This is a genomic window from Cellulomonas hominis (assembly GCF_901521055.1).
Classification (GTDB): domain Bacteria; phylum Actinomycetota; class Actinomycetes; order Actinomycetales; family Cellulomonadaceae; genus Cellulomonas; species Cellulomonas endometrii.
Genome location: NZ_CABEGA010000001.1, coordinates 1 through 212,491, shown reverse-complemented (window position 1 = coordinate 212,491; position 212,491 = coordinate 1). Strand labels below are relative to the sequence as shown.

191 protein-coding genes, 2 tRNA genes and 2 pseudogenes are annotated in these 212,491 nt (G+C 74.7%); 102 read left to right on the top strand and 93 right to left on the bottom strand.

Annotation, left to right across the window (positions count from 1 at the left end; genetic code table 11):
• Positions 1 to 210: 210 nt before the first annotated feature.
• Positions 211 to 498: an adhesin gene (locus tag KJP73_RS00965; protein WP_213280844.1), complete on the top strand. Its 288-nt coding sequence runs from the start codon at positions 211 to 213 to the stop codon at positions 496 to 498.
• A gap of 166 nt (positions 499 to 664) precedes the next feature.
• On the opposite strand, the gene KJP73_RS00960 is transcribed toward KJP73_RS00965, so the two are convergent.
• From KJP73_RS00960 to KJP73_RS00950, 3 genes are all read right to left on the bottom strand, one after another.
• A complete protein-coding gene (locus tag KJP73_RS00960; protein ID WP_213280843.1) occupies positions 665 to 934 on the bottom strand; it encodes a GlsB/YeaQ/YmgE family stress response membrane protein in 270 nt (89 codons plus the stop codon).
• Between the two features lie 106 nt (positions 935 to 1,040).
• A complete protein-coding gene (locus KJP73_RS00955; RefSeq protein ID WP_213280842.1) occupies positions 1,041 to 1,307 on the bottom strand; it encodes a hypothetical protein in 267 nt (88 codons plus the stop codon).
• A gap of 109 nt (positions 1,308 to 1,416) precedes the next feature.
• Entirely contained in the window at positions 1,417 to 1,770 is a 354-nt protein-coding gene (locus KJP73_RS00950) for a VOC family protein (protein WP_213280841.1), read from the bottom strand.
• A 188-nt stretch (positions 1,771 to 1,958) separates the two neighbouring features.
• On the opposite strand from KJP73_RS00950, the gene KJP73_RS00945 reads away from it, so the two are divergent.
• Positions 1,959 to 2,555 (top strand): TetR/AcrR family transcriptional regulator, encoded by a 597-nt coding sequence (locus tag KJP73_RS00945; protein ID WP_249668973.1) that lies wholly within the window; start codon positions 1,959 to 1,961, stop codon positions 2,553 to 2,555.
• Between the two features lie 74 nt (positions 2,556 to 2,629).
• Here the strand turns inward: KJP73_RS00945 and KJP73_RS00940 are convergent, their stop codons facing one another.
• From KJP73_RS00940 to KJP73_RS00925, 4 genes are read right to left on the bottom strand one after another with little or no spacing between them, the layout of a single operon-like run.
• On the bottom strand, positions 2,630 to 3,088 hold the full coding sequence (locus KJP73_RS00940) for an SRPBCC family protein (protein WP_213280840.1): 459 nt from the start codon (positions 3,086 to 3,088) through the stop codon (positions 2,630 to 2,632).
• The gene (locus tag KJP73_RS00935) at positions 3,085 to 3,468 is read right to left on the bottom strand and encodes an ArsR/SmtB family transcription factor (protein WP_213280839.1); all 384 of its coding nucleotides are present in this window, start codon (positions 3,466 to 3,468) and stop codon (positions 3,085 to 3,087) included. The genes KJP73_RS00940 and KJP73_RS00935 overlap by 4 nt, the downstream gene beginning before the upstream one ends.
• Before the next feature lie 46 nt (positions 3,469 to 3,514).
• Positions 3,515 to 4,228: a hypothetical protein gene (locus KJP73_RS00930; RefSeq protein WP_213280838.1), complete on the bottom strand. Its 714-nt coding sequence runs from the start codon at positions 4,226 to 4,228 to the stop codon at positions 3,515 to 3,517.
• Positions 4,229 to 4,251: 23 nt separating this feature from the next.
• On the bottom strand, positions 4,252 to 4,698 hold the full coding sequence (locus KJP73_RS00925; RefSeq protein WP_213280837.1) for a DUF4383 domain-containing protein: 447 nt from the start codon (positions 4,696 to 4,698) through the stop codon (positions 4,252 to 4,254).
• Between the two features lie 172 nt (positions 4,699 to 4,870).
• Here KJP73_RS00925 and KJP73_RS00920 point away from each other — a divergent pair, with 172 nt between their 5' ends.
• The 4 genes from KJP73_RS00920 to KJP73_RS00905 are packed head-to-tail and all read left to right on the top strand — an operon-like array spanning position 4,871 to position 8,087.
• Positions 4,871 to 5,524, top strand: coding sequence for a DUF2231 domain-containing protein (locus KJP73_RS00920; protein ID WP_213280836.1), 654 nt, complete (start codon positions 4,871 to 4,873; stop codon positions 5,522 to 5,524).
• 29 nt (positions 5,525 to 5,553) lie between these two features.
• Complete coding sequence (locus KJP73_RS00915) at positions 5,554 to 6,258, top strand: YqjF family protein (RefSeq protein ID WP_213280835.1); 705 nt, start codon at positions 5,554 to 5,556, stop codon at positions 6,256 to 6,258.
• A gap of 48 nt (positions 6,259 to 6,306) precedes the next feature.
• Positions 6,307 to 7,485, top strand: coding sequence for an RtcB family protein (locus KJP73_RS00910; RefSeq protein ID WP_213280834.1), 1,179 nt, complete (start codon positions 6,307 to 6,309; stop codon positions 7,483 to 7,485).
• A 2-nt stretch (positions 7,486 to 7,487) separates the two neighbouring features.
• Complete coding sequence (locus tag KJP73_RS00905; RefSeq protein ID WP_249668972.1) at positions 7,488 to 8,087, top strand: hypothetical protein; 600 nt, start codon at positions 7,488 to 7,490, stop codon at positions 8,085 to 8,087.
• A 13-nt stretch (positions 8,088 to 8,100) separates the two neighbouring features.
• Here KJP73_RS00905 and KJP73_RS00900 read toward each other — a convergent pair whose 3' ends face one another.
• A complete protein-coding gene (locus KJP73_RS00900) occupies positions 8,101 to 9,123 on the bottom strand; it encodes a LacI family DNA-binding transcriptional regulator (RefSeq protein ID WP_213280833.1) in 1,023 nt (340 codons plus the stop codon).
• 133 nt (positions 9,124 to 9,256) lie between these two features.
• Here KJP73_RS00900 and KJP73_RS00895 point away from each other — a divergent pair, with 133 nt between their 5' ends.
• The 6 genes from KJP73_RS00895 (at position 9,257) to KJP73_RS00870 (ending at position 16,693) form a co-directional block, all read left to right on the top strand.
• Positions 9,257 to 11,302 (top strand): beta-galactosidase, encoded by a 2,046-nt coding sequence (locus KJP73_RS00895; RefSeq protein ID WP_213280832.1) that lies wholly within the window; start codon positions 9,257 to 9,259, stop codon positions 11,300 to 11,302.
• A complete protein-coding gene (locus tag KJP73_RS00890; RefSeq protein ID WP_213280831.1) occupies positions 11,299 to 12,225 on the top strand; it encodes a carbohydrate ABC transporter permease in 927 nt (308 codons plus the stop codon). The genes KJP73_RS00895 and KJP73_RS00890 overlap by 4 nt, the downstream gene beginning before the upstream one ends.
• On the top strand, positions 12,222 to 13,127 hold the full coding sequence (locus tag KJP73_RS00885) for a carbohydrate ABC transporter permease (protein WP_213280830.1): 906 nt from the start codon (positions 12,222 to 12,224) through the stop codon (positions 13,125 to 13,127). The genes KJP73_RS00890 and KJP73_RS00885 overlap by 4 nt, the downstream gene beginning before the upstream one ends.
• Before the next feature lie 139 nt (positions 13,128 to 13,266).
• Positions 13,267 to 14,613, top strand: coding sequence for an ABC transporter substrate-binding protein (locus tag KJP73_RS00880; protein ID WP_213280829.1), 1,347 nt, complete (start codon positions 13,267 to 13,269; stop codon positions 14,611 to 14,613).
• Between the two features lie 164 nt (positions 14,614 to 14,777).
• Positions 14,778 to 15,251: an iron chaperone gene (locus KJP73_RS00875; protein WP_213280828.1), complete on the top strand. Its 474-nt coding sequence runs from the start codon at positions 14,778 to 14,780 to the stop codon at positions 15,249 to 15,251.
• Between the two features lie 56 nt (positions 15,252 to 15,307).
• Entirely contained in the window at positions 15,308 to 16,693 is a 1,386-nt protein-coding gene (locus KJP73_RS00870) for a PQQ-binding-like beta-propeller repeat protein (protein ID WP_213280827.1), read from the top strand.
• A 6-nt stretch (positions 16,694 to 16,699) separates the two neighbouring features.
• On the opposite strand, the gene KJP73_RS00865 is transcribed toward KJP73_RS00870, so the two are convergent.
• Positions 16,700 to 17,461 (bottom strand): SDR family oxidoreductase, encoded by a 762-nt coding sequence (locus tag KJP73_RS00865; protein WP_213280826.1) that lies wholly within the window; start codon positions 17,459 to 17,461, stop codon positions 16,700 to 16,702.
• Between the two features lie 102 nt (positions 17,462 to 17,563).
• Here KJP73_RS00865 and KJP73_RS00860 point away from each other — a divergent pair, with 102 nt between their 5' ends.
• The 4 genes from KJP73_RS00860 (at position 17,564) to KJP73_RS00845 (ending at position 25,815) form a co-directional block, all read left to right on the top strand.
• Positions 17,564 to 18,415, top strand: coding sequence for a helix-turn-helix transcriptional regulator (locus tag KJP73_RS00860; protein ID WP_213280825.1), 852 nt, complete (start codon positions 17,564 to 17,566; stop codon positions 18,413 to 18,415).
• A gap of 88 nt (positions 18,416 to 18,503) precedes the next feature.
• On the top strand, positions 18,504 to 19,598 hold the full coding sequence (locus tag KJP73_RS00855; protein WP_249668971.1) for an epoxide hydrolase family protein: 1,095 nt from the start codon (positions 18,504 to 18,506) through the stop codon (positions 19,596 to 19,598).
• Positions 19,599 to 19,838: 240 nt separating this feature from the next.
• A complete protein-coding gene (locus KJP73_RS00850) occupies positions 19,839 to 23,936 on the top strand; it encodes an IPT/TIG domain-containing protein (RefSeq protein ID WP_213280823.1) in 4,098 nt (1,365 codons plus the stop codon).
• Between the two features lie 229 nt (positions 23,937 to 24,165).
• Positions 24,166 to 25,815, top strand: a complete 1,650-nt coding sequence (locus KJP73_RS00845; RefSeq protein ID WP_213280822.1) for a methyl-accepting chemotaxis protein — start codon at positions 24,166 to 24,168, stop codon at positions 25,813 to 25,815.
• A gap of 22 nt (positions 25,816 to 25,837) precedes the next feature.
• Here the strand turns inward: KJP73_RS00845 and KJP73_RS00840 are convergent, their stop codons facing one another.
• From KJP73_RS00840 to KJP73_RS00830, 3 genes are all read right to left on the bottom strand, one after another.
• Positions 25,838 to 26,014, bottom strand: a complete 177-nt coding sequence (locus KJP73_RS00840) for a hypothetical protein (RefSeq protein ID WP_213280821.1) — start codon at positions 26,012 to 26,014, stop codon at positions 25,838 to 25,840.
• 103 nt (positions 26,015 to 26,117) lie between these two features.
• Positions 26,118 to 26,190, bottom strand: a tRNA-Lys gene (locus tag KJP73_RS00835).
• 126 nt (positions 26,191 to 26,316) lie between these two features.
• Positions 26,317 to 27,849, bottom strand: coding sequence for a vWA domain-containing protein (locus tag KJP73_RS00830; RefSeq protein WP_249668970.1), 1,533 nt, complete (start codon positions 27,847 to 27,849; stop codon positions 26,317 to 26,319).
• Between the two features lie 242 nt (positions 27,850 to 28,091).
• On the opposite strand from KJP73_RS00830, the gene KJP73_RS00825 reads away from it, so the two are divergent.
• A complete protein-coding gene (locus KJP73_RS00825; RefSeq protein ID WP_213280819.1) occupies positions 28,092 to 28,556 on the top strand; it encodes a hypothetical protein in 465 nt (154 codons plus the stop codon).
• A 16-nt stretch (positions 28,557 to 28,572) separates the two neighbouring features.
• On the opposite strand, the gene KJP73_RS00820 is transcribed toward KJP73_RS00825, so the two are convergent.
• A complete protein-coding gene (locus tag KJP73_RS00820; protein ID WP_213280818.1) occupies positions 28,573 to 28,944 on the bottom strand; it encodes an ArsR/SmtB family transcription factor in 372 nt (123 codons plus the stop codon).
• Positions 28,945 to 29,047: 103 nt separating this feature from the next.
• Here KJP73_RS00820 and arsM point away from each other — a divergent pair, with 103 nt between their 5' ends.
• Positions 29,048 to 29,812 carry an arsenite methyltransferase gene (gene arsM, locus KJP73_RS00815; protein WP_213280817.1) on the top strand — a complete coding sequence of 255 codons (765 nt, stop codon included), beginning with the start codon at positions 29,048 to 29,050 and terminating at the stop codon, positions 29,810 to 29,812.
• On the top strand, positions 29,812 to 30,009 hold the full coding sequence (locus KJP73_RS00810; RefSeq protein ID WP_213280816.1) for a hypothetical protein: 198 nt from the start codon (positions 29,812 to 29,814) through the stop codon (positions 30,007 to 30,009). Before arsM ends, KJP73_RS00810 begins: the two co-directional genes overlap by 1 nt.
• 58 nt (positions 30,010 to 30,067) lie before the next feature.
• Here the strand turns inward: KJP73_RS00810 and KJP73_RS00805 are convergent, their stop codons facing one another.
• Genes KJP73_RS00805 through KJP73_RS00790 form a run of 4 tightly spaced genes read right to left on the bottom strand, consistent with a single transcriptional unit; the run spans position 30,068 to position 35,165 of the window.
• Positions 30,068 to 30,490 (bottom strand): arsenate reductase ArsC, encoded by a 423-nt coding sequence (locus KJP73_RS00805; RefSeq protein ID WP_213280815.1) that lies wholly within the window; start codon positions 30,488 to 30,490, stop codon positions 30,068 to 30,070.
• Positions 30,491 to 30,507: 17 nt separating this feature from the next.
• Positions 30,508 to 31,536: a metalloregulator ArsR/SmtB family transcription factor gene (locus tag KJP73_RS00800; RefSeq protein WP_213280814.1), complete on the bottom strand. Its 1,029-nt coding sequence runs from the start codon at positions 31,534 to 31,536 to the stop codon at positions 30,508 to 30,510.
• 51 nt (positions 31,537 to 31,587) lie between these two features.
• Positions 31,588 to 32,376 carry a CPBP family intramembrane glutamic endopeptidase gene (locus tag KJP73_RS00795; RefSeq protein WP_213280813.1) on the bottom strand — a complete coding sequence of 263 codons (789 nt, stop codon included), beginning with the start codon at positions 32,374 to 32,376 and terminating at the stop codon, positions 31,588 to 31,590.
• 59 nt (positions 32,377 to 32,435) lie between these two features.
• Positions 32,436 to 35,165 carry an Ig-like domain-containing protein gene (locus tag KJP73_RS00790; RefSeq protein ID WP_213280812.1) on the bottom strand — a complete coding sequence of 910 codons (2,730 nt, stop codon included), beginning with the start codon at positions 35,163 to 35,165 and terminating at the stop codon, positions 32,436 to 32,438.
• Between the two features lie 198 nt (positions 35,166 to 35,363).
• Between KJP73_RS00790 and KJP73_RS19585 the strand changes: the two are divergent.
• Both KJP73_RS19585 and KJP73_RS19120 read left to right on the top strand, forming a co-directional pair.
• Positions 35,364 to 35,573: pseudogene (locus KJP73_RS19585) on the top strand (hypothetical protein); the annotation flags it as partial.
• Between the two features lie 208 nt (positions 35,574 to 35,781).
• A complete protein-coding gene (locus KJP73_RS19120) occupies positions 35,782 to 36,090 on the top strand; it encodes a hypothetical protein (protein WP_249668969.1) in 309 nt (102 codons plus the stop codon).
• A 41-nt stretch (positions 36,091 to 36,131) separates the two neighbouring features.
• Here the strand turns inward: KJP73_RS19120 and KJP73_RS00780 are convergent, their stop codons facing one another.
• Entirely contained in the window at positions 36,132 to 37,583 is a 1,452-nt protein-coding gene (locus KJP73_RS00780; RefSeq protein ID WP_213280811.1) for a basic amino acid/polyamine antiporter, read from the bottom strand.
• A 194-nt stretch (positions 37,584 to 37,777) separates the two neighbouring features.
• Between KJP73_RS00780 and lysX the strand changes: the two genes are divergently transcribed.
• From lysX to KJP73_RS00765, 3 genes are read left to right on the top strand one after another with little or no spacing between them, the layout of a single operon-like run.
• The gene (lysX, locus tag KJP73_RS00775) at positions 37,778 to 41,128 is read left to right on the top strand and encodes a bifunctional lysylphosphatidylglycerol synthetase/lysine--tRNA ligase LysX (protein ID WP_249668968.1); all 3,351 of its coding nucleotides are present in this window, start codon (positions 37,778 to 37,780) and stop codon (positions 41,126 to 41,128) included.
• On the top strand, positions 41,125 to 41,952 hold the full coding sequence (locus KJP73_RS00770; RefSeq protein WP_213280810.1) for a hypothetical protein: 828 nt from the start codon (positions 41,125 to 41,127) through the stop codon (positions 41,950 to 41,952). Before lysX ends, KJP73_RS00770 begins: the two co-directional genes overlap by 4 nt.
• The gene (locus tag KJP73_RS00765) at positions 41,949 to 43,049 is read left to right on the top strand and encodes an alpha/beta hydrolase (protein WP_213280809.1); all 1,101 of its coding nucleotides are present in this window, start codon (positions 41,949 to 41,951) and stop codon (positions 43,047 to 43,049) included. The genes KJP73_RS00770 and KJP73_RS00765 overlap by 4 nt, the downstream gene beginning before the upstream one ends.
• 6 nt (positions 43,050 to 43,055) lie before the next feature.
• Here KJP73_RS00765 and KJP73_RS00760 read toward each other — a convergent pair whose 3' ends face one another.
• Positions 43,056 to 43,856, bottom strand: coding sequence for a hypothetical protein (locus KJP73_RS00760; RefSeq protein ID WP_213280808.1), 801 nt, complete (start codon positions 43,854 to 43,856; stop codon positions 43,056 to 43,058).
• Positions 43,853 to 44,773: an ABC transporter ATP-binding protein gene (locus tag KJP73_RS00755; protein WP_213280807.1), complete on the bottom strand. Its 921-nt coding sequence runs from the start codon at positions 44,771 to 44,773 to the stop codon at positions 43,853 to 43,855. The genes KJP73_RS00760 and KJP73_RS00755 overlap by 4 nt, the downstream gene beginning before the upstream one ends.
• A 170-nt stretch (positions 44,774 to 44,943) precedes the next feature.
• Between KJP73_RS00755 and KJP73_RS00750 the strand changes: the two genes are divergently transcribed.
• Positions 44,944 to 46,143: a sensor histidine kinase gene (locus KJP73_RS00750; RefSeq protein WP_213280806.1), complete on the top strand. Its 1,200-nt coding sequence runs from the start codon at positions 44,944 to 44,946 to the stop codon at positions 46,141 to 46,143.
• Positions 46,136 to 46,795 carry a response regulator gene (locus tag KJP73_RS00745; protein ID WP_213280805.1) on the top strand — a complete coding sequence of 220 codons (660 nt, stop codon included), beginning with the start codon at positions 46,136 to 46,138 and terminating at the stop codon, positions 46,793 to 46,795. The genes KJP73_RS00750 and KJP73_RS00745 overlap by 8 nt, the downstream gene beginning before the upstream one ends.
• Positions 46,796 to 46,797: 2 nt before the next feature.
• On the opposite strand, the gene KJP73_RS00740 is transcribed toward KJP73_RS00745, so the two are convergent.
• From KJP73_RS00740 to KJP73_RS00710, 7 genes are all read right to left on the bottom strand, one after another.
• Entirely contained in the window at positions 46,798 to 47,646 is an 849-nt protein-coding gene (locus KJP73_RS00740) for a CPBP family intramembrane glutamic endopeptidase (RefSeq protein WP_213280804.1), read from the bottom strand.
• Positions 47,647 to 47,740: 94 nt separating this feature from the next.
• Entirely contained in the window at positions 47,741 to 49,222 is a 1,482-nt protein-coding gene (locus tag KJP73_RS00735) for a polysaccharide deacetylase family protein (RefSeq protein ID WP_213280803.1), read from the bottom strand.
• 65 nt (positions 49,223 to 49,287) lie between these two features.
• Positions 49,288 to 49,539, bottom strand: coding sequence for a hypothetical protein (locus tag KJP73_RS00730; protein WP_213280802.1), 252 nt, complete (start codon positions 49,537 to 49,539; stop codon positions 49,288 to 49,290).
• 250 nt (positions 49,540 to 49,789) lie between these two features.
• Positions 49,790 to 50,644: a hypothetical protein gene (locus KJP73_RS00725; RefSeq protein ID WP_213280801.1), complete on the bottom strand. Its 855-nt coding sequence runs from the start codon at positions 50,642 to 50,644 to the stop codon at positions 49,790 to 49,792.
• The gene (locus KJP73_RS00720; protein ID WP_213280800.1) at positions 50,641 to 51,123 is read right to left on the bottom strand and encodes a YfbK domain-containing protein; all 483 of its coding nucleotides are present in this window, start codon (positions 51,121 to 51,123) and stop codon (positions 50,641 to 50,643) included. Before KJP73_RS00720 ends, KJP73_RS00725 begins: the two co-directional genes overlap by 4 nt.
• Before the next feature lie 4 nt (positions 51,124 to 51,127).
• Complete coding sequence (locus tag KJP73_RS00715; RefSeq protein WP_213280799.1) at positions 51,128 to 51,427, bottom strand: hypothetical protein; 300 nt, start codon at positions 51,425 to 51,427, stop codon at positions 51,128 to 51,130.
• Positions 51,424 to 51,594, bottom strand: coding sequence for a hypothetical protein (locus tag KJP73_RS00710; protein ID WP_213280798.1), 171 nt, complete (start codon positions 51,592 to 51,594; stop codon positions 51,424 to 51,426). Before KJP73_RS00710 ends, KJP73_RS00715 begins: the two co-directional genes overlap by 4 nt.
• A 181-nt stretch (positions 51,595 to 51,775) precedes the next feature.
• Here KJP73_RS00710 and KJP73_RS00705 point away from each other — a divergent pair, with 181 nt between their 5' ends.
• Both KJP73_RS00705 and KJP73_RS00700 read left to right on the top strand, forming a co-directional pair.
• Entirely contained in the window at positions 51,776 to 52,036 is a 261-nt protein-coding gene (locus tag KJP73_RS00705; protein ID WP_213280797.1) for a hypothetical protein, read from the top strand.
• Between the two features lie 8 nt (positions 52,037 to 52,044).
• Positions 52,045 to 53,751: a metallophosphoesterase family protein gene (locus tag KJP73_RS00700; RefSeq protein WP_249668967.1), complete on the top strand. Its 1,707-nt coding sequence runs from the start codon at positions 52,045 to 52,047 to the stop codon at positions 53,749 to 53,751.
• A gap of 43 nt (positions 53,752 to 53,794) precedes the next feature.
• Here KJP73_RS00700 and KJP73_RS00695 read toward each other — a convergent pair whose 3' ends face one another.
• The gene (locus KJP73_RS00695) at positions 53,795 to 54,238 is read right to left on the bottom strand and encodes a response regulator (protein ID WP_249668966.1); all 444 of its coding nucleotides are present in this window, start codon (positions 54,236 to 54,238) and stop codon (positions 53,795 to 53,797) included.
• 142 nt (positions 54,239 to 54,380) lie between these two features.
• Here KJP73_RS00695 and bsh point away from each other — a divergent pair, with 142 nt between their 5' ends.
• On the top strand, positions 54,381 to 55,337 hold the full coding sequence (gene bsh / locus KJP73_RS00690) for a choloylglycine hydrolase (RefSeq protein ID WP_213280796.1): 957 nt from the start codon (positions 54,381 to 54,383) through the stop codon (positions 55,335 to 55,337).
• A gap of 19 nt (positions 55,338 to 55,356) precedes the next feature.
• Here the strand turns inward: bsh and KJP73_RS00685 are convergent, their stop codons facing one another.
• A complete protein-coding gene (locus KJP73_RS00685; protein WP_213280795.1) occupies positions 55,357 to 56,601 on the bottom strand; it encodes a TetR/AcrR family transcriptional regulator in 1,245 nt (414 codons plus the stop codon).
• Positions 56,602 to 56,702: 101 nt separating this feature from the next.
• On the opposite strand from KJP73_RS00685, the gene KJP73_RS00680 reads away from it, so the two are divergent.
• Both KJP73_RS00680 and KJP73_RS00675 read left to right on the top strand, forming a co-directional pair.
• Complete coding sequence (locus tag KJP73_RS00680; protein WP_213280794.1) at positions 56,703 to 57,986, top strand: MFS transporter; 1,284 nt, start codon at positions 56,703 to 56,705, stop codon at positions 57,984 to 57,986.
• On the top strand, positions 57,983 to 59,767 hold the full coding sequence (locus KJP73_RS00675) for a glycoside hydrolase family 3 protein (RefSeq protein WP_249668965.1): 1,785 nt from the start codon (positions 57,983 to 57,985) through the stop codon (positions 59,765 to 59,767). Before KJP73_RS00680 ends, KJP73_RS00675 begins: the two co-directional genes overlap by 4 nt.
• 78 nt (positions 59,768 to 59,845) lie before the next feature.
• On the opposite strand, the gene KJP73_RS00670 is transcribed toward KJP73_RS00675, so the two are convergent.
• The 4 genes from KJP73_RS00670 to KJP73_RS00655 all read right to left on the bottom strand — a co-directional run bounded on the left by KJP73_RS00670 (position 59,846) and on the right by KJP73_RS00655 (position 63,103).
• The gene (locus tag KJP73_RS00670; protein ID WP_213280793.1) at positions 59,846 to 60,250 is read right to left on the bottom strand and encodes a DUF6640 family protein; all 405 of its coding nucleotides are present in this window, start codon (positions 60,248 to 60,250) and stop codon (positions 59,846 to 59,848) included.
• Between the two features lie 116 nt (positions 60,251 to 60,366).
• Positions 60,367 to 61,044 (bottom strand): NADPH-dependent F420 reductase, encoded by a 678-nt coding sequence (locus KJP73_RS00665; protein WP_213280792.1) that lies wholly within the window; start codon positions 61,042 to 61,044, stop codon positions 60,367 to 60,369.
• On the bottom strand, positions 61,041 to 62,093 hold the full coding sequence (locus tag KJP73_RS00660) for an LLM class flavin-dependent oxidoreductase (RefSeq protein WP_213280791.1): 1,053 nt from the start codon (positions 62,091 to 62,093) through the stop codon (positions 61,041 to 61,043). The genes KJP73_RS00665 and KJP73_RS00660 overlap by 4 nt, the downstream gene beginning before the upstream one ends.
• A gap of 77 nt (positions 62,094 to 62,170) precedes the next feature.
• Entirely contained in the window at positions 62,171 to 63,103 is a 933-nt protein-coding gene (locus KJP73_RS00655; protein WP_213280790.1) for an NADP-dependent oxidoreductase, read from the bottom strand.
• 112 nt (positions 63,104 to 63,215) lie between these two features.
• Here KJP73_RS00655 and KJP73_RS00650 point away from each other — a divergent pair, with 112 nt between their 5' ends.
• A complete protein-coding gene (locus KJP73_RS00650) occupies positions 63,216 to 63,881 on the top strand; it encodes a TetR/AcrR family transcriptional regulator (protein ID WP_213280789.1) in 666 nt (221 codons plus the stop codon).
• 4 nt (positions 63,882 to 63,885) lie between these two features.
• Here KJP73_RS00650 and KJP73_RS00645 read toward each other — a convergent pair whose 3' ends face one another.
• Positions 63,886 to 64,572, bottom strand: a complete 687-nt coding sequence (locus tag KJP73_RS00645) for a TetR/AcrR family transcriptional regulator (protein WP_213280788.1) — start codon at positions 64,570 to 64,572, stop codon at positions 63,886 to 63,888.
• Positions 64,573 to 64,675: 103 nt separating this feature from the next.
• Here KJP73_RS00645 and KJP73_RS00640 point away from each other — a divergent pair, with 103 nt between their 5' ends.
• From KJP73_RS00640 to KJP73_RS00630, 3 genes are all read left to right on the top strand, one after another.
• Positions 64,676 to 65,041 (top strand): DoxX family protein, encoded by a 366-nt coding sequence (locus tag KJP73_RS00640; protein ID WP_213280787.1) that lies wholly within the window; start codon positions 64,676 to 64,678, stop codon positions 65,039 to 65,041.
• Positions 65,042 to 65,076: 35 nt separating this feature from the next.
• Positions 65,077 to 65,931, top strand: a complete 855-nt coding sequence (locus KJP73_RS00635) for an NAD(P)H-binding protein (RefSeq protein ID WP_213280786.1) — start codon at positions 65,077 to 65,079, stop codon at positions 65,929 to 65,931.
• Positions 65,932 to 66,019: 88 nt separating this feature from the next.
• Positions 66,020 to 66,658: an NAD(P)-dependent oxidoreductase gene (locus KJP73_RS00630; protein ID WP_213280785.1), complete on the top strand. Its 639-nt coding sequence runs from the start codon at positions 66,020 to 66,022 to the stop codon at positions 66,656 to 66,658.
• Positions 66,659 to 66,824: 166 nt separating this feature from the next.
• On the opposite strand, the gene KJP73_RS00625 is transcribed toward KJP73_RS00630, so the two are convergent.
• Positions 66,825 to 67,253 carry a pyridoxamine 5'-phosphate oxidase family protein gene (locus KJP73_RS00625; RefSeq protein WP_213280784.1) on the bottom strand — a complete coding sequence of 143 codons (429 nt, stop codon included), beginning with the start codon at positions 67,251 to 67,253 and terminating at the stop codon, positions 66,825 to 66,827.
• 136 nt (positions 67,254 to 67,389) lie between these two features.
• Here KJP73_RS00625 and KJP73_RS00620 point away from each other — a divergent pair, with 136 nt between their 5' ends.
• The 9 genes from KJP73_RS00620 (at position 67,390) to KJP73_RS00580 (ending at position 75,212) form a co-directional block, all read left to right on the top strand.
• The gene (locus KJP73_RS00620) at positions 67,390 to 67,587 is read left to right on the top strand and encodes a hypothetical protein (RefSeq protein WP_213280783.1); all 198 of its coding nucleotides are present in this window, start codon (positions 67,390 to 67,392) and stop codon (positions 67,585 to 67,587) included.
• The gene (locus tag KJP73_RS00615) at positions 67,584 to 67,673 is read left to right on the top strand and encodes a potassium-transporting ATPase subunit F (protein WP_213280782.1); all 90 of its coding nucleotides are present in this window, start codon (positions 67,584 to 67,586) and stop codon (positions 67,671 to 67,673) included. The genes KJP73_RS00620 and KJP73_RS00615 overlap by 4 nt, the downstream gene beginning before the upstream one ends.
• Positions 67,673 to 69,343 carry a potassium-transporting ATPase subunit KdpA gene (kdpA, locus tag KJP73_RS00610; RefSeq protein WP_213280781.1) on the top strand — a complete coding sequence of 557 codons (1,671 nt, stop codon included), beginning with the start codon at positions 67,673 to 67,675 and terminating at the stop codon, positions 69,341 to 69,343. Before KJP73_RS00615 ends, kdpA begins: the two co-directional genes overlap by 1 nt.
• 5 nt (positions 69,344 to 69,348) lie before the next feature.
• Positions 69,349 to 71,529, top strand: coding sequence for a potassium-transporting ATPase subunit KdpB (gene kdpB, locus KJP73_RS00605; protein ID WP_213280780.1), 2,181 nt, complete (start codon positions 69,349 to 69,351; stop codon positions 71,527 to 71,529).
• A 25-nt stretch (positions 71,530 to 71,554) separates the two neighbouring features.
• Positions 71,555 to 72,160, top strand: a complete 606-nt coding sequence (kdpC, locus tag KJP73_RS00600) for a potassium-transporting ATPase subunit KdpC (RefSeq protein WP_213280779.1) — start codon at positions 71,555 to 71,557, stop codon at positions 72,158 to 72,160.
• Positions 72,161 to 72,265: 105 nt separating this feature from the next.
• On the top strand, positions 72,266 to 73,219 hold the full coding sequence (locus tag KJP73_RS00595) for an ATP-dependent DNA ligase (RefSeq protein ID WP_213280778.1): 954 nt from the start codon (positions 72,266 to 72,268) through the stop codon (positions 73,217 to 73,219).
• 57 nt (positions 73,220 to 73,276) lie between these two features.
• The gene (locus KJP73_RS00590) at positions 73,277 to 74,503 is read left to right on the top strand and encodes an MFS transporter (protein WP_213280777.1); all 1,227 of its coding nucleotides are present in this window, start codon (positions 73,277 to 73,279) and stop codon (positions 74,501 to 74,503) included.
• Positions 74,504 to 74,507: 4 nt separating this feature from the next.
• Positions 74,508 to 74,864 (top strand): ArsR/SmtB family transcription factor, encoded by a 357-nt coding sequence (locus KJP73_RS00585; RefSeq protein ID WP_213280776.1) that lies wholly within the window; start codon positions 74,508 to 74,510, stop codon positions 74,862 to 74,864.
• 132 nt (positions 74,865 to 74,996) lie between these two features.
• On the top strand, positions 74,997 to 75,212 hold the full coding sequence (locus KJP73_RS00580) for a hypothetical protein (RefSeq protein ID WP_213280775.1): 216 nt from the start codon (positions 74,997 to 74,999) through the stop codon (positions 75,210 to 75,212).
• Between the two features lie 3 nt (positions 75,213 to 75,215).
• On the opposite strand, the gene KJP73_RS00575 is transcribed toward KJP73_RS00580, so the two are convergent.
• Complete coding sequence (locus KJP73_RS00575) at positions 75,216 to 75,593, bottom strand: DUF2200 domain-containing protein (RefSeq protein WP_213280774.1); 378 nt, start codon at positions 75,591 to 75,593, stop codon at positions 75,216 to 75,218.
• 91 nt (positions 75,594 to 75,684) lie between these two features.
• Between KJP73_RS00575 and KJP73_RS00570 the strand changes: the two genes are divergently transcribed.
• The gene (locus KJP73_RS00570) at positions 75,685 to 77,619 is read left to right on the top strand and encodes a TPM domain-containing protein (protein ID WP_213280773.1); all 1,935 of its coding nucleotides are present in this window, start codon (positions 75,685 to 75,687) and stop codon (positions 77,617 to 77,619) included.
• A 27-nt stretch (positions 77,620 to 77,646) separates the two neighbouring features.
• Here KJP73_RS00570 and KJP73_RS00565 read toward each other — a convergent pair whose 3' ends face one another.
• The 3 genes from KJP73_RS00565 to KJP73_RS00555 form a co-directional block, all read right to left on the bottom strand.
• Complete coding sequence (locus tag KJP73_RS00565) at positions 77,647 to 78,540, bottom strand: aldo/keto reductase (RefSeq protein WP_213280772.1); 894 nt, start codon at positions 78,538 to 78,540, stop codon at positions 77,647 to 77,649.
• A gap of 133 nt (positions 78,541 to 78,673) precedes the next feature.
• Complete coding sequence (locus KJP73_RS00560; RefSeq protein ID WP_213280771.1) at positions 78,674 to 80,275, bottom strand: ABC transporter permease; 1,602 nt, start codon at positions 80,273 to 80,275, stop codon at positions 78,674 to 78,676.
• On the bottom strand, positions 80,272 to 81,216 hold the full coding sequence (locus KJP73_RS00555; RefSeq protein ID WP_213280770.1) for an ABC transporter ATP-binding protein: 945 nt from the start codon (positions 81,214 to 81,216) through the stop codon (positions 80,272 to 80,274). The genes KJP73_RS00560 and KJP73_RS00555 overlap by 4 nt, the downstream gene beginning before the upstream one ends.
• A gap of 95 nt (positions 81,217 to 81,311) precedes the next feature.
• Between KJP73_RS00555 and KJP73_RS19465 the strand changes: the two genes are divergently transcribed.
• A complete protein-coding gene (locus KJP73_RS19465) occupies positions 81,312 to 81,911 on the top strand; it encodes a TetR/AcrR family transcriptional regulator (RefSeq protein ID WP_213280769.1) in 600 nt (199 codons plus the stop codon).
• Between the two features lie 8 nt (positions 81,912 to 81,919).
• Here the strand turns inward: KJP73_RS19465 and KJP73_RS00545 are convergent, their stop codons facing one another.
• The 3 genes from KJP73_RS00545 to KJP73_RS00535 form a co-directional block, all read right to left on the bottom strand.
• On the bottom strand, positions 81,920 to 83,296 hold the full coding sequence (locus KJP73_RS00545) for a hypothetical protein (RefSeq protein WP_213280768.1): 1,377 nt from the start codon (positions 83,294 to 83,296) through the stop codon (positions 81,920 to 81,922).
• A 26-nt stretch (positions 83,297 to 83,322) separates the two neighbouring features.
• Positions 83,323 to 85,689, bottom strand: coding sequence for an arylsulfatase (locus KJP73_RS00540; RefSeq protein WP_213280767.1), 2,367 nt, complete (start codon positions 85,687 to 85,689; stop codon positions 83,323 to 83,325).
• A 111-nt stretch (positions 85,690 to 85,800) separates the two neighbouring features.
• Positions 85,801 to 86,655 carry a formylglycine-generating enzyme family protein gene (locus tag KJP73_RS00535; RefSeq protein WP_213280766.1) on the bottom strand — a complete coding sequence of 285 codons (855 nt, stop codon included), beginning with the start codon at positions 86,653 to 86,655 and terminating at the stop codon, positions 85,801 to 85,803.
• Between the two features lie 191 nt (positions 86,656 to 86,846).
• Between KJP73_RS00535 and KJP73_RS00530 the strand changes: the two genes are divergently transcribed.
• Complete coding sequence (locus KJP73_RS00530; RefSeq protein ID WP_213280765.1) at positions 86,847 to 89,135, top strand: transglutaminase domain-containing protein; 2,289 nt, start codon at positions 86,847 to 86,849, stop codon at positions 89,133 to 89,135.
• Positions 89,136 to 89,159: 24 nt separating this feature from the next.
• Here the strand turns inward: KJP73_RS00530 and KJP73_RS00525 are convergent, their stop codons facing one another.
• Together KJP73_RS00525 and KJP73_RS00520 are read right to left on the bottom strand one after the other, a co-directional pair.
• Positions 89,160 to 89,711, bottom strand: a complete 552-nt coding sequence (locus KJP73_RS00525) for a GNAT family N-acetyltransferase (protein WP_213280764.1) — start codon at positions 89,709 to 89,711, stop codon at positions 89,160 to 89,162.
• 104 nt (positions 89,712 to 89,815) lie between these two features.
• Positions 89,816 to 91,369: an SPFH domain-containing protein gene (locus KJP73_RS00520; protein WP_213280763.1), complete on the bottom strand. Its 1,554-nt coding sequence runs from the start codon at positions 91,367 to 91,369 to the stop codon at positions 89,816 to 89,818.
• A gap of 209 nt (positions 91,370 to 91,578) precedes the next feature.
• Here KJP73_RS00520 and KJP73_RS00515 point away from each other — a divergent pair, with 209 nt between their 5' ends.
• The 3 genes from KJP73_RS00515 (at position 91,579) to KJP73_RS00505 (ending at position 95,387) form a co-directional block, all read left to right on the top strand.
• Positions 91,579 to 93,441 carry a glycoside hydrolase family 15 protein gene (locus KJP73_RS00515; protein ID WP_213280762.1) on the top strand — a complete coding sequence of 621 codons (1,863 nt, stop codon included), beginning with the start codon at positions 91,579 to 91,581 and terminating at the stop codon, positions 93,439 to 93,441.
• Positions 93,442 to 93,732: 291 nt separating this feature from the next.
• Positions 93,733 to 94,911 carry a GNAT family N-acetyltransferase gene (locus KJP73_RS00510; protein WP_213280761.1) on the top strand — a complete coding sequence of 393 codons (1,179 nt, stop codon included), beginning with the start codon at positions 93,733 to 93,735 and terminating at the stop codon, positions 94,909 to 94,911.
• A 32-nt stretch (positions 94,912 to 94,943) separates the two neighbouring features.
• Entirely contained in the window at positions 94,944 to 95,387 is a 444-nt protein-coding gene (locus KJP73_RS00505; protein ID WP_249668964.1) for a hypothetical protein, read from the top strand.
• 2 nt (positions 95,388 to 95,389) lie between these two features.
• Here the strand turns inward: KJP73_RS00505 and KJP73_RS00500 are convergent, their stop codons facing one another.
• On the bottom strand, positions 95,390 to 96,514 hold the full coding sequence (locus KJP73_RS00500; RefSeq protein ID WP_213280760.1) for a LuxR C-terminal-related transcriptional regulator: 1,125 nt from the start codon (positions 96,512 to 96,514) through the stop codon (positions 95,390 to 95,392).
• 137 nt (positions 96,515 to 96,651) lie between these two features.
• On the opposite strand from KJP73_RS00500, the gene KJP73_RS00495 reads away from it, so the two are divergent.
• Positions 96,652 to 98,055 (top strand): FAD-binding oxidoreductase, encoded by a 1,404-nt coding sequence (locus tag KJP73_RS00495; RefSeq protein ID WP_213280759.1) that lies wholly within the window; start codon positions 96,652 to 96,654, stop codon positions 98,053 to 98,055.
• Positions 98,056 to 98,106: 51 nt separating this feature from the next.
• Here the strand turns inward: KJP73_RS00495 and KJP73_RS00490 are convergent, their stop codons facing one another.
• Entirely contained in the window at positions 98,107 to 98,931 is an 825-nt protein-coding gene (locus tag KJP73_RS00490) for a hypothetical protein (protein WP_213280758.1), read from the bottom strand.
• Complete coding sequence (locus tag KJP73_RS00485; protein ID WP_249668962.1) at positions 98,931 to 99,362, bottom strand: DoxX family protein; 432 nt, start codon at positions 99,360 to 99,362, stop codon at positions 98,931 to 98,933. Before KJP73_RS00485 ends, KJP73_RS00490 begins: the two co-directional genes overlap by 1 nt.
• A 46-nt stretch (positions 99,363 to 99,408) precedes the next feature.
• Here KJP73_RS00485 and KJP73_RS00480 point away from each other — a divergent pair, with 46 nt between their 5' ends.
• On the top strand, positions 99,409 to 99,678 hold the full coding sequence (locus KJP73_RS00480; protein WP_213280756.1) for an acylphosphatase: 270 nt from the start codon (positions 99,409 to 99,411) through the stop codon (positions 99,676 to 99,678).
• A 25-nt stretch (positions 99,679 to 99,703) separates the two neighbouring features.
• Here the strand turns inward: KJP73_RS00480 and KJP73_RS00475 are convergent, their stop codons facing one another.
• Entirely contained in the window at positions 99,704 to 100,525 is an 822-nt protein-coding gene (locus KJP73_RS00475; protein ID WP_213280755.1) for an isocitrate lyase/PEP mutase family protein, read from the bottom strand.
• 119 nt (positions 100,526 to 100,644) lie between these two features.
• Between KJP73_RS00475 and KJP73_RS00470 the strand changes: the two genes are divergently transcribed.
• The 3 genes from KJP73_RS00470 to KJP73_RS00460 all read left to right on the top strand — a co-directional run bounded on the left by KJP73_RS00470 (position 100,645) and on the right by KJP73_RS00460 (position 103,636).
• Positions 100,645 to 101,379, top strand: coding sequence for an alpha/beta fold hydrolase (locus tag KJP73_RS00470; RefSeq protein ID WP_213280754.1), 735 nt, complete (start codon positions 100,645 to 100,647; stop codon positions 101,377 to 101,379).
• Positions 101,380 to 101,597: 218 nt separating this feature from the next.
• Positions 101,598 to 102,311, top strand: a complete 714-nt coding sequence (locus KJP73_RS00465; RefSeq protein ID WP_213280753.1) for a LytR/AlgR family response regulator transcription factor — start codon at positions 101,598 to 101,600, stop codon at positions 102,309 to 102,311.
• Positions 102,308 to 103,636: an ATP-binding protein gene (locus KJP73_RS00460; RefSeq protein ID WP_213280752.1), complete on the top strand. Its 1,329-nt coding sequence runs from the start codon at positions 102,308 to 102,310 to the stop codon at positions 103,634 to 103,636. The genes KJP73_RS00465 and KJP73_RS00460 overlap by 4 nt, the downstream gene beginning before the upstream one ends.
• A gap of 3 nt (positions 103,637 to 103,639) precedes the next feature.
• On the opposite strand, the gene glf is transcribed toward KJP73_RS00460, so the two are convergent.
• Entirely contained in the window at positions 103,640 to 104,806 is a 1,167-nt protein-coding gene (gene glf, locus KJP73_RS00455; protein WP_213280751.1) for a UDP-galactopyranose mutase, read from the bottom strand.
• A 407-nt stretch (positions 104,807 to 105,213) separates the two neighbouring features.
• Between glf and KJP73_RS00450 the strand changes: the two genes are divergently transcribed.
• The 6 genes from KJP73_RS00450 (at position 105,214) to KJP73_RS00425 (ending at position 115,560) form a co-directional block, all read left to right on the top strand.
• Positions 105,214 to 107,613 carry a glycoside hydrolase family 3 N-terminal domain-containing protein gene (locus KJP73_RS00450; protein ID WP_249668960.1) on the top strand — a complete coding sequence of 800 codons (2,400 nt, stop codon included), beginning with the start codon at positions 105,214 to 105,216 and terminating at the stop codon, positions 107,611 to 107,613.
• A gap of 117 nt (positions 107,614 to 107,730) precedes the next feature.
• On the top strand, positions 107,731 to 108,150 hold the full coding sequence (locus tag KJP73_RS00445; RefSeq protein ID WP_213280749.1) for a hypothetical protein: 420 nt from the start codon (positions 107,731 to 107,733) through the stop codon (positions 108,148 to 108,150).
• Positions 108,151 to 108,317: 167 nt separating this feature from the next.
• On the top strand, positions 108,318 to 111,329 hold the full coding sequence (locus KJP73_RS00440; protein WP_249668959.1) for a glycoside hydrolase family 3 protein: 3,012 nt from the start codon (positions 108,318 to 108,320) through the stop codon (positions 111,327 to 111,329).
• A 138-nt stretch (positions 111,330 to 111,467) separates the two neighbouring features.
• Positions 111,468 to 113,867, top strand: a complete 2,400-nt coding sequence (locus KJP73_RS00435; RefSeq protein ID WP_213280748.1) for a glycoside hydrolase family 3 C-terminal domain-containing protein — start codon at positions 111,468 to 111,470, stop codon at positions 113,865 to 113,867.
• 20 nt (positions 113,868 to 113,887) lie between these two features.
• On the top strand, positions 113,888 to 114,544 hold the full coding sequence (locus KJP73_RS00430) for a GtrA family protein (protein ID WP_249668958.1): 657 nt from the start codon (positions 113,888 to 113,890) through the stop codon (positions 114,542 to 114,544).
• Positions 114,541 to 115,560 (top strand): glycosyltransferase family 2 protein, encoded by a 1,020-nt coding sequence (locus tag KJP73_RS00425; RefSeq protein WP_213280747.1) that lies wholly within the window; start codon positions 114,541 to 114,543, stop codon positions 115,558 to 115,560. Before KJP73_RS00430 ends, KJP73_RS00425 begins: the two co-directional genes overlap by 4 nt.
• On the opposite strand, the gene KJP73_RS00420 is transcribed toward KJP73_RS00425, so the two are convergent.
• The 5 genes from KJP73_RS00420 to KJP73_RS00400 form a co-directional block, all read right to left on the bottom strand.
• The gene (locus tag KJP73_RS00420; RefSeq protein ID WP_249668957.1) at positions 115,553 to 116,215 is read right to left on the bottom strand and encodes a phosphoribosyltransferase; all 663 of its coding nucleotides are present in this window, start codon (positions 116,213 to 116,215) and stop codon (positions 115,553 to 115,555) included. The genes KJP73_RS00425 and KJP73_RS00420 overlap by 8 nt on opposite strands.
• A gap of 342 nt (positions 116,216 to 116,557) precedes the next feature.
• Positions 116,558 to 116,809, bottom strand: coding sequence for a hypothetical protein (locus KJP73_RS00415; protein WP_213280745.1), 252 nt, complete (start codon positions 116,807 to 116,809; stop codon positions 116,558 to 116,560).
• The gene (locus tag KJP73_RS00410; protein WP_213280744.1) at positions 116,790 to 117,524 is read right to left on the bottom strand and encodes a signal peptidase I; all 735 of its coding nucleotides are present in this window, start codon (positions 117,522 to 117,524) and stop codon (positions 116,790 to 116,792) included. Before KJP73_RS00410 ends, KJP73_RS00415 begins: the two co-directional genes overlap by 20 nt.
• A gap of 24 nt (positions 117,525 to 117,548) precedes the next feature.
• Complete coding sequence (locus KJP73_RS00405; RefSeq protein WP_213280743.1) at positions 117,549 to 118,175, bottom strand: hypothetical protein; 627 nt, start codon at positions 118,173 to 118,175, stop codon at positions 117,549 to 117,551.
• Between the two features lie 140 nt (positions 118,176 to 118,315).
• Positions 118,316 to 120,217 (bottom strand): putative bifunctional diguanylate cyclase/phosphodiesterase, encoded by a 1,902-nt coding sequence (locus tag KJP73_RS00400; protein ID WP_213280742.1) that lies wholly within the window; start codon positions 120,215 to 120,217, stop codon positions 118,316 to 118,318.
• 322 nt (positions 120,218 to 120,539) lie between these two features.
• Between KJP73_RS00400 and KJP73_RS00395 the strand changes: the two genes are divergently transcribed.
• The 4 genes from KJP73_RS00395 to KJP73_RS00380 all read left to right on the top strand — a co-directional run bounded on the left by KJP73_RS00395 (position 120,540) and on the right by KJP73_RS00380 (position 124,510).
• Positions 120,540 to 121,205 carry a PilZ domain-containing protein gene (locus tag KJP73_RS00395; protein WP_213280741.1) on the top strand — a complete coding sequence of 222 codons (666 nt, stop codon included), beginning with the start codon at positions 120,540 to 120,542 and terminating at the stop codon, positions 121,203 to 121,205.
• An 82-nt stretch (positions 121,206 to 121,287) separates the two neighbouring features.
• Positions 121,288 to 122,913 (top strand): DEAD/DEAH box helicase, encoded by a 1,626-nt coding sequence (locus KJP73_RS00390; RefSeq protein ID WP_213280740.1) that lies wholly within the window; start codon positions 121,288 to 121,290, stop codon positions 122,911 to 122,913.
• Positions 122,914 to 123,119: 206 nt separating this feature from the next.
• Positions 123,120 to 123,536: a peptide-methionine (R)-S-oxide reductase MsrB gene (gene msrB / locus KJP73_RS00385; protein WP_213280739.1), complete on the top strand. Its 417-nt coding sequence runs from the start codon at positions 123,120 to 123,122 to the stop codon at positions 123,534 to 123,536.
• Between the two features lie 65 nt (positions 123,537 to 123,601).
• Entirely contained in the window at positions 123,602 to 124,510 is a 909-nt protein-coding gene (locus KJP73_RS00380) for an NERD domain-containing protein (RefSeq protein WP_249668955.1), read from the top strand.
• A gap of 25 nt (positions 124,511 to 124,535) precedes the next feature.
• On the opposite strand, the gene KJP73_RS00375 is transcribed toward KJP73_RS00380, so the two are convergent.
• The 6 genes from KJP73_RS00375 to KJP73_RS00350 all read right to left on the bottom strand — a co-directional run bounded on the left by KJP73_RS00375 (position 124,536) and on the right by KJP73_RS00350 (position 131,625).
• Positions 124,536 to 125,003: a MarR family winged helix-turn-helix transcriptional regulator gene (locus KJP73_RS00375; RefSeq protein ID WP_213280737.1), complete on the bottom strand. Its 468-nt coding sequence runs from the start codon at positions 125,001 to 125,003 to the stop codon at positions 124,536 to 124,538.
• 147 nt (positions 125,004 to 125,150) lie between these two features.
• Complete coding sequence (locus tag KJP73_RS00370; RefSeq protein WP_213280736.1) at positions 125,151 to 126,860, bottom strand: MFS transporter; 1,710 nt, start codon at positions 126,858 to 126,860, stop codon at positions 125,151 to 125,153.
• A gap of 117 nt (positions 126,861 to 126,977) precedes the next feature.
• Positions 126,978 to 127,463: a MarR family winged helix-turn-helix transcriptional regulator gene (locus KJP73_RS00365; RefSeq protein ID WP_213280735.1), complete on the bottom strand. Its 486-nt coding sequence runs from the start codon at positions 127,461 to 127,463 to the stop codon at positions 126,978 to 126,980.
• A gap of 248 nt (positions 127,464 to 127,711) precedes the next feature.
• Positions 127,712 to 129,553: a gamma-glutamyltransferase family protein gene (locus KJP73_RS00360; protein WP_213280857.1), complete on the bottom strand. Its 1,842-nt coding sequence runs from the start codon at positions 129,551 to 129,553 to the stop codon at positions 127,712 to 127,714.
• A gap of 147 nt (positions 129,554 to 129,700) precedes the next feature.
• The gene (locus tag KJP73_RS00355; protein ID WP_213280734.1) at positions 129,701 to 130,603 is read right to left on the bottom strand and encodes an ABC transporter permease; all 903 of its coding nucleotides are present in this window, start codon (positions 130,601 to 130,603) and stop codon (positions 129,701 to 129,703) included.
• Positions 130,600 to 131,625 (bottom strand): ATP-binding cassette domain-containing protein, encoded by a 1,026-nt coding sequence (locus KJP73_RS00350; protein WP_213280733.1) that lies wholly within the window; start codon positions 131,623 to 131,625, stop codon positions 130,600 to 130,602. The genes KJP73_RS00355 and KJP73_RS00350 overlap by 4 nt, the downstream gene beginning before the upstream one ends.
• 73 nt (positions 131,626 to 131,698) lie before the next feature.
• Between KJP73_RS00350 and KJP73_RS00345 the strand changes: the two genes are divergently transcribed.
• Positions 131,699 to 132,343, top strand: a complete 645-nt coding sequence (locus KJP73_RS00345) for a PadR family transcriptional regulator (protein ID WP_213280732.1) — start codon at positions 131,699 to 131,701, stop codon at positions 132,341 to 132,343.
• Between the two features lie 31 nt (positions 132,344 to 132,374).
• On the opposite strand, the gene KJP73_RS00340 is transcribed toward KJP73_RS00345, so the two are convergent.
• From KJP73_RS00340 to KJP73_RS00330, 3 genes are all read right to left on the bottom strand, one after another.
• Positions 132,375 to 132,959, bottom strand: a complete 585-nt coding sequence (locus KJP73_RS00340) for a YdeI/OmpD-associated family protein (RefSeq protein WP_213280731.1) — start codon at positions 132,957 to 132,959, stop codon at positions 132,375 to 132,377.
• A gap of 9 nt (positions 132,960 to 132,968) precedes the next feature.
• A complete protein-coding gene (locus KJP73_RS00335) occupies positions 132,969 to 134,492 on the bottom strand; it encodes an APC family permease (RefSeq protein ID WP_249668954.1) in 1,524 nt (507 codons plus the stop codon).
• A 107-nt stretch (positions 134,493 to 134,599) separates the two neighbouring features.
• A complete protein-coding gene (locus tag KJP73_RS00330; protein WP_213280729.1) occupies positions 134,600 to 135,064 on the bottom strand; it encodes a tRNA (cytidine(34)-2'-O)-methyltransferase in 465 nt (154 codons plus the stop codon).
• A gap of 117 nt (positions 135,065 to 135,181) precedes the next feature.
• Between KJP73_RS00330 and mgrA the strand changes: the two genes are divergently transcribed.
• Positions 135,182 to 136,222 (top strand): L-glyceraldehyde 3-phosphate reductase, encoded by a 1,041-nt coding sequence (gene mgrA, locus KJP73_RS00325; RefSeq protein WP_213280728.1) that lies wholly within the window; start codon positions 135,182 to 135,184, stop codon positions 136,220 to 136,222.
• The gene (locus KJP73_RS00320; RefSeq protein WP_213280727.1) at positions 136,219 to 137,157 is read left to right on the top strand and encodes an alpha/beta fold hydrolase; all 939 of its coding nucleotides are present in this window, start codon (positions 136,219 to 136,221) and stop codon (positions 137,155 to 137,157) included. Before mgrA ends, KJP73_RS00320 begins: the two co-directional genes overlap by 4 nt.
• A gap of 17 nt (positions 137,158 to 137,174) precedes the next feature.
• Here the strand turns inward: KJP73_RS00320 and KJP73_RS00315 are convergent, their stop codons facing one another.
• Both KJP73_RS00315 and recQ read right to left on the bottom strand, forming a co-directional pair.
• Entirely contained in the window at positions 137,175 to 138,143 is a 969-nt protein-coding gene (locus KJP73_RS00315) for an AEC family transporter (RefSeq protein ID WP_213280726.1), read from the bottom strand.
• The gene (recQ, locus tag KJP73_RS00310) at positions 138,143 to 140,191 is read right to left on the bottom strand and encodes a DNA helicase RecQ (protein WP_433995133.1); all 2,049 of its coding nucleotides are present in this window, start codon (positions 140,189 to 140,191) and stop codon (positions 138,143 to 138,145) included. The genes KJP73_RS00315 and recQ overlap by 1 nt, the downstream gene beginning before the upstream one ends.
• Positions 140,192 to 140,388: 197 nt before the next feature.
• Between recQ and KJP73_RS00305 the strand changes: the two genes are divergently transcribed.
• The 8 genes from KJP73_RS00305 (at position 140,389) to KJP73_RS00270 (ending at position 148,936) form a co-directional block, all read left to right on the top strand.
• Positions 140,389 to 141,435 (top strand): iron-siderophore ABC transporter substrate-binding protein, encoded by a 1,047-nt coding sequence (locus KJP73_RS00305; protein WP_213280725.1) that lies wholly within the window; start codon positions 140,389 to 140,391, stop codon positions 141,433 to 141,435.
• A complete protein-coding gene (locus KJP73_RS00300) occupies positions 141,428 to 142,420 on the top strand; it encodes a FecCD family ABC transporter permease (RefSeq protein ID WP_213280724.1) in 993 nt (330 codons plus the stop codon). Before KJP73_RS00305 ends, KJP73_RS00300 begins: the two co-directional genes overlap by 8 nt.
• Entirely contained in the window at positions 142,417 to 143,496 is a 1,080-nt protein-coding gene (locus KJP73_RS00295) for a FecCD family ABC transporter permease (RefSeq protein WP_249668953.1), read from the top strand. Before KJP73_RS00300 ends, KJP73_RS00295 begins: the two co-directional genes overlap by 4 nt.
• A complete protein-coding gene (locus KJP73_RS00290) occupies positions 143,493 to 144,317 on the top strand; it encodes an ABC transporter ATP-binding protein (protein ID WP_249668952.1) in 825 nt (274 codons plus the stop codon). Before KJP73_RS00295 ends, KJP73_RS00290 begins: the two co-directional genes overlap by 4 nt.
• Before the next feature lie 434 nt (positions 144,318 to 144,751).
• Positions 144,752 to 146,149, top strand: a complete 1,398-nt coding sequence (gene mgtE, locus KJP73_RS00285; RefSeq protein ID WP_213280722.1) for a magnesium transporter — start codon at positions 144,752 to 144,754, stop codon at positions 146,147 to 146,149.
• Positions 146,150 to 146,180: 31 nt separating this feature from the next.
• Complete coding sequence (locus KJP73_RS00280; protein ID WP_249668951.1) at positions 146,181 to 146,969, top strand: IclR family transcriptional regulator; 789 nt, start codon at positions 146,181 to 146,183, stop codon at positions 146,967 to 146,969.
• 170 nt (positions 146,970 to 147,139) lie between these two features.
• Complete coding sequence (eda, locus tag KJP73_RS00275; RefSeq protein WP_213280721.1) at positions 147,140 to 147,793, top strand: bifunctional 4-hydroxy-2-oxoglutarate aldolase/2-dehydro-3-deoxy-phosphogluconate aldolase; 654 nt, start codon at positions 147,140 to 147,142, stop codon at positions 147,791 to 147,793.
• 42 nt (positions 147,794 to 147,835) lie between these two features.
• Positions 147,836 to 148,936, top strand: a complete 1,101-nt coding sequence (locus KJP73_RS00270; RefSeq protein WP_213280720.1) for a sugar kinase — start codon at positions 147,836 to 147,838, stop codon at positions 148,934 to 148,936.
• 99 nt (positions 148,937 to 149,035) lie between these two features.
• Here the strand turns inward: KJP73_RS00270 and glpK are convergent, their stop codons facing one another.
• The 3 genes from glpK to KJP73_RS00255 form a co-directional block, all read right to left on the bottom strand.
• The gene (glpK, locus tag KJP73_RS00265) at positions 149,036 to 150,556 is read right to left on the bottom strand and encodes a glycerol kinase GlpK (RefSeq protein WP_213280719.1); all 1,521 of its coding nucleotides are present in this window, start codon (positions 150,554 to 150,556) and stop codon (positions 149,036 to 149,038) included.
• 168 nt (positions 150,557 to 150,724) lie between these two features.
• Positions 150,725 to 151,471, bottom strand: coding sequence for an MIP/aquaporin family protein (locus KJP73_RS00260; protein ID WP_433995132.1), 747 nt, complete (start codon positions 151,469 to 151,471; stop codon positions 150,725 to 150,727).
• Between the two features lie 118 nt (positions 151,472 to 151,589).
• Entirely contained in the window at positions 151,590 to 153,407 is a 1,818-nt protein-coding gene (locus tag KJP73_RS00255) for a glycerol-3-phosphate dehydrogenase/oxidase (RefSeq protein ID WP_213280718.1), read from the bottom strand.
• Positions 153,408 to 153,594: 187 nt separating this feature from the next.
• Here KJP73_RS00255 and KJP73_RS00250 point away from each other — a divergent pair, with 187 nt between their 5' ends.
• The gene (locus tag KJP73_RS00250; protein WP_213280717.1) at positions 153,595 to 154,557 is read left to right on the top strand and encodes a sugar-binding transcriptional regulator; all 963 of its coding nucleotides are present in this window, start codon (positions 153,595 to 153,597) and stop codon (positions 154,555 to 154,557) included.
• A 27-nt stretch (positions 154,558 to 154,584) separates the two neighbouring features.
• Here KJP73_RS00250 and KJP73_RS00245 read toward each other — a convergent pair whose 3' ends face one another.
• Positions 154,585 to 155,487 carry an NADP-dependent oxidoreductase gene (locus tag KJP73_RS00245; protein ID WP_213280716.1) on the bottom strand — a complete coding sequence of 301 codons (903 nt, stop codon included), beginning with the start codon at positions 155,485 to 155,487 and terminating at the stop codon, positions 154,585 to 154,587.
• 62 nt (positions 155,488 to 155,549) lie between these two features.
• On the opposite strand from KJP73_RS00245, the gene KJP73_RS00240 reads away from it, so the two are divergent.
• The gene (locus KJP73_RS00240; RefSeq protein WP_213280715.1) at positions 155,550 to 156,158 is read left to right on the top strand and encodes a TetR/AcrR family transcriptional regulator; all 609 of its coding nucleotides are present in this window, start codon (positions 155,550 to 155,552) and stop codon (positions 156,156 to 156,158) included.
• A gap of 16 nt (positions 156,159 to 156,174) precedes the next feature.
• Here KJP73_RS00240 and KJP73_RS00235 read toward each other — a convergent pair whose 3' ends face one another.
• Positions 156,175 to 157,446 (bottom strand): MFS transporter, encoded by a 1,272-nt coding sequence (locus KJP73_RS00235; RefSeq protein WP_213280714.1) that lies wholly within the window; start codon positions 157,444 to 157,446, stop codon positions 156,175 to 156,177.
• 270 nt (positions 157,447 to 157,716) lie between these two features.
• On the opposite strand from KJP73_RS00235, the gene KJP73_RS00230 reads away from it, so the two are divergent.
• Together KJP73_RS00230 and KJP73_RS00225 are read left to right on the top strand one after the other, a co-directional pair.
• On the top strand, positions 157,717 to 158,397 hold the full coding sequence (locus tag KJP73_RS00230; RefSeq protein ID WP_213280713.1) for a TetR/AcrR family transcriptional regulator: 681 nt from the start codon (positions 157,717 to 157,719) through the stop codon (positions 158,395 to 158,397).
• Between the two features lie 10 nt (positions 158,398 to 158,407).
• Entirely contained in the window at positions 158,408 to 158,935 is a 528-nt protein-coding gene (locus tag KJP73_RS00225; protein ID WP_213280712.1) for an amino-acid N-acetyltransferase, read from the top strand.
• Here KJP73_RS00225 and KJP73_RS00220 read toward each other — a convergent pair.
• Complete coding sequence (locus tag KJP73_RS00220; RefSeq protein WP_213280711.1) at positions 158,932 to 159,855, bottom strand: A/G-specific adenine glycosylase; 924 nt, start codon at positions 159,853 to 159,855, stop codon at positions 158,932 to 158,934. The two genes, KJP73_RS00225 and KJP73_RS00220, sit on opposite strands and share 4 nt — an antisense overlap.
• Positions 159,856 to 159,994: 139 nt before the next feature.
• Between KJP73_RS00220 and KJP73_RS00215 the strand changes: the two genes are divergently transcribed.
• Positions 159,995 to 160,594 (top strand): hypothetical protein, encoded by a 600-nt coding sequence (locus KJP73_RS00215; RefSeq protein ID WP_213280710.1) that lies wholly within the window; start codon positions 159,995 to 159,997, stop codon positions 160,592 to 160,594.
• 43 nt (positions 160,595 to 160,637) lie between these two features.
• On the opposite strand, the gene disA is transcribed toward KJP73_RS00215, so the two are convergent.
• Positions 160,638 to 161,714 (bottom strand): DNA integrity scanning diadenylate cyclase DisA, encoded by a 1,077-nt coding sequence (gene disA / locus KJP73_RS00210; protein WP_213280709.1) that lies wholly within the window; start codon positions 161,712 to 161,714, stop codon positions 160,638 to 160,640.
• A 186-nt stretch (positions 161,715 to 161,900) separates the two neighbouring features.
• Between disA and radA the strand changes: the two genes are divergently transcribed.
• The 3 genes from radA to KJP73_RS00195 all read left to right on the top strand — a co-directional run bounded on the left by radA (position 161,901) and on the right by KJP73_RS00195 (position 165,591).
• Complete coding sequence (radA, locus tag KJP73_RS00205; protein WP_213280708.1) at positions 161,901 to 163,316, top strand: DNA repair protein RadA; 1,416 nt, start codon at positions 161,901 to 161,903, stop codon at positions 163,314 to 163,316.
• A gap of 773 nt (positions 163,317 to 164,089) precedes the next feature.
• Positions 164,090 to 164,626: a hypothetical protein gene (locus KJP73_RS00200; RefSeq protein WP_213280707.1), complete on the top strand. Its 537-nt coding sequence runs from the start codon at positions 164,090 to 164,092 to the stop codon at positions 164,624 to 164,626.
• Positions 164,627 to 164,655: 29 nt separating this feature from the next.
• A complete protein-coding gene (locus tag KJP73_RS00195; protein WP_213280706.1) occupies positions 164,656 to 165,591 on the top strand; it encodes an aldo/keto reductase in 936 nt (311 codons plus the stop codon).
• On the opposite strand, the gene KJP73_RS00190 is transcribed toward KJP73_RS00195, so the two are convergent.
• The 8 genes from KJP73_RS00190 to KJP73_RS19460 all read right to left on the bottom strand — a co-directional run bounded on the left by KJP73_RS00190 (position 165,583) and on the right by KJP73_RS19460 (position 171,787).
• On the bottom strand, positions 165,583 to 167,121 hold the full coding sequence (locus KJP73_RS00190; RefSeq protein WP_249668950.1) for a sensor histidine kinase: 1,539 nt from the start codon (positions 167,119 to 167,121) through the stop codon (positions 165,583 to 165,585). The two genes, KJP73_RS00195 and KJP73_RS00190, sit on opposite strands and share 9 nt — an antisense overlap.
• On the bottom strand, positions 167,118 to 167,852 hold the full coding sequence (locus tag KJP73_RS00185) for a response regulator transcription factor (RefSeq protein WP_213280705.1): 735 nt from the start codon (positions 167,850 to 167,852) through the stop codon (positions 167,118 to 167,120). The genes KJP73_RS00190 and KJP73_RS00185 overlap by 4 nt, the downstream gene beginning before the upstream one ends.
• An 84-nt stretch (positions 167,853 to 167,936) precedes the next feature.
• Positions 167,937 to 168,323 (bottom strand): VOC family protein, encoded by a 387-nt coding sequence (locus KJP73_RS00180; protein ID WP_213280704.1) that lies wholly within the window; start codon positions 168,321 to 168,323, stop codon positions 167,937 to 167,939.
• A gap of 73 nt (positions 168,324 to 168,396) precedes the next feature.
• Positions 168,397 to 169,158, bottom strand: a complete 762-nt coding sequence (locus KJP73_RS00175; protein WP_213280703.1) for a hypothetical protein — start codon at positions 169,156 to 169,158, stop codon at positions 168,397 to 168,399.
• Positions 169,143 to 169,844: an ABC transporter ATP-binding protein gene (locus KJP73_RS00170; RefSeq protein WP_213280702.1), complete on the bottom strand. Its 702-nt coding sequence runs from the start codon at positions 169,842 to 169,844 to the stop codon at positions 169,143 to 169,145. The genes KJP73_RS00175 and KJP73_RS00170 overlap by 16 nt, the downstream gene beginning before the upstream one ends.
• 28 nt (positions 169,845 to 169,872) lie before the next feature.
• Positions 169,873 to 170,604 (bottom strand): hypothetical protein, encoded by a 732-nt coding sequence (locus tag KJP73_RS00165; RefSeq protein WP_213280701.1) that lies wholly within the window; start codon positions 170,602 to 170,604, stop codon positions 169,873 to 169,875.
• Between the two features lie 23 nt (positions 170,605 to 170,627).
• Positions 170,628 to 171,605 (bottom strand): radical SAM protein, encoded by a 978-nt coding sequence (locus KJP73_RS00160; protein ID WP_213280700.1) that lies wholly within the window; start codon positions 171,603 to 171,605, stop codon positions 170,628 to 170,630.
• Positions 171,606 to 171,664: 59 nt separating this feature from the next.
• A complete protein-coding gene (locus KJP73_RS19460) occupies positions 171,665 to 171,787 on the bottom strand; it encodes a hypothetical protein (RefSeq protein WP_283770200.1) in 123 nt (40 codons plus the stop codon).
• 284 nt (positions 171,788 to 172,071) lie between these two features.
• Here KJP73_RS19460 and KJP73_RS00155 point away from each other — a divergent pair, with 284 nt between their 5' ends.
• From KJP73_RS00155 to topA, 3 genes are all read left to right on the top strand, one after another.
• The gene (locus KJP73_RS00155) at positions 172,072 to 172,422 is read left to right on the top strand and encodes a hypothetical protein (RefSeq protein WP_213280699.1); all 351 of its coding nucleotides are present in this window, start codon (positions 172,072 to 172,074) and stop codon (positions 172,420 to 172,422) included.
• Between the two features lie 109 nt (positions 172,423 to 172,531).
• Positions 172,532 to 173,557 (top strand): phosphatase PAP2 family protein, encoded by a 1,026-nt coding sequence (locus KJP73_RS00150; RefSeq protein WP_213280698.1) that lies wholly within the window; start codon positions 172,532 to 172,534, stop codon positions 173,555 to 173,557.
• 72 nt (positions 173,558 to 173,629) lie between these two features.
• Positions 173,630 to 176,419, top strand: coding sequence for a type I DNA topoisomerase (gene topA / locus KJP73_RS00145; protein WP_213280697.1), 2,790 nt, complete (start codon positions 173,630 to 173,632; stop codon positions 176,417 to 176,419).
• Position 176,420: 1 nt separating this feature from the next.
• Here the strand turns inward: topA and KJP73_RS00140 are convergent, their stop codons facing one another.
• The gene (locus tag KJP73_RS00140) at positions 176,421 to 177,779 is read right to left on the bottom strand and encodes an alpha-amylase family protein (RefSeq protein WP_213280696.1); all 1,359 of its coding nucleotides are present in this window, start codon (positions 177,777 to 177,779) and stop codon (positions 176,421 to 176,423) included.
• A gap of 144 nt (positions 177,780 to 177,923) precedes the next feature.
• On the opposite strand from KJP73_RS00140, the gene KJP73_RS00135 reads away from it, so the two are divergent.
• Complete coding sequence (locus KJP73_RS00135) at positions 177,924 to 178,928, top strand: Gfo/Idh/MocA family protein (protein WP_213280695.1); 1,005 nt, start codon at positions 177,924 to 177,926, stop codon at positions 178,926 to 178,928.
• Between the two features lie 42 nt (positions 178,929 to 178,970).
• On the opposite strand, the gene KJP73_RS00130 is transcribed toward KJP73_RS00135, so the two are convergent.
• Positions 178,971 to 180,755 (bottom strand): SpoIIE family protein phosphatase, encoded by a 1,785-nt coding sequence (locus KJP73_RS00130; RefSeq protein WP_213280694.1) that lies wholly within the window; start codon positions 180,753 to 180,755, stop codon positions 178,971 to 178,973.
• A 67-nt stretch (positions 180,756 to 180,822) separates the two neighbouring features.
• Between KJP73_RS00130 and tmk the strand changes: the two genes are divergently transcribed.
• The 10 genes from tmk to KJP73_RS00080 all read left to right on the top strand — a co-directional run bounded on the left by tmk (position 180,823) and on the right by KJP73_RS00080 (position 191,240).
• Positions 180,823 to 181,515 (top strand): dTMP kinase, encoded by a 693-nt coding sequence (gene tmk / locus KJP73_RS00125; RefSeq protein WP_249668949.1) that lies wholly within the window; start codon positions 180,823 to 180,825, stop codon positions 181,513 to 181,515.
• Positions 181,515 to 182,651, top strand: coding sequence for a DNA polymerase III subunit delta' (locus KJP73_RS00120; protein ID WP_213280693.1), 1,137 nt, complete (start codon positions 181,515 to 181,517; stop codon positions 182,649 to 182,651). Before tmk ends, KJP73_RS00120 begins: the two co-directional genes overlap by 1 nt.
• A gap of 133 nt (positions 182,652 to 182,784) precedes the next feature.
• Positions 182,785 to 184,311: an alpha/beta hydrolase gene (locus tag KJP73_RS00115; protein WP_213280692.1), complete on the top strand. Its 1,527-nt coding sequence runs from the start codon at positions 182,785 to 182,787 to the stop codon at positions 184,309 to 184,311.
• Positions 184,312 to 184,424: 113 nt separating this feature from the next.
• Complete coding sequence (locus tag KJP73_RS00110) at positions 184,425 to 187,979, top strand: VWA domain-containing protein (protein ID WP_213280691.1); 3,555 nt, start codon at positions 184,425 to 184,427, stop codon at positions 187,977 to 187,979.
• Complete coding sequence (locus KJP73_RS00105; RefSeq protein ID WP_213280690.1) at positions 187,976 to 188,656, top strand: hypothetical protein; 681 nt, start codon at positions 187,976 to 187,978, stop codon at positions 188,654 to 188,656. Before KJP73_RS00110 ends, KJP73_RS00105 begins: the two co-directional genes overlap by 4 nt.
• Positions 188,657 to 188,815: 159 nt before the next feature.
• Complete coding sequence (locus KJP73_RS00100) at positions 188,816 to 189,484, top strand: hypothetical protein (RefSeq protein WP_213280689.1); 669 nt, start codon at positions 188,816 to 188,818, stop codon at positions 189,482 to 189,484.
• 111 nt (positions 189,485 to 189,595) lie between these two features.
• Positions 189,596 to 189,668: transfer RNA gene (locus KJP73_RS00095), tRNA-Thr, on the top strand.
• Positions 189,669 to 189,747: 79 nt separating this feature from the next.
• On the top strand, positions 189,748 to 190,305 hold the full coding sequence (locus tag KJP73_RS00090; protein ID WP_213280688.1) for a GNAT family N-acetyltransferase: 558 nt from the start codon (positions 189,748 to 189,750) through the stop codon (positions 190,303 to 190,305).
• A gap of 174 nt (positions 190,306 to 190,479) precedes the next feature.
• Positions 190,480 to 190,860: a VOC family protein gene (locus KJP73_RS00085; RefSeq protein ID WP_213280687.1), complete on the top strand. Its 381-nt coding sequence runs from the start codon at positions 190,480 to 190,482 to the stop codon at positions 190,858 to 190,860.
• 59 nt (positions 190,861 to 190,919) lie between these two features.
• Positions 190,920 to 191,240, top strand: coding sequence for a hypothetical protein (locus KJP73_RS00080; protein WP_213280686.1), 321 nt, complete (start codon positions 190,920 to 190,922; stop codon positions 191,238 to 191,240).
• Here the strand turns inward: KJP73_RS00080 and KJP73_RS00075 are convergent.
• From KJP73_RS00075 to KJP73_RS00065, 3 genes are read right to left on the bottom strand one after another with little or no spacing between them, the layout of a single operon-like run.
• On the bottom strand, positions 191,222 to 192,205 hold the full coding sequence (locus KJP73_RS00075; protein WP_213280685.1) for an NAD-dependent epimerase/dehydratase family protein: 984 nt from the start codon (positions 192,203 to 192,205) through the stop codon (positions 191,222 to 191,224). The genes KJP73_RS00080 and KJP73_RS00075 overlap by 19 nt on opposite strands.
• On the bottom strand, positions 192,202 to 194,898 hold the full coding sequence (locus KJP73_RS00070) for an alpha/beta fold hydrolase (protein ID WP_213280684.1): 2,697 nt from the start codon (positions 194,896 to 194,898) through the stop codon (positions 192,202 to 192,204). Before KJP73_RS00070 ends, KJP73_RS00075 begins: the two co-directional genes overlap by 4 nt.
• Positions 194,895 to 195,917 carry a 3-oxoacyl-ACP synthase III gene (locus tag KJP73_RS00065; protein ID WP_249668945.1) on the bottom strand — a complete coding sequence of 341 codons (1,023 nt, stop codon included), beginning with the start codon at positions 195,915 to 195,917 and terminating at the stop codon, positions 194,895 to 194,897. The genes KJP73_RS00070 and KJP73_RS00065 overlap by 4 nt, the downstream gene beginning before the upstream one ends.
• 273 nt (positions 195,918 to 196,190) lie before the next feature.
• Between KJP73_RS00065 and KJP73_RS00060 the strand changes: the two genes are divergently transcribed.
• Positions 196,191 to 197,021, top strand: coding sequence for a sulfurtransferase (locus KJP73_RS00060; protein ID WP_213280683.1), 831 nt, complete (start codon positions 196,191 to 196,193; stop codon positions 197,019 to 197,021).
• A gap of 46 nt (positions 197,022 to 197,067) precedes the next feature.
• Here KJP73_RS00060 and ligD read toward each other — a convergent pair whose 3' ends face one another.
• The 3 genes and pseudogenes from ligD to tkt all read right to left on the bottom strand — a co-directional run bounded on the left by ligD (position 197,068) and on the right by tkt (position 200,731).
• Positions 197,068 to 198,180: a non-homologous end-joining DNA ligase gene (gene ligD, locus KJP73_RS00055; protein WP_213280682.1), complete on the bottom strand. Its 1,113-nt coding sequence runs from the start codon at positions 198,178 to 198,180 to the stop codon at positions 197,068 to 197,070.
• 49 nt (positions 198,181 to 198,229) lie between these two features.
• Positions 198,230 to 198,544, bottom strand: a pseudogene (locus KJP73_RS00050) (ribonucleotide reductase stimulatory protein); the annotation flags it as partial.
• A 21-nt stretch (positions 198,545 to 198,565) separates the two neighbouring features.
• The gene (tkt, locus tag KJP73_RS00045) at positions 198,566 to 200,731 is read right to left on the bottom strand and encodes a transketolase (protein ID WP_213280680.1); all 2,166 of its coding nucleotides are present in this window, start codon (positions 200,729 to 200,731) and stop codon (positions 198,566 to 198,568) included.
• A gap of 221 nt (positions 200,732 to 200,952) precedes the next feature.
• On the opposite strand from tkt, the gene KJP73_RS00040 reads away from it, so the two are divergent.
• The gene (locus tag KJP73_RS00040) at positions 200,953 to 203,628 is read left to right on the top strand and encodes a phosphoenolpyruvate carboxylase (RefSeq protein WP_283770199.1); all 2,676 of its coding nucleotides are present in this window, start codon (positions 200,953 to 200,955) and stop codon (positions 203,626 to 203,628) included.
• A 90-nt stretch (positions 203,629 to 203,718) separates the two neighbouring features.
• Here KJP73_RS00040 and KJP73_RS00035 read toward each other — a convergent pair whose 3' ends face one another.
• From KJP73_RS00035 to KJP73_RS00025, 3 genes are all read right to left on the bottom strand, one after another.
• A complete protein-coding gene (locus KJP73_RS00035; protein ID WP_213280679.1) occupies positions 203,719 to 204,927 on the bottom strand; it encodes a cobalamin-independent methionine synthase II family protein in 1,209 nt (402 codons plus the stop codon).
• Between the two features lie 148 nt (positions 204,928 to 205,075).
• Positions 205,076 to 205,765, bottom strand: coding sequence for an alpha/beta fold hydrolase (locus KJP73_RS00030; RefSeq protein ID WP_213280678.1), 690 nt, complete (start codon positions 205,763 to 205,765; stop codon positions 205,076 to 205,078).
• Positions 205,766 to 205,903: 138 nt separating this feature from the next.
• The gene (locus KJP73_RS00025) at positions 205,904 to 208,879 is read right to left on the bottom strand and encodes a helix-turn-helix transcriptional regulator (RefSeq protein ID WP_249668943.1); all 2,976 of its coding nucleotides are present in this window, start codon (positions 208,877 to 208,879) and stop codon (positions 205,904 to 205,906) included.
• 452 nt (positions 208,880 to 209,331) lie between these two features.
• Here KJP73_RS00025 and KJP73_RS00020 point away from each other — a divergent pair, with 452 nt between their 5' ends.
• The gene (locus KJP73_RS00020; protein ID WP_213280677.1) at positions 209,332 to 210,072 is read left to right on the top strand and encodes an HAD-IA family hydrolase; all 741 of its coding nucleotides are present in this window, start codon (positions 209,332 to 209,334) and stop codon (positions 210,070 to 210,072) included.
• 121 nt (positions 210,073 to 210,193) lie between these two features.
• Positions 210,194 to 210,568 carry a PspC domain-containing protein gene (locus tag KJP73_RS00015; protein WP_213280676.1) on the top strand — a complete coding sequence of 125 codons (375 nt, stop codon included), beginning with the start codon at positions 210,194 to 210,196 and terminating at the stop codon, positions 210,566 to 210,568.
• Between the two features lie 62 nt (positions 210,569 to 210,630).
• On the opposite strand, the gene KJP73_RS00010 is transcribed toward KJP73_RS00015, so the two are convergent.
• Both KJP73_RS00010 and KJP73_RS00005 read right to left on the bottom strand, forming a co-directional pair.
• Positions 210,631 to 210,879 carry a hypothetical protein gene (locus tag KJP73_RS00010; RefSeq protein ID WP_213280675.1) on the bottom strand — a complete coding sequence of 83 codons (249 nt, stop codon included), beginning with the start codon at positions 210,877 to 210,879 and terminating at the stop codon, positions 210,631 to 210,633.
• Positions 210,880 to 210,916: 37 nt separating this feature from the next.
• Complete coding sequence (locus tag KJP73_RS00005; RefSeq protein WP_249668941.1) at positions 210,917 to 212,329, bottom strand: DHA2 family efflux MFS transporter permease subunit; 1,413 nt, start codon at positions 212,327 to 212,329, stop codon at positions 210,917 to 210,919.
• Positions 212,330 to 212,491 lie beyond the last annotated feature (162 nt).

The window sequence follows — 212,491 nt, the reverse complement described above, 5'->3', positions numbered from 1 at the left end:
GGGCGAGCGGGAGGGCGGAGGGCGGAGGGCGGAGCGTGCCCTGCCGGGCGCGGGGTGTCCAGCGGGCTCCGCGCAGCGGACGCGGCGGGTCTTGCCCAGCGGACCCGCGGTTGCATCTCGTCGCGGACCTGCCGACGGTGGAGGGGTCCGATGGTCGCCACGCACCCCTCACGGGTGCGGCGACCGCCACCGGCGACGAGAGGAGCACCTGTGCTCACCGTGACCGAGAACGCCAGCACCGCCGTCCGTGACCTGACCACCCGTGCCGGACTGCCCGAGTCCGGCGGCCTGCGCATCGCGGAGTCCGAGCAGCAGCTCGGGGCCTTCGACCTCGCGCTCGTCCCGGAGGCCGTGCCCGGCGACGAGGTGATCGCGACCGAGGGCGCCACGGTCTTCGTACCGCCGACGACCGCCGAGGCGCTCGCGGACCTGACGCTGGACGCCGACCCGGCGACCGGGACGGGCGGCCCCGCCTTCACGCTCGCGCCCCGGGACTGACAGCAGACGCAGCGAGGGCTCGCGCATCCACCGGAGTGGATGTGCGAGCCCTCGTCGTGCCGGGCGCACGTGACGGTGTCCCACCGTCAGGTGCGGGTGCCCGGCACCGGTCCGGCGGTGGTGTCCCACCACGCGCCGGACCAGGTCGATGCCCCCTGGTGGGGCGTCAGGCGCGGGCGCCCTTGCGGCCGGTCAGCGCGCCGTAGATGAGCAGCACGATGATCGAGCCGGCGATGGCGAGCAGCCACGACTGCAGCGACCAGAACTCCTCGAGCGGGCGGTTGAACAGCACGCTGCCCAGCCAGCCGCCGAGCAGCGCACCCACCACGCCGAGGAGCAGGGTCACGAACCAGCCGCCCGCCTGACGCCCGGGCAGGATCGCCTTCGCGATCGCACCGGCGATCAGTCCCAGCAGCAGAAAAGCGAAGAATCCCATCGGGCACCTCCATGTCGCGGTTCGAACGGTCATGACCGTCCCACGGGATGACGGTTCCCGCATCCGGAACGGCCGCGGGGCCGCTGGTGAGCGGCCTGCGCCGAGGTCAGGACATCTGGCTCATGACGAGCGCGCCGAGCGCGAAACCGACGATCGTGGCCACGACGGCGACGATCAGGGCGATCTTGCCGAGGCGCTCCTTGCGCACGACGGCGAAGATGCCGGTGACAATTCCAGCGAGTCCGAACACGATCGGCAGGAACAGCACGGCGATCGCCGAGAGCACGAACGTGATGATGGACAGGACCGGGGTCCCGGTGGTCGCCGTGGGGACGGCGGGGGTGTGCTGGTTCTGGCCGTAAGGGCTGGTCATGGCGTCTTCCCCTGTCGGTGTGCGGGTCTGCGGTGACTGCAGTCGCAAACTAGGACAAAGGGGTCAATGGCGCGCGGTGGGCCGGGTGATTCACCCGTCCGTGGCGGTGTCAGGCGGCCGGGATGAGGTCGAAGGCGTTGCCCTCGGGGTCGGTCAGGCTCACCCACCGCGCCGCGCCGCCCACCGCGCCGAGCCGCCGGGCCCCGAGGCGCACGAGCCGCTCGGACTCCCGCTCGAGGTCGGTGGTCACGAGGTCCAGGTGCAGGGCGTTGCGGACGACGCCGCCGGAGCGGACGCGGTCGAAGACGAGCCGGGGCGCGCCACTCGCGGGGTCGTCGAGCAGCTCGGCGTGCTCGGGGCTGGCGCCGGGCGCGACGTCCCGGCCGAGGGCAGCGCCCCAGAACCGGGCGACGGCGTGGGCGTCGTAGGCGTCGAACGTGAGTCCGTGGAACGTGCTGGCCATGGGTGCCTCCGCGAGGGGTCGGACGGTCGGGTGCGCTGGCGGCCGGGTCGGCGGTCGGGCCGGGCCGGGGGCCCGGGAGGACCGGCGTCGACGGGGCGGCGCGGGCGGCGTACCCTGGAACGGAGGAGCCTCCGTTTCGCTCCTGACTCTAACCGGAGGGACCTCCGGATCGCAAGGGGAAGTCGACCGTGACCGCTGCATCCTCGTCGCCCGCCGCCGCCCGGCCGCTGCGCGCCGACGCCGCGCGCAACCGTGCGCGGCTGCTCGCCGTCGCCGTGGAGGCGCTCGCCGAGGACGGCGACATGCCCCTGGAGGCCATCGCCCAGCGCGCGGGCGTCGGGATCGGGACGCTCTACCGGCACTTCCCGGAGCGCAGCGCGCTGGTCGAGGCGGCGTACCGGCAGGAGGTCACCGCGCTGTGCGACGCGGCGCCGGCGCTGCTCGACCAGGACGGCCCCGCGGTCGACGCCCTGCGGGAGTGGATGGGCCGGTTCGTCCGGTACGCCGCCGCGAAGCGGGGGATGGGCGCGGCGCTGCGCACGGCCGTCGGCTCGGACTCGTCCCTGTTCGCCGAGACGCGCAGCCGGATCATCGCCGCGATCGACCTCCTGCTGGACGCCGGGCGCGCCGACGGGTCGGTGCGGCCCGACGTCGACGGCGAGCAGGTGATGCTGGCGATGGGCGGCGTGTGGAACGTCCCGGACTCCGACCGCTGGGAGCAGCGCGTGCGCGGGTTGCTCGACCTCCTCGTCGACGGCCTGCGGTACGGCGCCCCGGCGCGCTGACCGACCAGCCCGGGCGCGCGCGACGACGGCCGGGGTGGTGGGCCCCGGCCGTCGTGCCGATCAGCCGCGCGGGATCACGCGCGCGACAGGTACGCCTCGATCCGGTCGAACGCGCCGACCCACGCCATCTCGGCGAAGAAGTCGCGCACCTCGGGCGTCGGGAAGCCGCTCTGCACCACGCTCATCAGCGTGCCGCCCTCCACGGCCTCGAACGTCACCACGACGTGCGTCGTCATGGTCTGGCCGTCCGGGCTGCTGCCCACCGACTCGGTGACCAGCCGGTGGGGCCGGTCGATCTCGAGGAACGTCTGCGTCTCGCGGAACAGCTGGTCGCGGCTGGGTCCCCAGACCGCGGTCTGCTGCCCGCCGACGCGCAGGTCGACCTCGATCTCGACGACGCCGGGCTCGGTGTCGAGGATGGCGAACCAGATCTTCTGCTTCTCGGCGTCGGTGTAGGCGTCGAAGACCTCGTCCGGCGTGGCGGGCAGCACCCGCGAGGCGCGGAGCTCGAGGTCGGTGGCGTCGGTGGTCATGGCGTAGGTCCTTCCGTCGGTGGCGGTCCGTCGTCGGGCGCGTCGTCGTCCGGCACGCCCTGCTGCAGGGTGAAGAAGGCCTCGAGGCCGTCGAGCCGGCGCTCCCACAGGCGCTGGTAGAACGCGATCCAGGACATGGCGTCGTCCAGCCGCTCGGTCCCCAGGCGGCACTGGCGTGCGCGCCCGACCTTCTCGGTGGCGACCAGACCGGCGTCCTCGAGCACCTGCACGTGCTTCTTCATGCCGGTGAGCGTGATGCCGTGCGGCTCGGCGAGCTGGCCGATGGTCGCCGGCCCCTCGCCGAGGCGCACGAGGACGTCGCGTCGGGTCGCGTCGGACAGGGCCGCGAAGACCTCGTCCAGGTGGTGTTGCTGAACCATGTGGTTCAGCGTAACAGTGAACCGATCGGTGCACAATAGGCGTGCGTCAGGCGGTGACCCCGGCGGGCGCGCGGCGGTCCGGCTCGTCGCCGCCGCGGGCCTCCCGGTACGACGGGACGCGCAGGCGGGCGGCCCAGCGGGGCACGCGCAGGGTGCCCGGAACGTGCAGGACGGGGTCGAACCGCAGGGCCGGGTCGTCCGTGTCATCCGGCCGCGCCGGGCACACGAGCCGCCCGCAGCGCCGCCACGCGCCGCCGGGGCGCGCGGACAGCAGGATCAGGTCCAGCCCGTCGCGGGCGGACGGGTCCGCGCCCGGGGTGGGCACCGCGGCGAGCAGCACCGGCCGGCCGCCGGAGTCGAGGAACGGCATGAGCGTCCCGAACCCGCCGCCGAGCGGTCGGCGGCGCGGGGCCAGCAGGAAGCGGGTCGCCCGGCCGAGTCCGGTGCTGGACAGCAGGAGGTCCTGCGGGCGGCCGTCCACGGTCCACCGCGCCGCCACGCCGATGACGTCCGGCAGCGGTGCCGGCAGCCCGACGGAGCGGGAGACCCGCGCCACGACGGGCGCCACCAGCGGCGCGCCGAGCTCGCGCGCGCCGGGAGCCACGCCGGCGTCGGGCCCGTCGGGTGCGTCGAGCACGAGCGTCCCGTGGCGCACCACCCCGCGCGGGTGCAGCGGGCGCGGGGCGGTGCGCAGGGTCCGGACGACGGCGACGAGCGCGCGCAGTCCCGCCCCCGCGGTCTGCGCGACGCTCGTCCTCATGCCGGTCCGGTGCTGGGCGCCGGTCAGGCGCGGGCCGTGCCCCGGTCGCGGCGCGGCCACAGCGCGATCGCGAGACCGGCCAGGGCCGAGACGATGTGCAGCACGTTGTCCGCACCGTTGATGTTGAGGAAGTTCCACTCGGGCCGGTTCGCGACGACCAGGCCGTAGACGAACGTGGCGCCGTAGCCGATGAACAGCAGCCAGCCGTAGGTCCGGGCCTTCGACGGGGTGCTCCACAGGGCGATGCCGAGCAGGCCGATCACGATGTGCACGATGTTGTGCAGCGGGTTGATGGCGAAGCCCAGCAGGGTCTGGGTGTGGTCGTGCTCGGTGAACCCGTCGAACCCGGTGACGAGGAAGCCGGCGAGGCCGACGACGAGGTAGACGATCCCGATGACCAGGGCGAGCCACTGGTGCGGCTGCCGGACCGCGGTGCGGTCGGCAGGGCGGGCCGGAACAGAAGACGACATGAGAACCCCCGGTGCGCTGCTGCGTCAGGCGCCTCTCCTCGACGCGGTCCTGCCGCTCCAGGATGCGTCGCCGCTGCTCCGGGCGCATCCGGGCGCCGCTCGCCGTGCGCGGCGGGGTGCGGGGCGGGATGCTCGACAGCGACGCCCACGCCACCGACCCCGGGGGGACCCGATGCACCTCGACGAGAGCGCACCGCTGCGCGCCACCCGCCGCCTGGAGCAGGCGGCCGGCCTGGACCCCGTGATCGACCGGGTGCGGCCCGTCGTCCTGGCCGCGCTGCGCGCGCGACCGGGCCTCGCGGGGCTGCTGCACGGCAAGCCGCTCGGGCACGCCGCCCACCCGCTGATGACGGACGCCCCGATCGGCTTCTGGGCGAGCGCCACCGTCCTCGACCTCGCGGCTCCCGCAGACCCGGGCAAGCAGCGGGCGGCCGACACGCTGCTGGGGCTCGGCATCCTCTCCGCCGTCCCGACGGCGATCACCGGGGTGGCCGACTGGGCGGTCTCGGACCGGCGGACGCAGCGCGTGGGCTCGGTGCACGGCGTGCTGAACGAGGTCGCGCTCGGGCTGTACGGGGCGTCGTGGCTGCTCCGGCGCGGCGGCCACCGGGGCCTCGGCGTCGCGGTCGCGCTGGGTGCGGGCGCCGTGCTCGGGGTCAGCGGGTACCTGGGCGGGCACATGGCCATCCGGCTGGGCTCGCCGCCGGACACCGCGTCCGGCCCGGCCGAGCCGCCGGCCGTGGCGCCGGCCGTGGCGCCGCAGGACGAACCCGGGGCCGGGCTCCGTGAGTCCGAGCGGCCCGCGACGGACGACCCCGTGATCTGACGCCGGCGGGCGCTGGGGCGGGAGCCGCCGTGAGCGGGCGGACGGCCGACCAGCCGGTGCGGGTCCCGGCGACCCTGCAGCGGTGGGACGCCGTCGCGTTCCTGCACTGGCCGTGCGAGCCCGCCGCGGTGCAGCGGCTGCTGCCGCCCGGGCTGCGGGCCGACGTGCTCGACGGTGCGGCGTGGCTGGGGATCACGCCGCTGGTGATGCGGGACGTGCGCGCGCCCGGGACGCCCGCCCCGCCGGCGCTGGCCGCGTTCGCGGAGGTGAACGCCCGCACGTACGTCCACCACCCGGCGAGCGGCACGGACGGCCTGTGGTTCCTCACGATGCTCTGCGCCCGGACGCTGGTGGTCACGGGCCTGCGCGCGCTCGGGCTGCCGTACGTCCGCGCCGACGGGACGGTGCTGCGGGCCGGGGGCCGCACCGACTACGCCGTCACGGACCGCCGGGGCGCGGAGCTCCGGGTGACCGTCCGGCACCCGGGACCGGAGCGGGTGCCCGACGCCTTCACCGACGCCGTGACCGGCCGGTGGAACGCGTACGTGCGGCGCGCGGGGCGGCTGTGGCGCGTCCCCGTCGAGCACCCGCCGTGGCCGCTGCACGCGGGCACGGTCGAGGGGCTGCGCACGAACCTGCCCGCGCGGTGCGGGCTCGACGTCGGGACCGCCGAGCCCCTCGTGCACTGGTCGCCCGGCGTCGACGCGCGGATCGGCCTGCCGCGGCCGGTGTGAGACCCGGTTGGACGGGCGGCGCGGGTGACCGGCTGCCACGATCGGGGAATGGCCCCCGAACGGATCACCGACCGGCTGCTCAGCTGGGCCTCGCTGCTGGAGCCGATGACGCGCGAGCAGGCGGTCCGCACCTCGGAGCTGCCGTTCATCCACCCGCACGTCGCGCTCATGCCGGACGCGCACCTGGGCAAGGGCGCCACGGTCGGCAGCGTCATCCCGACGGTCGAGGCGATCATCCCGGCGGCGGTCGGGGTCGACATCGGCTGCGGCATGATCGCCGTCCGCACGCAGTGGACCGAGGAGCGGCTGCGGGCCGCCGGGCGGCTCGCGGACCTGCGGGTCGACATCGAGCGCCGCGTGCCGCTGTCGGCCGGCGTGGCCAACCGCCGGCTGACCCGGTCGGCGGAGCAGCGCGTCGCCACGCTGGAGGAGGCCGCCCGCGCCGCCGGGTTCGACCCGGCCGCGTACGCGCCCCGGTGGCGGCTGCAGCTCGGCTCGCTGGGCTCCGGCAACCACTTCATCGAGGTCAGCGCCGACGAGTCCGGGCGGGTGTGGCTGTTCCTGCACTCCGGGTCCCGCGGGGTCGGCAACAAGATCGCCCAGCACCACATCACGGTCGCCGCGGAGCGCTGCCGGAAGGCCCGGGTCGACCTGCCCGACCGGGACCTCGCGTACCTGGAGGAGGGCACCGCGGAGTTCGACGCGTACATCCGCGAGCTGCGCTGGGCCCAGGACTTCGCCCTGCTGAACCGCGAGGAGATGATGGACCGGGTGGTCGCCGCGGCGGGCGCGTTCGTCGGCGAGGACGTCGTCGAGGCGGAGCGCGTGAACTGCCACCACAACTTCACCGAGCAGGAGGAGCACGCCGGCCGGCGGGTGTGGGTGTCCCGCAAGGGCGCGATCCGCGCGCGGGCCGGTGACGCCGGGCTGATCCCCGGGTCGATGGGCACGGCCTCGTACGTCGTCGTCGGGAAGGGCGAGCCGCAGTCGCTGTGCTCCAGCCCGCACGGCGCCGGGCGCGCGTACTCCCGGTCCGCCGCGCGCCGCCAGTTCACGCGGGCGCAGCTGCGGGAGGCGATGCGGGGCATCGAGTACCGCGACACCGACGCGTTCCTGGACGAGATCCCGGCGGCGTACAAGGACATCGACCAGGTGATGGCCGACGCCGCGGACCTGGTCGAGGTGCGGCACGTGCTGCACCAGCTGGTCAACGTCAAGGGCGACTAGGCGTGGACCGGGGTCGGGTGGGGCTGCTGCTGCGCGGGCCCGGCGGCGTGGTGCGCGTGGCCGGCGCCGTGTGCGTCGTCGTCGCGGTGGTCGCGCGGGGGCCGGTGGACGCGGCGCTGTTCGGGCTGGTGCTCTCGGGGCTCGTGGTGCCGGTGACGGCCGGGGTCGACGGGCGGCTGGACGCCGCGTACGGGGCGGGGCTGCTCGCCGCCGCGTGGGCCGGCGCGCTCGGGCTCTACGAGGCGGTGACGTGGCTGGACCTCGTCATGCACCTGGTGGTGACGGGGCTGGTCGCGGCGGTCGCGCACCTGGTGCTGGCCCGGCGGTCCGGGGCGGTGCTCGACCCCGGCCGGGCGACCGGGACCGGGGAGCGCGTCGGGTCGGTGGCGGTGACGACGGCCCTCGGGCTGGGGCTCAGCGTGCTGTGGGAGGTGGGGGAGTACCTCGGCCACACGTACGCGGACCCCACGATCCACGTGGCGTACCGCGACACGGTCGGCGACCTGGTGCTGGGCGGGCTCGGCTCGACCGTCGCGGGCACGGGGCTGGTCCTCGCGGGCCGCGCGCGGGCGAGGGCGTCGGCCGCCGCCCGCACCGGCTAGGGGCGACCGGTGGTCAGGCGCTGTCGCGCCAGACCACCGGGGTGTCGAGCAGGATCGCGGCGGGCTCCGGCTGGTCGCCGGCGATCTGCGCGAGCACGCTGCGCGCGGCCGCGCGGCCCAGCCCGGCGGCGGGCTGCCGGACGGTCGAGAGCTGGGGCGTGCACCGCAGCGCCCACGCCGAGTCGTCGAACCCGACGAGGCCCACGTCCTCCGGCACGCGCCGGCCGGCCCGGCGCAGGGCGTCGAGCGCCCCGGCCGCCACGGCGTCCGACGCGGCCACCACCCCGTCGATGTCGGGCACCCGCTCCAGCAGGGCCGACATGCCCGCGGCCCCGTCGGAGTAGGAGTACAGCTCCACGGGCTGCACCAGCGCGGGGTCGAAGCGGTCCCCGAGGGCGTCGGTGAACCCGGCGAGCCGGTCGGCACCGGAGTCGCGGTCGAGGGCGGCGGCGATCATCCCGACCTTGCGGCGCCCGGTCGCCAGGAGCCGGGCGGTGATGTCCCGCGCCGAGCTCACGTTGTCGATGCCGACCCACGACTGGTCCTGCAGGTCGGGCGGGTGGCCGACGAAGGCGACGGGGAGCTGGGCGGTCCGCATCACCCGCGTGATCGGGTCGTTGGCGCGGGCGGACACGACCACGGCCCCGTCGACGAAGCCCCCGCGCAGGTACCGGGCGACGCGCTCGCCGTCCCGGTCCGAGCCGATGACCAGGCACACGAGCTGGTAGTCGGCCTCGGACAGCGCCTCGTTCGCGCCCAGCAGGATCTCCCCGATGTTCGGGTCCTCGAGGAACAGCCGGTGCGGCTCGTGGACGACGAAGCCGACCGCGTTGGTGCGCTGGCGGACCAGGTTCCGGGCGGTCTGGCTCGGGACGTACCCGACCTTGCGGATCGCCGCGTCGATGGCCTCGCGGGCCTCGGCCGAGACGTAGCCCTCGCCGGTCAGGTGCCGGCTGATCGTGCCGCGCGAGACACCGGCCTCCCGGGCGACGTCGTGCACCGTCGCGCGCTTGCGGCGGGGCGGGGAGGCGGTCACGGGCCCACTGTAGCGACGCCGCGGGGCTTGACACCGGGACGCACGGCGCTAATGTGTGCACGTTCACACATCGCCCGGCCGGATCGCGGACGGGCGGACATGTGCACGTGCACACACAAGGGAGTTGCGCACGATGACGACGACTGCCGCCCCGTCGACGGCCAGGACCGGCCCAGCCCGGGCGACCTTCACGCACCCGGGCGTCGCGTTCGGCTGCGACTGGAACCCGGAGCAGTGGGACCGGTCCGTGTGGCGCGAGGACGTGCGGCTCATGCGGGACGCGGGCGTCGACCTGGTCGCCGTCAACGTCTTCGGCTGGTCGCAGGTGGAGCCGCGCCCGGGCGAGTACGACTTCCGCGACCTCGACGAGGTCATGGACCTGCTGGCCGAGCACGGCGTCCGCGCCAACCTCGGCACCGGCACCGCGTCCACCCCGCCCTGGCTGACCACCCGGCACCCCGAGGTGCTGCCGGTCGCCGAGGACGGCACCACCCGCTGGCCCGGCGGCCGGCAGGCGTGGTGCCCGTCGTCCCCGGTGTTCCGGGAGCGGTCGCTGGCCCTGGTCGAGCAGGTCGCCCGGCGGTACGGCGACCACCCCGCGCTCGCGCTGTGGCACGTGTCCAACGAGCTCGGCTGCCACAACGCCCTGTGCTACTGCGACACCAGCGCGGCCGCGTTCCGCCGGTGGCTGCGGGACCGGTACGGCGACGTCGGGGCCCTCAACGCCGCCTGGGGCACCACGTTCTGGAGCCAGCGCTACGGCACGTTCGACGAGGTGCTGCCGCCGCGCGCCACGCTCTCCACCCGGAACCCGGGGCAGGTGCTCGACTTCCAGCGGTTCAGCTCGGACGAGCTGCTGGGCCAGCTCCGGGCCGAGACCGCGGTCCTGCGCGCGCACAGCGCCGCCCCGGTCACGACGAACTTCATGGTCACCGACCACATCCGCGACCTCGACTACTTCGCCTGGGCACCGCACGTCGACGTCGTCGCGAACGACCACTACCTCGACCACCGCCTCGCGGACCCGACCACCGAGCTCGCGTTCAGCGCCGACCTCACGCGCGGCGTCGCGGGCGGGGCGCCGTGGCTGCTCATGGAGCACTCCACGGGCGCCGTGAACTGGCAGCCGGTGAACCTGGTCAAGGGCCCCGGGGAGATGCTGCGCAACTCGCTCACCCACGTGGCCCGCGGCGCGGACGGCGTCTGCTTCTTCCAGTGGCGGGCGTCGACGCAGGGGTCGGAGAAGTTCCACTCCGCGCTCGTCCCGCACGCGGGGACCGCGTCCCGGCAGTGGCGCGAGGTGCTGGAGCTCGGCGCGACGCTGGACCGGCTCGACGAGGTCGCCGGCTCCCGGGTCCAGGCCGACGTCGCGGTGCTGTTCGGCTGGGAGTCCTGGTGGGCGGTCGACGGCGAGAACGTCCCGTCCACCGCGGTGCGGTACCGCGAGCAGGTCCTCGCCGCCTACGCCGCGCTGCGCGCCCAGGGGGTGACCGTCGACGTGGTGAGCCCGTCCGCGCCGCTCGACGGCTACCGCGTGGTGGTCGTGCCGGCCCTGTACCTGGTCCGGGACGAGGAGGCCGCCGCGGTCGCCCGGTTCGTCGAGGCCGGCGGGACCGCGCTCGTCACCTTCTGGTCCGGCATCGCCGACGAGCGCGACGCGGTCCGCCTCGGCGGGTACCCCGGCGCGTTCCGGGACCTGCTGGGCGTCCGGGTCGAGGAGGTCGCGCCCGTGCTGCCGGGCGACGTCCTCACGCTCGACACCGGCCAGCGCGCCCGGCTCTGGAGCGAGCGGTCCGAGGCGGTCGGTGCCGACGTGCTCGCCCGGTTCGCCGACGGGCCCGCCGCGGGCGACCCGGCGATCACCCGCCGCGCGGCCGGCCTCGGCAGCGCCTGGTACGTCGCCACCGCCCTGGAGGCGCCCGACCTCGCCGACCTCGCCGGGCGGGTGCTCGCCGACGCCGGCGTGGCCACCGACCCGGCCCTCGCCGCCGCCGGGGTGGAGCGCGTGGTGCGCGCCGCCGCCGACGGCCGCCGCTGGACCTTCCTCGTCAACCACTCCACGACCGACGTGGCGCTGCCCGCCCGGGGGTACGAGCTCGTGACGGACACCGCCGTCGCCGGCGAGCTCGTCGTCCCCGGGGGTGCGGTCCGCGTCCTGCGAGAGGAGCCCGTCCGATGACCGCCGTCACCCACGCCCCGCCCGTCGTGGCGCCACCCGCCCCGGCCGCGCGGGGCGGCTCCCGCCGGTACCGGAAGGCCATCGCCTTCTTCGTCGCACCGTTCGGGCTGCTGTTCCTGGCCTTCTACGTCGTGCCGATCCTGTACGCCGTCTACCAGTCGCTGCTCACCGTCGAGCGCGACGGCACGTTCGGCGCCGCGCGCACGGTCTTCGGCGGGCTCACCCAGTACCAGCGGGTCCTCGAGGACGAGGCGTTCTGGTCGTCGGTCGGCCGGGTGCTCGTGTTCGGCGTCGTGCAGGTGCCGGTGATGCTGGGGCTCGCGCTGCTGTTCGCGCTGCTGCTCGACTCCCCGCTGGTCAAGGGCAAGAAGTTCTTCCGGCTCGCCTACTTCGTGCCGTACGCGGTCCCCGGCGTCATCGCGGCGATCATGTGGGGGTTCCTGTACTCCCCGCGGCTGTCGCCGTTCACCGCCCTGACGTCGAACGTCCCGATCCTCGGCGCCGACCTGGTGCTGTGGGCCATCGCCAACGTCGTGACCTGGGTCTACGTCGGCTACAACATGCTCATCATCTACTCGGCGCTGCTCGCCATCCCGAGCGAGGTGTACGAGGCCGCGGTGCTGGACGGGGCGAGCCAGGCGCGCATCGCCTGGTCGATCAAGATCCCGATGGTCCTGCCCGCGATCTCGCTGACCGCCATCTTCTCGATCATCGGCACGCTGCAGCTGCTCGCGGAGCCCCAGGTGTTCCGGTCGTTCAGCTCGGCGGTCACCAGCACGTTCACGCCGAACATGACCGTCTACACGACGTCCGCCGTGCCGAACCCGAGCCTCGCAGCGGCCTTCTCCGTCGTGCTGGCGCTCGCGACCTTCGTCCTGTCGTTCGGGTTCCTCAAGCTCTCGCAGCGCCGGGAGGCACGATGACCACGCTCCAGGCCCCGCCCGCCGGCCGCCGGTCCGCGACCGGGACGACCCCGGGCCGCTCCGTCCGGACGCCCGTGCTGCCGCGGCTGTCGGCGATGCTCGTCATGGCGGTGTTCACCGTCTACTTCCTGCTGCCGATCTGGTGGCTGCTCGTCGCCTCGACCAAGACCCGCGGCGACGTGCTCGGCACCAACCCCCTGTGGTTCGCGGACCTGAACATCGTCGAGAACGTCCGCGACGTGCTCACGTACCGCAACGGGCTGTTCGGGCAGTGGATGGCGAACTCGCTGCTGTACGCCGGCGTCGGTTCGCTCGTCGCGACGCTGCTCGCCGCGATGTGCGGCTACGCCCTCGCCAAGTACGCGTTCCGGGGCCGCGAGGCGATCTTCAACGTCGTGCTCGGCGGGGTGCTCGTCCCGGCGACCGCCCTGGCGCTGCCGCTGTTCCTGCTGTTCTCCCGCGTGAACCTCACCGACACCTACTGGGCCGTGCTGCTGCCCAGCATCGTCAGCCCGTTCGGCGTGTACCTGGCCCGCATCTACGCGGCCGCCAGCGTGCCGGACGAGCTCATCGAGGCCGCCCGGCTCGACGGCGCGGGGGAGGTCCGCACGTTCTTCGGCGTCAGCGTCCGGCTGATGACCCCGGCGCTGGTGACCATCTTCCTGTTCCAGTTCGTCGCGATCTGGAACAACTTCTTCCTCCCGCTGATCATGCTGCGCGACGAGCGGAAGTTCCCGGTCACGTTCGGCCTCTACCAGTGGAACTCGCAGCTCAACCAGATCCCCGAGCTCAACACGTTCGTGCTCGTGGGCTCGCTGCTGTCGATCGTCCCGCTCGTCGTCGCGTTCCTGGCGCTGCAGCGGTTCTGGCGCGGTGGCCTCGGCGCGGGGTCCGTGAAGTGACCCCGCACCCCTCCTGACCGCACCCCTCTCGTACCACCGGCACCATCCGCACCATCCCGCACCATCCCGCACCACCCGCGCCGTCCCCCGGCGGACGCGGTCAGCGAGACACATCCCTCGATGAAGAAGGAGCTCTGTCATGCACCAGCGCCAGCGGGCGGGCGTCGTCGCCCTCCTGACCTCCACCGTCCTGGTCGGCACGCTCGCGGCGTGCTCGTCCGACGGTTCCGGCTCCTCCGGCGAGGACACCGGGGCCGCCGCCGCCTGCGAGCCGGCCGACGGCCCGGTCGAGCTGACCTACACCTCCTGGATCCCCGGCATCGAGGTCGCCGTCGACGCCTGGAACGCGGCGAACCCCGACATCCAGGTCACCGTGCAGACCGGGCCGAACGGCAACGGCGGCACGTACCAGAACTTCTTCAACCAGCTCGAGGCCGGCAACCCGCCGGACCTCGGCCAGATCGAGTACGACGCCCTGCCGAACTTCCGCGTCCAGGACGGCCTCGAGGACCTGTCCGCCTGCGAGGACGTCGTCGCGGCGCAGGAGCAGTTCGTCGACTGGACGTGGGGCCAGGTCACGCTCGGGGACGACGAGTCCGTCTGGGCGGTCCCGCAGGACTCCGGCCCGATGGCGATGTTCTACCGCGCCGACCTGTTCGAGCAGGCCGGCATCCCGGTCCCCACCACGTGGGAGGAGTACCAGGCCGCGGCCGAGCAGGTCCGGGCCGCCGGCGGGTACATCACCAACTTCTCGACCGCCGACGTCAACCAGCTCGCCGGGTTCGTGTGGCAGGCCGGCGGGCAGTGGTTCTCCTCCGACGACGAGGGCTGGACGGTCTCCCTGACGTCCGAGGAGTCCACGAAGGTCGCCGACTACTGGCAGGGCCTGCTGGCCGACGACCTGGTCTCGACCGTCCCCGCGTGGACCACCGAGTGGGACAACGCCTACAACACCGGGCAGGCATGGACGTGGGTGTCCGCCGTGTGGGGCGCGAACTCCATCGCGAGCGGGGCGCCCGACACCGCCGGCAAGTGGGCGGTGGCGCCGATGCCGCAGTGGGAGGCGGGCGAGGAGGCCGCGGGCAACTGGGGCGGGTCCTCGACCGCGGTCTTCAAGGGCTCCGAGCACCTCTACGAGGCCACCAAGTTCGCACTCTGGCTCAACACCTCCGAGGAGGCGCTGACCATCCTCAACGAGGAGGCGAACCTCTACCCGGCCACGAAGGAGGGCGCGTCGCTGCCCGTCCTGAAGGAGGGCGTCGAGTTCTACGGGGGCCAGGCGATCTACGACGTGTTCGCCGACGCCTCCGCCCAGGTCGACCCCGACTTCGTGTGGGGCCCGACGATGACCCAGGTCTACAACGACGTCTCGGACGGTCTCAAGGCCGCCGCCTCCGGGCAGGGCACGGTCCCCGAGGCGCTGGAGTCCGCGGAGGAGAGCACCGTGCAGGAGCTCGAGGCGCAGGCGATCCCGGTCAAGGAGTGACCGCGCCGTAGGCGTGCGGGGCGTGCTGCGGCCGCCGGGCGAGGTGCCCGGCGGCCGCGGTGCGTCGCGGCGCTGCACGGGGCTCTGATCGGTCAGTTTTCGAGAAGCCCGGCCGCCATCCGCGTCCCTAGCGTGGTGCGCACCGACGACCCCGAGGAGCCACCATGACCGACACCACGACGCCGAGGCGCCGCAGCACCGCCGCGAAGGAGGCCGTCCCCTTCACCGAGGAGGAGCGCGCCGCGATGCAGGAGCGCGCCCGCGAGGTGAAGGCCGAGAGGCGCCGGGCGTCGGGCGGCTCGAAGGCCGACCCCGAGGCCGAGGTGCTCGCGAAGATCGCCGAGATGAGCCCCGCCGACCGCGCCCTCGCCGAGACGGTCCACCGCATCGTCCGGGAGAACGCCCCGCACCTGACCCCCCGCACCTGGTACGGCATGCCCGCCTACGCCAAGGACGGCAAGGTGCTGTGCTTCTTCAAGGCCGCCGGGAAGTTCGACGGGCGCTACGCGACCCTCGGGTTCGAGGACCCGGCGCAGCTCGACGACGGCGCGATGTGGCCGACCGTGTACGCCCTCACGACGCCGACCCCGGCGGACGAGGAGCGGATCGCGGAGCTGGTGCGGCGCGCCGCGGGCTGACGGTCCGAGCGCCCGAACCGGCCCCGGAGGCCGGGCTCGCGGCCTAGGTTGGCGGCATGGCCGACCGGATGGAGGACGTCGAGCTCGTCCTTGAGGACGACGTCCGGACCGCGACGAGTGCGACGGACGCCCGCCGGTCGCAGGCCCGGCGGCTGCTGCGACGGTGGTGGCCGCTGCCGCTCGCGGCGGTGGTCGGACTGATGGCCTGGCAGGTCGTCGGCGCCCGAGCCGAGGGCGAGCACGTCGCCGACCTCCGGCGGACCGACGCGGTGGTCAGGACCACGATCACCCCGCCGCTCGACGCCAGCGCGTGGGGCGCGGGCATGCTGCCGAGCCAGCTCGTGCCGGCCGCGGGGGGTCTGCTGGTGGGCGCGTCCCTGTCCGCGCCGGACGAGCCGGTTCTCGTCGTCGCGGTGGACGAGGGGACCGGCGCCGAGGTCTGGCGGGCCAGGATCGCGGACCCCCTGCTCGACGCCGGCACCCTGGGCGTGGGCTGCGACGCCGACGTCGACCCCGCGACGACGCTGTGGTGCACCGTGATGAGCGCGAGCGGCAGGACCGCGACGACCACGCTGGTGACCGTCGACGTCGCCGCACGCGCGGTCACGGACACCCGCGAGCTGCCCGGTGCCGGGTCTGCGGCGGTCATCGGGGGGCGTCTCGTGGTCGCGACGAGCACGCCGGACGCGATCACGGTCGAGGGCACCGAACTCGGGAGCGGGGACCCGTGGCGGACCGACGTGTCCGACCCGTTCGCGGGCGGTGCCGAGGCGGGTCCGCAGCTCACCGTCGCCGGCTCGCACCTGCTGCTCCACGGCGGCGCGAGCACGTGGTCGCTGGATCCGCGCCGGGGCACCGTCCAGGCCACCGGGACCGCGCTGCAGGTCACACGCGGTGACCGGCTGCTCGACACGGGGGACGGCAGCAGCACGCGGCTGCTCGGCGTCGACGGCTCCGGCACGGTCACCACCCAGGGCGCGCCGGCGGTGATCGAGCCGGACGACGGGAGCGCCCCCGGCGTGCTGGTGCTCGACGCCCAGGGTGACGACGGCCGCGTGCTGCGCGGGGTCGACGCCGACTCCGGCCGGCAGCTGTGGGAGCGTCCGTCCGACGCCGCGACGCGGTCCGTCCTGGTGCTGCTGGACGGCCGGCTCTACGGCACCACGGGGAGCACGGTGTGGGCTCTCGACCCGGCGTCCGGGGCAGAGCGGTGGTCGACCGACGGCGGCGACCCCCGCTCGTCGCCGCTGATGACGGACGGGCGGTCGCTGCTCCGGGTGGAGGGCGAGGCCGCCACCGGGGACGCCGTGCTCGCCGCCTACGACCTCGACGACGGCGAGCGCGTGTGGGCGACGCCGCTGCCCGAGGGGATCGAGCAGCTCGAGGCGCAGCACGGCCGGCTGTTCGGGTGGGGCGGCGAGCAGGTGTACGTCCTGGAGTGACGCGGCCTACTTCCCGTGCGGGTCGCTCGCGTTGATCGCCGCCACGACCTGGTCGTAGTCGCCGCGCGCCTCGCCGTACCGCAGGAACTTGACCCGCTCGACCTGGATCTCGGTGGCGTCGGGCTGCGACTCGATGAGCTGCAGCACCTCGGCGACGAACGCGTCGAGCGGCATCGCGATGGCGCTGTCCCGCTGCCCGGGCATGAGGTCCGTCGCGACCGACGGCGGCTCCAGCTCCAGCACCTGGACGCTCGTGCCGGCGAGCTGCAGGCGCAGCGACTCGCTCAGCATGTGGATCGCCGCCTTGCTGGCGTTGTAGCTCGGGGTGGCCCGCAGCGGGGTGAACGCCAGGCCCGAGGACACGGTGACGATCGTGGACGACGGCCGGGTGCGCAGGTGCTCGACGAACGCCGCGATGAGCCGGATCGGACCGAGGACGTTCGTGGTGATCGTCTGCTCGGCGGACTCGAGGAAGCCCGGGCCGGTCCAGTCCTCGACGCGCATGATCCCGGCCATCGGGATGAGGACGTTCAGCTCGGGGTGCTCGGCGACGACCCGCTTCGCGACCGCCGCGATGCTCTCGGGGTCGGTCGTGTCGACCGCGTAGGCGTGCAGCCCGGGGTGCTCGGCGGTGATCGCGTCGAGCAGCTCGGTGCGGCGGCCGCCGATGATGACCTCGTTGCCCCGCTCGTGCAGGGCGAGGGCCAGGGCCAGCCCGATGCCGCTCGTGGCGCCGGGGATGAAGACGGTGTTTCCGGTGATCTGCATGCCGTCGAGTCTTCGCGCGCCGCCGGGGGCCCGCCAGAGAGCGCTCATCGGGGGACCGGCAGTCCCTGGTCCGCGTGCCGCGGGCGCACCGATACTGCGGGGGTGGATCGCGATGCGCTGGCCGACTTCCTGCTCCGGCACCGGGAGGCGCTCCGGCCCGCCGACGTCGGGCTGGGCCCCGGGGTGCGCCGGCGCGCGACCGGCCTGCGCCGCGAGGAGGTCGCGCAGCTCGCGGTGATGTCGACCGACTACTACACGCGCCTCGAGCAGCGCCGCGGGCCGCAGCCCAGCACCCAGATCCTGGGGTCGCTCGCCCGGGCGCTGCGGCTGACACCGGACGAGCGCGACTACCTCTACCGCGTCGCGGGGCACAGCGCGCCGGACCGCGCGGCGGCCGAGGACTACGTCGCGCCCGGCCTGCTGCGCGTGCTCGACCGGCTCACCGACACCCCCGCGCTCATCCTCGACGCGCTCGGCGTGACGCTCGTGCAGAACGACCTCGCACGCGCCCTGCTCGGCGACGTCGACGGGCTCACCGGCTGGGACCGCAGCGCGATCTACCGCTGGTTCGCCCACCCGGAGACCGAGCGGCTGCGCTACCCCGAGGAAGACCGCGACCGCCAGGGCCGCGCGCAGGTCGCCTCGCTGCGCGCCACGTACGGGACGACCGGGCCGCGCTCGCGGGCGGGCGAGCTGGTCCGCGAGCTGCTCGACCGGAGCCCCGAGTTCGCGCGGCTGTGGGAGGCGCACGAGGTGGCCCGCCGCTTCGAGGACCACAAGGTGCTGGTCCACCCCGAGATCGGGCCGGTCGAGGTCGACTGCCAGGCGCTGTTCACCGAGGACGGGTCGCAGACCCTGCTCGTGCTGACCGCCGCGCCGCGCAGCGAGGCGGAGGGCAAGCTCCGGCTGCTCGGAGTGCTCGGGACGCAGGAGTTCAGCCGCGGGCAGGGGTGAGGCCTGAGTCCCCGGCAAGGCCGTGTCGGTCTGCGGTGGCACAGTGACGGCGTCGGGAGGGCGAGCCACCACCACCAGGAGGATGCACGTGCGCGAGAACGCCTTCGTCCGGGTCGACCCGGATGCCGTCCGTGACCTGTCCGACCGCCTCGCGCGGTTCCGGCCCGTCCGGACCGCGGCGCTGGACAGACAGCTCGGGGTCGACCCCGAGCTGCTGGCCGACCTGCTGGAGCACTGGCGCACCCGGTTCGACTGGCGGGCGCAGGAGGACCGCATCGCGGGGTACCCGTGGGTCGAGACGGAGCACGCGGCCGTCCCCGTGCGGGCGATCGTCCGGCACGCGCGGCCGGGCGCACCGGTCGTGCTCCTGCTGCACGGGTGGCCGGACTCCGTGCTGCGGTTCGAGCGCGTGCTCGACCAGCTGCACGACGTCACGGTCGTGGTGCCCGCGCTGCCCGGGTTCCCGTTCGCGGCGCCCGTCCCGGGCGGTGGGCTGTCCGCGCCGGACATGGCCGAGGCGGTGGCCGACGCCATGCGGGAGCTCGGGTTCCCGCGGTACGTCGTCTCCGCGGGCGACGTGGGCTGCGACGTCGCCGAGGCCCTGGCCGCCCGGCACCCGGACGCGGTCACCGCGCTGCACCTGACCGACGTCTCCCAGTACCACTTCCTGGTCGACCTCCCCGAGGACCTGGACGACGACGAGCGCGCCTACGTCGCGTACGGGCACCGGTGGCAGGCCGAGCAGGGCGGCTACATGCACGAGCAGGCCACGCGTCCCGGGACGCTCGCCGTCGGGCTCGGCGACTCGCCGGCCGGGCTGGCGGCGTGGATCGTCGAGAAGCTGGTGACCTGGACCGACTGCGACGGCGACCTGTCCCGCGTGTTCACCCGCGACGAGGCGCTGACCTGGGTGAGCGCGTACTGGTTCACCGGGAGCATCGGCACGTCGTTCACCCCGTACGCCGCCGGCGGTGCCAAGGACTGGCCACGCATCGAGACCCCCACCGTCGTCACGATGTTCGGCAAGGACCTGGTGAACGCCCCGCGACGCTTCGCCGAGCGCTTCTTCGCCGTCGCCGACTGGCGGGAGCACGAGCACGGCGGGCACTTCGCGGCCTGGGAGCGGCCGGCCGACTACCTGTGGGGCGTGCGCCGGGCGATCGGGCTCCGGCCGGATTCCTGACCGGGCTCGGACAGACAGTGCCGCGCGCAGGCCGGCTCGGTGCGCCACGTACGGGACGACGGGGCAGCCGCTGGCAGGAGCAGGTGCGAGGGGGCCGCACGTGTGACGCGTCAGCGGCAACCGGGTGAACCGACCGTCCGACGATGCCGAACCGGTCACGGACGCGCCGTGGCTCCGGCAGGGTGACGCCCGCGTCCCGGCACCTCCGGGTGCGTGCCCCCCGCCAGAGGAGTACCACTCGTGCCCAGATTCGGGTTCCGCACTGCCGTCGCGGCCGTGGTCGCGGCCGTCGTCGTCGCCCTGTCGTCCCCGGCGGCGACCGCTGGGCCCCCGCGCCCCACGCTCGCGGCGGGCGGCACGGCTCCGACCGCCGGAGCGCTGGAGCCCGTGCGGCCGTCCGACGGGTGGGCGCAGGCCCGGCCGGTCACGTTGGCCCCCGGTCAGGCGCAGGTCGTGCCGCTGTGGGCAGGCCGCGGTGCCGCCGAGGGCGTGCAGGGCCTCGTGGTGCAGGCGCAGGCAGAGGCGGCCGGCGCGGGCACCGCGACGTTCGGCACCCCCGGCGATGCCGCCCCCTCGGCCCCCTCGCTCGACGTCGGTGCCGGCAGCACGTCCGCGACCGTCCTCGTGCGGCCCGACGCGAGCGGGCGGGTCGCGGTCACCGCGTCGGTGGCTGCACGCGTCACCCTCACCGTCGTGGCGGCGGTGTCCTCAGTGCCGGCCACGGGTCCCGGGGCCGGTGGCACCGTCCTGGTCGAGCCGACCGTCGTCCTGGATCAGGCCACCGGCCTGGGCGGGACCGTCCCGGGACCGGGCGGGACGCTGACGGTGCCGCTGGCGGGGCTCGCCGGCGTGCCCGTCGAAGGAGCTCGCGCGGCCTGGCTGTCGGTGCGGTCGACCGCATCGGCGAGCGGGTCGCTGGCGTTCCCGGCGGGCGAGGACGGCACCCGGGCGGTCGTCGCCACAGGCACGCGCCCCCGCACGGACCTGGTGCTCGCTGCGTTGGACGACGCGGGCGACCTCACCGTCGCGGTCCACGGGGGAGCGACGACGGCGCTCGCCGTCACCGTCGTCGGCTGGGTGGCCGATGGAGCAGCGCCCGGCGGAGTGGTACCGGTGACGCCGACGGAGCTGCCCGCGACCTCCGGCCCCGTCTCGCTGGGTCGGCTGACGTTGACCGGGGGCGAGGTCCCCGACGCGGCGTCCGCCGTGGTCGTGCGCGCGACGGTCACGACCGGGACCCGCCCCGGCCGGTTCCAGACCGGCGTGTCCCTGCTCGGCTCCCTCCTGCTGCCGGACGTCAGCGTGCCGGTCGCCGCCAGATCGACCACCGACCTCACGCTGGCTCTGCCGGTCCACGCCTCGGGACGCACGTCCGTGCTGCTGCCCGCGGGCGCCCGCCTGGTACGGGTCGTCGCCGTCGGCTACGTCGGTGCACCCGCCGCCGCGAGCTCGGACCGGACCGCGCCCGACATCGAGATCACGACGCCCGCGGCCGGCACCGTCGTCGACCAGGCCGCGTCGCCCGAGGTGACGTTCACGGGGACCGCCCGGGACACGGGGTCGGGCGTCCGCTCCGTCGTGCTCACCGCCGGCGCCGTCGCGCTCGGAGAGGCGGCGGTGCGCCCTGCCGGCGACGGGTCGGTCACGTGGTCGCTCACCATCCCCGTCCCCGAGGGCGAGCACGCCGTCACCGCCACCGCCACGGACTGGGCCGGGCGTGAGCGGACCGCACGTCGCGTGGTCACCGTCCAGGCGCCCGTCGAGGACGAGGTGGTCGTCGCACCGGAGACCCGCGTCCTGGGGGCCGAAGCCGCTGACGCGGTGCTCGAGGTCCGGCCCGACGAGGTCGTCCTCGCCGGGACCACGACGCTGCGTGCCGGTGACGTCGTCGTCAGCGGTGTCTCGGCTGCCGCCCCCGAGGGGTTCCTGCGCCGGGTCGAGGCCGTCACCGTGCTCGGCGGCACCACCGTGCTGCGCACCTCGCAGGCCGCCCTCACCGACGCCGTGCTGCAGGCGGACGTCTCGGTCGCCGACGTGCCGCTCGACGAGGTGGACGGCACCCAGAGCGAGGACGACCTCCCCGGCGCCGGTGCCGCGTGGCTCGCCCCGTTCGCGTCGCGTGCCGCGATGTCGGCCCGTGCAGCGGACCTCACGTACGCGATCTCGCGCACCGTGGCGGAGCGCACGTACCTGGACGGCCGGGTCAAGGCGGCGGCGCAGGTGGACCTCTCGCTGACGCTCTCGTTCGACCTGAAGATCGACCTCGACGTCTCGTGGGACGGGATCAGCGCGGACATCGAGACGTTCTCGGTCGTCCAGGGCACGTCGCTGTCGGCGGGCGCGTCGATGAACCTGACCGAGAAGGTGGAGTTCAAGCAGGACGTCGACCTGTCGCAGATCCGCCTCGGAGCCGTGACGGTCCCGGTCGGCCCGGTGCCGGTCGTCCTGACGTCGACGCTCGACCCGACCGTCTACTACTCCCTGACGGCGACCGCGTCGGTCGGTGTGGAGGTGAAGGCGACCGGCTCCGCGGAACTCGGTTTCGCCTACCGCGACGGCGACTGGGAGTCGATCGACACGCACGCGTTCGAGTTCTCGGGGACGCCGACCGCCACGATCGCCTACGCGGCCGAGGGGGGTGTGCGGATGAGCCTCGACGTGAAGCTGTGGGATGTCGCAGGCCCGACCCTGCGGCTGTCGGCCGGCCCGGCGCTGAAGGCGGAGGTCGACGTGCCCGCCCAGAAGCTCACGACGAAGGCCAGCGTCGTCCTGCGCATCGAGCTGGGCATCAAGGCCGAGATCCTGGACCACCAGCTGGCCGCGAAGTACATCGACCTCGGCAAGGTGACCGTCCCGCTGCGCGAGTGGGTCGTGGACCTGTCCGGTCCGGGCGACCCGGGTGAGGACCCGGACGACCCGGGTGACCCCGGGGAGGACCCGGACGACCCGGGCGAGGACCCGGACGACCCGGGCGAGGACCCGGACGACCCGGGCGAGCAGACCGGTCTGCCCGTCATCGGCGAGCTGTACCCGGCCGTGGGCACGCCGGAGGGCACCACGGACGTCGAGATCTCCGGCGACGACCTCACCGACGTCGTCTCCGTGACGTTCGGCGGCGTCCCCGCGCTGGAGTTCGACGCGTACAGCGGCATGATCCGCGCCGTCTCCCCGGAGCACGAGCCCGGCGAGGTCGACGTGGTGGTCACGACGGCCTCGGGCACCTCGATGGTCTCGGCGGCGTCCCGGTTCGTCTACCAGGACCCGCCCGTGACCGCCCGCTACCGTGATTTCGACGTCGCCCCCAACCACGTCATCGCCGTCCTGGAGGACGGCACCGTGCACGCGTCCGGCACCAACTCCTCCGGCCGGCTCGGCGTCCCGGGGGTGGAGTACGGCGACGAGCTCGTGGTGCCCGGGCTCACGGACATCGCGCAGGCAGCGGCCGGCCACCAGCACTCCCTCGCGGTCACGCGATCGGGCGAGGTCTACGCCTGGGGGGACGGGACGAACGGCCAGCTCGGGCTCGGGACGACGACGTCGTCCGTCACACCGCAACGTGTTCCCGGGATCCCGCGCGTGCGCGACGTCGTCGCGTCCGGGGACACGTCCGTGGCTCTCGGCATCGACGGCTCGGTGTGGACGTGGGGCGTGCTGTCTGCTGCGGACCCGTTCAGCACCGGTGTCCCGCTCCTCTCCCCGGTCCGAGCGGAGGGCGTCCCGGCGATCACGTCGGTCGCGGCCGGAGGCTGGTTCGAGGACGGCACCCACGTCCTCGCGCTCGCCGCCGACGGCACGGTCTGGGGCTGGGGGGACAACAACTGGGGGCAGCTGGGCGACGGCACCACGACCGACCGCATCACTCCCGCGCCGGTACCGGGCCTCACGGGTGTGACCGCCGTCTCCGCCGGCGAGGACTTCTCCGTCGCGCTCACCGGTGACGGTCGGGTGCTGACCTGGGGCCGGAACGACGAGAACCAGCTCGGGCAGGGCGACGACGACTGGCGCCTCACCCCCGAGGCGGTCCCCGCGTTCGCCGACGTCCAGCAGGTGTCGGCCGGCCGCGTGCACGTGCTCGCGCTCGACACCGACGGCCGCGTGTGGGCGTGGGGGTCGGGCTACCACTACCAGGTGCGCCAGGACAACGGCTGGGGGTCCGCCGTGCCCCTGCTCGACCCGAAGGCGCCGCGGACCGCCAAGGTCATCGCCGGCAGCGGCTACATCTCCGTGGTCGTCTCCTCGCGAGGCGGTGCGTGGGCGTGGGGCGAGCAGTACCACTCGGGCGCCGAGGCGATCCAGCAGGGCGGGCGCCTGCCGGGGTGGTGGATCGACCCGGAGTAACCGCGGCGTGGACCTCGATGATCGCTGCGGGGCCGCCTGATCGGCATTTCACCCGCGGGCCCGGACGTACGACCCACACCTGGCGGGGCGGGCTCTGCTGCCACGGGCTCTGCGGCGGCCGAACGCGCCGGTCAGCGCCCGATTCCCCTCAGCCGGGGCGCGCGCCGGGCGATCTCGCGGGTGCCTTCCCGGGCGGCGACTGCTGCCCGGCACCCGACCCGGAGTCCCGATGAGCACCGCACTGCCGCCGAACCGCCCCCACCGAGCTGCGCCCTCGGCGCCGTCCGCCCGTCGCGCGCATCCGCGCGACTGGTCGATCCGGGTGAAGATCCTCGCCGTCGTCGGTCTGCTCGGAGCCGTGGCCGTCGGGACGGGCGCGCTCGCCGTGCAGGCGCTGCGCTCGGTGGCCGAGACGACCTCGCACCTGGCGGCGATCCAGGAGGGGCCGGTCTACCTGCGCAGTCAGATCCACATCAAGCAGCAGGGTGCCCGGATGACGCTGGCGAACCTCGCGGCGGTCCACAGCGACGCCGCCAAGGACGAGTGGCTGACCAAGCAGCAGGACAACGACGCGGGGATGACGGAGAAGATCGCCGCGTTCGACGCGACCGAGGCGGCGGACCTGGACGCGTGGCTGGCCTTCAAGGCCGACTACGCCGCGTGGCTCGACGTCCGCGACGCGCAGCTGACGCCCGCCGCGCTCGCGGCCCCGGACGGCGGCGAGTACGAGACGCTGCTGACCGAGGTGTCCGTGCCGATGGCGACGGCCTTCGCCGGTGACCTGGACCAGCTCGACGCCGACCTGACCGCCCTGTCGAACGACCTGGCCGCCGAGGCGCAGCACGAGTCGGACTCCTCGGTCCGGCTGCTCGTGATCAGCCTCGGTGCGGCGCTGGCGGTCGTCCTGACGCTCGCGTTCACGGTGGCCGGCTCGATGCGCCGCAGCGTCGAGCGGGTGCGGGTGGCGCTCGCGGCGATGGCGCGCGGGGACCTCACGGTCGAGGCCCCGGTCCGCAGCCGCGACGAGATCGGCGCGATGGCGACCGACCTCGCCACCGCGCAGGCCTCGCTGCGCGCGACGCTCGCGCACGTCGTGGAGAAGGCGCAGACGCTCGCCGCGGCCGCGGAGGAGATGGCCACCGCCAACGGGCAGGTCGAGGCCGGCTCGCGCGAGACGAGCCACCAGGCGGGCGTGGTCGCCGCCGCTGCCGAGCAGGTGTCCCGCAACGTCCAGACCGTCGCCGCGGGCGCGGAGGAGATGGGCGCGTCCATCCAGGAGATCGCGCAGAACGCCTCGCTCGCGGCGAAGGTCGCGGCCCAGGCCACGGGCGTCGCCGAGGAGACGAACCAGCACGTCGCCCGCCTGGGTGCGTCGAGCCAGGAGATCGGCAACGTCGTCAAGGTGATCACGTCCATCGCGGAGCAGACGAACCTGCTGGCGCTGAACGCGACGATCGAGGCGGCCCGTGCGGGCGAGGCGGGCAAGGGCTTCGCGGTCGTCGCCGGCGAGGTCAAGGAGCTCGCGCAGGAGACCGCCAAGGCCACGGAGGACATCGCCCGCCGGGTCGAGGCCATCCAGAACGACACGGGCGACGCGGTCTCTGCCATCGGGCAGATCGGCGCGATCATCGCCTCGATCAACGACTACCAGCTGACCATCGCGTCCGCCGTCGAGGAGCAGACCGCCACCACCACCGAGATGTCCCGCAGCGTCCAGGAGGCCGCGACCGGCTCCTCGGAGATCGCGCAGAACATCACCGGGGTGGCGTCGGCGGCGGAGACGAGCGCGGCTGTCGTCACCCAGATGGGCAGCTCCGTCGGGGAGCTCGCCCAGCTGGCGAGCGACCTGCGCGGGGACGTGTCGGTGTTCACCTACTGAGCCGGTCGTCGGTGGCGACCGCTCAGCTGGGCCCGCGCATCATCGCCGTCGAGATCCCCATGCCGGACGACGGCTCGTACACCGGGCGGTCGGCGCCGCACCGGGCGCAGACCTCGGTGATCGCCTGGGGCCCGCCCTGGTCGGGGTTCCGCTCCGCGAACCAGTCGTGCCGGCCGACCATGCACCTGAGTGACTTCATGGCGGATCCCCCTCGACCTCGCTGTGGCCCTCAGGGTCCCGTGGGGCACCCGGCCGGTCAAGGGCAGCACCGGTCCGGTGCGGACGGGGACGTGCAGGTGAGGTGGGCCCCGTGGGGATCGAACCCACAACCCGCGGATTAAAAGTCCGCTGCTCTGCCAGTTGAGCTAGAGGCCCGGCCACGGGGTTCGTCCCTCGAGCCCTCAGGACGACGCCCGCGTCGTTCGGGGCTGCTGCGAGGCTGCTCCGAGGCGACGACGTCGAAGGTACCGCCTCGTCATGTCACCGTTCGACCGGGGCCGGTCAGCCGGCGATCCTCTCGTACCTCTCGACGAGGCCGACGAACTCGGTGCGCAGGCCGTAGGGGTCCTCCCCGAGGGCTTCCAGGGCACGGTCCCGGGCGCGGGCGGTGTCGGCACCGTCGGCGTACTGGGACCCGGTCGCCACGAGGCCGAACTCGACGACGGCGGAGGCGAACCGGAAGTCGTCGGTCGGCGAGCGGGTGTACGTGTCGGCGCCGGCGCGGACGACGACCTCGGTGCTCTCGGTCGCCCCGGGGTCCTTGTAGCGGACGTGCACGGTCAGGAAGTCGCTGGAGCCCGACGTCGCGTGGTCCTGGTAGTCCAGGTCGTCGTCACGGTCCTCATCACCGGCCGGCACCAGCTCGTAGAACGCCGTGACGGAGTGCCCGGCACCGACGTCGCCGGCGTCCTTGGTGTCGTCGTCGAACTCCTCGTCCTCGAGGCGACGGTTGTCGTAGCCCAGCAGCCGGTACTGCGAGACGGCCGCGGGGTTGAGCTCGACCTGCACCTTCAGGTCCTGGGCGACGACGAACATCGTGGAGTCGAACTCGTCCACGAGGACCTTGCGCGCCTCGTCGAGGGTGTCGATGTAGGCGTAGTTGCCGTTCCCGTGGTCGGCGATCGCCTCCATCGTGTTGTCCTTGAGGTTGTCCATGCCGAACCCGAGGACCGAGATCTGCACGCCCGTCGCGGCGTGCTCCTGGATCAGCTCGGTGAGCTGCTCGGGGGTCGACGGCCCGACGTTGAAGTCGCCGTCGGTCGCCAGCACGACCCGGTTGTTGCCGCCCTCGATGTAGTTCTTCGTCGCGAGCTCGTACGCGGTCTGGAGGCCCGACGCCCCGCCGGTCGACCCCCCGGCCCGCAGCTCGCTCAGGATCCGCACGAGCTCCTCGCGCTCACTCCCCGGCACCGAGTCCGCCAGGACGATGTTGCTGCCGGCGTACGTCACGATCGAGACGGTGTCGTCCTCGTCGAGCTGCTCGACCAGGAGCGCGAACGACTCGGCGAGCAGCGGCAGCTTGTCGGGCTCGTCCATCGACCCGGACACGTCGAGCAGGAAGACGATGTTGTTGCCCTCGCTCGTCGGTGCCGCGTCCGTCGCCTGCACGCCGATCATCGCGAGCTGGTGCTCCGGCGCCCACGGCGCACGCGCGACCTGCGTCGTCACCGTGAAGGGGTCGGCGGCGTCCGCCGCGGGGGCCGGGTAGTCGTAGTCGAAGTAGTTGACCAGCTCCTCGATCCGCACGCCCTCCGGCTCGGCGCCCTGCGTCAGCTGCCGGCGCATGTTGCTGTACGACGCGGTGTCCACGTCGGAGGCGAACGTCGACAGGGGGCTCGTCGTCACGTCCTGGAACGGCTGCTCCGGGGAGTCGTCGTACTCCTCCTGCGGCTCGGTCGGGACGTCGCGCCAGTCATCGGGGGCGAAGGCGTCGTCCTGTGCCATCTCCTGCCCGAAGGAGGCGTCGCTCGACCCTCCCTCGCTGCACGCCCCGAGCGCCGCCAGCACCGCCACCGCGGCCGCCGCAGCGACCACGCGATCCCGTGGACGCCCCGAGGAGCCGGGACGAGCATCCCTCAACCACCGACCGCGCATGTGACCCCTCCATCGTCTGAGGTCTGCATGCTCTCGGGTCCCTGACCTGCGAGGACAGCACGGGACGGTCACGTGACAGTACCGTTCCGGTCACGGCGAGCAGTCCGGAGACGTCCCGCTGAGGTGCGCCGACCTCCCCGCGGCGCGACCGGCCCCCGCAGCGGAGGGCGGAGGATGGACCCATGAGACCCCTCGCGGCCGGCGCCGTGCTGACGGCCGTGCTGCTGCTGACGGCCTGCACCGACGACCGCACCGGAGCGGGCGCGCCGGAGCCGTCCACCGCCGCTCCGACCGCCGAGCCGACCACGCCCACCCCGGCGCCCACCGCCGGTCCGCAGCCGAGCCCCGGCTCGGGGCCGGCGCTCGACGCCGCGGTGGCGGCGGCCTTCGTCGTGGCCGTGGGGGAGGACCTCGGCAGGGACTCGTCCGACATCGCCGACGAGTTGCTCCACCAGGGCGTGTTCATCTGCGCGACGCTGAGCGTGGCGGAGGCGTCCCCGGACGAGGCGGTCGCGGTCTACGAGCAGTACCTGGCGGAGGACCCGGCCCTCGCCGGGCCGCTCTGGGACAACGCCGTCCTGCACCTGTGCCCCGAGCTGGTGGACGGCTACGAGCTCGTGCTCGACCGCGCCCAGGCCGCCGGCTGACCAGTGCCGACGCCGGTCAGGCGGTGGCGACCCGCAGGTGGGTGCCGAGGTGGGCCGTCAGGTCCTCGACCGCGCCCGGGACCACCGTGTAGTACGCCCACACCCCGCGCTTCTCCCGGGTCACGAACCCCGCCTCGGTGAGCACCTTGAGGTGGTGGGACACGGTCGGCTGGGACAGCCCGACGGGCTCGGTCAGGTCGCACACGCAGGCCTCGCCGCCCTCGTGCGCGGCGATGATCGACAGCAGCCGCAGGCGCGCCGGGTCGGCCAGCGCCTTGAGCGTGCGGGCGGTCCGGTCGGCGTCCTCGGCGGACATGGTGGTGCCGGTGACCGGGCTGCAGCAGGCGGCCGACGTCGCGGTGCTGATGGGGAGCAGGTCCAGAGCCATGACGACATCCTCGCCCACACATTGACCGTTGTCGATGTTGACAGCCGTCGATGTCCGGTGTCAGTCTCATTACATCGACGGTGATCGATCCCTTGGAGGAGTGATGGTGCAGGACATCCGAGAGCAGGTCCGGTCCCGGTACGCGCTGGCGGCGGTGCAGGGCAGCGCCGACGCCGGCTGCTGCGGCGGTGGGGGCTGCGGGCCGCAGGACCTGGTGGTGGACGAGCGGTTGGGCGCGTCGCTGTACGGCGCCGAGGACGCGGCCGCGGTGCCCGCCGAGGCCCTGGCCGCGTCGCTGGGGTGCGGGAACCCGCTGGTGGTGGCCGAGCTGCGCGAGGGGGAGCGCGTCCTGGACCTCGGGTCCGGCGGCGGGATCGACGTGCTGCTGTCCGCCCGCCGCGTCGGCCCGACGGGCTTCGCCTACGGGGTGGACATGACCGACGAGATGCTGGACCTGGCCCGCGCGAACGCGGCGAAGGCGGGCGCGACCAACGTCGAGTTCCGCCAGGGCACGATCGAGGACCTGCCGCTCGACGACGCCGCGGTGGACGTCGTGATCTCGAACTGCGTGGTCAACCTGTCCACCGACAAGCCCGCGGTGCTGTCCGAGGCGTTCCGGGTGCTGGTGCCCGGCGGGCGCGTGGGCATCTCCGACGTCGTCGCGGAGGACCACCTGACGCCCGACGAGCGCAGCGAGCGCGGCTCGTACGTCGGGTGCATCGCCGGTGCGCTGTCCCGCACCGAGTACCTGGACGGCCTGGCGGCGGCGGGCTTCGTCGACGCCGAGGTCGAGTTCACGCACCCCGTCGCCGACGGGATGCACGGCGCGGTCGTCCGCGCCCGCAAGCCCGCCCCCGAGGAGGAGTGATGGACCCCGAGGTGTACCTGACGATCCACCGGCAGGACGAGCGCGAGCTCACGCGGCAGCTCGAGCTGCGGCGCGCCGCGCAGGACTGCCCGGGCTGCGTCGTCCGGGCGCGCCGGCGCCTGGCCGAGATCGCCGAGCGGGTGCGCTCCCGCGTCACCGGGACGGCGCGCGTGACGCCGGCCTGCTGCCCGGCCTGATCCGCGCAGCACGAGAGGGCCGCACCCCGGGGGTGCGGCCCTCTCGTCGTCGGACGGCTCAGGCGGTGACGGGCTCGACGCCCAGCTCGCCGAGCAGCACCTCGACGCGACGGCGGATCTCGTCGCGGATCGGCCGGACCGACTCGATGCCCTGGCCGGCCGGGTCCTCCAGGGCCCAGTCCTCGTACCGCTTGCCGGGGAAGATCGGGCACGCGTCGCCGCAGCCCATCGTGATGACGACGTCGGACGCCTTGACCGCGTCGGTCGTCAGGACCTTCGGTCGCTCGGCGCGGATGTCGATGCCCTCCTCGAGCATCGCCTCGACGGCGACCGGGTTGATCTGCTCGGCGGGCACCGACCCGGCGGAGCGGACCTCGACGGCGCCGCCGGACAGGTGCCGCAAGTACCCGGCGGCCATCTGGGAGCGGCCGGCGTTGTGCACGCAGACGAACAGGGCGGAGGGCTGGCTGGTCTCGCTCATCGGGGTCTCCTCAGGGGTCAGGCGGGGACGGTCAGGTCGGGCAGCAGGTCGGCGAGCAGCGCGCGCACGCGGCGGTCGATCTCGTCGCGGATGGCGCGCACGCCGGTGTCGGAGGCCAGGGCGGGGTCGCCGACGACCCAGTCCTCGTAGCGCTTGCCCGGCAGGATCGGGCAGGTGTCGCCGCAGCCCATGGTGATGACGACGTCGGCCGCGCGGACGGCGTCGTCGGTCAGCGGCTTCGGGAAGGCCTCGGCGTCGGCCTCGAGCTCGGCGAGCAGGGGCCGCACGCCCGGGTGCACCTCGCCCGCGGGCGTGGAGCCCGCCGACCGCACGACGACCCGGTCGCCGGCGTAGTGGTGCAGCAGGGCGGCGGCGAGCTGGGAGCGGCCGGCGTTGGCGACGCAGACGAACAGGACCTGCGGACGCCGGGCGCGCTCGGCGGCGGCGGTCAGGGCGCGGGCGGTGTCGGTGAGGCGCTGGCGGGCGAACCGCTCGGCGTTCACGACCAGGTGCGAGCGGACCGCAGAGGACCGCGCCAGGCCGGTGTAGGACTCCCGCACGACGGTCAGGACCGCCGCGGGATCCCGGTCGGGGAACGCGGCGGCCAGCCGGTCGGCGACCCGGGCGAGGGCCGTCTCCGCGTCGGAGAGCCCGGTCAGCGGGGACAGGTGCGCGGCCTCGGCGGCGACGGGGGCGAACGAGTCCAGCAGGGTCGTGACCGCCCCGCGCAGGGCGGGCTGCACCCGGTAGTAGACCCAGGTGCCGCGCCGCTCCGAGGTCAGCAGCCCGACGTCCTTGAGCAGCTTGAGGTGGTGCGAGACGGTCGGCTGGGAGACCTCGGCGACCGTGGCGAGGTCGCACACGCACGCCTCGCCGGTCGGGGACGTCGCGATGAGCGACAGCATCCGCAGGCGCAGCGGGTCGCCCAGGGCCTTGAGGGTGGCCGCGACGTGGGTCGCGGCGTCCAGGCCCATCGCGTGGTCGGCGGGGGAGGCTGGTGCGGAGCCGGTCGTGGCCGAGCCGCGGCCGACCGTCTGGTTCGACATGTGTCTATGTTGACACAGATCGATACAGGCGCGGGGAGCGGGGCAGGAACGTCAGCGGTGGAGCACCGGGGCACGGTTGTCGGCGTCCTTGATGACGAAGCCGACCGAGGCCAGGGCGATGACCCCGGCGAGGAGGTAGACCACGGTCGCGGCCCCCGCCAGGTCGCCGGCCTCGCCCACGCCGGTGGCGAAGACGGAGAAGTCCCACAGGCCGTGCAGGACCATCGCCCCGATGAGGGACCCGGTCGTGCGGCGGAGCACGTAGAAGATCGTCCCGCCGAGGAACGCCGCCAGGACCTGCGGGACCGTGGCGGCGGCGGACGCCCCGAGGGGCACGTTGATGAAGTGGCCGACGGCGAACAGCAGCGACGTCCAGAACCAGACGCCGACCTCGGCGAGCCGGCCCCGTAGCGCCGTCAGCAGCAGGCCGCGGTTGACGAGCTCCTCGGTGAAGCCGACCAGCAGCAGCACCAGGGACGCACCGAGGAACGCGCCGGAGTACGCGCCCCAGTCGGTGCCGCCGAGGTTCATCAGGACGGCGACGGCCGCGAGGGCCGGGGCGACCAGCGGCCACCGGTGCCGGCTGCGGTGCTCGTCGCGCAGCGCGGGACCCCACCAGCCGAGCAGGCTGGTGGTGATCACGAGGGCGACGGTCGAGACGATCAGCGAGAGCCCGGCGCCGAGGAAGAGGTTCCGGGCGCTGTCGCCCCAGGTGTCGTACCGGATGCCGCTGGCGCGCTGGATGGCGAAGACCAGGACGAGGTAGCCGAGCCAGATCGCCAGACCGATCCAGACGCGCGGACGGACAGGGGCACGGGTTCCGCGACCGGGCACGGGCACGCTCTCTTCGTGACGGGGTGGGGGTGGCGCGGGGTGGGGCCCGCGACGGCGTGGTGTCGTCACCGGGCCCGCCGCCGGCGGACGGCCACCGTGACGGCGCCGCCGACGACGAGCAGGAGGGCCCCGGCGGTCGCGGTCGCGGCGGCGTCCGTCCCGGTGATCGCGAGCAGGCGGCGGGCTGCCGCGTCGCTCCGGTCGCCAGGGTCGCGCGGGTCGGCCGGCCCGGGGTCGTCGGCGGCCGGCGCGCCCGGGACCGGCGTCCCTGTCACCGGCCCACCGGCCGCGCGGACGGTGACGACGACCGTCGCCTCGGCGCACGCGTCGGACCCGTCGACCGCGCAGACGCGGTAGGTGAACGTGTCCGTGCCGGTGAACCCGGCGGCGGGGGAGTACGTCACGGCGGCGCCGGACGGCGTGGCCGTCCCGTGCGCGGGAGCCGACCGGACCTCGGGCGGCAGCACCGTGCCGCGGTCGTTGGCGACGACGTCGATGCCGACGGCCGCTCCCGCGGTGGTCACCGCGGCGTCGTCGCCTGCGACGGGGTCGACGCGGACGCCGACGAGGCCGGTCGAGCAGAGCGCGCCGCCGTCGCAGGCGACGTAGGCGTAGAGGTCCTGGCCCGCGAACCCGGCGGGCGGCACGTACCGCGTCCCGGCGGGGTCGGGGGCGGACGTGCCGAGCACCGGTGCGAACACCCGGGTGACGGTGGTCGGGTCGCCGTCCGGGTCCGTCACCTCGACCGGGCCCGCCACCGGCGTGTCGACGGTCGTCTCCAGCGTGGCCAGGAACGCCTGCGGCGCGCGGTTCACGGCGAGCACGTGCACCAGCACGGGCGCGGTCACGCAGTCCGCCGGGTCGGCGACGGCGCACGCCTGGTACGTGAACGTGTCGTCGCCGACGAAGCCGGCCTCCGGGGTGTACGTCGCGGTGCCGGCCGCGGGGTCGAGCGCGACGCTGCCGTGGCCCGGCGGGGTCGCGAGGGCGGTCAGGCGGGTGCCGCCCGCGTCGTTGGCCGCGACCGGGACCGTGACGGGCTGCTCGCGGGGGGTGCTCGTCTCGTCGGCGACCGCCCGCGGGTGCAGGATCACGGTGGCGGTGCCGCCGTCGGTGCACTGCTCGGGGACCTGGTTGTCGCAGACCTCGTAGGTGAACGTGTCCGTCCCCGCGAAGTCCTCGGGCGTCAGGTAGGCGAACAGGCCCTCCGGGGTGAGCGCGACGGCGCCGGACTGGGCGGGCGAGGTGACGGCGAACCGCAGCTGGAGGCCCGGTGCGCCCGGCGCGCCGGCAAGGGCACCCAGGACCGGGATCCCGCCGACGCCCTCGTACACGACGGACCCGACGCTCGGCGCCGGCCGGCCGGCGGCTCCGCTCACCTCGGTGGTGGTGGTCGCGTCGTCGTTGCCCGGGTCGGGGTCGGCGGTCGTCGTGGTGACCCGCACCGTGGTCGTCAGGACGCCGGACGGCGGCACGGCGCCGCTCACCGTGAGCGTGCGGGACTCGCCCTCGGCGAGGGTGCCGAGGTCCCAGGTGACCGTCCCGCCGGCGACCACGCCGCCCTGGTCGGCGGTGACGGCCGTGAGCTCGCCCGGGGCGGCGGGCAGCGTCTGCACCACCCGCACCGCCGCGGCGGGCGACGGGCCGTCGTTGGTGACGGTGACGGAGTAGCTGATCGTGCCGTCGGCCTGGGCGACGGCAGGGCCGGTGATGTCGACCCGGACGTCCGCCGAGGGGACCGGGGCGGCGCCCGCGCAGTCCGGGGCGGGGTAGTCGGCCGGTGCGGGCAGGGCCAGGTCCGTGAACTGCACGTTCGCGACGGTGCCCGTGGCGACGTCGAACCCGCTGCCCGGCACGTCGACCGCGATCGGCGTGGTCGCCGAGTCGCCCGTGAAGTCGCCCTGCACGCTGGTCGATCCGGTGAAGACGTACCGTCCGAAGCCGGTGACCGCACCGTCGTCGACCAGCGCGGCGGCGGACAGTGCCGCCGTGCCGGACTGACGCCAGGTGCCGTTGGTGCTGAACGTCCCGCCGACGACGACCAGGCCGGTGCTGCTCGCCGGCCCGCCGGAGTGCGTCAGCGCGCCGCCGACCTCCAGCACGCAGCCGTTGCTGAGCGACGCGGAGCCGTTCAGGAGCAGAGCCTGCGCGACCCGTGCCCGTCCGGTGTTGACGAGCGTGCCGTCGATCGTGGCGGAGCCGCCGACGGTCAGCCGCCCGGTGCTGGTGAGCGTCGCGGCCGGGTTGAGGATGAGGCCGCCCGGAAGGTCCAGCGTGCCGTCGTTGACGATCGTCCCGGCGGACGGCACGAACGACGCCGTCACGGTCAGGGTCGCCCCGGCCGCGTTGCCGAGGGTCGCGGGACCGTTGACGTTCAGGCCCTGGAAGCTCGTCGTGCCGGCGTTGTCGAGGACGAACCCGGGCGACACCGACACCCACGGGAGCTCTGCGGCGCCGCCGGGGTCGACGCGCAGCACCCCCGCTGCGGCGTTCAGGTACGCGGGTGCGAGGACCGCGCCGGCCGCCACGCACAGGGTCCCGCCGGCTGGCAGCCGCTCGACGCCCGCCGTGAACCGGCCGGTCACCCGGACGACCTCGCCCGGTGCCACCGAGACCGGCGTCCACCCGCCGCCGGCGACCGTCCGGGTCGGGGCGGCGCAGTCGTCCGCCGGGGCCGCGACCGCGCTCGGGGCCGAGACCGGCGCGACGACCGGGAGCGCGGCGGCCAGGGCGATCGTGAGCGCGGCCAGGACGCGGGCGCCCCGTCGGTGTCCTGCGTGCCTCGTACCGCGCACCTGTCATCCCCCTGCTCGATCGGACCGGGCCGGAGGGGGCCAGGATCTTCGCCGCGGTCACTGTAGGTCGGAGCCGAGCCGCGCGCGAGAGGTCGCTCGACCTACGTCCCGGATGTGGGAGATCACCGTTCCGAGCGCGCGGACAGCTGACCTGACAGGATTTTTCGCGGGGCGCGGAGAAACGGGTCCGGGACCGGGATGCGACTTCGGTGGCAGCCCTTTCTGGTCCCCGGTCCCTCGGCGCGCGCATCGTCAGGGTGGTTCTCTCTCCCCATGGTGCTCAACCTGGTGGGGGCGATCCTCCTGGTGGCCGGTACTGCGGCCGCCCTCTACGCCGCTCGCGAACGAGCCGGCGCCCCGGCCGCGGGGTTCTTCCCGGACCCGTCCCCGGGAGCCGCGCGGCAGCGGTGGTGGGACGGGCGGGCCTGGACCGGCCGGCTCGCCGAGGGCGGCCTCGCCGCCGACCGCGGTCGCCGGTTCCGCGGTCGGTTCTGGGGCTCGTGGGTCTGGTACCTCCTGGGGGCCGTGGTCGTCCTCGGTGCAGGCTCGGCGCTCTACGTCGCCACCGGCGACATCACGATCATGGGTGCCGCGAGCCTGGTCGGGATGGCGGGGGGTGTGCTGGGCGTTCTACCGGTTCGTCGACCGCGAGCTGGATCTCGACTCCGCCCTCGGCCAGCTGGAGGTGCTCGCCGTCGCCGTGGCCACGAGCGGCGCGGCCCTGCTGATCGCCGCGAACATCAGCACCTGCTCCTGCACCACCGTCGACACCGATACGTCGAGCGTGCCCCGGGCGTGGGCCCGCAAGTCCACGCCCCCGACGCTGGTGGGCCGCGTCTCCCGCGGCTGGGCGCCGAAGCACCTGCCCGCCGGCGCGGTAGAGCCGCTCGCGACAAGGGCCGACGCACCCGCCACCCGGTCGTGACCGGACGTCGACGGGCCGGTGCCGGCCGGTCCGGCCGCGGGTCAGACCTCGATCCGCCCCGTCACCAGCCCGACGACCGCCACCACCGCCAGCACCGTCACCAGGACGCAGGCGATGCGCTCCGCCGGGCGCAGGCCGCCGCCGGCCCGGCGGACCCGCAGGTGCAGGACGCTCGCCGGGGCGTAGACCAGGCAGGTGAGCAGCAGGTACCCGAGCCCGCCGGCCCAGACCAGGAACACCGCGTAGACCACGGTGACCACCGCGAGCAGAACCCAGCCGCGCCGGTGCGGCGCCCCGCGGTCGGCGACCGCCACGCGCAGGGAGTACCCGGCCGACAGCAGGTAGGGCACGAGCACCAGGGACGAGCACAGCTCAACGGCGACGGTGAAGGCGTCGGTCGTCCCGAGCACGGTGAGCAGGAACAGCTGGACCAGGACCGAGGTCGCCGTGACCGCGGCCACGGGGGCGCCGCGGGCGTTCTCCCGCCCGAGCCACGCCGGCATGTCGCCGTCGCGGGCGGCCTGCACCACCACCTCGCAGCTCATCAGGGTCCACGCGAGGTAGGCGCCCAGCACCGACACGACGAGCCCGGCACCGACGAACGCCGCACCCGCGGGACCGAGCACGTGGGCGAGCACCCCGCCGACGGACGGCTGGTCGAGCGCCGCGATCTCGGCGACCGGGAGCACGCCGTAGGGCAGCAGCGTGACGAGCACGAACAGCGCCAGCACACCGACGAACCCGGTCACGGTCGCCGCGCCGACGTCGCGGCGGCGGCGCGCGAACCGGGAGTAGACGCTGGCGCCCTCGATGCCGATGAACACGAAGACGGTGATGAGCATGGTGGAGCGGACGTGGGCCAGGAGCGAGGCGTCCCCGGTGCCGAGGTTGGCCACCCAGACGGCCGGGTCGAACGCGGTCGCGGCGACGACGACGAACACCGCGAGCGGCACCAGCTTGGCCACGGTCACCACGCGGTTGATCGCGGTCGCGGACTGCACCCCACGCAGGATGAGCAGGTGGTAGACCCAGACGCCCGCCGACGCCACCGCGACGGCGGCGGGGGTCGCGCCGTCCTCGAAGGCCGGCACCCACGCGCCGACCGTCGAGGTGATGAGCACCCAGAACGCGACGTTGCCGACGACCGCGGACAGGAAGTACCCGGCGGCGGACAGGAAGCCGGCGTACCGCCCGAACCCCGCACGGGCGTAGGCGTACACGCCGGCGTCCAGGTCGGGGCGCCGGTCGGCGAGCCGCAGGAACGTCAGGGCGAGGGCGAGCGTGCCGGACCCGGCCACGACCCATGCCACGACCGTGCCGAGCACGCCGGTGCGCTGCGCGAACTCGCCGGGGAGGGAGAACACCCCCGCGCCGACCATGGACCCGACGACCAGTGCGGTGAGCGTCCAGCGCCCGAGGCGCGCGGCCGGCGGCGCCTCGGCGCCCGTCGTCGCGGTGCCGCTCACCGGGTCCTGCCCGCGGTCGTCCGGCATCCGTCGCCCATGTCGCCCCCCGTCGGTCACCCGGCGGGGCCGGGACGCAGGCAGCATCGCACGCCGGGCCGTGCCGCACCCGTTGCGTGCGCGGTGCCGGACGGGCAGGCTCGCGGTACCCGCCCCGGGGCGGGCCAGGGTCCGGGGGCTGCGTGCACGGCCCCTCGATTTCGGTCGGGTCGAGGGGGTTGCCTGTGACGAGCACGCAGACGGTCGGGACCATGGTGCAGGAGCGCGTCGAGGCGCCTCCTGCCGGTGAGACCCCGGAACATCCTGACCAGGGCACGGACCGCTGGACGCAGGTCGTGTCCGGCGGCGTCCGCCGGGTCGTGCAGGGCTTCGCGGCGTGGCAGGTCCTGGCGCTGCTGCTGTTCCCGCTGGCGCCGGGCGTGGTCCGGACGGTGGGCCGGTGGCTGTCGGTGACGAACCTGCCGAGCCTGCCGAGCTTCTTCTCGCTCGTGCTGCTGGTGCTGGTCGCCTCCGGCCTGGTCCGACGGCTCCGTGCCGCGCTCTGGGCGGTCGTGCTGCTGTGGCAGCTGCCGGTCGCGGTGGCGGGCCTGTCGGCGGGACTCCTGTGGCTGATCGCGCCGGACGAGCGGACCGAGCTCGGGTTCGCCCCGCGGGACTGGGTCGCGGTGGTCGTCGCGCTCGTCGCGGTGCCCGTGCTGCTCAGCGTCCGCCGGGCGTTCCCGGCGCGCGTGCGCCCGGGTGCTTGGTGGCGGTCCCTTCTGGTGGCGCTGCTGGGCGTGGTGCTCGGCACGCTGCTGGCCTTCGGCCTGCTGCGACTGGTGCGGCACGAGCTGCCGTCAACCGCGGACCAGCTGCGGTGGTCGCTGGCGCACACGCTGGGGGCGCACGGCTCGGCGCTGGACACGGCGACGGTGGTCGCCGCGCCCGCGTGGGTCGGCGCCGTCGGCGGCCTGGTCGCGGCCGCCGGGCTCGTCCTCGCGCTCGCCCTGTTCACCCGGTCCCGGCCGCGCACCGGAGCCGACGCGGCCAGCGACCGGCTCCAGGTGCGCCGGCTGCTCCTGACCCACGGTGCGGCCGACTCGCTCGGCTACTTCGCCACCCGCGACGACCGGTCCACGGTGTTCTCCGCCGACCGCGCCGCCGCGGTGTCGTACCGGGTGGTGGCAGGCGTCGCCCTGGCGGCCGGGGACCCGCTCGGGGATCCCGCGGCGTGGCCGGACGCGGTCGTCCGATGGCTGGCGCTGGCGCGCAGCTACGGCTGGGTGCCGGCCGTCACCTCGACGACCGAGGCCGGCGCGCGCGCGTACCGCGATGCCGGGCTGCACCCGGTGGCGATGGGGGACGAGGCCGTGATCGTGACGCGGTCCTTCGACCTCGCCGCCCCGGCGATGCGCGGGGTGCGCCGGGCCGTCGACCGCGGCAGGACGGCGGGGTACGTCGTGCGCGTGCGCCGGCAGGGCGACGTCCCCGCGGCGGAGCAGGCCGAGCTGGTCGCGGCGGCCGACCGGTGGCGGCACGGCGAGGAGCGGGGCTACTCGATGGCGCTCGACCGGCTCGGGTCGCCTGTCGACCCTCGGGAGGTGGTGGTCACGGCCCACGACGCCGACGGTGCGCTCCGGGGTCTGCTGTCCTTCGTGCCCTGGGGCCGGCGCGGCCTGTCGCTGGACGTCATGCGCCGGTCGCCCGAGGCCGTGGCCGGCGTCACCGAGCTGATGGTCGCCGGACTGGTCGCCGCCGGCGGCGACCTCGGCGTCGACCGGATCTCGATGAACTTCGCCATGTTCCGCGAGACGTTCCAGCTCGGCGAGCGCGTCGGCGCCTCACCCGTGCAGCGGCTCAACCGCCGCGTCCTGCTGCTGGCCTCGCAGTTCTGGCAGCTGGAGCAGCTGTACCGCTCGAACGAGAAGTACCTGCCCGAGTGGCAGCCGCGGCTCCTGTGCTACGAGTCGGCCGGCCACCTGACGCGCGTCCTGCTCGCGCTCGGACAGGCCGAAGGGTTCCTCCCGCGGCCGCGCTGGGCGGGCGCCGAGCAGCCGGCGCTGCCGGCCACCGACGACCCGACCTTCCCGGCGGCGGTCGCCGCGCAGGAGGCCGAGCTGCTCGCCGTCCCGGTCCCCGAGCGCCGGCTGACGCAGCAGCAGGCGGCCCGGCACGCCAAGCTCGGCGTGCTGCGGGCCGCCGGCATGGACCCGTACCCGGTGGGCGTCCCGCGCACCCACACGGTCGCCGCCGCCCGTGACGTGCCCCTCGGAGGCCCGGAGGTCTCGGTGGCCGGACGCGTGGTCCGCCTGCGCGACCTGGGTGGGGTGGTGTTCGCGGTGCTGCGCGAGGGCACGGCCGAGGTCCAGGCGGTGCTCGCCGCCGACGGCACGGCGGACCTCGCGCTGTGGCGGCGGGCCGTGGATCTCGGGGACCACGTCGGCGTGACGGGCCCGCTGACCCGCAGCCGCTCGGGCGAGCTCAGCATCGCCGTGACCGCCTGGCGGATGGCGGCGAAGGCGCTGACCCCGCCGCCCGACAAGCGGCACGGGCTCGCCGACCCCGAGGCGCGGGTGCGGCTGCGGCACATGGACCTCGCGCTGCACGACGGCGCGGCCGAGCTGCTGAGGGCGCGCTCGCTGGCCGTCTGGTCGATCCGGTCCGAGCTGGTGGCGCGCGGCTTCCTCGAGGTCGAGACGCCGATCCTGCAGCGCATCCACGGCGGGGCGAACGCCCGCCCGTTCACCACGCACATCAACGCGTACGACCTGGACCTGTACCTGCGCATCGCACCGGAGCTGTTCCTCAAGCGGCTGATGGTCGGCGGCGCGGGGAAGGTGTTCGAGGTGGGACGCAACTTCCGCAACGAGGGCGTGGACGCCACGCACAACCCCGAGTTCACCTCGATGGAGGCCTACGAGGCGTTCGGCGACTACAGCACCATGCGGGAGCTCACCCGCGAGCTGATCGTGGCCGCGGCGGTCGCCGTGCACGGCGAACCGGTCGCGCGCCGGCCGGACGGCACCCGGGTGCGGCTCGACCGGCCGTGGCCGGTCGTCACGGTGCACGACGCCGTGTCCCGCGCGCTGGGGCGCGAGGTGAGCCCGGACCTGCCGCTGGACGAGCTGCGGGCGCTGTGCACGGCGCACGGCGTCGGCTGGGAGCCGGCCGAGACGCACGGGGCGCTGGTCACCGAGCTGTACGACCGGTTCGTCGAGGGGCAGACGGACGCGCCGACCTTCTACACGGACTTCCCCGTGGAGACCTCGCCGCTCACCCGCGCGCACCGGCACGACCCGCGCCTGGCCGAGCGCTGGGACCTGGTCGCGTTCGGCGCCGAGCTCGGCACCGCGTACTCCGAGCTCGTCGACCCGGTCGAGCAGCGCCGGCGGCTCACGGAGCAGTCCGTCCTCGCCGCCGCCGGGGACCCCGAGGCGATGGAGGTCGACGAGGAGTTCCTCTCCGCGCTCGAGTTCGCGATGCCGCCGAGCGGCGGCGTCGGGATCGGGGTGGACCGCGTCGTCATGACGCTGGTGGGCGGCACCATCCGGGACACGCTCGCCTTCCCGTTCGTCCGGCCGCAGGGGCGGGCATGATCCTGCCCCTGCTCGCGGCCGCCGGGGCGGCTGTCGGGTACGGCGTCAGCACCGTCATGCAGGCCGTCGGCGCGCGCCGGGCGGGCGGCGTCGGCGCGCTGCGCCAGCGCCTCGTGCTCGTGGCGCTCGGCCTGGACGGCCTGGCGTGGCTGCTGTCCCTGCTGGCGCTGGACGCGCTGCCGCTGTTCGTGGTCCAGGCGGTGCTCGCCTCCTCCGTGGTCGTGGTGGTCATCGGCGCCCGCGTCGTGCTGCACGCGCCCACCCGGCCACGGGACTGGGTCGCCGTCGGCGTCGTCATCGCCGCGCTCGCGGTCGTCGCCGGAGGCTCCGGGGAGCAGCCCGCGCCCGCGCCCCCGTCCGGGTTCACCACCGGCATGCTCGTCGCGACCGGCGCCCTGGTCCTGGTGACGCTGCCCGCGTACCGGCGGGGCAGCGCCCCGCTGCTGGCGCTGCTCAGCGGGCTGGGCTACTCCGGCGCCGCGATCGCCGCGCGCGCGGCCCACGCCTCGGGCCCGCTGCTCGACACGGTGCTGCAGCCGCTCGCCGCCGTCATCGTCGTCTGCGGCGCGGTCGGCGTGCTGGCCTACCTGCGCGCGCTCGAGCGCGGCTCCGTCGGCGGGTCCGCCGCCGTCCTCTCCGTCGTCGAGGTCGTCGTGCCGGGAGCCGTCGGTCTGGTCCTGCTCGGGGACGTCATCAAGCCCGGCTGGGCGCTGCCCGTCGCGGTGGCGCTCGCCGCGGCGCTCGCGGCCTGCGCGGTGCTCGCGTCCAGCCCCGCCAGCGCGACGGCGGAGGACCCGGGGCGCGAGGCGGGGGCACGGGCGTGAGGACCACCGCCGCCGGCGCCGAGGTGCCCGCGTGGCCGGGATGGCTCGTGCTGGCGCTGCTCGGGCTGGCGACGGTCGGCGCGGTCGTGCTGGTGGTCCGCGCGGCGCGGGGACGGCGACGCCGGCACCGCCGGTGGGTCCCGGGCGCGGCGCTCGGCGGCGCGGGGGTCCTGGTGCTGCTCGCCGTGACGGCCGTCGTCGCCAGCGGCGTCGCGAGCGGCTACCTCACCGACCTGCGGTCGTTCGCCCTCGTGCTTCACGCCGCGTCCGGCCGGGACGCACCGGAGGTGCCCGCGGGCCGTCCTGCCGACCCGCCGCGGCCCACGACCGACGCCACCGGCGTCGCGTGGCAGGTGACCGTGCCCTCCGGCGCCGCCGGCGTCCCCGACGCGGGGACCTGGGTGTACGTGCCGCCGGGCTACAGCCAGCACCCCGACCGGCGGTATCCCGTCGTGTACCTGCTGCACGGGTCGCCGGGGACCGGCTCGGACTGGGTCGCCGCGGGGCACGTCGACCGGACCCTCGACGCGCTGGTGGCCTCGGGTGCGGTGCCGCCCGTCGTCGTCGTGATGCCCGACGTGGATCTGGGGCTCGAGGACGAGCCCGTCGACTACCCGCCCCCGGGTGCCGCGCGGGGCACGTTCGTGGTGCACGACGTCGTGCCGTGGGCGGACGCGCACCTGCGGACCGTGCCCGACGCGCCGCACCGGGTCGTCGGCGGGATGAGCGCCGGCGGGTTCGGGGCTCTGCTGCTCGCCCTCGAGCACCGCGACGTGTTCGGCGGGGTGGTCGACCTGATGCCGTACCTGGAGCCGGTGGCGCCCGCGCTGCGCGTGGACCCCGGTGCGCTGGCCGCGGCGTCGCCGCTCGTGGTCGTCCCGCGTGCGGGAGACCTGCGCGACCTGCCGGTGTTCCTCGGGGTGCCCTCCGCGGACGACCCGACCGAGGGGCCGCGCGTCGCCGACGCGCTGCGGGCCGCGGGTGCCCCGGTCGCCCTGCGGCGGTACGACGCGGGGCACGACTGGTCGGGCGTCCGGCGGATGACCCCGGAGGCCCTCACCTGGATCGCGACCCGGATGGGGTGGCCGGCGGAGTAGGCCCCGTCACACGTCGCGGCGCCGCACCACCGCGACGGTCAGCACCAGCCAGGCGACGGTCCACACGACCACCGCGACCACGGCGGCGCCGAACGACAGCTGCCCGTCCGGGTGCCCGGGGAGCTCCAGGGGCGTCGACGCGGGCCCGGGGATGGTCCGGGCGAACCACTGGACCACCTCGACCGGGATGGCCTGCAGCAGCGCGGGCAGCACGTACAGGAACCCCAGCGCCGCCGCGAAGGCCCCGATGCTGGACCGGACGACCATCCCGAGGCACATCGCGATCGTGCCCGCGGCGGCGGCGTACAGGGCGGTGCCGACCAGGACGCGCACGACGCCGGGATCGCCCAGGCCCGCCGGCTGCTGCCCGCCGAGCACCAGGGCACCGACCAGGTACGAGATCACGTTGACCGCCAGGACCACGACGAGCAGCGTGGCCGCCACGAGCACGGCCTTCGCGAGCACCACGGGCGTGCGGCGCGGTACCACGGCGAAGGTGGTCTGCACCGCCCCCCGCTCGTACTCCGCCGTTCCGACGACCGTTCCCAGCTGCAGCGTCAGCAGCAGGGGCACCCAGCTGATCGAGGTCACGCCGGAGAGCGCTGCGGCCGTCAGGTCCGCGTGCGCCGCGCCCGCGGTGTCCGTGGTGGCGGCGACGATCGCGGCGATCACCACCGGCAGCACCACGACCAGGGCCAGCAGCCAGCGGGTCGAGCGCAGTCCACGGGCCTTGATCGCCTCCGCGCGCAGCAGCCCGCTGAAGTCCAGGCGGGCGCGGCTCTCGGTCGTCCCCGTCGTCGCGGTCATCGCTGCTCCCCCTGGGTGCGGTACTCCACGGCGTCCTTGGTCAGCTCGAAGAACGCGTCCTCGAGCGAGGCCTGCTGCGGCACCAGCTCGGCGAGGACCGTGCCGGTGGCGGCGGCCGCACGGCCCACCTGCTCGCTGTCCAGGCCCGTCACGACCAGGGCGCCGTCCAGCGCGGCCACGCTGCCTCCCGCGGCCGTGACGGCGGCGGTCAGCCCCGACGCCGGCTCCCCGCCCGCCAGGCGCACGCGCACGCTCCGGCCCGTCGCGGCAGCCACGACCTCGTCGATCGGCCCCGCCGCGACCAGCCGGCCGCGCCCGAGCACGACGACGTCGTCGGCGGTCTGGGCCATCTCGCTCATCAGGTGGCTGGACAGCAGCACGGTCGTCCCGCCCGCCGCGAGCCCGCGCACCAGCTGGCGCACCCAGTGCACCCCGTCGGGGTCCAGGCCGTTGACCGGCTCGTCGAGCACGAGCACCCGGGGCCGGCCCAGCAGCGCGGCGGCGATCCCCAGCCGCTGGACCATGCCGAGCGAGTACGTCCCGATCCGGCGGCCCGCGGGGGCGGACATGCCGGTGAGCTCGAGCACCTCGTCCACCCGCCGACCGGGCAGGTGGTGCGTGGCCGCGAGCGCCTCCAGGTGGTTGCGCCCGGTGCGCCCCGGGTGGACCGCGTGGGCGTCGAGCATCGCGCCCACGGTCGTGAGCGGGGCGGGGTCGTCGACGAACGACCGGCCCTCGATCCGCACGGTGCCGCTGGTCGGCCGGTGCAGCCCGAGGATCATCCGCATCGTCGTGGACTTGCCGGCCCCGTTCGGCCCGAGCAGGCCCGTGACCCTGCCGCTGCCCGCGGTGAACGTCACGTCCGCCACGGCGGCCGTGCTCCCGTACCGCTTCGTGAGCCCGACGACCTCGATCACGAGGTGGCTCCCGGTGTCGTGCGCTGCTGGGCCATGCCTGCCTCCCCGACGTCCGTCACGAGCCTGCGGGCCCGCCCGGTGCGAGTGAACAGGCTCCCGACGGCTTTGTCATCCGGGCGGGGACCGTGGCGCCAGGCGTCCCCGGGCCGGCGACGCCCTACGCTGACGGCGTGATCGAGCAGCCGGAACGGGCCGAGGCGGTCCGCCTCGGTGCGGCGGCCCTGGCCGGTGCTGCCGCGCTCGCGGCGTCCGCGGTGCAGTCGCCCGGGGAGCCGGCGCTGCGCTGGGTGGTCGACGGCGTGCTGGGCGCCGGGGTGCTGGCCCTGCTGCCGCTGCGCCGTCGGCACCCGGTCGCGGTGGCGGTGGTCGTGGTGCTGGCGTCGTCCGTCCTCGCCTCCGTGTTCGGGTCGGTCGTGCTGGCGGTCGTGTCGCTGGCGGCCCGGCGCCGGTGGCGGTCGGTCCTGGGCGTCGGGCTGGTGTTCGTCGCGGTCACGGTGGTCGAGGACCTGGTGACCGGCCGCGCGGTGGTCGCCTGGCGGCAGGGGGTGTTCGCCGCCCTGCTGTACGCGGCCGGTGTCGGCCTGGGCGCCTACCTCGGCAGCCGGCGCGACCTGCTCGCTGCCCTGCGCGGGCGCGCCGACGCGGCGGAGCGCGAACGGGCGGCGGCGGAGCGGGAGAGGGCCGCCGTCGAGCGCGCGCAGGCGGCGCGCGTCGAGCAGGCCCAGGTCGCCGAGCGGACGCGGATCGCCCGGGAGATGCACGACGTCCTCGCGCACCGGATCTCCCTGGTCGCGCTGCACGCCGGTGCGCTCGCGTTCCGCACCGACGTGCCGGACGCGGAGCGGGTCGCGACCGCGACCGTGGTGCGCGACAACGCGAACCTCGCGCTCGCGGAGCTGCGCCAGGTCCTGGGTGTCCTGCGGGCCGGCGTCGACGTGCTCGAGCCGCCGCAGCCGACGCTCGCCGCGCTGGACGACCTCGTCGCCGAGGCGGCGGCGGTCGGCGACGCCTCGGTCGAGGTCGTCGTGCCGGACTCCACCCGCGCGGCCGTGGCGACGTTGCGGGCCCCGGTGAGCCGGGACGCGTACCGGATCGTCCAGGAGGGGCTGACCAACGCCCGCAAGCACGCCCCGGGTGCGCCCGTCCGGGTGTCGGTCGGCGGGGGACCCGGCGGGTTGCTCACGGTCGAGGTACGCAACGGGGCGACGACCCGGCCGCCCGCCGGGGTCGGGGGATCAGGCACGGGCCTGGTGGGAGTGGCGGAACGGGTGCGGCTCGCCGGGGGGCGGCTGGACCACGGGCCGGTCGACGACGGCGGGTACCGGCTGCACGCCGTGCTGCCCTGGGACGAGGAGGAGCAGGATGGCTGAGGCCCCGGTCCGGGTGCTGCTGGTGGACGACGAGGAGCTCGTGCGCACGGGGCTGCGGCTGGTGCTCGGTGCCGACCCCGCCGTCGAGGTGGTCGGCGAGGCGGAGGACGGCGAGCAGGCCGTGCGCCTCGTCGCCCGTACGGAGCCGGACGTCGTGCTGATGGACATCCGCATGCCCCGGATGGACGGGCTCACGGCGCTCCGCCGGATGCGGGAGGACCGCCCCCGCCTCGCGGTCGTGGTGCTCACGACCTTCGACACGGACGACATGGTGCTGACGGCGCTCCGGGACGGCGCCACGGGGTTCCTGCTCAAGAACACCTCGCCCCCGGATCTGGTGGCCGCGGTGCGCGCCGTGGCCGCCGGACGGCCGATGCTGTCACCGTCCGTCACCGCCCAGCTGATCCGAGCGGTCGGCAGCGGTCCTGACCGGACCACCACGGCCGACGCGCGGCACCAGCTGGAGACGCTGACGGAGCGGGAGCTCGAGGTCGCGCGGGCGGTCGCGCGCGGGCTGTCCAACGCCGACATCGCGACGGAGCTGTACATGAGCGTGGGCACCGTCAAGACCCACATCGGGCACCTGTTCGACAAGCTCGGGCTCGACAACCGCGTGCAGCTCGCCCTGCTCGTGCGCGACGCGGAGGCCTGAGCTCAGGCGGTGGCGGCGGCGCCGGACCGCTGCCGGAGGGACTCGCGGAGCACCGAGACCACCAGGGCCACGCTGAGCACGATGATGAGGCTGTTCGTCGCGACGGCCCAGACCGGGGCGTCCGGCGTCTCACCGTTCGTGACCGGCTGGATCTGGAGGGCGAAGTCGTTGAGCCCGTGCAGCAGCATCGCCGGCCACAGCAGCCCGGTGGCGCGGCGGAGCGCGTAGAAGACGACCCCGAAGCCCGCGGCGCCGGCGACCTGGAACGTGGTGGCACCCGCCGCGGCACCGTGCAGCAGGTTGAGGAAGTGCAGCGAGCCGAAGACGACGGCCGAGATGAGCAGTGCCGCGATCTCGGGGACGGAGCCGCGGGCGCCGGTCAGCAGGATGCCCCGGAGCCCCAGCTCCTCGGTGAAGCCCACGAGCAGCATGCCGACCAGGCTGACCAGCAGGAAGCTCGGTGCCGCGGACCAGTCGGCGGTGCTGAGCCCGCCGGCGACCACGACCACGTAGAGCACCGGGAACGCGAGCCACCAGCGGGGGATGCGGCGCTGCGGGCTCTCCCGCCAGACGGCCGGGCCCCAGCCGGACCACCGGACGAAGATCACGAGGAGCACCGCGATGATGCTGAGGGGCAGCACGTGGGTCCGCAGGAACGCCAGCGTCGGGTCGGTGATGTCACCGTCCCCGCTGCCCGGCAGCACGTCGTCGATCGCGATGAGCGCGGCGTACACGACGACGACGGCGAGTCCGACCAGCAGGTTCGGGCGCACCCGGGGCGTCGTGCCGGGCGCGAGCTCGGCGAGCTGGTCGGCGGTCCGGGGGCGGGTTCCCCGCAGGTTCTGGGTCATGGGACGAGCGAACCACCCCGGGCCGGTTCCCGCCGAGCGACCATCGTCCGCACATCCGTCCGACTGAAGTCGCAGCACCGTCCCGTGCACGCCGTCACCGCCGGAACAGCTCGGCACCGGGCTGCATCTCGGATCCGAGGAGCTCGGGCACCGTGACCAGCGTGTATCCCTGGGCGCGGAGCTGGTCGACGAGGGCCGGCACCGCCTGCACGGTGGACGGGTGCACGTCGTGCATCAGCACGATCGCACCCGGGTGCACGCCGTCGAGCGCCCGCCGGGCCGTCTCGGCCGCGTCCCGGTTCTTCCAGTCCTCCGTGTCGACGTCCCACAGCACCGCGGTCTCCCCGCGACCCGCGAGGACCGACAGCAGCTGGTCGTCGACGGCGCCGTACGGCGGGCGGACGAGCACCGGCGGTTCCCCGGTCGCGTCCGCGACCGCCCGGGCCGTGCGGTCGAGCTCGTCCGCGACCTGCTCGGGCCCGAGCGTGCGCAGGTCCGGGTGGGTCCAGGTGTGGTTGCCGATGACGTGGCCCTCGGCGTGCTCCCGGGCGACCAGGTCGGGGTACGCCTGCGCCTGCCGTCCCACGACGAAGAACGTCGCCGGCACGTCCCGGGCGGCGAGCTCGTCGAGGAGGGTGCCCGTGTCCGGGCCCGGGCCGTCGTCGAAGGTCAGCGCCACGCAGCGGGCGACCGCGCAGTCGACGGCCGGCCGGGGGACCGCCGCTCGCGCGCCGGCGGGCGTGGACGTCGGGGCGGGGGTCTCCGGCGCGGCGACGTCGGGCGGGGCACCGGAAGCCGCAGCGTCGCGGACCGTGCGCCCGGCGTCGCTGAGCAGCGGGGGTACGGCGGAGGGCGCGACCCGCACCGCGACCACCCCGGCGGCCGGGGCGGCGACCACGCCGCCGTCCAGCACGACCGTCAGGGAGCCGTCGTCGCTGAACCGCAGGTCCCGCGCCACCTCGTCGGGGTCCGGGTCCTCCTGGGCCAGGTCCGCCGCGCGCACGGCGTCGCCGACCAGGGCCGCGAGCGCGGCGCCGCCCGTGACCAGGTCAGCCGACGACCACGTGCGGTCCTGGGCGACGTCGGCGTAGAGGCTGCTGCGCCACGTCCTGGCATGCGCACCGCCCGTGTACTCCGTGATCGTCGTCCGCACCCCGAGGACGTCGTCCGCCGCCAGGACGGCGTCCTGCGCGACGTCGAGCGCGTTGCCGGCTCCGGGGCTCAGGGACTGCTCGTGCCGCGACACGGCGGCGTCGACGGCCTGCGACAGGGCCGCGTCGAGGTTCGGGCACACCGGGGCAGCGAGCGTCGACAGCGAGCGCTGGTCGTCCGGGTCTGCGGTCGACGACTGCCGTGCGACCAGGCCGGTCACCGTCCCCGGGGTGAGCGTGTCGGGCTCCGGGACCACGGTGGCGACCGGGGCGACCGCGGCGACCGCGGCGACCGGGTGCGCGCCGTGCGCGGCAGCGGTGGTGGTGCCGGGCCGGAGGACCACCACGGCCGCGATGAACAGCAGGACGGCCACGGGCACGCCGGCGGCGCGCGCCCGGTGCCGGGGCGGCACGGGTGAGGGCACGTGCCCGTGCGTCGCCGGTACGGGGTGCCGGCGGACCGGCCGCGTCGGACGGGACGGCCGCCCGGTCACAGCCCCGGCTCCTCAGCGACGATCAACGCCCACGCGAGGGCGGCGCGTGCCTGCTCCACGGAGGCTGCGGAGGCCTGCTCCCGCTCGCACGCGACACGCAGCAGCCGTGCTGCCGCCACGCGGTCGTCGACGCACTCGCGGTGCGCGCGGACCGCCTTGCGCAGGGCGCCGTAGGCGGCGGTGACCGGATCGCCCGCGACCGCAGGTCCGTCCGGGTTCGCGTGGTCGGTGCTGCGGTACCTCGTCATCGGGTCCTCCCGGGCCGGTGGTGCCCCCACCGTGGCGCCGCGCGCCTGGGCACCGCATCGACCGACGGTCTGCCGGCGCCTCTGCCGTAGGTCGTACGGGACGTCCCTCGGCCTTACGACCCACGGGCAGCAGACCGCGTGCCACGCTCCCGCGCCACGCGGAGAGCGACGAGCAGCCCCGGTCGCACGGGCGACCGGGGCTGCTCGGGTGCCGGGCGCGCGGGGGCGGCGCGACCGGCGGCTGGTGGGGTCAGCGGCTGCCGCGACGGCGGGCTGCCCGGACCCAGGTGACGAGCAGTGCACCGGCGGCGGCCAGCGCGGCGCCGGCGACGGCCACGGGCGCTGCCGGCGCCCCGGTCAGCGCGAGACGGGCCCCGGTGTGCTGCCGGGCCGGGGCTGCCGCGCGCTGCGGTGACGCCACCGCGACCGGAAACGTCGGGTGCGCGGCCGCCGGCGCGGGGGCCGGGACGCGCGGGGCGTCGGCGACCTGCGCCGGGGTGGGCGTGGTGGACGCGGCGGTGCGGACCGGCACTCCGCGCGGCGTCACCGTGCCGGTGGGCGGCACAGCCGTCGGCGGCACCGCCTCGGCCGGCGGGACGACGTCCGTCGGCGGCACCTGGTCGGTCGGGGGGACCACGTCGGTGGGCGGGACCACGTCGGTGGGCGGGACGACGTCGGTGGGCGGGACGACGTCGGTCGTGGTCACCGCCGGGTCCACGCAGACGGTGACGGCGAGGTACCCGGCGACGAACACCTCGCCGCCCAGCCGACCGCCGAGGACCTCGCCCGGGTGGGTGCTCTCGTCCGCGGATGTGGTCGTCAGGCTCCGGACGTGGGCGGTGTCGCCCTCGACCCACACCTGGTCGCGGTGCCGCACCAGGGTCACACCGGTGTCCCGGAGCGGGACCGACACCGGACCGTCGTCCCGGCCGAGGACATCGGCGGACACCTGGGTGCACCCGTCGTCCTCGGCGGCGCCTGCGAGCGCGGCGGCGCCCGGCAGCAGCACGAGGGTCGCACCGGTGACGAGCAGTGCCCGCGCCACGCCACGGGTGGCGGGGGAGGTCCTGCGGTGGACGGGGTGGCTGCCGGTCGAAGTGGTCATGAGACGAGCGTCGTCCTGAGGGCGCGGGACCTGGATCGCACCGGCGGCTGTCGCCGGGTGCGACTTTGGTCGCACCCGACGATCCCCTCCGCGGCAGGACGAGCAGAGCGACCTGCACGCCGTCGTCGAGCCCGAGCCTGTCGACCCGGGCTGGTCAGCCGGCGATCCGCTCGTACCTCTCGACGAGGCCGACCGACTCGGTGCGCAGACCGTAGGGGTCCTCCCCGAGAGCCTGCCTCCCTGGCACGGTCGTGGGCGCGGCCGGTGTCGGCTGCGTCGGCGTACTGGGACCCGGTCGCCACGAGGCCGAACTCGACGACGGCGGAGGCGAACCGGAAGTCGTCGGTCGGCGCGCGGGTGTACGCGTCGGCGCCGGCGCGGACGACGACCTCGGTGCTCTCGGTCGCCCCGGGGTCCTTGTAGCGGACGTGCGCGGTCAGGAAGTCGTCGGAGCCCGACGTCGCGTGGTGCTCCGACACCTGTCTATGTTGACGTACGTCGATGCGCCTCGGTGGCGTCCAGGGCGCGGACGCGGGTACCCCGCGCGCCGCTCGACGGTCGCCGGCGGAGGGCGACGACGACGACCGTCGCCGCCCACGGCGCACCCGCGCCGGCGATGATCGCGAGGTCGGTGGGGTCCTCGTGCACGGCGCAGCCCTGCGCCGGGGTGCAGTCGATCACCGCCGCGGGCGGGACGAGGGCCCCGTAGCCGGCCGAGCCGGCGATCCACGCGTAGGCAGCGATGCCGCCCCATCGCAGGGTGCGGCGCCAGGCCGGGCTCACCGCGGCTGCGTGCGGGACATGACGAACGTGATCACCCCCACGCCCGCGGGGAGGAGCGGCACGGCTCCGGACGGCCCGGGCGACCCCAGGACGAGCGCGACGGTGCCCAGCAGGCACGCGGCGGCGAGGGCGTCGAGCGCGAGCCGGGTGGTGCGCGGGCTGGGCATGGCGATCCGTCCGTCGAAGGGGCGCCACCAGCGTCGATCCGTCCGGCCGGGACCCGCGTCCGACTTCGGTCCAGGACGCGTCGGACCATCGGCCGGTCCGGGGACGACCGGCGGCCGATCCCGAGCCCGTGCCGCGCTGGGAGCGTGAGGGGCGTCGGCATCGCGGCACGAGGGAGGACACGTGAGCACCGAGGACGAGCAGGACCGCGCCGGCACGGCGCCGGCACCCGACTGCGCCGGGACGGGCGAGCCGATCATGGTCGCGTACGGCGAGCTCCGGCGGGCGGTCCGTGCGCACCGCCGTGCCCGCACCGACGCGGCCGCCGTCGGGCGGGTGCTGCACGTGGCCCGAGAGCACGAGCAGGCGGCGCGGGCGTCGGTCGCCCAGGCGCAGGCCGCCCTCGTCTGGGCGCTCGCTGTCGCACCGGCGCCGCGGCCGTGAACGCCGCCGTGCTCCTCCTGCCGGCGCTCGGAGCCGTCGTCGTGGTCCTCGCCGTCGGTGCGGTGCGGTGGGCGGAGCGCTCGGCTGACCGCGAGGAGCGCCCCCGTGCGTCGGGGGTGCACGGGGCGTGGTGGCGCAGCCTCGGAGCGTCGCACCTCGCACGGCGTGGGTCAGCGCGGTTCGCGGCGCGCGTGGCGCTCCTGGTCGGTGCGACCGCGGCGGCCCTCGTGGTCGGTGTGACGACGGCGAACGCGCCCGGTCGCTTCGGCCCGCACGAGGCTCGCTACGAGGTGACGGCCGACAGCACGGTGACCGTGGACGTCGGGCCGCTCGGCACCGTGCAGGTCGACTCGCCGCTCCCGCTCGGGCTGGGCGCGCGCGTCGAGGTCGCGGAGATCCCGGCCGGAGCCGGACCGCTCGCCGGCGACGACACCCTCGGCGCCCTGTCCGCCGACGTGCGGGAGTACGCGCAGCTCTTCGGGGCTCCTGAGGCGGCAGTGCACGACGCGGTCCGCGCACTGGCCGCGGACGCGGCCCGCCGCACCGGCCTCGTGCTGGTCGTGCTGATCGGCGGGTGGTTCGCCGGCCGCCGTCTGGTGGGCGCGGCGCGGATCGCGGAGCTGGCGGACGTCCTGCGGCGCACGCAGGTGCGGGCGGCTGCCGCCGGTGCCGCCGCGGCCCTGCTGCTCGTGGCCGGTGTCTCCACCACGGCGCACGCCCGCCCGCGCCCGGCCGGGGCGACGGCTTCGGCGGTCTTCGACGGCACGCCGCTCGAGGGTGCCCGCATCACCGGCAGGCTCGGTGGCCTGGTCGACACCTACGGCGGCATGGCGGTGGCGGCCTACCGGGAGAACCAGCAGTTCTACGCACGTGCAGACCGGTCGCTGACCGCGGCCTGGGACGGGTGGGCCGACGACCACCCCGCGTCCGGGGACCGTGCCGGCACCCAGACCACGGTGCTGGTGGTCTCGGACCTGCACTGCAACGTCGGCATGGCGCGGATCATCACGACGCTGACCCGGCTGTCCGGCGCGCAGGTCGTGCTCGACGCGGGGGACACCGTCATGAACGGATCGGGCATCGAGCGGTACTGCGCGACCACGTTCGCCGACGCGGTGCCGGACGGCGTCGACCTGGTCACCGCCCCGGGCAACCACGACTCGCCGGAGACGACCGCCGCCTATGCCGACGCCGGGGCGCTCGTCCTGGACGGGGAGGTGGTCGAGGTCGACGGCATGCGCCTGCTCGGCGCGCCCGACCCGCGCCAGGACCGCCTGCTGGCCGAGCCCACGCAGTCCGAGTCGCACGCGTCCGTCGGCGAGCGGCTCGGCCGGGTGGCGTGCGCGGACCCCGAGGGCGTCGACCTGGTGCTGTTCCACAACCCGCGCGTGGCGCCGACGCTCATGGCGGACGGGTGCGTGCCCGCCCTGGTGTCCGGCCACATGCACACGCGGACCGACCCCGAGCAGGTCGGCCACGGCATCCGGTACGTCTCCGGGTCGACCGCGGGCGCCCAGGAGAACGCCTCACGCCTCGGCCCGCTGAAGGGGACCGCGGAGCTGACCGTCCTGCACTGGGACCCGCGCACGCGCCGGATCACGGACTGGCAGCTCGTGGAGATCGGCACCGACGCGCGTGCGACCGTCGGGGAACGCCGGCCGTGGCCTCTGCCGATGCCCTGGACGATCGCGACACCGGACCAGGGCGGCCCGTGACGGCCGGCGTGTCGAGCCGGAGCACCGGTGTGGACGCGACGCGCTACGCGGTGCGCCGCGGCAGGCGGGCGACGTCGAGGTAGAACTGCCCGATCCGGCGCACGGCGTGGCTCAGCTCGTCCCAGTTCAGCGGCTTGGTGACGTAGGCGCTGGCGTGCGACGCGTACGACCGCAAGACGTCCTCCTCGGCGGCCGACGTGGTCAGGACGATGACCGGGATCGACGCGAGCCCCGGCTCACGCTTCACGTGGTCGAGGACCTCGCGGCCGTTGACCTTCGGCAGGTTCAGGTCGAGCAGGATCAGGTCGGGGCGCGGGGCGTCGGCGAACTCGCCGCGGCGGTGCAGGAAGTCGAGCGCCTGGACGCCGTCCTCGACGCTCCGCAGGTTCCCCGAGACGCCGTGCTCGTCGAACACCTCCTCGACCAGCAGCCGGTCGCCGGGGTCGTCCTCGATGAGCAGCACGCGGGCGTCGTGGGATGTGAGCACGGCCGAGTGTGACACGCCGGACGCCGCGGCGGTGCGGCGGTGCGGCGACGAGCGTGACTCATCCGCACGGTGTGAGGTCCGCGGTGTCGCGCCCGCCGCATCCTGGGTCTCGCACCACGTCATCGACGACAGGGGGAGCACCATGTGCACGGGAATCCGGTTCTCGGACGGCGACGGCCACGTCTACCTCGCCCGGAACCTCGACTGGACGAGCGGCTACGGGGAGCGGGTGGTCGTGACGCCCACGGGGTACGCCCCGCGGTCCCCGTTCGGGGCGGTGCCGAGCATCCGGCACGCGACCATCGGCATGGGCATCGTGGAGGAGGACACCCCGCTGTACTTCGACTGCGGGAACGACGCGGGCCTCGCCGTCGCGGGCCTCAACTTCCCGGGGTACGCGCAGTACGCGGCGGGGCCGGTCGACGGCGCGACCAACGTCGCCGCGTTCGAGCTCCCGCTCTGGGTGTGCTCGCAGTTCGGCAGCGTCGACGAGGTGGAGGCGGCCCTCGCGGACGTCGTGGTCGTCGACCGGCCGATCGACGACAGGTACCCGAGCTCGCTGCTGCACTGGATCGTCGCCGACGCGACGCGCGCGATCGTGGTCGAGCACACGGCCGACGGCATGCACGTGCTCGACGACGACGTCGACGTCCTGGCGAACCAGCCGGGGTTCTCGTGGCACCACGAGAACCTGCGCAACTACCTCAACACCTCGCCGGAGCTCCCCGAGGAGACGGTGCTCGGCGGGGCGCGGCTCACCCCGTTCGGCTCGGGGTCGCACATGCGCGGGATCCCCGGCGACTACTACTCGCCCTCCCGGTTCGTCCGCGCCGCGTACGTGAACGCGCACTACCCGCCGAAGCCGAGCGAGGAGGAGAACGTCAGCCGCGCGTTCCACACCCTGCAGCAGGTGGCCATGGTGGACGGCTGCGCCGCGATGGGCTCGGGCGAGTTCGAGAAGACGATCTACACCGGGCTGTTCTCGTCCCGGACGACGACGTACTACTGGAACACCTACGACGACCCCGCGATCCGCAGCGTGGCGCTCGCGGACCACAAGCCGGACGGGACGGAGCTCGTGGTCGCGCAGCCCGGGTGAGCACGGCGCGTCCGAGTGGTCACCGTGGCGCGGCGCCCGCCGTGGCCGCAGACGACCGCAGCCGCTCGAGGTGTCCTGCGATGAGCGCTCCCGGACCGACCGCGTCAGGGGCGTAGAACCACTGCATGTGGAGGCCGTCGAGCAGGCCCGTGACCCAGAGCGCCTCGAACCAGGGGTCTCGGTCCGGAGGGACTGTGCCCGACGCCTGCGCATGCTCCACGTCCTCGGCGAACGAGGCGATGAGCGTGCGGTAGCGCTCGGCGAAGTACGGGTGGGCGGGGTGGGACGGCACCGAGGCCTCGGTGCACAGCGTGGTCTGCAGCTGGATCAGGCCCGCCGTCGCCTCCAGGTTGCGTGCCACCCGCGCTGGCAGGGTCCACAAGGTGCTCGATCCCTCCCGACCCTCCGCGAGGGCCTGTTCCTGCCGCTCCAGCACGGCGACCAGCAGGCGTTCCTTGTCACCGAAGTGGTGCTTGAGCGTGGACGCGCCCGTGCCGACCATCGCCGCGATCTCCCGCAGGCTCGCGCCGTGGTAGCCGGACCTGGCGAACTGGTCGCTGGCGGCCGCGAGGATCTGCGCGCGCCGCGCCCGTCCGCTGGCGTACCCGGGCGCTCGGGGCGACGTGGCTGTCCGCGGGTCTGACGGGGGGAGTGGCGGCATGGGGTCCGCGGTCGCTCCGGTGCCCAGTGAGACCAGACGTCGCCGCAGCGCGTCGGGGACCTGGATCTCAGGGAGGTAGAGCGAGATCAGCTGGAGGCCGTCCCACGCCGCGGCCGTGCGCACACCCTCGGCGACGGGGTCGAGCCCCCCGCCCAGGTCGGACGCGCGCAGACGGAAGACGTCCGCGAACTGCGCACGCGCCGCCCCGTACCGTGCGGCCACCGCGGCGTGCTCGGGGTGGTCGGGGTACACGGCCAGGCCGACGAGGCCGAGGAGCAGCGAGGAGTAGCCCGGGGTCGCGGCGTTCCGGCGGGCGACGTGGACGAACGCGTCGAGCGACGTCGCCTCGGAGGACGGCAGGCGCCGGTTGGCGTCGTCCAGCCGGTCGACGACCGCGCGGAGCAGGTCGTCACCGGAGGAGAAGTGCCGCAGCAGGCCCGGGTGGCTGATGCCGGCTGCCGCGGCGATCTCGCGCAGCGACACCGCGCGGTACCCGCGTTCGGCGAACAGCGTGGCGGCGGCCTCGACGATCGCCTCGCGGGTGCGGGCCGTCGAGTCCTCGCGCGACCTCGTCGGTCGGACGTCGGTCGCAGCGTCGCTCATGCGGTCATCCTACGTGAGTTACCGGGCGTTGCATTTTGAGTTACCACCTGTTTCACTTGGCGCACCCGCGCCGACGGAGGCGCCGTCCAAGGAGCTCAGCCATGACAGAGTCGTCACTCACCGCGACCACGGCCGTGCCGTCGTCCAGTGAGGCCGCGCGTGCACCGCGCGGCTACGTGCCCACCTTCGCCGCTGCGAACTTCGGGATCATGCTCGCGCTCATGACCCCGGCGCTCGTGACGCTGGCGTTCAAGCTGCAGCACATCACCGCCACGTCGGCACAGGCGACCTCGGCCCTCGGGCTCGTCACTGGCGTCGGTGCTGTGTTCGCCCTGATCACCAACCCGCTCGCGGGACGGCTGTCCGACCGCACGACGTCGCGCTGGGGCATGCGACGCCCGTGGCTGGTCGGCGGGGTTCTCACCGGGCTCTTCGCGTTCATGGTCATCGGGGTCGCGACGAGCGTGTGGCTCGTGCTGATCGCGTGGTGCGTGGCTCAGGCCGCGATGAATGCCGTGCTCGCTGTCGCCAACGCCACGGTCCCGGACCAGGTGCCCACGGCTCGGCGCGGGATGGTCTCCGGCATCGTCGGCCTCGCAGGGCCGGTCGGCATGCTCGTCGGCACTGCGGTCGCCAACGTGCTGCCGGGCGACTTCGCCCGGTTCACGGTCCCGGCTGTCGTCGCCGTCGCGCTCGTCCTGGTGTTCGCCCGCGCGCTGCCCGACCGGGTCCTGACGGAGCGGCCGGCAACGGCGTTCACCGTCAAGGAGTTCCTCGGGTCGTTCGTGTTCAACCCGGTCAAGCACCCCGACTTCGGGTGGACCTGGCTGACGAAGTTCCTGGTGATGTTCGGCTACGCCGGAGTCGCCACCTTCCTGCCGTTCTACCTGACCGAGCAGTTCGACCTCGGGGAGCAGGACGCGATCCAGGCCGTCCTCCTGGCGAACGTCGCCTTCATGGGTGCCCTGGCCGTCTCGGGGCCGCTCGGCGGGATCCTGTCGGACAAGGTCGGCAAGCGGCGCCCGTTCGTCGCCGTCGCGGGCCTGATCATGGTCGTGGGCCTGGTCGTCCTGGCGTTCGCGCCCAGCGTGACGGCGGTGGTGGTCGGCCAGGCGATCGTCGGGCTGGGTGTGGGCTCGTTCATGTCGGTGGACCTCGCGCTGGCGACACAGGTGCTCCCGAACCCCGACGACGCCGCCAAGGACCTCGGCGTGCTCAACATGGCCAACGCCCTGCCGCAGTCGCTCGCACCGTCGATCGCCCCCGTGATCATCGCCTTCGGGGCTACGACGGCCCTCGGCGGTTACGCCACGTTCTACCTGTTCGGCGCCCTCGTCGCTCTGGCCGGCGCCATCCTCGTGTACCGCATCAAGGGAGTGAAGTGACCACGTCCAGCATCGACACCACCCACCTCGACCCGGCGCTGCCCGTCGACGAGCGCGTCGAGCGCCTCCTGGCGCAGATGACCCTCGAGGAGAAGGCCGGACTGCTGTTCCAGACCATGATCAGCATGGGTCCGGACGGCGAGCTCAGCGACGGGGACCCGGTGTTCGGCCTCCCGAGCAACGAGGAGTACGTCACCGGCCGGCTGATGACCCACTTCAACATCCTCGGCACGGCACCCACCGTCGAGGCCATGGCGACGTGGCACAACCGGCTCCAGGAGCTCGCCGCCTCGACACGCCTGGGCATCCCGGTCACCATCTCCAGCGATCCCCGGCACTCGTACACCGACAACCCGCTCATGGGAGTCGCGACCGACACCTTCTCGCTCTGGCCCGAGCCGCTCGGGCTGGCCGCGATCGGCGACGAGGCCCTGGTCGAGCGGTTCGCCGACATCGCGCGCCAGGAGTACACGGCCGTGGGCATCCGCGTCGCGCTGCACCCGCAGATCGACCTCGCGACCGAGCCGCGCTGGTCCCGCCAGCTGCAGACCTTCGGGGAGGACGTCGACCTGACGTCCCGGCTGGGTGCCGCTTACATCCGCGGCTTCCAGGGGTCGCAGCTCGGCGCGGCCTCGGTCGCGACGATGACCAAGCACTTCCCGGGCGGCGGTCCGCAGCTCGACGGGGAGGACGCGCACTTCGCGCACGGTCGCGAGCAGGTGTACCCCGGTGGCCTGTTCGAGCACCACCTCAAGCCCTTCGAGGCGGCGTTCGCCGCCGGGACCAGCCAGATCATGCCGTACTACGGGATGCCGGTCGGGACCGAGTACGAGGAGGTCGGCTTCGGGTTCAACAAGAGCGTCATCACCGGCCTGCTCCGGGATCGGTACGGGTTCGAGGGAGTCGTCTGCACCGACTGGGGGCTGATCACCGACAACTCGGTGTTCGGCGAGCCGTTCCCTGCCCGGGCCTGGGGGGTGGAGCACCTGACGCCGCGCGAGCGGATGCTCAAGGTCCTCGAGGCCGGGGTCGACCAGTTCGGCGGCGAGGCGTGCCCCGAGCTGCTGGTCGACCTGGTGCGGTCCGGCGACCTCGGCGAGGACCGCATCGACGTGTCCGCCCGCCGCGTCCTGCGCGAGAAGTTCGTGCTCGGCCTGTTCGACGACCAGCGCTACGTCGACATCGAGCGGGCCCGGCGCGTGGTCGGCAACGCCGAGTTCGTGGCTGCGGGGCAGGCGGCGCAGCGCGCGTCCGTGACGCTCGTGACCAACACGGTGGCCGACGGCCGTCCGACGCTGCCGCTGCGCGGGGGCCTGAAGCTGTACGTCGAGGGCATCGACGCCGAGGTCGCCGGTGCGTACGGGGTCGTGGTGACGGACCCGCACGAGGCCGACGTGGCGATCCTGCGGCTGCAGGCCCCGTACGAGGAGCGGAGCGCGACGTTCGAGAACCTGTTCCACTCCGGGTCGCTGGATTTCTCCGAGGACCAGGTGGCGCACGTCCGGGAGGTCGCGGCGGCGGTTCCGACGATCGTGGACGTGTTCCTGGACCGCCCGGCGATCCTCACCCCGTTCGTGCACGACGTCGCGGCCGTCACCGCGACCTACGGCGCCAGCCCGTCGGCGCTGCTGGACGTGCTCGTCGGTGCCGCCGAGCCGCAGGGACGGCTCCCGTTCGACCTGCCGAGCAGCATGGACGCGGTCCGGGCGAGCCGGCCGGACGTGCCGTTCGACACCGCCGACCCGCTGTTCCGGTTCGGCCACGGGCTGCGCTACAGCTGAGGTCCGTGGGCGCCGGCCGGCCGTGAGCACGCAGCCACGGCCGGCCGACACCCGCCGGGACCCGCGGACGACCGCCGGTCAGCCGCGGCCGCGCCGCGCCCGGACCCAGCCGGCAGCGGTCAGCGCCAGCATCGCCCCGGCGGCGACCCGCTCGTCGACGGGGAACCTGCCGACGTGCGGGATCAGGTCAGGCCGCTCGGCTCCCAGGCCGCCCGTGCCCGGGTACAGGAAGCTGGCGGCGACGGAGGCCCAGAACGCGCCGGTCAGGCCGGCGCTCACGGTGGCAGCGCGCGGATCCGGGTGCCGCAGCACCGCGACCGCGGCGGAGCCGAGGAACGCGGCGGTGGTGATCGTCTGGGCGTCGTGGAACCTGGCGTGCGGCGGCCAGGCGGGGTTGAACAGGTGCGTGCGGTTCCAGTCGGCGGCGAAGCCGGAGACGGCCGTGGCCGCTCCCACCGCGCCCAGCAGCGTGCGTGGTCTCATCTGGTCCTCCGTGGTGCGCGGGTGCGAAGGGACCTCGGACCGGAGCGGCGCAGGGGGAGTGCGCGCTCCGGCCCGAGGGGCGCAGGGGTCGAGACTGCTCCTCGAGGAGGTCGCCGTCACGCCGCCGTGGCCGCGGCCCGACCAGCCGTCAGCAGGGCGCGCAGGCCGGCGGCGTCGTGCCGGCCGTCGAACACGGGGGTGCCCGGCTCGAGGGCGGCTCCCGCGGCCAGCGGGCCGGCGTCGACGGCGTCGTAGCCGATCTGCTCGATCAGTCCCATGACCACGCCGCGGGCGGCGGGGTCGTCGCCGGCGACCGCCAGCGCCCGTCGCGCGGGCGTGCCCGGCGGGGTGCCGTCGGTCTCCAGCTCGTGGTAACCGATGTGGTTGAGCGTCTTGACCACGCGCGCGCCGGTGAGGAACGCCTGGACCATCTCGGAGGAGGACGGCGCGTCGGCGAGCTCGGGGATGTCCCCGTCGGTCTCGGGCCAGGAGTTCATCGCGTCGACGACGACCTTGCCACGCAGTGTGGACGGGTCGAGCGTGCGGTACCGGCGCAGCGGCAGGGACAGGATGACCACGTCGCTGCGGGCCGCCGCCTCGGCGGCGGTGACGGCCTGCGCTCCCGGCGCCATCACGCCCACGATCAGCTCGATGTCGGCGGGATCGCCGGAGGCCGCGATCAGCACGTCGTAGCCTCCGCGGAGCGCCTGGCGGGCGACCGCGGTGCCGACGCGTCCGGCGCCGAGCACCCCGATGGTCCCGACCGGGCGCTCCGTGCCGTCGCGCCCGGTCACCGCGGCGTCCCGGCGGGGGCCGACGCGGCCTCGCGCACGGCGGGGGCGATCTCCGTGGCGAGCCGCGCGATGGAGTCCTCGACCATGGCGCGGGGCATGCCGCCGAAGTCGACCTGGCCGACGAACCGGTCGACGCCGAGCACCGTCTGCAGGTCGAGGATCTTCTCGGTCAGCTCCTCGGGGCCGCCGACCATGAACGCGCCGCCGCGCTCGGACAGCGCGTCCATCTGCGCCCGGCTGACCTCCCAGCCGCGTCCGCCGTTCGTCCGCGGGGACAGGTACTGGTGGTAGTACGGGTAGATCTCGTTGCGCGCGGCGACGGGGTCGGCGCCGGCGTAGAAGTGGCTGGTGATGCCCACCCGCAGGCTCTCGGGCGCGTGCCCGGCCTGCTCGCCGGACATCCGGTAGATGTCGACCAGGCGGCGGGCGTGGCCGATCGTGCCGCCGATCAGCCCGAGCATCATCGGCAGACCGAGGCGCCCGGCGCGCTGCGCACTGGTCGGGGTCCCGCCCACGGCGACCCACACCGGGAGCTGGTCGACGTGCGCGCGCGGGGAGATCTCGGCGTCGCGCAGCGGCGGGCGGGTGCTCCCGCTCCAGGTCACGTTCGCCTGGTCGCGCAGCCGCAGCAGGAGATCGAGCTTCTCGGCGTAGGTGCGGTCCAGGTCCGCGGGGTCGACGCCGAACAGGGCGAACGGCTCGGCGAATGCGCTGCGCCCGGCGACGACCTCGGCCCGTCCGTGGCTGAGCAGGTCGAGGGTGGCGAAGTCCTGGTAGACGCGGACGGGGTCCAGCGTGGTGAGCACGGTCGCCGTGGTGATCAGCCGGACGCGCTCGGTGGCCTGCGCCACGGCGGCGAGCGTCACCGCGGGCGAGGAGACGGCGTACTGGTGGGTGTGGTGCTCACCGACGCCGTAGACGTCCAGGCCGAGGCGGTCGGCGAGCACGCCGTAGCCGACGATCTCGTCCATCCGCTGCCCGACGCTCGGCGCCGGGCCACCGTTCGGGTCGGCGGCGATGTCGGTGAGGGAGAAGACTCCGAGCTCCATGGTGGGTCCGTCCTGCGGGTCGCGGCCGGAGCAGGGGGCGGAGCGGCTCCGCCCCCTGCTCGAGCCAGGGGGGTGGGTCAGGCGATGGTGATGACGAGCTTGCCGAGGGTGCCGGCGGCGAAGTCGGCGAACGCCTGCGGCACCTCCTCGAGGGCGTAGGTGCGCTCGATCGTGACGGTGGTCCGCTCCGCGGCGCGGTGGTCGGCCAGCGCCTCGAGGGTCTGCTGCGAGGGCGTGGCGTAGACCGAGGCCACGGTGACGTGCTCGGACGGCAGCTGGTCGGCGGACATGATGCGGGTGGAGGCCAGGCGGCCCTCGGGGCGCACCGCGGCGAGCAGGGCGGCCGGGTCACCCGCGAAGTGCAGGACCGTGTCGATGCCGCCCGGGTGCGCGGCCAGGACCTGCGCGGCGACGTCCTCGGTGTAGTCGACGACCTCGGACGCGCCCAGGCGGGTGACCAGGTCGCGCTCGGCGTCGCTGTGCGCGGTGGCGATGACGGTCGCACCGGCGTGCACCGCCAGCTGCACCGCCTGGTTACCGACGCCGCCGGTCGCCCCGGCGACGAGCACGGTCTGCCCCGCCTGCACCTGCGCGGCGTCGATCGCGTCGACGGCGGCGGTCCCGGCCAGGCCGAGCGCGGCACCCTCGGTGAAGCTCAGCGACGCCGGCAGGTGCGCCAGGCCGACGGCCACCGGGACCGTGACGTACTCGCCGAAGGACCCGTCGCCCAGGTACTCCTTGGTGACGACACCGAACACGCGGTCCCCGACCGCGTAGCCCTCGACGCCGGCCCCGACCGCGTCGACGACGCCGGCGAAGTCCTTGCCGATGACGACGGGGAAGCGGTGCTCCATCATCCCGACCAGGTGGCTGCCGGCGACGGACAGGTCGAACCCGTTGACCGAGGCGGCGTGCACCCGCACGCGGACCTCGCCCTCGGCGGGCTCCGGGGTGGCGACGTCGTGGACCTGGGGCTGGGCGCCCGACTCGGCGATGGCGATGGCACGCATGACGAACTCCTCGAGAAGCTGCTAAGCGGAACGGTTGCTCCGCTTCGTCCGACCCTAACACCTCATCCGGAGCATGTATTCCAGTTAGGTCCGGCCGGGTAGGTTCACCGCCATGACTGCATCCGAGGAGGCGCCCGCACGCGGGCTGCGCGCCGACGCCGAGCGCAACCGGCAGGCGATCCTCGCCGCTGCTGCACGGGTGTTCGCGCGGGAGGGGACCGATGCGCCGCCGGCCGCCGTGGCGCGCGAGGCCGGCGTCGGGGTCGGGACGCTCTACCGCCGGTTCCCGCACCGCGACGAGCTCGTGCAGGCGGTGATGGAGGACAAGATGCGCCGGTACGCCGACGTGACCGTCGAGGCCGCCGAGCTGGCCCGTGACGACGCCTGGTCGGCGTTCGCCGGCTACGTCGCGATGCTGCTCCGGGAGCAGGCGGCCGACCCGGCGTTCGCGGACCTGCTGATGGCGCCGTTCTCCGGGTCGACGATCTTCGCCGCCGAGCACGCGCGCGCCTTCCGCGCGTCCATCCTGCTGGTCGATCGCGCGCGTCGCGCGGGTGCCGTGCGCCAGGATCTCGAGCACGCCGACCTGTTCCTCGCGACGCTGGCGAACGCGGGGGTTGCGCGGGTGCTGGACAGGAGCCGGGCTGCGGCGAGCGAGCGGCTCGCGCGGATCCTGCTGGACGCCTTCCGTCCCGCGCCGGACCACGAGCCACTGCCTCCGGTGCCGCCGGAGCTCGCCGCCGACCGGGCGCCGACGGAAGACGCCGCAGGCGGATAGCAGGTCACGCCGGGACCGCGTGCGCCCCGCCGCCGGCCCGGATCAGCGCGCGGTACATCTGGCCGCGGCTCGGAGCGGGCGGCAGTGGCTGGGCGGCGCTCGCCGCGAACGACTGGAGCAGGTAGCCGACCAGGCGCGCCGAGGCGCCGGGTGCGGCGTCCCGGGTCGCGGACACGACGCCGGCGTTGGCCATGAGCACCAGTGGCACGTCCTGGTGCACGAAGTCCGGCCGGAGCCGGCCTGTCGCCTTGGCCCGGTCGAGCAGCTCGGTCAGCGCGTGCGCGGAGCGGTTCCGCTCGGCCTCCAGGGCGGGGGCGCTGGGGAACGTCATGGTGAGCACGCCCGCGAAGCCGCGGTCGTCGGCCTGCATCGCGCAGACCCGCTCGATGTACCCGCAGAACCCGCGCCAGGGATCCGGGTCGGCCAGGGCGTCCTCGACCGCGGCGGCGTAGCCGGCCATCTTGTCGGCGAACACCGCGCCGATCAGCTCGTCGCGCGAGGGGAACCGGCGGAACAGCGTCGCGACCCCGACGCCGGCCCGGCGGGCGATCTCGTTCGTGGAGACGTCGAGGCCCTGCTCGGCGAACGCGGCCCGGGCGGCCTCGACCACGCGCGCCCGGTTCCGCTCGGCGTCGGCGCGCAGGCAGCGTCGCCCTCCGTTCTCGGCTTCCGTGCTCCTGTGATCGCTCATGGCGCCAGCGTACCCGCTTAGTGGAATAGGCGTTCCGGATACCGTGTTAGGGTCGGCGGAAGCGGAACGTCCGCTCCGGTACGACGACAGGACGCCACCCCTCATGGACATCGCTCTCTGGATCACCTCCGGACTGCTCGCCGTCGCCTACATCGGCGCCGGCATCACCAAGTCCACCCAGCCGAAGGCCAAGCTCGACCAGAGCCTGCCCTGGGCGCAGGACTACTCGGCCGGCACGGTGCGGTTCATCGGCATCGCCGAGCTGCTCGGCGGCATCGGCCTGCTCCTGCCGTGGCTGACCGGCATCGCACCGGTCCTGACGCCGATCGCGGCCACCGGCCTCGTCGTCGTGCAGGCCCTCGCGATCGCCGTCCACGTGCGCCGCAAAGAGGCGAAGGTCATCCCGATGAACGCGGTGCTCCTGCTCCTCGCGCTGTTCGTCGCCGTAGCCCGCTTCGCCGCCCTCTGACCCCCACCGCAGCACCCGCGAAAGGAACTACTCCCATGACCATCGCGATCATCGGCGCCACCGGCCAGCTCGGCGGCCTGACCGTCGACGCCCTGCTCGAGCGCGGCGTCCCCGCCGCCGACCTCCTCGCCCTCGGGCGCGACGCGGAGCGTCTCACCGCCCTCGCCCAGCGCGGCCTGCGCACCGCGCCCCTCGACCTGGACGACGTCGACGCGACCGCCGCCCAGCTCGCCGGTGCCGACAAGCTGCTGCTCATCTCGGTCGGGATGCCGGGCCAGGCGCTCGCGCCCCGCGGGAGCGCGATCGAGGCAGCGCGTCGCGCCGGCGTCGCGCACCTCGTCTACACCTCCGCGCTGCAGGCGCCCACGACCGTCCTGGGCCTGGCCGCCGAGCACAAGGCCACCGAGGAGCTCATCACCGACTCCGGCATCCCGGCGACGTTCCTGCGCAACGGCTGGTACACCGAGAACCACCAGCAGGACTTCGCCGCCGCCCGTGACCGCGGCGTCATCGCGAACTCCGTCGGCGACGGCCGCCTCGCGACCGCCCCGCGCAAGGACTTCGCCGAGGCAGCTGCGGTCGTGCTCACCAACCCCGGCCACGAGGGCCGTGCCTACGAGCTGTCCGGTGACGTCGCGTGGAGCTACGCCGACTTCGCCGCCACCGCGCAGGGCGTGCTCGGCACCCCCGTCCGCTACGAGGCGCTCACCCCCGAGCAGGAGCAGGAGCAGCTCCTCGCCTTCGGTCTCGACGCGGGCACTGCCGGCTTCATGGTCGCCCTCAACGGCAACATGCGCGACGGCGCCCTCGCGCCGACCCCCGGCGACCTCGCCCGCCTCATCGGCCGCCCCACCGAGCCGCTCGAGACGACCCTGCGCCGCTGGGTCTGACCCGAACCAGCCCGGCAGGAGGGGCTCGCACCGCTTGTGCGGGCCCCTCCGGACACCCTCCCGCACGACCACGAAAGGTCCCACCCCGATGAACGTCACCGTCTTCGGCGCCACCGGCGCCATCGGCTCCCTCACCGTCACCGGGCTCCTCGAGCGCGGCCACACCGTCACCGCCTACGCCCGCAACGCCGGCAAGGTCCCCGCGTCCTGGAAGTCCCGGGTCACGGTCGTCGTCGGGGAGATGTCCGACGCCCAGGCGATCGACAGCGCGGTCGCCGGCGCCGACGCAGTCGTCAGCGCCCTCGGGCCGAGCATGGACCGCAAGGCAACCGGGCTGCCGCTGGTCGAGGGCACCCGCCACATCCTCGAGGCCATGCATCGGCACGGCGTCCGCCGGTACATCGGCCAGGCGACCCCCGCGGTCCTCGACCCCCACGAGACGCCGACCATGGTCACGCGGCTCATCGGCTTCATGCCCCGCACCTTCATGCGGCGCGCCTACGACGAGATCATCGGCATGACCGACCCGGTCAAGGCGTCCGATCTCGACTGGACCATCGTGCGGTTCATCGCGCCGAAGAACACCCCGAAGGCGCCGACCCGCGTGGGCTTCTTCGGCACCGACAAGCTCGGCTTCGCGGTCAGCCGTGCCGACATCGCCGCGTTCACCGCCGCGCAGGTCGACGACGCCACCTACGTCCGCCGGGCACCAGCGATCAGCAACTGACCCGCGTCCGAGCGCGGACCGGCGAGGACAGCGCGCCGCTCGCCGGGCTGGCGCTCGGCCTCGCCGCCGGGGGCGTCCTGCTCCGGCTGGCGACGGCACGGCTGCGCCGCAGGGCTGCTCTCGGCTGAGAGCCGTGGCCCCGGGCGTCGGCCGACGGCACGGCCCGTCAGTACGCGTAGCGCCGCACGGACTCCGGGTGGATCACCAGCCGGACCTGGTCCTCGGCCAGGATGCCCGCGAGGTCCGCGGCCCGGGCGGGGTCGTCGAGGTCCCAGTACCGGGCCGCGAGGCGTGACGCGAGGTCGTGCGCCCCGTCCGGCTCGACGGTGACGCGCCCGGCGACCGCCACCCAGCGCTCGCGCTCGCCGACCGGGGCGGCGACGACGAGCGACGCGCGCGGGTCCTGGGCGAGGCGGCGGACCTTGAGCGCGTCCGGGCCGGTGAACAGCTGGAGCGTGCCCTCGTCCGTCGCCTCGAACCACACCGGGCGCGGCTGGGGCGGCGTCGGCCCGGCCGCCACGGACAGGAACCCGTGCAGGGGGCGGCGCAGGAACTCCAGGTCGTCGGCGGTCAGCGTGCGGTCGTCGGTGCTCATCGCGGCCTCTCGGGTCGGCGTGCCGGTCTCCCGGCGTCGGCGTCGGACGCAGGGTCAACGCGGGGGCCGGTGCGCGCTGTTCCGGCGCCGTCCGCACGGGATCCGTCAGGAACGGGCCCGCGCCCGTATGGGAACCGTGAGGATCGCCGACGCGGGCCGCCGGCGGGTCTGTGATGGACGACGGCCCCCTGCGGGGCCGCCGCGGCAGCCGGCCGGCCGGCGCGGCACGCACGTCCTCGGGAGCTTCCTCGTGCTGGACCTGGTCTTCGTCGTGGGCGTCCTCGCCCTGTTCGCCCTGGTGGGCGCGGTCGCCGCGGGGGTCGAGCGGCTGTGATCGTCCTCGACCTCGTGGCCGCCGCCCTCGGGCTCGCGGCCGTCGTGTACCTCGTGTGGGCCCTCGTGCAGCCGGAGCGGTTCTGATGGCCGCGTGGGCCGCCGTCGCCCAGGTGCTGACCGTCGTCGTGGTGCTCGCCGCGCTGTACCGGCCGCTCGGCGACTACATCGCGCACGTCTACACCTCGTCGCGGGACCTGCGGGTCGAGCGCGGGCTGTACCGGCTGATCGGCGTCGACTCCCGCTCGGAGCAGACGTGGCGCTCGTACGTGCGCAGCCTGCTCGCGTTCTCGGTGGTCGGCGTGCTGCTCGTCTACCTGCTCCAGCGGGTGCAGACCTGGCTGCCGTACGACCTCGGGATGCCCGCCGTCGGCGAGCACCTGGCGTTCAACACCGCGGTCTCGTTCGTCACGAACACGAACTGGCAGTCGTACTCGCCCGACGTGACGATGGGCTATGCGGTCCAGGTGCTCGGGCTGACGGTGCAGAACTTCGTGTCGGCGGCGGTCGGCACGGCCGTCGCGGTGGCGCTGGTGCGCGGGTTCGCCCGGCGCCGGACCGGCACCATCGGCAACTTCTGGGTCGACCTGACCCGCGGCACCCTGCGCCTCCTGCTGCCGATCTCCGTGCTCGGCGCGGTCGTGCTGATCGCCGGGGGCGTCATCCAGAACGTCGCCGGGTTCACCGACGTGACGACGCTCGCCGGCGGCGTCCAGTCGATCCCCGGCGGGCCGGTCGCGTCGCAGGAGGCCATCAAGCTGCTCGGGACGAACGGCGGCGGGTTCTTCAACGTGAACTCCGCCCACCCGTTCGAGAACCCGACGCCGTGGACCAGCCTGTTCCAGGTCGTGCTCATGCTGGCGATCCCGTTCAGCCTGCCGCGCACGTTCGGCCGGATGGTCGGCAGCGCCCGGCAGGGCTACGCGATCCTCGCGGCGATGGCGACGATCTTCCTGGTCAGCCTCACGCTGCTGACGGTCGTCGAGGCGCAGGGCGCGGGCACCGCCCCCGAGCTGGCGGGCGGCGCGATGGAGGGCAAGGAGCAGCGGTTCGGCATCGCCGCGACCACGCTGTTCGGCTCCGTCAGCACGCTCACGTCCACCGGCGCGGTCAACGGCATGCACGACTCGTTCACCGCCCTGGGCGGGTTCTTCCCGATGCTCAACATGATGCTCGGCGAGATCGCGCCCGGCGGCGTCGGCTCGGGGCTGTACGGGATGCTCGTGCTCGCGGTCATCGCGGTGTTCGTCGGCGGGCTGATGGTCGGCCGCACCCCGGAGTACCTCGGCAAGAAGATCGGCCCGCGCGAGATCAAGCTCGCGTCCCTGTACATCCTGGTGACGCCCACGCTCGTGCTGGCCGGCACGGCCCTGTCGTTCGCGATCCCCGGGGTGCGGGCCGACGTCGAGTCGACGTCGATCTGGAACCCCGGCGTGCACGGCTTCTCCGAGGTGCTGTACGCGTTCACGTCGGCCGCGAACAACAACGGCTCGGCGTTCGCCGGTCTCACCGCGAACACGCCGTGGTTCAACACCGCGCTCGGCGTCGCGATGCTGCTCGGGCGGTTCGTGCCGATCGTGCTGGTCCTGGCGCTCGCGGGCTCGCTCGCCGCGCAGGACACGGTCCCGTCGACCGCCGGGACGCTCCCGACGTACCGGCCGCAGTTCGTCGGCCTGCTCGTGGGCGTGACCGTGGTCGTGACCGCCCTGACGTACTTCCCCGTTCTCGCGCTGGGTCCCCTGGCGGAAGGTCTGTGAACCTCATGACTGACACGGCAACCCCCACCCGGCCCGCGGCCCCGGCCGCCGGCCACCCCGCCGGGCACCCCGCCGGGGCGGACGCGCGCGCGTTCGGCGTCGCCCAGCTCCGCGAGGCGCTGCCCGGGGCGTTCCGCAAGCTCGACCCGCGCACCATGTGGCACAACCCCGTGATGTTCGTCGTCGAGGTCGGCGCCGCGCTGACCACGGTGCTCGCTGTCGTCGAGCCGTTCACCGGCGGCCCGGAGCCGTCCGGCGGCACCGAGACGCCGGTCACGTTCACCGCGGCGATCGCCGTGTGGCTGTGGCTGACCGTGCTGTTCGCGAACCTCGCGGAGGCCGTCGCCGAGGGCCGCGGGAAGGCCCAGGCCGACAGCCTGCGCCAGACCCGGTCCAGCACGACGGCGACGGTCGTCGACGCGTACGACCCCGCGGGAGACCCGGGCGCCGGGCGTGCCCGCACCCGCGAGGTGGCCTCGCCGGACCTCACGCTCGGCGACGTGGTCGTGGTCACCGCGGGCGAGCTGATCCCCGGCGACGGCGACATCGTCTGGGGCATCGCCTCCGTGGACGAGTCGGCCATCACCGGCGAGTCCGCGCCCGTGGTGCGCGAGTCCGGCGGCGACCGGTCGGCCGTCACCGGCGGTACCCGGGTGCTGTCCGACCGGATCGTCGTGCGGATCACCTCGAAGCCGGGGGAGACGTTCGTGGACCGGATGATCGCGCTGGTCGAGGGCGCCGCCCGGCAGAAGACCCCGAACGAGATCGCGCTGAACATCCTGCTCGCCTCGCTGTCGATCGTGTTCGTCGTCGTGGCGCTGACGCTGAACCCCATCGCCTCGTACGCCGGGGCGTCGGTCAGCGTCCCGGTGCTGGTCGCGCTGCTGGTGTGCCTCATCCCGACGACGATCGGCGCGCTGCTGTCCGCGATCGGCATCGCGGGGATGGACCGGCTCGTGCAGCGCAACGTCCTGGCGATGTCCGGCCGCGCGGTCGAGGCCGCCGGCGACGTGACGACCCTGCTGCTCGACAAGACCGGCACCATCACGTACGGCAACCGGCGAGCGGTGGCGTTCCTGCCGCTGGCCGGCGTCGACCCCCAGGACCTGGTCCGGTGTGCCGCCCAGGCGTCCGCCGCCGACCCCACGCCGGAGGGGAGGTCCATCGTCGAGCTGGCGGGGGACCGGGGCGTGGCGGGCGACCTCGCCACCCTCACCGACGGCACGGAGGTCGTGCCGTTCACCGCGCAGACCCGGATGAGCGGCGTCGACCTGCCCGACGTCACGCGGATCCGCAAGGGCGCCGGCTCGGCGGTCGTCGCCTGGCTCGAGGAGGAGGGCCCGCTCGACCCGGCCGTCCGCCGCGACCTGGACGCGCACGTCGAGCGCATCTCCTCCGACGGCGGCACGCCGCTGGTGGTGGCCGTCCAGGACTGGTCCGGCGCGGGCCGCGTGCTCGGCGTCGTCCACCTCAAGGACGTCGTCAAGGAGGGGCTGAGCGAGCGGTTCGCCGAGCTGCGCGCCATGGGCATCCGCACCGTGATGATCACGGGCGACAACCCCCTCACGGCGAGGGCCATCGCGGCCGAGGCCGGCGTCGACGACTTCCTGGCGGAGGCCACCCCGGAGGACAAGCTCGCGCTGATCAGGCGGGAGCAGGAGGGCGGCCACCTGGTCGCGATGACCGGCGACGGCACGAACGACGCACCCGCCCTCGCGCAGGCCGACGTGGGCGTGGCGATGAACACCGGGACCTCCGCCGCCAAGGAGGCCGGGAACATGGTCGACCTGGACTCCGACCCGACCAAGCTCATCGACATCGTGCGGATCGGCAAGCAGCTGCTCATCACCCGCGGCGCGCTGACCACGTTCTCCATCGCGAACGACGTGGCCAAGTACTTCGCGATCATCCCGGCCCTGTTCGCCGGGGTGTTCCCGGGCCTGGCCGTGCTGAACGTCATGCAGCTGTCGTCCCCGGCGTCCGCGATCCTCTCGGCGATCGTCTTCAACGCGCTGATCATCGTGGTGCTCATCCCGCTGTCCCTGCGGGGGGTGCGGTACCGCGCGGCGGCCGCCACGTCGATCCTCGGGCGCAACCTGCTCGTCTACGGCCTGGGCGGCGTCGTCGCCCCGTTCCTCGGCATCAAGCTGATCGACCTCGTCGTCAGCCTGCTCCCCGGCTTCTGAACCCGTCTCGCACCGAAGGACAGCCATGAGCTCCCCCCGCACCACCTGGCCGCACGTGCTCGTCGCCCTGCGCGCCATGCTCGTCCTCACCCTGGTCCTCGGGGTGGCGTACCCGCTGCTCGTCACCGGGCTCGGGCGGCTGATGCCCGCCCGGGCGGACGGCTCGCTCGTCACGGACGCCGACGGCAGGGTCGTCGGGTCGTCGCTGATCGGCCAGTCGTCCACCGACGCCGACGGCGCCCCGCTGACGGAGTACTTCCAGTCCCGCCCGTCGGCCGCCGGCGAGGGGTACGACGCCGCCGCGTCCAGCGGCAGCAACCTCGGCCCGGAGAACCCGGACCTGGTCGCCGCGATCGAGGAGCGCCGCGCCGCGGTGGCCGCGCTGGAGGACGTCGACCCGGCCGCCGTCCCGGTCGACGCGCTCACCGCGTCGGGCTCGGGCCTCGACCCGCACATCAGCCCCGAGTACGCCGAGCTCCAGGTCCCGCGGGTGGCCGCGGAGCGCGGGCTGCCGCAGGACGACGTGCGGGAGCTCGTGCGCGCCGCGACGACCGGGCCGGACCTGGGCTACCTCGGGCAGGCGGGCGTGAACGTCCTCGAGCTGAACCTGTCGCTCGACGCGCAGGGCTGACCGGCGGCGGTTGACCGGCGGCGGCCGACCCTGGCGGCCGACCGGTGGCGCGGGAATCGGGCAAACCGCCACAATTCGCCCGGAAACCGGCGTAGGGTCACCGCCGTGCCCCGTACGCCGGAGGATCCCAGCGGTCTCGCCCTGGCGCGCGTGGCGCACGCCCTCGAGGACACCGTCGGCCTGCCGGGCGGCACCGCGTGGGAGCCCAAGTGGGACGGGATGCGGCTGCTCGCGCTGGCCGACGGGCCGCGGACGCTGCTGCGGTCCCGGCACGGCGCCGACCTCACGGCGGCGTTCCCGGAGGTGGCGTCCGCGGTGGCGGACCAGGTTCCGCCCGGCACCGTCCTGGACGGGGAGCTCGTCGCCCGGCGCTCCGGCCGGGTCGACTTCGGTGCCCTGCAGCGCCGGGTCGCCGCGCCGCACCCCGCCGCGCTCACCGGTCTCGTGCCGGCCGCGTTCATCGCGTTCGACGTGATCCAGCGCGAGCACGCCGACCTGCGGGCGCAGCCGTTCATCGAGCGGCGGATGGCCCTCGAGGAGCTCGCCGCCGGCTGGACCGACCCGCTGACGACGTCCGCGCTGACCGGGGACGCGGGCGTCGCCGCACGGTGGTTCCGCGACCTCGCCGGGTCCGGGGTGGACGGGCTCGTCGCCAAGGGGCTCGACCAGGTCTACCGCCCCGGCACGCGCGACTGGCGCAAGGTCAAGCACGCCTCGGCGGTCGACCTGGTCGCCACGGCCGTCATGGGGCCCGCGACGCAGCCCGGCGCGCTGCTGCTGGCGCTGCCGGTCGGCGGCGAGCTGGTGCCGGTCGGCCGCTCGGGGTCCCTGAGCCTCACGGCGGCCCTCGCGCTCGCCCGCCAGATCAGGCCGCTCGCGCCGCCCGGCGGCGCGCCGTCCGCCATCGCGACGCGGATCGCCCCGCTCGTCGTCGAGGTCTCCGCGGACGTGCCGTGGTCGGGCGGCGCGCTCGCCCGGCCGGCCCAGTTCCTGCGCGCGCGGCCGGAGCTGCACCCGGTCGAGGTGGAGCCCGACCTGGCCCTGGCGGGCTGCGGCTGACGCCTGGTGCAACGTCTGCACGTTTGCGTGATGACGTAAGTACGCAATGATGGGTGGGTGCTCCCCGCTCTCGCCGACCGCACCTACCGCCGCCTGCTCGTCGCCCAGGTCGTCTCGCTCGCCGGCACCGGCCTGGCGACGGTCGCGCTGGGGCTGCTCGCGTACGACCTCGCCGGTGCGGGCGCGGGCCTCGTGCTGGGCACCGTGTTCGCGATCAAGATGGTCGCGTACGTGGCGGTCGCGCCGGTCGCCGCGGCTCTGGTCCACGCGGCGCCCCCGCGCCGGGTGCTGGTCGTCGCGGACCTCGTACGGGTCGTCGTCCTCGGGCTGCCGCTCGTGTCGTCGGTGTGGCAGGTCTACGTGCTGGTGCTCGTCATGCAGTCCGCCTCGGCCGTGCACACCCCCGCCTACCAGGCGGTGCTGCCGCGCGTGCTGCCCGACGAGCACCGCTACACCCAGGCGCTCTCGCTGTCCCGGCTCGCCGAGGACCTCGAGATGGTGCTGTCCCCGCTGCTCGCCGCGGCGCTGCTCCTGCTCGTGCCGAGCTCGGACCTCTTCGTCGGCACGGCGGCCGGGTTCGCCGTCTCGGCGCTGCTGGTGTCTCGCCTCCGGCTGGGCCCGGGCGTGGTCGAGGAGCAGGCGCAGCCGTTCGGCGTGCGCGTGCGACGGGGCGTGGAGCTCATGGTCCGCACCCCCGCGCTGCGGGCCGTGCTCGCGCTCAACCTCGCGGTGGCGGCCGGCGGCGCCTACGTGCTCGTGCAGTACGTGCTCATCGCCCGGGAGGCCTACCAGCGCGGCGACGGGACCGCGGCCGTCCTGATGGCCGCGCTCGGTGCGGGCTCGATCACCGTCGCCGTGCTGCTCCCGCGGGCGCTCGCGGCGCTGCCCGAGCGCGCCCTCATGCTCGGGGGCGCGGCCGTCGTCACCGTGGCGACGGCGGCGGTCGCCGCGGCGCTCACGGTGCCCGGCACGGGCGGGCTGGTGCTGGTCGCGGTGCTGTTCGCGCTCGTCGGTGCCGGGTGGTCGGCCGCGGAGACGCCGGTCGGCCGGATCATCACCCGGACGACCCCCGAGCGGGACCGGCCCGCGGTGTTCGCCGCGCAGTTCTCCCTGTCGCACGCGTGCTGGCTGGTCACCTACCCGCTCGCCGGCTGGCTCGGCGGCCTCGGCCTCGGGTCCGCGGCGCTCGTCCTCGCTGCCCTCTGCGCCGCGGCGTCGCTCGCGACCGCCCTGCTGTGGCCGCGGCACGCCCGGACCCGCCCGGTGGCCGACGTGGCAGGCTGAGCGCGTGACAGCCGAGCCCTCCCAGGCGCGCGCACCGGCCGACGACCAGCCGGCCGACGCCCGCCTCGACACCGCCGTCGACGTGCTGCGCCTGCTCGCCGACCGCACCCGGCTGGCGATCCTGGACCTGCTGCACGACCGCGAGCTCTCCGTCGGGGCGATCGCGGACCTGCTCGGCCGGCCGGTCCCTGCCGTCTCGCAGCACCTCGCGAAGCTCCGCTCCGGCCGCCTCGTCCACACCCGCCGCGACGGGGTCACCGTGTACTACCGGCACGCCAACGAGCACGTCGACGCCCTGGTGCGCAACGTGCTGCACCAGGCCGAGCACCTCACCGACGACCACCCGCCGCACCACCGCTGACGCGCCCCTGAGGCGCCCGGCGCGCCCCGCGCACGCCAGTCACGGTGACACCGGCGGGTCCGGTGTGCCAGGGTGTCGGTCCGCGGGGGTCCACCTTCCCGCGCGCTGTGGCAGGGGGAAAGGGGTGGGGCCGTGCTGACTCAGGCGTCGGCGGTGCTGTGGGTCGCGGCGGTGGTCGTCGCGAGCGCGGTGGTCGTCATGCTGCGGGCGGACCGCGTGCTGTCGGACCGCGGGGCCTCCGCGGTCGGGGCGGCGCGCGCTCGTGCCCGGCTGGTGGGGGCGCTGGTCGTCGCGGGCGCTGCGGCGCTCGGGACGCTGGGCGCGGTGGTGTGGGTCGCGGTGCGCTGACCGCTAGGCGCTGGTGCCGGCGGTGGCGCCCGTGCCGCGCAGGATCGACGCCATCTTCTTGCCGCGCGCGACCTCGTCCACCAGCTTGTCCATGTAGCGGATCTTCTGCATGAGCGGGTCCTCGATCTCCTCGACGCGGATGCCGCAGATGACACCGGTGATGAGGGACGCGTTCGGGTTCAGCCCTGGCGCCTGCTCGAAGAACGCCTCCATGCTGACCTCGTCGGCGACGGCCTTCGCGAGCCCGTCGTCGTCGTAGCCCGTGAGCCACGTGATGACCTGGTCGACCTCGTCCTTGCCGCGGCCCTTCCGCTCGACCTTGGTCACGTAGAGCGGGTAGATGCTGGCGAAGCTCATGGAGAAGATCCGGTGTCCGGCCATGTCCCGTCCTTGACGTCGCGTCGTTCAGACGACGGTACCGTCTCGTCTCGTCCGACGTGCCGTCGGCGCACCCCGGATCCTGGAGCCCGTCGTGCCTCTCGAACGCCCCCTCGCCCGAGCCGGTGCCGCCACCGCGCTCGCCCTGGCCGCCGCCTTCGGGACCGCCGCGGCACCCGCGTCGGCGGAGCCCCCGCAGGACCTCGCCGGAGAGGTCACCGACACCGCGGGCGTCCTGCGGGACCCGGCCGCCGTGCAGGCGGCGCTGGACGAGCTGGCCGACACGACCGACCTGCAGCTGTTCGTCACGTACATCGACTCGTTCGACGGCGCGGACCCGGAGACCTGGGCGGCCGAGACGGCGGAGCTGTCCCGGCTGGGTGTGGACGACCTGCTGCTGGTGGTCGCCGTCGAGGACCGCACCTACCAGGTGTCGGTGGACCCGGACCTGCCGCTGAGCGACGCCGAGCTGCGGGACGTGGAGACCGACCGCATCGAGCCGCACCTCGGCGACGACGACTGGGACGGTGCGGCCGTCGCCGCGGCGCAGGGCTACGCCGACGCGGTCCGGCCCAGCGCGTGGCCGCGGGTCCTCGGGATCGTCGCGCTCGTCGCACTGGTCGCCGCCGCCGTGGCCGCCGCGGCCCTCGTGCTGGTGCGGCGCCGCAGGGCACGGGCGGAGCTCGACGCGCTGGAGGACGCCGCGTCGGCCGCCTTGGTGCGCACCGACGACGCCCTCGCCGTCTGGGCCCGCGAGCTCGACTACGCCGCCGCGGAGCTGGGTGACCAGCAGCTCGGGCCGTTCCGCGCCGCCCTCCCGGCCGCCCGCGACCGGCTGACCCCGGCGTTCGCCGCGCGTGCGGCAGCCGACGAGCTCGAGGACGCGGGCGCGCGCCGGTCCGCGCTGGCCGGCGTCGTGGCCACGTGCGAGTCGATCCAGGCCACCCTCACCGAGCAGGGGGCGGCGCTCGCGGCGCTGCGCGACCTGCACGCGCGGGCGCCGCAGCACCTCACCGAGCTCGCCGCCCGCGCGGAGCACGTCGCCGCCGGTGCCCGCGTCGCCACCGACCACGTGGCGCTCCTGCGCACCCGGTGGGCGCCCTCGGCGACGGCCGCTGTCGGTGACCACCCCCAGCAGGCGGCGGCCGCGGCCGCGCGGGCGACCGAGGTCATCGCCGCCGGCCAGGCCCGGCTCGACACCGACCGGGCCGCGGCGGTCGCGGCGGTGGGGGAGGCGGACGCGCTGCTGGACCGCGGGGACGCGCTGATCGCCCAGGTGCGCGCCGTCGCCGCCGAGCTGGACGCCGCACCGGCGCGGGTCGAGCAGGCCGTGGCCTCCCTCACGGGCGACCTCGCCGACGCGGACCGGCTGGGCGCGGCCGACCCGGCCGTGGCCGCTGCCGCCACGCGCGCGCGGGAGGTCCTCGCGGCGGCCCGCCCGTCGCTGACCGGCGGCGACCCGCTCGCGGCGCTCGTCGCGCTCGCCCAGGCCGAGGGGACGCTCGACGCCGCCCTCGCCCCGCACCGGGAGCAGGAGCAGCGCGTGCTCCGCGCCCGGCAGCGCGTCGCCGAGCAGCTGCCGCGCCTCCAGCGTGACCTGGAGATGGCGGAGAACATCGTCCGCGCCAACCGCGGGGTCGTCGGCGCCACGGCACGCCAGCGCCTGGCGGAGGCGTACGCGCACGCGCAGACGGCCGGGACGCAGACCGACCCGCTCGCGGGCGCTGCGGCGATGGACCTCGCGCTCGCGGCGGTCGACGCCGCGCGCCGCCACGCCCGGAACGACATCACCGCCGCGGCCCGGGCGGCGGAGCGGGCGCAGACCGCCTCGCCCGGCGGCTGGGGCGGCGGGCTGTTCTCGGGCGGCGGCTCGTCCTGGGGAGCGTCGTCGTCCTCGTCGTCCCGGTCCCGGTCGCGCTCGTCGAGCAGCCGCCGCTCCAGCAGCACCCGGTCCAGCACGCGGTCCAGCAGCTCGCGGTCCCGCGGGTCCTCCAGCCGGGGGCGGCGCGGCGGCGGCGGCCGGTTCTGACCGGCTGAGCCGCCGACGACCTCAGCCTCAGTCGACCTCGAGCCCGACCGCCCGCGAGCACCGCTCGAGCTCGCCGGCGGACAGCACCAGGTCGGCCGCCGCTGCGGAGTCCGTGATGGACGCCGCCCGCCGCGCCCCGGGGATCGCGATCAGCCTGTCGCTCAGCGACAGCTCCCACGCCAGCACGACCTGCTGGGGGCTGACGCCGTGCTGCTCGCCGACCTCGCGGAACACCGAGAACCGGTCCCCGACCTGACGGGCCCCGCCGCCGGTCCCGCCGAGCGGGCTCCACGGCAGGAACGCGATGCCGTGCTCGTCGCAGTACCGCAGCTCGTCGTAGCTGCCGGGGTGCCGCGGGGAGAACTGGTTCTGCACGCTGACCAGCCCGCCGTCGCCGAGCACCTGCTGCGCGATCTCGATCTCCTCCACACTCGCGTTCGAGATGCCGATCTCGCGGATCTTGCCCTCGCGCTTCAGCGTGGCGAGGTTCTCCATGACGTCGCCGTAGACCATCCAGCGGTCGGGGCGGTGGTACTGGTACAGGTCGATCGCCTCGACCTCGAGCGCCCGCAGCGACTTCTCCACGGCGGAGCGCAGGTACTCCAGCGACCCGTCGCGGCCCCACGTCTCGCCCTCCGCGCGGGTGATCCCGCCCTTCGTGGTGATGACGAGCTGCGACGTGTCACCGCCCCAGGTGCGGACCGCCTCGGCGACCAGCCGCTCGTTGTGGCCCATCTGGTCCCACGTCGGTGCGTAGATGTCCGCGGTGTCGATGAGCGTCACGCCGGCGTCCAGCGCCGCCTGGATCGTCGCGACCGCGTCGGAGGGCTCCGGGTAGACCTCGTCCTGGTTCATCGACACCGGCATGGCGCCGAGGCCGATCGCCGAGACGGTGTACGGGCCGAGCCTGCGCTGCTGCACGGGGACCTCCGGGGTCGGTCGGGTCGCCGCCGGGTGCGACGACGCGGGTCCCAGCATCGCGCGCCCGCGGCGGCCCGGCACCCGCGGGACGGGCGCGCCCGCGCGAGGTCGCGGTCAGCGCGCGAGGTCGCTGTCAGCGCGCGAGGTCGCGGTGCCGGAACCCCCGGAACCCGACGGCCACCAGCGCGACGGTGACCAGCGTGATCCACGCGAGCCCGGTCCAGTCCGGGGCCGCGGTGGCGACCTCGGGCACGTGCCAGAACGGGCTGATCCCGAGCACCCAGTCGTCGAGCCCGAACGTCGGCCCGAGCAGGGTCAGCACGAACGAGACCAGCACCCCGCCCCAGGCCGCGAGGGCAGCCGCCGGGCGCGCGCCGACCACGGCGACCGACAGGGCGACGACGGTCCACGCGGCGGGCACCGTCGCGAGGGCCTGGACGAACGCGTCGCCGAACGAGACGCCGATGTCGGCACCCGCGGCCATCGCGGACAGGAGCGTGCCGGCGACGACGACGAACAGCGCCGAGGCGGCCAGTGCCAGCGCGACGTGGCTCGCGTAGTAGCGGGCGCGCGCGACGGCGCCGGCCAGCACCGGCTCGACCCGGTCCTCCAGCTCCTCCGCGCGGACCCGGAGCAGCACCTGCACCCCCGGGACGGCGGCGAGGATGCCGACCAGGGCGAGGATGGTCCGCACGAAGGCGCCGGTCAGCTCGTCGGGGGTCGTGGCGCCGGCGGCGAGGATCTGCTGGACGGACGCGTCGCCGCCGAGGATGTCGGTGACCGAGGTGGCGAAGTAGCCGAACACCACGCCGAGGCCCAGGAACGCGACCGTCCACGTGACGAGCGGCGCGCGGTTCAGCCGGACGGCCAGGCCCCACGTCGTGCGGGTGGTGCCGCGCGCGGGCCCCGGGCGCGGCGCGACCGAGCCCTGGCCGAAGTCCCGGCGGCCCTGCAGGACGAACGCCACGGCGACGAGGGCCACGGTCAGCGCGACGGCCGGCAGCAGCGGTGCCCAGCTGTCGCCGTTCGCCGGGCGGGTCTGGAGCGTCCAGCCGAGCGGGTTGGCCCACAGGGTCCAGGCCGGGGCGTCGAGCGACGCGCAGAACCCGCGCAGCAGGAACAGCACACCGAGGGTGCCGACGGCGAGCGAGCTCGCGGTGCGGGCGTCGGACCCGATCTGGGCGGTCACCGCGGCGACGCCCGTGAACATCCAGCCGCTGGCCGTGAAGGTCGCGCCCAGCAGCATCGACGACCCCCAGTCCCCGCCGCACAGGGCCGTGACCACGCCGGCGACCACCCCGGCCGCGAGGGAGCCGATCAGCGCGAGCGCCACGCCGGACGCGAGGCGCGTGGAGCGGCCCAGCACCCCCGAGGCGAGCAGCTCGGCCTGGCCGGAGTCCTCCTGGGCGCGCGTCGCCCGGGTCACCGCGAGGACGGCCCCGAGGGCGACGAGGAACCCGCCCAGCGCGAGGCTGCGCCAGGCGTTGAACCCGTCGACGGTGCTCAGGTCGTACGCCGGGCCGAAGATCAGTCCGAGCGCGGGGTTCGCCCCGATCGCGCCGGACAGCGCCTGCCGGCCGGCCTGGTCCGGGAAGACCAGCGGGTACACGAGGACCGACGAGGCCGACAGCCCGGTCGCGATGAGGACCCACGGCGCGAACCCCCGCCCGTCGTGGTGCAGCGAGGTCCGCAGCAGCGGCCGGGTGCCGGTCAGGGACACCGCGAGCGCGCTCATCGCGCCACCCCCGCCGCGTCCGCGCCCGCGCCCGCGGCCCCGGCCTCGGCCGGCTCGCCGCCGTACAGGCGCAGGAACAGGCTCTCCAGCGACGGCGGGGCGACGGTCAGGGACGTGAACCCGCTGGGGGACAGGGCGTCCACCGCCTCGCCGATCCGGGCGGCCTCGACGCTGCCGGAGAACGTGCCGCCGTCGAGGTGCACGTCGCTGAACACGGCGAGGTCGGCGGGGGAGGGGACCCGCGCCAGCGTCGCGTGCACGGTGGTGCGGGTCTGCCCGCGCAGGTCGGCCAGGGTCCCGGACCGGACGATCCGCCCGTCGCGGATGATGCTGAGCCGGTCGGCGAGGCTCTCGACCTCCGCCAGGATGTGGCTGGACAGCAGCACCGTGGCCCCGCGGTCCCGCGCCTCGACGACGACCTCCTGGAACACCCGCTCCATGAGCGGGTCGAGCCCGGAGGTCGGCTCGTCCAGCACGAGCAGCTCGGCGTCCGAGGCCAGGGCGGCGACGATGGCGACCTTCTGCCGGTTGCCCTTGGAGTACTGCCGGCCGCGCTTGGTCGGGTCCAGCTCGAACCGGTCGACCAGCTCCGCGCGCCGTCGCTCGTCCAGGCCGCCGCGGAGCTCCCCGAGCAGGTCGATCGCCTCGCCGCCGGTCATCCCGGGCCACAGCGAGACGTCGCCGGGCACGTACGCCAGGCGGCGGTGCAGCGCGACCACGTCGGTCCACGGGTCGCCGCCGAGCAGCCGCACCGTGCCGCCGTCCGCCCGCAGCAGGCCCAGCAGCACCCGGATGGTCGTGGACTTGCCGGCGCCGTTCGGGCCGAGGAACCCGTGCACCTGCCCGCGCCCGACCTGCAGGTCGACGCCCTGGAGCGCCCGGAACCGCCCGTAGGACTTGGTGAGGCCGTCGACCTCGATCACGGCGTCGGAGCTGCTCATGGGGAGTCTTCTCTCGTGCGGTGGGCCCGGTGGCCCGGCTGCCCCCAGTGAACTCCACAGGTGGGGAACTCCACAAGTGTGGAATAGTGGGCGGCATGGCGGCGACCACGGGACCGCGGCGGCCGACGGGCCGGCGCGCAGGCGACAGCGGCACGCGCGACGCGATCCTGGACGCCGCGCTGCGGCTGTTCGCGGAGCACGGCTACGACGGTGCGTCGATCCGCGCGATCGCCTCGGCGGCCGGGGTGGACCCCGCCCTCGTCCGGCACTTCTTCGGCGACAAGGACGCGCTGTTCGCGTCCGTGCTGGCGGACCGCACGACCATCCCCGCGCGGGTCGCCGCCGCCATGGCCGACGACTCCTCGACCGCGGGGCGCGCGGCCACCGACACGTACCTGCGGATGTGGGAGGAGCCGGGCACCCGGCCGATCCTGCTCGCGCTCGTCCGGTCCGCCACCACGTCGGCCCGCGCGGCGGCGATGCTGCGCGAGATCATTCTGACCCGGGTGCAGGGGCAGCCCGGGATGGACGACGAGCGCATCGGCCGCGTCGGGCTCGCCGCCTCCCAGCTGCTCGGCGTGGCCGTCGCCCGGCACGTCATCGAGCTGCCGCCGGTGGTCCGGCTGTCGCACGAGGAGCTGGTGGACCAGGTTGCCCCGACGATCCAGCGCTACCTCGACGGCACCCACCGCTAGGCGGGGCGCTACGCGGGAGCCGGCTCCTGCTCACGCGGCGGCCGGGCGAGCAGCTCGAGCACGACGACCAGGACGCCGGCGACCAGGGCCGTCCCGATCACCAGCCCCGGCGTGGGGTTGCCGGCGAGCAGCAGCGTCACCGCGGCGAGCGCGATGATCACCGTGCGGACGAAGCCGCGGTGCTGCCCGAGCCACGTGCCGACCGGCCCGGACGTCACGCCGCGGCGCTCGCCCGCGGTGCGCGCACGCGCGAACCCGCGTGACGCCCCCGCGCGGAGGCTGCGGGCCGACGTGCTGCCGCCGCCCAGGTAGGCGGCCAGGGCGACCACCAGCCCCAGGACGCCCACCGTGCGCAGGGTGGTCCGCAGGAACGCGACGGTCTGGTCGAACACGACCTCGGCGGCGTCGAGCCGGGTCACCGTGCCGCTCAGCGCGTCGAGGTACAGCCCGCGGGCGATGGTCAGGCCGATGCCGAGCACGACCATCGCGCCGGCCAGGGCGAGGCCCGCGACCATCAGCGCGCGGAGCCGGTGCGTCGCGACCAGCACCCCGGCCGCGAGCAGCCCGAGGGCGACCCACGGCAGCCAGGTGGCGAGCGCGACGACCTGCCCGTACCTGTTCTGCAGCTGCACCAGCTGGGACGACTCCATGATCGGGAAGGTCGCGTCCACCGTCGGGATGCTCGCCGCGATCCCCAGCCCGCGGTCGACGAGCCGCTCCTTCAGCAGCTCGACCATCCCGGACAGCTGGATGGTCAGCCGCCCGTCCTGCGCGACCTGCAGCAGGTCGCCGTCCTCGCCCTCCATGACGGCGACGAGCTCGGTGTGCGCGATCCGGTTGGCCTGCTCCCAGGTCTGCGCGAACGCGTCGCTCTCCACGACCCGGTCGGCCACGCCCTGGACGAACGACCGCACGCCGCCCGTCAGCGGGGCCTCCAGCGCGCTGAGCGCGGCGGTGGCGCGCGGCGGCACGTCCTGCGCCTCGAGGGCGCCCACCACCTCGCCGAGCAGCGCGCTCACGTCGATCTCGGCCATCACCGCGTCGGTCAGCCGGCCCGCGACGGCGGACTGCACGACCGGGTCGCTCGCGAGCGGCCCGACGATGGCGACGTACCGGTCGGTGTCGGTGAGCGCCCGCTGGGCCCACGCGGCCACGGCGCCGAGCGGCGCGAGCAGCGTCCCCAGCGCGATGAGCAGGACCGCGGCGATCGCCCGTGCCCGGTGGCGCGGCGGGGCCACGGCCCCGGGGACCGCTCCGTCCCCGGAGGCGCCGTCGAGCCGCCGGCGCAGCTCGGCGTTCTCCCGCTCCAGCGCGGCGAGGCGCGCGGCGACCCCGGACGGGTCCCCGTCCGTCCCGGTGCTCTGCGTGCCGGTCGCTGTGTTCATGACGACTCCGCCCCGTGATCTCGACGCTACTGCTGTGCCATGGCGACCCGGAGGCGCTCCTCGGGGCTGATGACGTGGTCGTCGTCATGGGTGCCGACGTCGAGCTGCACCCACGCGATGCGCCCCGTGAACCGGCTGGTCCGCGCGGTGTACGCCGACGACACGGAGGTCCCGGACTCGTACCCGATGTCGGTGGTCTCGTCGGCGGAGAACACGAACGGCTGGGTGGCGGCGACGCGGCCCCGGCCGACCTCGGAGCCGTCGTGGAACAGCGTCACCTCGCCGCCCTTGGCGAGCCCGCCCCCGTCGTACGCGAACTCCGCCCGGAGCTGGTGCGTCCCGGCCGGCACCGGCTCGTCGGCGGCGACGGCGAACTCCTGGATGCCCAGCACGTTGTAGGTGAACGTCAGCCGGCCGCCGACGACGTGCACCGCCCACCCCCCGAACCGCCCGCCCTGGGCGATCAGCACGCCCTCGGCGCCGCCGGGGCGCACGTCGACCTCGGCGGTGACGGAGAACGACCGGTTCTTGATGCTGACCACGCTGTTCTCCGACAGGCGGCCCATGCCGGCGAAGAACAGCTGGGAGTCCCCGCGCAGCAGCGTCGGGCGCCCGGCGAGCGCGGGGACGAAGCGCTCGGCGGTGCGGTCGTCCAGAGGCAGCACGCCGTACTTCGTGGCCTCGATCAGCCAGAGGCGCTGCAACTTCGCGAGCACGTCCGGGTGCTCCGCGGCGAGGTCGCGGGCCTGGCTGAAGTCGGACCGGCCGTCGTACAGCTCCCAGAGGTCGTCGTCGAACGCCGGGAGGACGGTCCCCGTCATGTCCCACGGCGTGCGGTGCTTGGTGACCGCGCTCCACCCGCGGTGGTAGACGCCGCGGTTCGCGAACATCTCGAAGTACTGCAGGTCGTGCCGCTCGGGCGCCTCGCCGTCGAGGAACGCGTAGAGCATGGACGTGCCCTCCATGGGCGACTGCAGGACGCCGTTCACCGACACCGGCTCCGGCAGCCCGGCGGCCTCCAGGATCGTGGGGGCGACGTCGATGACGTGCGTGAACTGCGAGCGCACCGTGCCCGTCTCCCCGATGCCGGCGGGCCAGTGCACGATCGTGCCGTTGCGGGTGCCGCCCCAGTGGGACGCGACTTGCTTGGTCCACTGGAACGGCGTGTCCATCGCCCAGGCCCAGCCGACCGCGTAGTGGTTGTAGGAGCTCGGCGACCCGAACTCGTCCATCTTGCTGCGCAGGAACTCCGGCGTCTCGAGCGCCGCCATGCCGTTGAAGTTCGCCATCTCGTTGAAGGCGCCGTTCACCGTGCCCTCGGCGGAGGCCCCGTTGTCGCCGATGATGTAGTAGATGACCGTGTCGTCCAGGACGCCGAGGTCGTCGAGGGTGTCGATCAGCCGGCCGACCTGCACGTCGGTGTGCTCCAGGAAGCCGGCGTAGGTCTCCATCTGGCGGGCGAGCACCGGCTTGAGGTCGTCGGGCATGGCGTCCCAGGCGGGGATCTCGTCGTGCCGCGGGGTCAGCTCCGCGTCCGCGGGGACCACCCCCAGCTCCTTCTGCCGCGCGAACGTCTGCTCGCGCTGCACGTCCCAGCCCGCGTCGAACCGGCCCCGGTACCGCTCGATCCACTCCGGCGCGACGTGGTGCGGAGCGTGCGTCGCCCCGGGCGCCACGTACATGAAGAACGGCTTGTCCGGCACGAGCGCCCGCTGCTGGCGCACCCAGGCGCACGCGTGGTCGAGCAGGTCCTCCGTCAGGTGGTAGCCCTCCTCCGCGGTGGCGGGCGCCTCGACCGGGGTGGTGCCGTCGTACAGCGCGGGGTCCCACTGGTTGTTCTCGCCGCCGATGAAGCCGTAGAACGTCTCGAACCCGCCGCCGCCGGTCGGCCACGCGTCGAAGGGGCCCATCGGCGACGTCTGCCAGACGGGCACCTCGTGGCACTTGCCGAACTGCGCAGTCGAGTACCCGTTGAGCTTGAGGGTGAGGGCCAGCGGGGCCTTGGTGTTCGGGCGCAGGGAGCTGTTGCCGGGCGCCGAGGTCGCGGTCTCGGTGATGCTCCCCATGCCGACCGAGTGGTGGTTGCGACCGGTGAGCAGCGCCTGCCGCGTCGGGGCGCACAGCGCGGTGGTGTGGAACCGGTTGAACCGCAGCCCGCCGGCGGCGAGGCGCTCGGCGGTCGGTGTCGAGCACGGCCCGCCGAACGCGCTCGACGCCCCGAAGCCGACGTCGTCCAGCAGGATCACCAGCACGTGCGGCGCGCCGGGCGGGGGGAGCAGCGGCTCGATCGGTGGGTACGCGGTGTCCGGGTCCTTGGCGTCGTACGTCGTCAGGCCGGGTGCGGGGCGGTCCGGGATCGGCAGCGTCGTGCGGGCGTACAGGTCGGGACGCACGGGGACCTCCGCGGGGCAGGGCGGGGCGAGCAGGTCCCTTCGACGCTAGGCAGCGGGTCCGGCCCGGGCATCACCCGGACCGAGTGAGGCCCGGCGCGCGCCCGCCGGTGCTCAGGCGTCCGCCGCGCAGCGGAAGCCGACGTTCCCCGCCGTCGAGTCGGGGGTGCTCGCGCTGCGGGCGTCGACGCGGTACCGGGAGCAGTACGACGCGTGGCACAGGTAGGAGCCGCCGCGCATGACGCGCTGCAGCCCCAGCGCCGGCCCGCACGGGTCGACCGCGACGGGTCCGGAGGTCCCGTACGTCCGCCAGGAGAACCAGTCGGCGCACCACTCCCACACGTTGCCCGTCATGTTGTGCAGGCCGAGCGCGTTCGGCGGGTAGGCGTCGACCGGGGCCGTGCCGACGTAGCCGTCGGCGGCGGTGTTCCGGCCCGGGAACTCGCCCTGCCACACGTTCATCCGGTGCTCGCCGTCCGGCTCCCGCTCCGCTCCCCACGGGTAGTGCACGCCGGCCAGGCCGCCGCGCGCGGCGTACTCCCACTCCGCCTCGGTCGGCAGCCGGCCACCGGCCCAGCGGGCGAACGCCGCCGCGTCGGCCCAGCTCACGTGGACGACGGGGTGGTCCTCGCGGTCGTGCACGTCCGACCCCGGCCCCTCGGGGTGCGCCCAGCTGGCGCCCTCCACCTGCCGCCACCAGGGCGCCGCCGCGACGCCGCGGGTCGGCGGGAAGTCGTCGGGCAGCAGACCGGCGAACACGAACGACCACCCGGAGGTCTCGGCGAGCGTGCGGTGCCCGGTGGCGCGGACGAACGCAGCGAACTGCTCCGTGGTCACCGCGGTGGCGTCGAGCCGGAACGGGCGCAGACGCACCGCGTGCGCCGGGCCCTCGCCGTCGGACGGGTACCCGTCCGGGCCGTCGTGCCCCATGACGAACTCGCCGCCCTGCAGCAGCACCGTGCCGGTCATCGGGCCCACCCGCCTCCGCTCGTGGTCCGATCCCACCGGAGGGCGCCCCCGCGGCGCAAGCAGCCTCGGCACGTCGGCCGGGTGTCCCGCGCGCGCCCGCGCTGGACCGATCGAGGGAAATCCGGGACCCGCGACGCCCGGCGGTGCTGGTCATGGACTCCGTGACACCGCAGGTCCGGGACACTGACCGGGTGAGCGACCAGCACCCCAGCCCGACCCCCGGACCCCACGACCCCAGCGGCACGCACGACCCCGACCGCACCCCCGCGCGGGGCGTCCCCCGCGCGGACGTCCCGCCCCCGCCGCAGCCGCCCGCGCCGGCACCCGCGCCGGGAGCGGCGCGTCCCGGCCGGCGGGGTCGGGTGGCCGCCTGGACCGCCGGCGGCGTCGCTGTCGCCCTGGTCCTGGTCACGGGTGGCGTCCTCGCGGTGCGCGGGCTGTCGGGGACCGACGAGCCCCAGGGTGCCGACGCGGTCGCGGCGGGGCCCGCCGACCTGGGCGACGCCGAGTTCGCGGACGTCCAGCTCGGTGTGCCGCGCGACCACGAGTTCGCGCTCCCGGTGGAGTGGCAGCTGGAGGACCTGGCCGACGCGCCGCTGACGGACGACGTGGTCCAGGTCTACGTCGACCCGCGGCTCACCGTCGTCGCCGAGGACGCCATGACCAGCGTCGGGTGGGACGGCGCGCTCCACGTGAAGCCGTCCGACTCCGCGGTCACGGCCACGCTGCTCGTCGGGGACCTGTTCGACGACCAGGACGGCGTGGAGGTCAACGAGGCCGGGACGTGGGGCCTGTACGAGACGTACTACATCGCCGAGTACCGGGACCGGGCCACGGGCGCGCCGCTCGACGAGCCGCGGGTGACGGCGTTCACGCCCGAGACGGAGCTGCCGACGACGCCGTTCGCCGTCCGGGTCGACGGCGACGGCGTGGGGCACTTCTCGTGGGAGCCGGTCGACGGCGCCGAGGAGTACTACGTGGTGAAGGTCGACGAGCTCGGCATGTCGGTCATCGGGACGTCCACCGGGACCTCGTGGACCACGATCGAGCAGGACGACGACGTCCAGGAGGCGCTGGCCGCCGAGGACCTCCTCGACCAGGAGGTCATCCAGATGAACCGGCTGCTCGAGAGCTCGATCGTGACCGAGGACGACGCGCTCGACGGCCTGACCAGCACCGTCGACGACCCGGCGGCCGACCCGGCGTTCGGCGTCATGGCGGTGACGGAGGAGGGCTTCAGCCCGGTCGCCCCGGTGAACGGGGCCGACCTGGTCAGCCGGCTGCCGTCCGTCATCGCGTTCAACGCGGCCGAGGAGATGGGGGTGCAGGGCAACCACCTCGACACCGTCGACCAGCTCCCGACGCAGTACCCGATCAGCCTCGCTGACGGCACCACGGTGCTGCGCCCCATCGCGTACGACCCGGACCGCGTCGAGACCGCGGACATCGTCGTCAGCACGACCGACGACGCGGGGAACATCGTCGCCTCCCGGCGCGAGACGCACTACCGGATCCCGTTCACCGTCGTCGGCACGATGTTCGCGGACCAGTACACGGTCGAGGCCGCGGACATGGCGGCGGCCCAGGCGGGTGCCCGCGCGGCCACGGAGCGCGCGGCGGCGGAGCGCGCGCGGACCGGCGGCGAGCAGGCATACACGTACGTCGGCACGAACCCGCGGGACCTGGACGACGCGACGATCAGCACCAGCGCGCCCGACGTGCCCTACCCGGTCAGCGGCAGCAACCCGCTCACGACCTACATCGCGGCCAACCTGGTGGACGGGCAGAAGTTCATCGACCTCAGCGCCTACCTGGAGCCCGGCACCACCACGACCGCGACCGGCGTCGCGCTGTGGGACGCGGTCGACGAGGCGGTGGCGCAGAACCCCATGGCGCTCGCGGCCACGCGCGTCGAGGTCGGCTACCTGGACGAGCGCTCGGTGCTGTTCGTGTCGTACTCCGGCTTCGACAGCGCCGAGCAGCGGCGCCAGGAGCAGGAGCAGCTCGGCGCGGAGGTCCAGCGCGTGATCGGCGAGATCATCACGGACGGCATGTCCGAGGAGCGGAAGGTCGCGGCGATCAACGACTACCTCGTCAGCACGGCGGCGTACGACGACGCGGCGCTCGCCGCCCGGGACGCCGGCGACATCGAGGACTACCCGCACGGGTGGGTGGCCTCGGGCGTGCTGCTCGACGGGCTCGGCGTGTGCGCCTCCTACGCGCAGGGGTTCAAGGCCCTCGCGGACGCCGCGGGCCTGGAGTCGGTGTACGTGACGGGTGTCGCCACCGGCTCGGGCGAGGGGCACGCGTGGAACAAGGTCCGGGTCGGGGAGTCCTGGCGGGTCGTCGACGTCACGTGGAACGACTCCGCGGGCCAGGACCTGTTCCTGCTGCAGACCGACGAGCAGGCGGCACCCGACCGCACCGAGGACGCGGACTGGGTCGTCGACTCCCGGATCGCGGACTACGCGGCGCGCTGACGGGCCGGGGTGTCCGTCGCGCGATCAGCGTGCCGGACGCCCGCCCCGCCACTCGGTGACCGTGGTCGCGCACACCACGGTGTCGCGCCAGGACGCCCCGTCGTGGCGGTCCTCCCGGTGCAGGGCCTCACGGCGCATGCCGAGCCGGTCGCACAGGGCCAGCGACGGGGCGTTGTCGGGGTCGACGGTCGCCGCGACCCGGTGCGCGCCGAGGTCGAACGCGAGGTCGAGGAGCGCGGTGGCCGCCTCGCGCGCGAGACCCCGCCCCTGGTAGCCCGGGTGCAGCACCCAGCCGACCGCGAGCTGGGCGTGCCCCGCGCTGCTCAGGATCAGCGTGAGGTCCCCGACGACGCGGTCGGCGCCGGCGTCGGCGAGGCCGGGCTCGCCCGGCAGCGTGATCGCGAGCGCGACGGCGTCCCCGTCGGCGTCCAGGGTCCGGCGGGCGGCGCGGGCGGCGGTGTGCGCGCGGCTCGCGTCCCGGTCGCGGACCGGCCACGGCAGGTACGCGACCACGTCGCGCAGGCCCTGGTAGGCGGCGACGTCGTCCGCGTCGGTGTCCCGGAGCGGCCGGATCACGAGCCGGTCCGTCCGCAGCGGCGCCGCGTCGAGACCGGTCAGGTCGACCGGCAGCCGCAGCGCGGGCCCGGGGCTCAGGGGGTCGCCGCTCAGCGGGTCGCCGCTCAGCGGGTCGCGCCGTTCGACACGTCGGCGTCGGCGTGCGCGACGCGCGGCCGGGCCGTGTCGTGGGCACCCGCACCGCGCAGCAGGTCCAGCACGTCGATGCCCGTCTGCGCCTTGAGCAGCGCCGCGAGCTCCTGCACGCCCGTCGACACCTGGCCCGGCAGCCGCGAGGCGCCGTCCTTGTCGATGATCGTGATGCCGTCGATGCTGCCGAGGGCGTCGGCGTACGGCTGGGCGACCTTCGGCAGCGCGTCGAGCACCATCTGCAGCCGCGCCGACTCCGGGAACGCCTGGTACGCGTCCGACTCGGCCTTGATCGCGGCGGCGCGGGCCTCGCCCTGCGCGCGCTCGGCGGCGGCCTCGGCCTCGCCGCGCGCCTGGATGCCGTCCGCCTCGGCCCGGGCCAGCGCCAGGGCGCCCTCGGCGCGGCGCTGCTGCTCGACGAGCGCGGCCTCGGCGCGGGCGCGGGCCGCGGACGCCTCGGCCTCGGCCTGCGCGGTGGTGCGCTGCGCCTCCGCCTCGTACTGGCGGATCGCGGTGGTCTTGGCGGCCTCGGCCTCCTGCTCCGCGGCGTACTTGCGGGCGTCCGCCTCCTGCGCGGCCTCGTACTTGCGGGCCTCGGCGGGCTTGCGGACCTCGGTCAGCAGCTCCTGCTCGCGCAGGGCGGCGCGGCGCAGCGCGACCTGCTCCTGCTGGACCAGCACCTCCTGCTGGGCCTCCGCCTCGGCGCGCTCCTTCGCGGCCTCCGCCTCTGCCTGCGCGGTGGCGGTCTCCTGCGCGATCTGGGCGTTCCGCAGCGCGAGGGCCTTGTTCGACTCGGCGATCTGCACGGCCGCCTCGTTGGAGCGCTGCGTGCTCTCCTGCTGGGCCTGGGCCTCCGCGATCTCGGCGTCCCGGGCCACGGCGGCGGCGCGCGGGCGCCCGAGGTTGCGGATGTAGCTGCCGGAGTCCTCGACGGTCTGGATCTCGAAGTTCTCCAGGATCAGGCCGCGCTCCGCGAGCATCGGGACGGCGATCTCCTTGACCTCCTTCGAGAAGTCCTGGCGCTCGTACAGGATCGACTCGACGGTCAGCGTGCCCGCGATCGTGCGGAGCACGCCGACCAGGACCTCGCTGGTCTGCTGCTCGATGACCTGCTCCTGGCTCCGGCCGGCGAACCGCTGGGCGGCGGCCCGCACCATCCGCTCCGTCCCGCCGACCTTCACGACGGCGATGGACCGCAGCGTGACGCCGACGCCGCTCTTGGTGGTGGCGTCCTCCGCGGTGACCGGGAAGCTCTGCGCCGCCAACGACAGGCGCGCGACCTGCTCGAACACCGGCTTGACGAACGTGCCGCCGCCGATGACGACGCGCTGGCCGGACAGGTCGGTCGTCTCGTCGCCCGTCTCCGGGTTGATCACCGGCTTGCCGCTCTTGCGGCCGGTGATGATCAGCGCCTCGTCCGGCGTCGCGATCTTGAACCGGACCTTGGCGTAGACGACGCCCACGAGCAGCAGCACGACGAGGGCGACGACCGCCGCCGCGACGATGAGGACGGGGCCGGCGATCTCCATGGGACTCCTCGGGCGCGGCCGTACGGGGCCGGTGGTGGATGGGCTGGTCACGACTCTAGGCGGAGCCGGCCCCGCCCGAAGGGGGATTCGCGGACCTCGTCGGCTCGCGCCCGGCGTACCCCGCCGGGGTGTGGTGGGCCGGGGATCGCACGCGGACGCTCGGGGACGAGGCGGCCGTCGGGCGCCGCCCCCGCACCTGGAGGCCTGAAGTGGACCAGCCGACGCTGTCACCGTTCCCGCCGATCGCGGAGTACGCGTTCCTGTCCGACTGCCACACCGGCGCGCTCGTGGGCCCGGACGGGTCGGTGGACTGGCTGTGCGTGCCGCGGTTCGACAGCCCGAGCGTGTTCGGGAGCCTGCTGGACCGGGGCGCGGGCTACTTCCGCTTCGCGCCGTACGGGATCAACGTGCCGACCTCGCGCGCCTACGAGCCGGGCACGAACGTCCTGATCACGACGTGGCACACCCCGAGCGGCTGGGTCGAGGTCCAGGACGCCCTGGTGATGGCGCCGCGCACCGGGACCGACGAGACCACGCCGCACACCCGGCCGCCCGCCGACGACGACGCGAGCCACCTGCTCGTGCGGACCGCGACGTGCCTGGACGGGTCCGTCGAGGTCGAGCTGGTGTGCCAGCCGGCCTTCGACTACGGGCGGACGCGGGTGCCGTGGACGGTCGGCCCCGGCGGAGGCACGGCGGACGTCACGGGGCCGGGCGCGACGCTGCGGCTGCGGACCGACCTCGCGCTCGGGCTCGAGGGCGAGGCGGTGCGGGGCCGGCACGTGCTCTCCGCGGGGGAGAGCGCCTACTGCGCGCTGTCCTGGGACGTGGCGCTGGACGGTCCGACCGACGCCGCCGACGCCCTGGCGCGGGTCGCGGCGACGCGGGACTTCTGGCGGCGCTGGCTGGGACGGGCGCGGCTGCCCGACCACCGCCTGCGCCCGTACCTGGAGCGGTCCGCCCTGGTGATCAAGGGGCTCACGTACATGCCGACGGGGGCGACGGTCGCCGCGCTGACCACCTCGCTCCCGGAGACGCCCGGCGGAGAGCGCAACTGGGACTACCGGTACACGTGGGTCCGCGACTCGACGTTCACGCTCCAGGCGCTCCACTACCTGCTGCTGGACTGGGAGGCGGACGAGTACCTCCAGTTCGTCGCGGACGTCGAGCCGAACCCGGACGGCGGCCTGCAGATCATGTACGGGATCGACGGGCGGCGGGACCTCACCGAGTCCACGCGGGACGACCTCAGCGGCTACCAGAACGCGCGCCCGGTCCGCATCGGGAACGGGGCGTTCGACCAGCGGCAGAACGACGTCTACGGGTCCGTGCTGGACTCCGTCCTGCTGCACGCCCGGCGCAGCCAGCGGCTGCCCGCCCGGCTGTGGCCGGTGGTGCAGGCCCAGGCGGAGCGCGCGACCGCGGTCTGGCAGGAGCCGGACCAGGGCATCTGGGAGGCGCGCGGCGAGCCCCGGCACTACGTCTCGTCGAAGATCATGTGCTGGGTGGCCCTCGACCGCGCCGCGCAGCTCGCCGGGGTCTGGGGCGAGCCGGGGCTCCAGCAGACGTGGGCGGGCACGGCCGACGAGATCAAGGCGGACATCCTGGCGCGCGGCGTGAGCGAGCGGGGCGTCCTGCGGCAGCACTACGACACCGACGCCCTCGACGCGTCGGCGCTGCTCGCCGCGCACTTCGGCCTGCTGCCCCGCACGGACGAGCGGCTGCACAGCACCGTCCTGGCGATCGCCGACGAGCTCACGGAGGACGGCTTCGTGCTCCGGTACCGCACGGACGAGACGGACGACGGGCTCGCCGGGCGCGAGGGCACGTTCGTGATCTGCTCGTTCTGGCTGGTCTCCGCGCTCATGGTCGTCGGCGAGCAGCAGCGCGCCGTCGACCTGATGGAGCGGCTGCTCCGGGTCGCGTCGCCGTTCGGCCTGTACGCGGAGGAGTTCGACGTCGCCACCTCCCAGCACCTGGGCAACACCCCGCAGGCGTTCTCGCACCTGGCCCTGATCGAGGCGGCGGCGCGGATCATCCTGGCGGAGCGGGTGGAGGAGATGTCGCTGTAGCCGCGCGCGGCACTAGGCCGACCGGGGTAGCCCGAACGGGTGTACCTGGCCGGGGCGTCCGGCCCGGCCGCCGGGTCCGGACGGGAGCGGACGGCGGTGTGCGTCGCTGTGAGCAGCCCGGACGCGCGCTGTGCCCGTCGGGTCGTCGGGGGCGGGGCCATCCCGTTGCGGCGGTCGGGATTCGATTCACCCCGGAAAGCGTACAAATACGCCCAAAGCGGACAATACGCTCGCGCCATCCCGCACGACCCAGGCACCGCGCCCCCGCTGGAGGACCTCGTGCACGTCCGGATGATCGCGCTGACCGACATCACGGCGGCCGACGCGCAGGCGTGGCAGCGCCTCGCCGACCACGCCGTCGAGCCCAACCTGTACCTGGACCCCCGGTTCCTCGTCCCCGCGCGCGACCGGGGGCACGAGGCCGCCGACCTGCGGCTCGCCGTCGTCCAGGACGGCGGCGAGTGGCTGGCGGCGCTCGCGGTGACCACCAAGCGCGTCGCCCCGCGGGTGCCCGTGCGCGCGGCGACGACCGGCGGCGGGTTCATGACGACCCACGCCGACCGGCACCACCCGCTGGTCCGCACCGGCCGCGAGGCGGAGGCGCTGGAGGCCCTGCTGCGGGGACTGCGCACGCTCGGGCTGCCGCGCCTGCTGCAGCTCCAGCACGTCCCGACCGACGGGCCGCTGGCCGCCGCGCTGACGCAGGTCGTGGCCGGCACGTCGACGCACGTGGTCGAGCGCCGGCGCGAGACCAGCGCCTTCGCGCGCCGCAGCAGCACGACGGTGCCCCCGCTGCCGGGCGGGTCCGGACCGGTCGTCGACCCGCCGCTCGCCTGGGACCACATGCGGACCGACGAGCGCCGGAACATGCGCCGCGGCGTCCGCGGTCTCGCGCGGGAGGCCGGCGGGCCCCTCGAGCTCCACGACGTGAGCCAGGACCCGGCGGCGGACGACGCGTTCCTCGACCTCCAGGCGGCCGGCTGGAAGGGCGACACCGGCCAGGGCGGCGCCGCCCTGCGCCTCGACCCCGTCGCCGAACGGTGGTTCCGCGCGGTCGTCTCCGGCTTCCGGCAGGACAAGGACGCCCTCGTCGTCCGGCTCGCGGCGGGCGGCGAGACGGTGTGGACCGGGTACGCGCTGCGCTCCGGCGGGGCCTACTTCGGGTTCCTCGACGCGTACGCCGAGCGCCACCGGCGGTTCAGCCCCGGCTCGATCGGCCGGGTGGCGAGCATGACGTACCTGTTCGCGACGACGGACGCCCCGTTCTTCGACCCCGCCTTCGACTCCCGGTACGCGACCGGCGCCCGGATCTTCCCGGACTGCCGCGAGCACGTCGACCTGCTCGTCGCGACCGGGCGGCCCGCGGCGACGGCGCTGCGGGTGGCCCAGCGGGTGGTGCAGCGGCGCGGGGCGCTCGCGGTGCGGCCCGCGGCGGTGCGGCCCGCGGCGGTGCGGCCCGAGGTGGTGTGACCGGACGTGGTGTGACCCGAGGTGGGACGCTGGTGCCCGTGATCCTCTCCCGCCGAGCCCGCGCCCAGGAGCCTGCCGAGATCGCCGCGGGCTTCCACGCGACGGAGGCCCGCGCGCTCCAGGTCTCCCTGGTGGGCGTCCTCGCGGCCGCGGAGCGCGCCACGGGCGCCGACGTCCCGGTGGAGCTCCTCCTGGAGCCCGGGCGGGACGGCCGGGTCGTGGTGGTCTGCCGGAACGTCGTCGTCGGGTTCGTCCCCGCCGACCGGGCCGCGCCGCTCGCTGAACAGCGCGAGCGGGCGGGCTGGCACGCGCGCCTCGTCGCACCGGGACGGCTGCACCGCGACGGCGACGTGTGGCGGGTGTGGGTCGGGCCGGTCCCCGGCGGCGGGGTCCCCGCGACGCCCGCGGGCACCGACACGCTCCCGGCGCCCGAACCCAGCGTGCTCGGCGTCCCCCTGCGGCGCACCGACGGCTGACGTCAGACCCCGGCGTACCAGCCCGACGGCGCCAGGTCGCTCGCGTACCGCGGGGCGTAGTGGTCGAAGTAGACCCGCGCCACCAGCTCGCGCCGGCTGCCGACCCCGGACTTGTCGAACACCGCCTTCAGGTGGTCCTGCACCGTGTACGGCGACAGGTGCAGCGCCCGCCCGATCTCCTGCGTGCTGTCCCCGTGCAGCACGCCCGCGACGACGTCCCGCTCGCGCCCGGTCAGCCCGAAGGCGGCCACCACGAGCGGGACGATCTCCGTCGGGCGGGCCTCCTCGATGGTCACGACGACCTCGCGCCGGCCGCCGTCCCGGCCGGCCAGCGGCGCGGCGTGCACGACCAGCCACTGCCCGGCGGGGGTCCGCACCCGCAGGCGCGGGACCGTGCGGAGCCGCCCGTCGCCGAGGGCCCGCGCCGCCGACGTGATGGCGGCGACCGGCGTGGGCAGCGCGCCCCAGCCGGAGCCGCCGAGCTCGGCGATCCGCTCCTCGGCGGCGGGGCTGACCTGCCGGACCGTGTTGTCGGCGTCCACGACCAGGACGGCGGGCCCGGCAGGCAGGGGCGTCCGGCGCGCGGAGCCGGCCGCGACGGAGGTCACCAGCCCGGCCCGCACGCCGACGGCGACGAACCGGGTCACGCGGGCCAGGAAGTCCGCCTCCGCCGGGCTGAAACCGCTGGAGGCGCCGTTGCGGTACAGCGCGATCGCGGCCCAGGCGTGGCCGTCCGACCGGGCGGACGCGCGCATCTCGTGGTCGAGCGACCAGTGCGGCACGAACATCTCCCGGTGCCGGCTGCTCCGCCGGGGGTCGCCGTCGGTGTCGTCCACCAGGATGCCGACGGGGTTCTGGCGGCGCGCGAGCGTGCGGAACAGGTTCACGTCGTCGGTCACGTACTCGTGCTCGAGGAACTCGGCGTCCCGCTCGTCGCCGATGTTCCGCTTGACCGACCCGGTGAGCAGGCCGGTGCCCGGGTCGACCGGTCCGATGCAGGCGGCGTCGTTCGGGATCACCGTGCCGAGCAGCTCGATCGCCTCCCGGACGAACTCGCGCCAGCCGAGCCCGGAGCGCGACAGGGAGTCGAGGCCCTGCTGCACGGGCTCGGTCCGCAGAGTCGCCATGCTCCGATGGTCCCGCTGTCGGGTTCGTCCCGGTACCCCCATGTTTGTGGGGATTCGTCCCCTGCCCCGCGCCGGGCGGGATGCTCCCCAGGTTCCTGGGATACCGCCGGCCGTGGGGCGCGAGGACGCTCGATCCCATGACGACGCATCTCACGGCACCGACGCCGCTCGGCACGCCCGCCCTCGACGACCTCCGCTCCGCCCTGACCGGCTCGCTCACCGCCGCCGGCGACGCCGGCTGGGACACCGCGCGCCTCGCGTGGAACCGCCTGGTCGACCAGCACCCGCTCGCGGTCGTGCACGCCGCCGACGCCGCCGACGTCGCCGCCACGGTGCGGTGGGCCGCGGCGCACGGCGTCCCGCTGTCCGCGCAGCCGAACGGGCACGGCGCGAGCCGCTCGCTCGACGGCGCCGTGCTCGTCCGGACGTCCGCCCTCGACGACATCTGGGTCGACGCCGGCGCCCGGGTCGCCCGGGTCGGCGCCGGCGTGAAGTGGGGCGACCTGCAGGTCGCCCTGGACGGCACGGGCCTGACGGGGCTCGTCGGGTCGAACCCGGACGTCACGGTCGTCGGGTACTGCCTGGGCGGGGGGCTGTCGTGGTTCAGCCGGGCGTTCGGCAGCGGCGCCGGCGCGGTCCGGTCGTTCGAGGTGGTCGACGCGACCGGCGCGCACCGCTGGGTCAGCGACGAGTCGCCGGACGACGCGGACCTGCTCTGGGCGCTGCGCGGCGGGGGCGGCGACTTCGCGCTCGTCACCGCCGTCGAGCTCGACCTGTTCCCGGCACCGCAGATCTACGGCGGGATGCTGGCGTTCCCCGCGGCGGCGGCCCCGGCGGTGTTCCGGGCGTTCACCGCGGTCACCGCGACCGCGCCCGAGGAGCTCAGCACGTGGGTGTCCGTGCTGCACCTGCCCGACGCGCCGTTCATCCCGGAGCCGCTGCGTGGCGCCTCGCTGGCGGTCGTGCTGGCGACGTACCTGGGCGACCCCGCCGAGGCCGAGCGGCTGCTCGCGCCGGTGCGGGCCGCGGGACCGGTGCTCCGTGACACGTTCCGGCCGCTGCAGCCGGGGGAGGTCGGGCTGCTCGCCGAGGAGCCGGTCGACCCGAGCCCGGCCGTCCTCGCCGGCACGCGGCTCCACACGTTCGACGACGCCGCGATCGACGCGGTGCTCGATCTCGCCGGGGAGCCGGGGCGCTCGCCGCTGATGCAGGTGCAGGTGCGGCACGTCGGTGGCGCGCTGGCCCGCGAGGCGCTGCCGGGTGCGGCGGGCGCGGCGGCGGAACCGTTCCTGCTCACCGGGATGGCGATGGTCCCGGTGCCCGAGCTCGCCCCGCTCGTCACCGCGGCGCTCGACCACCTGTTCACGGTGGTGGAGCCCTGGAGCGCCGGCACCGCCCCGCTCACGTTCCTGGACCGCGACGACGCGATCGACCGCTGCTACCCGGCCGCGACGATCGAGCGGCTGCGGGCGGTGAAGGCGGCCGTCGACTCGTCCGGGCTGTTCCGGAGCAACCGGCCGGTCGCCGCGGGCGTGCGCTGACGGCGCGTCAGGGCCGGTCCCGCGCAGGGGGAGGGACCGGCCCGCAGGGGCTCAGGCGACCGGGCGCAGCCGCTCCACCAGGCGGGTGCGTGCCGTGCCGTCGGCGATCTCGCGCCGCGTCGCGGGATTCTCCGCGTAGAACATGATCGTCCCCGCGAGGAAGTGCGGGTCCACGTCCAGCGCGGGGAGCGGCACCTCCAGGTACGGGCCGCGCGGCGCGGGCGCGAGGAGCACCCGACGTCGGCGGTGCCACTCCGGAGCGCTCCCCGCGCGTGCGACGACCCGCAGGGTGGTCCAGGACCCCGCGTCCGCGAGGTCGACCGCGCGCACCCGGTCCCAGACCAGCTCCGCGTCGCCGTCCCAGCCGTGCACGGTCACGCCCTCGACGGTCAGCGCCAGCCAGGGCCGGCGCCGCAGGCGCAGCCAGGCGTCGGGCAGCAGCGGGAGCAGGACGACGGCGAGCCCGCCGGTGAACCACGCGCCCGCGCCGCCGCCGGCCGCGAGCTGCAGCACGGTCGCCGCCGCCAGCAGCGCGGTCAGGCCGGTCAGCGTGGCTGTGGGGACGGCGATCACGGTCGAGGACCAGGGGAGCACCACCGCGGGCCGGCCGCGCACCGGCTCGAGCCGCACGCGCGCACCGTCGAGGGCCGGTCGGTGCAGGTACATCCGGTGGAAGCCCACCGACCCTGCGGCGACCCAGAACACCCCGGTGAGCGCCACCAGCAGCGACGTCGCCGTCGACCACGTGCCCGGTCGCGCCAGAAGGGCGAGGGCGACGACAGCCAGTGCGCCACCCAGCACCGCGTTGCCGACCACGACGAGCCAGAGGAACCCGCGGCCCATGCCGCCCCGCGGGGTCCGGTCAGAAGATCGCATCAGCGTCCCGCGCGCCAGGCCCAGCGCGCGAGCGTCCACTGCAGCGGGAGCCGCGCGAGCGTGAGCACGGCCCGCGTGACGGCGGCGGGGGTGCGGGCCCGTCGCACGCCCCGCACGCCGTCGACCGCCATCTGCACGTTCGCCGGGTAAATGGCCGCCAGCAGCGCTGCGCTCGCGACGCCGGCGGGTCGTCGCGTGGCCGGGACCAGCAGGCCGGCGGCGCACACCAGCTCGGCGACCCCGGACCACACGACGAGGTCCCGCGGCCGGGGGAGGGCCCGGGGGATGGTGCCCTCGAAGACCTGCGGGCGCACCAGGTGCACGGTCCCGGAGACGAGGAACGCGGCGACGAGGCCGCGCGCCCCGCGGCCGAGCGGCTGCACCGGGAGGGCAGGCCGGGCAGCGGGCCGGGCGGCGCGGGGTCGGGTCACCGGCCCATCCTGGCGCGGTCCGGTGCCGTCCGCGCAGACTGGGCGCATGACTGCGCGCCGTCTGGTCGTCGAGGGCCAGGTCCAGGGGGTCGGCTTCCGTGCGTCGCTCGCGGCCGAGGCGCGCCGGCACGGCGTCGCCGGGTGGGTGCGGAACCGCGCGGACGGGTCGGTCGAGGCGCTGCTGGAGGGGCCGGAGGACGCGGTCGCGCGGCTGACGGACTGGGCCCGACGCGGTCCGCGGTTCGCGGACGTCAGCGGCGTGCGGGTCGAGGACGCGGAGCCGGAGGGGTCCGGCGACTTCTCGATCGCGCCCTGAGGCCCGGCTGAGGCCCGGATGAGGCTCAGCGGCCGCGCGCCGTCATGCTCGCGTTGAACGCGGCGTAGTCGACCGGGTCGGCCAGGCTCTCGGTCGTGCCGTGGACGAGCAGCTCGCGTGCAGCGCGGGCCGCGACCCCGTAGGCGGCCTCGGCGAGCGCGGAGCCGGCGCTGACCCGGGCCGCGCCGGCGGCGGCGAGCTCGGCCACGGGCAGCGTCCCCGGCCCGACCGCGACGTTGAGCGGGACGGTCACGCCCTCGGCGAGCGCGGCGACGGTCGCGGCGTCCAGCGCGCCGAGCACGAACACCCCGTCGGCGCCGGCGTCGACGTACGCGCGGGCGCGGTCGAGGGTGGCCGCCAGCCACTCCGCCGGGTCCTGCACGGCCCGCAGCCGGTGGGTGTCGACCCGCGCGTTCAGGTACAGCGGCACTCCCGCCTCGTCGGCCGCCCGGCGCGCGGCGGCGATCCGGGCGGCGTGCTCGGGGACGGGCGCGAGCGCGTCCTCGATGTTCACGCCGACGGCGCCCGCGGCCAGCACGCCGCGGACGGTCTCGGCGACGCCCGCCGGGTCGTCGGCGTACCCGCGTTCGACGTCCGCGGTGACCGGCACGTCGACGGCGGCCACGACCCGCGCCAGCGCCGCGAGACCGTCGGCCCGCGGCAGGCGGTGCCCGTCGCCGTGCCCCAGCGACCACGCGACACCGGCGCTGGAGGTCGCGACGGCGGCGGCACCGGCGTCGGCCACCAGCCGGGCGGACGCGGCGTCCCACGCGTTCGGGAGCACGAGGGGGTCCCCGGGGACGTGCAGGGAGCGGAGCTGGCGGGCGAGATCGGCGAGGGACGGCACCGGCCGATCCCACCACGTCCGCCGCGGCACCGGCCCGCGATTTTCGTCGGGCACCTGCCGCGGAGCGCCGCGCCCGGGAGGTCTGGTGGTGTGTCGGAGGTCACGTCTACGGTCGGAGCATGAACGTCGTCCTCATCCCCGGGTTCTGGCTCGACGCGTCCTCGTGGGCGCCGGTCTCCGAGGCCCTCGCGGCCGCCGGACACACCCCGCACCCCGTGACGCCCCTGGGCGCCGGCGGTGCGGCGGACGAGGTCGCGGGCATCACGCTCGCCGACCAGGCGGCCGCGGTCGCCGAGCTGGTCGACGGGCTCGACGGGCCCGTCACCGTCGTCGGGCACAGCGGGGGCGGTGCGGTCGCGCACGCCGTCGCGGACCTCCGGCCGGACCGCGTCGAGCACGTGGTCTACGTGGACAGCGGGCCGCTCGGGGAGGGCGGCGTGGTGAACGACGAGCTGCCGCTCGTGGACGGCGTCGTGCCGCTGCCGGACTGGGGCGTGTTCGAGGAGGAGGAGCTGGAGGGCCTCACCGACCAGATCCGCGCCGACTTCCGCGCCCGCGCGGTGAGCGTCCCGCCGCTGGTCGCCAACGGCCCGCAGCGCCTGCACGACGAGCGGCGCTACGACGTCCCCGTGACGATCATCTCCTCGACCATGCCGGAGTCCGTGCTGCGCGACCTCCTCGCCAAGGACCACCCGTACGTCCGGGAGCTCGGCCGGATCAAGGACGTGACGATCGTCGAGCTGCCGACCGGGCACTGGCCGCAGCTCAGCCGGCCGGACGACCTCGCGGCGGCCGTCGTGCGCGCGGTCGACGGCGAGGCCGAGGCGGAGGAGGCGATGGCCGTCCCGACGTGAGCGGGGCCGGTCGCGCGCCCCGGCGGTCGAGCTCCTGGACGGTCGTCGTGCCGTCTCGGCGACGGGCACCGTGGGTGACACGTCAGGCGCGCGTCGCCTAGCATCGGCGCGACCTGCCGGAGCCGCGGCCGCGACCAGGGGACGCGCCGCCGCAGCACCGCTCCGGCCGGTCGACGTCCCCCGCGCCCGCGGGGGACCAGACCCCGGGAAACGGCATCGTGATCAGGATCGGCATCGTCGAGGACGACGCAGCGAGCGCCCTGCTGCTCGTCGAGCACCTGCGCCGGTACGAGCGGGAGCACGACGAGTCGTTCGCGATCACCACGTTCGCGGACGGCGCGGACGTGGTCGCCGGCTACCGGCCCGTGTTCGACATCCTGCTGCTCGACGTCGAGATGCCGGGGCTCGACGGGTTCAGCGCGGCGGAGCGGATCCGGCTCGTGGACCGCGACGTGGTGATCGTGTTCATCACCAACATGACCCAGTACGCGATCCGCGGCTACGAGGTCGACGCCCTGAGCTACGTCCTCAAGCCGGTGTCGTACTTCGCGTTCTCCCAGGAGATCAAGAAGTCCGTGGCCCGCCTGCGGCGCCGGTCCGCCGACTACCTCCTGCTCGCCGTCGACGGCGGGCTGGTGCGGGTCGCGACCGACGACATCGTGTTCCTGGAGAGCGCCAAGCACCGCACGACCGTGCACACGGTCGACGGCCGGTACTCCGTGGTCGGCCCGCTCAAGGCGCTCGAGGCGCAGCTCGAGGGCAAGAGCTTCTTCCGCAGCAACAGCGGGTACGTGGTCAACCTGCGGCACGTGCTGGGCGTGCACGGCAGCAGCGCCCTGATGATGGGCGGCCACGACCTCCTGATCAGCCGGCCGCGCAAGAAGGCGTTCCTCGCGGCGCTCACCGACTACCTCGGGGCGCGGAGCGCGTGATCATCGAGACGCTGCCGGACATCCCGCGGCTGCTCACGGGGGTCGCGGAGTGGGCGGCGTGCCTGGTGTACGTGCTGCTGCGGCACCGGCTGCCGACCGGGCGGCTGGTCGTGGTGGCGGGCGCGGCCCTCGTGGTGCTGGTCGGGGTGCAGGAGCTCGCGGACCGGCTGCCGCTCGCGCTGTGGTCGGCGGGCATGGCGGCGGCGGTGGCCGCCATGTACGGGTTCATCGTCACGGCCGCCCGGGTGTCGGCGCGCGACGCGGGCTACTTCGCGGCGCGCGCGCTGGTGCTCGCGGAGCTGGTGGCCGCGGCGCACTGGCAGATCCACTGCTTCTTCTTCCTGGCCGAGGGCCGTCCGGGCACCGGCTGGCAGGTGGCGTTCGGCGTGGCGGCGTACGGCGCCGCGTTCGTCGGCGCGTACCTGATCGAGGCCCGGCACTTCCGGCCGGCGCAGCCGCTCGACGTCACGTACGGCGAGCTGGCCTCGGCGATCGCGATCGCGCTGGTCACGTTCTTCATGAGCAACATCAGCTTCCTCAACGCGAACACGCCGTTCAGCGGCCGGCTGGGCCTGGAGATCTTCTACATCCGCACGCTCGTGGACCTGTGCGGGTTCGTCGCGCTGTACGCGCAGCAGGGGCAGCGGCTGCAGCACCGGGCCCGCGCGGAGGTGAAGGCGATCGACGAGATGCTGCGCCGCCAGCACGGCCAGTACCTGCAGTCCAAGCGCAGCATCGAGATCGTCAACCGGAAGTACCACGACCTCAAGCACCAGATCAACGTCATCCGCGCGGAGGGCGACCCGGGGCTGCGCGCGTCGTACCTGGACAGCCTGGAGGCGAGCGTCTCCGGCTACGCGGCGCAGGCGGACACGGGCAACGGCGTGCTGGACGTGATCCTCACGACCAAGAGCCTGGAGTGCGCGGAGCGGGGCATCGACCTCACGTACGTGGCGGACGGCTCGGCGATCGACTTCATGTCCGCGATGGACGTGTCGGCGGTGTTCGGCAACGCGCTCGACAACGCCATCGACGGGGTCCTCGCCGTGCCGGACCCGGAGAAGCGGGTGATCAAGGTCGCGCTCTTCGCCCGGGACCGGTTCGTCATGATGACGTTCGAGAACTACTTCACGGGTGAGCTCCGGACCGAGGACGGGCACATCGTCACCCGGCGGGCCGACCGCGACCGGCACGGCTACGGGCTGAAGTCCATCCGCTACACCGCGGAGAAGTACGGCGGGTCCATGACGGTCAACGCGGAGGACGGGTGGTTCGTCCTGCGGATCCTGCTGCCGATGCCCGCGGACCGGCCCGCGGCGCGCTGAGGCTCAGGCCGCCGAGAACGTCCGGGCCGGCCCGGGTGCCGCGTCGCTGTCCCACCAGGACAGCGCGGAGGCGATCGCCATGTGCATGTCGAGGTAGAGGTACGACCCGAGGCGGCCGCCGAAGTGCACGTCCGGCTCGTCGACGGCGAGGTCGCGGTACACGCGCAGCCGGTCGCGGTCGGCGGGGGTGGCGACGGGGTAGTAGGGCTCGTCGCCGGGGAGCGCGAACCGGGACCGCTCGCGCATGATCACGGTGCGGTCCTGCGCGTGCCGGTCCTCGCGCTCCGGGTGGTAGTGCCGGAACTCGTGCACGCGCGTCCACGGCACGTCGAGGTCCGCGTAGTTCATGACGCTGGTGCCCTGGAAGTCCCGGACCGGCAGGGTCTCGGTCTCCAGGTCGAGCGTGCGCCAGCCCAGCGGGCCCGCGTGGTGGTCGAAGTACCGGTCGACCGGGCCGGTGTAGACGATCGGCACCTGGCCCCGCGCGGAGGGCTTGCTCAGGGGCTGCGTGGCGTCGAAGAAGTCCGTCCCGAGGCGCACGTCGATGCGGGGGTGCGACGCCATCGCCTCGAACCAGGGCAGGTAGCCGTGCGCCGGCAGGCCCTCGTGGGTGTCGCTGAAGTACCGGTTGTCGTACGTGTAGCGCACCGGCAGCCGGGCGATCACCGACGCGGGCAGCTCCCGCGGGTCGGTCTGCCACTGCTTCGCGGTGTAGTCGCGGACGAACGCCTCGTACAGGGGCCGGCCGATCAGGGAGATCGCCTTGTCCTCGAGGTTGCTCGCGGCGTCCGCGTCGACCTCCGCGGCCTGCTCCGCGACGAGCGCCCGGGCGGCGTCGGGGCCCATCGCGGTGCCGAAGAACTGGTTGAGCGTGCCGAGGTTGATCGGCAGCGGGTACACGGTCCCCGCGTGCGTCGAGTACACCCGGTGCCGGTAGCCGGTGAAGGCCGTGAAGCGGCGGACGTACTCCCAGACCCGCTCGTTCGAGGTGTGGAAGATGTGCGACCCGTAGCGGTGCACCTCGATCCCGGTCTCCTCGTCGACGTCGCTGTACGCGTTGCCGCCGAGGTGCCGGCGCCGGTCCACGACGGTGACCGACAGCCCCGCCTCGGCCGCGCGCTCGGCGACCGTGAGGCCGAACAGCCCGGCGCCGACGACGAGCAGATCCATGCGGGGGGACCCTTCCGGGCGGGGGCCGTGCGGCCCGTGAGGAGCGGAGCGCCCCGAGTGTAGGACCCCCGCGGGACGGCGCGGACGACGGCCGGGACGCGCGACAGAACGTGCACCGGAACCGACAGATCGTCCGGGCGGCACCCCGCCCGGGACCCGCTCGGCGTGACCTGCCCGTGACCTTCCGAGCCGTTTGTGGACCGAGATCGACAGTCCGTGCACCTGCCGTCCCGGGCGCTCCGGGCCCTGGCTAACTTGGCGCCGCGGCTGCAGGACGAGGACGTCCCGGGTCGCGATCGGTTCGTAGACGCGCCGTGTCGCGCACCCACCGCAGGCCCCCGCCCCGACGACGGCGCGGAACCGGCGGCGCGTGAGCACGGCCGCTGGACGACAAGGGAAGGTCGATGATGACAACCACCACGGCGCCACGGCGCGCCGGCAGCTCGGCGTACGTCAAGAGCGCGGCCGCGGTCGCGGGTCTCGCCCTGTTCGCGCTCACGGCGTGCTCGCCCTCCTCCTCGGACGAGGACGGCGCGTCGGGTGACGCGTTCACGACGCGCGAGGTCACGGACGGCACCACGACGTTCACCGTCGTGACGAACCCCGGCGACGGACCGGTCCTGTCCTACGGGAAGGACAGCGGCGTCGAGCTCCTGACCGAGCAGATCGACGGCCAGGAGTACGCGTTCAAGGACATGAACGCCAACGGCGAGCTGGACACCTGGGAGGACTGGCGGGAGACCGCCGAGGACCGCGCCGCCGACCTGGCGCAGGACCTGTCGATCGAGCAGATCGCCGGGCTCATGCTGTTCAGCTCCCACGAGCGCTCGCCCGCCGACGGCCTGACGGACGCGCAGAAGGAGTACATGTCCTCCTCGCGCCTGCGGAACGTGCTCAACGCCGGCCCGAACGACGTCGAGGCCAACGTGACGTGGTCGAACGAGCTGCAGGCGTACGCCGAGTCGCTCGCGACCGACGACGAGCCGTACGTCCCCGTGAACTTCAGCTCCGACCCCCGCTCCACCGCGTCGAGCGGCGGCAACTACAACGCGTCCGGCGACATCTCCCGCTGGCCGTCGAACCTCGGCCTGGCCGCGACGTTCGACCCGGAGACGATGGAGCAGTTCGCGACCATGGTCTCGGCCGAGTACCGGGCCCTGGGCATCGGCACGGCGCTCAGCCCGCAGATCGACCTCGCGTCCGACCCGCGCTGGCTGCGCGTCGACGGCACGTTCGGCGAGAACGTCGAGCTCGCGAGCGCGATGGCCGCGGCGTACGTCGACGGCTTCCAGGCGACGCCGGGCGAGGACGGCTGGGGCGACGAGTCCGTCAACGCGATGATCAAGCACTGGGCGGGCGACGGCCCCGGCGAGGGCGGTCGCGAGTCGCACACCGAGGCCGGCAAGTACGGCGTCTACCCGGGCGACAACTTCGACGCGCACGCCGAGGTGTTCCTCGGCGCGATGGACGCCGCGGCCGTGATGACCGCGTACTCCGTCGCGCTGGACGGGAACGGCGAGCCGATCCTGGGCGGCGACCGGATGGGCAGCGCGTACGACTCGGCCCGCACCGGCATGCTGCGCGAGAACTTCAACGGCGTCGTCGTCACCGACTGGGGCGTGACCGCCGGCGGCACGACCGACCCCGACGCGCTGATCGGGACGTCCTGGGGCGCCGACGACCTGACCGTCGAGCAGCGCCACTACGAGATCCTGAAGAACGGCGTCGACATGTTCGGCGGCAACAACGCGGTCGAGCCCGTCCTGGCGGCGTACGACATGTGGCAGGCGGACTACGAGGCCGGCGTGAACGAGGTCGACGCCGACACCCGCTTCCGGGAGACCGGCAGCCGGGTCCTGAGCATGCTGTTCCAGCCGGGCCTGTACGAGAACGCCTACCTGGACCTCGAGCAGTCGACCGAGATCGTCGCGAGCCAGGACAAGCTGGACGCCGGCTACGAGGCGCAGCTCGACTCCGTGGTGATGCTGAAGAACGACGGCGGGACGATCGCCGCGTCGGACGCCGAGTCCTGGAAGGACAAGACCGTCTACATCCCGCGGTCGTACAACACCGGCCTGGCCGGCCTCTTCGGCCCGGGCGAGTACACCGAGGGCCCGGGGCTGACCGTCGAGATCGCCGAGCAGTACTTCGGCACGGTCGTCACCGACGAGGCGGTCGAGGACGCCGACGGCAAGGTCACGAGCTACACCGCTCCCGACCTGAGCGACGTGGACTTGGTGCTGGTCGGCATGACCAGCCCGCAGAGCGGCGCCGTCTTCGCGAACTCCGGCCACGACACCGAGACCGGCGAGTGGTACCCGCTCTCGCTGCAGTACCGCCCGTACACGGCGGACGGCGAGAACGTCCGCAAGGTCTCGATCTCGGGCGACATCCTCCCGGACGGCACGCAGGAGAACCGGTCCTACTTCGGTCACACCTCGCGGACCGCGAACGAGTCGGACCTCGACGCGTTCGAGCGCGCCGTGGCGGCCGTCGAGGCGTCCGGCAAGGACATCCCGGTGATCACGGTGCTCAAGGCCACCAACCCCACCGTGCCGGCCGAGTTCGAGTCCCGGTCCGACGCGATCCTGGTCGGCTTCGGCCTCAGCGACCAGGCGCTCATCGAGACGGCCATCGGCCTGTCCGAGCCGCAGGGCCGGCTGCCGATCGCCTTCCCCGCCTCCATGGACGCGGTCGAGAAGCAGCTCGAGGACGTGCAGGAGGACACCGAGCCGTACGTCGACTCGGCGGGCAGCTCGTACGCGTTCGGCTTCGGCCTGGACTACGCCGGGCCGATCGCGGACTGACCCCGCGGCACCACCGCCCGGACCGGTGACCGGCGACGCGCAGTCGCCGGCCACCGGCCCGGCGGGACCGGCCGCGGGGTGGGCCCGCGGTCAGCACTCATCAAGGAGCACACAGAAGTGAAGCGACACACCGCCCTGACGACCGGCCTCGGCCTCGTGGTGGCCCTCACGGGCGTCTTCGGGCTCACCGCCTGCGCCAGCGACGACAGCGGCAGCGCCGGCGGGACGTCGTCCGAGGAGCAGGCGGCCAGCGAGTCCGACATCGCGGAGGACCTCGAGAACGCGCGCACCGCCGTCGCGGACGCTCTGGCCGAGGACGATTCCTGGGCGCAGATCATGCTGGCGAGCGACGTGCAGGCGCCGACCGTGAAGTACGGCCTGCTGGTCGTGCCCTACTCCTTCTCCGACGCCGCGTCCCGGATCCAGGGGACCATCGACATCGAGGACGGCAAGTACACGATCGAGGGCGACTCGGCCGCCACGGACAAGACCTGGCAGATCGACCAGGACGGCACCATCACCGAGGTCACCGAGTAGTCACCCGGAGACCCGGCCGGGTGCCCGCACCGCTGATGGGCGGGCGGGCGCCCGGCCCCCCGGCGGCGACCGTCCGTGCCGCTGAACCGACAGATCGTGCGCCCGCGGCGGGCGGCTCCGGCCGGCGCCCCTAGCGTGATCGCCGCCCGCACTCGAGGAGGATTGCAGTGAACGCCAAGGCGAAGAACGCCGATCGCGCGAAGAAGCCGATGTCGAACAAGAAGTTCCTCTGGATCTGGGTCCCCGTCCTCGCGGTGGTCACCGTGGTCACCGTCGTGGCCAACGTGGCCCTCACGGTGGCCGGCGGCTGGGTCGCGTCCCAGTTCGGGTCCGGCACCTACACGTTCACGAACTCGGGCGAGTCCGCCGACTGGGACACCGAGTACTACACGGCCGACTACGAGTCGATCGACGACGTCGACGCCGCGGCCCAGGCCCTCGTCGAGGAGATCTCCGGCGCCGGCATCGTGCTGGCCAAGAACGAGGGCGGCTCGCTGCCGCTGGCCGCGGGCGCGAGCGTGACCATGCTGGGCCGCGCCGCCGCGGACCCGGTCTTCGGCGGCTCGGGCTCCGGCTCCGTCGACACCAACTCCGCCGTCACCGCCCGCGCGGGCCTCGAGAACGCCGGCTTCCAGGTCAACGACCAGGTGTTCGCGGCGATCGAGGCGTACGCGGCCGAGAACCCGCGCGGCTTCATCGAGATGGACCGCCCGGACATCTCCACCTACACGATCGGCGAGATGCCGGTCGACCAGTACGAGGCGCAGTCCTCGTCGTTCGCCCAGTACTCCGACGCCGCGGTCGTCTACATCGGCCGTCCCGGCGGGGAGGGCGGCGACCTCACCACCGACATGACCGACTGGGACGAGAACGCCGAGGAGGGCCAGCACCAGCTGGAGCTGAACCAGGACGAGAAGGACCTGGTCGCCCTCGCGAAGGCGAGCTTCGAGACCGTGGTCGTCGTGGTCAACGCCTCGACCACGCTGGAGATGGGCGCGCTGCAGGACGACCCCGAGGTCGACGCGATCCTGCTGGCCGGCTCGCCGGGCGCCACGGGCCTGAACGCGCTGGGCCGCATCCTGTCCGGCGACGTGAACCCGTCCGGCCGCACCGCCGACCTGTGGGCCGCGGACTTCACCGCCGACCCGACGTACGTGAACTTCGGCGGCTTCCTGTACGACGGCCTCGAGGTGTCGTACCCCGTGTCGTCGATCGAGACCGCCACGTCGAACGCGACCGTCACCGACGAGGCGCCGTTCGTGAACTACGCCGAGGGCATCTACTTCGGCTACCGCTACTACGAGACCGCCGCCGCCGAGGGCTTCCTCGACTACGACGACGCCGTGGTCTACCCGTTCGGCTACGGCCTCAGCTACACCGACTTCACCTGGGAGGTCGTGGGCACGCAGGCCGGTGCCGTCGACGGGACCGTCTCGGTGGACGTCGAGGTCACCAACGCCGGCGCCGCGGCGGGCAAGGACGTCGTCGAGCTGTACTACACCGCCCCGTACACCCCGGGCGGCATCGAGAAGTCCGAGGTCGTGCTCGGCGACTTCGCGAAGACCGGCGTGATCGAGCCGGGCGCCAGCGAGACCGTGACGCTGGAGATCGCGGTCGAGGACATGGCGTCCTACGACCACCTGGGCGAGCGCGCCTACGTCCTGGAGGCGGGCGACTACCTGCTGAGCGTCCGCACCGACTCGCACACCGTGGCCGCGGGCACGGAGCCGATCACCTACACCGTCGACTCCGACGTCGTGTACTCCGGCGAGAACCACCGCTCCACGGACCTCGCCGAGGTCACCAACCAGTTCGACGACGTCTCGGCGCAGTTCAGCACCGAGCCCGCCGAGGGCAAGATCCTGTCGATGTCCCGCGCGGACTTCGCCGGGACGTTCCCGACGGCGCCCACCGCGGACCAGCTGGTCGCGAGCGACGCCGTCGCCGAGGGCTTCGAGGCCTGGGACCACGAGGCGGTGGCGGCCGAGTTCGAGGGCGAGACGCCCACGACCGGCGCGGACACCGACCTCGCGCTGATCGACCTGCGCGGCCTGCCGAAGGACGACCCGCAGTGGGACGAGCTGCTCGACTCCCTGTCGGTCGACGACATGACCGACATGCTGCTGAACGGGGCGTACCAGACGGCCGCGATCGGCTCGATCGCCAAGCCGCAGACCGTCGAGCCCGACGGCCCCGCCGGGTTCTCGTCGTTCATCAACTCCTCGATCAACGGCGTCGCGTACCCCTCGGAGTTCCTCATCGCGCAGACGTGGGACGTCGAGCTCGGCGCCGCGATGGGCGAGATGCTCGGCAACGAGGCGATGTTCAAGGACATCAACGGCTGGTACGCGCCGGCGATGAACCTGCACCGCTCGCCGTTCGCCGGCCGCAACTTCGAGTACTACTCCGAGGACCCGTTCCTGTCCGGCGCCATGGCCACGTCGGTCGCGAACGGGGCGGCGACCAAGGGCATGTACACGACGCTCAAGCACTTCGCGCTGAACGACCAGGAGACCAACCGGGTCAACAACGGCATCGCGACGTGGGCCACGGAGCAGACGATCCGCGAGATCTACCTCAAGCCGTTCGAGATGGCCGTCAAGAACATCTCGATGGACGTGCAGTACATCGCCGACTCCGAGGGCACCGTCGAGGAGACCACGATCGGCGCGGGCGGCGTCATGAGCTCGTTCAACCGCATCGGCGCCACCTGGGCCGGCGGCTCCGAGGCGCTCATGACGGACGTGCTGCGGGGTGAGTGGGGCTTCGAGGGCTTCGCGATCTCGGACTTCAACCTGTACCCGTACATGAACCCGAACCAGGGCATCAGCGCGGGCACGGACCTCACCCTGACGTTCCAGCCGTCGAAGTCCTTCGCGGACACCACGTCGGCCAAGGCGGTCAGCGACATCCGCGAGGCGACCCACAACATCCTGTTCACGGTCGCCAACTCCAACGCCATGAACGGGCTGGCGCCCGGCGCGACGGTGAGCTACACGCCGCCGACCTGGGTCTACATCCAGATCATCGCGTCGATCGTGCTCGGCCTGCTCGTGGTGGCCGGTGCGTTCCTGGTGACGCGCCGGGTGCTGCGGCACCGCGGCGCCACGGCGGGCGACCCCCAGGGCGCCCCCGAGCACGAGCCGGCGGTCCCCGCCGGTCGCGCCGACCGGGAGTAGCGGCTCGCGGGTTCGCCGTCGGGCCGGTGGCGCCCACCACCACCGGCCCGGCGGCGGCCCCGACGACCCCGTGCGCCCGCGCGCGCCCCCTGCACCGCTGATCCACGGCCTCCCGGCCGCCGCACGATCGAGGACGTCATGACCGAGAACCTGTCCCTGCTGGAGAAGGCCGCCCTGCTCACGGGGAAGTCGGTGTGGGAGACCCACGACCTGCCGCGGCACGGCGTGCGCTCCCTGTGGCTGGCGGACGGCCCGCACGGGGTCCGCAAGCAGGTGGGCTCCGCCGACCACCTGGGGCTGCACGCCTCGGAGCCCGCGACCTGCTTCCCGACGGCCGCCGCGGTGGCGAACAGCTGGGACGTGCAGCTCGCCGAGCGGGTCGGTGCGGCCCTGGGGGCAGAGGCCGCCGCGCAGGACGTCGACGTGCTGCTGGGCCCGGGCCTGAACATCAAGCGCTCGCCCCTGGGCGGTCGCAGCTTCGAGTACTTCTCCGAGGACCCGCTGCTCGCCGGGAAGATGGCCGCGGGCTACGTGCGCGGCATCCAGTCCCAGGGCGTCGCGGCCTGCCCGAAGCACTACGCGGCCAACTCCCAGGAGCTGCGCCGGATGGTGTCCGACTCCGTGGTCGACGAGCGAACGCTGCGGGAGATCTACCTGACCGCGTTCGGCATCGTCGTCACCGAGGCCGCCCCCCGCACCGTCATGTCGGCGTACAACCTGGTCAACGGCGTGTACGCGAACGAGAGCCGGTTCCTGCTGACGGACGTGCTCCGCGAGGAGTGGGGCTTCGACGGCGCGGTCGTCACGGACTGGGGCGGCTCGAACGACGTCGTGGCGGGGGTCGCCGCGGGCTCGAACCTCGAGATGCCGGCCGCCGGCCTCGACTCCGCGCGCCAGCTCGTGCGCGCCGTGCAGGAGGGGCGGCTCGCGGAGGCCGACCTGGACGCCCGCGTCGCGGAGCTGCTGCGCGTCGTGCGCGACGCCCGGGTGCCCGGCACCGCCCCGGCGGTGGACGCCGACGCCCACCACGCCCTCGCCCGCGAGGTCGCCGCCCGCAGCGCGGTGCTGCTCAAGAACGACGACGCGGTGCTGCCGCTCGCGCCCGGCGCCCGGGTCGCGGTGATCGGCGACTTCGCGCGCACGCCCCGCTACCAGGGTTCCGGCTCCTCGGCGGTGAACCCCACCCGGCTGGACTCGGTGCTCGACGTGATCGGCGACTCCGACCTGAAGACGACCGCGTTCGCCGCCGGGTTCCGGCGCGACGGCACGCCCGACGCCGCGCTGCGGGACGAGGCCGTCGAGGCCGCCCGGGACGCGGACGTCGCCCTGCTGTTCCTGGGGCTGGACGAGATCGCCGAGTCCGAGGGCCTGGACCGGTCCACGCTGTCCCTGCACGCCGCGCAGGTCGAGGTGCTGCACGCGGTCGCCGCGGCGAACCCCGCCACCGTCGTGGTGCTGTCCGGGGGCGGCGTCGTCGAGATGCCGTGGCTGGCGTCGGCGCGGGCGGTCGTGCACGGGTACCTCGCCGGCCAGGCGGGCGCGGGCGGGCTGCTCGACGTGCTGACCGGCGCGGTGAACCCCTCCGGGCACCTCGCGGAGACCGTCCCCGCCACCCTGGCGGACACCCCCACGGCGGACGCGTTCCCCGCGACCGGGCGGACCGCGGAGTACCGGGAGGGGCTGTACGTCGGCTACCGGTACTACACGACCGCCGGCGTGCCGGTGACCTTCCCGTTCGGGTACGGGCTCTCCTACACGACGTTCGCGCACTCGGCGCTGACCGCGACCGCGGACGCCGCCGGCGTGACCGTCACGAACACCGGCGACGTCGCGGGCGCCGACGTGGTGCAGGTGTACGTGCGGCGGCTGACGCCGGGCGTGCACCGGCCCGACCGGACCCTCGCCGGGTTCGCCCGGGTCGAGCTCGCGCCGGGGGAGTCCGCCACCGTGACCGTCCCGCTCGGGGACGCCGCGTTCCGGCACTGGGACACCGCGACGGGCGCCTGGCAGGTCCAGCAGGGCACGTACGAGGTGCTGGCCGGCGCGCACGTCGACGACCTGCCGCTCGCGGTGCCGGTCGAGGTGACCGGCACCGTCCCCGGCCGGGTCGACGACGTGCCGGAGCGCTACCGCACCGGCGACGTGCGCCGGGTGCCGGACGCGGACTTCGCGGCCCTGCTCGGCCGCCCCCTGCCCCGCTCGACGTGGTCCGGGCCGCTCACCGCCAACGACGCCCTGGGCCGGATGGCCGAGGCCCGGTCGCCCCTCGCCCGGCTCGCGTACCGCGTCCTGGCGTGGCGACGCGACGCGGCCGACCGCAAGGGGGCGCCCGACCTCAACACCCTGTTCCTGCTGAACATGCCGTTCCGGGCCATCGGGAAGATGACGAACGGCATGGTCAGCGCCGAGATGGTCGACGGCATCGTCCGCGTCGTGAACGGCCACTTCTTCTCCGGCGCCGGGGCCACGGTCCGCGCCTTCGCCCGCAACCGGCGCGCCAACCGCGCCAGCGCCCGCGCCCTGCGCGGCGACGCCTGACCTCCGAGAGGGAGACCCCCATGCTGACCCGTCCGAGAGCCGCCTGGCGCCGGTTCGCCGAGAAGCGCCCCGGCGTCGCCCAGTTCGTCGTGTTCCTCGTCCTGAGCAACGGCATCACCGTGCTCCAGCTGGCGATGATGCCCCTGATCAAGTGGCTGTTCGGCATGACGGCGCTGGTGGACACCGCGTTCCAGATCTGGCCCGTCGGCTCGAACCCCGACGGCTCCCAGTACTACGTCTTCGACTACGCCGCCGGGGCGCTGCCGCAGGGCGGCGGCGGGCTGGCCTACTTCCTCGCCGTGCAGATCACCCTGCTGGTCGCGCAGGTGATCAACTTCTTCGCGCAGCGGAGCATCACGTTCAAGTCGACCAGCTCTGTCGCGAAGGCAGCGACCTGGTACGCGATCGCCTACGTCATCATCACGATCGCCGCCGCCGCGCTGCAGGGGCTGTACAAGGCGCCCGTCTACGATCTGTTCATCGACACCTGGGGCCTCGGCAGCACCGGCGAGACCCTCGCCGACTTCGCCACGATGATCATCAACGCGGCCATCTCGTTCTGGGTGTTCTTCCCGATCTTCAAGGTCATCTTCCGGTCCGACCCCGCGGACCCGGGTGCCGGGGCCACGGGGCCCGCCGCGCCGGTCCCGCCCGCCAGCGAGGTGCGCGCGTCATGAGCCCGGTGCTGTCCGTGGTGGTGCCCGCGTACAACGCGGAGCCGTACCTCGCCCGCGCGCTCGACTCCGTGGTCGGCGTGGGCCCGGACGTCGAGGTGCTGGTCGTCGACGACGGCTCCACGGACGGCACCGCCGCGCTCGCGCACACCTACGTCGACCGGTACCCGGACCAGGTGCGGCTGCTGCGCAAGCCCAACGGCGGCCACGGCTCGGCGATCAACGCGGGGCTCGACCACGCGCGCGGCACCTACCTCAAGGTCGTGGACGCCGACGACTGGCTCGACCGCGACGCCCTGACCCGGGTGCTGGCGACGCTCCGGGGCTTCGTCGCCGACGGCCGCGACGTCGACCTGCTCGTGTCGAACTTCGTCTACGAGAAGCAGGGCAAGAAGAACAAGACCGCCGTCCGGTACGCCGGCGCGCTGCCCCGCGACCGGGTGATCGGCTGGTCCGCGACCCGCCGGTTCGCCAAGCGGCAGTACCTGATGATGCACGCGCTCACCTACCGCACGGACGTGCTGCGGGCGGCGGGGCTGCGGCTGCCGGAGCGCACCTTCTACGTCGACAACCTGTACGCGCTGGTGCCGCTGGCCCACGTGCGCACGCTGTTCTACCTGGACGTCGACCTGTACCGGTACTTCATCGGGCGGGCCGACCAGTCCGTGCAGGAGTCCGTGATGCTGCGCCGCCTCGACCAGCAGCTCCGGGTCAACCGGCTCATGCTCGACCACGTGGGCCAGGTCCGGGTCGCCGACCGGCGGCTGCGCGCCTACCGCCTGCACTACGTCGAGATCATCTGCGCGGTGTCCTCGATCCTGCTCATCCGGGCGGGCTCGCGGGAGTCGCTGGCGGAGAAGGACCGGCTGTGGTCGGAGCTGCGCCGGCAGGACCCGTGGCTGTACCGCAAGGTGCGCTGGTCGGTGCTCGGGCAGATCTCGAACCTGCCCGGGCCGGCCGGGCGGCGCGTGTCCGTGCTCGCGTACCGGGTCGCGCAGCGGGCGATCGGCTTCAGCTAGGCCGCCCCGCCCGCAGCAGCGCCGTGACGTCGGCGTCCGCGGGCGGCTCGAAGTCCCGGTACTCCAGGCCGACCGCCTGGAAGTGCCGCGGCACCCGGACGCACACCACCTCGTCCGCCTCGCGCGCCAGCACCGCCGCGGTGTCCGGCGGGCACACCGGCAGCCCCACCACCACCCACGCGGCCCCGTGCCGCCGCAGCGCCGCGACCGCCGCGCGCACCGTGGCACCCGTCGCAGCGCCGTCGTCGACCACCAGCACGGTCCGGCCCGTGACCGGCAGCGCCGGCAGGTCCCGCCGGAACGCCGCCTCCCGCCGGCGCAGCTCCGCGAGCTCCGCGGTGCGCACGGCGTCGAGATCGGCCGGCCGGACGTGCGCGGCGCGCAGCACCCGCTCGTTCAGCACCACGTCGACCTCCCCGCCGACCCCGGCGAGCGCCCCCATCGCGAGCTCCCGCTGCCCGGGCAGCCCGAGCTTGCGGACCACGACGACGTCGAGCGGGGCACGCAGCGCGGCGGCCACCGGCGCCGCGACGGGCACCCCGCCCCGCGGCAGCGCGAGCACCAGCACCCCGGGCCGGCCGGCGTAGGCGGCGAGCCGCCCCGCGAGCGCGGCCCCGGCCTGCGCCCGGTCGGCGAACGGCTGCGACACGGCCACCCTCCCGACGCTACTCGCGCCCCTGCGCTCTCTGCCCCGCGTCCCGCCCGCGCCATCGCCCCGCCGAGAGGGCAGAAGATGCTGGCTCCCGCGGCGTCTGACCCGCATCTGCTGCCCACTCGGTGCTCGAGGGCGGGGCCCGGCGGAACGGGTCAGGATTGCGGCGCGGGTTCCTCGTCCCCTCTGGTGCCGCCCGTGCCCCGAGATGACAGTTCTCGCCTGTCGCTGCGCTCGCCGCGCAGGCGAGAACTGTCATCTCGGCGTGGCCCGCCGGCGCGCGGCGCGTGGGCGTGGGCGCGGCGTGCGGGAGGGTGCGCGGCGTGCGGGAGCGGGGCAAGACGCTCAGGGGAGCGGTGCCGGCTCCTCGAGCGTGGCCGTGGGGGCCGGGGTGGTGGGCGCCGGGTCCGTGGGGGCCACGGTGATCGAGATCGTCACGGTCGTTGCGTCCCCGAACTGCGCGGACGCGAACCCGACCGCCGGGCCGAGCAGCGCCGCGGCGACCAGCAGCGTGCCGAGCACCAGCCGGCCCCAGGGGCCCAGCAGGGGTCCGTCCGCGGCGTCGGCCGCGGGCGCCTCAGCCGAGGAGGAGCGCATCGTCGTGCCGTTCGCGGGCGCCTGCACGGTGCTCGCCGGCGGCCCGGCGGGCGCGGCGGTCGTCGAGCAGGGACATGAGCTCGAGCGCGGCCAGCGCGGCGAGGGGCGGCACCAGCATGACCATCCGCCCCTGCGGCGAGCCGGCCCAGTCGAGCACCCAGCCCCACCGCGGGTAGACGTGCAAGATGATGCCGCGGACCTGGGCCAGCGGGGTGGCGTTCGGGTCCGGCTCGGCGTTCGCGTCGCCCTTGGTGAAGATGTAGGGCCTGGTCAGGGGGTCGCCGGTCTCGGGGTCGACGGTCTGGACCATCTTCCCGGTGACGGCGTCCTGCTGCATGACCGGCAGGTTCTTCAGCGCGACGATGCGGTGCGTCACCAGCTGGTCGGAGCCGGCGGGCCAGAACGTCGCCACCTGGCCGACTCGCAGCTGCGAGGGGTCGTCGATCCGCCGCATGACGACCGCGTCGCCCGCGTCGAACGAGCCCTGCTCCGGCCCCGACATGGAGCCCGACGTGACGATGAGCAGCCGCTGCCCGTTGGCCTGGAACCACAGCGGCACGGCGAGCGACCCGGCGTACGCGAGCCCGCAGACGACGATGACCGTCCACAGCGCGGTCCGCAGGGCGCGCCGGGGCGTCGACTCCTGGGCCGCGTGCCGGGGACGCTCCGCGTGCGGAGCCCGGCGCTCGACCGTCGGGGGCGGCCTCCTGCTCATCGGCGTACCAGAGCCTCCGCTCGGTCAGCGGTGCGGGTCGGTGGGGTCCTGCTCGGCGACGAACGTCAGCGCGAGGTCCGCGGTGCTGTTCTGGTACGTGTTGTCCAGCGTGTCCGGGAGCGACACGCGGACGCACAGCTCCTCGGCGGCCGCGGCGAACAGGCTCCGGCCGAGCGGGACGATCTCCGTCGGCGCGCCGGCGAGGCCCGGTCCCGCGGTGCCGAGCGGCGTCGCACCGGCGAGGCCCGCCTCGGAGCACGACGCGGCGGGGACCGCGAACAGGTCGAGGCTGATGGCGTCGGCGAGGGGGCCGCCGACACCGCTCGTGGCCGCGTACTGCACGCCGTAGACCAGCGCGAGCGAGCCGGCGTTCGTCACGGTCACGGGGCTGTAGACCTCGTCGCCGGGGGCCAGGCTGCCGGGGGGCAGGACGAACGCGGCGTCCTCGCCGGCGGTGATGTCGACCGAGCCCGTGGTGATGCCCGTGCGGCCCGCGTCGTCGTTGTCCGTGAAGATCGCGGAGGTCACGAGCGAGGTCATGCCCAGCCCGGCCATGCCGAGGATCGCCACGGTGGCGACCAGCCGGCGCCGGCGGGCGGGGTCCCGCCGCGGGGCCGGGGGCGTGATCATCTCGCGGAGCAGCTCGTCCATCGCAGGTGGTCGTCCTCACGGGTGAGTCAGAAGCGGTCTTAACGGGTGGTATCGGTCAGATCGTCGCGCACCTTGAGGCGTTCTGCCCGTTTCTCGGGTGACGAGTATGACGGCGTGTCGCGCCGAGGTGTCACGACGTGTCAGGAGGTGGTCGTCACCGGGTTGTGCCGGGGGAGGTCCTCGGCGCGCAGCCGGTCGGCGGGGACGGCGGGCGAGTAGAGGTAGCCCTGGGCCTGGTCGACGGTGAGCCGGCGCAGCGCCTCGGCGGTCCCGGAGTCCTCGACGCCCTCGGCGACCACCTGCAGCCCGAACGAGTGCGCGAGGTCGACCATCGCCTTGACGATGACCTCGGAGCCCTCGCGGCCGGTGCCGGACATGTCGGCCACGAACAGCCGGTCGATCTTCAGGCCGTGCACCGGCAGGTCCCGCAGCTGGGAGATCGAGGTGTTGCCGATGCCGAAGTCGTCGATGGACACGTGCACCCCGAGGTCCGCGAGCCGCTGCAGCACCGGCACGACGCGGGACGGGTCGCTGACCAGCGCGGTCTCGGTGATCTCGACCTCGAGCAGTGACGACGGCACGTCGTGCGCCGCGAGCAGCCCCTCGATGACCTCGACGACGGCGTGCGACGTGACGTCGTGCGCCGACAGGTTCACCGCGACCGGCACCGGCTCGCCCATGGCCTGCCACCGCTCGAGCTGCGCGACGCACGTGCGCAGCGCGTACCTGGTGAGGTCGTGGATCAGGCCGGACTGCTCGGCGAGCGGCACGAACAGGTCGGGCGGCAGCATCCCGCGCGTCGGGTGCCGCCAGCGCATGAGGGCCTCGAGCCCGACCGTCCGTCCGGTGCGCAGGTCGATCTTCGGCTGGTAGTGCAGCTCCAGCTCGTCCTCGACGCCCAGCGCCCGGTGCAGGTCGCCGAGCAGCACGAGCCGTGCGGGGGAGGAGTCGTCCTCCTCCGGGGAGTACACGGACACCCCCAGGCGGTGCGTCTTGGCCGTGTACATCGCGACGTCGGCCATGCGCATCAGCGAGGAGGCGTCGTCGGCGTGGTCCGGCAGGCACGCCACGCCGATCGACGTGTCGACGTGCAGGGCGAGCTCCCCGAGCATGAACGGCGGGACGAACAGCTGCCGCACGCGCCGGGCCGCGGCGTCGGCGTCCGCGACCGACCGGACGTCCGGCAGCAGGATCGCGAACTCGTCGCCGCCGAGTCGCGCCACGACGTCCTCCTCGCGCAGGTCGCCCCGCAGGCGGTCGGCGACCTGCTGCAGCAGCTCGTCCCCGCGGTCGTGCCCGAGCGAGTCGTTGATGTCCTTGAAGCGGTCGATGTCGAGCAGCGCGAGCCCGACGATGGACCCGGTCTCGCGGTGCTCGCCGATGGCGCGCTCGAGCCGGTCGGCGAGCATGCGCCGGTTCGGCAGGCCGGTGAGCGAGTCCAGCAGGGCGAGCCGCGCGTTCTCCAGCGCGGAGGACTGCAGCCGGCGCGACGCGTTCCACACCGTGCGGAACAGCAGCAGCCACAGCAGCACCAGCCCGCCGACGACCACGAGCGTCACCGTGCGGGTCGCGGCGGCCACCGCGTCGGACGTGCCCTGGTAGTCGAGCATCACCTCGGCCGCCCCGACGACGACGCCGTCGTGCTGCACGGGCACGTACACGTCGAGCAGGGTGGTCTCCGTGCCGCCGAACTCCTCGCCGCGGACCTCCGTGACGACCTCTGCGACGGGCTGCCGCTGACGCGTCGCGGCGTCGAGCCGGTCGCCGTCGGGGAACCCGGTGGCGTCGGCCTGGGAGTCGTAGAGCAGCGTCCCGTCGACCGTCCAGATGCGCAGCCGGCGCAGCTCGCGGAACCCGTCGACCTGGTCGGTCACGACCGCGGACTCGGCCGGGCCGAGGACGCCGACGGTGAACGCCTGCTCGGGCACGGACTGCGACGCGTAGGACTCGATGCTGCGCGCGAGCGCGATGCCGTCCCGCTGCGCCTGCGCCTGCATGACGTTCGACGTGACGAGCACGAGCGCGACGCCGAGCGCGAGCATGGCGACGACACTGACGACGGCGAAGTACCGGGTCAGGGGCCAGCGGCGGTGTGCGGTTGCCAGCTCGGGCCTCGAGTGCTCGCAGGGAAGCAGGCCGCCGGGAGCTCGACGGCCTGCGCTGAGAGTAGGGTCGCGATGCCGGATATGGCGAGATCATCCTTTCCGGGCGTTTCGTCGGGTTCGTCCGGAAGCGGGTGCCGGCACCCCTGTCATCGACGACACGTCAGGCACTACCCGTTCGGGTCATGACCGCGCGACCGGCACCGGGGTAACCTCCAGCAGCCCTCGCCCCGCCCCCGCCGCACCCCCACGGATGGATCCCATGCACGAGCTCGCGCTGTGCTCCGTCGAGACCGACGCCGCCACCGTCCTGAGCGGCTACGTCCGCACCTTCGAGGACGGCGTGCTCTGGGTCGGCACGGAGGACATCGTCCGCGGGGTCTCGGAGGGGGAGACGTACGTCCTGCGGGTGCTCGACGAGGTCCGCGGCGAGTGCGTCTACCAGGGCGACTGCGCGCGCGTCACCGCCGACACCGCCGCGTTCACCGGGGTCGAGCTGCTGTCGACCCTGCAGAAGCGGGCCGTCGCGCGGGTCTCCGTGACGGTCGAGTGCGAGGGGTTCGCGGTGCTCGCGGCCGAGGACGACGCGGACGGCGAGGCCGCCGACGGGGCGCCCGAGGGTGCCGGCGAGGGCGCCGGTGCGGGCGAGGAGATCCCGCTCAAGTTCACCGTCCTCGACGTCTCGGCGCACGGGATGCGTATGATGAGTCAGACCGCGCTGCCCCCCGGCAGCACGGTGAGGTTCGTCTTCCCCGAGCTGTCGGCCGCGTTCTGGCTGCAGGCGGTCGTCGTCCGTGCCCAGCCCTCGCGCTCTGGCATGCACTACGGCTGCCGGTTCGCGGAGACCTCCCCGCGGGAGACGGACGAGCTGTTCCGCTACGTCCTGCGCACGCAGGGCGCCCAGCGCCGCCAGCAGACGCTCGCCTGACCGAGCCGCCGGCGCCGGTCGCCGCCCCGTACGCAGGGTCCGCGGGACGCACCCCATCCGACGCCGGAAAGGCGATCTCGACATGCCCAGCTTCATCGACCTCGGTGTTCCCGCCGCCCTCGCACGCTCCCTCGCGGGCAACGGCATCACGGACCCGTTCCCCATCCAGACCGCGACGCTGCCCGACACGCTCGCCGGCCGCGACGTGCTCGGCCGCGGCCGCACCGGCTCCGGCAAGACCCTCGCGTTCGCGCTGCCCGTCGTGGCGCGCCTCGCGGACTCCAAGCCGCAGCGCGCCAAGGCCCGCCCCCGCGCGCTGATCCTGGCGCCGACGCGTGAGCTCGCGACCCAGATCCACGCGACCGTGGAGCCGCTGGCCGTCGCCGCCGGCCTCACCAGCACCACCGTCTTCGGCGGTGTCGCGCAGAGCCGCCAGGTGTCCGCCCTCAACGCCGGCATCGACATCCTCGTGGCCTGCCCCGGCCGGCTCGAGGACCTCATCAAGCAGAACCTCTGCGCGCTCGACGCCGTCGAGATCACCGTGCTGGACGAGGCCGACCACATGGCCGACCTCGGGTTCCTGCCCGTCGTGAAGCGCCTGCTCGACCGCACCCCCCGCGGCGGCCAGCGCCTGCTGTTCTCCGCGACGCTGGACAACGGCGTCGACGCGCTGGTCAAGCGGTACCTCGACAAGCCGCTGACGCACTCGGTGGACCCCGAGGTCGCGCCGGTGTCGACCATGACGCACCACGTGCTCGCGGTCGCCGACGCGGACGCCAAGAAGGAGGTCGTGCGCGAGCTCGCCTCCGGCACCGGCCGCCGGGTGCTGTTCACCCGCACCAAGCACCAGGCCAAGAAGCTCGCGAAGCAGCTCACGCAGGACGGCATCCCCGCCGTCGACCTGCAGGGCAACCTCGGTCAGGGCGCCCGCGAGAAGAACCTCGCCGCGTTCACCAGCGGCGCCGTGAAGGTGCTGGTCGCGACCGACATCGCGGCCCGCGGCATCCACGTCGACGACGTCGAGCTCGTCGTGCACGTCGACCCGCCGGCCGAGCACAAGGCGTACCTGCACCGCTCCGGCCGCACGGCCCGCGCGGGCTCCGGCGGCGACGTCGTCACCGTCCAGCTGCCCGAGCAGGCCGGCGACGTCCGGGACCTGACCCGCAAGGCGAAGATCACCGTCACCCCGCAGCGCGTCGCGCCCGGCTCGTCCGTCGTGGCCGCGCTGGTCGGCGACGTGGCGCCGCTGGTCACGCCGGCCCCCCCGGTCGCCCAGGCCCCGGCACGGCAGCGTCCGGCCGGCGGTGGCGGCGGTCGCGGTGCCGGTCGCCCGGCGGGTGCCGCGGGTGCCGGTCGCGCGGCGGGTGCCGGCCGTGGCGGCGCGGGCGGGTCCCGCGGCCGTGGCGGTGCCGGTGCTCCCCGCTCCGCCGAGGGCGGCTCCCGCCCCGCGGACGGCGGCGGGCGCGCGCGCTCCGGCGGCCGTGGCCGCGGCCAGGGCGTCCCCGCGCTCGGCGGCTCGATGGTCCGGTGGAGCTCCGGCGGCGACGCCCCCACGAGCGGCGCGGGCGACCGCGGCGGCTCGCGCACCGGCGGCGCCCCGGCGCGCTCCGGCGCCCCGGCACGCTCCGGCGGCTCCGCCGAGGGCCAGGGCCGGCGTCGGCACCGCGGCGGCCAGGGTCGCTCCGCCGGGGCCCGCGCGGCCCAGTAGTCCCCGCACGCTGCACGCCGACGGGCGGTGCGGGCACCCGTTCGCCACGAGCGACGGGCGCCGGCACCGCCCGTCGTGCGTGTGGCGGCCGGGCCGCGCGCGCGGCACGCTGGCACCGCGGAACACCGCGCCCCCCGGGGATGTTCTGCTGCCGCGGGACCGCCGCGGCCGACCGGCCGGGGTGCCCGGGTGAGAGGAGTGCCGCGATGACGGAGCAGAGGACCTACGAGGTCACCAAGGACGAGCAGGAGTGGCGGGTCGAGCTGGACCCGGCCGAGTTCCAGGTGCTGCGGCTCGCCGGCACCGAGCGGCCGTGGACCGGCGCGCTGCTCGACGAGAAGCGCGAGGGCGTCTACCGCTGTCGGGCGTGCGGCAACGAGCTGTTCCGCTCCGACACCAAGTTCGACTCGCACTGCGGGTGGCCGAGCTTCTTCTCGCCGCTCGCCGGCGACAAGGTCGAGCTGATCGAGGACCGCAGCCTCGGCATGGTCCGCACCGAGGTGCTCTGCGCCCGCTGCGGGTCGCACCTGGGGCACGTCTTCGACGACGCGCCGCAGACACCGACGGGTGACCGTTTCTGCATGAACTCCGTCAGCCTGACGTTCGAGCCGACCGTAGGCTGACCCCCATGTGGGGGAGGGGAGCGCCGATGCTTCAGGGCCGGGCCCGACGTGCCGATATCCCGGACGTGGAGCAGGCCCTGATCGTCCGCCGGTGGCGCCGTTACGGCGCCGACCGGTTGTACGTCACGGCCGAGACCGGCGCCCCCCTCGGCAGCGTCGACCTGGCCACCGGTCAGGTGGACGTCGAGGCCGACGCGCTGCCCCTCGAGGGCCCCGGCCTGGAGGACGCCGTGCGCGCCGCCGCGCAGGCGTACCTCCGCGCCGACGTGCCGGAGCTCGTGGTCGCGACGGCCGACGTCCTGCCCGACCCGCCGGCCCCCGCGGCCGCGGCGGTGGACGCCGCGGCCCGGCCCCACGGGCGTCGCGCGCGCCCCGGCGACCCGGACGCGGACGGCGCCCCCGAGCCCGCGCCGCGCGAGTCCGCGGCCCGCGGCCGGCACCGCGCCGACGACCTGGTCAGCCCGCGCCCGGAGGGGGAGCCCCGCGGTCTGCGCGAGACCCTGTGCGAGCGGCTCGACCGGCTGGTGCTCGACGGCTGGCACGTCCTGCACGACGTGCCCGTCGGGCGGCAGGGCACCGTCGTGTCGCACCTGCTGGTCGGCCCTCCCGGTGCGTTCGCCGTCGCCGAGCGCCCGGCCGGGGACGGGCCGGAGCGGTTCGTGCTCGACGGCCGGCACCTGTGCGTCGACGGCCACGGCGTGGCGGACCTGCGGGACGTGCGGCTCACCGCCGCGCGCGCCGGGTCGCTGCTGCGCACCGCGGTCGGGTCGACGGTCGCCGTGCGCGGCGTCCTGGTGGTGCACGGGCCGGTCGAGGTCCGCGACCCCTCGCCGTTCGACGCGCTCGTGATCGCCGACGGCACCGTCCCCGACGTGTTCACGGCCATGGCCGCGCGCTGGTCGACCGGCCGCGTGGACGCCGTCGCCGCGGTGGCGCGCCGCCGGACCACCTGGGCGCTCACCTGGGCGCTCTGACGCGCCGAGGCCGCTGACGGGCGGCTCAGTCCTCCTGCGGGCGGGCCGGTGACGCGGCGATCGCCTCGTTGAGCCGGTGCAGCTGCTCGGCCAGCAGCGCCTGCTCGTCGTCCGACCACCCGTCGAGCACCGACCCGAGGTAGCCGCGGCGGGCCACGCGGGCGGCGTCCACCCGGCGTGCGCCCTCCGCGGTGACCCGGATCAGCTGGCCGCGGGAGTCCTCCGGGTCCGGGGACCGCTCGATGAGCGCCAGCTGCTCGAGCCGGCTCAGCTGGCGCGACATCGTGCCGCGCCCCACGCCGATGTGCTCGGCCAGCTCGCTCGCCCGCACCCCCGGCTCCCGCTCGATCCGCACCAGCAGCGGGTACGCCGACGGCTCCAGGTCCGGGTGCACCAGGCGCGCGAGGCGCTCCGACGAGGCGCGCGCACGCCGCAGCAGCAGCCCGAGTTCGGACTCGATGCGGGCGACGGGGTCGTCGGTCGGGGTCTCCACGGGCCCATTGTGGACGACGCGGGCGCGCGGGACGACGCGATCGGCGCGCGCACGGGACGGGACGGCGCACGACAGCGGCGCCCGGCCGTCGGGGACGGTCGGGCGCCGCTGGGGTGGCGCGGGTCGTGCGGGGTGGTGCGAGACGCGTCAGGCGCGCGGCGTGCTCTCCGAGAGCGTGCCGCGGGCCGGGTCGTCCTCGGTCAGCTCGGCGTCGGCCTGCTGGCCCACCGCCTGCTGGGCGCCGGGGGTACCGGCCTCGGCCACGGCGGCCTCGGACGTCTGCTCCTGGTCGAGCAGCTGCTCCACGCCGGAGCGGCGGCCGAGCGGCACCTCCTTGAGGAACAGCACCGCGATCAGCGCGATGACGCCCAGCGGCACCGCGATGAGGAACAGGTCCGCGATGCCCTCGCCGTAGGACGACTCGACGACCGTCTTGATCGGCTCCGGCAGGGTGGAGACGTCCGGGACGGCGCTGGTGCCGCCGCCCAGGGCCGACGGGTCGATGCCGATCCCGGTCAGGCCGTCGGTCACGAGGGTCGTGATCCGGGAGCCGAGCACCGCGCCGAGCGCCGAGACGCCGATCGCGCCGCCGAGGCTGCGGAAGAACGCGACGGTCGAGGTGCCGGAGCCGACCTCGGTGACGTCCAGGGTGTTCTGCACGGCGAGCACGAGGTTCTGCATGAGCATGCCCATGCCGGCGCCCATGACGAACATGAACAGGCCGACCAGGACGAAGCTCGTGTCGTACCGGATGGTGCCCATGAGCGCCAGGCCGACGGTCAGCGTGGCCGCGCCGGCGACCATGAAGCCCTTGTAGCGGCCGTACTTGGTGATCAGCCGACCGCTGATGGTCGACGAGATGAACAGGCCGAGGATCATCGGGATGGTCAGCAGCCCGGACTGCGTCGGCGTCTTGCCGCGCGCCACCTGCATGTACTGGCTGAGGAACACCGAGGTGCCGAACATGGCCACGCCCACCGCGACGCTGGCGATGACGGACAGGACGAGGGTGCGGTTCTTGAACAGGTGCATCGGGATGATCGGGTCGGCGACCTTCGTCTCGACGACGCAGGCGACCGCGAGGATCACCAGCGAGCCGATCACCATGACGGCGGTCTGCCAGGAGAGCCAGTCGTAGCTGTTGCCCGCGAACGTCACCCAGAGCAGCAGGGTCGCGATGCCGGCGGAGATCAGGGCGGCGCCCCAGTAGTCGATCTTCACGACCTTGCGGGGCAGGCGCGGCAGGTGCAGCGTGCGCTGGAGCACGATGATCGCGGCGATCGCGAACGGCAGACCGACGAAGAAGTTCCAGTGCCAGGAGATCGCGTCGGTGATGACGCCGCCGAGCAGCGGGCCGCCGACCATGCCGATGCCCATGATGCCGCCCATGAGGCCCATGTACTTGCCGCGCTCGCGGGGGCTGAGGATGTCCGCGAGCAGGACCGTCGCCAGGGCCGTCAGGCCGCCGGCGCCGATGCCCTGGATCGCGCGCATGCCGATCAGGAACTCGACGTTCTGGGAGAAGCCGGCCGCCGCGGAGGAGATCACGGAGATCGCGAGCGCCAGCTGGATGAGCAGCTTGCGGTTCACCAGGTCGGCGAGCTTGCCCCAGATCGGGGTGGTGATCGTCGTGGTGAGCAGGGTCGCCGTGACGACCCACGTGTAGGAGGACTGCGAGCCGCCGAGGTCGCTGACGATCTTCGGCAGGGAGCTCGACACGACGCTCGTGGCCAGGATGGACACGAACATGCCGAGGAGGATCCCGGAGAGGGACTCCATCACCTGCCGGTGGGTCATCGCGGGTGCGTCGGCGCCGCTCGCGACGGCGGGGCTCTCGGCCCGGGTGGTGCTGGTCATGTGTCTCTGCTTTCGACTGTGGTGCGGTGCCCGGCGCCGTCGGCGGGACGTGGTGGTGGTGCTGCGCGCCCGGGGGACGCGTGCTGGTGCCGGCTGGTGCTGCGGGCCGGGGGTCTGTCAGGTCGCCGTGGCGACGAGCCCGGCGTCGGCCGGGGTGCCGACGAGGCCGGACACGGTGTCGGTGACCCGCTCGATCTGGGCGGTCGCGAGCTCGAGGTCCTCGACGGTCCACCCGCTGAAGACCGCGGCTGCCCGCGCGTCCATCGACCGCCTGGTGCCGGCGGTGAACTCCCGGCCGCGCTCGGTGAGGCGCACGGTCCGGACGCGGCGGTCGGTGCCGGGGCCGTCCGGGGTGGTGCGCTCGGCGAGCCCGGAGCCGACCAGGGTGCTGACCTGCCGGCTGGCCACGGAGATGTCCACGTGCAGCAGCTGCGCGATGTCCCCGATGCCGGTCTCGCCCCGCTTGTCGAGCAGCCAGAGCAGGCTCATCGCGGCCCGCGGGCAGTCGAGCTCGCGCGCCAGCTCGGTCGCCGCCTCGCGCTGGACGCGCTGAAGACGGGAGATCGCGTCGATCAGCGCGCGGTACGCGGGGGTGGTGGGCACGGGAGCCGGTCCTTTCATTGGTTGCAGCAGGCAAACTATCACAACGGTTGCGCAGGGCAACTTGTTCCGCGCGGGATGTGACGCGCCTCTCGCCCGCGGGCCCCCCCTCGTCCGTCGGCCCCCTCGTCCGGGCACGCAGTGGAGCGTCCGGACGGACACACCAGGGCGTGTCGGGCCGAACGCTCCACTCGGTGCGGGAGCTGGCGCGGGAACTGGTGCGGGACCCGCGGGTCGGTGCCGGGCCGGGGTCAGCGGCCGGCGGCGTAGCCCTGCATGCCGCGGGGGTTGGCCGCCGCGTGCAGCAGGCCGTCGGGGCGGACGCCCGCGGCGCTGACCCGGCCCAGCGACCACGGGCCGGCGTCGTGCACGACGTGGCCGCGCCGGGCGAGCTCGGCCAGCACGTCGGCGCCCAGGCGGGACTCGGCCTCGACGCCGCGCCGGATGCTCGTGCGGGGGTGGAACGAGGACGGCACGTGCGTCGAGTGCCAGGCGGGCGCGTCGATCGCCGCCTGCAGGTCCTGCCCGAACAGCAGGTGCTGGAGCAGGAACGGCACGGTCCACTGGTCCTGCTGGTCGCCGCCGGGGGTGCCGAACGCGAACCCGCCGCCGTCCCGGAGCACCAGGCCGGGGCTCAGGGTGGTGCGGGGCCGGCGGCCCGGGGCGAGCGACGACGGCAGCCCGGGCTCGAGCCAGAACATCTGCGCGCGGGTGGACAGCCCGAAGCCGAGGCCGGGGACGACGGGGGAGCTCTGCAGCCAGCCGCCGGACGGCGTCGCGGAGACCATGTTCCCCCAGCGGTCGACGACGTCGACGTGGCACGTGTCGCCGCGGGTCTCGCCGGAGGGCCGCACGTCGAGGGCGGGCCCGTCCACGGCGAGCGCGTCGGGGCCGCTCGGGCCGCGGGTCGGCTCGCCGGTGCCCGCGGCGGGCGCGCCCGCCGGCAGGTCGTCCTCGTACCGGCCGGGCCACACCGGTGCGCCGTCGAGGTCGGTGGCGGGCGCGCCGAAGACCGCGGACAGGCGCGGCGTGCGCCCGCCGGGGGTGCCCGGGCGCACGTCGTCGGAGGCGTCCGGGCCGACGAGCCGCGCCCGCTCCGCCGCGTACTCCCGCGACAGCAGGGCGTCGAGCGGCACGTCGCCGTCGGTGGGGTCGCCGTACCAGGCCTCCCGGTCGGCGAACGCGAGCTTGGTCACCTCCAGCGACGTGTGCACCAGGTCGGCGGACCCGGGCTCCGCGTCGGCGACGCCGAGCGCCTCCAGCAGCCGCAGCTGCTGCAGCAGCACCGGGCCCTGGCCCCACGCGGCGGTCTTGTGCACCTGGACGCCGGCGAAGTCGACGGACACGGTCGGCTCCTCGGTCGCCCGCCACCCGGCCAGGTCGTCACCGGTCAGCACGCCCGCGTGCGCCTCGCCGGAGGAGTCCAGCACCGGCGTGCGGACGTAGTCGGCCACCGCCTCGGCGACGAACCCCTCGTAGAACGCCCGGCGGGCGGCCTCGATCTGCGCGAGCCGGTCGCCCCCGGCGGCCGCGGCGTCGGCGAGCACGCGGGTGTAGGTGTCGGCCAGCGCGGGGTTCCGGAACCGGGCGCCGGGCTCCGGGACCTGCCCGTCCGGCAGGTACACCGCGGCGGACGTCGGCCAGTGCTCGGCGAAGAGCTGCCCGACGGTGCGGATGGTCCGGACGGCCGCCGGCAGCAGCGGGTACCCGTCGCGGGCGTAGCCGATCGCGGGCGTCAGCACGTCGGCCAGGGGCAGGGTGCCGTACCGGGCCAGCAGGTCCAGCCACGCCCCGAACGCCCCGGGGACGACCGCCGCCAGGTGGCCGGTCCCCGGTACGACGTCCAGCCCGAGGCCCGTGTACGCGTCGATGGTCGCGCCGGCGGGCGCGGGCCCCTGGCCGCAGACGACGAAGGTGCGCCCGTCCCGCGCGGTGTGCCCGATGATCGGCGCGTCCCCGCCCGGCCCGTTCAGGTGCGGCTCGACGACCTGCAGCGTGAACCCGGCCGCGGCGGCCGCGTCGAACGCGTTCCCGCCGGCCTCCAGGACCGACATGCCGACCGCGCTCGCCAGCCAGTGCGTCGAGCCGACCATGCCGTGCGTGCCGACGATCTCGGGACGGGTGGTGAACACGGACGGCTCCTCGGGCGACGGTGACGACGGGCGTCCACCGTAACCGCGCCGGGCGGGCGGGTGTGCGGGCGGACGACCAGCCGGCCCGGCCCGCCCGGCGTGCGGCGGTCAGCGCGCGTAGCGCCGCATCGTCAGGGGTCCGAACACCAGCACGAGCGCGGCGCTCCAGCCCAGCACGGTGAGGACCTCGCTGCCGACGGGCACGTCGTTCATCAGCCCGCGCACCGACGTCACCAGGTCCGAGATCGGGTTGACCTCGACGAAGGCCTGCAGCCAGCTCGGCATGGTGGAGGGGTCGACGAAGATGTTCGACCCGAACGTCAGCGGCGTGATCACCATCATCGACACGCCCATGACCGCGTTCGGGGTGCGCAGCACCAGGGCGAGGAACGTCCAGATCCAGCCGAACGAGAACGCGAACAGCAGCAGCAGGGCCACGCCGGCCACCACGCCGCCCGGGCCGCCGGCCGGCCGGAACCCGATGACCAGGCCGAGCGCGAGCACGACGGTCGACGCGATCGTGAACCGGACGGCGTCGCCCAGCAGCATCCCGACCAGCGCCGACGGCCGCCAGATCGGCAGGGACCGGAACCGGTCGAACACGCCCTTCTCGATGTCGGTGTTCAGCGTGACGCCGGTGTACATCGTGATCATGATGACGCCCTGCACCAGGATCCCGGGGAGCAGGAACTGGATGTAGTCGTCGACGCTGCCGGCGATCGCGCCGCCGAACAGGTACGTGAACAGCAGCGTGATCATCACCGGGAACACGGTGACGTCGAACAGCTGCTCGGGCACGTGCTTGATCTTCAGCAGCGCGCGCCAGCCGAACGTCAGCGACGTGGTCAGGCCGCTGGGCCGCTCCGGCCGGGTGCCCGACGCGAGGACGCCGCGGACGGCGGCGACGGCGTCGGCGGTCGACGCGGTGCTGGCCGGGGTCCCCGACGCGGTGCTGGTCGTGGTGCCGGTCGTGGTGCCGGCCGTCGCGGACCGGGTGTCGTCGATGCTCATGCCGCCCCCTGCGTCGTCTGCGTCGTCTGCGTCGTCTGCGTCGTCTGCGTCGTGCCGGCGTCGTCGGACCCGGCGCCGTCGGTGCTCTCGGCCGGGTGGCCGGTCAGGGCCAGGAACACCTCGTCGAGGCTCGGCTGCCCCAGGGAGAACTGCGCGACCGGGATGTCGGTGGCCTCCAGCGCCGCGATGCCCCGCATGGCCGGCGCGGACGAGTCGACGGTCGCGGTCAGGGCCGACGGGTCCGGGTCGTCCGTCACGTCGGTGCCGAGCGCGCGCTCCAGGACCGCGCGGGCGCGGGGGCGGTCGTCGGGGTTGATCAGCCGGACGTGCAGGGCGCTGGCCCCGACCGACCCCTTCAGCTGCCCGGGCGTCCCCTCGGCGATCACCCGGCCGGAGTCGATGACGGAGATCCGGTCGGCGAGCTGGTCCGCCTCGTCCAGGTACTGCGTCGTCAGCAGCACGGTGGTCCCCGACGACACCATCGCGCGGACGATGTCCCACACCTGGTTCCGGCTCCGCGGGTCGAGCCCGGTGGTCGGCTCGTCGAGGAAGATGAGCTCGGGCGTGACGACGATGCTCGCGGCGATGTCGATGCGCCGCCGCATGCCGCCGGAGAACTTCTTGACCTGCCGGTCCGCGGCGTCGGCCAGCCCGAACGCGTCCAGCAGCTCGTCGGCCCGGGTCCGGGCGGCGGCGCGCGAGTATCCGTGCAGCCGGGACACCAGGACCAGGTTCTCCACGCCGGTGAGGTCCTCGTCGACGGAGGCGAACTGGCCGGTGAGCGCCACCTTGCTGCGCACCGCCTCCGCCTCGTGCACGACGTCGTGGCCGAGGACGCGGGCGGTCCCGGCATCGGGGCGCAGCAGCGTCGCCAGCATCCGGATGGTGGTGGTCTTGCCGGCGCCGTTGGGCCCGAGGAACCCGTGCACGCCGCCCGCGGCCACCTGGAGGTCGATCCCGTCCACGGCACGGGTGTCCTTGAAGAGCTTGACCAGCCCCTCGGTCTCGATCGCGGTCGTCATGCGTGCACCCCTCGTCCGGCTCGGTGGCTATTCCTTTTAGGAACAGGGTCGAGACCAGCGTAGGTTGGCGCCTGTGACGACGGCAATGGGTTTCCCCGGTGGATCTGCGGAGCGGCCGGGGTCCGGCACCCTCACGCCGACGGGGTACGCGCTGCTCGGCCTGCTCATGTTCGCGGGCCGCACCGACACGGCGGTCACGGCCTACGAGCTCAAGCAGCGCGCGGACCGGACGCTGCGCTACTACTGGGTCGCGCCGGCGATGAGCCAGGTGTACTCCGAGGTCACGCGGCTGGTCGCCGCGGGTCTCGTGGCCGCCGTGCACGAGGACGAGCCGGACGGGGCGGCTCCCGCCGGGCGGCGCACCACCCGGTACGTCATCACCGACGACGGCGAGCGGGTGCTGCGCGACTGGCTCACCGGCACGCCCGCGGACTTCCCGGTGCTCAAGCACCCGGTCGCCCTGCGGCTGCTCATGGGCCACCTGAGCGACCCGGAGACCGTCCGCACGATGCTCGACGACTACGTGACGGCGCTCGCGGAGCACCGGCGGGACCTCGCGGCGGTCCGGGAGATGCTGGGGGACCGCGAGGAGGTCCGGTACCCGGCGATGGTGGCCGACTGGGGCCTGGCGTACTACGACGCGGAGGCGCGGATCGTCGCGGACCTGCGCGAGCGCGTCGGAGACGCCGAGCGGCCCGCGGACCCGTCCGGGGCCTGAGGCGCCGTCACCGCGGCTCCCGTCACCGTCCTCACCGCCGGGCGGGCACGCCCTCCGCGGCCGACCGGGCCGCCTCGGCCACCCGCGCGGCCCGGGTCTCCGGCCGCCGCGCGTCCACGAGCCAGCGCAGCACCGCCTTGCGGGCGCCCGGCCGGAACGCGTCCCAGTGCGCCCGCGCCCCGGGCAGCGCGTCGAGCGCCGCAGCGAGGTCGTCCGGCTCCACGAGGGCCTCGACGTCGTCCAGCAGCGTCCACGACCCGTCCGCCTGCGCCGCCGCGACGGCCGCCGCCCCGGTGGGCTGCATGCGCCCGGAGGCCTCCAGGCGCGCGACCCGCTCCTTGCTCAGGCGCGACCAGACGCTCCCCGGCCGGCGCGGGGTGAACCACAGCATCGTGACCTCGTCGTCCGGCGACCACGCCTGCCCGTCGATCCAGCCGACGGCCAGCGCCTCGGCCACGAGCTCCTCGTAGCCGAACGTCGGCCGGCCGGTCGCGGGCTTCCACCGGGCCAGCCACACGCCGTCGGACGTCGCGTGGTGCGCGGCGAGCCAGTCGCGCCACTGCTCCGGGGTCTCGGCGTGGAACCGCGGGGCGTCCGCGAGCCGGCCGGTCGGCACGTCGGGGCCTCAGTGACCGCCGGCGGGGGCGGGCAGCTCGTCCGCCGGGTCCGGCGCCTCCCCGCGGCCGATGCGCGAGTGCCGGTAGGAGTAGACGGCGTAGATGATCATGCCGACGGCGAGCCAGGCGGCGAACCGCAGCCAGGTCAGGGTGGTGAGGTTGGACATCAGCCACAGGCAGGCGACGCCCGAGATGATCGGCAGCGCGGGCGACCACGGCACCTTGAACCCGCGCGTCAGGTCGGGGCGGGTGCGGCGCAGGATCGGGATGCCGAAGCTGACCAGCACGAACGCCGACAGCGTGCCGATGTTGATCATCTCCTCCAGCAGCTCGACCTTCGACAGCCCCGCGATCAGCGCCACCACGATGCCGGTGCCGACCTGCAGGCGGATCGGCGTCTTGTACTTGGCCGACGTGCGGGACAGGCCGCGGGGGAGGAGCCCGTCGCGGCTCATCGCGAACACGATCCGCGTGAGTCCGAGCAGCAGCACCATGATCACCGAGGTCAGGCCGATGAGGATGCCCACCGAGATGACCTTGCCCGCCCAGTCGGCGCCGACCAGCACGAACGCGGTGGTCAGGGACGGGGACTCGGACGCCGCGAGGTCGGTGTAGGACACCATGCCGGTGACCACCACGGTGACCAGGATGTAGAGCACGGTGACGATCGCCAGGCCGCCGAGGATGCCGCGGGGCACCGCGCGCTGCGGGTTCTTGGTCTCCTCGGCCGTGGTGGCGACGACGTCGAAGCCGATGAACGCGAAGAACACGAGCGCCGCGCCGGACAGCAGGCCCATGACGCCGTAGGTCGACGGCTCGAAGCCCGACAGGAACGCGAACAGCGGCTGGTGCAGGCCCGAGGCGGACTCGGCGGGCTGCGACGGCGGGATGAACGGCGAGTAGTTCTCGGCGCGCACGTAGAAGAACCCGGCGACGATGACGAACAGCGTGATGCCGACCTTGATGATCGTGAACACGCTGTTCACGCGGGTGCTCAGCTTGGTGCCGACGGCGAGCAGCGTCGTGAAGACCCCGACCACGAGCACGGGGCCCCACTCCAGGTCGACCGGGCCGAGCTCGATCGTCGTGGGCAGGTCGACGCCGAACAGGCCGAACGCGTCGGACAGGTACACGCCCCAGAACTTCGCGATCACGGCGGCCGCGAGCAGCATCTCGAGGATGAGGTCCCAGCCGATGATCCACGCGACGAGCTCACCGGCGGTGGCGTAGGAGAACGTGTACGCGGACCCGGCGACCGGCAGGGTCGACGCGAACTCGGCGTAGCACATGATCGCCAGCGCGCAGACGACGGAGGCGATGAGGAACGAGACGATCACGCCGGGGCCGGCGTAGTTGGCGGCTGCCGTCGCGCCGACGGAGAAGATGCCCGCGCCGACCGCGACCGCCACGCCGAGCACCGCGAGGTCCCACGCGGTCAGGTCCCGGCGGAGCGACCGGTCCGGGTCGTCGGTCGTGGCGAGCGCGTGCTCGACGGACTTGCGGCGCAGGACGCTGCGGTTCGAGATGGGCACCGGGGGGCTCCTCGGTCGGCTGCTGTGGACGGGCCGCGTGAGCATGTCGGAGACCGCGCTGCTTCGCGCGCCGAGGTCCGACACGTGAGACCCGATCGGGCGACTTGTCAGATACCGCCTGGGAAGCCTAGCTGCCGCCACGCCTCGTAGACAGCCGTGGCGGCCGCGTTGGTGAGGTTCAGCGAGCGGCGGCCGGGCAGCATGGGGATCCGCAGCCGCGCGGTCACGCCGGGGTGCTCCAGGGCCTCCGGCGGCAGCCCCGTCGGCTCCGGCCCGAACAGCAGCGCGTCCCCGTCCTGGTAGGACACGTCGGTGAACCGCTGCTCGGTGTGCGTGGTGAACGCGAACACCCGCGAGCCGGCCAGCGCCGTCATCGCCGCGTCGAGGTCCGGGTGCACGACGACGTGCGCGAGGTCGTGGTAGTCCAGGCCCGCCCGCTTGAGCCGCGGCTCGTCCATGACGAAGCCGAGCGGCTCGACCAGGTGCAGGGTCGCCCCGGTGGCGGCGGCCAGCCGGATGGCGTTGCCGGTGTTGCCGGGGATGCGGGGCTCGAAGAAGACGACGTGCAGCACCGGGCGATCCTCTCACCGGCACCGCCGGTGGGTGATGTCCCAGGTGGGCGTTAGCGTGGGCAGCTCACGACCCCGTGCGCTCCCGTGCGCTCCCGTGCACTGCCCGAGAGGACCTCGATGCTGACCATGCCCCCGTACCGCGCCGCGGACGACCGGTACGACCGCATGCCGTACCGCCGCACCGGCCGCAGCGGGCTCGACCTGCCCGCGCTGTCCCTGGGCCTGTGGCACAACTTCGGCGACGTGAACCCGATGGAGACCCAGCGCGCGGTCATCCGGCGGGCGTTCGACCTCGGCATCACGCACTTCGACCTGGCGAACAACTACGGCCCGCCGTACGGCTCCGCGGAGGCGAACTTCGGCCGGCACCTCGTCCAGGACCTCGGGCCGTACCGCGACGAGCTCGTCATCTCGTCCAAGGCGGGCTACGACATGTGGCCGGGCCCGTACGGCGACGGCGGCTCCCGCAAGTACCTGCTGTCGTCCCTCGACCAGTCCCTGACCCGGCTCGGGCTCGACTACGTCGACATCTTCTACTCGCACCGCCCGGACGAGTCCGTGCCGCTCGAGGAGACGATGGGCGCCCTGCACACCGCCGTGACGAGCGGCAAGGCGCTGTACGCCGGCATCTCGAACTACTCGCCGTCCCGCACCCGCGAGGCCGCGCGCATCCTCGCCGACCTCGGCACCCCGCTGCTGATCCACCAGCCCAGCTACTCGATGTTCAACCGGCACGTCGAGCAGGTCGCCGAGGGGGAGTCCGAGTCGCTGCTCGACGCCGTCGGGGACCTCGGCGTCGGGATGATCGTGTTCTCCCCGCTGCAGCAGGGCCTGCTGACCGGCCGCTACCTCTCCGGCGACGTCCCGGCCGGCTCCCGCGCGGCGACCAGCCGGTTCCTGTCGGCCGACGCGATCAGCGACACCTACCTGGCCCGGGCGCGGGCCCTGAACGCGATCGCGGAGGCGCGGGGCCAGTCCCTGGCGCAGCTCGCGCTCACGTGGGTGCTGCGCGACCAGCGCGTCACGTCCGCGATCATCGGCGCGTCGTCGGTCGCGCAGCTGGAGGACAACGTCGCCGCCCTCACCGCCGCGCCGCTCACGGACGAGGAGATCGCGGCGATCGAGCCGCACGCCGTCGACGGCACGGCACGCCGGTGAGCGTGCAGGTGCCGGTCGTGCTGCTGCACGGCCTCACCGACTCGGCCGCGTGCTGGCCGACCGTGCTGCACCGGTACGAGGAGACCGGGCGGACCGTCGTCGCGCTGAACGCCCGCGGCCACGGCGGGAGCACGCTGCCCGACGAGCCGTTCACGATCGCCGCCCTGGCCGCGGACGCCGCGCTGGCGCTCCGGTCGCTGGACCTCGGGCCCGCGCTGGTCGTCGGGCACTCCATGGGCGGGGTCACGGCGCAGGAGCTCGCGCTGGTCGCGCCGGAGCTCGTCGCGGGGCTGGTGCTGGAGGACCCGGCGTGGCACGACCGCGGGACGGTCGGCGCGGCGGACGACGACGGCACGGTGAACGACGACGGCACGGCGCACGACGACGGCACGGTGGTCGGGATCGCGACCGGTGTGGACGGTGGCCGGGAGCCGGTGGGCGGGCGTCCCGCGTGGCTCGCGCCCGCGATTTCGGAGGTCGCCGGGCGCACGGTCGAGCAGATCGCCGCCCGCGGCCGGATCGACAACCCCGGCTGGTCCGAGGCGGAGGTCCTGGGCTGGGCGGAGGCCAAGAGCCAGCTGGACCCGCGGCTCGCCGAGGTGCCGCACGACTGGGTGGGCCGCGACTGGGTCGAGGCGCTCGCCGGCGTCCGGGTGCCCGTCACCCTGCTCACCGCCGAGCCCGGGCGGGGCGTCGTCACGCCGCGGCAGGCCGCGCGGGCGGGCGAGGTCCTCGGCGCGGCGCCCGGCGGGCTGCTCACGCACGTGCCGGTGGCCGGGGCAGGGCACAACATCCGCCGGGAGGCGCTGGACGTGTACCTCGCGGCGCTCGACGCGGCCGTGACCGCCGCGGACGCCGCCGCCGCGGACGCCGCCGCCGCGGACGCCGCCGCCGCGGACGCCGCGGCCCCGGACGCCGCAGCGGGGTCCCGGTAGCGCGGCTGATCGGGGCGTCAGCCCAGCAGCGCGGCGATCACCAGCAGCGACGGGATCGCCAGCACCGTGGTCACCAGCCCGGCGTCGCGGGCCAGCGCGGTGCCCTGCCGGTACTGGATCGCGTAGACCAGCACGTTCTGGGCGGTCGGCAGCGCGGACACCACCGCGACCGCGAGCAGCGCCTCGCCGTGCAGCCCGAGCAGCGTGCCGAGCCCGATGGCCAGCGCCGGGTGCACCACGGAGCGGAGCACCGCCACGAGCGCCACGTCCCCGCGCGGCGCGGCCTCGGCCCCGACCCGGGGGACGGCGAGCGACATGCCGAACGTCAGCAGCGCGAGCGGCGGCGCGGCGGCACCGAGCAGCGCGAACGGCTGGAGCACGACGTCCGGCACGGTCCACGGCAGCGCGGCCAGGGCGATGCCGACGAGCGTGCCGATGATCACCGGGTTCCGCAGGGTGCGGCGCAGCACCGACCGCAGGGTGCCGAGCCGGGCGGCGGGGACCGGCTCGGCGACGGTCGCGTCCCCGACCGCCCGCGCGCGCCGGGTGCGGGCGTCGAGGACGACGAGCGCGAGCGGCCCGAGCACGAGCTGCTGGTACAGGGTCGGGGGCACCACGCTGACGATGCTGCCCAGCAGGTAGGCGGTCAGCGGGATGCCGATGTTGCCGGCGTTGACGTAGGACGACGCCAGGACGCCGACCACGAGGTCGCCCGCGGGCCGGCGGCGGACCAGCCCGAGCACCGCCGCGGCGACCAGCGCGACGACGGTCGTGGTGGCGAACGTGACGAGCGCGGACCGGGACACCAGGAGGCCGAGGTCGGCCCGCCCGAGGGTGTCGATGAGCAGCGCGGGCGTCGCGACGGTGAACGCGGTGGCCGCGAGGACCCGCTGCGCGCCGTCGCCGAGCGCACCGGTCCGCCCGACGAACCAGCCGGCGGCGACGACGACGGCGATCGTGCCGAGCGCGGACAGGACGGCGAGCATCAGGCGTCGGTGGCGCCCGCCGCCTCCACGTCGTCCTCGCCCGCCGGGCGGCCCTCGATCGTCGCGATGACCCCGGGGCCGTACCGGTCCAGCTTCGCCGCACCGACGCCGCTCACCTGTGACAGCGCGTCGAGGTCGGCGGGCCGGGCGACGGCGATGTCCCGGAGCGTCGCGTCGTGGAACACGACGTACGCGGGGACGCCCTGCTCCTTGGCCGCGGCGGCCCGCCAGGTGCGGAGCCGCTGGAACAGCGCCGCGGCGTCGTCCCCGAGCTCCGCGGCAGCGGCGGCCGCACCGGCGGCGCCCCCGCGGCGTCCACCGCCGGACGATCGCGAGCCGCGTGCCGAGCGGGTGGCGGTGTCGTGCCGCAGGGGGACGGGGTGCTCGCCCCGCAGCACGGCGGCGCTCGCCTCGGTCAGGCGCAGCGTCCCGTAGCCGTCGGAGTCGACGCCGAGCAGCCCCTGGGCGAGCAGCTGCCGCACGACGCCGCGCCACTGGGTGTCGGTCAGGTCGGACCCGATGCCGAACACCGGCAGCGACGCGTGCCCGAGCTGGTCGATCCGCGGGGTGTGCTTGCCGAGCAGGATGTCGACGAGGTGGCCGGCGCCGTAGTGCTGGCCGCGCTCGCGCTCGAGGCGGACGACGGTGGACAGCAGCTTCTGCGCCGGGACGGTGCCGTCCCAGGTCTGCGGCGGCGTGAGGCAGGTGTCGCAGTTGCCGCACGGCTCGGCGTCCTGCCCGAAGTACGCGAGCAGCTGCACGCGGCGGCAGCTGACGGTCTCGCAGAGCGCGAGCATCGCGTCGAGGTGCGCGGACAGCCGGCGGCGGTGGGCGGCGTCGCCGTCGGAGGTGTCGATCATCCGGCGCTGCTGCACGACGTCCTGCAGGCCGTACGCCAGCCACGCGGTCGACGGCTGCCCGTCGCGTCCGGCGCGGCCGGTCTCCTGGTAGTAGCCCTCGACGGACTTCGGGAGGTCGAGGTGCGCGACGAACCGCACGTCGGGCTTGTCGATGCCCATGCCGAACGCGATGGTCGCGACCATCACCAGGCCGTCCTCGCGCAGGAACCGGGACTGGTTGCGCGCGCGGACCTGCCGGTCGAGGCCGGCGTGGTAAGGCAGCGCGGTGATGCCCTGGGCGGAGAGGAACTCGGCGGTCTGCTCCACGGAGCTCCGGGACAGGCAGTAGACGATGCCGGAGTCGCCGGGGTGCTCGGTGCGCAGCAGGTCCAGCAGCTGCTGGCGCGGGCTGGCCTTCGGCACGATCCGGTACTGGATGTTCGGCCGGTCGAAGGACGCGACGAACTGCCGGGCGTCCGTGAGCTCCAGGCGCTGGGCGATCTCGGTGCGGGTGGCGTCGGTCGCGGTGGCGGTGAGCGCGATCCGGGGGACGCCGGGCCAGCGCTCGTGCAGCACCGACAGGCCCAGGTAGTCCGGCCGGAAGTCGTGCCCCCACTGCGACACGCAGTGCGCCTCGTCGATCGCGAACAGGCTGATGGCGCAGCGGTCGAGCAGCGCGAGGGTCTCCGGGACGCGCAGGCGCTCCGGCGCGAGGTAGAGCAGGTCCAGCTCGCCGTCGAGCAGGGCCCGCTCGACCGCCCGGCGCTGGGCGAGGTCCTGCGAGGAGTTGAGGAACCCGGCGCGCACCCCGAGGGCCGAGAGCGCGTCGACCTGGTCCTGCATGAGGGCGATCAGCGGCGAGACGACGACCCCGGTGCCCTCCCGGACGAGCGCGGGCACCTGGTAGCACAGCGACTTGCCGCCACCGGTGGGCATGAGCACGAGCGCGTCGCCGCCGGCGACGACGGTGTCGATGATCTCCGCCTGCTCGCCGCGGAACGCGTCGTAGCCCCAGACCTCGCGCAGCACGTCGACGGCGGGGCGGCCGGCGGTGGTGGAGTGCGCCGGGCGGGGGACGGGGCGCGGCTCGGCCGGGTCACCGGCGGCTGCGGCCGCGCGCGAGTACGCCGGCTCGTACGGCGGCTCGTCGGCCGGGTCGTACGGCGGCTCCTCGGGCAGCGGCCACTCGTCGTCCCATGCCTGCGTCACGCCGTCCAGCCTAGTGGCGGCAGGACGGCCCACCCCCGTCGTCCCCAGGGGCGTCGCGGCAGCCGGGCTTCTCCACCGCGCTGGCCGTGAGTAAGGTAAGGCGACGCTAACCTTGGCGCTCCGGGTGGATCCCCGCCCGGACGCCCGCGGCGGGCAGCCACGCTCCCGACCAGCGCCCCTGCACCGAAAGGCTCTCCATGCACCGGACCTCTGCGCGCTCCCTGCGCCGCCGCCCCGCGCTCGCCGTCACCCTCGTGGTCGGCGCCCTGGCCCTGACCGCCTGCGGCGGCTCGGACGACCCGGCCTCGGGCGACGCGAGCACCACGGCGTCCGGCGACTTCGAGCCCGTCACCATCGAGAGCGCCCTCGGCGAGGCGGTCATCGAGGAGCAGCCGGAGCGCGTCGTCACGCTCGGCCAGGGGTCCGCGGAGACGGCCATCGCACTCGGCGTGGTGCCGGTCGGCATCGAGGAGTACCCCTGGGGCAGCGACGAGACCGGGTACCTGCCCTGGATCCACGACGCCGTCGAGGACCTCGGCGCGGAGCTGCCGGTCCAGTTCACCGGCGGGGAGGAGATCGACGTCGACACGATCCTCGAGCTCGAGCCCGACGTGATCCTCGCCCCGTGGTCCGGCATCACCCAGGAGCAGTTCGACCTGCTGTCCGACATCGCCCCGACGGTCGCCTACCCCGACCTGCCGTGGAGCACCGACTGGGACCAGCAGATCGAGACGGTCGCCACGGCCCTCGGCCACGCGGACGAGGCGCAGGGCCTGATCGACGGCATCGAGCAGGAGTGGGCGGACGCCGCGGCGGAGCACCCGGAGTACGCCGACCTCACGTTCTCGTTCATCTACACGACCGGCCCCGGCACGCTCGGCGTCTTCCTGCCCGACGAGCAGCGCGTCGCCATGGTCCGCGGCCTCGGCCTGCAGGTCGACCCGGTCGTCGAGACGTTCGAGGAGACCGAGGGCACCGACTCCGCCGTCATCGGGCTGGAGAACGCGGACCAGCTGAAGGACTCCGACCTGGTCTTCACCTTCTACTCCAGCCCGGAGTCGAAGGAGGAGGTCGTCGCCCAGCCGCTGTACCAGTCGATCCCCGCGATCGCCCGGGACTCCGTCGTGGCGCCGTCCGACCAGCCGTTCGTGACCGGCTCCTCGATCATCACGCCGCTGACCGTGCCGTGGGCGATCGACGAGTACACCGCGCTGATCGACGAGGCCGTCGCGAAGCTTGGCTGACACCGGCAGGCGGACCGCCGCCCTCCTCGGCTGCACCCTGCTGCTGGTGGCGGTCTGCCTCGTCGGACTGGTGGCCGGCAGCAGGGTGACGTCGGTCGCCGACGTGCTGGCCGCGCTGCAGGGCCACGGCGACGAGTACGTCCGGACGGTCGTGGACAGCCGGATCCCGCGCACGCTGCTCGGCGTCGTCGTCGGCGCGGCGCTCGCGGTGTCCGGCGTCCTCATCCAGGGCATCACCCGCAACCCGCTCGGCGACCCGGGGCTGCTCGGCGTGCACGTCGGGGCGTCGGCCGCCGTGGTCACCGCGACGGCGTTCCTCGGCTTCGGCGGCGGGCGCGCGACCGTGTGGGTGGCCCTGCCCGGTGCGCTGCTCACCGTCCTGGTCGTGTACCTCGTCGGCGGGCGGCGCACCGAGGGCAGCGCGGTGCCGCTCGTGCTGACCGGGGCGGTGGTGTCCGCGGTGCTCGGCTCGTACATCCAGGGCGTCACGCTCCAGCGGCCGCAGGTCTTCGACTCCTACAGGTACTGGGTGGTCGGCTCGCTCGCCGGACGGGACCTGTCGGCGCTCGCGGACGTGGCGCCGTTCGTGGTCGCCGGCCTGCTGCTCGCGGCCGTGCTCGCGTCCGGCCTCAACGTGCTCGCGCTCGGCGAGGCCACGGCCACCGCGCTCGGCGCCCGCACGGCGTGGGTGCGCGGCGGCGGCATCCTCGCGGCGGCGGTGCTGAGCGCCGCCGCGACCGCGGCCATCGGGCCGGTCGTGTTCGTCGGCCTGGCGGTGCCGCACGTGGTGCGCGCGGTGGCCGGTGCCGACCACCGGTGGCAGCTGCCGTTCGCGGTGGTGCTCGGCGGCGTGCTGCTGGTGGGGTCCGACATCGTCGGCCGGGTGGTCGCGCGTCCCGAGGAGCTCATGGTCGGCGTCGTCACCGCGTTCGTCGGCGCGCCGTTCCTGCTGCACGCCGTCCGGCGCGCGCGGGTGGGCGCGTGACCGCGGCGCCCCCGGTGACCCGGGCCCCCGCGCCGCCGGCCGGCCGGCCCGCCCGGGTGCTGCGCGTGGGGCGCGTGCTCGCGCTGCCCGTCGACCCGCGCGCGCTCGTCTGGGGCGGCGTGCTCGTGCTCGCCCTGCTGGCGGCCGGCGTGGCCACGCTCACCCTCGGCCGGCTCGGCATCCCGCTCGCCGACCTGCCCGGGACGCTGCTGCACGACCCCGGCGGCAAGGCCGGCTTCGTGCTGCACCGGCTTCGCGGGCCGCGGCTCGTCGTCTCCGCCGGCGTCGGCGCCGCGCTCGGGCTCTCCGGGGCCCTGTTCCAGACGGTGACGCGGAACCCGCTCGGCAGCCCGGACGTCATCGGGCTCGGTGCCGGCGCGGGCGCCGGGGCCGCGCTCGCCGCGCTGCTCTGGCCGGGCGTCGTCCCGGTCCCGCTCGGGGCGCTCGCCGGCGCGGGCGTGGCCATGCTGCTGGTCGCGCTGGCCACCGGCACGGGTTTCGGCTCGCCCGGCCGGGTCATCGTCGCGGGGATCGGCGTGGCCGCGATGGCGAGCGCCGTGACGCAGTACGTGGTCTCGACAGTGCTGCGGGACCAGGCCGCGCAGCTCGCGGCGTACCTCACCGGGTCGGTCGCCGCGGCGTCGTGGGCCGACGCGCGGCTGATCGGGCTCGCGCTGCTGGTGGTCCTGCCGCTCGCCCTGGTGCTGTCGGACCGGCTCCGGCTGATCGAGATGGGCGACGAGCTCGCCGACACGCTCGGCGGGCAGGCGCGGCGCACCCGCGCGCTCGCGATCGTGGTGGCGGTGCTCGCCGCCGCGGCGGCCGCCACCGTCGCCGGGCCGATCGCCTTCGTCGCGCTGACCGCGCCCCAGGTCGCGCGCCGGCTCACCGGCTCGGCCGGGGCCGGGGTCCTCGCGGCGGCGGTCACCGGCGCGCTGATCATGGTGGTCGCCGACCTGGTGGTGCAGCAGGCGCCCTGGGCGGACGGGCTGCCTGTCGGCATCCTCACCGGCGCGGTCGGTGGGGCGTACCTCGGGTTCCTGCTCCTGGCGGAGTGGCGGAAGGGACGGATGTGACGACGACGGCGACCGACGCGGGGACGACGACGGCGGGCCTGGCGGCGCGGGGGCTGACCCTGGCGTACGACCGGCTCGTCGTGGCGCGGGACCTGGACCTCGACGTGCCGACCGGGGGGTTCACGGCGATCGTCGGGCCCAACGGCTGCGGCAAGTCGACGCTCCTCAAGGCGCTCGCCCGCACGCACCGGCCGGACGCGGGCGAGGTGCTGCTGGACGGACGGCCGATCGGCACGTACCGCAGCAAGGAGGTCGCCCGCCGCCTCGCGTTCCTGCCGCAGTCGCCCGTCGCGCCCGACCAGGTGCGGGTGCGCGACCTCGTCGGCCGCGGCCGGCACCCGTACCACTCCGTGCTGCGGCAGTGGCGCCCGGAGGACGCCGGCATCGTGGACGCCGCCCTCGCCGCCACCGGGGTCGCGGACCTCGCGGACCGGCCCGTCGCCGACCTGTCCGGCGGGCAGCGGCAGCGGGTCTGGCTCGCGCTCGTCCTCGCGCAGGACACGCGGTACGTGCTGCTGGACGAGCCGACGACGTTCCTGGACATCGCGAACCAGGTCGACCTGCTGGACCTGTGCCAGGACCTGCACCACGACGGCCGCACGGTCGTCGCGGTGCTGCACGACCTCAACCAGGCCGCCCGGTACGCGACGCACCTCGTGGTCATGCGCGACGGCGCGGTCGTGGCGCAGGGGGAGCCCGCCGCGGTGATCACCGCCGGGCTCGTGCAGGACGTCTTCGGCCTCGCGTGCGAGATCGTGCCCGATCCCCAGGCCGGCACGCCGCTGGTGGTGCCGCTCGCCCGGACCTCGCGCCGGGGCTGACGGGGACGGGTTGGCAGGCTCCCGGCCGGAGTCTAGGGTTCGGGGCGGGCCGGCCGGCCCGCCCGCACGACGGCGAGGAGGTGGACGCGATGGACGACACCGCGAGCAGTCGGCATCCGTCGACGCCCGTCGTGCTGCGCGCGCAGGCCTGAGCCGCCCTCGAGGGCCGCCGGCTCCTGCCGCGCAGGTCGACGGGCGTCGACGGAGCACCCGCGCCGCCACCGCGCGGCGCCCTCACCCGTCACCGGCCCCCGTCATCGACGACGCGCCGTGACGTCCGCCGTGCCACCGCCCACCGGTGTCCCGTGCCGTGCCGCCGATGGCGCGCCGCCCCGCAGCAGCGGGCCGCCGCGCCGATGACGGTGCCGCACCGGGTCCCGGCCGCGGTGCGCCGGGACGCCGCGTCGCGTGGCCCGCCCCGTCAGGAGCTCGTCATGAACCTGCCCACCCCCGTCCTGCACGCGCGCCGCCCGGCGCCCGCCCTCGACCTGCACGACGTCGTCGCCGTCGGCACCCGGCGCGCCGTGGAGCTCTGGCTCGCGTCGACCACCGACCGCCGCGCCCGCGCCGACCAGGTCGCCGACCTGTCCGACGCGCAGGTCCGCGACCTCGTCCGGCTGCTCGACCCGGCGACCGCCGCCGACCTGCTGGGCTCCCTCGACCCGCACGCCGCCGCCGAGGTGCTGCTCGTGGTCCCCGCCGCGGTCGGTGCCGGGCTGGTGGACAGCCTCGGCGCCGACGAGGCGGCCGAGGTGCTGCGGGTGCTGCCCGACGACGTGCGCGGCCGGCTGCTCGGGGCCATGCGCGTGGCCCGGTCCGCCGTCGTGCGGGGGCTCCTCGCGTGGCCGGCGGGGGCGGCCGCCGCGTGGATGAACCCGGAGGTCGTGACCGTCCGCCCGACCATGACGGTGCGGGAGGCCGTCGACTCCCTGCGGGCGCAGCCCGACGCGACGGCCCGCAGCGGCGAGGTGTACGTGACGACCGCCCCGGCCGACGCCGCCGGTGCCGCCCTGCTCGGCGTCGTGTCGTTCCGCGACCTGGTGCTCGCCGCGCCCGGCGTGCTCGTCGCGGACCTGATGCGGGAGGACCTCGTCGCCGTCGAGCCCACCGCGGACCGGGAGCACGCCGCCCGGCTGCTGCACGGGCACCGGCTGCCCGCGCTGCCCGTCGTGGACGAGGGGCGGCTGCTCGGCGTGCTCACCCCGGACGACGTCGCCGAGATCGTCGAGCAGGAGGCGACCGAGGACGCCGTCCGGCAGGGCGGGGCGGAGCCGCTGGACGTGCCGTACCTGCGGGCCTCGCCGTTCCTGCTGTGGCGCAAGCGGATCGTGTGGATGCTCGTGCTGTTCGTCGCGTCGATGATCACGGGCAGCGTGCTGGAGGCGTACGAGGACGAGCTGGCGACGGTCCTGGCCCTCAGCTTCTTCGTGCCGCTGCTCATCGGGGCGGGCGGGAACGCCGGCACCCAGATCACGGCGACGGTGATCCGCGCGATGGCGACCGGCAGCGTCCGGCTGCGGGACGCGGGCCGGGTGGTGCGCAAGGAGCTCACCACCGGCGTGATGGTCGCGGTGACGATCGCCGGGGCCGGCTGGCTGCGCGCGTGGTGGCAGGGCGTCGGGGGCGAGGTCGCGCTGACCGTCGCGGTCTCCGCCGCGGCGATCATCGTGTGGTCCTCGCTGATCGCGTCGGTGCTGCCCCTGGTCCTGCGCCGCGTGGGGGTCGACCCGGCGGTCGGCTCGGGCCCGCTCATCACGACGCTGGTCGACGGCACCGGGCTGATCATCTACTTCTCGGTCGCGCGGGTCCTGATCACGGCGCTGGGCGGCTGAGGCACCCGCGCCGAGACCCTAGGGTGGGCGCGTGCAGGACGAGACGGACGACCGGGTGGCCGGCGCGACGCCGCCGGTGGAGGGCGTCGACCGGGCCCTGCGCGTGCTCGAGGTCGTCGCGGCCTCGGGTCCCGCGGGGGCGGCGCTCGCCGACCTGTCCGCGGCGCTCGGCGTGCACAAGACGACCGTGCACCGCTCGCTCGCGGCCCTCCGGCACCGGGACTACGTGGCCCAGGACCCCGGGACGGGGCGGTACGCGCTCGGTCCCGCGGCCCTGCGGCTCGCCGACCGGTACCTCGCGGAGGAGGACCTGCCCGCCCGGCTGCACGGCGCGCTGGTCGCGGTGTGCGCCGCCACGGACGAGCTCGTGCACCTCGGCGTCCTCAGCGGCGTGCAGGTGGTCTACCTGGACAAGGTGGAGCCGGAGCGCGCCGTGCGGGTGTGGTCCGCGGTCGGCCGCCGCAACTGGGCGGCGACCACGGCCCTCGGTCGCGCGATGCTCGCGTTCGCCGGGACCACCCGCGCCGCCCTCGACGGGTACGTGCAGGCGGTCGAGCCGGCCGGGCGGGTGGCCCTGGACCACGTCGCCACGGAGCTCGACCGGGCGCGCGAGCGCGGCTACGCCGTCGAGGTGCAGGAGAACGAGCCCGGGATCGCCTGCCTCGCCGTGCCGCTGCTGCGCGGCGGCCGGCCCGCGGCGGCGCTGAGCATCACCGCCCCCGCGGACCGGATGGACCCCGACCGCATGGCCGCCCTGCACGCCGACGTGCTGCGCGTCCTGCCGCCCCTGCTGCCGGACGGCCTCGCCCTCCCGGCCTGACGCACCGCCGCGTCCGACGCGCGCGCCCCCGGGGCGTGCGCGCCGTCGGCATGCGCGCCGTCGTCGTGCGCGTCCTCGTCGTGCGCCGACGTTGATCCGCGGGCGGTGCTGTGCCACGATGCGTTGCGGAGAGCGCAGCACTCGTTGCGCACAGCGCAACGGAGGATCGCATGACCGACGTCCTGACCCAGCTCGCCGCGCACCGGCTCGTCCCCGTGGTCGTCCTCGACGAGGCGCGCGACGCCGGCCCCCTGGCCCAGGCGCTCGTCGCCGGCGGGCTGCCCGTCGCCGAGGTCACGTTCCGCACCGCGGCGGCACCCGACGCGATCCGCGCGATGGCGGACCGCGGGGACGTGCTCGTCGGCGCGGGCACCGTGGTCACGCCCGAGCAGGTCGACGCGGCCGTCGCCGCCGGGGCCCGGTACCTCGTGTCGCCCGGGACCTCCCGGGCCGTGGTCGAGCGGGCCCAGGAGCACGGCGTGCCCGTCCTGCCCGGGGCCGTCACGGCGACCGAGGTGCAGGCCGCGCTCGACCTGGGACTGCGCACCGTGAAGTTCTTCCCCGCCGGCACGTCCGGCGGGAGCGGGGCGATCGCGGCGCTCGCGGCCCCGTTCGGCGGCGTCGGCTTCGTCCCCACCGGCGGCGTCGGCCCGTCGAACCTGCACGAGTACCTCGCCCTGCCGTGCGTCGCGGCGGTCGGCGGCTCGTGGATGGTCCCGCGCGACCGCGTCCTGGCGGGCGACCTGGACGGGGTGCAGGCGCTGGTCGCCGACGCCGTCGCGCTCGCCACCCGCCTGCGCCCGGACGTGCTCACCCCGGCCTGACCCGCCGCCCGACCCCCCACCCCCCGCCTGGAAGAGGAACCCGTGTCCCTGCAGATCCGCCCCGCCGCCGATGTCCGCTACGACGCCGTCTCGCTCGGCGAGGTCATGCTCCGCCTCGACCCGGGGGAGGGGCGGATCCGCACCGCCCGCCAGCTCCGGGTCTCCGAGGGCGGCGGCGAGTACAACGTCAGCCGTGGCCTGCGCCGCGCGTTCGGGCTGCGGGCCGCGGTGGTGACCGCGCTGGCGGACAACGAGATCGGCCGGCTGGTGGAGGACCTCGTGCTCCAGGGCGGCGTCGACACGTCGCTCATCCGGTGGGTGCCGTACGACGGCATCGGCCGCGAGGCGCGCAACGGCCTGAACTTCACCGAGCGCGGGTTCGGCGTGCGGGGCGCGGTCGGCGTCTCGGACCGGGGCCACACCGCGGTGAGCCGGCTCGCCCCCGGGGACGTCGACTGGGACCACCTGTTCGGCGAGCTCGGCGTCCGCTGGCTGCACACCGGCGGCATCTTCGCGGCCCTGTCCGACACGGCTGCCGCGACGACGCTGGCGGCGGTCACCGCCGCGAAGCGGCACGGCACGGTCGTCTCGTACGACCTGAACTACCGGCCCAGCCTGTGGCGCTCGGTCGGCGGGCAGGCCCGCGCGCAGGAGGTCAACCGCGAGATCGCGCGCCACGTGGACGTGATGATCGGCAACGAGGAGGACTTCACCGCGGCGCTCGGGTTCGCCGTCGAGGGGGTGGACGAGAACATCTCCTCGATCGAGGTCGACTCGTTCGCCCGGATGATCGACCGCGTCGCGGGGGAGTTCGACAACTTCCAGGTCATCGCGACCACCCTGCGCACGGTCCGCACCGCGACGGTCAACGACTGGGGCGCCATCGCCTGGTCGCGGGAGTCCGGGCTCGTCCAGGCCACCCACCGGCCGGGGCTGGAGATCCTGGACCGCGTGGGCGGCGGCGACTCGTTCGCCTCCGGGCTGATCTACGGCCTGCTCGACGGGCAGCCGCTGCAGACGGCCGTGGAGTACGGCGCGGCGCACGGCGCCCTGGCGATGACGACGCCGGGGGACACGACGATGGCGTCGAAGGCCGAGGTGCTCAAGCTCGCGGCGGGCGGCGGCGCGCGCGTCGACCGCTGACCCGCGCGGCCCGCGCGGCCGGCACGGGCACGCACGACGGCCCCGCCCCTCGCGTGGAGGGACGGGGCCGTCGTGCGTCGGCGAGCGGACCCGGGCGCGTCAGCGCACGTCGTCGTCCACCCAGTCGAAGGTCTTCGTCACGGCCTTCTTCCAGAGCCGGTACTGCCGGTCGCGCTCGCCCGAGTCCAGGTCCGGGGTCCAGCGCTTGCCCTCGGCCCAGTTGTCGATGACGTCCTGCTCGCCGTTCCAGAACCCGACGGCGATGCCCGCGGCGTACGCGGCACCGAGCGCCGTGGTCTCCGCGACCTGCGGCCGGATGACCGGGACGTCGAGGATGTCGGCCTGGAACTGCATGAGCAGGTCGTTGGCGGTCATGCCGCCGTCGACCTTCAGCTCGGTCAGGTCGACGCCGGAGTCCGCGTTCATGGCGTCCAGCACCTCGCGCGTCTGGAACGCCGTCGCCTCCAGCGCCGCGCGGGCGATGTGGTTCCGGTTGACGAACCGGGTGAGCCCGACCAGCGCGCCGCGGGCGTCCGACCGCCAGTGCGGCGCGAACAGGCCCGAGAACGCCGGCACGAAGTACGCGCCGCCGTTGTCCTCGACCTTGCTCGCCAGGTACTCGATGTCCGGGGCGTCGGTGAACATGCCCAGGTTGTCGCGCAGCCACTGCACCAGCGAGCCGGTCACGGCGATCGAGCCCTCGAGCGCGTAGACCTGCGGGGCGTCGCCGATCTTGTACGCGACCGTCGTGAGCAGGCCGTTCTTGGACTGCACGGGCTCGGTGCCGGTGTTCAGCAGCATGAAGTTGCCGGTGCCGTAGGTGTTCTTCGCGGTACCGACCTCGAAGCAGGCCTGGCCGAAGGTCGCGGCCTGCTGGTCGCCGAGGATGCCCGCGATCGGCACGCCCGGGACGAGCCCGCCCTGACGCCCGTGGCCGTACACCTCGGAGGAGGAGCGGATCTCGGGGAGCATCGACAGCGGCACGCCCATCTCCGCCGCGATCTCCTCGTTCCAGGTGAGGGAGTCGACGTTCATCAGCATGGTGCGCGACGCGTTGGTGACGTCGGTGACGTGCACGCCGCCGTCGACCCCGCCGGTCATGTTCCACAGCACCCAGGAGTCGGTGTTGCCGAACGCGAGCTCGCCGCGCTCCGCCTTCTCGCGGGCGCCCTCGACGTTGTCCAGGATCCAGCGGATCTTCGGGCCGGAGAAGTAGGTCGCGAGCGGCAGGCCGACGCGCTCCTTGTACCGGTCGGCGCCGCCGCCGAGCGCCGCCAGGTCGTCGGCGATCTTCTGGGTGCGGGTGTCCTGCCAGACGATGGCGTTGTACACCGGCTGGCCGGTGGTCCGGTCCCACACCACCGCGGTCTCGCGCTGGTTGGTGATGCCGACCGCGGCGAGGTCGGCGTGCGTCTTGTTCGCGCGCGACAGGGCCAGGCCGACGACCTCGCGGGTGTTGGTCCAGATCTCGTTCGGGTCGTGCTCGACCCAGCCGGCCCGCGGGAAGATCTGCTGGTGCTCCGTCTGGCCGACGGAGACGATCTGCCCGCCGTGGTCGAAGATGATCGCGCGGGTCGAGGTGGTGCCCTGGTCGATCGCCATGACGTACTGCTCGGACATGGTGCTTCCTTCGCGTCGTTCGGTCCCGCCGCGGGGGCGGGTGCGGCACCGCGGGGGCGGCGCTGCCGGGGGATGACAGGAGAGCGCGGCGGGTGCCGCAGGGCGGCGCGGTGCCGCGGGTGGGGTGCTCGCCCCGGCAGCGGTGCGGGGGCGAGCACCCCGTGCGCGTCAGGCGACGTAGTTGATGACGTTCGCCAGGAGGCCGCCGAGGATGCCGCCGACGGCGGGGCCGAGCACCGGCACCCACGCGTACGACCAGTCGGACGAGCCCTTGCCGCGGATCGGGAGCAGGGCGTGCGCGAGGCGGGGACCGAGGTCACGCGCCGGGTTGATGGCGTAGCCGGTGGGGCCACCGAGGCTCGCGCCGATCGCGACCACGACGAGCGCGACCCCGAGCGGGCCGATCTCCGCCGGGGTGTTCCCGCTGATCGCGACCCAGAACACCAGCACGAACGTCCCGACGACCTCGGTGAAGAAGTTCCAGCCGTAGGAGCGCAGCTCCGGGCCGGTGGAGAAGACGGCGAGCTTGATGCCGGGCTCGGCGTCCTCGTCGAAGTGCTTCTTGTACGTGAGGTAGGCCAGCGCCGCACCGACAGCTGCACCGGCGAACTGCGCCGCGATGTAGAGGAAGCCGTTGACAGCGTCGACCTCGATGCCCGGGGCGAACTCCTCCTTGCCCGCGGCCCAGATGCCGAGGGTGACCGCGGGGTTGAGGTGCGCACCGGACTTGAAGGCCACGTACACGGCGGTGAAGACCGCGAGGCCCCAGCCGAAGTTGATCAGCAGCCAACCGCCACCGAACCCCTTCGTCCTGGGCAGGATGACGTTGGCGACCACGCCGGCTCCGAGCAGGAGCAGGGTGGCGGTGCCGAGGAACTCGGAGAGGACTGCCTCTCCGATCGAGATGGACTCCACGGTCGACCTCTTTCGTGTAGACGGACGTCGTTGTCGTTGTCTCGCTCAGGGGTTCCGGCGAACCGGAGTGCGGCCGGGGGACCGCGGGCCCTGGGGTCTGATCGGCCCTAGGACCTGATCATGTCCCTGCCGGCCCGGGAGCGGCAGGGGTCTGGTGCGAGGAACCAGGCTTGTGGCCGCCGTGGACGGGCGCGGCGTCCAGGGGCAGCAGCGGGGCGATGTCCTCCGCGGCCGACCGGGCGGCGCGTGCCGCGGCGTCGTCCGGCTGCTGCGCGGCGGCCTCCTCGGCAGCCGCGCGGGCGCGGTAGGCGGCGATCTCCCGCTCGCGGGTGGCGGCGTCCCAGCCGAGCCGCGGCGCGATGATGTCCGCGATCTCGTCCAGCGCGCCGACGCCCTTGTCCGCCTGCTCGTAGTTCAGGCGGGTGCGGTGCATCAGCACGTCGTCGAGGTGCAGGGCGCCCTCGTGGGTGACGGCGTAGGCGATCTCGGCGCCGATGTACGCGGGCGCCCCGGCGAGCGGCTGACCGAGACCGGGCTCGTCGTCGACCATCTCCAGCAGCTCGCCCAGCAGGGAGCCGTACCGGTGCAGCAGGTGGTCCATGCGGCCCCGGTCCCAGCCGTACCGGCTGCCGATGTCGCGGGACTGCCGCTGCAGGACCTCGAGGCCCTCGGCGCCGACCAGCGGGATGCGCTCGGTGATCGACGGCAGGGTGGTGGCGCGGGAGCCGATCGCGAAGTCGACGGCGTCCTTGGCCATCACGCGGTAGGTCGTCAGCTTGCCGCCCGCGATGACCGTCAGGCCCGGGGTCGGGGAGGCCACGGTGTGCTCGCGGGACACCTTCGAGGACGACGTGCCCTCCTTGGTGCCGGGCTGCAGCAGCGGCCGAAGGCCCGCCCAGGTGCCGATGATGTCCTCGCGGGAGATCGGCCGGGACAGGACGGCGTTCGCGTGGTCGATGACGTAGTCGATGTCCTCGCTGGTGGCCACCGGGTGCGTGAGGTCCTGCTCGTACGGGGTGTCGGTGGTGCCGATCACCCAGTAGCGGGACCACGGGATGATGAACAGCACCGACTTCTCGGTCTGCAGGATCAGGCCGGTGTGACCGGCGATCCGGTCGCGCGGCACCACGATGTGGATGCCCTTGGACGCCAGGACGCGCAGGCCGCCCTCGGTGCCGGCGAGCGACTCGGTCTCCTCGGTCCAGACGCCGGTGGCGTTGATGACCGACCGGGCCTTCACGGTGAACCGGTCGCCGGTCTCGAGGTCGACGAGCTCCGCGCCGGTGACCGCGCCGCCCGACGTCGTGGTCAGGCCGACGACCTGGGTGCGGGACGCCGCGTGCGCGCCGTAGGACGCGGCCGTGCGGATCAGGGTCGAGACCAGGCGGGCGTCGTCGACGTTCGCGTCCCAGTACTGGATGGCGCCGACGGCGGCGTCGTGGCGCAGGTCGGGGAACTTGCGCTCCAGGCCCTTGCGGGAGACGTGCTGGTGCAGCGGCATCGCGCGGTGCCGGCCGTTGACGCTGGCGAGCGTGTCGTACAGGGCGATGCCCGCACCGACGTACGCCCGCTCCCAGACGCGGTTCTCCAGCGGGTACAGGAACGGCACCGGCTTCACCAGGTGCGGGGCCAGGCTGCTGATCAGCAGGTCCCGTTCCGTCAGCGCCTCGCGGACCAGGTGGAAGTCGAGCATCTGCAGGTAGCGCAGGCCGCCGTGCACGAGCTTGCTCGACCGGCTCGACGTGCCGGAGGCCCAGTCCTGGGCGTCGATCACGGCCGTCGACAGGCCGCGGGTCACGGAGTCCAGCGCGATGCCGGCGCCGGTCACGCCGCCGCCGATGACGAGGACGTCGAGCTCCGGCCCGCCCTCCGTGGTCGCTCGAAGTGCCGCCAGCGCGTCGTCACGCAGGCGGGGGGTCAGTGCTGCGGTCCTCATGTCCCACTCCATCGCGGTCTTGCTCTCGGCCGACCCCCTGCCGCGAGCCGGGTCCGGACTCGCAGACTGGGACCTCGGTCCTGTCTGTCCGCTATCGTCGCCACGTCGCGAACAGACGCGCAACCGCTGTGCACGTATGTGCAGGACTGTGGTCCCAGATGGGGTGACGACAAGGAGGTCGTGGGCGATGGTCGACCGGGAGCAGGACGTGCTGCGCGCCGCGTCCATGTACTACCTGCAGGACGTCAAGATGGAGGTCATCGCCCGGCACCTCGGGACCTCCCGGTCCACCGTCTCCCGGCTCCTGAAGCGCGCCCGCGAGACCGGCATGGTCGAGATCACGCTCCGGCCGTCCACCACCCGCGCCCCCGGCCTCGGCCGCACCATCTCCGCCGCGTTCGGCATCGACACCTACGTCGTGCCCGTCCCGGACTCCGGGGAGCAGGTCGACACCCTCGACCAGGTGGCCCGCGCCACCGCCCGGCTGCTCGCCTCCTGGTTCGACTCCGACATGATCCTCGGCGTCGCCTGGGGCACCACGCTCGCCGCGGTGTCCCGGCGGCTGCAGCCCAAGGTCACCCACGGCAGCGTGGTCGTCCAGCTCAACGGCGCCGCGAACACCCGCACCTCCGGCATCGAGTACGCGAGCGACCTGATCGCCTCGTTCGGCAGCGCGTTCGGGGCGACCGTCCACCACTTCCCGGTCCCGGCGTTCTTCGACTACCCCGAGACCAAGCAGGCCATGTGGCGCGAGCGGTCGGTGCGCCGCGTCCTCGACGAGCAGTCCCGGGCCGACATCGCGCTGTTCTCCGTGGGCTCCGTCGCCGGCTCAGTCCCCAGTCACGTGTACTCCGCCGGCTACCTCGACGACGACGACGTCGAGCTCCTCCACGACCAGAAGGTCGTGGGCGACGTGTGCACGGTGTTCCTGCGCGCCGACGGGTCCTGGCGGGACGTCCCGCTGAACGCGCGCGCCACGGGGCCGTCCCCCGACCAGCTCCGCCGGATCCCGCGGCGGCTGTGCGCGGTCGCCGGGGACAACAAGGCGGTGCCGCTGCTCGCGGCGCTCCGCGCGGGGACGATGACGGACCTGGTCGTGGACGAGCGGACGGCCGCGCGGCTGCTGGAGGTCGCGAAGCGGCCGGTGTGACGCGCGGCCGCCCTCGGCCCTGCGGGGTCAGAAGGTCACGACGACCTTGCCGACGAGCCCGCCCTGCTCGAACCGCTCGTGGGCGGCCCGGACGTCCTGGAACGGGAACACCTCTGCGACCCGGATCCGGAGCGCGCCCTGGTCGACCAGGGCGACCAGCGACCGGAGGCCCGCCGGGTCGTGCCGCACGTAGTTGTGGTCCGCAGCGCTCGCCCGCTCGGCGACGTCCCCGGTGATCGCGTCGTCGCTCACGGTGACGAGCCGTCCGCCCGCGCGGACCAGGCAGGCATCGCCGAGCACACCGGCCGTGTCGAAGACGGCATCGAAGCCCTGGAGGTCCTGCGCGTCGGCACTGCTGGCACGGGCTCCCATGCCCATCGCCTCCTGGACGTGCGACTGCCGCGAGACCAGCGCCGACACCGCGACGCCCCGGTGCACCGCGAGCTGGACGGCGTACCCGCCGACCGCCCCGATCGCACCCGTCACCAGCAGCCGCTCCTGGGGGCGGAGCGACAGCCGGTCCAGCGCTTGGAGTGCCGTCAGCCCGGCGAGCGGCAGAGCCGCCGCGGTCGCCAGGTCGACCGTCACGGGTGCGGGGACCAGGCGGTCCGGCGGCAGGGACACGACCTGCGCCCACGAACCCGTCCCCACCGCGCTCGGCGGGTGCAGCGCCACGACCCGGTCACCGGGACGCCACGCGCACTCGTCCGGTGCCGAGACGACGATCCCGGCGAGGTCCCAGCCCAACGTCGCCGGGAAGCCAGCGATCTGCTGAGGTGCCTCCAGCGAGCGCATCTTCACGTCCACCGGGTTGATGCTCGACGCCACCACGGCCACCACGACGTCGTCGGCCGACGCGCGCGGGAGCGGGACGTCACGCACCTCGAGCGCGTCCGGTCCGCCGTACCGGACGGCCTGCAGGGTCTTCATGGTCGGCACTGTCTTCTCCTTCTTCTCGCGGTTCTCAGGTGTGCGTGCAGTACCGTCGCGCCATGAGCTCCAAGCCGGGCCAGGGCAGGAAGTTCGACCTGGACGACGTTCTCGACGCCGCGCTGCGATTGTTCTGGAGGCACGGTTACGACGGAGTCGGAGTGGCCCGTCTCGCTCAGGCGATGGATATCTCCGTGTCCAGCCTGTACGCGGCCTTCGGCAGCAAGCAGGGTCTTTTCCTGGCGGCGGTCGAGCATTACCAGAGCCACTACGGGAACTTCGCCGGACGTGCATTCGCGTCGTCGTCCGGTGTACGGGAGTTCGGCACCGTGTTCCTCGATGCGGCCGCGAAGAGCTTCACGGCGGACGACCTGCCGAAGGGCTGCTTCGTCATCTCCAGCTCGACCAGCCTCTCGCCCGAGGCCTCCGAGCTCGCGGCGAGGATCTCGCGGATGCGCAACGACAACCTCGAGGCCATCACCGCGCACCTGAGGGAGTCGTTCGGCGATGAGCTGGCGGCCGCGGGCGTGGACGCCGAAGCGGTCTCCCGTCTGCTCTCCGCCGTCGTCCAAGGCATGTCCCAGCAGAGCGTGGACGGGGCGAGCGCGGCACAGGTCGCGCTCGTCGCCCGCACCGCCGCGGGTGCGATCGAGGCCATGCTCACGGTCTGAGGACGCCGGGCGAGCCTCACGGCACCACGCCCCGGACGTCCGCGGCAGCCTCGTGGCTCTCGACCTTCCCGCTCGGACGCCGGCGCCTCGCGCCGCGCAGGACCACGAGCGCGACGACGACGGCGAGGGCGGTGGGCAGCGCCCCGACGAACGGGGTGGAGCTGACGCCGGCGGGTCCTCCCACGGTGGCACCGCCGATCACCGACCCCAGAGCGTTGGCGATCTGGAAGGCGGAGATGTTGAGCGCCAGCGCGAGCGTCGGCGAGTCTCCGGCCGAGCTGATGATCCGCGTCTGGAGCGCCGGGATGACCGAGAAGCCGGTGACCCCGAGCAGGAAGACCAGCACGACGGCGAGCCAGGGGACCGAGCCGAAGGCCCCGAGGGACAGCAGCACCGCGGCACCCAGGACGAGGAGCACGGTGAGCGAGCCCAGGAGGTTCCGGTCCGCGAGCCGTCCGCCGATCACGTTCCCGACGGCACCGCCGAACCCGAACAGCAGCAGGATCCCGACCACGGACTCCGCCCGGACGCCGGAGACGTCGGTGAGGTACGGGGTGACGTAGGTGTAGAAGGTGAACAGGCCGGTCTGGCCGAGCACGGTCATGAACATGGCGAGCAGCACGTTCGTGTTCCGGAGCACCCGGAACTCCCCGAACGCGGAGCCGCCTGCGCGCTTCTGCGGTTCCAGCCGCACCGTCGCCGAGACGAGCACGAGTGCCAGGACCGTGGCGGCGGCGACGAACACGAAGGTCGCTCGCCACCCTGCCGCGAGGCCGATCTGCGTCCCGATCGGCACACCCAGCACGGTCGCCAGGTTGAGGCCGAGTGCCACCCTGGCGATGGCCGAGCTCTCGCGCCCGCGGGGAGCGAGCGAGCTCGCCATCACCAGGGCGATGGCGAACAGCGTCGAGTGCGTGAGAGCCGAGACGACGCGGGCCACCACCAGGACGCCGAAGCCCGGAGCGACCGCCGCAGCGACGTTGCCGGCGAGGAAGAGCACGAGCAGGACGCGCATCACCGAGAAACGGTTCAGCTTCGCCGTCGCAGCGGTCAGGATCGGGCCGCCCACCACCACGGACAGCGCGTAGGCGGTCACGAGCTGCCCCGCCCGGGGAACCGAGACGTCGAGCTCGGTGGCCATGGTGGGCAGGATCCCGGCGATCACGTACTCGGCCGTCCCCACGGCGAAAACCGCGACCATGAGCGAGGAGAGCGCCCACCGGGAGCGCTTGTCGGCCCGCGTGACGGTCATTTTCGTCGCGGTGACCTCCGGCGTGGACTCGGACATGGGTGCGTGCACGTTCACGACGATCTCGATTCCTGCTCACGGTTGATCACCAGACGGCTTCGGTGACGTTAGCAGGCCTGGAGTGATCGCACCAGGTCTGATATCGACCATTCCTGGGCGATGTGCCGTTTTTGTCGCAACAATGCGAACAATGCGGACAGGCGTGTGCTCCAAAGGCGAATCGCCGCCGCCGCGCAGGCGCACCCGAGGGCGCGTCGCTGGTGCCGGGGGAAACGTGCCCGTGACCAGCGGCTGCTACCGTCCGCCGGCATGACCGGACGACCGGGACGACCGCGGTCCGCCGTGGAGCGCGACACCCGCGGCGACGTGCTCGCGGCCGCCGCCGCGCTGTTCAGCAGCGTCGGGTACACCGCGACGTCGACGTACGCGATCGCGGAGCGGGCGGGGGTCAGGCAGGCGTCGATCTACCACCACTTCCGCGGCAAGGACGTGCTGCTGCGGACCCTGCTGATGGAGACGATCGCGCCGTCGCTGGCCCTCGCGGACCGGCTGGTCGAGGCACCCGGCGACCCGGCGGCGCGGCTGTGGGCGCTGTGCGACGGCGACGCGCGGTGGCTCGCGGACGGCCCGGTCAACATCGGGCGGCTGATGCAGCTGCCGGAGGTCGAGACCGCCCCGTTCGCGGAGTTCTCGGAGGCCCGCGCCCGGCTGCGGTCCCGGTACGACGAGCTCGTGGCGGCGGTGCTGGGCACGTCGGGGCCCGCGCCGGGGGAGGCCACGCTGGTGTTCGGTCTGGTCGAGGGCGTCATCACCGCACGTCGCACGGGCGGGACCGCCGCGGCGCGGGCCGTCGCCCCGCTGGTCGCCGACGCGGCGCTGCGGGTGCTGGGCCTCGACGACGCAGCGCTGGCCCGGGCGCGTGCCGCCGCCGACGCGCCGGCGCTCCCGCCCGTCGTGGACGCCCCGGCCCCCGAGCAGGTCAGGACGTAGGTTGAGGGGCGTGACCGACCCCGCCGCGCCGTCCCCGTCCGCCTACCGGGTCCGCCCTGCACTGCCCGCCGACGTGCGCGGGATCCGCGAGCTGGTGCAGCCGTACGCGCAGGAGCGGATCCTGCTCGCCAAGGAGTGGGTCGGCTACTACGAGGCGGTGCAGGAGTTCCAGGTCGCGGAGGCCGCGGACGGCACGCTGATCGGCTGCGGCGCCCTGCACGTCATGTGGCAGGACCTCGCGGAGATCCGCACGCTCGCCGTCGCGCGCGAGTGGCGTGGGCGCGGCGTCGGGCACGCGCTGCTGGAGGCGCTCACGCAGCGTGCCCGCGACCTGCGGCTCAGCCGGCTGTTCTGCCTCACGTTCGAGGTCGACTTCTTCGCCGCCCACGGGTGGGGGACGGTCGACGGCCCGGCGGTCGCGCCGGAGGTGTTCGCGGAGCTGCTGCGGTCGCACGACGACGGTGTCGCCGAGTTCCTGGACCTCGCCCGGGTGAAGCCGAACACGCTCGGCAACACCCGGATGATCGTCGACCTCTAGGCCGTCGGGGCGCCCGCCGGCAGCCGGTACCGCGGCCCGTCCTCCGCGTCGGCCTCGGGCACCCGCTCCACCAGGCCGTCCGCCAGGAGCGACGCCAGGCACCGGTCGCGCTGCGTGGCGTCCGGCCACACCTCGGCGACGGCGTGGGCGGGCGCGGGCTCGAGCGCCTCGCGCAGCAGCGCCATGATCCGGCCGCGCACCTGACGGTCGGTGCCCGCCCACGCCTGGGTACGCCGCCGCAGGGCGTGCACGTCCGGCGGTGCGCCGGCGAGCCGCCACGCGCAGAGGTCCCGCACCGGGCAGACGTCGCACCGCGGGCCCCGCGCGGTGCAGACCACCGCGCCGAGCTCCATGGAGGCCGCCGCCCAGCGGGCCGCGCCGGCGTCGTCCGCCGGCACGAACGCCTGCGCGAGCCGGCGCTCGGCGACGGTCAGCACCGGGGCCGGCAGCGCCGCACCGTCCGCGACGCGCGCGAGCACCCGGCGCACGTTCGTGTCCAGCACGACGGAGCGGAGCCCGAACGCGAACGCCCGGACCGCCGCGGCCGTGTACTCGCCGACGCCGGGCAGGGCGAGCAGCGCCGCCTCGTCGGACGGCACCCGGCCGCCGTGCCGCTCCACCACGGCCCGGGCGCACTCCTGGAGCCGCAGGGCGCGGCGCGGGTAGCCCAGCCGGTCCCACGCGCGCAGCACGTCCGCGGGGCTCGCGGCGGCCAGGTCCGCGGGCTCCGGCCAGCGGTCCAGCCACGCGCGCCACGCCGGCTCCACCCGCACGACCGGCGTCTGCTGGAGCATCACCTCGCTGACGAGGACGCCCCACGGGGTGCGGTCCGGCGCGCGCCAGGGCAGGTCACGGGCGTGCTCGCCGAACCAGGCGACCACCGCCTCGCGGACGGCGGTGGCGGTCGGGTCGGGCGGCACCGGCCCATCCTCACCCGGGCCCCGTCGCGCCGCCGAATCCGGTTCCGGAACGGGCCCGCGTGTCCGGCGTGGGTGCGCCGGAACGGGACCGGCTCGGGGCTACGGTGAACGCGGCGATCGAGGCGGAAGGGGCCGGGACATGGGCGTGGTGCGGCCGACGGGATCCCTCCCGGCGCGGGTCTACTGGGTGCGCCGCGGCGTGGTGCTGGTGCTCCTCGCGGCCGTGGTGCTGCTGCTCGTGCTCGGGCTGCGGGCGCTGACCGGTGGCGGCGACGCGAACGCCGACACGCCCGACCCGGATCCCGCGCCCACCGAGCAGACGCCGGCGCCCGAGGAGGCCGAGGACACCGGCACCCCCGCGTGCGACCCGGCGGCGCTCACCGTCGAGCTCGCCGCCGACGCCGCGACCTACCCCGAGGGCGCGCAGCCGCTGTTCACGGTGCGGCTCACCAACACCGGGGAGGCCGCCTGCCTGGTCGACGCGGGCGACGCGCAGCGCCAGCTGCTCATCACCTCGGGCAGCGACCGGATCTGGGCCAGCACCGACTGCGCCGCCGGGGAGCCGCTGCAGCTCCTGCTCGGCCCGGGCCAGGCGGACGAGCGCCAGGTGCAGTGGGACCGGGTGCGCTCGGTCGAGGGCTGCGCCGCGGGCCAGCCGTCGGCGCTGTCCGGCACCTACCAGGCGGTGCTCACGCTCGCGGGCGTCAGCACGGAGCCGGTCGTCTTCGGCCTGGACTGACCTGAGCCGGCGTCGTGGCGGCGCTCCCGGTCAGACAAACCGCTCAGACGTACCGCTCGAGGATGCTCGACTCCGCGAGCCGCGACAGCCCCTCGCGCACGGCACGCGCGCGCTGCTCGCCGACCCCGTCGACCGCCATGAGGTCGTCGATGTTCGCCGCGAGCAGCTTCTGCAGGCCGCTGAAGTGCCCCACCAGCCGGTCGACGATCGCGGCGGGCAGCCGCGGGACCTTCGACATGAGCCGGTAGCCGCGCGGGCCGGTCGCCGCGTCCAGCATCTCCACGCCCGAGGGCAGGCCGAGCTCGCGGGCGATGAGCCCCAGGTCCAGCAGCTCGGTGGAGTCCAGCGCGGCGAGGGAGGCCTGGATCGCGTCCACGTCCCGGCGCGCCGAGTCCAGGTAGTCCCGGATGACCAGCTCGTTGTCGGTCCCGATGCCGCCGGTGAGCTCGTCGAGCTGCAGCGACAGGAGGCGGCCGTCCGTGCCGAGCTCGACCACGTAGCCCGCGATCTCCTCTGAGATGCGCCGCACCATCTCCTGGCGCTGCACGACCACGCAGACGTCGCGGACCGTCACGAGGTCCTCGATCTCGAGGGCGGACAGGGTGCCGCTGACCTCGTCGAGGCGGGACTTGTACCGCTCGAGGGTCGCGAGGGCCTGGTTCGCGCGGGACATGATCGCGTCCGCGTTCTCGAGCACGTGCCGCTGCTGGCCGACGTAGAGGGCGATGATCCGCATCGACGCTGACACCGAGATGACCGGCAGCCCGGTCTGCTTGGCGACGCGCTCGGCGGTGCGGTGCCGGGTGCCGGACTCGGACGTCGAGATGCTCGGGTCGGGCAGCAGCTGGACGGCCGCGCGCACGATCCGCCCGATGGCGGGGTCCATGACGATCGCCCCGTCCATCTTCGCGAGCTCCCGCAGGCGCGTCGCGGAGAACTCCACGTCGAGCTCGAACCCGCCGGAGCAGATGCTCTCCACGACGGCGTCGAGGCCCAGGACGATGAGCGCGCCGGTGCGGCCGCGCAGGATGCGCTCGAGGCCGTCGCGCAGCTCGGTGCCGGGCGCGACCGCGGCGAGCGTGTGCCGCAGCAGGTCGTCGGGCGGCGTGGTGGTGGGCACGGCGCGATCCTACGGGGCGGGGCGCCCACGGGTCGGCCCGCTCGCGGGGTCGGAACGTTGCGATGCGGTCACGGTCGCCGGCCGCACGCCCGGGTGCGCGCCCGGCTCAGCCCGTCCTCGTCCGCCCGTGTCCGCCGGTGCCTGCGTCGCGCGGGTGTGTGGGTGCCGGCGGCTAGCGTGACGCGGGTGACGACGACCACCTCCGCCCGGGCCGCCCGCCCGGCGTTCCGCTGCTCCGAGTGCGGCTGGACCACGTCCAAGTGGGTGGGCCGGTGCGGGGAGTGCCAGACGTGGGGCTCGGTCTCGGAGGACACGGGTCCGGGCGGGGCGGCGCCACGCACGGCCGTGCAGGTGCCGGTGCGGGGGTCGGCGCGGCCGATCGCCGAGATCGACGTCGAGGCGAGCCGGTCCCGCCCCACGGGTGTCGGTGAGCTGGACCGGGTGCTCGGCGGCGGGCTCGTCCCCGGCGCGGTGGTGCTGCTCGCGGGGGAGCCCGGCGTGGGCAAGTCGACGCTGCTGCTCGACGTCGCGAGCCGCGTCGCGTCCGGTGGGCGGACCGTGCTGTACGTGACGGGCGAGGAGTCGGCCGGCCAGGTACGGCTGCGCGCGGAGCGGATCGGTGCGCTCGCGGCGACGCTGCTGCTCACCGCCGAGACCGACCTCGGGACGATCCTCGGGCACCTCGCGCAGACGGAGCCCGACCTCTTGGTGCTCGACTCCGTGCAGACCGTCGCCTCGGCCGCCGTCGAGGGGTCGCCCGGCGGCGTCGCGCAGGTCCGTGAGGTCGCGGCGTCCCTCATCGCGGCGGCGAAGGAGCGGGCGCTGCCGGTCGTGCTGGTCGGGCACGTGACGAAGGACGGCGCGGTCGCGGGCCCGCGCACGCTGGAGCACCTGGTCGACGTGGTGTGCCAGTTCGAGGGCGACCGGCACTCGCGGCTGCGGCTGCTGCGGGCCACCAAGAACCGCTACGGGCCGACGGACGAGGTCGGCTGCTTCGACCTCACCGAGTCCGGCATCGTCGGGCTCGCGGACCCGTCCGGGCTGTTCGTCTCGCACGAGCGGCACCACGTCCCCGGCACCTGCGTGACCGTCACCCTGGAGGGCCGGCGCCCGCTGGCGACCGAGGTGCAGGCGCTGGTCGCGCCGAGCATGCTCGCGAACCCGCGGCGCACCACGAGCGGCGTCGACGGCAGCCGGCTCGCGATGGTGCTCGCGGTGCTCCAGCGGCGCGCGGGTCTCAAGGTCGGGGACCAGGACGTGTACGTGTCGACCGTCGGCGGGGCGCGCGTCGTCGAGCCCGCCGCCGACCTCGCGCTCGCGCTCGCGACCGTCAGCAGCCGGGAGAACGTCGCGCTGCCGCCGCGTCTCGTCGCGATCGGCGAGGTCGGGCTGGCGGGGGAGATCCGGCCGGTCACCGGCACAGCGCGGCGGCTGGCCGAGGCCGCGCGGCTCGGGTTCACCCACGCGGTCGTCCCCGCCGGGGCGCTGGAGTCGGGGCAGGAACCCGACGGCATGCGGGTGGCCCAGGCGGCCGACCTCGGCGAGGCCATCCGGCTCACCCGCGCCGACACCGTCCGCGTGCGGCCCACGCCGGACGCCTGACCTCGCGCCCACACCGCTCGTGGTGCGGGCGGCGCCGGCGGCGTGACCTCGCGCCGATACCGCTCGCGGTGCAGCCGGCGCCGGAGGCGCGACCTCGGTGCGCGCGGTGACGTTCCTCCGAGCGGTGGCCGCACACCTTCTCCGGAACCGTGACCGTGGTGTACGCCGCAGTCACGGTCGCGGAGGACATGTCCCGTCCCCCCACCGCGACACCGTGGACATCCGCGACACCGTGGACACCGTGGACACCGCCCGGCGCTACGGGCCGTGCCCCCGGATCCGCGCGGCGCGACGCGGCGGGTCCCGGGCCCGCCTCGGAACGGCCAGTAGGCTGCCGCGGAACCTCCGGGACCGGACCGTGACGCGGTGCGCCCGGACCACGCAGGCGGCAGGGGAGTTCGTGCATGAGTGACAGCGACGGCCGACAGGCGCAGCCCGGACCGGGTGCCCCGGGCGCCGGGACCGGCGGCAGCACGCCCCGCTGGCCGTCGCTGCACCCCGAGCCGACGAGCGCCCCGTCCCGCCGTGACCAGCGCGTGGCCGCTGCCGAGCCGGAGCCGGCGCGCCCCGTCTCGCGCAGGACGGGCTCGCACGCGGTCGTCCCGTCGCCGGCCGCGCCCGCGGGTGCTGCCGCAGGTGGCACTCCGGTAGCAGGCACTGCGGCGGGCGGCACTGCGGCGGGCGGCACTGCGGCGGGTGGGGCGGCGGACGAGGCCGAGCCCGCGCCCGCTGCGCGCCCAGGGCGTCGTCGCGGTCGGCTGATCGCCGCGATCGTGGCGGCGGTCGTCCTCGTCGGCGGCGGGCTCACCGCGTTCCTCCTGCTGCGGGACGGCGGCACGACCGTCGCGGCGCCCGACGACGTGGTGCTCCCGTCCCCGACCGCCACCGTCGCCCCGGTCGCCCGCGCGGCGACCACGCCGTTCGCGACCAGCCTCCCGGCGACCGTGCTGCAGTACGCCCTCGCCAGCAGCGCGGACGACCCGGCGCTGCTGGGCCAGAACGCGCTGGAGGCCTACACCGAGACGTACACCGACGGCGCGTCGGGCACCGTGACCGTCCAGGCCGCCCAGTTCGAGACGCCGGAGGAGGCCGCCGCCGTGCTCGCGGGGATCACCGCGGCGCTGCCTGCCGCCCCGACCGTGCTCCTGCAGGAGGAGGTGCTGGTGGGCGGGCAGCCGACCGGCACCGTGACGGTCGTGGACGTCGGTGACGGCACCGGCGTCGCGGCGTGGAGCAACGGGACCACCGTCTTCCGCGTCGCGGGCCCGGCCGCCGACATCCGCAACCTGTACGCCGCGTACCCGCTCTGAGGCGCGGCACCGTCCGACCGAGGAGGACCATGGCACGCATCGGCACCACCGACCTGGACGTCCTGCCCCTGAACCTGGGTGGCAACGTGTTCGGCTGGACCGCGGACGAGGACACGTCGTTCGCCGTCCTCGACGCGTTCACCGCGGAGGGCGGCAGCCTCGTCGACACCGCCGACGTGTACTCGCAGTGGGCGCCCGGGCACGAGGGCGGGGAGTCCGAGGAGATCCTCGGGCGCTGGATGGCCTCCCGGCAGAACCGCTCCGACGTGGTGATCGCGACCAAGGTCGGCAAGCTCGACGGCTACCTCGGGACCTCGCGGGCGACGGTCCGCTCGGCGGTCGAGCAGTCCCTGAAGCGGCTGCAGACCGACTACGTCGACCTGTACTACGCCCACGCGGACGACCCGGAGACCCCGCTGGAGGAGACCGTCGCCGCGCTCGGCGAGGTCGTCGCGGAGGGCAAGGCGCGGTACGTCGCGGCGTCGAACTTCAGCACGGAGCGGCTCGCGGAGGCGCTGCGGATCGCGGACGACCTCGGGGTCGCGCGGTTCGTGGCGCTGCAGCCGCACTACAACCTGGTGCACCGCGACGAGTACGAGGGCCCGCTGCAGGAGCTCGCCGTCCGCGAGGGCCTCGGCGTGCTGCCGTACTCGTCGCTGGCCAGCGGCTTCCTGACCGGCAAGTACCGGGACGGCGCGCCGGCGGTCGACAGCCCGCGGGCCGGGGGCGCGGCGCGGTACCTCGACGACCGCGGCCGCCGGGTCCTCGCGGTGCTCGACGAGGTCGCGGCCGCGCACGGGACCTCCGTGACGGCGGTGTCGCTCGCCTGGCTGCGCGTGCAGCCGGGGGTGGTCGCGCCGATCGCCAGCGCACGCTCCCTGGACCAGCTGCCCGACCTGCTGGCGGGCGCGCGCCTCGACCTGACCGTCGACGAGCTGAACGCGCTGGCGGCGGTCTCAGCCTGACGTCGCGGGACGGGGCAACCGGACGGTGAACGTCGTCCCGCCGGGTGTCCCGTCCACGTCGATCGTCCCGCCGTGGGCGGTCACCACGGCGTGCACGATCGCCAGGCCGAGCCCGGTCGACCCCGCGGCGCGGTTGCGGGACGCGTCCCCGCGGGCGAACCGCTCGAACAGCCGCGACAGCAGCGGCTCGGGGATGCCGGGCCCGTCGTCCCGCACGCGGAGCACGACCTGGTCGCCGTCCTGCGCGACCCCGACCACGACGGTCGTCCCGGCCGGGGTGTGCACGCGGGCGTTCGACAGCAGGTTGACCAGGACCTGCCGCAGCCGGTGCTCGTCGCCGAGCACGAGCGGGGGCTCGAGGTCCAGGTCGTCCTCCGGGGCGTCGAGGTCCAGGCGCCACGCGTGGTCCGGCCCCGCGGCGTGCGCGTCGGAGACGGCGTCGACCGCCAGCGCGGCGAGGTCGACCTCCGCGACGTCCAGGTCCCGGCCGGCGTCGAGGCGGGCGAGCAGCAGCATGTCCTCGACCAGCGTCGTCATCCGGCGCGCCTCGGACCCCACGCGGTCCATCGCCCGGAGCGCGTCCGGCGGCAGCTCCCCGGGCAGGCGCTGCACGAGCTCCGCGTACCCACGGATCGACGCGAGCGGGGTCCGGAGCTCGTGGCTCGCGTCCGCGACGAACCGGCGCACCTGGGTCTCGGACTCGTGGCGGGAGGTCAGCGCCGACTCCACGTGGCCGAGCATCCGGTTGAGCGCGGCGCCCACCTGGCCGACCTCCGTGGCCGGGTCGGTGTCCTGCGCGGGCACGCGCTCGCGGATGTCGACCTCGCCGCGGGACAGCGGCATCTCCGACACGCGGCTCGCGGTGGCGGCGACCCGGTCGAGCGGCCGCAGCTCCCGGCGCACCAGGAGAGTGGCGAGCACGGCCGCCGCGAGCAGGCCGAGCACCGCGACGACGACCTCGACCACGAGGAAGTCCTCCACGGTGGCGGTCACGCCCGCCACCGGGATCGCGGTCACCGACGTGTCGCCGTCGTCGGACACCACGGAGATCACGCGGTAGGTGCCCAGGCCCGGCAGGTCGACCGTGTCCGGGGTGCCGTCAGGTGTCAGGCCCAGCAGCGTGGCGAGCTGGTCGTCCGTGAGCTGCTGCACCTCGCCGGAGTCGTCGAGGTACCCGGACTGCAGGGCGCTGCCGTCGGACCGCTCGAAAACGCTGACCGTGCCGACGTCCTGGCCGGGCAGGCCGAACGCGGGCGGGACCTGGTCGCCGGCGTCGCCCTCGCCCTGCGCGGAGCCGTCGAGCGCGTCCGAGGGCTCCGGGCGGGGCTCCTCCCCGCGGTCCAGCCGGTCCGGCGCGGCGACCGCGCGCCGGCTGGCCGAGTCGAGCCGGTCGTCGATCTGGTCGAGCAGCGAGGTCCGGAGCGCGAGCGTGGACACCAGCCCCATGACCGCGGCCACCGTGGCGAGCAGGACCACGACGACGGCGACCAGCCGGCGCCGCAGCGTCCAGCGGCGACCCCGGCGGCTCACGCGGCGGGCTTGAGCACGTACCCGACGCCGCGCAGGGTGTGCAGCATCGGCTCACGGCCCTTGTCGATCTTGCGGCGCAGGTACGACACGTACAGCTCGACGATGTTCGCCTGCCCGCCGAAGTCGTACTGCCAGACGCGGTCGAGGATCTGCGCCTTGGACAGCACCCGCTTCGGGTTGCGCATGAAGTACCGCAGCAGCTCGAACTCCGTGGCGGTCAGGCGGATGTCGTCGCCGCCGCGGGAGACCTCGTGGGAGTCCTCGTCCATGCGCAGGTCCCCGACCACCAGGACGGCCTCCTCGCGCTCGGAGACGGCGCCCGCGCGGCGCAGGAGCGCGCGCAGCCGGGCGACGACCTCCTCCAGGCTGAACGGCTTGGTCACGTAGTCGTCGCCGCCCGCGGTGAGGCCGGCGATCCGGTCCTCCACGGCGTCCTTGGCGGTGAGGAACAGCACGGGGACGTTCGGGTGGGTGGCCCGGATCCGGCGCAGGACGTCCAGCCCGGACAGGTCGGGCAGCATCACGTCCAGCAGGATGACGTCGGGGTCGAGGCTCCGCGCCTGCTTGATCGCGGCCTGGCCCGTCAGGGCGTGCTCGACCTGCCAGCCCTCGTACCGCAGGGCGGTGGAGAGCAGCTCGGCGAGGGTGGCCTCGTCGTCCACGACGAGGGCGCGGACGGGCTGGCCGTCCGCTCGGGTGAGGGAGTCGCGCTGGAGCGTCGAGGCGGTCATGGGCCGAGCATCGCGCCGCGACCTGAGCCGATGCTGACGCGACCCTGTGGGTTCCCTGTGCGCCGCGCGGGTCCGGCGCCGGGGTCAGGGCTCGTCGTCCTCGATCACCGACAGCACGTTCCCCGACGGGTCGGTGAACCACGCGATGAGCGGCCCGCCGCCGCGGAACACCCCGTCCTCGTCCGTCTGCAGCGGGGTGCCCTCGTACCGCTCGAACCGCACCCCGCGCCCGCGCAGCTCCGCCACGGCCGCCGGGACGTCGGCGACGGGGAAGTTGAGCACCGTGTAGGTGGCGGGCGTGTGGGCGTCGCCCTTCGGGTAGAGCAGGACGTCGCGGCCGCCGGACAGGTGCAGCCACAGCATCCCGTCCCGCTCCTGCGCGTCCAGGCCGAGCACGTCGGCGTAGAACGCGCGGGCGGCCGGCACGTCGGCCACCGAGTACCCGCTGAAGCCCTGGCTGAGGTCGAGCATGACGGCCCCCTCGTCGTCGTCCGGTGGGACCAGCGTGCACCCGCGGGGGGTGCCGCGTGAAGGTCTGGCACCGCTACGGCAGGTTGAGGCGCATCCGGCGCAAGGACCACCATGCTGCCGCGGCAACCAGCACGACCGCGAGGTTCACTCCGGTTGTCATCGGGAGAAACGTGTCGGCTGAGGTCGCAGCACCTGCGGGTCTCATCGCAAGGGGCAGCACAGTGGCGTACTGGCTGAGGCCATGGAACTCGGTGTCGATACCCAGGCCCCAGACATAGCCGGGACGGCCCAGCCGTACGAGCGCGAGCTGGGTAGCGCCGACGCCGACGACCACGACGGCCAGGCAGACGACGACCGTGACGAGTGCCGCGGTGCGGTGCCGTAGCACCTTCGCTCCGAGCACGACCACGGCGACCACGGCGATGAAGGACAAGAACGACACCACCCGGGCGAGGGCCCACGCGATGACGAGTGCGATTCCGGGCGCCTCGTCCGCAGCGGATGCGGATGCCCACCATCCGACGAGCTCAACGGCCCCGAGCGCGATCAGATAGAGGAGGAGGACACCGGCGCGAAGTCGAAGCGCGGCGCGAGCCCCCTGCGGAACGGAGAGGAGCAGGTAGTCGTCCGCCACGTGCACGACACGGAAGATCTCGTACACCGTGAACACGATGGCGAAGCACCAGACGACGAGCGTGAGCAGCGACGCGGCGATGACCACGCTCTCTTGGTGCTGTGCCAGGGCGATGGCTGCGCCACTCACGAGGAGGACGGCCGCGAGTCCCGCGTGCAGCGCTCGGTACTTGCGCAGCTGGACCTTCAGGTCGTCACCCATCGCGCCGCCATCTCCTTCTTGTAGAGCTCCTCGAGGGCGGCGCCCTCCGGGAGCTGGGCGACGAGGTCGTGGCGGACGACCCGTCCGTCCGAGAGCATGATGACTTCGTCGAAGACGTCAGCGACCTCCTGGATGATGTGCGTGCTGATCAACGTCGTCGAGCGTGCTGGTCGCAACCGCTGGATCACGTCGAGCAGCAGCTCGCGTGTGTACGGATCCACAGCGGCGAGCGGCTCGTCGAGCACGTACAGGGGCACCTGACGCGCAAACGTCAGAGCGACGTGGACCTGCTCGGACATCCCCTTCGAGAGCTCGCCCATCCGGCGGGAACGGTCCAGGCCGAGCGCGGTGAACAGCTCCTCGGCGCGTTCGGCGGAGAAGTCGGCGTAACGCGAGCGGAACAGCGCCTCGCACTCGGACACCCGGAGGAACGGGTAGAGGTAGGGCGAGTCCGGCATGTACGAGGCGCCGCCCCCGGCGACCGAAATGTGGCCCCGGTAGCGCTGGAGCAGCCCGACGACGCACTTCATGAGCGTCGTCTTGCCTGCGCCGTTCGGGCCGAAGAGCCCGACGACCTGTCCGGCGAGGGGAAGCGTCAGCTGGACGCCGTCGAGGACGCGACGCCTGCCCAGTCGAACCTCGAGGCCCTCGACGACGAGGCCCGGGGCAGCGGGATGTTGAGTCATGTTTGCGGTGGCTCCGTTCGATCGACAATCACGAGACAAGGCGGACCACCACGGCGGCCGACGTCCATGCCGCCATGGCCCAGCTGGCGGCATGCAGGCCGATGAGTAGTGGCGGGTTGTCCCGCATGCGGCGTCTTTCGTTGACGCCGAGCGCTGCGAGCAACGTCTTGTGGCCGTCCGAACGCAGCAGGGGCAGCGAGTTCGCCACGAGTCCCGGAGTGAAGAGCAGGACGGCGAACCCGAGCGCGGGAACCCGGGTGAAGCTCCATGTCGTGATGGCCACGAGGTTGACGAGCCCGTTGACCATCAGGCCCGCGGTATGGACCACGACCTTGTCACGCCGGACGAGGAGGTGGACGTCGTTCATTCGGACGTAGAACGCGGGGAACACGACGAAGTTGAGCTTGAACCCCACCCTGTCCGGCCGGCGGCCCATCATCCTGAGCGCAAGGAGGTGTCCGCCCTCATGCAGGAGGGTCTGGACGGCGATGTAGGTGGCGATCAGCCACCAGTAGGGCGCGCGCAGATCGCTCGTGGAAAGCTGCGCCGCGATGGTGCCTGCTAACGGGACGCTCCCCACTAAGCCCAGCACGAGAAGCACGAGGTAGACCCGGAAAAGCGGGGTCCCCAGCAGTGCCGACGTCGGCTGCCACTCAAGATCGGGGAGGGCGGATGAGTCGACCTCGAAGAACCGGCGCGTGGCCCGTTCTTTCACGACGGTTCGGGGACCGTCGCGGAACAGCTCGACATCGTCGTCCACGTAGCGATGGGCGACTCCCGCGCTCATCTCCTCACCAGATGGCCGTCAGCGCCCTCCGTGGCTTCAGCAGCTGACTCCGTTCGGAACACCTCCGCCACGAGAGGAGCGATCGCACGGACGGCGGCTTCATCCCGGAAGAGTCGCCGGCAGAGGTCGCAGGGGTCGACGAGAGGCTCGTCATCGCCGGGGGCAGGGATACCCGCTGCGCGGCACGCGCGAAGTAGCGGTGTGAAGCCGAAACGCCGGATGACTCCGAGCAAGAGATTGTGGCGGACCTTGTTCTGCGCCTCGGCGATGCTCAGGTCAGCCACGTCCCCGAGCTGCAGCGCCGTCTCGAAGACTGCCGGAGAGCAGCACGGATAGACCTTGCCGTCGAAGTGGAAGACGGGTTCGAAACCCGGGCACCGTAGGTCATCGGACGCTCGGAACTCGCGGATGATCGAGTCGGGCGGAAGTGCTCGGGCGGCGCCGACGGGCAGGACTGGGAACTTCGTGACCCGGGTGCGCAGGACGGACTCACCTAGCTCCGCGAGCAGCGCGTCGCCCGTCGAGGAGCGGGTCACCGCGACGTTGAGCATGGTCGGCAGCTCCACCCGCTTGTTGGCCTCGAAGATGTTCCGGATCCGCTTCACCGGGATGTACTCCGCATGGAAGTCGTCGTAGCTGACCGTCATGGACGACAGACCGGCGTCCTTGAGCGCCCGAAGCTCTCGGCTCGCCTTCGGCAGCGTCTGTCCCCAGAATCCGTTCGTCACGAGCGTGACGCGCTTGCCGGCGGCATGGACCTGCTCGATGACCTCGAAGACGAGAGCACGTCGGAGCAGGGCCTCGCCGCCGCTGATGCCGAGCTCGTCGACGTCGTCATTCGCTACGGCTTCTGCCACGAGATCACGGACCTTCTCGTCCGAGAGCCCCTCGGTGGACTTGGGGCCGCACGTGAAGCAGCAGTGGGCGCAGCGGGCGTTGCACCGGGAGTCGATCGCGATGGCGATAGAGGGCATGTGATTGCCGAAGAGGTCGAAGCTGGCCGAGAGGATCGCTCCCGGCCAGCTCGCTCGCCTCAGGCTCCGGCGATCCACTTCCCGTTGCCGCTGTTGATGAAGTACCAGAGGTCGTCCTGATCAGCCAGGTCGACGGCGGACTCGGAGGACTCCAGCGTGGAGAGGGTCAGTGCGGCGCTCATGACGTGCCCCGTTCTCGAGAGAAAGAGCCTGGGGGCGGCTGAGCTCCGCGAGCCAACCTAGGCGCCCCGTCAGAACGGTCGCGGGACGTTGGTCGGTGGACAGGACGCCTGCACGACAACGGCTGGGCTTCGCCACGCCGCGCGTGGACACGCACCCGCGGTGTGCAGCCGCGCGACGACCGGCACCCACAGGCGGTCGGAGGAGGACGTTCAGCCGGTCCCCAGGGTGCCCGGCTTGGCTGGTCACGTCGCCCCGCACCGGGGCGCGACGGAGGGAGTCAGCCATGACCGTCCTGGACGCACCCGCCCCCTGGATTACCGTGACGCTGCGGCCCGCGGGCTCGTTCGGCCGCGCGGACGCCGACCGGCTGCGCGCGCCGCTCGACGCGGTGTCGGCGTGCGCGTCGATCGTCGTGCTGGACCTGGCCTCCGCGCGGCTCCGCAGCAGGCGCGCCGCCGAGGTCGTGGACGACGCCGCGCTGCTGCTCGAGCAGCGGGGCGGCTGCCTGCTGTGCGTGCACGCCGACGACGAGAGCCGGGCGCACCTCGCGGGGGCGGGGCCGCACGCGGTGGTCCTCGACGGCGAGCCCGACCCGGCGCTCGGCGTCGGCGCGCCGGCGCCCTCCCTCCGGTGACCCGCCCGTGAGCCCGCCCGGGGGCGACCCCGGGCACGTCGGTGGAGGAATGGTGTGGGCGGCCCGTGCCCCGCTTCGCACGGCGACCGGCTCGCCTACCGTGGACCCCATGCCCCGCCCCGCGTCCGCCCCGCCGACCTCCTGGCGCGGCTCCGACCCGAGCGAGGGTGCCGTGCCCGGGACCGGGACCGGCGCCGACGGCGGCGTGCGGCGCCCGTGGCGGACGTCCGCCGCGACGGCCCGCAAGGTGACGGGCGCCCTGCTGGTCGCCCTCGTCGCGGCCGTCGGCATCGGTGTCGTGTGGCGGGTGTTCGTCGGGACGGAGCACGGCCAGGCGGTCGACCAGTCGTCGCTCGACGGCGCGCACATCGGCCAGAACCGTCTGTGGGAGCTCGCGGAGCCGGTGCTGGACGTGGTGTCGGTCGGGTTCATCGCCGCCGCCGTCGTGGCCTGCGCGGTCATCGCGTTCGTGCGGCGACGGTGGGGCCTCGCCCTGGTGGCGGCTGCGGTCCTGGCCGGCTCGAACGTCACGACGCAGCTGCTCAAGCAGGGGGTGCTGGACCGGCCGCAGCTCGGCCACGGCCCGGAGTTCAACACGCTGCCCAGCGGGCACACCACCGCGGCGGCCTCCGTCGCCGCGGCGGTCCTGCTCGTCGTGCCGCCGCGGGCCCGGCCGTGGGCCGCGGTGCTGGGCGGCGCGTACGCGGGTGCGACCGGCGTGAGCACCCTCGTCGGCCAGTGGCACCGCCCGTCCGACGTGGTGGCCGGCCTGCTCGTGGTCCTGCTCTGGGGCGCGCTCGCGTGCGCGGTCCTGGCCCTGGGTGTCGACACGTCCGCCGACCGGCACCCGCCGACAGCGGCGCTGCGGGTCGTCAGCCGGGGCGGTGCGACGGGCACCCGCGTCGCGGTGCTGCTGCTCGCCGGCGTGGCCGTGGTGGGGGGTGGCGCGGCGGCGGTCGCGCTGCGGCGCACGTGGCTGTCCGACGACCCCGTCGGCAGCACGGCGGCGCTCCTCACGTCGTACGGTGGCGGTGCGCTCGGCATCGTGGCGGTCGCCGCCGCGACGTCCGGCGCGCTGCTGGTCCTGCGACGGTCCGCGACATCGGGGTCGGCCGGCGTGGGACCGACGTCGTAGAGTCACCCCGCACAGGCGGGTCAACCGGGCACGCGCACGCGGGTCCGCCGCAGTTCGAGGAAGCAGGAGCGCATGTCGTCAGGTCGCAAGCTGGTCATCGTGGAGTCGCCGGCGAAGGCGCGCACGATCGCCGGGTACCTCGGCGACGACTACGAGGTCGAGGCGAGCGTCGGGCACATCCGTGACCTGCCGCAGCCCAGCGAGCTCCCCGCGGACATGAAGAAGGGCCCGTTCGGGAAGTTCGCGGTGGACGTGGACAACGGCTTCGAGCCGTACTACGTCGTCGACTCGGACAAGAAGAAGAAGGTCGCGGAGCTCAAGCGGCTGCTCAAGGAGTCCGACGAGCTGTACCTCGCCACCGATGAGGACCGCGAGGGCGAGGCCATCGCCTGGCACCTGCTGCAGGAGCTCAAGCCCAAGGTGCCGGTCAAGAGGATGGTATTCCACGAGATCACCCGCGAGGCGATCACCCGCGCGCTGGAGAACACCCGCGAGCTCGACGACCGGCTGGTGGACGCCCAGGAGACCCGGCGCATCCTCGACCGGCTGTACGGCTACGAGGTCAGCCCGGTGCTGTGGCGCAAGGTCCGCCAGGGCCTGTCCGCCGGCCGCGTGCAGTCGGTGGCGACCCGCCTGGTGGTGGAGCGCGAGCGCGAGCGGATGGCGTTCCGCGCCGCCGACTACTGGGACCTGACCGCGACGTTCGCCGTCGAGGACTCCGCGGAGCCGACGTTCGACGCGCGGCTGATGCAGCTCGGCGAGCGCCGCGTGGCGTCCGGCCGCGACTTCGGCGACGACGGCGTGCTCAAGGGCAGCGCGTCGAGCCGCCCGGTGCACCTGGACGAGGGCGCGGCGCACGCCTGGGTGTCCGCGCTCGACGGGGCGGACTTCGCGGTGCGCTCCCTGGAGACCAAGCCGTACACGCGCCGCCCGGCGGCCCCGTTCACCACGTCGACGCTGCAGCAGGAGGCCAGCCGCAAGCTGCGGATGGCGTCCCGGCAGACCATGCGCACCGCGCAGACGCTGTACGAGAACGGCTACATCACCTACATGCGGACCGACTCGCCCGTGCTGAGCACGCAGGCGATCGACGCCGCCCGCCGCCAGGCCGCCGAGCTGTACGGGTCGGACCACGTGCCCGACAAGCCGCGCGTCTACGCGTCGAAGAGCAAGGGCGCGCAGGAGGCCCACGAGGCCATCCGCCCCGCGGGCGACAACTTCCGCACGCCGGCGCAGGTGGCCCGCGAGCTGTCCGGCGACCAGTTCCGGCTGTACGAGCTGATCTGGAAGCGCACCGTCGCCTCGCAGATGGCCGACGCCCGCGGCTCCACCGCCTCGGTGCGGATCGCCGCGACGGTGCCGGCCCCGGCCCTGCCCGAGGGCAGCACCGCGGCGGACGGCCCGGCGGCCGGCGCCCCGACCCCGGCGGTGTTCGCCGCCAGCGGCACGGTCATCACGTTCCGCGGGTTCCTCGCGGCGTACGAGGAGGGCCGCGACGTCGACCGCTACTCGGGCGACGCCGAGGCTGCGGCGGGCGACGCGGCCAAGGACGCGCGGCTGCCGCAGATGGCCGAGGGCGACGCGGTGTCCGCGTCCGACCTGACCGCCGACGGGCACCGGACCTCCCCGCCGCCGCGGTTCACCGAGGCGAGTCTGGTCAAGGCGCTGGAGGAGCGCGGCATCGGCCGCCCGTCCACCTACGCCGCCACGATCTCCGTCATCCAGGACCGCGGCTACGTCATCAGCCGGGGTCAGGCGCTCGTCCCGACGTGGCTGGCGTTCGCCGTCACGCGCCTGCTGGAGGAGAACTTCGACAAGCTCGTCGACTACGACTTCACGGCCGCGATGGAGGAGGACCTCGACGCCATCGCCGCGGGGCAGAAGGACCGCGTCGAGTGGCTGACCCGGTTCTACTTCGGCTCGGAGGCGGTCGAGGGTCCGGACGGCGACGGCCTGCGCGAGCTGGTCGCGAACCTCGGGGAGATCGACGCCCGCGAGGTGAACTCGATCGACATCGGCGACGGCATCACCCTGCGCGTCGGCCGGTACGGCCCGTACATCGAGGAGACCGGGGGCGAGCCGGGCGAGGACGGCAACCCGCGCCGCGCCTCGGTCCCGGACGACCTGGCCCCGGACGAGCTGACGGTCGAGAAGGCCCGGGAGCTGCTGGAGACCCAGCCCGAGGGCGACCTGGTGCTCGGCACGGACCCGTCGACGGGGACGACGATCGTCGCGAAGAACGGGCGCTACGGGCCGTACGTCACCGAGCTGCTGCCGGAGCCGGAGCTCGACCCGGGCCTGTCGGCCGCGGCCAAGAAGCGGGCGCTGGCCGCCGCCCCGAAGCCGCGCACCGGCTCGCTGCTGAAGACCCAGTCCCTGCAGACGATCACGCTCGACGACGCGCTGCAGCTGCTGAGCCTGCCGCGGGTGGTCGGCACCGACCCGGAGACCGGCGTCGAGATCACGGCGCAGAACGGCCGGTACGGGCCCTACCTCAAGCGCGGCACCGACTCCCGGACCCTGCCGTCCGAGGAGGCGATGTTCACCGTCACGCTCGAGGAGGCGCTGGCGATCTACGCCCAGCCGAAGCGGGGCCGCGGGGCCACCGCGACGCCGCCGCTGCGCGAGCTCGGCGAGGACCCGACGTCCGGGAAGCCGATCGTGGTCAAGGACGGCCGGTTCGGCGCGTACGTCACGGACGGGGAGACCAACCGGACCCTGCCGCGGGACGTCACGCCGGAGACGATCACCCGGGAGCAGGCCGTCGAGCTGCTGGCGGAGAAGCGCGCGTCGGCGCCGAAGAAGAAGCCCGCCGCCCGCAAGGCGGCGCCGCGCAAGAAGGCCGCGGCCGCCAAGAAGTAGGTCAGACCTCCAGCACGACCCAGCCGCGCGGGGGCACGTCGACGACGTGCTCCCGCGTCGCTGCGTCCGGCGGCTCCGGGCGCGGACCGGGCGTGCTGTGCGCGACGGTGCGGGCACCGGCCGGCACTGTCAGTCCCCACGCGGCGGCGTCGAGGTTGAGCGCGACGAGCAGCCCGGCGCCGGCGTCGTCCCCCGCCGGCCGCGCCTCGTACGCGAGGCGGGCGTTCGTCACCTCCACCACCCGGGTGCGGGCGGTGTGCAGCCACGGGTGCCGGCGGCGCAGGCCCAGGAGCTCGGCGTGCCGGCGGTACGTCGCCCACCCGTCGGGCGCGACGTCCGGCCCGGCCAGGGCGTCCGGCGTCGGGGGGTACGGCGGGCGGATCTCGTCGTCCCCGCCCGCGCGGTCCTCCTTCACGCCGCGGTACGCCTGCTCGTCGCCGTAGTAGACCGCGGGGGTGCCGCCGACCGTCGCCAGCACCACGAGGGCGTGCCCGGCCAGCGTCGCGTCCCCGACCTGGCTGGTGATGCGGGTGACGTCGTGGTTCCCGACGAACGTGTACGGCACGAAGGCGTCGAGGAACGCGTCGTGCCGGCCGAGCGTCCACGCGAGCTCGTGCCAGTTCGTGTCGCGGATCGCGCTCCACGTCGCCTTCCACAGCTCGTACTGCGTCACGGCGTCGACCCCGGACTCCGCGACGAACGCCGGGTAGTCGCCGTGGATGACCTCGCCCATCAGGTACGCGTCGGGGTGCCGCTCCCGGACGCGCGCGGTGACCTGCGCCCAGAAGGAGGTCGGGACCGCGTAGGCGGCGTCGAGGCGCCAGCCGTCCGCGCCCGCGTCGAGCCAGTGGGTCATCGCGCCGGCGACCAGGTCCACCACCCGCGGGGAGTCGTGGTTCAGGGTGACGAGCGCGCGGTGCCCCTCGAAGCAGTCCCACGTCGGGCCGTCGTCGGCCCAGGTGATCCGGAACAGCTCGGCCTCCGGGGAGCCGGGCCCGCCGGCGAGCGCCGCACGGAACAGCGGGTGCTGCTCGCCGACGTGGTTGAACACCCCGTCCAGCAGCACCCGCACGCCGCGGTCGTGCGCGGCGGCGATCAGGTGCTCCAGGTCCGCGCGGTCGCCGAGCCGCGGGTCCACGGCGAGGTGGTCGGTGGTGTCGTAGCCGTGGGTGCTCGACGCGAACACCGGGCCGAGGGCGAGGCCGTTCAGCCCGAGGTCGACGACGTAGTCCAGCCACTGCTCCAGGTGCCGCAGCCGGTGCGTCACGGGGGTGCGGCCGTCGGCGGTGCGCTCCGCGCCGGTGAACCCCAGCGGGTACACGTGCCACCACATCGCGTGCTCCACCCACGAGGGCGCCATCGGGTCTCCTCCACCTCGGCCGACCCGTCGACCCTCGCAGGTCAGGGGCGGGGTGTCACCTCGTCGGGGTCGCCGGCGGGCGTCCCGGTGACAACGCCCGCTCCGGCATCCCGCCGCGGGCGGCGCCGCACTAGGGTCGGCGGCATGGCACTCACCGAAGACCCGCGCACCGCCCCGCCGATCCGCTGGGGGATCCTGGGCGCCGGCGGCATCGCCGGCGCGTTCGCCGACGCGGTCCGCAGCAGCACCCGGGCGCAGCTCGTCGCCGTCGGCTCGCGGGACCACGTCCGCGCCGAGCGGTTCGCCACCGCGCACGGCATCCCCACCACGCACCTCGGGTACCGGGACCTGGTCGAGGACCCGCAGGTCGACGTCGTGTACGTCGCCACCCCGCACTCCGAGCACCGCGAGCACGCCCTGCTCGCGATCGCCGCCGGCAAGCACGTGCTGGTCGAGAAGGCGTTCACGCGTAACGCAGGCGAGGCCGAGGAGGTCCTCGCGGCCGCACGGGCCGCCGGGGTGTTCGTCATGGAGGCCATGTGGACGCGGTTCCTGCCGCACGTCGCCGCGCTGCACCAGGTGATCGACTCGGGGGAGATCGGTCAGATCATCACCGTGCAGGCCGACCACGGGCAGTACTTCCCGTTCGACCCGGCCCACCGGCTGTACGACCCCGCGCTCGCGGGCGGGGCGCTGCTGGACCTCGGCGTCTACCCCGTGTCGTTCGCGCACGACCTGCTGGGCGTCCCGGACGAGGTGCGCGCCGTCGGGCGGCTCACCGAGACCGGGGTCGACGGGCAGATCGGCATGGTCCTGACCTACGGCGACCGCGCGCAGGCGCTGCTCACCACGACGCTGTGGGCCAAGACCCCGACGACGGCCGCGATCACCGGCACCGAGGGCAGCATCGTCGTCGAGGGCTCGTTCTACGCGCCGACGTCGTTCCGTGTGCAGCGCCGCGACGGGCGGTCCTGGGTGTTCGAGCAGCCGACCGAGCGGGGCCTGCAGTACGAGGCCGCCGAGGTCGCGCGCCGGGTCGCCGAGGGTGCGACCGAGAGCCCGCGCCTCACCTGGGCGGACACGCTGGCGGTCATGCGGACGATGGACGAGGTCCGCGCGCAGGTGGGGGTCGTCTACCCCGGGGAGTGACGCGCCGGGCGGCGTCGAGGGGCCGGCGTCGGGCGCGTCGTGTCAGGCGGGCAGCGGGCGCAGCACCCGCACCGCGAGCACCGCGACGTCGTCCGCCGGCCGCCCGTCCACCAGCGCCGCGGTGAGCTCCCGCACGAACCGCTCCGGCTCCTTGGCGGCCAGCCGCCCGGCCTCCCGCGCGAGCCGGTCCAGCGCGTGGTCCAGGGACACGTCGCGCCGCTCGACGAGCCCGTCGGTGTAGAGCAGGAACGTGTCGCCGGGCAGCAGGTCGAGGGTGTGGTCGCGGCGGTGCGCGTCGGGGTCGACGCCGAGCAGCAGGTCGCTGCCGGGGTCCAGCACGCGGCCGCCCTCGCCCGGCCGGATCAGCACCGGCGGGGGGTGGCCGGCGTCGGACCAGCGCACCCGTGCGGGGGTGGCGGGGTCGCCCGGGCGGCCCGGCGAGAACCGTGCGGCCACCGCGCTGGCGACGGTCCCGATCGCGAGCCCGTCGTCCGCCCGGTCCAGCCGGGCGAGCCACGAGGAGGGGTCCGCGCCCGGACGGTCCCAGGCGAACGCGCGCAGCATCGAGCGCAGCTGGCCCATCCGCGCCGCGGCGTCCATGTCGTGCCCCGTGACGTCCCCGACCATCACCGCCAGGTCGCCGCCCGGCAGCACGACGCCGTCGTACCAGTCGCCACCTACCTGGTCGGCCTGGGCCGAGGGCAGGTAGTACGCGGCCAGCCGGAACCGGTCGTGCTCCGGCAGCGCGGTCAGCATGGCGTCCTGGAGGGTGCGCGCGACGTCCCGGCGCTGGTCGAGCAGCAGGGCGCGCTCGAGGGCCTGGGCGGTGTACCCGGCGAGCGCGCTCTTGATCTCGCGGTTCTCCTGCCGGAACTCCCGGGGCACCGGCCACCCGAGGGTCAGCACGCCCAGCAGCCGGCCGCGCGACACGAGCGGCAGGACGGCGCGGCCGCCGTCGGGCAGCGGGCGGTCACGGTCGGCGTCGGGGCGTCCCACGTCCGGGAACCGCGCGACCATCGAGGTGTGGTCCCGGAAGTACACGGGGTTGCGGGTGCGCGCGACGTACGACACGGGCCGGTCGTCGGTGATCCGCGCGTGCCGCAGCGCCTCGACGCCGTGCCCGTCGAAGGCGTCCATCGACGTGTACGTCAGCCCCTCGCCGTCGGCGTCCAGCAGCGCGATCCCGCTCATCGGCGCGCCCAGCCCGATCGCGGCGACCCGGGAGACCGCGCGGGTGACCTCCCGCACCGTGGTCGCCGCGGTGAACGCCTCGGCCATCATCAGCAGCAGGCGGCTGTGCCGGTGCGCCTCGGTCGCCTGGCGCTGCGAGCGGCGGGCCCGCTCCCGCTCGCCGCGCAGCCGCAGCTCGCTGCTGCACGCGGCCGCCAGGTCCGCGAGGTAGGCCAGGTCCGCGGGCGTCCACACCCGCGGCACGGTGTCGATGGCGCACAGCGCGCCGACGACCTCGTCGGAGTCGTCCCGCAGCGGGAAGCCGGCGTACGCCACGACGTCGAGGTCCGTGACCGCGCCGTGCCCGGCGAGCGACGGGTCCGTGCGGGCGTCGCCGACCACGACCGCGTCCTTGCGCCGCACCACGTCCAGGCACAGCGCGTGGGACAGGGGCAGCCGCCGCGTCGCGTCGAGCTCCGGCGGGAGGCCGACCGCCCCGAGGATCAGCTGCTCGGTCTCGGTGAGGACGGACACGAGCGCCACGGGGACGCCCAGGTGCGCGGCGGCGAGCCGGCCGAACCGCTCGAGCTCCGGGTCGGCGCCCGGGCAGGGGACGGCCGGGAGCGAGAGGTCGGTCTCGACCCGCGGCGAGGTCACGGTCCAGTGTGGCGCACCGGGTGGCCGCGTGGGGAGAGTGTCGGCCGGCGTGGATACCCTGACGCCCGTGACCCTGCCCGAGCCGCCCGCGCCGCCTGCGACCGCCGCCCCCGACGTGCCCGCAGGCCTGTTCGTCTCGTTCGAGGGCGGCGACGGCAGCGGCAAGTCGACGCAGTCCCGCCTGCTCGGCGAGTGGCTCACCGGCCTCGGGCGCACCGTCGTGCTGACGCGCGAGCCCGGCGGCACGGAGCTGGGCCGGGTGCTGCGCCGCGAGGTCCTCCACGGCGAGCACCTCGACCCGCGCACCGAGGCGCTGATCTACGCCGCGGACCGCGCGCACCACGTCGCGTCGCTGGTCCGGCCCGCGCTCGCGTCCGGCGCCGTGGTCGTCACCGACCGCTACCTCGACTCCTCCGTGGCCTACCAGGGCTCCGGCCGGGACCTCGGGGCGGCCGAGGTCGAGCGGCTGTCGCTGTGGGCGACCGGCGGCCTGCTCCCGGCGCTGACCGTGCTGCTCGACCTCGACGCCGCCACCGGGCTCGGCCGGCTGCAGGGCCGGCCCGACCAGCCGGACCGGCTGGAGAGCGCCGGCGAGGACTTCCACCGCCGCACCCGCGAGGCCTTCCTGGCGCGTGCCGCCGCCGACCCGGGCCGGTGGCTGGTGCTCGACGCCGCGCGCCCGGTCGAGCAGATCGCCGCGGACGTGCGGGCGCGGGTGGCGGCGCTCATCGGCGTCGACGCGTCCGCCGGGGGCGCGTGATGGCGACCGTCTGGGACGACGTGGTCGGGCAGGAGCCCGCCGTCGCCGTGCTGCGGGACGCCGCGGCGGATCCGTCGAAGATGACCCACGCGTGGCTCCTCACCGGCCCGCCGGGCTCGGGGCGCTCCAACGCCGCGCGGGCGTTCGCCGCGGCCCTGCAGGACCCGAGCGGCGACCCGCGGAGCCCCGGCTGCGCGACGGTGCTCGCCGGCACGCACCCGGACGTGACGTTCGTGAACACCGAGGGCGTCGTGATCCGCGCGGACACCGTCCGGCCGCTGGTGGAGCTCGCGCAGCGGGCGCCGTCGCAGGGCCGGTGGCGCGTCATCGTGGTCGAGGACGCCGACCGCCTCAACGAGACGTCCGGCAACGTGCTGCTCAAGGCCATCGAGGAGCCCCCGCCGCGCACCGTGTGGCTGCTCTGCGCCCCGAGCCCGCAGGACGTGCTGGTCACGCTGCGGTCCCGGAGCCGGTCGGTCGCGCTGCGGGTCCCGCCGGTCGAGGCGGTCGCCGAGCTGCTGGTGCGCCGGGACGGCATCGACCCGGAGGTCGCGCTGGTCGCCGCCCGCGCCGCGCAGTCCCACGTCGGGGTCGCCCGCCGGCTGGCGCGCGACCCGGAGGCCCGGGCCCGCCGCTCCGCGGTGCTGCGGATCGCCCCGCGGGTGCGCGGCGTCGGCGACGCGGTGCTGGCCGCCGGGGAGCTGGTCGAGACGGCGCAGGCCGACGCGAAGGCCGCGACCGAGGAGCGTGACGCCGCCGAGCGGCAGGCGCTCCTGCACTCGCTCGGCGCCGACGGCCTCACCACCATCCCGCCCGCCCTGCGCGGGCAGGTCCGCCAGCTGGAGGAGGAGCAGAAGCGCCGCGCCACCCGCGCCCAGCGGGACGTCCTCGACCGGGCGATGGTCGACCTGCTGTCGTACTACCGGGACGTCCTCGTGCTGCAGCTGGGTGCCGACGTGCACCTCGTCAACGCGGAGCACGAGGAGTCGGCGAGGGCGCTCGCGGAGTCCTCGACGCCCGAGCAGACCGTGCGCCGGATGGACGCCATCGGGGAGGCCCGCACGCGGCTCGAGGGCAACGTCGCGCCGCTGCTGGCGGTCGAGGCGATGATGATCGCGCTGCGGCCGCAGGCCTGACCTCGCGCCTCCCGCGGCGTCGCGCGCGCAGGCTGTGGACCGTGCCGCGGCGGGCTCGTGCGGCGGTTACCGTGGTTCGGTGACTCCCGCGTCGAGAGCCCCTCACCCCCTGCCCGCGGACCCCGGTCCCGCCGTGCCCCGCCGGCGCGCGCTCGCCGGTCGCGTGGCCGCCCTCGTCGCGGTCGTGGCGCTCGCGCTGGCCGGCTGCGTCGGGCCCAAGGAGCAGACCTCCGTCACCCAGGAGCCCGAGCCGACCGCCGCGGACGTCCGCGGGCTCGACGCGATCTACGCGCAGCAGCTCGACTGGCAGCCGTGCGGGGACCTCGAGTGCGCGACCCTCGTCGTCCCGCTCGACTACGCCGAGCCCGACGGCGACACCATCGAGATCGCCGTCAGCCGGCACGTCGCCACGGGGGACCGGATCGGCTCCCTGCTGATCAACCCGGGCGGTCCGGGCTCCTCCGGCATCGACGCCCTGTCCAGCATCGCCCTGCCGCGGTTCGGCAAGGAGGTCGTCGAGCGGTACGACCTCGTCGGGTTCGACCCGCGCGGCGTCGCCTCGTCCACCCCGGTGACCTGCGTCGACGGCCCCACCATGGACGAGCTCGTGTCCACCGACTTCGACTTCTCGTCCGACGCGGGCATCGCGGAGGCCGAGGCCGCGTACGGGGCCTTCGGTGCGGCGTGCCTCGCGAACTCCGGTCCGGTGCTGGAGCACGTCGACACCGTCAGCGCCGCCAAGGACATGGACGTGCTGCGTGCGGTGCTCGGCGACGAGACCCTGAGCTACGTCGGCTACTCCTACGGCACCCAGCTCGGGGCGACCTACGCCGCCCTGTTCCCGGAGCAGGTCGGGCGCCTGGTGCTGGACGGCGCCCTCGACCCGACCCTCAGCCCGCAGGAGCTCTCCGAGGGCCAGGCCGCGGGGTTCGAGTCCGCGCTGCGCGCCTACGTCGCCGACTGCCAGGCCGGCGCCGACTGCCCGCTGACCGGCTCCGTCGACGACGGCCTCGCCCAGATCAAGGCCCTGCTCGACCGCGCCCGGCGCTCGCCGCTGCCCACCGGCACCGACCGCCCGCTCACCGGAGCACTGGCGTTCAGCGGGATCGCGCTGCCCCTGTACGACGAGGGCTCCTGGCAGTACCTCACGATGGGGCTCGACGCCGCGCTGACCGAGGGCAACGGGGCCGTGCTGCTCCAGCTCGCGGACCTCTACTACGACCGGAACGCCGACGGCACCTACGCCAGCAACTCCACGCCGGCGTTCTGGTCCATCGGCTGCGCCGACGACCGCGGCACCACCGACGTCGCCGAGATGCGCGCGCAGGCCGCGGCCATCGAGGCGGCGGCCCCGACCGTCGGGTACTTCTTCAGCTACGGCGGCGTCATCTGCGCCCAGTGGCCGGTCCCCGAGGCCGGCGGCCTGGACGACTACGCCGCGCAGGGCGCCGACCCGATCCTCGTCATCGGCACGACCAACGACCCCGCGACGCCCTACGCCTGGGCGGAGAGCCTTGCCAAGACGCTGGAGTCCGGGACGCTCCTGACGTACGAGGGGGAGGGGCACACGGCGTACGGGCGCTCGAACGCGTGCATCGCGGACGCCGTGGACGCGTACCTGATCGAGGGCACCGTGCCCGAGGAGGGCACGCGCTGCTGACGCACCCGGGTGCCGTGCGGGGCCGACCGGGTGAACCGCGCGGGAACCGGCCCCGGCGGCGCTGACGCCTCCCTAGGTTCCGACCAGGTACCGGTCGGAGCAGGGGAGCGCACGTGAGCACCAGGTGGATCACCCGTCGTCGCGGGCGGACGGTCGGCGTCCTCGTCGCGCTGGCGGTTGCGGCGGCGACGCAAGCAGCCGCTCCGTCGGCTCTGGCGTCCGCTGCACCGGCAGCAGTGACGCCGTCGTGCACCGTCCGTGGGACCGATGGTCCCGACACGCTGACGGGGACCCCGGGCGACGACGTCCTGTGCGGTGGCAACGGCGATGACGTCCTCCTCGGCCTCGGGGGGAACGACCTCCTGGTGGCAGGGACGGGTGCCGACCGGCTCGAAGGCGGTGACGGGGACGACACGCTCGACGGCGGCAACGACAACGACGCGCTCGTCGGCGGACCGGGACGGGACACGCTCGACGGCGGCGTCGGGCACGACACGCTCGACGGTGGCGACGGCGACGACACCCTGCGAGGCGGCAACGAGAACGACGTCCTGCGCGGTGAGGCCGGCGCGGACCTGGCGTTCGGGAGCACCGGCGACGACGAGATCGACGGCGGTCCCGGCAACGACGTCCTCGCGGGAGAGAACGATCACGATGCCGTCGTCGGTGGCGACGGCGACGACGTCCTCACCGGTGCCACAGGGCAGGACGTGCTGGACGGGGGCGCCGGCGCTGATGCGCTGGACGGTGGCAACGACGCCGACACCCTCCTGGGCGGGCCTGGGGCCGACGCCTTGGGTGCCGGGCACGGCGCCGACCGGCTGGACGGGGGTGCCGGGGACGACGCGCTCGACGGCGGCCCCGATCAGGACGTGTGCGACGGGTCGACGGGCACGAACACGTTCGTCGCGTGCGAGACGACGCAGCAGGACCCGACCCCCGAGACGCCCGTCGATCCCGAAGCGGACACCGACGGTGACGGTGTACCTGACGCGCTGGAGCTCGCGCTCGGCACCTCGCCCACCGGCGCCGACAGCGACGGCGACGGTCTGGCTGACGCGGACGAGTTCCTCACCGGCACGGACCCGCTGACCGCCGACACGGACGACGATGGCGTGGCGGACGGCCTCGACGACGCCGACGGCGACGGTGTCGCGGACGCCGACGAGATCCGTGCGGGGACGCATCCCGGCCGCTCGGACACGGATGGTGACGGGCTGGAGGACGGTGCCGAGACCGCAGGAGGCACCGACCCGCTCCGCGTCGACTCCGACGGCGACTCGGTCGGCGACCACGACGAGCAGCTCGTCGGCGCCGACCCGCTCCGCACGGACTCCGACGACAACGGAGTCGAGGACCGGTGGGATGTCTTCCACCGGACCGTCGCGCTCGAGAGCAGCGGCGCCGAGGTCGAGGTCTCGGGTGCTGTCGACGCGATTCTCCCCGTCCGCCTGGCCCCCACCGAGGACGTGCGCCTCGAGGAGCAGGGCCTGGGGCTCCTGTCCTCGCCGGTGGACCTCGTGCTGCCCGACGGCGCATGGGGCACGCTGTCGATCCCCTTCGACGCCTCGGACGTCGCGGACGAGGACGACGTCATGGCGCTCAGCCTGGACGAGACGACCGGTGCGTTCGAGCCGACCGCGCACTGGACGGACCTCGAGACCGGGCAGGTCCACGTCGGCGTCCGGTCCGGCGGGCCGGTTCCCACCCTTGCCCGGGCCGCATCCGCCGTCGAGACGTGTACGCCGCTCGAGCCGCCGACCGCGTGGCACCCGACGACCTACGTGGTGGTCGACGTCGCGGAGTTCGAGGCGATCTGGCAGAGCGAGATGCCGACCCCGCGGGCCAAGTACGACAACGTCGACGTGGTGCTCACCCTGGACTCCTCGGGCTCCATGCTGGACAACGATCCTCAGGGGGCACGCCGCGACGCGGCCATCGCGTACGTCGACGCACTGCTCGCGGGTGACCGTGCGGCGGTCGTGGACTTCGACGACTGGGCGACGGTCGTCCAGGGCCTCACCGAGGACCGTGAAGCCGTCCGCGCAGCGATCGGGACGATCGACGACTCGGGTGGCACCCACCTCGGATACGCGGTGCAGGCCGCTCTCGGGGAGCTCAGCGAGAACGGCTCCCCAGCGCATCAGCGTGTCATCGTCATGCTCACTGACGGCGAGGGGCCGTACTGGGACACCCTCACGGAACGCGCCGTCGAGACGGACACCCTCATCTACACCGTCGCTCTCGGCGCGAGCGCGGACACGGGGCTCCTGGGAGGCATCGCCTCGGCGACGGGGGGCAAGTCGTACCAGGTTCTGGAGCCTGAGGCGCTCAGCGACGCATTCGGTGACATCTCGAGCGAGGTCGGGACCGCCCTGGACGACGACCAGGCGATTCCGGACGCGGACGGTGACGGCCTGGCGGACCAGGCCGAGTCCTCCGGTCTGCGCACGGGAACGGGAGCGGTCTACCGCACCGACCCGGCGGTCGCGGACACGGACGGTGACGGTCTGCCGGACGGTGCCGAGATGGGGGCGCTCTGCGACCAGGGCCAGTTCGGGGCGAGTACCTACTACCGAGCCGTGTCGAACCCGACGCGCGTGGACTCCGACTTCGACGGGCTCGACGACTGGTTCGAGGTCGCCAATGTCAGCCGCGCGTTCCAGCGGGACTACGACCGCGACGGTCTGAGCGACTACGCCGAGCTGATGGTCCACGAGACCGAGCCGTTGTCGAACGACACGGACGGGGACGGGTTCACCGACGACTGGGAGATCGACGCTGCCGACGCGGGCTTCTCGCCGGACGTCGTCGACGTCCGGATGGAGTGGTGGGAGTACGCGGGCGACTTCTCCCGCGGGGCACTCTGCGGTGACGCGGACTTCTGGGCGTTCTGCGAGAGCACGTCCCTCGCCTTCGTCTCCGGCGCGGTCGCGGCGGGGTTCGTCGGGGTCGGCGACGTGCGCGACGCGCTCGCCGGCCTGGCCAAGGGCGACCTGGTCTCGACCGGCCTCAGCCTCGCGGCGCTCGTCCCGTACGTCGGTGACTCGGCGTCGATCGTCACCAAGCTCGTCAAGCACCTGGACAGGGTGCTTGCCGACGTCGGGCCGGCGCTCAGGTACGTCGGGAGAGCGGACAGCATTCCCGCGGGGCTGCGGATCAAGGCGCTCGACGAGGCGTTCGACAACGCAGCGACCGCCCTGAAGGGACGGGGTCTGTCGGAGGAGAACGTGCTCGCTTTCGCCCGCCGGGGAATGAGCCCGAAGCATGTGGTCGCCATGCTGGACGGCGCACGCGACGTGAGGCGGGGGACCGGGACGTTCACACGGGAGATCGATGCCGAACGACTGCTCCGCGACGAGACCCCCGCAGCCCTCCCTGGACGACCGGGTCACAGCTCGACAGGTGCGCAGATCGATCGGTACCTCGACGTCACCGACCTTGCGAACCGCATCGGGTACGAGGTGAAGCTCGGCAAGGTTCACGGCGCCGGGAGAGCCGGGCGCCAGGTGGGCCGCGACGCCGACTATCTCGCTGGTGGCCGCGGGCCGCTGACCGAGATCGAATGGCACTTCTTCGCGAATGGACGAGGTGTCGTGGGTCCCGACGAAGACCTCCTGGCCCGGATGACGAGCCTCGGCATCCCTTATGTCATTCATCTACCATGAGCACCATGTACTTCCACATGGCTGATTCATGGGAGGAGGCGGACGCGCATTTCGAGTCGCTCATGGCGGTGTCGTCGACGCGGAGAGTGCAGCTCGCGCAGCGGGTCACGGCCGCCGGTGGACCGTCACTCGATCGATCGGTCGAGAGCCTCGTCCCCCTCGGCGAGTGGTACCTCCACGCCGTGCTGGACGAGGCAGAGCGGGATGACGCCGTGGACTACAGGCCCGAGTGGTTCCCCGCCCCGAGTCCCCGGTTCAGACCCCGGCCGGACGGACCTCGTGCGGCGCCTGGGTGGCTGCTGCTCCTCTGGGAGCAGGTGGCGATCTACGTCGCCGACGTCGTGATGGCCGAGGTCACGGGCTCCCGGTGGGTGTGCTGGCGCGCTCGGAATCCTCGCGACGCCTACAACGGCATGCCGTCGGTCGACGTCGGTGTACCGGTGTGGCCGGCTGACGTCATCTCGCTCGCGAACGCGGGAGTGGTCGCCGCGTGGGTCAGCCGCGCGGTGCCCGGCAGCGACCGGTACCAGGCGCACCCCACGCGCATGCGCGACGAGGTCCAGAAGGTGCTGGAGGACCGTTCGCTCTACCTGGCGGCGCACCCACCGCGGTGGCAGGCCGCTCCCACGGGCCCGAAGGGCGCTCGGTCACTGCGCGTGCCGGCGCCTCAGTCATGATCACGGGGCTCGAGGACAACGCAGCGACGGCGGTGAAGGGACCGGGTCTGTCGCAGGAGAACGCGGTGGTGTTCGCCCGCCGTGAGAGCGCCCCCAGCACGTGGTCGCCATGCTGGACGGCGCACGTGAGGTGAGGCGCGGGCCGGGACGTTCATTCCCATGACCGACGTGTACATCCACGCCGCGGCCTCCTGGGACGAGGCGGACGCGCACGTCGACGAGCTCACCTCGAATCTGTCACTGCGGCGGTCCGAGCTCGCGGAGCGCCTCGCTGCCGACGGTCTGGCGCTGGACGTGTCCGTCGACGGCCTCGTCCCCCTGAACGAGTGGTACATCGAGGCAGTCCTGGGGCCGCAGGAGCATGCCGAGGTCGACTTCCGGCCGGGATGGGCGGGCCCGGGGAACCCTGGCTTCGTCCCCACCCCGGACGGACCACGCCAGGCGCCCGGCTGGCTCCTCCTGCTCTGGGAGCAGGTGGCGGTCCACGTGGGCGACGTCGTGATGGCGCAGGTCCCGGGAGCACGCTGGGTGTGCTGGCGTGCGCGGAACCCGAGGGACATCAAGAACGGCAAGCCCGTCATCGACGTCGGCGACCCGTCGCGTCCCGTTGACGTGCTTGCCTGCGCCAACGCCGACGTCGTCGCCGCCTGGGTGACGCGTGCGAGACCAGGCGACGACGGCTACCACGCGGACGCGACCACCATGCGTGACGCGATCCGGGCGGCCCTCGACACCCGTGCGGAGCGGCTGGCTGCCCATGCGCCCCGATGGCAGGCGGCGCCGACGGGGCGCTCGGCCCGTCGATCGCTGGCGCAGGCACCTGGGTAAGCAGGTGCCGGGCAGCGCGCGGGGCACCGCCCTCCCGGTGATGGGCCGCTTTGGTCGCTGGGCCGTGCGCCAGGTACAGTGTCCGTGCCCGTCCGCCAGTGGCGCGGGCGCGCCGCCTTAGCTCAGTCGGCAGAGCGTCTCACTCGTAATGAGAAGGTCAAGAGTTCGATTCTCTTAGGCGGCTCAGACCAGAGGCCCAGGATCATCACGATCCTGGGCCTCTGTCGTGTCGCGCCACCGCAGGCCGCTGACATGATGGGCGCGTGCCCCACGTCCGACCGCTGAGCCCCGAGGACGCGGATGACGTCCGAGCGCTCCAGGAGCTGCTGGAGGCCGCACCGGACTACTCGCGGCGGGTTCTGGGCCGCCCACCCCGCCCTGCGGACGCCGGGGACGTGCTGACCGCCCTGCCGCCGGGCCTCGAGCGCGCGAGGAAGACCGGGCTCGGGCTGCGGGCTGATCCCGGGGCGGGCGGGCTCCTCGCGTTCGCGGACGTCCTGCACGGCTGGCCCCGGGCCGGCGTCGCGCACGTCGGCCTGCTGGTGGTGCACGAGCAGCGGCGTGGTCGTGGGCTCGGCCGGCTGCTGCACGACCGCGTCGTCGAGCAGGCGCTCGGGTGGGGGGACGTCGACCGGCTGCGGCTCGGGATCGTCGCGACCAACGCGGACGCGGCGGAACCGTTCTGGCGCGCGCTCGGGTACCGCCCGACGGGCGAGGTGACGGAGTACGTGTCGGGAGAGGTGCAGAGCTCGACGGCCACGTGGGAGCGCGAGCTCGTCCACCGGGGAGCAGGACGGCGGGGTGACGGGCCGGCCCTCTGAGGCGCTTCTGCCGTTCTCGGCCCGTCGGGCCCGCCGACCGAGCACGCCAGCCCGAGCACGCCAGCCCGAGCACGCCAGCCCGGGCACGCCAGCCCGGGCACGCCGGCCCGAGGAGCGGGACAGGACCGGGCAGGCCATGGCGGCGTGCGGGTGCCACCCGGCATGCTGGGCCCCGTGACGACGACGATCGGACGCCTCGCGCTCCTCGTGCCCGACCAGGATGCCGCCCGGGACTTCTACGTGAGCGCGTTCGGCTGGCGCGTGCTCCACGACTCGCTGCTCGAGCCCGACGTGCGGCTGCTGCACGTCGGCCCTGCGCTCGCTGAGGCGGGTCTGTGGCTGCTCGCGGGCTCCGCGGGGGAGCCGCGCCCCGACACCGGGCACCCCGCGTTCGTGCTCTACACCGACGAGCTCGACGCCGTGGTCGACCGGCTCGCGGGTCTGGGGAGCGAGGTCGTCGGCACGCCTGTCGGGGACCCGGGCGAGCGGTTCGCGCACGTCCGCGACCCGTGGGGCAACCGTCTGGTGGTCGCCGAGCGGCCCGGCGAGGGCTGACCGCGACGCCCTGTGCGTCCGGTGCGCCGAGGGTGCCGCGCAGCCGGGAGGATGGGGCCGTGCCGTCGTACCGCGTGACCCTCGCCGTGGGCCTCCTGCACCCGGGCGTCGACCCCGCGGCGGTCCTGCCGGCCGCCGCCGACGCCGCCCGCGAGCTGACGAAGGTCGAGGCCCAGGACGTCGCGGTGGTGGCGGGCGAGGCGCGGGTGGTCGTGCGGTACCTGGCACTGGGGGACCCGGGCGCCACGACGATCGGGCGCCGGGTCACCGAGCGCGTCCGTGACCTCGCGGAGGTCCGGAGCGCCGCGGTCGACCGGCGCGACGGCCCGCGGTGGACGCCGGTCGACGGGCGACGGCCGGGTCAGTCCCGCGCGCGGTAGTGCGCGGCGAGGCGGTCGAACCCCTCGTCGATGCCGACCGCCGGCCGCCACCGCAGGTCCGCGCGGGTGGCCCGCTGGTCGAACCAGTGCGCGGTGGACAGCTGCTCGGCGAGGAACCGGGTCATCGGCGGCTCGTCGGTGCCGGGCCGCAGCCGCCAGACGGCCTCGACCAGACCGCCGGCCGTGCGGGCCACCCGCGCGGGCACGTGCCACGCCGGCGGTCGGACGCCGCCGGCCCGGCAGATGCCGGCCAGCAGGTCCGCGACGGTGCGCGGCTCGCCGTTGGTGAGGACGTAGGCGCGGCCGTGGACGGCGTCGGCGCGGTCCAGGGCGGCCACGATCCCGTCCGCGGCGTTGTCCACGTACGTGGTGTCGATGAGGGCCGCGCCGCGGTCGAGCAGCGGCAGGCGGCCACGGGCGGCGCGGTCCAGCACCCGCTCGACGAGCTGGGTGTCGCCCGGTCCCCAGACCAGGTGCGGGCGCACCGCGACGACCGCGAGGCCGCCGGCGCCGCCGCCGTCCCGGTCCAGCGCGAGCAGCTCGGCCGCGGCCTTGGTCCGGGCGTAGTCCCCGCGGGCGCGGGCCGGGTCGGCGGGCGACGCACCGACCCCGACCAGCGCGGCGCCCGCGTGCGCGACCGAGGGGGACGACACCTGCACGAACCGGCGCACGCCCGCGCGCTCCGCCGCGTCGAGCAGCGTCGTGGTGCCGCCGATGTTGACGGCGTCGAACTCGGAGCGCGCCCCGGCCAGCGAGACCCGCGCCGCGAGGTGCACCACCGCGTCGACGCCCTGGAGGGCGCGCGCGACCACCTCGGGGTCCGTCACCGAACCCGCCACGTCCGATGCCCCCAGCACTCCCGACGGCCGGCGCTGGAGGGTCCGGACGTCCTCCCCGCGCGCGACGAGGACGCGCGCGACGGCGCCGCCGAGCAGGCCGGACGCCCCGGTGACGAGCACGGTCACGGTGCGCCCACCCGCCCCCCGGCCAGCACCCGCGTCGCCCACACGGCCAGGCGCGCCCGGTCGATCTTCGAGTTGTGCCGCACGTCGGTCGGCATCACCGGGAGCACCAGCACGGCGGCGAGCGGGACGGATGAGGCGGCCCGCACGGCCGCGGTCAGCCGCTCCGGCGCGAGGCCCGGACGCCGGACGCCGTCCCGCGTCTCGACGACCGCCACCGCCTGCTGCACCCCCGCGGGACCGACGCCGACCACCGCCGCGCGCCGGACCTCCGGCACCCGCTCGACGTGCTGCTCCGGGCCCACGGGGGCGAGCGGCCCGTCCGGGGTGGTCAGCACGTGCGCGAGCCTGCCCTCGATCCAGAGCCGGCCCTGGTCGTCCAGGTGCCCGACGTCCCCGGTCCGGTGCCACCGCCCGGGCGGGGTCTCGCGGGCCGCCGCGCGGTCGGTGAGCCAGAGCCGGTCGTAGCGCTGCTTGAGGTGCGGGGCGCGGATCAGCACCTCGCCGAGCACCCCGGGCGCCGTCGCCGGGTCGCCGGACGCGGCCCCGTCGGCGCCCAGCGCGCTGATGAGCACCTCACCGGGGCCGACGGGCGTGCCGACGCACACGCCCGCGTCCGGGGCGGACGCGGCGGCGCGGATGCCGTCCAGGTCGATGTCCGTGACCAGCAGGCACTCGGTCATCCCGTAGGGGGTGTGCGCGCGGGCGGCGGGCATGAGCTCCGCCGCGGAGCCGAGCAGGTCCGCGCTGATCGGCGCGCCCGTCGACAGGAACGTCCGGACGCGCGCGAGCGCCTCGCGGTCGTCGGTGCCCAGGTCGTCCGCCGTGGCCACCACGTTGAGGATCGCCGCGGGGGACAGGAACACGATCGCCGCGTCGGACGCCCGGACCGCGTCCGCGACGGCCCGCGCCGTCAGCGTGCGGGGTGACGACACGTCCATGTCGGGGGTCACGGACCGCGTCCCGAGCGCCGGGCCCAGCAGCGCGAACGGCGCGAACCCCGTGACCAGGCCGCTGTCGCGGTGCACGTCGAAGTGCGCGCCGAGCACGTCCCGCAGGGCCGACAGCTGCGCGTGGGTGTAGACGACGCCCTTGGCGGGGCCGGTGGAGCCCGAGGTGAACAGCACGGCGGCCTCGTCGGCCGGGCCGGGCTCGGGCGGCAGCACCTCGTCCCGGCCGGCGTCGGCGACGTCGGTCAGCTGGTGCGCGACGCCGAGCGCGCGGCGCTCCGCGGGGGTCAGCGGGTCGGTGGCGATCCGCACGCCGGGCCAGCCCAGGGCGCGCGCGGCGACGAGCGCCTTCGTCTGCCCGACCAGGTAGTCGGGCTGCGCGCCGCGCTGCGCACGGGTGAGACCGCGCGCACCGAGCCCCGCGTCGGCGACCACGACCACCGCGCCGATCCGCAGGCACGCGTAGACGAGCGCCGTCAGCGTCGGACCGGGCTGGACGAGCAGCGACACGCGGTCGCCCCGGCGGACACCCAGCGCGTGCAGGCCCGCGGCGATCCGCCGGACCTGCCGGGCGAGCAGCCGCCAGGACACCGTGCGGGGCAGGTCGCCCGCGGCCATGTCGAGGACCGCCGGACCCGGGTCGTCCGCGCGGGCGTCGAGGCGCGACCACAGCGGGGTGAACGGCGCGACGTCGGCGGGCGGCTCCGCGGCGGGGCGGTCGGCGGGGCGGTCGGCGCCGACCGACTCGCCCAGCCAGTCCAGCACCGCCGGCGGCCAGTCCACGTCCTCGGCGACCAGGTGCCCCGCGCCCTCGAACCGGTGCACCCGCGCCTGCGGCAGCCGGTCGACCAGGTCGTCCAGGTACCGGTCGCCGAACACCGGGTCGCGCGGCCCCCAGAGCAGCAGCGCCGGCACCTCGAGACCCGCGACCCCCGCGGCGATCCGCGACAGCTCCGCGTGCGACGGGTGCGAGGGACCGGCGGGGATGTCCGCGACGAACCCCTCGATGCCGTCGCGGTCCGTGGCCCGCGGGTACGGCGCGCGGTACGCGTCCGCGACGTCGTGGGGCAGGGACGGGTGCGCGAGCGCGAGGGTCGTCTCCAGGAACGCCGGGGTCGTGCGCGTCGCGAACCGGAGCACCGGCCCGGCGCCCGCGGCCCGCAGCGGCGCCGGGATCGGCTCGTCCGCGGGGTGGGCGACGGCCGTGTTCAGCAGGGCGACGCCGGCGAGCTGCCCGGGGTGGTCGACCGCCCAGCCGAGGCTCACCACGCCGCCCCAGTCGTGGCCGAGCGTGACGACGGGGCCTGTGAGCCCCAGCGCCTCGGTGAACGCGCCCAGGTCGCGCACCCGCTCCGGCAGCACGCGGTGCCGGCCGGTCCGGGCCGAGAACCCCATCTCGAGCTGGTCGACGGCGACGACCCGCCAGACCGGCGCACCGGCCGCCGCGGCGTCCAGCGACGCGGTCAGCAGCCGCCGCCACAGGTACGACCACGTGGGGTTGCCGTGCACCGCCAGCACGGTCCCGACGGGGGTGAGGCCGCGCGCGTCGAGCTCCGGGCCGGTGTCGAGGTAGTGCCAGTCGGGATCGGCGGGGCCGTCCGGGTCGGCGCGGCCGTCCGGGTCGGCGCGGCCGTCGGGGCGGGTCCCGGACGCCGACGGCACCGCGAGCACCCGGCTGAACCGCGCGTCGAGGCCCGGGAGGTCCGCCGGTGCGTGGGTGGCGGGCCGGGTGGTCGGACGGCTCACCAGGTGAGCTCCATCATCGCCGTGTTGATGCCGGAGCCGACGCCCATGAGCAGCACCCGGTCGCCCGCGCGCAGGGAGTCCTGCTCCTCGACCAGGGTGATCGGGACGGACGCCGGGCCGACGTTGCCGAGGTGCGGGTACGTGGTCGGGACGCGCTTGCGGTCGAGGCCGACGGCCTTGACGATCGCGTCGGTGTGCACGCGGGAGACCTGGTGCGTGATGTACCGGTCCATGCCCGCCCAGTCCCACTCCGTCGAGGCCTCGTGCCACGCGTCGACGACCAGGTCCAGCCCGCCCTGCAGCAGCGCGCGGGCGTCGGTGAACATGCCGTCGGCGGACCCGACGCACAGGTCGTGGAACCTCGTCGCCGCCCGGGTCACCCCGCCGAGGACGCGGTGGCCGCCCGGGTTCTCGTCCGTGCGGCCGAGCACCGCCGCCGCCGAGCCCGAGCCCAGCGTCAGGGTCGCGAACTCCTGCATGAAGTCCTCGCGGCGGACGTCCGCGCGCAGCAGCCGGTCGATCGTCGCGTCCTGGATGTCGTCGGCGTCCTCGCCGTTGACGATCACCGCGTAGCGGATCTGGCCCGACTCGATCATGCCGGCCGCCAGGCTCATGCCGTTGATGAACCCGAGGCACGCGTTCGCGATGTCGAAGTTGATGGCGTTGCTGCCCAGCCCGAGGCCGTGGTGCAGCCGCACGGCGACGGAGGGCTCCAGGTGCTTGCGCGTCACCGACGTGTTGATGAGCAGGCCGACGTCGGCGGGGTTGACGCCGGCGTCGCGCAGCGCCTGCTTCCCGGCGGCGACGGTCGCGCTGTCCGCGTCCTCGCCGGGCGCCCAGTTGCGTCGCTCCTGCACGCCCGCGACCCGCTCCAGCAGCGTCCGCGGGAGCCGCAGCCGGTGCAGCGCCGACCCCAGCCGCTGCTGGATGTCCGCGGACGACGTGATGCGGGAGGGGAGCCGGCTCGCCACGGAGAGCAGCGAGACGTTCCCGAACCGGGTGGTGGCGTTACCGGACACACAGGCTCCAGACGGACGGACGGCGGGCGCGGCGCGCGCCGGTCCCGAGGACAGCAGCATGAAGCACCCGGGCCCGTCGCGCCCCATGACGGTGCAGGTACGACGCCGCAGAGCGGACTGAGCCCGGCGGCGGGGCACCACCGGGGGAACGGCCCGGACCGCCGCGCCGTTCCGTGCGGGGGGCGTGGCGTGCGCCACTCCGGCGCCCGTCACGGCGTGCCTGGGCTGCGGCTTCGCTCGCCGGGCGCGCCCGGCCGGTCGTACCGTGGGCGGGTGCCCGACGTCATCGTCTCCGCCGCCGACCTCGCCCGCGCGCTCGACGGCCCCCGCCCGCCCCGCCTGCTCGACGTCCGCTGGCAGCTCGGCGGCCCGCCCGGCGTCGACGCCTACCGCGCGGGGCACCTGCCCGGTGCCGTGTACGTGGACCTCGACGCCGAGCTCGCCGCCGCCCCCAGTGCCGCGGACGGGCGGCACCCCCTGCCGGACGTCGCCGACCTGCAGGCCGCCGCGCGCCGCTGGGGCCTGCGCGCGGGTGAGCCGGTCGTGGTCTACGACGACTCCGGCGCGATGTCGGCGTCCCGCGCCTGGTGGCTCCTGCGCTGGGCGGGGGTCGAGGACGTGCGCCTGCTCGACGGCGGGCTCGCGGCGTGGACCGCCGCCGGCGGGTCCGTCGAGACCGGTGACGTCGCCGTGGAGCCGGGCGACGTGGAGCTGTCGGCCGGGCACCTGCCGACGGTCGACGCCGACGGCGCCGCCCGCTGGGCCGACGAGGGCGTGCTGCTCGACGCCCGCGCCGCCGAGCGCTACCGCGGCGAGGTGGAGCCCGTCGACCCGCGCGCCGGGCACATCCCCGGCTCGGTGAGCGCCCCGACCACCGAGAACCTCGGCGACGACGGCCGGTTCCGCCCCGTGGACGACCTGACCGCCCGGTTCGCCGCGCTCGGCGTCCCCGAGGGCGACGTGGCCGTGTACTGCGGGTCGGGCGTCACCGCGGCGCACCAGGCGGCGGCGCTGATGATGACCGGCCGCACGCCGGTGCTGTACCCGGGCTCGTGGTCGCAGTGGTCGAACGACCCCGAGCGCCCGGTGGCCACGGGGGAGTGACCGCGCGCGGGCGCCCGGACCGCGCCGCACCGGACGGCCCCGCGCGTCAGTCCTCCGCCGCGGCGGCTTTCGGGCGGTCCCGGTCCTTGCTCGGCTGCACGCGCTTCGGCTCGCCCGGCATCTTCGGGTACTCCGGGGGGTAGGGCAGGTCGGTGAGGCCGTGGTCGCGCTCGTCCTTCGCGGCGAGCTCCAGGAGCCCCTCCAGCGACCCCGGCGGGACGGCGTCGGTGCCCGGGGCGGGGGAGGTGCGCGCGACGAGCGGGGCGAACAGGTCCCCGACCTCCGCGAACCGCGCCGGCATCGTCGTCACGTCGAAGTCGTCCGGGTGCACGTCCGCGACCTCCTCCCAGCGCAGCGGCGCGGAGACGGTGGCCCGGCGGTTCGGCCGCACGGAGTACGCGGAGGCGATGGTGCGGTCGCGGGCCATCTGGTTGTAGTCCACGAAGATCGCCTCACCCCGCTCCTCCTTCCACCACTTCGTCGTGACCTGGCCCGGCAGCCGGCGCTCCAGCTCCCGCCCCACGGCGATGGTCGCCCGCCGGCACTGCGTGAACGACCAGCGCGGCTCGATCGGGACGAAGATGTGGATCCCGCGGCCGCCGGAGGTCTTCGGGAACCCCCTCAGCCCGTGCTCGGCGAGGACCTCCCGGACGTGCGGCGCGACCCGCGCGGCGTCGTCGAAGGTCGTGCCCGGCTGCGGGTCCAGGTCGATGCGCAGCTGGTCGGGCGCCTCGACGTCGGCGCGGGTGACCGGCCAGGGGTGGAACGTCAGCGTCCCGAGGTTCGCCGCCCACGCCACGACGGCCAGCTCGGTGGGGGTGACCTCGTCGGCGGTGCGGCCCGACGGGAAGGTGATGGTCGTCGACTCGACGTAGTCCGGGGCGCCCTGCGGGACGCGCTTCTGGAAGAACGCGTCGCCCTTGTTGTCCACGCGGGTCGACAGCTTCGCGCCCTCGAACCAGCCGCGCGGCCACCGCTCCAGCGTGGTCGGGCGGTCCCGCAGCGCGCCCAGGATGCCGTCGCCCACGCTGACGAAGTACCGCACCACGTCCAGCTTGGTCAGCCCGCTGTCGGGGAAGTACACCTTCTCCGGGTTGGAGACCCGCACGGTGCGGCCCCGGACGTCGATCTCCTCGGCAGGCACCTTCGACGGGCTCATCTGCCCACCGTAGGGCGCGCCGTCGGTCCTGCACACCCGTAGCGGCCGGTCAGGCGGCCGGGGCGTCCCCGTCCCGTGCCAGCGCCACGTCGAGGTCGGCGAGGATGCGCCGGCACTCCTCGACGTCCCACGGCGTGCCGGCGATCTCGAACTCGAACAGCACCGGCCGGTGCGACTGCGCCGCGATGCTCCGCGCGGCCATCTGGTAGTACCGGCCGAAGTTCCGGTTCCCGGATCCCATCACGCCGACCATGCGGCGTCGGTTCACCGGGGACCGCAGGAACCGCCGCACCGCCTCGGGGATGGTGTCGTTCCGGTCGTTGCCCGTCTTGTACGACGGGGTCAGCAGCACCCACGGGCCGTCGGGTGCTGCGTCAGGCGGGGGTCAGAGCTGGTCGCCCGTGCCCGTCGTCGACGGGGCGTCGGCGTCCGACTTCGGCCCCGCGTCCCCGGCGGCGGCCGCGATGGACTCGCGGGCCGCGGCGACGACGGCGTCCGCCGTGATGCCGAACTCCTCGTACAGCGTCTCGTACGCCGCCGAGGCGCCGTAGTGCTCGAGCGACACGGCGCGGCCGGCGTCGCCGAGGATCTTCCACCAGGACAGCGCGATGCCGGCCTCGACGGACACGCGGGCCCGCACCGAGGTCGGGAGCACCGACTCGCGGTAGGCCTCGTCCTGCTCGGCGAACCACTCCAGCGACGGCGCGGACACCACGCGGGTCGGGACGCCGGCGGCCTCGAGCTGCTCGCGGGCGGCGACCGCCAGCTGCACCTCGGAGCCGGTGCCGATGAGGATGACCTCCGGCGTGCCGGTCGACGCCTCGAGCAGCACGTACGCGCCGCGCGCGACGCCCTCGGCGGACGCGAAGCCCTCTTCGCCGCGGGGGAACGTCGGGACGTTCTGCCGGGTGAGGATCAGGGCGGCGGGGCCGTCGGTGCGCTCGAGGATGGCCTTCCACGCCTGGGCGGTCTCGTTGGCGTCGGCCGGGCGGACCACGGCGAGGCCGGGGATCGCGCGGACGGCGGTGAGGTGCTCGACCGGCTGGTGCGTCGGGCCGTCCTCGCCGAGGCCGATGGAGTCGTGCGTCCACACGTAGATCGCCGGGACGCCCATGAGCGAGGCGAGCCGGACCGAGCCGCGCATGTAGTCCGAGAACGTGAAGAACGTGCCGCCGTACGCGCGGGTCAGGCCGTGCAGCGTGATGCCCGACAGGATCGCGCCCATGCCGTGCTCGCGGATGCCGAAGTGCAGCGTGCGGCCGTACTCGTCGCCGGCGAACTCGTGCGTGGACCGCTCGGCCGGGATGAAGGACGGCTCGCCCTTCATCGTGGTGTTGTTCGAGCCGGCGAGGTCGGCGGAGCCGCCCCACAGCTCGGGCAGCACCGGCGCGAGCGCGGACAGCACCTCGCCGGAGGCGGCGCGGGTCGCGACGGCCTTCCCGGCGGGGAACGTCGGCAGCACGTCGGCCCAGCCCTCGGGGAGCTTGCCCGCCCGCAGGCGCTCGAGCAGCTCGGCGCGCTCCGGGTTGGCGTCGCGCCAGGCGTCGAACGCCTTGGTCCACTCGGCCTTGGCGGCGGCGCCGCGCTCGAGGGCCTTGCGGGTGTGCGCGATGACCTCGGGGGCGACGTCGAAGGACTTCTCGGGGTCGAAGCCGAGGACCTCCTTGAGGCCCTTGACCTCGTCGGTGCCGAGCTTCGAGCCGTGCGACCCGTGCGTGTTCTGCTTGGTCGGCGACGGCCAGGCGATGATCGTGCGCAGGCCGATGAACGACGGGCGGTCGGTGACGGCCTTCGCCGCCTCGATCGCGGCGTGCAGCGCGTCCACGTTCTCCGTGTACTCGCCGCCCTCGGTCCAGTCGACGAACTGGACGTGCCAGCCGTACGCCTCGTAGCGCTTGACGACGTCCTCGGTGAACGCGATCTCGGTGTCGCCCTCGATCGAGATGTGGTTGTCGTCCCAGATCGCGATGAGGTTGCCGAGCTTCTGCGTGCCGGCGATGGACGAGGCCTCGGAGGAGACGCCCTCCTGCAGGTCGCCGTCGGAGGCGATCACGTAGACGAAGTGGTCGAACGGGCTGGTGCCCGGGGCCGCCTCGGGGTCGAGCAGGCCGCGCTCGCGGCGGGCCGCCATCGCGAAGCCGACGGCCGAGGAGATGCCCTGGCCGAGGGGGCCGGTGGTGATCTCGACGCCCTTGGTGTGCTTGTACTCCGGGTGACCCGGGGTCTTGGAGCCCCAGGTGCGCAGCGCGGCGATGTCCTCGAGCTCGAGGCCGAAGCCGGCGAGGTACAGCTGGATGTACTGGGTCAGCGACGAGTGACCGGCGGACAGGACGAACCGGTCACGGCCCAGCCACTGCGGGTCCGCGGGGTCGTGCCGCATGACGTTCTGGTAGAGCAGGTACGCGGCCGGGGCCAGGCTGATCGCCGTGCCGGGGTGGCCGTTGCCGACCTTCTCCACCGCGTCCGCAGCCAGGACACGCACCGTGTCGACGGCCTTGTGGTCGAGCTCGGTCCAACCGACCTGCTGGGCCAGGGGAGCCTTCGCGTTCACCGCACCTCATTTCCGCCCGGACCTCGGCGGCCCGGATCATCGGGGGTTCTGCCCACCCGGTCGCGAGGATCGGGCGCGGGCACTGCCTCCGAGCCTAGACTCCTGCGCGCGGCCCGCAGGACATAGGGCCCGGGCGGCCGGACGGCGTCCGGGGTACGCGACGGGTAACCGACTGGCGGACAACCGTCTCGTGCGTCGGACCGTTGACCTACGCTTGACCGGTGACCGACCCCCAGCCCTCTCGCGAGGCCCGCCGTGGCCTCGCGCGCCACGAGGTCCCCGACCCGCTGCGCAACGACGTCCGGATGCTCGGCGAGTTCCTCGGCCGCGTCATCCGGGAGTCCGGCGGCGACGAGCTGTTCGACGACGTCGAGCGCGTCCGCGCGCTGACCATCCGCGCGCACGACGAGCAGGACCTCGCCGCGCTCGCCGAGGCGGAGGAGCTCGTCGCCTCCTTCTCCATCGAGCGCGCGCAGCAGGTGGCGCGCGCCTTCACCTGCTACTTCCACCTGGCCAACCTGGCCGAGGAGCACCACCGGGTGCGCGTGCTGCGCGCCCGTGAGGCGGAGCTGCCGGCCGGTGAGCTGATGCAGGACGACTCGCTGCCCGCGGCGATCGAGGCCCTCGCGCAGGAGGTCGGTCGGGACGAGGCGCTGAGCCGGCTCCAGGACCTGGAGTTCCGCCCGGTGCTGACCGCGCACCCGACCGAGGCGCGCCGCCGCTCCGTGTCCCGTGCCATCCGCCGCATCTCGGACCTGCTGGCCGAGCGGGACGCCCTCGCGGCCGGCGGGACCTCCCGCGCGGAGAACGACCGCCGGGTGCTGGAGGAGATCGACACCCTGTGGCGCACGTCGCCGCTGCGGTCGCAGAAGCCGACGGTGCTGGACGAGGTCCGCACCGTGATGAACATCTTCGACACCACGCTCTTCGACACCTTCCCGACGGTGTACCGCCGGCTCGACGACTGGTTGAGCGGCGAGGGCGCCGGCCGCGAGGAGCCGCTGGCGCGGCCGTTCGTGCGCCTGGGCTCGTGGATCGGCGGGGACCGGGACGGCAACCCCAACGTCACGGCCGAGGTGACCCGGGCGGCCGCCGCGCTGGCGAGCGAGCACGTGCTGACCGCGCTGGAGGATTCGGCGCGGAAGATCTCCGCGAAGCTCACGCTCGACGACACCGGCACCCCGGCCAGCGCGGAGCTCACCGCTCTGTGGCAGCGGCAGCGCGACCTGTCCGAGGACGCCGCCGCGAAGGCCGCCGCCGAGGTCCGGCACCAGCCGCACCGCCGGGCGCTGCGGATGGTCGCCGAGCGGATCGCGGCCACGCGCCGCCGGGACGCCGACCTGTCCTACGCCGGCCCCGAGGACCTGCTGGCGGACCTCGACGTGGTGCAGCGCTCGCTCGTCGCCGCCGGGGCGACGCGCGCCGGGTACGGGGACCTGCAGAAGCTCGTCTGGCAGGTGCAGACCTTCGGGTTCCACCTGGCGGAGCTCGAGGTGCGGCAGCACTCGCAGGTGCACGCCGCCGCGCTGGCGGACATCGCCGAGAACGGCATCGACGGCGAGCTCCAGCCGCGCACCGTCGAGGTGCTGGAGACCTACCGCGCCATCGGGTCCGTCCAGCGCCGCTACGGCGTCGCCGCGGCCCGCCGGTACATCGTGTCCTTCACGCAGGCGCCGGAGCACCTGGCCGCGGTCTACCAGCTCGCGGAGCTCGTGTTCCCGGACCCGGCGACCCGGCCCGTCATCGACGCGATCCCGCTGTTCGAGACCTTCGCCGACCTGGAGGCGAGCGTCGACATCCTCGAGGAGATGCTGACGCTCCCCGCGGTGCAGGCGCGGCTGGCCCAGAACGGCCGGCACGTCGAGGTCATGCTCGGCTACTCGGACTCGTCCAAGGACGTCGGGCCGGTCGCCGCGACGCTCGCCCTGGACGTCGCGCAGAGCCGCATCGCGCAGTGGGGCCGCAAGCACGACCTGCGGCTCACCCTGTTCCACGGCCGCGGCGGCGCCCTCGGCCGTGGGGGCGGCCCCGCGAACCGGGCCGTGCTGGCCCAGCCGCCGGGCTCCGTCGACGGCCGGTTCAAGCTCACCGAGCAGGGCGAGGTCATCTTCGCCCGGTACGGCAACCCGACCATCGGGGCGCGACACATCGAGCAGGTCGCCGCCGCGACCCTGCTGGCCGGTGCTCCGTCGACGGAGGAGCGGAACGCCGCCGCCACGGAGCGGTTCGCGGGCCTCGCGTCCTCCCTGGACGCCGCGTCGCGCACCCGGTTCTACGAGCTGGTCCGTGCCCCGGGCTTCCCGCAGTGGTTCGCCCAGGTGACCCCGCTGGAGGAGATCGGGCTGCTGCCCATCGGGTCGCGCCCGGCCCGCCGCGGGCTGTCCGTCGAGTCGCTGGACGACCTGCGGGCGATCCCGTGGGTGTTCTCCTGGTCGCAGGCCCGCACCAACCTGGCCGGCTGGTTCGGCCTGGGCACCGCGCTGGAGTCGGTCGGCGACCTCGAGGAGCTGCAGGCGGCGTACGCCGGCTGGCCGCTGTTCAGCACCATGATCGACAACGTCGAGATGTCGCTGGCCAAGACGGACGAGCGGCTCGCCGAGCGCTACCTGGCCCTCGGGGACCGCGACGACCTGGCCGCCCTGGTGCTCGAGGAGATGGCGCTGACGCAGCGCTGGGTCCTGGCGATCACCGGCTCCGAGCGCATCCTGTCCCGCCGCCGGATCCTCGGCCGCGCGGTGCAGCTGCGCAGCCCCTACGTGGACGCGCTGTCGCTGCTGCAGATCCGGGCGCTGCGCGCGCTGCGGACGGGCGACGCCGGCGACCTGGTCGAGGAGAACAAGCGCCTGCTGCTGCTCACCGTCAACGGCGTCGCCGCGGGCCTGCAGAACACGGGCTGACCCGCCCCGCCCGGACACGCCGACGGCCCGGCACCCCTCGCGGGTGCCGGGCCGTCGGCGCGTGTGCCGGAGCCGCCGGGGCTCCGGGCGTCAGGACCAGAGGCGCTTGCTGGCGATCTGCGCGCCCTCGACGAGCGTCTCGAGCTTCGCCCACGCGATCTGCTGGTGGATCCGCCCCCCGAGGCCGCAGTCCGTCGCCGCGACGACGTTCTCGCGGCCCACGAGCCGCGCGAACCGCTCGATCCGGTCGGCGACCAGCTCGGGGTGCTCGACGACGTTGGTCGCGTGGCCGACGACGCCCGGCAGGAGGAGCTTGCCCTCGGGGAGCGTCACGTCCTCCCACACCCGCCACTCGTGCTCGTGCCGGACGTTCGCCGCCTCGAACGAGTAGGCGCCCGCGTGGACCTTCAGCATGGTGCGGACGATGTCCCGCATCGGCAGGTCGGTGGTGTGCGGGCCGTGCCAGGAGCCCCAGCACAGGTGATACCGGATGCGGTCCTCGGGCAGGCCGCGCAGCGCGTGGTTGAGGGCCTCGACGCGGAGCTCCGTGAACCTCACGTAGTCCTCGACGGTCGGCTCCGGGGTGATCTGGTCCCAGTTCTCCGCCATCGACGGGTCGTCGATCTGCAGGACCAGGCCGGCGTCGATGATCGCCCGGTACTCCTCGCGCAGCGCGTCGGCGAGCGCCCAGACGTACTCCTCGTCGGTCGCGTAGAAGTCGTTGTCCATGCGGGCGGCGCTGCCGGGGGCGATCGACGTGATGAACCCCTCCTGCGCGCCGGTGGCGTCCAGCGCGGCCCGGAGGTTCGCGACGTCCTGCGCCACCGCGTCCTGCCCGGTGTACGTCACGGAGGCGACGGCCGTCGGGAACGGCTTCGGCTCCCCGCCGTGGAACACGCCGCTGGTCGGGTCCGCGTAGGCCTCCTCGAAGCGCGCGCGGTCGCGGCGCCGCCCGAAGCCGGTGACGCGGACGTCGCCGGGGGACGACTGCACGTCCTTGAAGATCCAGCTCGCACCGTCGCGCAGCTCCAGCCCGCCGAGCCGCTGGAACGAGTACGACCACCAGGCGCCGTAGTCGATGGCGCTCGACATGGACTTGCCGAACTCGCCGTCGCCGGGCACGGAGATGCCCAGGTCGACCTGGCGCCGCACGAGGTCGGTGACCGCGGCGGACAGCAGCTCCTCGTACCCGGCGGCGTCCTCGCCGGCCTCCCGGGCCGCGTTCGCGGCGATCAGCTCGGGCGTGCGGGGCAGGCTGCCCGCGTGGCTCGTGAGGACGTGGTCGGTGCTGCGGATCATCGGGTCTCCCGGTCGGCGCTGGCGTGCGCCGTCATCGTGGCACGCGGTCCCGGGCGGGCGGGGGAGCGTCCACCCGGCGGTCGCAGGGGACGCGCGGCTCGGGCGCGGCTCGGCGGCGCGGTTCGGGAGTGCGGCTCGGCGGCGCGGCTCAGCCGAGGCGGGCCGCACCGAGGGGCATCGCCGGCAGCGCCTTGTGCGCCAGGTCCCGCAGGACGTGCATCAGGATCCGGTTGAACGCGACGGGCGCGTGGCTGTTGACGTCGTGGCCCGCGCCGGGGACGACCCACTGCCGGGCGCCCGGGTGCGCGTCGAGGTAGCGGCGCGCGCCGAACCGCAGCGGGTCCCGGGACCCGTTCACGAGCCACACGGGCAGCGCGATCCGACGCAGGTCCTTCAGCGGCGAGTAGCCGTGCAGGGCGGCGAGCATGTCGGTCACGACGTGCCAGGTGCCGCCGCCGAGGCCCAGCGCCCGGACGACTTCCCGCGACGCGGTGCGGTAGGCGCGCAGGGGCTTGCCGCGCAGGTCGGTCGAGCACCCGGCCAGCACCACGCCGGCCAGGCGGTCCTCGTGGCGGGCGGCGTACGCGAGGGACATGTAGCCGCCCAGGGACAGGCCGACCAGCAGCGGGGGCGTCGCGCAGGTGCGGACGGCCTCGTCGATGGCGGCGAGCCCGCCGGCGAACGTCAGGCGCTCGTGGGCGCGGGCGCCGTGGCCGGGCAGGTCGATCGCCACGGTGGGGTGACCGCCCTCGGTGAGGGCGCGGACCTGGTCCTCCCAGATCGCTGAGGAGGTGCGGGTGCCGTGGACGAGCACGATCGGGTGCGGGGTGACGGGCATGCAGGCTTCCGGGGAGGGGGCGCCGCGCTGGGAGGGCCGGCGACTGCCGTGGCGTGGTCCCTGCCGCGGCTGGCCGCGAGCGTAGCCCGGGATCCTGGGCACCGCCTGGGGAGCCGGCCCCCACGGAGGTGACGTGCGTCACGCCCCGAGCAGCCCCCGGCGGTGCGCGACGGCGACCGCCTCGGCCCGCCCTCCGACCCCCAGCTTGTCCAGGACCCGCGAGACGTGCACGGAGACCGTCTTGCCGCTGATGAACAGGCGCTCGCCGATCTGCCGGTTGCTCAGCCCCTCGGCGACGAGCGCGAGGACCTCCGCCTCGCGCGCGGTGAGGACGTCCGGCGACGTGGCCGGCACCCCGGGCAGGTCGAGGCGCGCGCGGCGGGACAGGTCGGTGAGGGCCCCCGCGAGCGGTGCGGCGCCGATCTCCCGCGCCACGGCGAGCGCCGCGGCGGCCTGCTCCCGCGCGGCGTCCCGGTCCTCCGTGCCGAGCAGCGCCTCGGCCCACCGCCACCGCGTGCGGGCGAGCTCGTACCGGTAGCCGTAGTCGAACTCGTCGGCCGCGCCCTGCCACGCCTTCGGGTCCGGCGTCCCGGTCAGGCGGGCGTGCTCGGCGTGGGCGCGGGCCAGCCAGGCGCGTCCTTCGGGCCCGAGCTGCCCGCCGCGGGGTCGGCCCCGGTCGGCCGTCACCACGGCGCGGTTCAGCAGCCGCGCGCCCGCCTCGAGCCGCGGCGCGGGGTCTCGGCCGGTCAGCCGGTCGGCGGCGGCCTCGTCCGCGAGGGCCGCGATGCCCAGCGCGGACAGCCAGATGCCGCCGAGGAAGAAGTCGGACCAGACGCGGCTGATCTCGTCGATCAGCTCGTGCGCGAGCGCGACGGCCTCGTCCGGCCGGCCCGCCCACGTCAGGGCGTCCACGGCGCAGCCCCCGGCGATCAGCGTGATCATCGTGTCGTCGTGCCGGCCGTGCAGCAGCGCGAGGCTGCGGTCCACGGCGTCGGCGTCCCCGCGGGCGACGGCGGCGTACATCTGCACGCCGTCCACGGCCGACTCGGCGCGCGGCGGGCCGGGGTCGGCGGTCGGGGCGGGCCGGGACAGGTCGCCGCGGGTGTACCGGACGATCTCGGCGAACAGCCGCAGCTCCACGCCGTACGCGCTCCACGTGAGCCCCGATCGCGCGGCGAGCTCCAGGCCCGCGACGATCGTCCCCGCGGCCTCGTCCAGGCGCCCCGCGTAGAACCGGTTCGCCGCGAGGTTGTAGGTGCAGCGCAGCTCGGTCGGCACGTCGCCCGCGTCCCGCGCGCGGTGCAGCGCCCCGGTCAGCAGGTCGGCGGCCCGGTCCCGGTCCTCGACCACCAGCACCGCCAGCGAGATCAGCGCGTCGGCCTCCGCGTCCGCCGCCCCGGCCGCGCGCGCCTCGTCGACCGCGGCGCTCGCGGACACCTCGGCCTGGTCGTCCAGGTCGGCGTTGAGCGCGGCGCGCGCGTGCGTGGCGAGCGCCCACGCCCGGTCGGCGCTCGGGACGCCCTCCTCCTCGGCCAGGTCGGCCAGCGCGCGGCCGGTCTCGCGCAGCGCCTCCTCGACGCGCTCGACCGCCAGGAGGTGCCGGGCCAGGGAGGTGCGCAGCGCGGCGACCCGGCGCCCCGCGGGGACGTCGACCGCCCCGGCCTGCCGGTCCACCGCGGCGACCGCCTCGCGGGCCATGGCCACCGCCCGGTCCCCGAGCCCCGCACGTCCGCCGGCGGCCGCGGCGGCGAGCAGCACGTCGACGCGCTCCTCGCCCAGGTCGTCCGCGGCGGTCGGCACGCCCGGCCACAGCCGCAGCACCGTCTCCAGGTGGCGCAGCTCCTCGGCCGGGGCGAGGACCCGGCCCGCCTCCCGGGCGGCGTCCCGCGACGCGACGAGCGCCAGCCGGTTGTCGTGCGACAGCAGGGCGTGGTGCGCGCGCTCGGCCGGCGTGGCCAGGGCGGGGTCCGCCGCGGCGGCGAGCAGGTAGTCGCGGTGCAGGGCGACCTGCTCGCCCGGCAGCAGGTCGGTGTACACGGCCTCCGCGAGCAGGGCGTGCCGGAACGCGATCCGCCCGTCCTCGCCGACCAGCACATGGTGCGCGACGGCGTCCCGGAGCGCGGCGTCGAACGCGGCGTGCCGGGCGGGGTCCCCCTCGGCTCCCGCGACGACCGCGCGCAGCAGGGGCTCGTCGACCCGCCGCCCCGCCGCGGAGGCGGCACGCGCCAGCCGCTGCACCTCGGGGTCGAGCTGCTCGAGGCGCGCCCGCAGCACGTCCGCGAGCGTGCCGGGCAGGTCGGTGCCGGCACCGCGGGCCTCCAGGAGCTCCTCGGCGAAGTACGCGTTGCCCTCCGACCGCTGCTGGATCCGGCGCAGGGCGTCCTCGGGCAGCGGGCCTCCCGCGAGCGAGGTGGTGAACGCGCGCAGCTCGTCGGACGTGAACGGGGGGAGGTCGATCCGCTCGACCCGGGGGTGCCGGCCGAGCTCGGCCAGGACGGGGCGCAGCGGGTGCCGCCGGTGCAGGTCGTCCGCGCGGTAGGAGCCGACCACCAGCACCGGCTCGGCACGCAGGCGGGCCACGAGGAACCGGAGCAGGTCGCGGCTGGACGAGTCCGCCCAGTGCAGGTCCTCGACGACGAGGACGAGCGGGGCGTCCGGCCGGGCGGCGGCGGCGAGCACCGCCGCGACGCCGTCGAACAGCTGCAGGCGCTCGGTCTGCTCGTCCGCGCCGGCGGGCTCCACACCGGTCGACGGCAGCAGCCGCCGCAGCGCCGGCCGGGCCGCGACCACCTCCGCCACGCCCGGGCGGTCGTCCGCGACCAGCTGGTGCAGCGCCTCCGCGAACGGGAGGTACGGCAGGCCGATCTCCCCGAGGTCGATGCAGTGGCTCACGACCACCGTCGCCCCGCGCTCGCCGGCGAGCCGCGCCACGTGCGTCAGCAGCCGGGTCTTGCCCACGCCGGCGTCGGCGCCGAGCAGCACCAGGCCCGGCTCGCCCGCTGCGGCGCGGTCCACGGCGGCGAGCAGCGCGGCGACCTGCTCGTCGCGGGCGACGAACGGCGCGTGGGCCACCGACCGGGTCATGAGGTCGATGGTGGCAGCCGGGACCGACATGCGTCTCCCTCGTTCCCGGGTCGGACGGGTGCGCCCCGGCGGCTCCGGCGGGGCCCCGGGTCGCCCGGCGTGCGGACGCCGCCGCCGGCCCCCCTCCGGGCCGGCGACGGCGCAGGTCGTGCGGTCAGCGCGTGCGCCGGCGGCGCCACCGCCACCCGGGGCCGGACCCGCGCACCGCGGCACGCACCAGCTCCTGGCGGTAGGCCACCTCGGCGTCCAGCGCCGGGCCCCAGATGGTGTCCATGTCGCTCTCCTGCGTCCTCGTCGGTGCCCCGCCGGGAGCGGGACCGGCCGGGCGTCCCCCGGCACGTCCCACACTGGTGCTGAGGCGGCGGGTGCCGGATCCGTCGACCGCGCCGTCCTGCGCGCCGGTCCGTGTGAGGGGCGACCTGAGGTGGGCCTGAGGTACCCCTGAGGACCCCCTGAGGTGGAGCGCGTGCGACGCTCGTGGCATGACGACCGAGACCCGCGCCGCCGAGGCGAGCCCCTCACCGTCCGCGATCCCGTCCCCCACGACGGCGGTCCGCGACGTGCTGGGCGAGACGTTCGACGCGGTGCTGTTCGACATGGACGGGACGCTGATCTCCTCCACCCGGGCGGTGGAGCGGTGCTGGCTGCAGCTCGCGGAGGAGTTCGCGATGCCCGCCGGGGACCTCGCGCCGTTCCGGTTCCACGGCGTGCCGGGCCGGGACATCATCGAGGTGCTCCTCGCGGACCGGGACCCGGCCGAGCGGGCCGCCGCGCTGGCGCGGGTCGTCGAGCTCGAGATCGCCGACACGGACGGGATCGAGGTGCTGCCCGGCGCCGCCGACGCCCTCGCGGCGCTGGCCCCGGCCGGGCGCGCGGCCATCGTGACGTCCTGCGGCGCGGATCTCGCCGCGGCCCGGTTGGCCGCCGCGGACCTCGCCGTCCCCGCCCAGGTGGTCACCGCCGACGACGTGACCCGCGGCAAGCCGGACCCGGAGCCCTACCGCACCGGTGCGGCACGGCTCGGCGTGGACGTGCGCCGCTGCCTCGTCGTCGAGGACGCCGAGTCCGGGGTCGTCTCCGGCCGTGCGGCCGGCGCGGCCACGCTCGGCCTGCGCACCACGTCCCCCGAGGGGCCCGGCGGCGGCCCGGACCTCGTGGTGGCGGACCTGTCCCGCGTCGAGCTCGTGGCGGTCGAGGGCGGGGTCCGGGTCCGTCCCCGCTGAGGACCAGGGTGCGGTCAGGGTCGGACCAGGGTCCGTCCCGGATGTGGCGGTGCCCCGCGGCCGGGCACGGTGGTCCTGTCGCGATCGCGACGACCCGCACGACCGACAGGAGACCCCCGCGATGACCGGCATCTACGAGTCCATGTGGCGCAACGGCCTGGTCCGGCCGCTGGACGGCCGGGTGCTGGGCGGCGTCTGCGCCGGTCTGGCCCGGCGCTTCGGCATCGACGCGTGGCCCATGCGCTGGCTGTTCCTCATCGTGCTGATCGTGCTGCCCGGCAGCCCGCTGCTGATCTACCCCCTGCTGTGGATCTTCATGCCGGGCGAGGACTGGGTGGCGCGGGTGCACGGCCAGGGGTACCCGGCGCAGCCGTACGCCGCGCAGCCGGCCCAGCCGTACGCGACGCAGCCGGCGCAGCCGTACGCCGCGCAGCCGTACCCCGGCGCGGGCGACGAGCCCGCCGCCCCGCAGACCCCGGCCGACGGTCCCCGCTGACCGTCACCCGGGCACGTCGGGTCGCGGCACCGGGAGGAGGGTCCCGGTGCCGCGCGCCCGGCTCAGCCGAGCACCTCGACGGTGACCTCCCACGCGAGGTCGTCGAGGATCTCGGCGGCGTGCAGGTGCGCCGTGCGCACGGCGGTGTCCATGTCGGGCGCCTCGCCCCGCAGGTCGAACGTCACGGGGGCCGGCCCCACGAACCCGGGCGGCGCGTCGTCGCGCAGCGCGCCGAGGGCGTCCGCCATGCCGGCGCGCGTCTCGTCGTCGGGCACGTCGGGGACGGTGAGGTGGGCGACGTAGTCGGGCATGGCGGCCATCGTGCCGCAGACCGCCGACACGCTCGCGTCAGCCGTCCCGTCCGGGCGGGGGCGCCACGCCCGCCGTCGAGCCGGGCACGCCGACGGCCGCGACCAGCGCGCCGCCGGCCATGAGGCCCGCGCAGGTGAGCATCGCGACGGGGTGCGCCTCTGCCAGCACCTCGGGGTCCGACAGGCCGGTCCCGACCCCCGCCACCAGCGGCAGCACCGCGACGGCCAGCAGCCCGGCCACGCGCGCGACGGCGTTGTTGGTGGCGGAGGCGGTCCCCGCGAGGTGGTCCGGCGCGGCGCCGAGCGCGGTGGCCGTCAGCGGCGCGACCGTGAGCACCAGCCCCGCGCCGACGGCCAGGACGCCGGGCAGCACCCCGGTCACGTACTCGGTGCCGGGGCCGATGCCGGCGAGCAGGGCAGCCCCTGCGCCGGCGAGCAGCGGCCCGATCGTCATCGGGATCCGCGGCCCGATCCGGGCGCCGAGCGCGCCGCCCCGCGCGGAGAGCAGGAGCATGAGGACCGTCGCCGGGAGCGAGGCGATGCCGGCGGCGAGCGGCGACCACCCCGTGACGACCTGCAGCGTGACGGGCAGGAAGAAGAAGATGCCGGTGAGCGCGGCGTAGACGAGCAGGGTGGCCAGGTTCACCGCGGCGAACGGCCGCCACCGGAACAGCCGCAGGGGCAGCGTCGGGTACGGGGTGCGCGCCTCGGTCACCACGAACGCGACCAGCCCCAGCACGCCGACCGCGCCGACGACCGCCACCAGGGCGTCGACGGCGCCGCGCTCCGACCACGCGGTCAACGACCACGTCAGCGCGCCGAGGCCGACCGCCGCGAGCACGGTGCCCAGCACGTCGAGCGGGCCGGAGGCGTCGGGGTCGCGGGACTCCGGGACCCAGCGCAGCGCCACCACCACCACGAGCGCCGCCAGCGGGATGTTGATGCCGAACACCCAGCGCCACCCGGCCTGCTCGATGATCCAGCCGCCGAGGAACGGCGCGACCGCCCCCACCGCGCCGGCCAGCCCCGACCAGGCGCCGATCGCCCGCGCCCGGTCGCCCTCTCGGAACGAGGACTGCAGGATCGCCAGCGACCCCGGCGTCAGCAGCGCCCCGCCGACGCCCTGCACCGCGCGCGCGGCCACCAGCAGGCCCACGGTCGGGGCGACGGCGCACAGGACCGACGCCGCGGCGAACGCGACGGTGCCGACCAGGAACATCCGCCGCCGGCCCAGCCGGTCGCCCAGGGAGCCGCCGAGCAGCAGCAGCGCCGCGAGGGTGAGCGCGTAGCCGTTGACCGTCCACTGCAGGCCCGCGGTGGTCGCACCGAGGTCGTCCGCGATGGCCGGCAGGGCGATGCCCACCACCGTGCCGTCGAGGAACACCAGAGCCGACCCGAGCACCGTGGCGAGGAGCGTCCCGCGGCCCGCGGGGGTGCCGAGCCGCAGCACGGCGGGCGCTGCCGGCGGCAGACCGGCGGGCGGGGGCGGGGGCGGTTCCTATACACATTTCCGGGGCCACGGAAACGTTCCGTACCGCCTATCCTTACTTTTCGTTGGCAAAAGAAACGGCGCTGCTTCGTCTGCTGGACTACCTAACCACATCTCATCATG

What these genes read in the sequence shown, in the direction of transcription:
- KJP73_RS00960 (WP_213280843.1), bottom strand. Translation starts at nt 934, where the DNA reads ATGGGATTCTTCGCTTTTCTGCTGCTGGGACTGATCGCCGGTGCGATC.
- KJP73_RS00955 (WP_213280842.1), bottom strand. Translation starts at nt 1,307, where the DNA reads ATGACCAGCCCTTACGGCCAGAACCAGCACACCCCCGCCGTCCCCACG.
- KJP73_RS00950 (WP_213280841.1), bottom strand. Translation starts at nt 1,770, where the DNA reads ATGGCCAGCACGTTCCACGGACTCACGTTCGACGCCTACGACGCCCAC.
- KJP73_RS00940 (WP_213280840.1), bottom strand. Translation starts at nt 3,088, where the DNA reads ATGACCACCGACGCCACCGACCTCGAGCTCCGCGCCTCGCGGGTGCTG.
- KJP73_RS00935 (WP_213280839.1), bottom strand. Translation starts at nt 3,468, where the DNA reads ATGGTTCAGCAACACCACCTGGACGAGGTCTTCGCGGCCCTGTCCGAC.
- KJP73_RS00930 (WP_213280838.1), bottom strand. Translation starts at nt 4,228, where the DNA reads ATGAGGACGAGCGTCGCGCAGACCGCGGGGGCGGGACTGCGCGCGCTC.
- KJP73_RS00925 (WP_213280837.1), bottom strand. Translation starts at nt 4,698, where the DNA reads ATGTCGTCTTCTGTTCCGGCCCGCCCTGCCGACCGCACCGCGGTCCGG.
- KJP73_RS00920 (WP_213280836.1), top strand. Translation starts at nt 4,871, where the DNA reads ATGCACCTCGACGAGAGCGCACCGCTGCGCGCCACCCGCCGCCTGGAG.
- KJP73_RS00910 (WP_213280834.1), top strand. Translation starts at nt 6,307, where the DNA reads ATGGCCCCCGAACGGATCACCGACCGGCTGCTCAGCTGGGCCTCGCTG.
- KJP73_RS00895 (WP_213280832.1), top strand. Translation starts at nt 9,257, where the DNA reads ATGACGACGACTGCCGCCCCGTCGACGGCCAGGACCGGCCCAGCCCGG.
- KJP73_RS00890 (WP_213280831.1), top strand. Translation starts at nt 11,299, where the DNA reads ATGACCGCCGTCACCCACGCCCCGCCCGTCGTGGCGCCACCCGCCCCG.
- KJP73_RS00885 (WP_213280830.1), top strand. Translation starts at nt 12,222, where the DNA reads ATGACCACGCTCCAGGCCCCGCCCGCCGGCCGCCGGTCCGCGACCGGG.
- KJP73_RS00880 (WP_213280829.1), top strand. Translation starts at nt 13,267, where the DNA reads ATGCACCAGCGCCAGCGGGCGGGCGTCGTCGCCCTCCTGACCTCCACC.
- KJP73_RS00875 (WP_213280828.1), top strand. Translation starts at nt 14,778, where the DNA reads ATGACCGACACCACGACGCCGAGGCGCCGCAGCACCGCCGCGAAGGAG.
- KJP73_RS00870 (WP_213280827.1), top strand. Translation starts at nt 15,308, where the DNA reads ATGGCCGACCGGATGGAGGACGTCGAGCTCGTCCTTGAGGACGACGTC.
- KJP73_RS00865 (WP_213280826.1), bottom strand. Translation starts at nt 17,461, where the DNA reads ATGCAGATCACCGGAAACACCGTCTTCATCCCCGGCGCCACGAGCGGC.
- KJP73_RS00845 (WP_213280822.1), top strand. Translation starts at nt 24,166, where the DNA reads ATGAGCACCGCACTGCCGCCGAACCGCCCCCACCGAGCTGCGCCCTCG.
- KJP73_RS00840 (WP_213280821.1), bottom strand. Translation starts at nt 26,014, where the DNA reads ATGAAGTCACTCAGGTGCATGGTCGGCCGGCACGACTGGTTCGCGGAG.
- KJP73_RS00825 (WP_213280819.1), top strand. Translation starts at nt 28,092, where the DNA reads ATGAGACCCCTCGCGGCCGGCGCCGTGCTGACGGCCGTGCTGCTGCTG.
- KJP73_RS00820 (WP_213280818.1), bottom strand. Translation starts at nt 28,944, where the DNA reads ATGGCTCTGGACCTGCTCCCCATCAGCACCGCGACGTCGGCCGCCTGC.
- arsM (WP_213280817.1), top strand. Translation starts at nt 29,048, where the DNA reads ATGGTGCAGGACATCCGAGAGCAGGTCCGGTCCCGGTACGCGCTGGCG.
- KJP73_RS00810 (WP_213280816.1), top strand. Translation starts at nt 29,812, where the DNA reads ATGGACCCCGAGGTGTACCTGACGATCCACCGGCAGGACGAGCGCGAG.
- KJP73_RS00805 (WP_213280815.1), bottom strand. Translation starts at nt 30,490, where the DNA reads ATGAGCGAGACCAGCCAGCCCTCCGCCCTGTTCGTCTGCGTGCACAAC.
- KJP73_RS00800 (WP_213280814.1), bottom strand. Translation starts at nt 31,536, where the DNA reads ATGTCGAACCAGACGGTCGGCCGCGGCTCGGCCACGACCGGCTCCGCA.
- KJP73_RS00780 (WP_213280811.1), bottom strand. Translation starts at nt 37,583, where the DNA reads ATGCCGGACGACCGCGGGCAGGACCCGGTGAGCGGCACCGCGACGACG.
- KJP73_RS00770 (WP_213280810.1), top strand. Translation starts at nt 41,125, where the DNA reads ATGATCCTGCCCCTGCTCGCGGCCGCCGGGGCGGCTGTCGGGTACGGC.
- KJP73_RS00760 (WP_213280808.1), bottom strand. Translation starts at nt 43,856, where the DNA reads ATGACCGCGACGACGGGGACGACCGAGAGCCGCGCCCGCCTGGACTTC.
- KJP73_RS00745 (WP_213280805.1), top strand. Translation starts at nt 46,136, where the DNA reads ATGGCTGAGGCCCCGGTCCGGGTGCTGCTGGTGGACGACGAGGAGCTC.
- KJP73_RS00740 (WP_213280804.1), bottom strand. Translation starts at nt 47,646, where the DNA reads ATGACCCAGAACCTGCGGGGAACCCGCCCCCGGACCGCCGACCAGCTC.
- KJP73_RS00730 (WP_213280802.1), bottom strand. Translation starts at nt 49,539, where the DNA reads ATGACGAGGTACCGCAGCACCGACCACGCGAACCCGGACGGACCTGCG.
- KJP73_RS00725 (WP_213280801.1), bottom strand. Translation starts at nt 50,644, where the DNA reads ATGACCACTTCGACCGGCAGCCACCCCGTCCACCGCAGGACCTCCCCC.
- KJP73_RS00710 (WP_213280798.1), bottom strand. Translation starts at nt 51,594, where the DNA reads ATGCCCAGCCCGCGCACCACCCGGCTCGCGCTCGACGCCCTCGCCGCC.
- bsh (WP_213280796.1), top strand. Translation starts at nt 54,381, where the DNA reads ATGTGCACGGGAATCCGGTTCTCGGACGGCGACGGCCACGTCTACCTC.
- KJP73_RS00685 (WP_213280795.1), bottom strand. Translation starts at nt 56,601, where the DNA reads ATGAGCGACGCTGCGACCGACGTCCGACCGACGAGGTCGCGCGAGGAC.
- KJP73_RS00680 (WP_213280794.1), top strand. Translation starts at nt 56,703, where the DNA reads ATGACAGAGTCGTCACTCACCGCGACCACGGCCGTGCCGTCGTCCAGT.
- KJP73_RS00670 (WP_213280793.1), bottom strand. Translation starts at nt 60,250, where the DNA reads ATGAGACCACGCACGCTGCTGGGCGCGGTGGGAGCGGCCACGGCCGTC.
- KJP73_RS00660 (WP_213280791.1), bottom strand. Translation starts at nt 62,093, where the DNA reads ATGGAGCTCGGAGTCTTCTCCCTCACCGACATCGCCGCCGACCCGAAC.
- KJP73_RS00655 (WP_213280790.1), bottom strand. Translation starts at nt 63,103, where the DNA reads ATGCGTGCCATCGCCATCGCCGAGTCGGGCGCCCAGCCCCAGGTCCAC.
- KJP73_RS00650 (WP_213280789.1), top strand. Translation starts at nt 63,216, where the DNA reads ATGACTGCATCCGAGGAGGCGCCCGCACGCGGGCTGCGCGCCGACGCC.
- KJP73_RS00645 (WP_213280788.1), bottom strand. Translation starts at nt 64,572, where the DNA reads ATGAGCGATCACAGGAGCACGGAAGCCGAGAACGGAGGGCGACGCTGC.
- KJP73_RS00640 (WP_213280787.1), top strand. Translation starts at nt 64,676, where the DNA reads ATGGACATCGCTCTCTGGATCACCTCCGGACTGCTCGCCGTCGCCTAC.
- KJP73_RS00635 (WP_213280786.1), top strand. Translation starts at nt 65,077, where the DNA reads ATGACCATCGCGATCATCGGCGCCACCGGCCAGCTCGGCGGCCTGACC.
- KJP73_RS00630 (WP_213280785.1), top strand. Translation starts at nt 66,020, where the DNA reads ATGAACGTCACCGTCTTCGGCGCCACCGGCGCCATCGGCTCCCTCACC.
- KJP73_RS00625 (WP_213280784.1), bottom strand. Translation starts at nt 67,253, where the DNA reads ATGAGCACCGACGACCGCACGCTGACCGCCGACGACCTGGAGTTCCTG.
- kdpA (WP_213280781.1), top strand. Translation starts at nt 67,673, where the DNA reads ATGGCCGCGTGGGCCGCCGTCGCCCAGGTGCTGACCGTCGTCGTGGTG.
- kdpB (WP_213280780.1), top strand. Translation starts at nt 69,349, where the DNA reads ATGACTGACACGGCAACCCCCACCCGGCCCGCGGCCCCGGCCGCCGGC.
- kdpC (WP_213280779.1), top strand. Translation starts at nt 71,555, where the DNA reads ATGAGCTCCCCCCGCACCACCTGGCCGCACGTGCTCGTCGCCCTGCGC.
- KJP73_RS00575 (WP_213280774.1), bottom strand. Translation starts at nt 75,593, where the DNA reads ATGGCCGGACACCGGATCTTCTCCATGAGCTTCGCCAGCATCTACCCG.
- KJP73_RS00560 (WP_213280771.1), bottom strand. Translation starts at nt 80,275, where the DNA reads ATGAGCGCGCTCGCGGTGTCCCTGACCGGCACCCGGCCGCTGCTGCGG.
- KJP73_RS00555 (WP_213280770.1), bottom strand. Translation starts at nt 81,216, where the DNA reads ATGAGCAGCTCCGACGCCGTGATCGAGGTCGACGGCCTCACCAAGTCC.
- KJP73_RS19465 (WP_213280769.1), top strand. Translation starts at nt 81,312, where the DNA reads ATGGCGGCGACCACGGGACCGCGGCGGCCGACGGGCCGGCGCGCAGGC.
- KJP73_RS00545 (WP_213280768.1), bottom strand. Translation starts at nt 83,296, where the DNA reads ATGAACACAGCGACCGGCACGCAGAGCACCGGGACGGACGGGGACCCG.
- KJP73_RS00535 (WP_213280766.1), bottom strand. Translation starts at nt 86,655, where the DNA reads ATGACCGGCACGGTGCTGCTGCAGGGCGGCGAGTTCGTCATGGGGCAC.
- KJP73_RS00520 (WP_213280763.1), bottom strand. Translation starts at nt 91,369, where the DNA reads ATGGAGATCGCCGGCCCCGTCCTCATCGTCGCGGCGGCGGTCGTCGCC.
- KJP73_RS00510 (WP_213280761.1), top strand. Translation starts at nt 93,733, where the DNA reads ATGATCGCGCTGACCGACATCACGGCGGCCGACGCGCAGGCGTGGCAG.
- KJP73_RS00500 (WP_213280760.1), bottom strand. Translation starts at nt 96,514, where the DNA reads ATGGCGACTCTGCGGACCGAGCCCGTGCAGCAGGGCCTCGACTCCCTG.
- KJP73_RS00495 (WP_213280759.1), top strand. Translation starts at nt 96,652, where the DNA reads ATGACGACGCATCTCACGGCACCGACGCCGCTCGGCACGCCCGCCCTC.
- KJP73_RS00490 (WP_213280758.1), bottom strand. Translation starts at nt 98,931, where the DNA reads ATGCGATCTTCTGACCGGACCCCGCGGGGCGGCATGGGCCGCGGGTTC.
- KJP73_RS00480 (WP_213280756.1), top strand. Translation starts at nt 99,409, where the DNA reads ATGACTGCGCGCCGTCTGGTCGTCGAGGGCCAGGTCCAGGGGGTCGGC.
- KJP73_RS00470 (WP_213280754.1), top strand. Translation starts at nt 100,645, where the DNA reads ATGAACGTCGTCCTCATCCCCGGGTTCTGGCTCGACGCGTCCTCGTGG.
- glf (WP_213280751.1), bottom strand. Translation starts at nt 104,806, where the DNA reads ATGGATCTGCTCGTCGTCGGCGCCGGGCTGTTCGGCCTCACGGTCGCC.
- KJP73_RS00450 (WP_249668960.1), top strand. Translation starts at nt 105,214, where the DNA reads ATGACAACCACCACGGCGCCACGGCGCGCCGGCAGCTCGGCGTACGTC.
- KJP73_RS00435 (WP_213280748.1), top strand. Translation starts at nt 111,468, where the DNA reads ATGACCGAGAACCTGTCCCTGCTGGAGAAGGCCGCCCTGCTCACGGGG.
- KJP73_RS00430 (WP_249668958.1), top strand. Translation starts at nt 113,888, where the DNA reads ATGCTGACCCGTCCGAGAGCCGCCTGGCGCCGGTTCGCCGAGAAGCGC.
- KJP73_RS00425 (WP_213280747.1), top strand. Translation starts at nt 114,541, where the DNA reads ATGAGCCCGGTGCTGTCCGTGGTGGTGCCCGCGTACAACGCGGAGCCG.
- KJP73_RS00415 (WP_213280745.1), bottom strand. Translation starts at nt 116,809, where the DNA reads ATGCGCTCCTCCTCGGCTGAGGCGCCCGCGGCCGACGCCGCGGACGGA.
- KJP73_RS00410 (WP_213280744.1), bottom strand. Translation starts at nt 117,524, where the DNA reads ATGAGCAGGAGGCCGCCCCCGACGGTCGAGCGCCGGGCTCCGCACGCG.
- KJP73_RS00405 (WP_213280743.1), bottom strand. Translation starts at nt 118,175, where the DNA reads ATGGACGAGCTGCTCCGCGAGATGATCACGCCCCCGGCCCCGCGGCGG.
- KJP73_RS00400 (WP_213280742.1), bottom strand. Translation starts at nt 120,217, where the DNA reads ATGCTCGCGCTCGGCGTCGCGCTCGTGCTCGTCACGTCGAACGTCATG.
- KJP73_RS00395 (WP_213280741.1), top strand. Translation starts at nt 120,540, where the DNA reads ATGCACGAGCTCGCGCTGTGCTCCGTCGAGACCGACGCCGCCACCGTC.
- KJP73_RS00390 (WP_213280740.1), top strand. Translation starts at nt 121,288, where the DNA reads ATGCCCAGCTTCATCGACCTCGGTGTTCCCGCCGCCCTCGCACGCTCC.
- msrB (WP_213280739.1), top strand. Translation starts at nt 123,120, where the DNA reads ATGACGGAGCAGAGGACCTACGAGGTCACCAAGGACGAGCAGGAGTGG.
- KJP73_RS00370 (WP_213280736.1), bottom strand. Translation starts at nt 126,860, where the DNA reads ATGACCAGCACCACCCGGGCCGAGAGCCCCGCCGTCGCGAGCGGCGCC.
- KJP73_RS00360 (WP_213280857.1), bottom strand. Translation starts at nt 129,553, where the DNA reads ATGGTCGGCTCGACGCACTGGCTGGCGAGCGCGGTCGGCATGTCGGTC.
- KJP73_RS00355 (WP_213280734.1), bottom strand. Translation starts at nt 130,603, where the DNA reads ATGAGCATCGACGACACCCGGTCCGCGACGGCCGGCACCACGACCGGC.
- KJP73_RS00350 (WP_213280733.1), bottom strand. Translation starts at nt 131,625, where the DNA reads ATGACGACCGCGATCGAGACCGAGGGGCTGGTCAAGCTCTTCAAGGAC.
- mgrA (WP_213280728.1), top strand. Translation starts at nt 135,182, where the DNA reads ATGCTGACCATGCCCCCGTACCGCGCCGCGGACGACCGGTACGACCGC.
- KJP73_RS00315 (WP_213280726.1), bottom strand. Translation starts at nt 138,143, where the DNA reads ATGCTCGCCGTCCTGTCCGCGCTCGGCACGATCGCCGTCGTCGTCGCC.
- KJP73_RS00305 (WP_213280725.1), top strand. Translation starts at nt 140,389, where the DNA reads ATGCACCGGACCTCTGCGCGCTCCCTGCGCCGCCGCCCCGCGCTCGCC.
- mgtE (WP_213280722.1), top strand. Translation starts at nt 144,752, where the DNA reads ATGAACCTGCCCACCCCCGTCCTGCACGCGCGCCGCCCGGCGCCCGCC.
- eda (WP_213280721.1), top strand. Translation starts at nt 147,140, where the DNA reads ATGACCGACGTCCTGACCCAGCTCGCCGCGCACCGGCTCGTCCCCGTG.
- glpK (WP_213280719.1), bottom strand. Translation starts at nt 150,556, where the DNA reads ATGTCCGAGCAGTACGTCATGGCGATCGACCAGGGCACCACCTCGACC.
- KJP73_RS00255 (WP_213280718.1), bottom strand. Translation starts at nt 153,407, where the DNA reads ATGAGGACCGCAGCACTGACCCCCCGCCTGCGTGACGACGCGCTGGCG.
- KJP73_RS00250 (WP_213280717.1), top strand. Translation starts at nt 153,595, where the DNA reads ATGGTCGACCGGGAGCAGGACGTGCTGCGCGCCGCGTCCATGTACTAC.
- KJP73_RS00245 (WP_213280716.1), bottom strand. Translation starts at nt 155,487, where the DNA reads ATGAAGACCCTGCAGGCCGTCCGGTACGGCGGACCGGACGCGCTCGAG.
- KJP73_RS00240 (WP_213280715.1), top strand. Translation starts at nt 155,550, where the DNA reads ATGAGCTCCAAGCCGGGCCAGGGCAGGAAGTTCGACCTGGACGACGTT.
- KJP73_RS00235 (WP_213280714.1), bottom strand. Translation starts at nt 157,446, where the DNA reads ATGTCCGAGTCCACGCCGGAGGTCACCGCGACGAAAATGACCGTCACG.
- KJP73_RS00230 (WP_213280713.1), top strand. Translation starts at nt 157,717, where the DNA reads ATGACCGGACGACCGGGACGACCGCGGTCCGCCGTGGAGCGCGACACC.
- KJP73_RS00215 (WP_213280710.1), top strand. Translation starts at nt 159,995, where the DNA reads ATGGGCGTGGTGCGGCCGACGGGATCCCTCCCGGCGCGGGTCTACTGG.
- KJP73_RS00195 (WP_213280706.1), top strand. Translation starts at nt 164,656, where the DNA reads ATGGCACGCATCGGCACCACCGACCTGGACGTCCTGCCCCTGAACCTG.
- KJP73_RS00185 (WP_213280705.1), bottom strand. Translation starts at nt 167,852, where the DNA reads ATGACCGCCTCGACGCTCCAGCGCGACTCCCTCACCCGAGCGGACGGC.
- KJP73_RS00180 (WP_213280704.1), bottom strand. Translation starts at nt 168,323, where the DNA reads ATGCTCGACCTCAGCCAGGGCTTCAGCGGGTACTCGGTGGCCGACGTG.
- KJP73_RS00175 (WP_213280703.1), bottom strand. Translation starts at nt 169,158, where the DNA reads ATGGGTGACGACCTGAAGGTCCAGCTGCGCAAGTACCGAGCGCTGCAC.
- KJP73_RS00170 (WP_213280702.1), bottom strand. Translation starts at nt 169,844, where the DNA reads ATGACTCAACATCCCGCTGCCCCGGGCCTCGTCGTCGAGGGCCTCGAG.
- KJP73_RS00160 (WP_213280700.1), bottom strand. Translation starts at nt 171,605, where the DNA reads ATGCCCTCTATCGCCATCGCGATCGACTCCCGGTGCAACGCCCGCTGC.
- KJP73_RS19460 (WP_283770200.1), bottom strand. Translation starts at nt 171,787, where the DNA reads ATGAGCGCCGCACTGACCCTCTCCACGCTGGAGTCCTCCGAGTCCGCC.
- KJP73_RS00155 (WP_213280699.1), top strand. Translation starts at nt 172,072, where the DNA reads ATGACCGTCCTGGACGCACCCGCCCCCTGGATTACCGTGACGCTGCGG.
- KJP73_RS00150 (WP_213280698.1), top strand. Translation starts at nt 172,532, where the DNA reads ATGCCCCGCCCCGCGTCCGCCCCGCCGACCTCCTGGCGCGGCTCCGAC.
- topA (WP_213280697.1), top strand. Translation starts at nt 173,630, where the DNA reads ATGTCGTCAGGTCGCAAGCTGGTCATCGTGGAGTCGCCGGCGAAGGCG.
- KJP73_RS00140 (WP_213280696.1), bottom strand. Translation starts at nt 177,779, where the DNA reads ATGGCGCCCTCGTGGGTGGAGCACGCGATGTGGTGGCACGTGTACCCG.
- KJP73_RS00135 (WP_213280695.1), top strand. Translation starts at nt 177,924, where the DNA reads ATGGCACTCACCGAAGACCCGCGCACCGCCCCGCCGATCCGCTGGGGG.
- KJP73_RS00120 (WP_213280693.1), top strand. Translation starts at nt 181,515, where the DNA reads ATGGCGACCGTCTGGGACGACGTGGTCGGGCAGGAGCCCGCCGTCGCC.
- KJP73_RS00105 (WP_213280690.1), top strand. Translation starts at nt 187,976, where the DNA reads ATGAGCACCATGTACTTCCACATGGCTGATTCATGGGAGGAGGCGGAC.
- KJP73_RS00100 (WP_213280689.1), top strand. Translation starts at nt 188,816, where the DNA reads ATGACCGACGTGTACATCCACGCCGCGGCCTCCTGGGACGAGGCGGAC.
- ligD (WP_213280682.1), bottom strand. Translation starts at nt 198,180, where the DNA reads ATGAGCCCGTCGAAGGTGCCTGCCGAGGAGATCGACGTCCGGGGCCGC.
- KJP73_RS00035 (WP_213280679.1), bottom strand. Translation starts at nt 204,927, where the DNA reads ATGATCCGCAGCACCGACCACGTCCTCACGAGCCACGCGGGCAGCCTG.
- KJP73_RS00030 (WP_213280678.1), bottom strand. Translation starts at nt 205,765, where the DNA reads ATGCCCGTCACCCCGCACCCGATCGTGCTCGTCCACGGCACCCGCACC.
- KJP73_RS00025 (WP_249668943.1), bottom strand. Translation starts at nt 208,879, where the DNA reads ATGTCGGTCCCGGCTGCCACCATCGACCTCATGACCCGGTCGGTGGCC.
- KJP73_RS00020 (WP_213280677.1), top strand. Translation starts at nt 209,332, where the DNA reads ATGACGACCGAGACCCGCGCCGCCGAGGCGAGCCCCTCACCGTCCGCG.
- KJP73_RS00015 (WP_213280676.1), top strand. Translation starts at nt 210,194, where the DNA reads ATGACCGGCATCTACGAGTCCATGTGGCGCAACGGCCTGGTCCGGCCG.
- KJP73_RS00010 (WP_213280675.1), bottom strand. Translation starts at nt 210,879, where the DNA reads ATGCCCGACTACGTCGCCCACCTCACCGTCCCCGACGTGCCCGACGAC.